Source organism: Paenochrobactrum pullorum (genome assembly GCF_041929845.1).
GTDB classification, from domain to species: Bacteria; Pseudomonadota; Alphaproteobacteria; order Rhizobiales; family Rhizobiaceae; genus Paenochrobactrum; species Paenochrobactrum pullorum.
In genome coordinates this window covers 651,932-882,617 of sequence record NZ_JBHEEH010000001.1, presented here as the reverse complement: position 1 = coordinate 882,617, position 230,686 = coordinate 651,932, and the positions used below count along the sequence as shown (strand labels likewise).

Below are 230,686 nucleotides of genomic sequence, written 5' to 3'. Positions count from 1 at the left end.
CCTTTGTAGCTGACATGTTTGCAGACCACTTTTTGTCATCTTCTGAATATGTCACAACAATAGATTCAGGGCTTACAATCACATACTTTTCACCGATACCAAGGAAGCCACCGACTGAAAGAACATATCCTGAAAGCTCACCGTCAGAAATGATAAGATCTTTAATCTCACCAAATGTGTTATCCTGACCATCTACAACATTCAAACCAACCAAATTGTAGCTTAGCACATCTGTTGGCTGAGCCGTAACAAACACTTCTGTGGTTGTTGCAGTAGGTGTAGTTGTTGCAGTTGGTGTGGTTGTCGCTGTCTGTGCGCTAGCGAATGATACCATTGCTGCTGTAGCGGTCAGTGCAATAAGAATACGACGCATAATTAAACTCCCGTTAAATAAAAACTTTTCTGCAACCGTAATTATTTGGTTCAGTGGTTATATAACGGCAGTGAAGGCGCATGGTTCCATTCAAATTAATATTAAAATCTATACAGATACAAAAACCAGCTTAGTCTCGCTAAGATTCAGAAACTACTTCGGCACTTCCACAAGCTGAAATGATGCATCTGGGTGCATTCCTGTACCTATTTCGAAACTGTCAGGTATCAGGCGCATATTCATCACTGGATTTTTAAAGCGAATCGAAGCCCCCACTCCGATATAGGACGGGAGAAACGGCTCGATCCTTATCTGCATGGTTGTGCCTGTTGCCGTTGCATTGGCCACCACCCGTGCAATGAAATTATAATCACCAAGCGTTAAGCCTATCAGATCACCATCTGTCAGCTTTAGCCCAACCTTAACACCGGCCAACGTTAGCACATTGCCATTGATAGCCGACAGACTGGCCGAACCTGTTATGGCTGAATTATTGGCATCACCCCAATACGCTTGAGGCACACAAGCGTGTTTAGGTGTGTAATGCACGGTAACAACTCCGCCCCTGCAACGATCAATGAATGCCTCAAGCTTTTGTCGTTGTGCATTGCTGCGCAGGCTAATCTGTGCTGTCCACTGCCAGACAGGATCTGTACTTTCCATAAAAGCAATGGAACGCTGGCCAAATCGTGACATAGAAGTGGATCTAATCAACCTTGGGAAACTTGGCTGATAAATCAGGCCATCAGGTAATTGCTCTGCCATCACGCCAACCTCTGCACAACTGGTGCGCCCGTAATGACAGGTTCAGGCTCGCAATGGAAGGACTCCGTAGCCGTTCCCTCAACAATCCAAACATGGCGGCCACGATGTTGGCGTGCCTGTTCCTTTGCACATTCCCGTGCGTCAGCCGCATCTGTAAAAGTCATTGGATCGAATGTCGTTCCTGCAAACACCATCGCATCATCATCGTCTGACACCGTGAAAAACGCCGGCATAACTGTATAAATTTTCATGTTTCCACCTATAGAAAAGGCGTGGATTCCCACGCCGAGAATTATCTGATTACACCACGAGACTGTGCCTTAACCACTGAACGCCCTACTAGGTTTACAAAGTGGCTGCTTTCTGAAAAGCCTCTTATGCCTTGCTGAACACCCTGTTGAACCATCTGCTCAATTTCTTGGTTTCCACGTGCACCTGAAACATCAACTGCAATGGTTATCTCTTGAGGGCCCGATTCTTTTCTCTCAGCAGGAGACGAAATATCCGGCACCCGAGGCAATGGAATAGATGGAGTTCTAATGTTTGGAACGCCTATTGCTCCACCATTACGCAAAGCTGGTAATTGGTCTTTGTTCATTGCTTCCAACAACCAGCCGTATTTGGCCGTTGCATCCGCATTCATGATGTATTCGCCATTGGAGGCACGCAGCAGCACCTTGTCATCGCGTGGGCCGCCTGCGCCGCTAATGCGACCGCCGCCTGGTACTTCGGTTACAGAGCCACCATCTTTGCGCCCAAGCAACCCGCCGATGAAATCAAAGGCGCTGCCGAATGCACCACCAGCAACACCACCTGAGGACGGCTTAAACAAAGCATCGAAAGCACTGTTCAAAAGCATCTGTGCAAGTTTATTCAGGATATCCGACAGAGCGTCGGATAAAGACTTAGCACCAGTGATTGCGTCAAGCGTTCCACTCTTAAACGTTTGATAGAAATCCGCTGATGCCTGTTCAACATCCTGTTGCTTTTCCTGGACGCGTCGCAGTTCTTCAGCTTGTCGAGCATAGGCGCCCGAAACCTCATCGATTTTTTCGCGTTGCTGTTCTGACAACTTAATGCCGGAAAGATCAGTCTGACCTTTCTTAATGGCTTCATCACGAAGCTTTGCCAGTGCAGCCTGTTCCAGATCCAGAGCAATCTTGCGCTTTTCGTTTTCCTGATAGGATAGACCTACAGCAGCGATTTCGGATTGCAAAGCTGCGGTACGATCACGAACCGCTTGAATGTCCGTATCAATCTGTTGGTCAGTTGTCTTTTTGTGTGACGCTTCCGACTTGGGTTTTTTGCCCTCACCCGACCGCGCTTTGTCAGCTGCAAGCTCAGCCTGTGCAATGCGCTCAGCTAATCCTTTTTCAGGGTTCTTGATACCCTCTGTTTCAAGTCGCTTACGAACTTCAGCAATCTTGTTTTCAAGGGCAAGCTGATCTTTGGTCAGCTTGGTGCGTCGTATGGCGTTTTGTTCAAAAGCTTTGGCCGCCCCATTCTCAGCTTTGCGCTGTTGAATGTATGGGTCTAAAGATGCCCTAGCTTGCTTGTTCTCATCAGGCCCAAGCGGATAAGCACCAGCCATAGCCTGCCCTGCTTCACGAGCCGCATCACGAACATTGGCAAGAACCTTGATGGCAGTAGCCATTTTCTCAAAGAACTGATTCATGTTCGGGTTGGCTTGCGAGAGGTTATTTATAGCCCTCAACGCATCTTCAGCACTGCCGCCAGCCTTCACAAACTTATCGATGATCTCTTGCGTATCAGCTTTTAACTGCGGCTTTATCTCGCCTTTTGTTGCAAGCATATCAAGATGATCTGCCAGATCCTGCACCTTTTGCGTAGCAATCGTAAGTTCTGGCATATCCCCAACACGTGTGGACATGGCTTGCAGGCCGGACATATGATCAACAGTCTCTTGCACACGCTTGGTCAACTCAACCACAGCATCGCTGATCGGCGTGTTATTTATGGCTTCAAGCCTTTGCTTGACCTTGTCAGCATTTATTTCGAAGCTTTGAAACTCGGCAATGACTTTAAGAATTTCTCTCCTTGCTGACTTATCGACGTCAGACATAGAGAAATTTTGATAGAGATTTTCCAACGGCTGTTTTGTATAGCCAGCCAGAGCATCAAGCTCATCGCCTTGGCCGAACAATCCGCTGAGCGGTCCACCATTACGCAGGCGATCTAATTCATCGGCAATTTTCTTGAGCTTACGTGCCTTCTCCGCAGCACTTAGTTTGTCCAGCGATTCAGCAACGCCATCGACAGCATCGGCGACCTTTGGCGCAATAAGACCAAGCTTCTCCATCTCACTGCGAAGAGCATCAGAATTTTCCCGAGCCTCCATCGTGCTCAATGTGTATTTGGTCATTGCAAAGACCAAAGCCCCACCCACAATGGCGCCAAGTGGGCCAGCAGCTGCACCCATACCACCGAGGGCAGTAACTACACCGCCTGCACCTTTAGCTGCATTGAGTGCGCGTGTGAGCTTTAAAACTTCCGTGGTTGTCATGCCCAAAGTACGGATCATGCTCATCAGTGAGCGACCGACAAAGGCTCCGGCAAATACGGCTGCAACCTGCAACCCTGCATCTGCAACTTTATCAAAGTTATCAGCAATGATAATTAGCGCGTCAGCAACTCTGGCAGATACACCAGTGGCGCTATCCGCATTACCGACATATTCCAACAAAGCATTGTTCAACATCGTGAAGCCATCGCCGATAGTAGCAGGCATAGACGCGGCTTCTTTACGCAGTTTTTCCAGCTGGCCAGATAAGCCTTTAACAATATCGTTGCCAGTGATCTTGCCTTGTGCACCAAGCCCACGCAATCCACTGACGGTCGTTCCAAGGCTTTCAGCCAAAGCTTCTGCAACACGGCCACCAGATTCAATAACGGTGTTAAGATTGTCGCCGGATAGCTTGCCAACAGCCATTGCTTTAGACAGGGCATCTATCACACGTTTGGCTTTATCGCCTTTAGCACCGGAAACCACCAAAGCATTATTGAGCGCTTCGGTATAATCAAGCGACTGGTTGGTGCTATATCCTAAGTCTTTAAGCGCGGTGCTATTTGCTAGATAGCTTTCAGTTGTCTGTTCAAGATCGGAATAAGTGCGTCTGGCCATTTCGCCAATGCGCCCCATAACCTCAACGCCTTTTTCTTGGCTACCGACAGCTAGATTGACGCGAGACGTTAAGTCCGTCCACGTATCAGTCATTTTGCGCAGTTCATTAGTGCCTAATACTGCACCAATTCCACCTGCTATCCCGCCAATGCCTGCCATCGGCTTCTGGAAGATACCGTCTAATTCGCGGCGTAATTTCTGAGCATTCCGCTCAATGGCTTTAAAATTGTTGTCTGCAGATTTTGATACCGCCTGAAAGCGCTTATCAGCTGATTTACTGAAGCCGCTTACAGCTTCTTCCATTTTCTTCTGACTACGGCGCAAGGCTGCCACGTCAGCGGAAATGGATAAAATAATATCATCGGAATCTTCGGCCAACGTGAACCTCCAAAAAATACAATAAAAAAGGCCGCACAAGGCGGCCTGAAAATGCGTTATCCATATTGCGAGAGCAAAGCATCCATCTGATCATCGGTTGGATGTTCTGTAGATTTCTTTCCACCACGGGCTTCTGTGAAGCCTTCAATGGCAGCAATGAACTCACTTAATGTGGAGCGCCAAAATGTTTCAGGCGTCCAACGCAGAACACCATAGGCTGACTTTTGCCAGTCTCGCCAAGGGGAGCCGTCAGCTACATTTGAGCTTCCCTTGGCTCCTCGTTTCCCGATTCACCATCATGATGATGTGCAAGAGCCGCGTTGAAAGCTTCCGAAAGAACTTTGAAATGCCGGATCTTAAGCTTGGCAATCGCAGCTTCTTTATTGCCGCGTACCGTCAGGTGACGAATACCGGCAATCGTGGCTGCGACCTCCACCTGCCCTAAGCGCTCATACAAATCCAAAAGAGATTTGCATTTCAGCTCAGTGGACACATTGGCCAAGCCTTCCATTGTGGCAGCTATAACAATTTCGGTATCACCTATGGCAATACCAACCTCACCACGCTCACCATTAACTGGCAGCTTCATGAGGATTACTCCGCCACGAAAGCAAGAGGGCCGGCTGCCATAAAGGTAGCTGAGAAATCCATATTGCCTTCCATTTCACCGGACAGTTCAAAATCCGATACAAACCACGAACCGGTGAAGCTACCCCAGCCTGGCACGATGACCTTCGCATTAAATGGCACCGCATCATTCACGTAACCGCGGAACTTTGCTGTGTCGGCACCCGCAACGAATTTGCCCGAACCCGTAAATGTACGGTTCTTAATGCCTGGCATCGAAGTCTTCTGCGGGGTCGCATCAGGGTTCTTACAGTCGACCATAGTTGTATCGACTTCATTGGCCGACATATTAAATGAACGTGTATTCAACCCGCAAAGATTGTCGAATTCTTCTGGTGTTTCACCGTTGCCAATTTGCATAAGCAGCAGGCGACCTGTCTGTTGATCTGACATTTGATAATCCTATAATAAAAAAGCCCACCGAATGGCAGGCAGTTGATTGCTGATTGTGAAAGGTGGTCAGGCTTTTTCGGTGTAAGCCACTAATTCAATGACGGCATGGGAATGGATGCCATCAAGGTCACGCATCACGCGTGTTTTAGAATGGTCGAGACTGACCAGACGATTTGAGGTCAAGACGAGTGGAGCATGATGCAATGTTTCAGCAACAGCCTCAGCAACTTGCCGAACTTCCATAAAACCAGCTGCCGATGACCACGCATGCAGCGTCGCGTAAATTTTACGAGCATTTAAACATGTGGCATCAGTTCGGTGTTCGTCAAAATCACCCATGACAACATATGGCGTTTGTGCATCTGCCGGTGCCATGTCATAAATCTTTTGATCTACCAAGGCAGTCACAACGGGGCTGGATTTAAGTGCCATTACAATAGCACCCTGCAACTCTAAACTTGCTGATGCCATTTACTTTTTACCCATGGCTTCGCGGACACCCTTATTCAGGGCGCGCCTGATCTGGCTGAGAGCCTTTTTACGCATTCCACGCCAGACGGGAAACACATGTGGTTGTGCAGGTGTAGCAGCATGGGGACCTTTACCCTGCGTCATGACCTCACGCGTCTTGTAGCGTCGATCTCGACGCGGTGCTGTTCCAAGTGATGCCTTGGTACCAAATTCCAAGAACCGCCAAATATAACTGCCATAAATCCCGACAGCTGTTGGATCTTTTGATTTTCGACCGCCAAAGACTACCTTGTCTGCATTATCACTTTGAAATTCAGCCTTAATGCTGGCGGCATAATCACCACCATCTGGCGACTTTGGAGCGCGAGCCGCAATAGCTGCCGCAGCTTCTTGGGCGACTTCCATTTTCGTTTTGTCCATCGCCTCAATAGCCTTCGGCGCCAACTCACGAAGCCGCTTGGTTAAAGCCTCGCGCCCCATGATTTTCGTCTTAAGAACCATCAGTTTTTTCCATCATAGACGGCCAACATTTCAAGATATTGATTTCGCTCATCAGGATTGATGATTGACTTAATGTCATAGGCTTCACCAGTTTGCGCATTTTTTGCTTGCCATGCTGGTGTAATCTGACGCGTTTGATTGGAAGAATGCACAGTAATCGTGTAGGGCTGCACGCCTTGAAGGCGCGATGCGATGACCGTTTCTGACCCCATGCGCGGTTTTAATCGTGCCGGCACCGTGAACTGGTCAACCCAATCGCCACGTGTTCCGCCAAAACCATCGTCTATTTCTTCACGCTTTAAAAAAATGATACGATGATTAAGTGTGCCCGTGATGCTACGTGAGCGTTTCATCAGCAGCCACCGCCTCGCCTTTATTGGGGGTCTTGATACGATCCGCTGCACCAGCTGCGACTGCGGCTACTGCGCATTGCTCACGGACAGATCCAGACCACCCTGCTTTGTAATCAATCGAGTGTGACGGTTGCCTATATTCAAAATCGGTTTTGAATTTAACCCAAGCCATATCTTACCTCATGCCATTATTGGTTTGCGATATCGGTGGAGAATGGAAGTAATGCGCCGGTCAAGATAGCCATCAGCAGCCGAATAAATCGGCTCAGTGTCACCGCGGTCGGCCCACATTAAACCAACCTGATACAAAACCGCCGCCTGTATAAGAGACGGCGCGGTTTGATCTGTCCATTCAGTTTCAGGTCGGTTGATATAATTAAGGATTATATCAGAAGCCTGTTCGATCATTGTTTCCAAGTCAGCGTCATCATCATTGTGGAAAATCCGTTGACGGCGTTTGGCTGCTTCCAATGTGACGAGTTTTACCATTTCTCACCATCCAGACCAAGTTGTGTCAGGTCTTTACCTGGCCGACCTTCAAAGCCTCGTTCGCCACGCTCTCCGTCTTTGCCATTTTTACCATCACGACCGCACTTAACGGCTAAACGCCATGCATCAGACGTACCAGGCTTATCGCCAGTCGCTTTTTGAGCAATCCAAAGAGAACCGCCATATGTGGCAGCATCGCCGCGAACATAATCAGCGCCGGACTTATATTGCCCTCGGTCGAGCGGGATGGGCAGCATTAAAGGAAATTCTTTGATGCGTTCACCTTGAACAAATCGCAAAGTGATTGACCTCTCACCGTCGTAATCAATTGACAGATCATCAAAGCCAAGGCCATCGGCACCGTCATGACCTTTATCGCCGTCACGACCATCTTTACCGTCACGCCCTGGTACACCTGGCAAGCCGTCACGACCATCGCGCATTTCACGGGCTTCGACAGCGACTAGGCGCTCGTTAAGCTTACCACAAGCTGCATCAACGTAGCCTTTCAAAGTGCCAAGAACAGCTTCAGCTAGTTTTGTTGCATCAATCATTTCAGCACCTCGGCGGCTTTTGTTGTGAAAGCCGCAATGAGCTTTTCTGTCTGGTCTTCTTGTGGTGGTGGCAGCCCTTCCGCCGGTTTGTCGGATTTACCCGTTGAGAATGGATCGTCCTGCTGGTCGCGCTTATCAAGTGCGGCTAAGCTGTAATACTGTTGCTGCAAGTACGGAGTATCTCCACCTGCGACCGGTGCTAGGTTCAAAACTTGCCTACTCTCGTTAATTGTTTTCATACCTGCTTTGACCGCATCGGCTTCGGTTTTAACGAGCGTCGCACTATCCATGCGAAAAAGATCAGAAAGATCAAATTCAGTACCCGTGCCAACCTCACATGCAAACCCGTCATCAAGGCACGTTTCGATGCTCTCAATATGGATCTGCACGCACTGTGAATAATACTGCTGATCAAGTGCTTCGACGTTATTGAGTGATGGCGCTTGTCCAACTCCGACCTTATGCGGTGGTACGCCCATAACCGAACAGATCGTTTCAGCAGACCATTTCAACTGCTCAATCAATTGAGAATCCATCGCGTTCATAGCTAATGGTGAATAACTCAGGCCATCGCCAAGAACGGCAATTTTTCCGGCATTGTCACCTGTATAATTCTGATCCCAAAAATCTTTGAGACGCTTGGCGTTCTCTGGGTCGATTGCACCAGGTGCGGATAAAATACCACCAGGCATTGACCCGTTATTGAAAAATCTTGCTGAATTTCGCTGAATGCTCAAACCTTGAGCAGCCGCTAATCCACCCGCCATAATAGGCGATAATCCGACCATAGGATGGAAAATTGTATTCCATCGATCGTGTATAATTTCAGATGCTGGAACGGTCACACTGTCAGCGTGCTGTGAGGCTAAATCATCGCGTTGCAGCTGATAATAGACGGATCCATCAGTGGAAATAAGAACCTTCACACGATTAGGGTCAAGGATATAAAGAGCAGCAATTTTGCCGTCGGAAGAACGTTGCTTCAAGACATAGGTATTGCCATGAGCAAGTTTGGACATCATCCAGCTTTCGAAAAACTGAATCCTGTTTTGATACCGATTAGGGCTGCGCAACACTTTGGTAATCTCAGTGTGTTCGACTTCTGTCCATATCTTGTCATTATCTTCAACGACATAACGAATACGCATTTTCGCAATATCAGAAGCAATCAACGACAAGCATCTAAACAAGGTAGGATTTGTCACTGCTGTATCAGTAGTGACTTCCATATTACGCTGCCAGGCACCAGTAAAAGGCTCACGGATCACGCCCCATAAACCGCCTCGGTTATCGACGGGCGAGAGGCCGGCTGATTTCTGCCGCGTAATCGACAAACCGAAAAAGTTCATTCTATTCTCCAGTTTTTGCCCGTTGTTTGCGAACAGTTTGTTTCTTTGGCTCAACTGTCGCGGCTGGTTCGGGTGCATCGGCAGCCTTACCAATAGCTTTTAACAAGCGCGCATCTTTTGCTGATGCTTCAAATTCTTCGTCTGGTAGCAATGACATTCCGGCATATCGGAGTGGCTTAATTGCAATGAGTTTCATTCCTTGCTCCTACGAATAGAATGTGCCGCCACTAAATTAAGCCTCTACTACGAAGGCGCTGAATCTGCGCAACCAGCTCAATGTCAGAACGCTTGCCTGAATCCACCTTAGATTCAACGTCAACAGCCTTAAGCTCTTCGTTGACAATCTCATTTGCGATCTGAAATGCTGTTGTGAAGCCGTCAAAATAAGCTTTTAAATATAATTCTGTATTCACATATATCTCCCGTAAAAGAGAGGGGAGCCGAAGCTCCCCAATCCATTAACCGCCGTAGTTTGCACTATCGATAAACTGCACAACGCCATCACGACGCTTAGCCCAGTTAATGAAGCGCTCAGCACGAATACCAACCATGTTGTGTTGCCACAAACTGATCAAAGAAGAGCCAGAACCAGTCGGCGCGCTATCCATTTCAAGCGACGCTTCACGGGATGCATCAAGCATCACCTGACCATCATCTGCCAAAAGAATTTCGGTTGCCTTAGCAAGAATAATACGTGAACCAGCACCCTCAACAGGGTCACCAGAACCAGCATTCGCCGGAATATTCTCAGACAGCACAACAGGCAGACCAAAGAACGTACCACCACTGTTACCGTTAATTGACAGACCATTGAATTCAGGCTGACCAAGAGGATTTAACAGTAGAGCCAAACCAAGAGCCTGCGTTTCTGTCATGATCCATACAGCACCTGATAGCGACATATTGGCTGACAGGAACTTGCTGAAGAGTGCCTTAACATCAGCACGGACATCATCCGCAGTTTTACCACTTGCAATCACCGGCGTTACGCCATTTGTGATGGATGCAGGCGAAACACCACCCGCGCCTGCGGCTTTAGCAGGATCAACAAAATCCTTGTCCATGGTCTGGACGATTGTATTGATCAAATCCTGACGCACAAGAGCTTCGGCTGAAGGGTTTGAGAACTTCACCAGCTCATCAGTCAAAACAACAATGCCAGCAAGCTTAGCATGACCCAGCTTGATGTTGTCGAATGCAAGAGAGCTTACAGGTTTCGGTTTGCCTTCACCCACCCACTGAGCGGACGAGCCTGCTGTCTGACGCGGAATGTTAATATTGAACGGCACATTACGAAGGCCAGGAATACGACCAATGATTGTTTGCGGACGCAATAGGTCAACAAACTCGCTGGACATATTCTGATATTCAACAAGCGGCTTTGCCCATGCGGCATCTGTAGTGCTTCCTGCTGAAACTGCGGAGCGAAGTACAGTCTCAACTTCTGGAGTATCACCCCAATCCTTAGCAATCTCTGCGGCCTGCATTACGTTGCCTTTAGAGCGCGCCAACGCAATTGCATAGCGTGTAAAAGCTGTGCCTTTAGGCAGTTCTTTCTTAACGCTTGCCGAAACCGCACCACGGGCAATGCTTGCACTTTCCACCGTCTTAATGCCAGTCACGTCAGTGGCAGTTGCAACGTGGTTTTTCTCTAATTCCCGCAGACGAACAAGATGATCGTCAATAGACTTAACTTCAGCCACAAGGCCATCGTATTCCGCCGACTGATCAGCGTCGAGCGTAACACTTTCGTCTGCCGCTTTCTGCATCAGAGCAGTCATTGCAGTAGATTTCTGTGCACGGGTAGCTTCAAAAGCTTTGATTTGTTCTTGAATATTCATTGTATAATTCCTTGCCGGAGTAATAGGGATGGATTTGACCGCAGCGCCGGTCTTGGAAGGTCGCACGACACCAACAGCAGAATGGCCTGACGCGGCCCGCTGTTGTGCATCGATCGATTTAATTGTGGTAATGGTCGCGTCGGCATTGGCCGGAACAGTCACTAGGGAAAGCTCTAGCCATTCCCACTCTTTGAACCGTAAGCCGCCTGCCTTCATTATTTCGTAGCTGAGCGACCTGAAACCAATAGAAACAGCTCTCACAAGACCGAGCTTGACGCTTTGCCATGCTTCGTCTGTTCGGTCTTTCAGCGTGCCCGGCTCATCGACTTTGACAACACGAGCCTTAAAGGGGATGCCCTTCTCTGTAGGCTCTGCGAATTCGACATGACCAACAGGCTGATTAGCATTGTGTTGCCATAAAAGAGGCATAGGCAGTGCAAATTTAGCCCCTAAAGGCTCAACAACATCACCCATTCTGTCAGCCGTAGGCGTTGAGGCAATACCCTCAATGACGCGCTCGTCCTCATTAACGGCCCTGATATTCAGGACCGAATAAGCTCTATTCATTGATTTTCCTTGATTGGATTAACCGATTATCAGCATTTGATACTCGCGCTTCGGCGCTTCTATCGGCGTGTCAGTGGCAAAGCCCGTGACCATTGCAAGTGCCACAGCCGTATCAATGCGAACGGATGCTTTTGTCTTAACAAACCACCTGTTATCGAGTGGATCACGGTCGAATGTAGCGCCCATCAAAGCGGTCATCAGCACCGGATTACGTCTGATGCGAACTCGACCATCAATGATGGCATTTTCCAACTCAGTAACAGATCCAGGCATCCATAAACCTTGAGGCTCTGGCAACCCTGCCGCTTTTGCAGCTTCTATTTTCTGATCACTGGCTTTTGACCGCCGCTTCCCGCCCTGCGGATGCGGTATGTGCTCCACTTCAACGCCAATCGCATCAAGTTCCTCGCGGAATTTATCATAAGCATAGCGGTCATATGCTATGCCGGCGATCTCAAAATCTTGCGCGAGCTGAGCAACACGAGCTGCTACGAAATCGTAACGAATGCGGCTGCCTGGCGACGCATTCAAGAAACCCTGATCCACCCAAACATCGTAAGGCATTTTATCTGCCAATGCTCGCGCTTTAAGAGTGTCAGCAGGCGTCCACGCTTCAATCCACGCGTCAAAGGTCGGCAACTCAACAGTCGTGCCGTCCTCCCGCTCCATAGCTTTGGAGCCGGTCTGCACCGCGCATGCCAATGCTGTCATGTCACGTGATGCAGATAAATCCACTGACAAGAAAAGCTTTTTGCCAGCGTGCTCTTCCAGCGGATTGAAATCATCCATTACGCTGTCCACGGTCTCGCGCGGCATCCACGCCTTATCCGCCGATGTCCAGACGCAGAAATGAAGCCGCAAAATTCCGTTCAACTTGCCTGGTATTTGTTTGGCCTGCGAGACAACACCCGCAAGATAGTCATTAGTTAAAATAACACCTAAAAGCGGATTGGCTTTTTTCCAGCACGTCGGATCTTCGAGCGGATCGTCTGTCTTATCCAAGGCACACACATAGCTAAAAGTAGTATCATCCAGCACCTCGCCGATATAAGTGAAATCATCGTCAGGTGTTTGTGTGCCCGCAGCGACACGAACAGCATGTTCATGCTCTTCCCAGCAGAAAGAGTTCCTATCGCTGCCGCTATTAGTGATCATAAACAACAACGGCTGCTGACGAAACTTAAAGCCACGCTCGAGCATTTCACCAACTGAACGGTCTGGATGCTCATGCACCTCATCTAGAAGTGCGAAGTGTGGACGTGGACCCGAGCCAGTCTTGCCAGCATCTTTGGAAATGGGACGAAAGAATGCCTTCTTTTCCAAAAAAGCGACATTGAACTCTCGCCCTATACCGCCGCTGAATGACAGGCGCCCTGATAACTTAGGAGCTGCACGGGCCATCTTAACTGCATCCTGAAACAGGATTTGTGCCTGCTCTTTCTTGGCTGCTGCAGCATAAATTTGCGCACCAGCCTCACCATCAGCCATCAGGCCATAAAGACCAAGTCCACCAGCAAATGGCGATTTACCGTTGCCCTTGCCTTCTTCTATGTAAGCACGACGAAAACGGCGCTTACCATCAGCATTAACCCAGCCGAATAACGAACCAAGTTTAAATGCTTGGGATGCATGCAGTCTAAAGGGCTTACCGTCAAACTGGCCATCATTAAGCTTTAGGCGCTCCTCAAAGAAGCGCATAACGCGATGAGCCTTTGCATCATCCCAAAAGTAACCGCGATCAGCGGCTTGGGCTAAATCATCAAAATGCCGCTGACATGCATTACGCACATGTGGTCCCGCAACTTCAACACCATCAAGAACCGCACGCGCATATGCACTCACACGGTCAAGTGCCGGAGTTTTAATCAACGAGATCGTCCTTCTCTTCTTCACCATCGGGGAACGAAACCTTAGTGGCATCCGCCGGCGTGGCGCCCATTTGCCCGAGGCACTGGCGCAAAAGGTTAAGTGCTTGCACGCCGACCTCTTCATTCGCAATAATGCGTGTTCGGATCGTAGTGGCAATTTCTAAGAGAGCCCTATGTGAACCATTCAGCCATGGTAACTCTTTCCAAAACAGTCGCCATACTTTCGCTTGATCAGCATTCATCCATTTCGGTGGCATGCCAATGTCAGCGCTTATTTTGGGTTCTTTCCGACTTTTAAATCGCTGAGGGTCTTTTGTATCTCGCCCCTCTAGCTTAGCTTTACCGAGGGGATTTCTTGGCGCAGCCATTTTGAAATCCTTTATGATGTAAAATTATTTTGCCTCAACTTTTGAAGTGCGGATACCTGCCCGTTCGCCCACTTACGGTCCCACGACCGACCACCTTCGACGGTTCGATGATACCCCCCCCCAGGGGTCTGGTCAGAGCGGCCAGCCTTGAGCGTCGAATCTGATGACCATCTGTCCTAGGTCTTCGCGCTTGCCATGACTATCGTGGCATGACTTGCAGAGTGAGATGAATGGGCCGTTCCAGAACTTGTGATCATCTCCTTTGTGACCACCATCGCCGTGGTGAACGACTGTGGCAGGTTCAATGATTTCGGAGATTAGGCACCATTCACACAACGGTTGCTTTGATAACTGACCATCACGAATACGACGCCATCGGGCAGTTTTATAATGCTTACGATAGGCAGCTGCTTCTGCGCTGCGGTGGTTAGGCTTGGCCATGCCTCGTCCACATAGGCGCTTCAGGACTATCAAGTCTGCCTGGCTCACGCGGATAAATTACTAAGCCACGTCGCTCAAACTCATCGGCAATACAGTGGGCCAACCGCTGATCCTTGCTAAGCCCTTGATCTTGCTCAACCTTGCGTCTTAATCTTGCCCGCTCCCAAAACGCGCTGGCTCTTGCATATTCACGTCTTATCTCTGCGATACGGTTATAGGATCCGGTTCGTTCTATCAGCTCATCAATACGCTGATGAAGATCACCTAAGCGTTTGCAGTGCATACTAATCTCCTCGGATAAGTAACCCGCGTGGGTGCGCATACATGAGAGGCGTTGCAGGTTTTATTGTGGTGAAATGGTACAGAACAGGCAGGTCGCTACCCCTGCTCGGTGAAGGCTGGGGAGCGACCCCAACTACAAACATCACCCTATGATAATGCGACTTCTATGATTGGTACACATATCGATAGGCGCTTCTGCTTCAGCGCCGCTGCTCTGATTAGTATTGAGAGGCCGGACGGCGTGAAGCCTGTCCCCGCGGCAGAGCCTAAGAAACCTCTCAATTTCAAATCCGACTCGTTGTCGGCTATGCAGTTCCAAGCCCTGCGATGAGGGAAAATTTTCTTACGACTACATCTTTATCAAATCTATATTAAACATGTTAATACAGAATCAAAATCAATATTAGCTTCAGATGATTATGAGATTAATATGAGAATTATTATTTTAGACGACTTGGACGAAAAAAAAGCAATTTATAGAATAGTCAGACTAGATCATTTAGAGCGCATGTTTCATTACAAGAAAAATGTACTAGTTCGCCCTAGCTCATGGGATGATAAGTTTGAGGGGCAGCTAATTAAAGCAGGTCTTTCATTCCAAAAAGATGGTTCGAAATTAGATTGTAAAGACCGCATTTATGCACAGTGTTGGACCCTAGAGTATTCTTCAGCTCTTATGTGGGCAGCTTATGCTAAGAATAAATTTGATTATGTTCGAATTCAAACCACTGTCGGTAAATTAAAAGAAAGCCTTCAGTCAGCATTGGATCAAACTTATGGTGATTTTGCTGCATACATAGGTAAAGTAAACTATCTAAATTACAGAGATATGCAGAAACAACTTAATGAGCTAGCAAATTCACCGCCTAGTTGGAAAACCCTATCTCAATTAACACTCATGAAATCGGTCGCGTTCTCGGGAGAAAACGAAGTGAGGCTAATCCAGTTAATGTTTAACGAGGATAAACGCGAGCCATTAAGTTCTTATAATTGTGATATGCATCAACTAATAGACTGCATACGTTTACCCCCTGGCCTTACAAAGGAGGAGTCCAAAGAACGTGAACGTTTTATCAAAAAGCTAACTGGATTTGATAAAATTCACAGATCCGAACTTTATGATGGAAAAAAATTAAAACTAATTAGTTTTTCACAAAATTTTGATCCAAGTATCTTTTAGCAGACTCAGCGCTTTAAATAGCAGACACCTTCAAAGCTCTACCAATTCGGTGCAACAAAACACCCGACAGCGTAAAGGCTGACACAATCGTTTCTACCAGTTCGGGTTGGTAGGGCTTTCCATCGCTGGTAAATGCCAGTTCCAATGGTTTATCAGTACATGTGTGCCGCACAACAATCGCATCCTCTGCGCCACCGTGAACTGTAACACTGGACTTAAAAGCAAGTTGGCTGTTGGCACTGTGTGAAAGATCAGCACCCTTCAACAATTGTGCAATGTAATGGCCAGCCGTTGCGTGTCCGGTTTCGTCGGCATGCGTGTATGCGCACATATCGACGGCCAATCGAGCTGCTTGATGTGATGCTTGATCAATCAGCAGCGTAACGAGCATAAGTGCAACATCATTATAATTTAGGTCTGGTGCCAAACGACCACCAGCGCCAACAGGAATAGCATCAATTGCCTGCAATCGCCGGCTTAGCATCGCTACCCGTCCACGAGGCTGCTTCAGTTCATTCGCGATCACATCGACGACAAATGACAATTTCATATCAGTTCCTTTCTCGCCGTATGAAAACGCGATTAATTTCAGGATAAAAAATGTAAGCAGCTCCGGCGCGACCACAGTGGAGGAGACACCCAAACACGCCAGAGCTGCACATATCCGGCAAGCAAATCAATGCGCGCAGGAATATAAAAGCCGTCCACGATGGGACGGCTCTAAAAACTGGTTGCAGAGGCAGGAATTGCACCTGCGATCTTTTGGGTATGAACCAAATGAGATACTACTTCTCCACCCTGCTAAAGACGAGGCAGTGTTTTCAACCCCTCATACTCATATCGGCTTCAACCCGCATTTCCCGACATTCAGGCTGCGATTTTATTTATAATTGTCCCAAGATTATCGTTTGCAGCCATCAAAAGCCGTTTCCCAGCCTTCTCGGCATAAGATCCACTATGACCATGTGCCTTACCGATATCTGCATACGTCTTGGCGGCATGGACGGCAGAAAGCGACACAGCGTCGGATTTCGATAATTGTGCCATAGCTGCACTCCATTGTTCTTTGCCGACAAGCGCAGTTGATATATCCGACCAAGCCTGACTGCCGCCTCCGTAACAATCTGCTTTTTTGCATCCAATAAACAAATCAGCCAAGCGCTTGGGTGCAGCGGGTAAAGCCGCTTGCTTATCCTTCTCCACAAATGGCAACCCAGCCCATGCGCGAGCTTCTTCAAAGCTCAACGATGTCGGTGGCAATGGAGGATTAGGCATATCGCAGCGGGGACGCTTGGCGGCCTTAGGTTTTAACTTGCCGCGCTTCGGAGACGACATAACAAAATTATAGAAATAGTCGTTGCTCGCCTTCAACGCTTCGACGTCGGTCGTTTCCTTGATATCATCACGTCGCTCTTTGGAATGCATCATGGCCCCTGTTCGCACACGCAAACGCTTGACCATAACGGCACCGGCATCTCCGACACACTCGACCCATTCTGTTGGGTTGATGCCGTATTCGTCAGCACCTGCAAAGTGCAAATTGCCAATCCTAATGATCTGGCCATGTTGGTTGCGTTCAAAGTCACCACCGGTGATAATGGCTTCTTCCTTGCGATATGCGCGCATTGCCTCAAGGCGGCCACCAGAAAGCATTGAAGGTTCATTCCTGTAGCGAACCTCAATACCAGCAATAGCGCTCTCTATGGCCTTTATTGATGGTACAATCTCATGAGTTCGTTCCGGCTTCCACTCCGATACAGTTTTTTGATCTTCGTCGTCGCTATCAGTTTCAGTGCGATTGTCATTATCAGGGATGATATTCCAATTCGACGTCAGCGCTGATGCAGGCACGCCGCTCAGAAACATTCGCAACGGAGCAAAGCGCTTTACCTGATCTGCTGTAAGCTTGCGTTTCGACGGACGCTGCTTTGGCATTAGTGCGCCGTCGGTTTCAGTGCTGTTCAGCAACCATGCACGGTGTGCGGCCCTGTATGTTGAAGGCTGCCAACTGGCGTCTGTGATAAAGGGCATTGGTTTCTCCTCAGTGTGGTGGTGTGGTGGTAGCAACGACTAGATCAAAGAAGCGACGGTGCGTCTTGATACAGAACGGTAACAGTCATCGCTTGGTATATCTCGCTGCCCCAATCACCAATTGAGCACATTTGAGGGGTGACTGAAATGGTATCGATTGGTTCAGATAGGAAATCGTTCAACTCACCTTCCATCTTGGTTATGTCGTCTTTTCCAAAAGCATGGAAAATCTTGACTTTTGTGTTTCCGTTAGCAGGTATCTTCATTTCGTCTCCTCGTGTAATTTGGGGGTGGTGTACCGCTGTACCGTACTAAGGAATATGATCGGTACGTACAGCTGCGAGAGGGATTAAATCCCCCTCGCGCAAAGGGTGTTTTTATAAAAATACTGTACCGGCGGTACACATTGATTTTGTTATATTTTTTATTGTTTTCTGCTGCACCCGTACAGTTGGTACAGATTCAGGTACAGTACAGCCATGAAACGGGCTTTATATAATTAACTGTACCAAGCCGCCGTACAGCATAATCAACCGAATTTTTTGCTCATTCTCATAGCGAAGTCAGCCGCAGATTGCGCTGTATGTCGACGTGCTTTTGCTTCAACAACTACCTCCCTGCCTACTTCGGTGATTTTCCACTTATTGGCTTCATATTTAATCCATTTGTCACGCTTCATGCGCTCGGTTGCGGATTGAACGCGTCGCCGGTCTGGGGCTTCATCTTTGTACCAGTCAAGGGATTCAGCAATGTCCCGAATAGACTGCGTTCCATCATGTTCAATTTCCAATAGCACCGCATCTATATCCGAAAACTCCTGACGTTTAATGGCACCCGTTTCACGCTCATCTAGTGCTTTAGCAATAACGCTTGGCACAGACCGGCCTTTGCTATCCACCAAAGAAGGCGCACTAACCGTATCAAGTTGAAAGTTGATAGGTTCAAAATCGGGCCCGCGATGCTTGCCTTGCCAATGCATTTTTACCAATCCGCCAGCCTTGGCTAACGTCAAGTTTCCGTCGACTTCTGCAATGAAAGCACCACCGCCGCGGGGCAGTAGATTATCTGCGCTGGCATTTTTGATAGGATGGCAAGCAACTAAGACAACTGGGCCGCCAGGCAGTTCACAGAGTTTCCGCAGCCCACGCGCATGGTTTCCAGCCTCAACATTGCTATTTTCATCGGTTCCCATAAAATACGCAGCAGATGTGTCAACGACGATCATATCAACGCCACCCAGCCTTTGAACGTCTGCTTTGATACGCTCAAACATCTGGCCCACGTTCAATGTTCCTTTGATGAAATGAACATCAATGTCATGAGGATTAAAGCCAATCTGATGTGCCATCGCTATCCAGCGCATCGTAACATCATCGGGGTTTTCACCGGCGAAATACAAAACGCGGCCGTGTCTGACCTCACGCCCGCCAATCGCAAGATTCAGGGCGGTTGAGGCGGCCATCAGCAATAGAACCGCCGTTTTCCCTGTCCCTGTCATACCAGTAAGAGAATAGAAGTAACGTGACTGGATTATACCGTCGATATGGTAATCTGGCGGGATAAACCCATTCACCAACTCAGAGCTTGAGACGATTCCCTGATATGGTTTTTCCTCCGGCTTATTATTGGACCCTTGGCGCTTTACTTCGGGCTGATTATCATTCGCCGGCTCCAACCTCGCTTTCGCCCCAGCCACAAGTCGGGATGTATCAACCGGCGATGTGCCGTACTGTTTATCAAACTTTGCCCACATCCGAGCAAAATCAGCTTCGAGCCGCGCACCGGAAGAATAACGCTCTTTCCATTCACCCGTGCACGCGTGAATGAGTGCTAGCCCCTCTTCCGGTGTATGACCATCGAAAGCGAGCTTTTCGATCACACGAGCAGCGTGCGCAGAACGATCCGGCTGGCCATCCGCCTGTAGCAAGTCCTCAGCAGCTCCCGAAACAGTGATACCCGCTACATCCGGCAAGTCACCGACTGCAACAGGTTTATTCTCAACCGGCGCAGATCCAGCAACAGCACCAACCGTTACCGCAAAATCCGTCGCGTCAATCAAATGACCAGACCAAGGCTCTAGCAGGCTGACCAGCGCCGGTGTTTCAGACCGTCCGCGGCTCATTTTCTTCCCATTCGGCCAGTTTAGAGTTCCGGGTATGCGCCAGACATGCGAAACATCAGCAGTTCCAAAATCTGCCCCTGTCGCTTGCCGCAATGATGCAGCAATACGCTTGGCCGTTGCAGGTGCGACCGGCTTATCAAAAATCCAGAACGGCTGGCGATTTCCGGGTGACGTTTCCAGAACGAAGCTCGGCGTGTAAGGATAATCGCCGGTCTTGCCAATGTCTGCGTCCATGTCGGCTACCAGGCCAAGCACAGCCACAATGTCGGATTCAGTCCCGCGATGACCGCGAGCAAGCCCTTTGCGCATCACTTGCAAGCCAACGTAGATGTTAGCCCCAGCTGTTTCGAGATGGGCTGATATGGCCTCAACCATACCGTCCACATCACCAACACGATGATGTGTAATCGTGCCTGGTTTGTCGGTTTCTGATGCGGTAGACGCGTGAAAAACCGAAACGACTAAAACACCGTCAACGCCAGCGGCAGCATCGTGTAGCAATGCCACGTGTTGGCGGATTTCGGCATTATGATCAAGCTGTAAAGCGATTGCGGACATTGGCAACTTGGCCTCCATGCAATGCAGCGACTGCTGCCTCTGTAAGTTGTGCGGAAATGTTTTTAGAAAAGGTAACGACGTGACGCCCTTGTGAATTAGGAGACACAATTCTGTACTGACCGCTGGAATTCTTGCGCAGTGCCAGATTGAAAATCCGACATTCTGGCGATAGCTCCACATCGAAAAGGGCAAGCGTTTTCTCACCGACGCCGAATGGCGCCGGTCGTATCTGCAAAATTTTCATGATGATTAAGCCGCCCGACCACAATCTGCAAACCAAATCCCGTCTCGCACAAAATAGATCGTATCCGGCTGCTTGCCTGCAAAAGTCCGAATGGTCACTACATCGGCATCTATTTGCGTGAAAAATTTGATGGTGCCAGACATATCCGTACAGCTCCCATCAGTCATATGAACCTGCCCCACATGACTTTCGAAGTCATATGTAATGCCACGAACATAGCACTGGAAATCAGAGTGAAATGACGGAAGCGGCTTATCGGTCTTTAGCAACTCAACAGAAGACACGGCATCAGCAACAGCAATTTCTTCCGCTATCGCAAAGGCACGCATAAACTCATTTTCTTGAATATCTGGAAATCGTTCACGGATGGCAGAGATCTGCTCTTCGCGACTCATGTCACGGTATTCTTCAATTAGGAATTTTGCAAATTCTGCGGATTTTTCTGCATTAGTAAAAGTCATGGATTTCTCCTCAAATTTTGTGGTGAAAAAAAACGCGCACGGTTTCGTTGCGCCGTACGCGCGGGGTAGATTCGGTGTTTGGGTGGATTAGTGTTTACTCGATGCCAAGCGCATCTCGCCGTGTAAGCTCAGCACGGCAGGCATCAATAACTGACTGGCATTCTGCGGCACGTGCCGTCAAAAGTTCTGCACCTATCGCAATACCACGTTCGGCCTGTTCTCGGGAGAGGTCGCCGAATTTTTCAAAAATCACTTTAAAAAATTCCACTTCGTCGTCCGGCATATCTTCAGATTCAAAAATGTATTGTGCTAAATCCAAGGCCCGGTCTGTATCAGCCATTCTGTATTCTCCTCATAAAAAAGCGCGAGCGCCATCATGGCGCCGGTTGCGCAAAAGTGTTTGTGGTGGTGATCTGGTTTATACGGCCAGCGCCGTGGCGCCGTCGTGCGCGTTCTTATTTTATGTGGGATTATTTAGGCGGCTTCTTGCGCTTCAATAAACGCAATGATTTTGGATTTACGTGCGCAAACCATATCCCCAAGCTTAAATGCTGGCAGAGTACGTTTAGATACGGCATGATAAACTTGACGGCGGTTCCAGCCGAGAAAAGTAGCAATTGCGTCGGCGCCGGTCAAAAGATCAGCAGCAAGAATATTATCATTAGCGGGAATCATCATTTTTCCTCATATAGTGTTTGGCAGGTGGTGACTGCTACTATATACACTACACCAGCGGTGTAATTTGTCAACATCTATTATCCCATCGTTCATTTGTGTTGCATGTTTTCCGTTAGTCACATATGTTCCGCGCATGACAGTACGCGAAAGAAAATGGTCGGTTAAAGGCATCGAAAAATCCGCATGGATTTCGGATTATGTCGATCAGCATGGCAAGCGCCACATCAAGACGTTTAAATTTAAAAAAGACGCGGAAGCTTTTGACAGCAAGACACACGTCGAGGTTCTTGGTCGCATTCACGTAGCTGATGCTGACACAGTAACAGTCGCAGAAGCAGGCCAGCTTTGGCTGGATGACTGCTCGGCAGCCCTTGAAAAATCCACCGTCGCGCAATACGCGCAACATCTCAACTTGCACATCATTCCATTCGTCGGAAAAAAGCGGCTGAATGAAATAACCGTCCCAACAATTCGCCACTTTATTGATCGACTCAAAAAAGAAGGTCGCTCCGATTCTATGGTTCGTGCAGTTCGGGTTAGTTTCGGGTCGATTCTTTCCGACGCGCAAGAACGCGGATTGGTGGTCAGGAATGCCGTTAAAGACATCGGGCGGTCCAAGGGTCGCACACGATCCGCAGCACGCCATAAAGCGCAAATTGAGGTTGGCGTTGATATTCCCACGACTGCTGAGATTAAGGCCATCCTAAAATCCGCAACAGGTAAGTCGCGCATCTTTATTATGACGGCAATTATGACAGGCATGCGGGCCAGTGAGCTGCGCGGTCTGCGATGGCCTGACATTGACTTCAAAAAAGCTGAAGTCATCGTTAGGCAACGCGCCGATGCTTATTTGGAAATTGGATCGCCAAAATCTGCAAAAGGCAGACGGGTCATTCCTATTCCAAGTGATCTTGTTAAAGCACTTGAGGCATGGAGGGTTGAATGCCCAGTCGGGAAACTCAACCTTGTATTCCCAACAGGAACAGGTGCAATTGAATATCATGGTAATATCATCAAGCGTTGGTATCATCCTCCCCAGATTGAGGCTGGTGTTGTAGATGCAGAAGGTACGGCAAAGTATACTGGCCTTCATGCGCTGCGCCATTTCTATGCATCATGGTGCATTAACCGGCCTGAAGATGGTGGCCTTGGTCTTCCTATTAAAAACGTACAAGAGCGGCTGGGTCATTCGTCAATCACGATGACCATGGACACCTATTCGCACCTGTTCGAACGGGGTGATGATGGGTCCGCAATGGACAATGCCGCCGCAGCTTTTTTCAACTAAATGCGACATGGTTGCAACATTTTCTAATAAGTCATTGTTTTTATTAACACATATAAATACTCTGACTCCGTTAGTCTTGGTTCGAATCCAGGTTCCCCAGCCATTTTATTTTTCAATTTTTAATGATTAAAGACGAAGACACACATGAATGTGTGTAATAAGTTTTCGTAATTGTCGTGGTTTAAAACCGGCAAAGAAAATGCCAAAAAAGATTTGCACCATAAGCATGAACTACAATTTCTTGAAATTAGTTCTATAACCTATAGAGCAATGGCTCATTTTGATATAAATATCTTCAGGCGCTATTTTCTATAAAGGCCGTGATGATGAACCGGATTGTACTGGCAATAACAGGTCTTACTGCAAGCATGTTGCTTACAGGTTGCAATACCGTAACATTACTTTGGAAACCCGGCGTTTCTGTCAATCAAAAACAGTATGATTATGATGAATGCACCATTGCCGCATTCCGTCAGGTACCAATCAATCAAGTCACCAATTATACGCCCGGTTTCTACGATCCCGGTACAACGCAATGCAGCCGTGTTGGCAACGATGTTTCGTGCTATCGTGTGGGAGAAGTCAACATTCCGGGCAGTATCAGCAGTTATGATAAAAATCAGGCCTTACGCGAGCGAGTACGTGATCGATGCCTTGCTGCTAAAGGCTACCAAAAAAAAGAAGTACCGGTTTGCACCAGCACACTACAAAAAGCAGAAGCGGACAAAGCAAAATCAATTGATCAGGTCAAATGCTGGGTCAAAGAATTAAAATAATATTGGCCGGACTGGTTGATGTTCAAAATTCAAAATAATGCTGATGTCCAGCCATGTTCATTCCGCTGAAAGCTTGCCCTTATGCAAAATTGAAAGACGTTGCCAATAGCGGGAATCGATTTTTCAAATAAATAAGAAAAGCATTCAAACGAACAGTTTGAAGTGGTGACCAAAGATAAGAAAGACACTGGTTTAGTCTGCGCGATATATTGAAAATATAAAACCTTACGGAAATGATATAGAAAATATCGCTCCGTTATCATAAAGTTTACCTATACACATAATGTTCATAAAATTATCACCTGATATAGTCTGCATCCGCTTTCCAAGCAGAGGCAAATAATCTAGCCTCTTGTTAAAATTATCAGGTACAGGCATGAGTACGCATTCATTAAAATTCGGCACCAGCGGGCTACGGGGTTTGGCAAGTGAACTTTGCGCAAAACCCGCCTATGATTATACACTCGCATTCCTGAAAGCGATGAATGATCGTCGGCCTTTGCCCGCAAATTCAAAAATCTATGTCGGGCAGGATCTTCGTCCATCAAGCCCTGAAATCGCACAATATTGCTGGGCCGCTATTCAAGATGCAGGTCTCACGCCGATTGATTGCGGCTTACTACCTACACCAGCGCTCAGTTATTATGCCGGTTATCATAATGCACCCTGCATTATGATAACCGGCAGCCATATCCCGGATGATCGCAATGGTTTGAAATTTTACCGCACGGATGGTGAAATTGATAAAAATGACGAACAAGCCATTGCCCGCTATTATCAGCTCATCGCTGAGAGCGATCATGCGCACCAACTGAATGGCGCTCAAAAAGACAATCAGGCAATTACCGCTTATCGTGACCGATATTTGAGGATTTTTAAAACCGATCATTTTAAAAATCTTTCCGTCGGTGTTTACCAACATACATCGGTTGCCCGTGATCTTATCATCGATATTTTGCAAAGTTTAGGCGCCAAGGTCACCCCTCTTGGACGTGCCGATAAATTTGTGCCGGTCGATACCGAAGCCTTGCGGCCGGAAGACATTCAGCTCCTCAAACAATGGGCCAATGAAAACCGGTTTGACCTGATTGTCTCGACCGACGGCGATGCTGACCGCCCTTTAATAGCTGATGAAAACGGTGATTTTATCCGTGGCGATTTGTTGGGTGCAATCACCGCTTGCTGGCTCAAGAGTGACAAAGTTGTTGTACCTGTTACAGCCAATTCGGCATTGGATGCTCAGTTTAATATAAAACGCACCAAAGTCGGTTCACCTTATGTCATTCAAGGCATGGAAGAAGCCATTCGTGAGGGTGGAAAATCGGTACTTGGCTTTGAAGCCAATGGCGGCGTGTTGTTAGGCAGCGATGTGACACTTGGCCAAGCCGTGCTCACTGCCCTGCCCACCCGTGATGCGCTTTTACCTATGCTGGCATGTATGAACCAGATCAAAGACTTGCAGCAGACATTATCTACCATTGCAGCACAATTTCAGTTTCGGCATGCTTACAGCGACCGGCTGCAGAATGTGACGCATGATCAAAGCGGTGCCTTTATCGCCCGCTTGTCCACACAGGATGCATCCCTTATGAAAGGGCTCGAGCCTTTTGGCATAATCGAGAAGATTGATAAAACCGACGGCATCCGGCTTATATTCAATGATGGCAGCACGTTGCATTACCGCGCTTCAGGCAATGCACCGGAGCTTAGATGCTATGCCGAAGCCAGTGATGCACAGCATGCACAAAAGATTCTGTATCAAGGCTTGAGCCTTGCAGAACATGAAACAAAAGGCGTTTGATAGAATGAATTTCGTTCCAGTTATCATCAGTGGTGGCGTCGGCTCGCGTTTATGGCCATTATCGCGCGATGCACATCCAAAACCTTTTATTGATCTGCCACAAGGCGGAACACTGATTGGCCGCACCTATGAACGCGCTGCCGCTTTAAAAGATGTCAAAGATATCATCACGGTTACCAATCGTGATTTTTTGTTTTTAACATTGGATGCTTATGCCGATTTTCAAACGAATGATAATTGCGACATTTTCCTGCTGGAGCCACAAGGACGTGACACAGCCGCGGCTGTAGCGCTTGCAGCCCTTCACGCCCACGCTACTTTTGGCGGCGATACAATTTTGCTTATCCTTCCATCCGATCATCTTGTCCAAGATCAGGACGCTTTCAGCAAAGGCGTTGAACGTGCCAAAGAACTGGCAAGTACGGGCCGTATTGTCACCTTCGGGATTGTGCCGGAAAGCCCTGAAACTGGTTTCGGCTATTTGGAAGCCGAGCACGAGGACGTGCTGCGCTTTGTCGAAAAGCCGGATGAAGACACCGCCCGATCTTATGTCGAAAGCGGCCGCTATTTCTGGAATTCGGGCATGTTCTGCTTTCAGGCTGATGCAATGATTGCCGCCATGCGTGAACATTGCCCGGAAGTTTTGCAAGGTGCTGAAGCAGCCCTTGAAAAGGCGCGTAGCGGACAGCAAGGCAATGCAGAAACTTTTGAAATCGACAAAAATCTGTTTGCCGCCACACCTGCTATTTCCATCGACTATGCGGTCATGGAAAAACAAGCCAATATTGCATGCATTCAGCTTGATTGCGGCTGGTCGGATATCGGCTCATGGTCGGCCATGGCGGAACTGGTTGAACCTGATGAGGACGGCAACCGCGTCAATGGTGAAGCTTTACTTGAAAATACCCATGGCAGCTTTGTATATTCCGAAGACCGCCTCGTCAGCCTGATCGGCGTTGATGATTTATTGGTGGTTGATACGGCTGATGCTTTATTGGTAACCCATAAAGACAATGCCCAACAGGTTCGCAATGTCTATAATCGCCTGAAAAAACAAAATCACGAAGCAGCCCAATTGCACCGTACTGCGCATCGCCCATGGGGCAGCTATACGATTTTGGAAGAAGGCGATAATTTTAAAATCAAGCGGATTGTGGTTAAACCCGGCCGCCGCCTCAGTCTGCAATCACACCATCACCGTTCAGAACATTGGATTGTCGTTTCCGGTACCGCCAAAGTGACCAATGGCGATGATGTGATTTTGCTCACCACCAATCAATCAACCTATATTCCATGCGGCCATAAACACCGCTTGGAAAATCCCGGCATTCTGCCGCTGGTTTTGATTGAAGTACAAAGTGGCGAATATCTCGGAGAAGATGATATTGTCCGCTTTGATGATATGTATGGCCGCAGTTAAAACGCGCTTTAACTGCGCTTGAACGACAATAATTCTCATCGCCTTTATATTGCTATCGGCGGTGAGAGCTATAAATACAGTTTTTTATAGCTTTATAATCCATTGTTTTTACTGAACTTATTATTTTTTATTTTCATAATATTTCTGTCAACCAGCCTTCATATTGCTGTGCGTAGATACTTTAAATCTTATTTTAATTTTGTTGGAGATTTTTCTCTTGTCCAAAAAAGCTTTAATTACCGGCATCACCGGTCAGGATGGTGCATATTTAGCGCAATTATTATTACAAAAAAACTATCAGGTTTTTGGACTGGCACGACGATCCAGTACATCTGACGTCAATTTAAGTCGGCTGGAATGGCTCGGCATTAAAGGGGATGTGCATATTATTGATGGTGATTTGCTTGATCTGTCCGGCTTGATCAGGACAGTGCGCGAAACCAAGCCAGATGAAATTTATAATTTAGCGGCACAGTCTTTTGTCAAATCATCGTGGCAGCAACCTTTTTTAACCGGACAAGTTACAGCACTGGGCGTCACCAATATTTTAGAAGCCATCAGAACAACTAAACCTGAAACACGTTTCTATCAAGCCTCATCTTCTGAAATGTATGGTCTTATCCAGGAAGACATGCAAAGTGAAACAACGCCGTTTTATCCGCGCTCGCCATACGCGGTGGCCAAGCTCTACGGCCATTGGATCACGGTCAATTATCGAGAAAGTTTTAACCTTCATGCCTCAAGCGGCATTCTTTTCAACCACGAATCTCCTCTACGCGGCATCGAGTTTGTCACCCGTAAAGTGACCGATTGTGTTGCGCGTATTAAACTCGGCATGGCACGAGAGTTACGTCTGGGCAACATTGATGCCAAACGTGACTGGGGGCATGCGCGTGATTATGTCCGCGCCATGTGGATGATGCTGCAACAAGATCAAGCCGATGATTATGTAATTGCCACCGGTCGCACCACCACTGTGCGCGACATGTGCAAGTTTGCTTTTGCGCATGTCGGTCTCACGATGGATGATCATCTTATTATTGACCCTGATCTCTTTCGCCCTGCCGAAGTGGATATTCTGCTGGGCAATGCCAATAAAGCAAAAACAGTGCTTGGGTGGCAGCCAGAAACCCCGCTGGAAGATATGATGGCGGAAATGGTTGATGCAGATTTAAAAAGACTAAAACAATAATGGATTGACTATATGAGCAAACATCGGATTCTGATAACTGGCGCCAGCGGATTTGTTGGGCAATATCTACAGAAAGAGCTGCAAACTCGCGCGCTTGAAGATGATATCGCCCTTTTCCCTTCCAGCCATATGAATTCGAATGAGCTCAGTGCTGATATCACTGATTATGCGCAGGTTTTAAGCCTTATTCATCATTGCCAACCAACAGCTATCATTCATCTGGCCGCTATTGCTGCACCACAAATCGCGCAGGCTAATTACCGGCTTGCATTTGATGTTAATGTCGCAGGTACGATTAATATTGCTCAGGCAATTTTGAACCTGTCACCGGAAACAAAACTTATCCATGCCGGCAGCAGCGAATGTTATGGCCGTTCTTTTATGGATATGTCTGCCACAGGTATTGAAGAAAGCGCGCCCTTACAACCGCAAAATATCTATAGCACCACCAAAATGGCTGCCGATATTTTATTGCAACAATTACATCACCAAGGGTTGAGGGCTGTGCGTTTTCGCCCTTTCAACCATACCGGTGCTGGCCAGGCTGATCTTTATGTTGCCTCTGCTTTTGCAAAACAGATTGCCGCCATCACACTCAAACAGCAACAGCCTGTCATCAAAGTGGGAAATTTGGAACCCAAACGTGATTTTCTCGATGTCAGAGATATTGTTCGTGCTTATGCCGATGCCGCAATATCAGACGATAATTCTCTCAATGGAGAGGCCTATAATTTAAGCACCGGCAGACCAATTCAAATTCAAACAATCTTACAAGAACTGATCCATTTTTGTCCTGAAAGGGTTGAGATCAGCGTTGATAAAACCCGATGGCGCGAAGCCGACATTCACATTGTTAGCGGCAATCCGCAAAAAGTGAAAAAGACATTGAATTGGCAGGCAGAAATAAATTTAAGCGAGACCTTGTCGCATTTATATGAAGACTGGCTACGTATTTTAAGAAGTCGGCCTTTATGAAAATAGGCGTTGATGCCAAAAATCTGATTGGCCCCAGAACCGGAATTTCACGCTACATCATCGAGATGTGTCGTCAACTCGCTCGAAACGGACATCAGCTTTTTCTTTATCTGCCGCATGACCCGCAAATTGCATTGCCTGAAATAGAAAATATCACTTATCGGATTGCCAAATGCCATGGGCTCTTAAAACGCCTCTATTGGTCTCATTCAATTTTACCTCAATGCGCCAAGAATGATCAAATCGATCTCTTCTGGGGGCCAGCACATCGGTTGCCCAAAAAACTTGATCTGGCCATTCCGACCGTCCTGACCATTCATGATCTGACTTGGAAATATGTGCCGCACACCATGCATTGGCGAACACGGGCTGGAGAAATATTATGGATGGAGAATGCGCTCGATAAAGCCCGCGCCATTATCAGCGTATCGCATTCGACGGCCGAGCAATTACAGAAACATTATCCGCAATATGCCCATAGAATCACCGTCATCCATTCTGGATTTACGCATAATTCTTCTCAATTGAGCCAAGCAGACAGACAAGATATTTTTAAAAAACACGGTCTGAATACCAAATATATTTTATTTGTCGGAACATTGGAGCCCCGTAAAAATCTTTATCGATTGCTGGAAGCTTATGCTGCCTTATCACCCCAAAACCGCAAAAAATTTCCGCTTGTCATTGCCGGCGGTCAAGGCTGGCGATTAAACAAACTCGATCAGCTCATCACAGCGTTAAATTTGCGTCCTGATGTCATCCAGACAGGCTTCATCAGCGATGAAGCCCTTACTGTTGTTTACAAAAATGCTTATTTTTTGGCTATGCCATCACTATATGAAGGTTTTGGTCTGCCCATTATCGAGGCGCAAAATCATGGCATTCCGGTATTGACCTCCAACACCTCTTCCATGCCAGAAGTTGGTGGCAAAGCCGCTTTTTATATTGATCCCTTATCCGTCAAATCCATGACGAACGGGCTCCAGCTACTTATTGAAAATAATGAGCTGTATCAAAATCTTAAGGCTGAAACGCAAAAAAATGCCTTAAAATTTCAATGGGCGCAAAGTGCACAGGATTTTGAAGATCTGATCCAACAACATTTTTCAAGCAATAACTGGCGCCAACAGTACATTATTACAAATACATATCATGCCGTCACATAAATCATAAAGAATTATTTTAAATTTATTGTATTTCAAAGAGGGCTTCAAATGAAAGTCTTACATGTTTACAAAACATATTTACCGGAAGATTTCACTGGTGTACCCAGAGTTATATACAATATAACCAAAGAAATTGTAAAAAATGACAATAAGAGCGATATTATTACAATATTAAAAGAGAAAATAACTAAAATACAAGTTCACGAAAATCATTATATATTCAATGCAAAAAACAATATTGAAGTGAGTTCTTCAAAATTTTCACTGCAAATTCTTAAATTATTCAAAAACATCATACCAGATTATGATATCATCAATTATCATTTCCCATGGCCTATGTCTGATATTATGTTTCACTATGCTGGTTTCAGAAAACCTTCTATCGTTACCTACCATTCTGATATTGTTAAACAAAAAAATCTCTTTACTCTTTACCAGCCGCTCATGCGCTCGTTTTTATCGCGCGTTGATCAGATAATAGCCACCTCGCCCAATTATCTGCATTCAAGTCCGGTTCTCCGTCATTATGAGAACAAGACATCAGTCATCCCTCTAGGCATTGCCGATCGCAGCAAAGTTTCAGATGCTTTAATCCATAAATGGCGGGAAGAACTTGGTGACAATTTCTTTCTCTTTGTTGGTTCACTGCGTTATTATAAGGGCATTCAATATTTACTTGAAGCAGCAGAAAAATCAGGCCTTAAAGTTGTTATTGCAGGTTGTCCCAAGAAATCAGACATCAATATAAACAATGTTCCAAATAATGTTAAATTATTAGGCATCGTCGATGAAGAAAACAAAGAAGCTCTTTTAAGCCTCTGTCGTGCATTTATTTTGCCCTCGCATTTGCGCTCGGAAGCCTTCGGCATTGCTCTGTTGGAAGCTGCGCGCGCAGGCAAGCCCATGATTTCGTGCGAAATGGGCACCGGCACTAGTTTTGTTAATCTGAACGGGTTAACCGGCTACACAGTTGCACCCGCCAATTCTGATGTTTTGGTGACAGCCATGCTCAAATTAAGCACCAATAAACACAATGCCTTATTGATGGGACAAAATGCACGCCAGCGTTATGAAGAGTTTTTTACAGCGGAAAACATGGGCAAAGCCTATATGCAAGCCTATCATAACACGATAGAAAGTTTTTATGCCAAGCGTTAAATCGTTCCCTCTCTAACCAGAGCAGAACCAGCGCAAGTTTGGAGATGACGCGTGAATATTGCATTTATAGGCACCGGTTTTGTTGCCGATTATTACATGACCAGTCTGGCCAATTATTCTCAGCTGGTGCTCGTTGGCGCTTATGATCATAATGAACAACGTCTGCATGAGTTTTGCAAATATTACAAAGTTAAGTCTTTTTCTTCCTATGAAGAAGTTTTAACTGATCCGTCCATTGATATCGTTATCAACCTGACAACGCCGGAAAACCATTTTCATATAACATCGGCAGCACTCCATGCAGGCAAACATGTTTATAGTGAAAAGCCACTGGCGATGGATTTTAATGATGCTCAAAAACTTGTTGGATTAGCACAGAAAAAAGGACTGATCCTTGCCGCTGCTCCTGCCAATGCGCTCAGTGCTGCGCAAAAGCTTGTTAAAGAAAACATTCATGCAATCGGCCAGCCACGACTGGTCTATGCCGAGATGGAAGACGGGCCAGTCTTTCGCGACAAATGGGCGACATGGAAATCCAAGTCTGGTGCACCATGGCCGGGTCTGCACGAGTTTGAAATTGGCTGCACGTTGGAACATGCAGGTTATGCACTTTCATGGCTTGTTTCCCTCTTTGGCCCTGTCAAAACGGTCAATGGTTTTTCTGCCATCAGTTTTCCCGATAAAGGCGAAGGCACGCAACATATTCAAATGGCACCGGATTTTACCGTTGGTTGCCTGCAATTCCATTCCGGCACAATAGCACGCGTCACTTGCGGTCTTGCCATGCCTCGTGACCGTTCCTTCACCGTCGTCGGCGACAAAGGCTCGCTCACCGTTGATGATTTATGGGATGAATATTCGCATGTGCGGCTTGAGAAAGTCGGAGAAAAGCGCCCGTTTTTACAGCGCTTATTCAACCAGATCGAACCCCGATTTGGCAAATTCATCAATTTCCGTCCGGCACCCGGCAAACGTTTGACCTATCCAAAACCCGCCAAAGAGGTAATGCTTCCGGCATTTCCGTCACAAATTGATTTTGCCCGCGGGATTGCCGACATGGAACGCGCTATATCTATCGGAACAAAACCGTTTTTTTCAGCCGATATTGCCCTGCATATCACTGAAGTGGCGCTGGCGCTCAACAATGCCGATAAGCATAGCCAACCTTATCAGGTGCAAAGCCGGTTTTAACCGGCTTTATGTGCGGACTGCGACAACACAGACTGAATAATCGCCGCAACAGCGTAGGAATCTTCCAATGGCATCACCTGCGTTTGGCTTTGATGTAAACTCACTGCCTGCATTACCGCTTCGGCTTGAAACCGAAGCCCATGCCCCTGAAAAGCATAGGTTTCGATCCGTCGACCGGGCAAGTTGAAACGATTCAGGATTTTTCGGAAGAAAGAAGATTTATTGATTGAGCTCTTGAGCCAGAATTGTTGCCATCGGCCGGAATAAATTATCAGCCTTTGTGCCTTTAAAAATGGCGCATCAATTTCAATCGCACCTTTGCTGCCCGTAATAAGATAACGATTGGCGCCATCCCGATCAAAGCCACAACTCAGCTGTGCCTTTGTTCTTGGATAAATCAGTGTGAAATGGCTGCGCATATCGCAACCGGTTGGTGCCGCAAGCCAGTAACCGCGTGTTTGATCGGGTAGCCCAAGCAGATAAAGCGTCAGCGACAAAGGATAAACGCCCAAGTCAAAAGCTGCACCTCCTCCCAATTTACAGTTAAAGAAACGGCTTTCGGCGCTTATTTGACGTTCATAAGAAAGATCAGCCTGAACTTCGCGAATTTCACCGATTTCTCCATTATGAATATGATTCTTTAAAGCGGTGATTGCCGGCAAAAAACGGCTCCACATCGCCTCCATCGCAAAGCCGGATGTTTTTGTATTGGCTGCGATAATTTTCTCGATATCAGCAACACTCAATCCCAACGGCTTTTCCGTCAGCACAGGCTTATTAGCGGCAATGGCCTGTATTGTATAGGCCACATGGGTATTGTTAGGCGTGGCAATATAAACGGCATCAATGTCCGGATTTTCCAACATGACAGCAAAATCAACGTAATGCTGATCTGCCTTTATTTTTTTTGCAAATTGCTCAGCATTCGCTTTACTGCGTGAGCATACAGCAATCACCTGCATTGTTCCCGTTGCCGTGATGTCGGCGCAAAAATTATGCGCAATGGCTCCGGTGCCAACGACTCCCCATGCAAATTTTTTCATATGCCAGCGCTCCGCTAACCGATATTGCATAATAACCTGCTGTTCAGGCATTCTACATTTTATACACAGTCATGGACAAAGCCCAATATATTTGCATATGCCTGCACCCAGCATTTAAAGGCTTTCCAGCACTTATACATGATTAATATCCAAGAAAACGAAAAACCTGCCCTTGGTAATTTGGCAAAGCACTGCTACATTAAGGGTAACACATGTATAAAAAGCGCCCTGCTTGCGTCCTTTACCGGTTCGCGCGGCGCCAAAAGGACTAAGACCTTGAAAAAGCCCAACCAGCACGGTGCAAAACCGGCAAAGAGTGGGGCGTCCGGCAATAATACGAGCGAAAACAACGTTCGCATTGTCGCTATAAACGGCAACCGGTCTGAAAACCGCGCAGCCACAACCGGATCAACTCCACCGCAGGAGAAAAATGATTCGGGGCGCTCCGAAAGGGAGAGACAAACTCCTTTACCGCTGCGGATCAACGCTGATCAGCCTGCTATGGCGGAACAGAGAAAGCGCGCGCGTCGTCGTAAACGCGGTAAAAGTGCAGCCCAGAAGAATACTCATCTTTCAGAGAATGCGGTTAATCAGCCTTCGCTTTCCGAACAAAAAGTGACTGATGTCAACAAAACCAAATTAACAAAGCGCAAGAGACGTTCACGGCGCAAAAAATCAGCCACTCAAACCAGTGCTTTGCAAGCAGGCCAACCGCAGAATTCCGCACAACTACAAGCAAGCAGCATGAATGAAAACGGATCGTCCGCTGCTCATCGTACTGGTGATGTTTCCAGATCACCGCGTAGTATCCAGCGTTCATCCCATGCGGCTAAGGCACATACAGCTAAAACAGCACAGTCAAAATCTATGCCACAGCCGCAGGCGGCACGCAGCAATTATCTGCGCAACAACTCATATGAAGCGCCGCTGTATGCAGCGCTTGATCTAGGAACCAATAATTGCCGTCTGCTTGTAGCCTCTCCCACAAGACCGGGCCAATTTCGCGTAGTGGATGCCTTCTCGCGCATTGTGCGCTTGGGCGAAGGCTTGAGCACGACCGGCCGCCTCAATGAACAAGCGATGGATCGTGCAGTTGAAGCGCTGAAAATATGCCGGGACAAGCTCACGGTACGCAATGTGAAGCGTTCCCGCCTCATTGCCACAGAAGCCTGCCGTGCAGCCGAAAACGGCGATATTTTCTTGCAACGTGTGCGCAATGAAGTAGAGCTGGAACTGGAAATCGTTGACCGCCAGACCGAAGCCCGCCTTGCGGTTTCCGGTTGCGGCACACTGGTCGCGCGTGAAACTGACGCTATTGTGCTGTTCGACATTGGCGGCGGCTCCTCGGAAATTGCGCTGATTGATGTTTCCAAACGCCGTTCACCGCGTTTGGCCGAACATATTATCGCATGGACATCACTACCCGTTGGCGTGGTCACTTTGGCCGAGCGCTTTGGCGGACGGGATGTAACGCCGGAAAGTTTTTCGGCAATGGTTGGGCATGTCAGCGAATTGCTGAGCAATTTTCAAGAACGCCACCATTTGGGCCAGCTGGCACAAAGCACGCGTTTCCATCTGCTCGGCACCTCCGGCACGGTCACGACACTTGCAGGCATTCATTTAGGCCTAGAGCGCTATGATCGGCGCCGCGTTGATGGTATGTGGATGGGAGCAGATGAAGTAACCCATATGACAGACACACTCTTGTCATGGGGCTTCGACAAACGGGTTGCCAATCCTTGTATTGGCGCAGATCGCGCCGATCTGGTATTGGCAGGATGTGCAATTCTGGATGCGATACGCAATGTATGGCCAAGCGAAAAACTGCTGGTCGCGGATCGCGGATTGCGCGAAGGTATTTTGACGGAACTGATGTCACGCGATGGAGCCTGGCGTCATTTTAAGCCGAACGGGCATAAGAACAGGCAATATTCATGAGTACTAAAGGTGGCGGTAAACCGGGAGGTGCAAATACCGGAGGGCGCGGCGGTGCAGGCACACGTGTCATGCATACACGCGTCAAGAAAAAAGCAGGCACAATTAAAGAATCGTCACGCCGCTGGCTTGAGCGTCACCTCAATGACCCTTATGTGCATAAATCCAAAGCAGACGGCTATCGCTCGCGCGCAGCCTATAAGCTGATCGAGATTGATGAGCGCTACAATATCCTGAAAAAAGGCCAGAAGATCATCGATCTGGGCGCAGCCCCTGGTGGTTGGTCGCAGATTGCCGCTAAAATTGTCGGCTCGACAGATGAAAATCCGCAAGTGGTTGGCATCGACTTTTTGGAAGTCGATCCGCTTTCCGGCGTGATTTTGCTGCAGATGGACTTTCTGGAAGATGAAGCGCCAGCAAAGTTGATAGAAGCTTTGGGCGACAAGCCTGATCTCGTTATTTCCGATATGGCGGCACCGACGACAGGCCATCGCCGCACTGACCATTTACGCACCGCGCATCTTTGTGAAGTGGCGGCAGATTTTGCTATTTCAGTGCTGAAACCGGGCGGACACTTCCTGACCAAGACGTTTCAGGGCGGCACCGAAAACGAGCTTCTAGCATTGTTGAAGCAGAAATTTCGCTCTGTGCATCACGTCAAACCACCGGCATCGCGTGCTGAATCGGTCGAGCTTTATCTGCTCGCACGTGACTTCAAAGGCTAAGCACAATCAATTCGTTTAAAATTAAAATGCCTGACCGGAGCATCCTGTCAGGCATTTTTTATGTTTAGTTTTTACGGATTTTTCTTCCCGAAAGCTGATGGCCGGCATCCGGATCAAGCTTGATAAAGCTGAAAAAGGCTATTCCAGAAATAGCTGCAATAATGAAGAAACCAATATGGAAATCACTGAGTAGCAATTCTTTACCGTGAAACAGCGTGCTGATTTCCAAAATACCACCAGCGATGGCCACGCCAATAGCCAGCGACACTTGCTGCGCCACAGTGGTGATCGGTGTTGCCTGGCTGGTTTTCTCGTTGGGAATTTCTGCATAGGCTAAGGTGTTGACGCCCGTAAACAAAAGCGAGCGGCCAACACCACCAATCAGCAGTGCCATGAAGATAATCCAATAAGGCGTTTCCGGTGTAAAGAAACCGTTGATGGCAATGAAACTTGCCGAAATCAGTGAACAAAGCGCCAATGAATTACGAAAACCAAAACGCGCGAACATTGAGCGCGCGCCAAATTTCATGGTGAAGGCACCAATAGCAGAGGTAAATGTCAGCATACCCGACTGAAAAGGTGTGAGGCCGAAACCGACCTGAAACATCAGCGGCAGCAAAAATGGCACCGCACCAACACCGAGACGGAAGATACTGCCGCCCACGACAGAAATTCTGAAAACCTTATTTTTAAACAGTGACAAATCCAGCAAGGGTTCGGCCACACGTCTGGCATGCCAGACATAAAGAATACTGGCGACAATACCAACTATCAGCGTGCCGACACCGACAAATGGTGGCAAAGCCGGAAGGCTGACCACCGAAAGCCCGAACACCACGCCCGACATGCCAAGCCCTGAAAGTACAAATCCTGTCCAGTCGAGTTTGCGGTTCATCAGTTCTTCCGCATCGGGCAGATATTTGGTTGAAAACCAGATGCCCATAATACCAATCGGCACATTGATGATGAAAATCCAGTGCCATGTGAAATAGGTCGTAATAAAGCCACCAATCGGCGGCCCCGCCAATGGCCCGACCATCGCCGGAATGGAAAGCCATGCCATTGCAGAAACAAGTTCATTACGCGGTGTTGAACGGATGATCAGCAAGCGCCCGACAGGTGTCATCATTGCGCCACCCATACCTTGAAGCGACCGCGCCAAAACAAAAGCGGTCAAGGAATTGGACGCGGCACAGGCAAGCGAGCCCAGCACAAACACACCGATTGCCGCGCGAAAAACCCGCTTGGCACCAAAGCGATCAGCCATCCAGCCGCTGATCGGAATGAAGATCGCTAATGATACCAGATAGCCGGTTAATGCCAGTTTCAGCGCAATAGGACTGGTGCCCAAATCCTCTGCAATAGCCGGCAATGACGTGGAGATGACGTTCGAATCCATATTCTCCATGAAAAGAGCAATGGCAAGAACAAGAGGCACTGACCGGTTCACGGCAATAAATCCCTGTTTCCTCAACATTTGAGGCATTCAACTTCGATTATCAGTTACAGGAAATTTCCGTATTTACGGGCTTTCTGTCTTGATGGCTTGGCTTAGTTTAATCAAGAAAACACCAAATAACAGCTTAAAGTTGATAAAAAATTAGTGACAAAAAAGCGCTCCTATTATTGAAAACATTGCACTTTCCGACGCCTCGAAACTCACCAAGTGTTACACGCGTTCACAAATGTCATTTCGAGGGTTGCGCCACAGGTTACACGCTGTTACATTGTGTGAAGACAGTGTTTTTAACGAATTTCCTGAATGAGACTGGGGACATTTTCAGGGTGACGGAAAGGGATATAGCATGAGCGATCTGACAAGAACCGCAGTTCTCTATTCTATGATGATTATCAGCCTGAATACTGCACTGGCTATCGCAGTGATGGGTTTTGATCTTCTGCACTGATTAAAGTGTAAAATTGAGATATAACCGTTGGTTTGCAATCGGTTTTCGGGTGACTATGAAAAATGGTGACCAGAACAAAGATCAGACAAAACAACCAAGAATTCCTATTTTGTTAAGAAGATTTTAATCCCCTGCACGTGAAACTGCTATCTAAGAGGTCAAGTCTAACAAGACTAAGCCTCTTATAAGAATCGGCTGATAGATTAATACTATCAGCAGCCTTGGCGATCACGTCAAAGCAGAACAGTTTTCTTGCCCTCCAGGCACATTTGAGAAAGAGCGTTTCATTGGCAATAATGAAGCGCTCTTTTTCCTTGCCCGATCTCATTTCTGATTCCAGCGGCATCTTTGCAACGCAACTAAAGCCTCTGGACAAACACCATAACAAAACCTACATTTGTCATAGCCGCGCAATCCCGTGCGGTCTTGTTCTCGGGGCGGGGTGCAATTCCCCACCGGCGGTATGAAGTTTGAACATTCAAGCTTTGAGCCCGCGAGCGCTTATACTTGCATGGCAAGTTTAAGGTCAGCAGATCCGGTGCGATGCCGGAGCCGACGGTATAGTCCGGATGGAAGAGAGCGAAAGAAGACTCAGGATCTGAGCGTAGCCAAAGGTGACGTGCGGATTTTTATGGGTATTTTTTTGTACGCCCTGTATCTAGTTTCGTGAGGAACCTATGACACAGAGCTATCCGAACACAAAAGCTTTCAAAGTTGCATTTATTCAGGCACGCTGGCATGCCGATATTGTTGATGAAGCGCGTAAAAGCTTTATTGATGAGATCGCCAAAATTTCCGGCAATAAAGTTGAAGTTGAAATCTTCGATGTGCCCGGCGCTTATGAAATCCCGCTGATGGCCAAAATGCTGGCTGAAACAGGTCGTTATGAGACGATTGCCGGTTGTGCTTTCGTGATTGACGGCGGCATTTATCGCCATGATTTTGTCGCAACTGCTGTGATTAACGGCATGATGCAGGTGCAGCTGGAAACCAATGTGCCGGTATTGAGCGTGTCGCTCACCCCGCATCATTATCACAATAGCGATGAACATCATCAGTTCTTCCATGCGCATTTCAAAATCAAAGGCGTGGAGGCTGCCCATGCTGCCATGCAGATTGTGACCGAGCGTGAACGCATCAAAGCACTGACGGCGTAATCACTCTATCAACGAAAATGGCGGGGATTTCCCGCCGTTTTTATGTGGGCAGCACCCGCTCTGGATGTGTGTAAATATCAAATTCTTTGCCGCGGACTAGCGCCACCAATGTAAGCCCTGCTTTTTCAGCCGTTTCAATCGCAAGCATTGTGGGTGCAGAAATAGCTGCCAATAAGGGTACGCCAATAATGGCAGACTTTTGCACCATCTCCACTGATAACCGGCTGGTTACGGCCACTAATCCTTGGTTTGAGACATATGTGTTGCGCAATAAAGCGCCAGCCAATTTGTCCAGTGCATTATGCCGCCCGACATCTTCCCGCACGATGACGGCGCCCTGCCCTTTCAAATAAAACCCTGCGCCATGCACGGCATGCGTTGTCCTATTGAGTTTTTGCTTGGCCGCTAAATCTGCCATTGCGCCTGTAATGTCTGCGGCTGAGAATTTTGCATTGGCTATATCCACTTGCGGCACCGGACGCAGCGCTTGTTCGATCGATTCAATCCCGCATAAACCACAGCCGACCGGCCCTGCCATATGGCGGCGACGCGCATTGAAATGCGCGCGTGACTGCTCTTTCAGTGTCACTTGTGCATCAAAACCACCATCAACCGACACGATATTGATGGTCTCAATATCGGTCATTTTTCCAATAACACCTTCGGTCAAAGCAAAACCAATGGCAAAATCTTCCAAATCATCGGGTGTTGCCATCATCACCGCATGGGTTGTGCCACCAAAACTCATCGCAACAGCTACTTCTTCCGGCACCATGCGTGTCGAACTTGAAAAAACGCCTTCCCGATAAATTTGTCGCTGAACAAGCCGTGAAGATTTTTCATTAGACATGGCTTCTCCCGTTAATTTATCCCATATTAGACTTATATGTATGGCTTCAAGATTCTGAAGCTCCAACGATATTCCGTCCCATACGGACAATGAGCAATAACCGCAGGGTAGCACAATGGACATTCGCCAAATCGACGATATTTATTCAGTCACCGGCCAGATTTCGCCTGATGATATACGTGATCTTGCCGCTCAAGGCTTCCAGATGGTGATCTGCCATCGCCCTGATGGTGAAGGTGGCGCAGACCAACCCAATTTTGCCGAAATCGCCAAAGTGGCTGAAAAAGTTGGTATTACCGCAGTGCATGTGCCTTTTTCCGGAGGTATGCTGACACAGGAAGATGTGGACGTTATGGCAGAGGCTCTCGCCAAAGCTGAAGGCCCTGTGCTTGGTTTCTGCCGTTCCGGTGCCCGTTCCGCGCAAATTTACAGCATCACCCGCGGCTTACAAAATAATTAGGCAAAATAATTAAGATCAGCAATGTCTATCAAACATCTCAACGAAACCATCATCAATCAGATCGCTGCGGGTGAAGTGATCGAGCGTCCGGCCAGCGTTATCAAAGAGCTGGTGGAAAATGCGATTGATGCAGGGGCTGACCGGATTGAAATTGTCACCGCCGGTGGCGGCAAGACGTTGTTGCGCGTCATCGATAACGGTTCCGGTATTCCGCAAGCTGAGTTGAGCTTGGCGATCTCGCGTCACTGCACATCAAAACTCGATAATGATGTGCATGACATTCGCGCACTGGGCTTTCGTGGCGAGGCTTTGCCTTCCATTGGCTCGGTGGCGCGACTGAGTTTGAAATCACGCGTTAGAACCGCCGATAGCGGTTTTGAAGTGAGTGTTGAAGGTGGCCATGTGGCCGAGCCCCGCCCTGCTGCTTTGAATGTCGGCACGATTGCAGAAGTACGCGATCTTTTCTTCGCAACGCCTGCCCGTTTAAAATTCATGAAGACGAATCGCGCCGAGGCAACCGCTATCACAGAAGTGATCAAGCGCATTGCCATTGCCTTTCCGCATATTCGTTTTTCTCTGGCCGGAACAGATCGCACCAATCTGGAATTGCCCGCCACCGGCACCGGCAGCCAAGCCATGCTTGAGCGTATCTCGCAAATATTGGGCAAGGAATTTGCCGAAAATGCTTTGGCTATTGATGCGGAGCGTGATGGGGTGCGTCTTTCCGGTTTTGTCGGCATTCCATCATTTAACCGCGGCAATGCCCAGCATCAGTTCGCCTATGTCAATGGTCGCCCTGTGCGCGACAAGCAAATCTTTGGTGCGCTGCGCGGTGCCTTTATGGATGTGATTGCGCGCGACCGCCATCCGGTTGCGGTGCTGTTTTTAAATCTTGATCCGGCATTGGTGGATGTCAATGTGCATCCGGCCAAGGCCGATGTGCGCTTTCGTGATCCGGGGCTCGTGCGCGGGCTGATTGTCGGTTCTATCAAACAGGCGCATGCGCAATCCGGCATCCGTGCGTCAACCAATGCTGCCACCAACATGATGGAAGCCTTCAGAGCGCAGGGTTTGCAACCCTCATCCAACATGCCGCCTCAGCAAGCTTCAAGCTATCGCCCGCAATTTGCGAGCCGAGACTGGCAAGCATATCAACCGCGCCAGGAATGGTCGCCGGCAACGGCTCATCCGGCTCATCGCCCGCTTGATCTGGATGGCAGCACCTCACCACAACACACAACGCCAACTGGTATGAATGAAGCAGGGCAATCGGTTTTTGCCGATATCAGCATTCCGACCGCTGATGCGCGTGCCGGTATGGCCGAACCTGAAACCGAAATTATGGCGATGCCGCTGGGTGCTGCACGCGCACAAGTACACGCCAATTATATTGTCGCACAGACGGAAGACAGTCTGGTGATTGTCGATCAGCATGCAGCCCATGAGCGTCTCGTTTATGAAGCATTGAAAACAGCGCTTCATTCCAAACCAATGGCATCACAAATGCTGCTTATTCCGGAAATTGTCGATCTGCCGGAAGAAGATGCCGACCGTTTGACCGCCCATAGCGAAACATTGGAGCGTTTCGGTTTAGGCGTTGAACCCTTTGGGCCGGGTGCTGTGGCAGTGCGTGAAACACCTGCCATGCTTGGCGAAATGAATGTACCGCAGCTCATTCGTGATTTAGCCGATGAAATTGCCGAGCATGATACCGCCAATGGCTTGCAGGAAATGCTTGATCATGTGGCAGCGACAATGGCTTGTCACGGCTCCGTGCGCTCCGGCCGCCGCTTGAAACAGCAGGAAATGGATGCTTTGTTGCGCCAGATGGAGGCAACGCCCGGCTCCGGCACCTGCAATCACGGTCGTCCAACCTATATTGAACTGAAACTCAGCGACATCGAACGATTGTTCGGACGTCGTTAAACAAGAGCATGTCTCCAAAAAGTGACTACCTGTTTTGGGATAAAGACATGCGTAAACTAAAATGTTAGAGCGCGCGCAATAGATACAAAAAAGCGCGACACGCTCTAAAAAAGAACGAACTGGATAAGAACATGAACAATTTTGGCGGCTCGCACTCAACAGAAGCCCGTATCCGTTATCTCGATGGTGATTTTGATATTCTGACCATGGGCGAATATGTACTTTGTGCGGTCAGCGGTGCTAAAATTCCGCTCGACGAGCTGAAATATTGGAGCGTCGAGCGTCAGGAAGCCTATGCCACCGGCGAGATTTCTTTCCAGCGTGAGTTGGACATGCATCCGGAATTACGCAAACGCGACAAATAATTAATTATTGTCGAGCTTCAAAGCGCTGCAAAACCGTTGAGAAAATGGTTTTTGCAGCACTTTTGTCTGTAAAGCTCAATTCCACATCCAACACTGACAGTTTCTCAACAAAGCTTCGGTCTATATCCGGCTGTGAAGCCAAGCGCACATAATCCTTGGCAGTCGTAATCAAACGAAGGTTATTAGCTGCCGCTTCATCGTGCAATTGTGCAATATCTTGTGGCGTAAACGGGTGATGATCGGCAAATTCGCGCGTCGCGCCAATAACGGCGCCAGTTGCGCGAAGGCTTACAAAAAACTTCTCCGGATTGCCGATACCTGCAAAAGCCAAAAATTGACCATTTGCTAAATCACTCTTTGATGAAGCTTGCAAAACCGCATCAAAAATTGGTTTACCAGCCGCATGCGCTTGTTTTATTAAATTGTCAGCCACATTTTGAGTGCCAATGCGCAAAATGCCATCGGTTTTTGCCATCTGCACATTGAGCGGCGCGCGTAATGGCCCTGCCGGAATAATCTTGCCATTGCCGATGCCGCGTGAGGCATCCACCACCAAAAGCGCGTAATCGGCATAAAGTCGCGCACTTTGAAAGCCATCATCCATAATGATGAAATCGCAACCGCGTGTTTTTAAAAATTCTGCGGCATGGGAGCGATCGGAGCAAACAGCAACGCTGGCATGTCGCGCCAATAATAATGGCTCGTCACCCACCAGCTTGGCACTATCGGTTTCAGGATCAACCAGATGCACACCGTTATAATTGCCGCCAAAGCCACGTGAAACGATACCGGGAATAAAACCTTCATCACGGGCAAGTTCGGCAAAGTAAATAGCAGTTGGTGTTTTTCCGGCTCCGCCAACCGTGTAATTGCCGATGCATAAAACCGGCACATCAATGCGGGCACCCACACGTTTAGTAAGATTACGGGCAGCAACCATGCCATAAATACAGGCCAATGGAGCCAGCAGAGCGGAGCGCCAGCTTGGAGCTTGCCACCAAAAGGATGGAGCCTGCCCCGCCATCAAGCGCCTCGTTTAGTCCGTTTTGGATTTTTGGCATCATCATGCGCCGCACTGGTCAATTGTGCTTGTACCAGCAACGGCTGAATAAACGGCTCCAGTGACAAAACGGTGCGTTCCAGTGAACCACGCATGTCAAGCACTGTACGCAAACCAGCCGCAATCATCACTTTCAGATGCTTTGGATTATTGAAAAGGAAATTAACCGCACCCGCGAGCATTTCACGGTCTTTAACCAGTCGCGCGCCACCGTTTTTAATCAGTCGCTGATAGGAATCACGGAAGCTCTGCACATTGCTGCCCGATAAAACCGCCGTATTGAGCATCGCCGGTTCCAGCGGATTGTGACCGCCCTCACCCACCAGAGATTTGCCGACAAAGGCAATATCAGTCAAACGCAGATAAAGCCCCATATCACCGATTGTATCGCCCATGAAAATGGCCGTATCCGGCTCGATCACGTCACCGCGGCTTTGCCTTGCCACTTTCAAACCATGGGTCATAAACATGGTTTCCAGCTCATCCGCGCGCACCGGATGGCGCGGCACCACGATGGTAAGCAAATCAGGATGGCGTACGGTCAGCATTTTATGCACCTGCGCACAAATTTCTTCTTCGCCTTCATGCGTTGAAACCGCCGCCCAACGCTTGCGCGTACCAATTTCGTCCAACATACGTGCCAGCGTCTGTTTGTCGATCGGCGGCGGGGCGCTATCAACTTTCAAATTACCGGATACAGTGACAGGACGCGCCCCAAGAGCACGGAATCGCTCCGCATCCAGTTCGGATTGCGCAACAACATGTGAGAAATTCGCAAATAAAGCCTCGGCAATAGAGGAGCGTTTTTTCCAAGCAGCAAAGGAACGGTCAGACAAACGGCCATTGACCAGCACTTGCGGAATGCGGCGCGTCCCCAGCATCTGGATCGTGGTCGGCCAAATTTCCGATTCACACGTAATTGCCAAATCCGGCTTCCAATGGTTCAAAAAACGCTCGACCGCCGGTTTCAAATCCAGAGGCACAAATTGGTGGATAATATGATTACTCATATGATCGGCGACCAATTTTGCCGATGTCATCGTACCGGTGGTGAATAAAACAGTGATATCACGGCAAGCCAACCGCTCAACCAATGGCATAATGGCAGTGGTTTCGCCAACACTTGCGGCATGAACCCAAATCAACGGACCGTTTGGGCGGGCAATGTTGGTTTTGCCATAGCGCTCATTGCGGCGCTGACGGTCTTCTTTGCCCTTTAGCGTACGATAGCGCACATAGGTACCAACAAACGGGTAGAGACAAGTTCCAATGACCCGATAAGCGGTCAGCACATTGCGCGCCCAGCGTTCGCTCATGATGCTTTCTCCAAAGCGGCAGCAGCTTGCGCTGTAGCCTCGTTTAATTTTTGTGTCAGTTCCTGACGCTTGGCTTCCAAAATTTCCGCATCAGCATCAGCAGGTACCCAAACCGGTTCGGCTGCAATCACCATTGCCCGTCCGAAGGGTAATGGAATAGTGGTCTTGTCCCAAGTTTTTTCAAGAACTATTTTACGAGTAGACGCATAGGCTGTCGCAATTATGGGGCGGCCTGATAATTTTGCGAGCAAAATAATTCCCTCTCCCGCCTCACGCGCCGTTCCATGAGCAATATCAGCAATCATGGCTGCGGATTTGCCATTTTTCAATGCATTTTTTAAAGTCAGCAATGCGCGTGCGCCGCCCTTTTCAACACGGGTTGTTTCTGCGCGACCGCCAGAACCACGCACAATTTCCAAGCCCAAACGTTCGGCCACTTTCGCATTTAATTCCGCATCATTAGAGCGCGAAAACATCGCAACAGTTGGTGCGGATTTCGGGCGCACAAAAGGCCCCATTAAATGCTGACCATGCCAGAAGGTGACAATAAAAGGTGCAATTTCGCCCGCGATACGTATCGTTTCCTTTGCCGCTTTCGGCATTGGGTTGGTGAGATTGACCAGACGCAGATAATTGGTAATCAAGCTAACCAACAATGATTTGACAAATGCTGAGCGTGCCAGCGGCCCGCGAATTTTACGCCAAAACGGCTTTAAAAAGCCCGAACGCTTTTGTTCCGGTTTTTCTTCACCGGAAGGTTCAGGTAGTACAGCGCGATCTGCGTCTTGATTATTCACGAATAGCGTACTCTTGAAGTTATTAAAACAATATCAGCGCAAACTATGGTCTGACGGGATTTAACAGACCGGCTTGCGCTGATAAATCTTAAGAAAAATATTAGCTCTGCGAGCTGATAGAAGCTGCGGCAGTCGCAGGATCCAGCAGGCGATGCATATGCACGATGAAATAACGCATATGCGCGTTATCAACAGTCTGTTGTGCTTTTGAACGCCATGCGTGCAAAGCGGTTTCATAGTTCGGATAAATACCAACCATATCAATTTGGTCTAAATCACGAAACTCCATCGAGTTGAGGTTTTTCAGCTCACCGCCGAAAACCAAATGAAGCAATTGTTTTTTATCGCCGTCGTTGCTCATAATGATCCATTCCTGAAACAGTTCGATTTAACCGCCTGCTTAGCGCAATGCTTAAGCGGCGACAACACTCAACATCTCTTCCAGCAATTTACCGCTGGAAGCAACCAATGCGCCCTGCCCCGATGATGCCCCGCCATAATGAAGCGGCACACCTGCCACATCCACCAGACGGCCTCCGGCCCGGCTTAAGATCAGATCAGCAGCCGCCAAATCCCAATCATTGGAATGAGGCCGCACAAATGTACCCGCAATTTCACCACGCGCCACCATACCAATACGATAAGCCAATGACGACACATAAGGGTGTAGATGCACACGATCACGTAAATTATCCGGCAGGCTGTCAAAAGCGGAGCGCGATAAAGCAATGCTCAATGGTTCACCTGCATTTTGACTGCCCACACGGATCGGCAAATTATTTTGCAAAGCAACACCATTGCAATGAGCTTCCAGCACTTCACCGCGCACGGAACACTCCAAAACACCGGCAAGTGGGCGGCCATTTTCGATAATCGCAATGCTCACGCACCATTGATCATCACCACGAATAAATGAACGGGTGCCGTCGATCGGATCAACCACAAAGAACCGCTGACGTGGCACCACATCGCGCTCATCGACCGTTTCCTCTGATATCCAGCCGTAATCGGGGCGCGCTTGCAGCAATGTTTTGCGCAAATAATTATCGACGGCAAAATCTGCTTCTGTGACAGGCGAGTTACCCTCTTTATACCAGACATCCGGATCTTTTTTGAAATAGTGCAAAGCAATGCTACCCGCTTCTGCCGCAGCTTGCTTCAGCAGCGCCAGTTCATCTTGCGGAAGCGGCAGGTTTTGCATCATCTCGTTAATTTCCGGCCCATTAGTTTCCGGCAAGCGTCATTCCTTCAATTGCCAAAGTCGGAGAGGTCATACCAAAGTTACGATCAATATCCGAGGCTGGTGTCATATTCAAAAACATATCCTGCAAACGGCCGGCGATGGTGACTTCCGAAACCGGAAAGGCCAATTCGCCATTTTCAATCCAGAAACCCGAAGCACCACGGCTATATTCACCGGTAACCATATTAACACCTTGACCGAAAACTTCCGTCACATAAAAACCAGTGACGATCTGTTTGATCAGATCTTCTGGTGTTTGTTCACCCGGTTCAATGGCAAAATTGGTGGAAGCCGGAGAGACAACCGAACCGGAACGCACACCGCGGCCATTGCCTCGAAGGCCCAATTCTCGCGCCGTTGAACCCGATAATGTCCAATGCTGCAAGACACCATCTTCTACCATCACCAATGGCTGACCTTCAATACCTTCACCATCAAAGGGACGTGAAGAGGAGCCGCGCACACGCAGCGGATTATCGGTGACATTAATGCCGGATTTTAAAATCTGCTGCCCCATTTTATCGCGTAAAAAGCTGGTTTTACGCGCAACAGAGGCACCATTTATTGCACTAGCCAAATGGGAAGCCATGCCGCGCGCAATACGCGGATCAAAAATGACATTCACCGGCCCTGTCGCCACTTGCCGCGCATTGAGACGACGTACAGCGCGCTCACCGGCATTACGTCCAATCACCTCCGGCACTTCCAGATCAGCAAAATGCAGACGCGAACTAAAATCATAGTCGCGCTCCATGCTGGTGCCCTCACCGGCAATAGCGCTGACCGAACGGCCGAAACGCGAAGCCTGATAGGCGCCCGAAAAACCGTTTGAGGTAACCAGCACCAAACCTCCCAGGCCAAAGGAAGCACCAGCTCCACCGGAATTGGTGATGCCTGATATTTCAAGCGCTGCGGCTTCCATCGCCAATGCGTCTTCGGTCAGGCGCTGTGAGTTCAGTTCCGTCGCATCAAACAGATCAAGATCACGCGGATTTTTAACGTGAAGGCTTGGATCGGCCAAAGCCTCATATGGGTCTTCAGGTGAAACCTTGGCCATTGCAACGGCGCGTTCTGCCAGTTGCTTCGGATCAGCACCACTATTGGCCGCAACACTGGCCACACGTTTTCCCACGAAAACTCTTAGGGAAAACTCGTCGCTCTCAGATGATTCGGTGCCTTCAACTTTACCAAGGCGCACACTCACGCTGGTGGAGCGCGCCCGCACCACAACCGCATCTGACGCATCAGCGCCTGCCTGTTTTGCAGCCTCTACGAGGCGAGCAGCCTGATCGATCAATTTAGAGGCGGCATCAGTCATCTTTTTCACGCTTACCCAGAATATTATTTGCATCAAACAAGTTGATGATTATTCAATATTTGCTAGACCTGAAACTGAATCCGGCCATATCTTTCTTGTATAGGGTGCAATTCTTGCCCCTTCAAGGCAAGCTCGCCTAATTGCTAACAAACAGATCACATTCAAGGCCGAATTATGCTGGAAGACGGCGGACATCTTTACATACAAGCGCTTCTGATTCTTGGCGGTGCTATTCTCGCAGCGCCCTTGTTCAAAAAACTGGGGCTTGGTACCGTGCTTGGCTATCTCGCGGCCGGTATCACCATCGGCCCTGTAGCGCGTCTGATCAGTGACGGCGAAGAGCTTTTGCATTTTGCCGAACTGGGCGTCGTGTTTCTGCTTTTCGTCATCGGGTTGGAACTCAAACCATCCCGTCTCTGGGCGCTGCGCCATTCGATTTTTGGCCTTGGAAGTTCACAAGTTCTCCTTACCGGTGCAGCCTTGGCTTTTGCCGGTTTTCATCTGGCGGGTTTAAGCGTCAATGCGGCGATTATAATCGGTTATGGTTTGGCATTATCTTCCACCGCTTTTGCGATGCAGGTTTTGCAGGATCGCGGCGGCACCAACCAAAAATATGGTCAGCGCAGTTTTTCCATTCTGTTGTTTCAAGATTTGGCGATTGTGCCAATTCTGGCAATTATTCCGGCTCTTTCACCACTTGAAGAACAGGCAAGCGCCAGCTTCCATATTGCCACCGCCATTGCCGCAATCACAGCCTTGGTTGTCGCCGGCCGTTATCTGATTAATCCGATGTTCCGTATCATCGGTAATACCGGTGCGCGTGAAGTGATGGTTGCTGCCGCGCTTTTTATCGTGCTCGGCTCCGCAATGCTTCTGCAATATGCCGGTCTTTCCATGGCGATGGGAGCGTTTATTGCAGGTGTGCTGCTGGCAGAATCATCCTATCGCCATGAGCTGGAAGCCGATATTGAACCGTTCCGCGGTATCTTTTTAGGGCTGTTTTTTGTGGCCGTCGGTCTGTCGCTCAACTTGTCCGTAATTGTAACCCATTGGCAAGCCGTATTGATTGCTGTGCCTATTTTTATGTTCATCAAAGTAGTGATCACCTATTTATTGTGCCGGATTTTCCGCTCCAACCACAATGATGCTGTCCGCGTAGCGTTTCTGCTGCCGCAAGGTGGTGAGTTTGCCTTTGTGCTGTTTTCAGCCGCCTCTGCTGCTGCGATCATCACCAGTGCTTTGGCATCCGAACTGGTGGCGGCTGTTACTGTTTCGATGGCGCTCACCCCTCTCTCGGTTGCAATCGGCAATAAGCTACTTTTCAAAGATAAAGAACAAGCCGCACCGGAAGAAGATTTCAACGGAGCTGGCGCCGATATTTTGATGATCGGCTTTTCCCGCTTTGGCCAGATCACTGCGCAGATTTTGCTGGCAGGTGGTGTCAGTGTAACCGTGATTGATACATCTGCTGATCGTATCCGCGCAGCTGGACGTTTTGGTTTCCGCATTTATTATGGTGATGGCACCCGCAAGGATGTGCTGGAAGCTGCCGGTATCCGGCAGGCAAAAATCGTTGCCGTCTGCACCCAAAACAAAGAAACCACCAGCCGCATTGTCGAGCTGGTGCAGGCAAGCTACCCGGACGCAAAACTATTTGTGCGCGCCTATGACCGCGAACATAGTCTTGAGCTACGTGCTCATGGCGTCGAATATGAACTGCGTGAAACGCTGGAATCGGGTCTGATGTTTGGTCGCAAAGCGCTTGAAGCCTTGGGTTCCAGTGAAGCAACAGCCTATTCGATTGCCGAGGATGTTCGCCAGCGCGATGAAGACCGCCTGCATGTGCAAATGGCAGAAGGTATTCTGGCTGGCCGTCACCTGCTCTTTAACAAGCCGGTGACACCTGAACCGCTACTTAAACCTTCACGTCAGGGTAAAGCACTGGATCAAGCCACTAAAGAGCAAATTGATGCCAATGATGATGAAAACATTCAAACGCCAGCGGCGGAATGAGTTTTAAGAACATCATCAATCGCATATTTGAGATGATCGCGCACTTTCTCACTTTGTGTGAGAATTTGCTCGATTTTCCAAAAATCAATCAGACTTATATGCGATACATCCGGACTTAAAAATATATCCGGTTTGCAATTCAAAAATTTATTGGTGACGATGGAGCGCATGGTGAGCATATTGGATGCCATCATCGCTTCAATTGTTGTCGGCATTCGTTCACTATCAGATGGAGGAACACCAATAACGTCGACCGCAATGATAATGTCAGCTTTATCGCTCAAAAGGTCATAGGGCACAGGATTGAACAAACCGCCATCGAGATAAATACGGCCTTCGCGACGAACCGGCGAAAACAATGGCGGGATGGCACAGGAAGCAGCAATGGCAGAGCGTAAATCACCAGTATCAAAAACAGTTTCTCTGGCCGCATAATAATCACATGCGGTGATTTGGAGGGGAATATTTAACCCGGCAAAATCAACCGGCACCTGATCGGGCAGAAAAGCTGCAATAATTTTTTCAATATTGAATTGGCTGAATTTTAAACCGCCATGAAACAGATCAGACAGGCTTTGCGGCTTTGTCTGCCAGATACGTTTGGCTATTTCCGTATTATGGGTGAAAATCTCGGTCATATAGGCACGAATTTCGCTGCCTTTCATGCCGCAGGCAAGCCCCGCCCCCATGATTGAACCAATAGATGACCCGGCAATAGCCACCGGTTTGATACCCAGTTCGTCCAAGACTTCAATAATGTGAATATGGGCAATACCGCGGGCGCCACCACCGCCAAATGCTACGGCAAAAGTCGGTGATGACGTCGTCATATTCTATCCCGCTTACTTCATTATTACTGGGCAGGCCCGACAATCAAAATTGCCGGATCTGTATTGAAAAGTTTGGCAGCCACTGCTTTGACCTGATCAGCCGTTACAGCATTAATCAAATCAATACGCTCATCGAAGAAGTCTATTGAGCGTTTTGCGTCCTGCAAGCCAACCAATGTATTAGCCACAGCCGATGAAGAATTGAGATTATTCACCGCATAAGAACCAATGACATAGTTTTTAGCCGTTTGTAACTCTGCCTCTGTCGGGCCTTCAGCCGCCATTTTCGCCACTTGTTCGCGGATGATTTTCAGCGATTCTTGTGCTTTCTCAGGCCGTGTCGCGGTGCCAATCATCAAAGCGTTGGCGTGATCACGTACCTGCAACCCGGAAGAAACCGAATAAGCAAGGCCGCGCTTTTCACGCACTTCTTCATAAAGACGTGAAGAGAAACCACCACCCATAATCTGGTTCATCAGATAGGCTGCAAAGAAATCAGGATCATCCAGATCGACACCCGGATAGGCAAATGTCAGCGAGGTTTGCGGCAAATCATAAGTGACCGATGTGGTCACACCAAAACCAAGTTTGGCATCAGGCACCGGTACCAGTTCCGAACTTGCCGGAAGGTCACCAAAAATCTTATCCAAAATCGGGGCAAGTTCATCTGCTTTAATATCACCAACCACACTGATATTCAGATTATCACGGGCAAAATTCTTGCGATGAAATGCTTTCAGATCATCCGGTTTGATGCTGTTAAGCGATGCAACAGTACCTTCACTTGGACGTGCATAAGGATGTTTGCCGTAAAATGCTTCAGCAAATTTACGTGATGCAATAGAATCCGGATCACGTTGTGATGCTTCAATACCTGCAATCAGCTGATAACGGATACGATCCACTGCATCCTGATCAAAACGGGGTTCATTGACCGCCAGTTTCAACAAATCAAAGGCTGCGTCTTTGTTTTCGCTCAGCATTTTCATGCCGCCGATAATCTTGTCTTGCGAGGCATAGAAACTCATTTCCGCGCCAAGATTATCCATATTTTCCTGAAAACGATCGGCATTCTGGTCGCCCGCACCTTCATCAAAAAGGCCGGTCATGAGATTTGCCAATCCTTCTTTGCCGTCAGGATCTTGTGCAGAACCGCCTTTGAGTGAAAAGCGGATGGAAATCAGCGGCACAGACGCATCGGAAACCAGCCACGCTTTGACACCTTTTTCCGATGTAACTGTCTGAATATCAATTGCATATGCCGGCAGGCTCAACAATAAGACAGCCGATGCAGCAAGCACCAATGTTTTGAACGAAGACAACTGTTTTTGAAGATGTTTGAACATTATTGTACGCCTCCGCTTGGCTGCTCACCCTTTTCAGGCGCGGCACTGTCCGCTTCTGCCTGCGATACGGCTACCGCAGATTTCGGCTCCATATCAGGAGGCAATAAATAGCTGGTCACGGTTTTCTGTTTTGAGAGATAACGGTTTGCCACATCTTTGACCTGGTCAGCTGTTACCTTTTTGATTTTTTCCGGCCAGCCCTGAATATCTTCAATGCTCTGACCAACAGAAAGACCTGCACCATAAATGCGCGCCATTCCGGCCTGACTATCACGGGCAAAAATCACTGATTTCATCAAGCGGTTACGTGCCTGATCAAGCTCTGCTTCGCTCACGCCATCCTTGATGATCGCAGCCAACTGATCTTTCACTTGGAGTTCCAATTCACCAAGTGTTGTGTCACCACGTGGCGCACCAAACAGCGAGAATGTGCCATCATCCAGCGCATCGCCGCGATAACTTGCATCCACACCGCTGGCAATCGACTGCTTGACCATGAAATTCTGATACAATCTTGAACGGGTTGAGCCGCTCAAAATTTCACTGAGCAGACTAAGAGCTGCCGCATCGCCTTGCTTAGCGCCTTCAAACTGTGCTTCATTGGCATAAGAAGGCACCAGCCATGTGGTTGTAAAAGACGGTATGGTGACGCGCTCATCATGCAGCGTCACGATGCGATCAGCTTGCTTGGCAGGCTCCTGCACCCGCTCCCGATCGCCAGGCTCTGCACTGCGTTGCACTTTTGCCCAGCTGTTTTCGGTCAGTTCCAGCACTTTTTCCGGTGTTACATCACCGGTAATAATCAATGTGGCATTGTTGGGCGTATAATATTTCTTGTAGAAACTGATTGCATCATCAAGGCTCAGTTTTTCCATTTCCTGACGCCAGCCGATAATCGGACGGCGATAAGGATGATTATAGAAAATCGTCGCATTGGTGTTTTCAGAAAGCATCGCACCCGGATTGGAATCCACCCGCATGCGGCGTTCTTCGATAATTACTTCGCGCTCGGTGGTGACCGCCTCTTCATTCAAAATCAGGTTTTGCATGCGGTCAGCTTCAAATTCCATGACTTTCGGAAGAGCCTGCGGCGAAACCTGCTGATAGTAAGCGGTATAATCATAAGAGGTAAAAGCATTTTCCTGACCGCCATTTTCGGTCACATAATTGGAAAACTCACCTGCCTGAAATGTTTTGGTGCCCTTGAACATCAAATGCTCAAGAAAATGCGCGATGCCGGAAGTGCCTTCTTCTTCATCGGCAGAGCCGACATGATACCAGATCATCTGGGTGACAACCGGTGCGCGGTGATCGGGGATTACCACCACTTTCAAGCCGTTCTGGAGGGTAAAACTTGCAACGCCGTCAGAGGTTTTAATCTCAGGCTTTTCCTGAGAAGCGGTAGCCTGCGTTTGTACGGGAGCAACGGGTGCTTCGGCAAATGTATGTGTTGCTAAAACAGGAACAATTAAAAATGTTGAAACTGTAGTGGATATGAGTAAGCGACTAAGTGATCGAATTAACACCGAGCGTCATCTCCTGATTAATACAAGCCTTCAAGCCGGACAGAAGATATTGGATATATGACACAAATCTTCCGTCCGCACTCTATCATCAGGACATATTTCCATGCCCCGACCGGCTTTCAAATTCATTCATTGTGTTTGCCAGCTTAAACACAATCATGTTCTGTGCAAGATACTTATATGACTAATGAGCAAGCCTTATCAGGCGAATGGTGGTCAGTCCGTAATCCCGCTCATCCTCAATGACAAAACGCTCATCGAGATTAAGCAAAGCATCTGCTTCTTCTTCAAGAATGATAATTGCGTCAGAATTAAGCCAGTTGCCTTCCAGAGCTGCAGTCAAGGCTTTTTCACCCAAGCCCTTTCCGTAAGGCGGATCGGCAAAAACCACATCAAATGGCTCCAGCGTTCCCGCTAGCCCTAATTGACAAGCATTGCGGCGGAAAACTTTCGTCTGCCCCTGCAAACCAAAATTTTCAATATTTTGACGCAGCAAACCACGACCTTCAGCAGATTCCTCAATGAAAACGCCGTAGCGGCCGCCGCGCGACAAAGCCTCAAGACCCAATGCGCCTGTACCGGCAAAAAGATCGAGAATACGTCCATTCTCGATCTTGTCGGCATATTTATGCATCAAAATATTAAACAAGCTTTCACGGGTGCGATCCGTCGTTGGACGGATCGCATTTGTTTGTGGCGTAGCTAATGGCCGTCCGCGAAACTTACCGCCGACGATCCGCACCACGTCCTCCCGGTTTTCCACCTGAACGATTGCCACTGCCGGATGGTCCATCGCGGAAAGGCTTGTCGCCTCTCGGACGATCATTTTGCGGACGCTCGCTGCGCGGTTTGTCACTGCGTGGCTTGTCACCCCAAGGTTTATCACTACGTGGCTTATCACCAAATGGCTTGTCGCCGCGTGGCCTGTCACCGCGTGGCTTATCGCCCCAAGGCTTATCACTGCGTGGCTTATCGCCAAATGGACGGGCATCACGTGATTTTTCACCGCGGGAATAACCGCCGGCGAAATCTTCGGTGCGGCGGGCTTCGCGGGCGTTCTCACGTTCACGTTCACGGCGACCCGGACGCTTCTGCTCATCGTCAAAACGCGGACGGCTAGCACCCTCGGCGCGTGGACGGCGGTCGCCCTCTGGTCTTGGTGCGCGGTCAAAACGCTCTGAACGTTCACCACGGCCTTCGCCATAAGAACGCTTCTGGAATGAGCCTTCATCATCTGAACGGCGTGGACGCGGGGCATAATCACCGTCGCGCGGTTTACGCTCAAAACCACCTTGGCGGTCACGATCATTGGAGCGGAATGGGCGATCCGAACGCTCACCACGGGGTGCACCACCACGAGCTTCGCCAAACGGTTTGCGCTCACGTTTTTGATATTCGCTACGTTCTTCAGCCGCGGCTTCTGCTTTGGCGGATTGCGGACGCGCACCTGGTGCCATCCACACATTCACGCCACGCGGACGGCGGCTTTCTTCAACACGCTCGGTACGTTTTGGTTTACCTTGCGACGGACTAGATGAAATCCACTCACGCGGACGGCGAGGACGTTCATCCTGCTGTGCCTCATCACCACGCGGGGCACGAATACCGGCGCCACGGACATCAGAATTTGAAAATTCATTGATGATCGGTGCATCGAAATCGGCACCCGATTCTTGCACCAAACGTTCGCCCAGCTGGTCACGCAATGTACGGCCACGGATTTCACGCACGGCGCCCACTTCCAGATCGCTCAACTGGAAAGGCCCGAAAGACACACGGATTAAGCGACCAACAGTCAGGCCGAGAGCGCCAAGAATATTTTTGACTTCTCGGTTTTTGCCTTCGCGCAGACCGATATTCAGCCAGACATTGCTGCCCTGCTGACGTTCCAGTTGTGCATCAATGCTGCCATAGAAAATACCGTCAACGGCAATACCGTTTTTCAACTCATCCAGTTGTTCCTGTGTCACGCTGCCATGCGCGCGAACGCGGTAACGGCGCAACCAACCAGTGGTCGGCAATTCCAGAATACGCGACAAACCACCATCATTGGTCAGCAACAACAAGCCTTCGGTGTTGATATCCAAACGACCTACTGACAACACACGCGGCATATCTTCCGGCAGCGCTTCAAATACGGTCGGGCGGCCTTCAGGATCACGGTTGGTGGTCACAAGACCCGCAGGCTTGTGGTAAAGCCACAAACGGGTGCGTTCGGTCTGCGGCAGCAATTTACCATCAACTTTGATAATATCTGTACGATTGACGTTGAATGCAGGTGTGGTCAGCACTTTGCCGTTCACGCTGATGCGGCCGGCAGCGATCATGGTTTCAGCTTCACGGCGTGAAGCAATACCGGCGCGCGCTAAGCGCTTGGCAATACGCTCGGCTTCTTCAACGGACGCATCTCTGTCACCTACATCACGGCTGCGCGGGGCATCCCCCTTGTCGAAACGCGGCTTGTCACCGAATTTCTTTTCAAAACGTGGTTTGTCGTCACGATCGCGGCGTTCACGGCCATCACGTCCTTCACCATCACGGGCACCAAATTCGCGTGGGCGACGCTCGCCATCGCGCTCGCGGGGTTTGAAACCTTCACCGCGGCCTGTTCTTTTATCTTGATCGCGGTTTTCTCCGCGTTTATCGAAGGGACGCTTTTCGCCTTCTTCATTATGATCTCTGCTCATTTTAATAATGGCCTTTCAGCAGCGGTCGCAGCCGCGCCTTGCATTGATTTATGGACAATCATCAACGACGTTCATCAACGCTGGATAATTCCGTTGGTAAATGGTTCCGGTTTTTAAGTTTATGCAGTAACAAATCAAATGGAAGCATGCGAGTAAAATTTCTACTATAGGCGATCAACAATGATGAAAAAACACCTTGAACAAGAAGATCCGCCCAAAAACAGATTTATGGCACAGGCTTTTGAGCAAGCACTTGAAGCGCAAGCCTTAGGCGAAGTGCCAATTGGAGCCGTGATCGTACTTGATGGCAACATTATTGCTCGTGCCGGTAATCGTACCCGTCTGCTCAATGATCCGACCGCTCATGCTGAAGTGCTTGCGATCCGGCAGGCGTGTGACCTGCTGAAATCAGAAAGACTACCTGACTGCGATCTATATGTAACGCTTGAGCCCTGCGCCATGTGTGCAGCTGCCATTTCTTTTGCGCGCATCAGGCGGCTTTATTATGGCGCTGCCGACGAAAAAGGTGGCGGTGTTGAATATGGCGGCCGTTTTTTCACCCAACCAACATGCCATCATGCTCCAGAAACTTATTCAGGCTTTGGCGAAACAGAATCTCAAAATTTACTGAGAGCGTTTTTTAAGCAAAGACGCTAAAAACAGATAAAGCCGGACAAAACCGGCTTTTTCTATCATCGACAAACTCACGCAAATTGATTGCGCGAATTGTTAGTTCCAAGGCATATAATCGCTCCAGCTTTTGCTCTTGCTGGCAGCTTTCTTACGTGCGCGTTCTTTTTTAGCCTCATCATCACCCTGCTCACCGATTGGGGCTGTGGCTGCAGGCTGGCGATAAGCCAAAGGTGGCTCACTCAAATAACGACGTTGATCCGGCGCGCCAACCTTCTGCAAATGCAGTTCTTTCTTGGCCTCGGCCACGCGTTTTGTCGGCGGCTTGGTCAGATCATAATCATAAGAAGCTGTTGAGTTGGCAGGCACATTGGGCTTCACCGCCGGACGATAAAATGGATTATCCTGATTGGCGGTAGCCTCATCACGCAAACGCTTGCGGCGTTGCTCAGGCGATTCCGGCCATGCTGCGCCTGATTGGGTTACCTTTTCCTGAGGAGCCGGCAAATGAGCAACCTGACCGGAAGCCGGGCGCACCAATTCAGGGCGCGGCTTATAATCAATCGGATCTTTTTTGGTTGCGGTTCCCAACGGAACAATGTTGGACACATCATCAAACAACTGCGCGCCTGCGCTTTTGTCGGTGCCATAGGTTGGTGAAGAAACGCACCCCGACAGGGAGAGACCGGCGACAGCCGTTGCAAGCACCAGAATTCTTCTATCAATCGTCATAAGCGCCACTTCTTTATCCGCATCTCCAGCGGTATTGTCGCATAAAACCGGCAACTCTATGACGAAGCCGATCCGTTCTTTAAAAAAAGCTTCTACAGGAGAGAAGCAAAAGCGGCAATCATGCAATTAATCTTTTATACATGACTGCCGCCAATCTTGATATTTAGGCCAGCTTACCCAACGCTTTTAATTCGTGCAAGGCTTCTGCATCACGCGCTGAAACGTCAGGGAATTCAGAATCACTGCCAACATCATCGGTGTAACGCCATGAACGCGCGCATTTGGTGCCACTTGCTTTTTCAGGAACAACAGCCACACCCTTCACATCGCTTAAATAAAAAGCTTCGCCAATGGCCGGCTGATCCGTAATGGTCAAACCACTGGTGATGCAGATTTCGGACATATCCAGACCTTCAAGCGCCGACATCAAAGAAGCATCTGTGATATGGACAACGGGCGCTGCTTCCAATGACGAACCAATGCGCTTATCCGCACGTTCCAGTTCCAACGCGCCTGTCACAACGCGGCGCACATCGCGCACTTTGTCCCATTTCGCGGCCAGAACCGGATTATTCCATTCTGACGGAATGGTGCGGAATTGCTCCAGATGGACAGAAACCGCATCTTTGTAGCGGTCAAGCCATGCTTCTTCGGTGGTAAATGGCAGCATTGGCGCCAGCCATGTCACGATATTATCGAAGAGATGACGCACGGTCTGAAGCGCTGCTTTACGGCGCACACTTGAAGGTGCATCGCAATAAAGCGCATCTTTACGTATATCGAAATAGAAAGCCGACAATTCGATATTGGTAAAGTCGATCAGGGCACGTGTGATACGCTTGAATTCAAAGCTGTCATACCCGTTGCGAACCAGCTCATCCAGCTCACTCAAGCGATGCAGCATCAGCTTTTCAAGTTCCGGCAGATCGGCATAAGCAACCTCTTCGCCTTCATCATGCGAAAGTGTGCCAAGCATCCAACGGACAGTGTTACGCAATTTACGATAAGCATCGATATTGGTCTGGATGATGCTTTTGCCCAGACGCTGATCTTCCCAATAATCCGAAGTCATCACCCAAAGACGCAGAATATCAGCGCCTGAATCCTTGATGATGTCCTGCGGTGTTACGGTATTGCCGAGCGACTTCGACATTTTCTTGCCGTGCTCATCCATGGTGAAACCATGAGTCAAAACTGCATTATAAGGTGCGCGGCCACGGGTTCCGCAGCTTTCCAGCAATGAGGAATGGAACCAGCCACGATGCTGATCGGAACCTTCCAGATAAAGGTCGGCCGGCCATTTCATGTCCGGACGGTCTTCCAGAGTGAAAACATGGGTGCAACCACTATCAAACCAAACATCGAGAATGTCGGTGACCTGCTCCCAAGGCTCATTAGAGCGATTACCCAAGAAACGCTCACGTGCACCTTCTGCAAACCATGCATCGGCACCTTCCGCTTCAAAGGCGGCCAAAATGCGCTCATTGACCGCTTCATCCACCAGAACGGTGCCATCTTCACTGGCGAAAACGCAGATCGGCACACCCCAAGCGCGCTGACGCGAGAGAACCCAATCCGGACGGTTTTCAATCATCGAACGCAGACGGTTCTGACCGGCATTTGGCACAAAACGTGTATCATCAATCGCACCCAAAGCGCGTGAACGCAGCGTCGTACCATCACCCAGTTCTTTGTCCATATAGACAAACCACTGCGGCGTATTGCGGAAGATGATCGGCTTTTTAGAGCGCCATGAATGCGGATATGAATGCTTCATACGTCCACGGGCAAAGAGAAGATCGCGTGCGATCAGTTCTTTGATAACAGCTTCGTTGGCATCGCCCTTCTTGCCATTATCATCAATAACGCGTGCAGCACCGCCTTCGCGGTCAGGGCCAAAGCCCGGTGCATCAGATGTGTAAAAACCAGCATCATCAACAGGGAAAGGAATGGCCGGGTTGATGCCGCGTGCTTCGAGTTCACGTGCCGCATCCATCCAAGCTTCAAAGTCTTCACGACCATGGCTTGGTGCGGTATGAACGAAACCTGTACCGGCATCATCGGTGACGTGATCACCGGCTACCAGTGGCACGGTAAATTCATAACCGCCGCCGAAGCCTTTCAGCGGGTGGGATGCAGTCATGCCATCGAGCTGCTCAACCGACACATCGGCCAAACGATTGAATGTCAGTTTGGCTTTTTTGAAGCAGTCTTCAGCCAGAGTATCAGCAAAAATCAGTTTTTCACCAACTTTAGGACCAAAATCGTTCTCAGCACCTGTGACCTCATAAAGGCCGTAAGAAACTTTCGGCGAATAAGCGATGGCGCGGTTACCTGGAATTGTCCAAGGGGTGGTTGTCCAGATCACGACATAAGCGCCGTCAAGTTCTGCCACATTGGTGACAGGGAACTTAACCCAGATCATATCCGATTCAACATCATGATATTCAACTTCAGCCTCAGCCAAAGCGGTACGCTCAACAACCGACCACATCACCGGCTTGGAGCCGCGGTACAACTGACCGGTACGGGCAAATTTCAGCAATTCACCGGCAATGCGCGCTTCCGCATGGAAGTTCATTGTGGTGTATGGGTTTTCAAAGTCACCGGTGATCGCCAGACGCTTGAATTCTTCTGTTTGCGCCTTGATCCAGCCCTCAGCAAATTCGCGGCATTCTTTGCGGAATTCATTGATCGGCACTTCGTCTTTATTCTGACCCTTAGCGCGGTATTTTTCTTCAATCTTCCATTCGATCGGCAGACCGTGACAATCCCAACCCGGCACATAGTTGGAGTTGAAACCACGCATCTGGAACGAGCGGGTGATCACATCTTTCAGCGTCTTGTTCAGCGCATGACCGATATGGATATTGCCGTTAGCATAGGGAGGGCCATCATGCAGCACCCAGAGCGGGCGATCTTTGGCATCTTCACGCAGTTTTTTATAAAGATTCATCTCCTCCCAACGCGCAACCAACAGCGGCTCGCGCTGCGGCAGACTTGCGCGCATGGGAAAGTCGGTTTGTGGCAGATTGAGGGTCTTCGAATAATCGATTTTTGCCGTTGTATCGGTCATATTATATACTTCTAGCCTGTTGCGCCCGTTCATTTTTATGCGGGCAAAAGGAAAATCAAAAAACAGGGGGCCGCGTCACACAGCCGTTCATACCCGGACCTTCCCACATTTGCGCCTTCAGGCGCCGGGGAAAGCCGGGCCAATAATTCGTATATTGGTTATAATAAGTGTCCGATAACATGTCATCATGGCAATGCTTTTAGCAATGCCATGCCAAGGAATAAAGACCTCAGGACAAGAATCTTTAACCCACGTGCTGATTTTTTATCGTTTGCGATCAATCCAGCGTAAAATCAAAGCGATAAGATGCGGTTAAGCCAAAGCTGAACTGGTTGCGCTTGCCACGCTCTTCCACCAGACTTGATTTTTTTGCAGGCCCCTGCAAGTGCTCATATTCGCCATAAAGACTGGTGGTGATCTTGTCGGTTGCTTTCCAGGTAACAGCAGCGCCTGCCCCTAAAGACTTCAAACCACCACCGGGATGATATTGCGATAACCCGCTTAATCGAGCCTCTTTGGCATCAACACCGTAATAGGATTTGAAATAGTCTTTACTGGCAAAATCAATACGCGGCCCGCCGGAAACACGTATAACCGGCGTCACATCATAAAAGGCATCTGCCGCCACTTCACCGACAATGCCTTTATGGGCACGAATACCTTGTCGCAGTTCGCCACGCACACGCATCCAGTCAACCGGATAAAATTCGGCAAAGCCACCGATCTCACCACCAAATTTAACCGGATCAAGACCTTCCAGATCATCGGAGGTGCCAGAATCACGTTTGAACAACAGTTTTCCGGCAAGTCCGGCCGAAAAACTATAAGTGTCAATGAGCGCAAATTCGAAATTGTCATTTTGGGAATCGAAACGTGGCACATCGCCAGCCCGCGTTAGTGAGATCAACGGTTCGCCAAAAAGCATCCGGCTGCTTGCACCCTCATAGCGCGGTGCAAGTTCACCTAAACCGCCAATGGTCAAAGACCAGTCACCTGCCCAGAAAGGTTTTTTCTCAAGCACATTCACATCATCGGCGGCTTGTGCAGATACAGCTGCCAATAAAACCAGAATAGCTACTGCAGTTAAATATGGCTTACGCAACACACTTCCCCTCAACCACACCAACAGTACAGTGCAGCTCTCTATAGCATATTGCAATAAAGCAGTAAATTTAACTTTAAACTGTCAGTTTTACGCCGGTGTAGCGGTTAAACAGTCAACACTACCATCAAATGAAAGCTTTTGATCAAGCGCAGATAATGGTTTGACTGCCGCGAGAAGTGCGCGTGCCTCGGCTTCATCCTGACGCATTTGCGCCATCAGCGGTTCCAAACCGTCAAATTTCACTTCACCTCGTAAAAAACCGAAGAAAGAAACAGTGGCCAATTCGCCATAAAGATCGCCGGAGAAGTCGAACAGGAAGGTCTCCAACAATGGTACACCATTGTCGGTGACAGTCGGACGGCGACCATAGCTGGCCACACCATTATAGAGTGAGCCATCCGCACGACGGAAACGCACAGCATAAATGCCATGTTTCAGATGAGTCTGTTCCGGCAAATGCATATTGGCGGTGGGGAAACCAAGCTCGCGGCCAAGTTTGCGGCCATGCACCACTTCGGCGCGCACCTGATAACGGTGACCAAGCAGCCCTGCAGCCTGAACTACATCACCGTCGCACAAGAAATCCCGGATACGGCTTGAGGATATCTGCGTCGAACCTTCATCACAAAAAGCATCGACTAATGTAACACTGAAACCGGCTTGCTGACCGGCCCGCACCAAAAATTCCGGTGTGCCACGGCGTGCTTTACCGAAGTGGAAATCGTAGCCGATCACCACACCACTGGCGGCAAAGTTTTCAACCAAGATTGTCTCGACAAATTCTTCAGCACTCAACGCTGAAAATTCAGCCGTGAAAGGTTGCTCGATCACTGCATCAAAGCCAAGTATTTCCAAGAGATATGATTTTTCGCGTGACGGCGTCAGGCGATCAACAGGCTCATCCGGTTTGAAGAAAGAGCGCGGATGCGGCTCGAATGTCAGGGCGATGCATGGCCGCCCTTCATTTGCTGCCTGTTCCAGTGCCTGTTGCAGCACAGCCTGATGTCCACGATGCACACCATCGAAATTACCGATCGCCACTACAGCATGGCGCAAATGTATGGGCAGATTATCGGTGGTATTAAGACGCTGAAATGGCTGTTTGGACATAAAATTGCTCTGTGCGTTTTATTTCAGTGCGATTAAACGAGATGCTTAATCGTCGCAACCGGCTGATGGCCATGCTTGTTCAAAAACACTTTCAGTTTTTCAACATTCATGGTTTCCGCATCAATATAATCAGCCGCATGAATACCGCCGGAAATATAAAGTACATCAACACCAAATTGTGCCGCACCCTTTACATCAGTCAAGATACCATCGCCAATAGCCAAGATGCGCGATTTTTCGACGCTCCGGCCAAGCAATTTCTCCGCAGCCTTTAATGCGGCCGCATAAATCGGATGATGCGGCTTGCCGGCAACTTGTGTACGCCCGCCCATCAAACCATAATCACGTGCCAAAGCACCTGCACACCAAATCATGCGGTTGCCGCGTTCCACGATCAAATCAGGGTTGGCACAAATAAACGGAAGATTACGGGCGCGGAAACGCTCCAGCATTTCGGTGTAATCTTCAGGTGTCTCCACCTCGTCATCAAACAAGCCGGTGCAGACAACGCCAGCGGCTTCAAACTCTTCCACCAATTCCACATCCAGACCATCAAAGATCGCATATTCATGATCGGCGCCGATATAGAAAACTTTGCGCGGACCTTCTGCGATCAGATCACGGGTCACATCACCCGAAGTCACAACCGCATCATAAGCATCATCAGGCACACCCAATGTGCCGAGCTGCGCCACGACGCCCGGAAAAGGACGCGGAGAATTGGTGACCAAAACAACCTTTACGCCTTTGGCGCGCGCGCGCTGCAAAGCTTTGCAGGCCAGCGGAAAAGCTTGCTCACCATTATGCACCACGCCCCACACATCGCAAAACAGCACATCATAATCATTGGTGAGATCATCCAGACGCTCAGGGAATTTCATGCCAATCCTCATTTAACAAGACGCAGGGATCATAAAAAGATCCAAGATTGATGAGCCATCATTGTTGATTGAAAATATGCCGGAGTTTATTTTTCCGCAAACCTGCACCAACAATAAGCAAATATTTTTATACTTGCTCCTCTAACCCATGCTCACGCTCATGTCACGCCTGCATACAAAGACAAGGCTTATCTATGCCGATAAATGACAAAAAAATGCAGGTTCTGATAAAATAGCATTTTTTTCAAACATCACTTTTCATAAAGCTGACATGTTTGCAGGGCTTGATAATGGAGTCTGATTTAATATGCCTCAACTAAAGGATAGAGAAAATTGCATTAATCTGCACGCATGGCGGATTTTGCAAAAAGACAAAAAATTGCATTTCTTTCTTAATCATAAATGCTTCGAGGCCTTGACATTAAAACAGGTCATTTCTATCTAATTAGCAGGTTAGCACTCATGACCATAGAGTGCTAATAACCGTGGATCACGAGATCCATGGAGGGGTTCAACATTATTTTTTTAAGGGTTTAGATCATGGCTGAGACCAATTTCCGCCCACTTCACGATCGCGTCGTTGTCCGTCGTGTTGAGTCGGAAGCAAAAACCGCTGGCGGCATCATCATTCCTGATTCCGCAAAAGAAAAGCCATCAGAAGGCGTTGTTGTCTCTGTAGGCTCCGGCACACGTGATGAAGCCGGCAAGCTGGTTGCACTGGACGTTAAAGCTGGTGACAAAGTTCTGTTCGGCAAGTGGTCCGGCACAGAAGTCAAGATCGGCGGCGAAGACCTGCTGATTATGAAAGAATCCGACATTCTGGGTATCCTCGGCTAATTCATTCATGCGGTGCATTGTTTATGCACCCGATGAAGGCCGGAAATATATCCGGCAGCTAAGATATTCGATTTAACCACCAATCTGACCGGGACAATTCCCAGGAGATATAAAATGGCTGCTAAAGAAGTAAAATTCGGTCGTTCAGCGCGCGAAAAAATGCTGCGCGGCGTCGACATCCTTGCAGATGCTGTAAAAGTAACGCTCGGCCCTAAAGGTCGTAACGTTGTTATCGACAAGTCTTTCGGTGCTCCACGCATCACTAAAGACGGTGTATCGGTTGCTAAAGAAATAGAACTTGAAGACAAGTTTGAAAATATGGGCGCACAGATGCTGCGCGAAGTAGCTTCGAAAACCAATGACACAGCTGGTGACGGTACAACAACCGCTACCGTTCTGGGTCAGGCCATCGTTCAGGAAGGCGCAAAAGCTGTTGCTGCCGGTATGAACCCGATGGATCTGAAGCGCGGTATTGATCTGGCAGTTACCGAAGTTGTTGCCAACCTTATCGGCAAAGCCAAGAAGATCAACACGTCTGAAGAAGTTGCTCAGGTTGGCACCATCTCAGCCAATGGTGAAGTTTCAATCGGCCAGATGATTGCTGATGCGATGCAGAAAGTCGGCAACGAAGGCGTTATCACTGTTGAAGAAGCCAAGACTGCTGAAACAGAGCTCGAAGTCGTTGAAGGTATGCAGTTCGACCGCGGTTACCTGTCACCATATTTCGTAACCAACCCTGAAAAGATGGTTGCTGATCTGGAAGATGCCTACATCCTTTTGCATGAAAAGAAGCTTTCCAACCTGCAGGCACTTCTGCCGGTTCTCGAAGCTGTTGTTCAGACCTCCAAGCCACTCGTCATCATCGCTGAAGACGTAGAAGGCGAAGCACTGGCAACTTTGGTTGTTAACAAACTGCGCGGCGGCCTGAAAATTGCTGCTGTTAAGGCTCCAGGCTTTGGTGATCGTCGTAAGGCAATGCTTGAAGATATCGCTATCCTCACCGGTGGTCAGGTTATCTCCGAAGACCTCGGCATCAAGCTGGAATCTGTCACGCTCGACATGCTCGGCCGTGCGAAGAAAGTTGCAATCAGCAAAGAAACCACCACAGTCGTTGACGGTGCAGGTGCAAAAGCTGAAATCGAAGCCCGCGTTGGCCAGATCAAGCAGCAGATCGAAGAAACCACTTCCGACTACGACCGTGAAAAACTGCAGGAACGTCTTGCTAAGCTTGCTGGCGGCGTTGCAGTTATCCGTGTTGGCGGTGCCACAGAAGTTGAAGTGAAAGAACGCAAAGACCGCGTTGACGATGCTCTGAACGCAACCCGTGCGGCTGTTGAAGAAGGTATCGTTGCTGGTGGTGGTACTGCACTTCTGCGCGCTTCTGCAAACATCACTGTAAAAGGCATCAATTCTGATCAGGAAGCTGGTATCAACATCGTTCGTCGCGCTTTGCAGGCTCCTGCTCGTCAGATCACCACAAACGCCGGTGAAGAAGCATCCGTTATCGTTGGTAAAATCCTCGAAAATGCTTCTGAAACCTTTGGTTACAACACTGCAACCAACGAATATGGTGATCTGATCAAAGCTGGTGTTGTTGATCCGGTTAAGGTTGTTCGTACCGCTCTTCAGAACGCAGCTTCTATCGCTGGCCTGATGATCACCACCGAAGCTATGATTGCTGAACTGCCGAAGAAAGACAGCGGCATGCCAGCAATGCCAGGTGGCGGCATGGGTGGCATGGGCGGCATGGACTTCTAAGAAGTCCATAAAGCACGCCCATGAACTAAAAATCCTGCACCGCTTGGCGGTGCGGGTGGCGGCATGGACTTCTAAGAAGTCTTCCCGAGCATTTCATAGCACAGGCGCTCGCGCCTGTGCGGTAATGATAATGCGGCCAATAAATAGAAAAGCCTCTGAGGAATCAGGGGCTTTTTTTATGTCTATGATTCTAAAATGAATTTTTGAACTTGCTGATAAACCACCACGCAAAGTTGCTAAAAAGATTTCAATACGCGTTTCATGATCAGTTGTTAACTCTCACGTTACTATGAATAATAGCTTCCTCAAAGAAAATCAGAAACTTTACGCATTCCCAAAGAGTTGCAATTGCACAGATTTATAAAACATGCTCAATCTTTTGAGTGAGATATGTACATATATGAATTTCCCACCCCCCCACTTTTATGGGAAGTTCAGTCTCACATTGGAAAGACGGGCCTTAAGTGCCTGTCTTTCCTTTTTTTTCAATAAATCTAACGCATCAAAACCTTATTCAGCCGCTTGTGCTAATTCAGGATTATGCACTGAATCATATTGCAAACGAGCGTTTTTAACCCGCTGCTCATTGGCAATCGCCCATGCGCTCAATGCCCGCACCGGTACGAGCAAATCACGCCCCAAATCAGTCAGCTGATATTCCACCTTCGCAGGTACACCCGGATAAACGGTGCGCAGCACAAAACCATCACGCTCTAATGAGCGAAGCGTCGTGGTCAGCATTTTTTGGGATATGCCCGTTACCGTGCGTTTAAGCTCATTAAAGCGCATTGGTCCATTGCCGAGATAGCTCACGACGAGCACTGTCCATTTGTCGCCAACGCGTGATAAAATCTCCGTTACGGCGTGACAGGCAGGCGTGGCTTTAAATAATTCAGGTTTCAAAAAAGTGCCTCCTTGCCGTGATATATAGGTTACTTATATAGAGTAAGTATCTGATAGTTACCAGTAGTAATCTGCTGTCTCAAACCGTCAGACTGATACCAATTTCCCATTTAACGCATTGAAGATTGAAGTCACAATCAAACTCCTTCCGCAATGCAAGGCATCGACAAAGAGGTTTTAAATGAGCAAGCTTAAAGTCGCCGTTATTATTGGCAGTACCCGAACCGAACGTTTTGCACCAACACCTGCAAAATGGATTGCAGAAATTGCTGAAAAACGTCCTGATCTCGAAGTCGAAGTCATTGACGTTGCAGATTATCCAATGGGTTTTTATGGCGATCCGGCAACCACAGAAGCGCAGAATCAGGCAGCAGAAAACTGGAAGACCAAACTGCGTTCATTTGATGCCTATGTGCTCACTGTTGCCGAATACAACCACGCACCAACCGGTGTTTTGAAAAACGCCATCGATCACGGCGACTGGATCAAAAAGCCAATGGGCTTTGTCGGTTACGGCGGTGTCGGTGGCGCGCGCGCTGTTGAACATTTGCGTCAGATCGCGGTTGAAATGACCTCCATGTCTGTAAAAACCGGCGTTCATATCTTGTTTCCGGAATATCTCGCCGTTGTAAAAGGCGAAAAAACACTCAACGAATTTGCCCACCTCAATGATGCAGCAAACACCATGCTGGATCAGCTGGAATGGTGGGGTTCAGCTCTTAAAGACGCCCGCCAAAAGTAATATCTAAATAAAATATAATAAAGCAAGCCGGATAAAGTACTTCAATTTGCAGTGAACCGGCTTGCTCTTCACATTTTCTACCTTATGTTCATGATATGAGTCTGAAGGAGAGAATGCATGCGCAAAGAACACCCTATCAGCACAGCCCCGCAAGACGGTACCAAGATTTTGGTGCAGTGGATGGATGAAGACGACCAGATCAACGAGTCGGTCGCACAATTTCGCGCTTTGGATAAGCTTAAACTGAGCGGCGGAGACTGGGATGAAAATGACACCGGCTGGTGGATTTTCACCGACAGCAAAACCCAGAAAAAAATCGAACCGGTTTTATGGATTATCGAGGATGAGGATGAACAAGAGGCCTGATCCCAAGCGGCTTTCTGATACTCTTTCTCCGCCTGTCCATCTTGGTTTTAAATTCTCATGCGATGAAACCGGCGCATGTAGACAATCCCATCTGATCTTTCCCATCTGATCTTTGATGAAAAACGGAGTTCCGGAATGACTGCTACCCGCGTTGAAACCGATAGTTTTGGTCCGATTGAAGTTGCTCGGGATCGATATTGGGGCGCACAAACCGAACGCTCATTGCATAATTTCAAAATTGGCGGCGAGCGCCTGCCCTTTCCCCTCATCCACGCGCTCGGCATTGTCAAACAGGCTGCCGCCGAAACCAATATGGAGCTTGGCAAACTTGATCCGGTGTTAGGTCGTGTCATCACCATCGCCGCTGCCGAAGTCGTCAATGGTGATTTTGATGACCATTTTCCGCTCGTTGTCTGGCAAACTGGTTCCGGCACCCAATCCAATATGAATGCCAATGAAGTGATTTCCAACCGTGCCATCGAACTGATGGGCGGCGAGATGGGTAGCAAAAAACCGGTGCACCCTAACGATCACGTCAATATGAGCCAGTCTTCGAATGATACATTCCCGACTGCCATTCACATTGCAACAGCGATGGAAACGGTCAACAAGCTGCTGCCTTCGCTTGCCTATCTGACCAAGCATATCAAAGACAAAGAAAACGCCTTTGCAGAGATCATCAAGATCGGGCGTACCCATACGCAGGATGCAACACCCGTTACTCTGGGTCAGGAATTTTCCGGCTATCGTGCAGCACTTGAATATGCCGAACACCGCATCAAACAGAGCCTTGAAGATGTGATGTTGTTGGCACAAGGCGGCACTGCGGTTGGTACCGGTCTCAATGCGCCGGAAGGTTTTGACACCGGTTTTGCCGATGCTGTCTCAACTATTACCGGATTGAGCTTCAAAACCGCACCTAATAAATTCGAAGCGCTCGCCAGCCACGGCGCTATTGTGCAATTTCACGGTGCGCTCAATGCATTGGCGGCTGATCTGTTCAAAATTGCCAATGATATCCGTTTTCTTGGTTCCGGCCCCCGCTCCGGTCTTGGCGAATTAAAATTGCCGGAAAATGAGCCGGGTTCGTCCATCATGCCGGGCAAAGTCAACCCGACACAAGCGGAAGCCCTGACCATGGTTGCCACCCAAATTTTCGGCAATAATACCACCGTCACCATTGCCGCCAGTCAGGGGCATTTCGAGCTCAATGTTTATAAGCCTGTGATTGTTTTCAATGTCTTGCAATCAATTCGCCTGCTCACCGATGCCATGCGCTCGTTTGCCGACAATTGTGTAGCAGGTATTGAAGCCGATGAAGCTCGCATTCAGGCACTGCTTGAACAATCATTAATGCTGGTCACAGCGCTTGCTCCGGCAATCGGTTATGACAATGCAGCCAAAATTGCTAAAACTGCCCATGTCAACGGCACAACGCTGCGACAAGAAGCATTGAAAAGCGGCCATGTTTCTGAAAGCGATTATAATCGTTTAGTGCGTCCTGAAGATATGCTGTCGCCAACATCAAAAAAATGAGATAATTTGCATATGCAGCGCGGATTTCAACTTTAAACCGCGCTGTGTCGTTCACCAAATGGATACAATCAGTCGACCAAGCACTGACTTTTATGGACAGCATACAAGGTGTATTGAATCTGTAATTACAAACGGAGATACCTATGTCATTCCAAAGTGAAACTGCAAATTCCAATCTCAACAGCCTAGCTGTTCTTATCGGCCGTATTTTTATTTCCATCCTGTTTATTCTTGCCGGTTGGGGCAAACTCACCGCAATCACCGGTACAGCAGGTTATTTCGGTTCTTTAGGTTTGCCAATGCCAACTGTCACTGCAGTTCTGGTTGGCTTGATTGAGTTTCTTGGCGGACTTGCCATTCTGGTTGGCTTCCAGACCCGCATCGCTGCCATCATCGTTGCACTCTTTACCATCGGAACAATTCTGGTGGCTCATATGGATTTTTCCAATGGCCTCAATGTCATGATGGCACAAAAAAATCTGGCAATCGCTGGCGGTCTTCTCGCACTTGCAGCCTATGGAGCAGGCAGCTATTCCGTTGATGCCAAACTGCGCTAAACTAAAAATATTATTTCATTCTAAAAAGCCGTGCCTTAACAGCACGGCTTTTTAGCATTTACTTATATAAAAAATAGAATTATTTTAAAGATTATTAATAGCGCATTGGGCCGATTAATTTTATTTCATACTCAGCTTTTCACCCATCGGCTTATGCCTGTTTTTATTTTTTTAAATACCCATACCGCCTTCAGGGCACAGTTTTTAATTTATTTAATAAGAGATTATTATGGCTCTTTCACCGGCTTCACAGGGTCAGTTCAATGCTGGTTCCCCAACTCATGAAAATTACACTTCGGCGCTTTCCAGTTTAGCGGCGTTGTTCTTTTTATTCGGATTCATCACCTGTCTGAATGATATTCTGATACCGCATTTAAAAGGCGTTTTTCAGCTCAATTATACGCAGACAATGCTGATCCAATTTTGTTATTTCGGCGCTTATTTCATCGTATCCGTACCCGCCAGCACCTTAATAAGCCGTATTTCTTACAAATGGGGCATTGTAGTTGGCTTGCTGATGGCTGCCATCGGTTGTGTCTTGTTCATTCCCGCAGCCTCCTACCATGTCTATGAGCTCTTTTTAGGCGCACTCTTTGTGCTGGCTTCCGGTGTCACTATTTTACAGGTTGCAGCCAACCCTTATATTACCATTTTGGGAACAGCAGAGACGGCTGCCAGCCGCTTAACTTTAACACAAGCCTTCAACTCGCTCGGTACGACCATCGCACCATTTTTCGGCTCTTATCTGATTTTGTCTGCTGCCGTATCGGATGCAGAAACTGCCGCATCCGCCGATAGTGTGCGCTTTCCGTATCTATTGCTCAGCCTTGCATTAATGCTTCTCGCCATCGTTTTTGCGGTGCTGAAACTGCCTGACGTACGCCGCAAAATTGAAGTGCAACATGTCGATGAAGGGTCGGCATGGCATTATCCTCATCTGCTCTTGGGCACAATCGGTATTTTTCTTTATGTCGGTGCCGAAGTCAGCATTGGCAGCTTTTTGGTCAATTTTCTGGCACTGCCGGATATTGCAAATCTGCCTGAAACAAATGCTGCCCATTATGTCTCATTTTATTGGGGCGGCGCGATGCTTGGCCGTTTTATCGGTTCAGCTGTCATGCGCTATGCCGATAGCCGCAAAGTGCTTGCCTTCAATGCTTTCATGGCGATTACACTTCTACTGGTCACCGTGCTGACCAATGGCTCAGTTGCCATGTGGGCGGTTTTATCGATTGGATTATTCAACTCAATCATGTTCCCGACCATTTTCAGCCTTGCCGTTTATGGTTTGGGTAAACATACCAGCCAAGCATCCGGCGTTTTATGTATTGCTATTGTGGGCGGCGCAATTGTACCCCTCATGCAAGGCGTACTAGCCGATTATCTCGGTGTGCATCTCGCCTTTATCATGCCTATTGTCTGCTATCTTTATATTGCTTATTACGGCTTGATCGGCAGCAGGCCTGCATAAACAAAAAGCCGGTCATAACTGACCGGCTTTTTGTTTTATATGAATAAATCAGCCAATATTGGCCAAGCTCAGGCGAATACGCGCAATCACATCCTGAACACGTGGATGATCAATATTGCGACGCGCAGCCACCAGACAGGCTTGTGATCGCAAAATAACGCCATCTTCCAGCACTTTGAGCTTATTCGCACGCAAAGTGGAGCCGGTCGAGGTAATATCGACAATCATATCAGCCGAACCTGCCGCAGGCGCACCTTCGGTGGCACCCAAGCTTTCCACAATACGATAAACCTGAATGCCGTGTTTTTGCGAAAAAAACTGCTGGGTCAAACGCCAATATTTGGTGGCAATACGCAGACGACGTCCATGACGCTGGCGAAAATCCGCAGCCACATCATCAAGGTCAGCCATGGTGGTCACATCGCGCCACACTTCCGGCAGCGCCACCACCACATCCGCATGACCAAAGCCCAGCGGTACTTCAATGCTCACCCGTTCATCAGCATGTGCCAAAGTTTCGCGGATCAGGTCTTCACCGGTCACACCAAGATCAACCGCACCATAGCCAAGTTCACGTGCGATTTCGGAAGCCGACAAAAACAAAATGTCGAGATCATCCACACCTTCAACGCGCGCACGATAGCTGCGGTCATCGGTCGGCAAAATGACCTTGAAACCGGCGGCACCGAGAATTTCCAATGATTTTTCTTTTAACCGCCCCTTGGACGGCAATGCTAAAACCACACTCATAACGGCTCTCCGGCAAGTTTGCGCAACCGGTCAAGCCAGATAGAAAACCCAACACCCGGAATTGGTTCACTGGCACCCAGCATGGTCAGCAAACGGTCATAACGACCGCCACCGACAATCACCTGCTCTTCGCCATCTGCCGTATGGCGGATTTCGTAAACAAGGCCGGTGTAATAATCAAGCGGACGACCAAAGGAGGCATCATAAATAAGCTTGTCAGTATCAATGCCGCTGGAGGCAATGGAACGCGCACGCGCTTCAAATTTCTGGATTGCCGATATCAAATCCAGATTATGATCAGCCGCAAAAGCGCGTAATGTAACCGTTGCCACATTGAGCGAGGCACGAATATCCAAGAAACCTTGCAAAGCAGCCAAGGCAGCCGCTGGAAATTTAATGGCAGCCAAATCTTCTTTTTCAATCAGGCGACGAGCAATTTCGGCAGGGGTGCGTCCGCCCGAGGGCGAAATTCCGGCCTCCTGCATTTCCAGTTCCAGCACTTGCGCCAATCCTGCTTCATCACCCTCTGCGATAAGAGCCATGATATTGTCAGGCAACTGATCCTGCGGTTGGGGTGCTGATAAATCCGCCAAAGTTGCCGCCAGACCTTTTTCATCACCAAAAGCACGTAACAGCTTTTTACGCCAGCCTTGCGGCAGGCCGAGTGCCTTCACAAGCGCTGCAAAAACCGCCTGATCACCAAGCACAATGTCGAATTTTACATCAGGAGCAGCTGCTTTAACGCAAGCCAGCGCATCGGCAATAGAGCGCGCATCGGAGGCCGCTTCATCAGCGGCGCCCAAATCTTCAATGCCAGCTTGCAAAAATTCGCTCGCACCATCACGGCGCTGGCGGAACACTTCGCCCAGATAAGCGTAACGCTTTGGTGTGGCGGCATTCAAAGCAATATGATTACGGCAGACGGGTATCGTAAACTCCGGTCGCAAGCACAGACTGTCACCATTCTCATTTTCAGTGAGAAAAATACGTCTGCGCAAATCTTCACCCGCCATATCCAAAAACGGATCGGCAGGCTGGATCAGCGGAATGGATACCAGATCCGCTTCCATGCTTGTCAGCGCGGAAGAAAGACCACGAATAAGAGAAGAATTACCCGTCATGCGATTAACTCAAACCTTTCGCGCGGTCTTCTGCTTGAGCGGCCAAGATTTTTTGAACCTCGGCTACCAAATCCTGCTCTTTGACAGTGACCTGAGCCGGACGGCTGGCGCGCCACTCTTCATTGCTTTCAATCTCACCGGAAAGGCGCTTGCCTTCGATCAGATCTTTAATCTGCACTTCGCCAAGTGCGCGCTCATCACCACCTTGAATGATGGCAAGCGGCGAATTGCGCCGGTCTGCATATTTCAACTGATTGCCGAATTTCTTCCAATTGCCCTGATACATCTCGGCGCGGATACCCGCATCACGAAGGCTCTGGGTAAATTTCTGATAATGGCCCAAGCTTTGCGCATCACCATCCATGACGGTGACCAGCACGGGTGCAATGGTCTCTTCCTGTCCAAGCTGCCCAAGATTCTTCAAAGCGGTCATCAAACGTGACACACCAATGGAAAAACCGGTTGCCGGAACAGGCTGACCACGGAAGCGCGACACCAGACCGTCATAACGGCCACCGCCGCCAACGGAACCGAATACAACTTTTTCACCTTTTTCATTAGTGACATCAAATTGCAGTTCGGCTTCATACACAGGGCCGGTATAATATTCGAGACCGCGCACAACCGACGGATCGATTTTCACGCGCCCCTGATAGTTGCCAGCATCAAAAAGTGCCTGCATTTGAGCAAGCTCTTCAACGCCTTCAACACCGCGGGCATTGCCTTCAACCACTTTGCGCAAATTAGCGATGGTTTCTTGGCCGTCTTCACTGCCTGCTGCGGTAAATTCGAGCACTTTGGCAATCGCTGTCGCATCCAGTCCGGCACCTTTGGTAAAGTCGCCCGATTCATCACGGCGGCCCTCGCCGAGCAGCAGCTTCACGCCTACTTCGCCGAATTTATCGAGCTTATCGACAGCGCGCAGCACGTTAAGGCGGCGACTTGCATTTTCATCACCGGCCAAGCCAATGGCTTCCAACACACCGTCGAGCACTTTGCGGTTGTTAACGCGGATAACATAATCACCACGTTGAATGCCCAAACGCTCCAGCGTATCGGCAGCCATCATGCACATTTCCGCGTCAGCCGCGACACCCGGCGCGCCAACTGTATCGGCATCAAACTGCATGAATTGACGAAAACGGCCAGGCCCCGGCTTTTCGTTGCGGAACACCCAACCGTTGCGATAGGTACGGAAAGGCAGTTGAATTTCATTGAAATTTTCGGCGACATGACGGGCAAGCGGCGCGGTCAGATCATAACGCAGCGACAGCCATTGTTCATCATCATCTTGGAGCGAAAACACGCCTTCATTCGGGCGATCCTGATCAGGCAGGAACTTGCCCAGCGCATCGGTATATTCCACCAGCGGTGTTTCGATCGGCTCAAAGCCATATAATTCATAGACAGAACGGATAGTCGCCAGCATTTTTTCGGCAGCGCGCAAATCCTCCGGCACCCGGTCAACAAATCCACGTGGCAAACGCGCTTTCATTTTAGCGGTTTTATCCGTCATATCTCATGCCCAATCACTGGTTATTACTTAATTATCGCGGCGCAGTGCCGGTTTTCCCTGTCCGTTTCCTAACCGATCAAAACCGGTGCGGCAAGGGTACTTATCGTCAATTAACTATACAAAGCTGGCATCAATCAAGCGACAGGACGCTTGAACGCCGCTCGCATAGCATCAATCTTGTCGCGGCAATGGCAACCATCAATATGATCATTGATCATCCCCATCGCTTGCATGAAAGCATAAACCGTTGTCGGCCCCACAAATGACCAGCCACGTTTCTTCAAATCTTTGGAGATTTTCGTCGAAGTCGCCGAGGTCGGATTGGCAATGAGCGTCGGGTAATCCATCACCTCAGGACGGTCTTTTTCATCCGGCTCAAAGCTCCAGAAATAAGCAGCCAACGAGCCTTTTTCCGCAACCAGTTCAATCGCGCGTTTGGCATTGTTGATGGTAGAGCGGATTTTGCCCTGATGGCGGACAATACCTGCATTGCCCAGCAACCGCGTCACATCATCTTCACCATAAAGCGCAATCTTTTCAAAATCGAAACCATCAAAGGCAGCGCGGAAATTTTCACGTTTGCGCAAAATCGTCAGCCATGACAAGCCGGACTGAAAACCTTCCAAACAAATCTTTTCAAACAGGCGCTGATCGCTATCGACGGGATGCCCCCATTCATGATCATGATAATGGAGATAATCAGGCAGTGTTGCCGGCCAGAAACAACGAATTTTCTGGTCTTCACCTTTAATAAGTCCGGCTGCTAAGCCGTTCCCGCAGGTCTGCACACTATCACTCACGGACTACACCTTCAAAAATCACCATTTTAAAATCTTTTTAACCACAAATCATAAGATCAGGCTAACTACAATTCGCAAACTTGCTGATTATTTAAAATTTCACATCAGATCGCACAAAGACGTTTACTATTCGGTTGGGTTTATCAGCGATGATCATGTGATTACATCAGTGCTTTCAGGATTTACCCTCATGCAGCCAAGACATCTTTTATTAATCGCTTCAGTCTTTGCAGTCAGCGTTTCTGCGGTTTCGGCAACAGCTGTTCTGGCCAGTGCCACAACACAAACGGCACAGGTCGTGAAAATCACAACCCATGCCGCTCAGCATTAATATTTTAACTTTTATCGCCTGAATTAAGCCGCCAAAGCGCTCAGTTCCACCGGCTTTGGCCCCCCATATGCCCAGTCGAGTAGCTCGACAGTGTGCACAATCGGCAAACCAGTGCCGCCCGCAATCTGCGTCATGCAACCAATATTACCTGTGGCAATCAAAGCTGCACCGGTTGCTTCAATATTTCCCACTTTTCGTGTCCGTAATTTCGCGGCAATTTCCGGCTGCATAATATTGTAGGTTCCGGCGGAACCACAGCACAGATGCCCTTCCAATGGTTCGCGCACTTCAAAGCCTGCCTGCACCAGCAAATCTTTTGGCTGACGGGTAATTTTCTGCCCGTGCTGCATCGAACAGGCCGAATGATAAGCAACGCTTAAAGCTTTCGGGCTTTCCGGCTTCGGCAGTTCGAGCGTCACCAAATATTCGGTAATATCTTTGGCGAGTGCCGAAACGCGTGCAGCTTTTTGCGCATATTTTTCATCCAGACGCAGCATATAACCGTAATCTTTAATAGTGGTACCGCAGCCAGAAGCGGTGATGATGATGGCGTCCAAGCCGCCTGCTTCAATCTCGCGTGTCCACACATCTACATTATGGCGCGCCTGTTGCAGCGCTTCTTCTTCGCGCCCCATATGATGCACCAGCGAACCGCAGCAGCCCTCGCCCTTCGGCATCACGACTTCAATATTAAAACGGGCAAGAAGGCGCAAAGTCGCTTCATTAATGCCGGGTTTGAGTACCGGCTGCGCGCAACCATTTAAAATCGCCACACGTCCACGGCTCTGTTGCGGCTTTACAGGCTCAAGCGTAGATTTTGGCGCGATTTCAGAGGGTGCCAAGCGCAGCATCGCCGCATAAGGTTTCAGTGCATCGAATTTATCAAACACAGGCGCCAAAGGGCGGCCAAGCTTTGCCATGCGTAGTGCCAAACGGAAACGCGCCGGATAGGGTAGAATTTTCGCCAAAATACCGCGTGTGATGCGGTTCATCAACGGGCGTTGATAGGTCTTTTCAATATGGGCGCGCGCATGATCAACCAGATGCATATAATTAACACCGGATGGACATGTGCTCATGCAGGAAAGGCAAGACAAGCAGCGATCAACATGACGCACGATTTGCTCGTCCGCGTCACGACCGTTTTCCAGCATGTCTTTGATCAAATAAATACGACCGCGCGGACTGTCCAACTCATTACCAAGCGTCACATAGGTCGGGCAAGTGGCAGTACAAAAGCCGCAATGCACGCATTTACGCAAGATTTTTTCTGCTTCATTCACTGCCGGATCAAGCAATTGTTCAGGGCTGAAATTCGTCTGCATATTTTAAGCTCCAGCCTGATTTTCAAACGGATAGATACGACCCGGATTGAGAATACGCTCGGGGTCAAATTGCGCCCGCAACCGCTCACTCAGCAGTGCCATAGCTTTTGGCTGCGGCTCAAAAACGTCAACACTCTTGCGCATCTCTTCAGTGCCACGCACCAAAGTGGCGTGACCGCCACCATATTTGGCAATCAGTTTACGCAATAATACGGCTTCCGGATCAGCTTCCATACGAAGCCAGGCCAAGCCGCCCTGCCAGTCATAAAAAGCATCAACGCCAGTGTGAAGGCGCAGTTCCGCCACCATTTGATGCGCCATCATCGGCGTCATCGAAACCCGCCAAACCGCGCGCGACCCTTTATCTACGAAGGGCAAAACATCCCTGATTTCACGCCAAAGCGTGACGGATTGTGCTTCATCCAGCACTTCTATTTCACCACCAAGCAGATCTTGCAGATGCTTGCAACGATGCTTGACCGATGGTGCAAAGCCTTCAAGCCGCAAGACGGTGGCGGATTCCGCGCCCAAAGCCCCATCTAAAAACCGCCAGACAACACTGACCGGCAAATGCGCGGCAGATGCGACTTCCTCGCGTGAGCCCATCGCCATCGCCATGATTTTTGCGGCTTGCTCATCATCCAGCCCACGTACCGCCAATGTGGCAAATGTTTCCGGCACCGGAAGCACCTTAAATGTCACTTCAGTCAATGCCCCCAAAGTGCCCCAAGAATTGGCCATGCCTTTGGAAAGGTCATAACCGGTTACGTTTTTGACCACACGACCACCGGATTTAAACAATTCAGCACGGCCCGATACCACCCGCACACCCAAAATATGATCGCGTGCCGAGCCTGATTTGATACGGCGCGGGCCGGTCAGATTGGTGGCCAGCATGCCGCCAATGGTGCCTTTTCCCGAAGGCTGCCCCAGCAAAGGGCCATAATCCATCGGCTCGAATTGAAATGATTGATTGTTTTGCGCAAGCAGGGCTTCAATCTCTGCCAGTGGTGTGCCAGCCTTGGCGCTGATCACCAGCTCATCCGGCTCATATAAAGTGATGCCGGTAAGGCCGGACATATCCAGCACATGCTCGGTGCTGATCACGCGGCCTTGCGCCCGTTTAGAGCCTTGGCCGATAATTTCCAGTGTTTCGCCCGTGCCGACAGCATGGCTCACTGCTTCAAAAACCGCGGCTTCGTCTTGAGGATGAAAAATCGTCATAATTATCTCGGTTCAAAAACGCGGCAAATCAGGAAATGCCAGTTCACCACGATGCACATGCATGCGGCCAAGCTCGGCGCAGCGGCGCAATTGCGGAAAAACCTTGCCCGGATTGAGCAAATGCTTTTCGTCAAATGCGCATTTCACCCGCATCTGGTGATCCAGATCAATCTCGTTGAACATTTCCGGCATCAGGTCACGTTTTTCAACACCCACGCCGTGCTCACCGGTCAACACACCGCCAACCTTGACGCAAAGGCGCAAAATATCAGCACCGAATTCTTCGGCTGCCTGCAATTCACCCGGAATATTCGCATCATATAAAATCAGCGGATGCAGATTGCCGTCACCGGCATGGAACACATTGGCGACACGAAGCCCGTGACGTTCTGACATTTCACGCATACCAGCCAGCACTTCCGGCAAAGCTTTGCGTGGAATCGTGCCATCCATGCATAAATAATCCGGCGAAATACGTCCGACCGCCGGAAAAGCCGCCTTGCGCCCTGCCCAGAACGCATTGCGTTCTTCTTCGGAGCGTGACAGCTGACAGGTGGTAGAGCCATTACGCTGTGCAATCGCTTCCACCATTTCAATCAGATAATCGACCTCAACCGGTGGCCCGTCGAGTTCCACAATCAGCAGCGCCTCGACATCGAGCGGATAGCCGACTTTAACGAAATCTTCTGCGGCTTTAATCGCCGGACGATCCATCATTTCCATGCCGCCCGGAATAATACCGGCACCGATAATTTCTGCGACACAGACACCCGCCTGCTCGCTGGATGGAAAGCCGATCAATACCGCGCGTGCCACTTCCGGTTTTTGCAAAATCCGCACCGTGACTTCTGTCACTACACCCAGCAAACCTTCCGATCCGGTCATCAGCCCCATCATATCATAGGCTTCGCTATCCAAATGCTTACCACCGATACGAAGCACTTCACCACTGATCAGCACCACTTCAAGGCCGAGCACATTATTGGCGGTCAGTCCATATTTGAGACAATGCACACCACCGGAATTTTCAGCAATATTGCCGCCGATAGAACAGGCAATCTGGGAGGATGGATCAGGCGCATAATAAAAGCCCTCATGCTCCACCGCTTTGGTAATCCCTAAATTGGTGACACCGGGCTGCACAACAGCGACGCGGTTAGGGTAATCGACCTGCAAAATGCGATTGAAACGCGACATCACCAACAGCACCGCATCACCCAATGGCAATGAGCCGCCGGAAAGCGAGGTGCCAGCGCCACGCGGTACAACACGGATCGTATTTTCATAGCAATAGCGCAAGATTTGCGACACTTGCTCAACCGTTTCCGGCAAGACCACCACTAAAGGCAGTTGCCGATAGGCGGTCAGTGCGTCGCTTTCAAAAACGCGCATCGCATTGGTGCTGTCAACTACACCTTCTCCCGGTACAATCGCACGCAAAGCTGCAATAATTTCATCGCGTCGCGCCATGACCTTTTCATCAAGCGCAGGCATTACCAATCCACTCATGAGAGCCTCCTCACGCCAAAGTGCATTTGGCACGCTCGCCGTCAAGTGGTAAATTAATTTTACCAGCGGACAAACTGCCTCACTCCCCTATAGAAAAAGCAGTTTAGCCTGTTGCACGTCACATGAAAACCGGATGACTTGCACTCAAAGGAGGATTAAGTTTACATCTGACCCAATGTTATATTGAAAATGAGTTATCTTGAGCTGCACCAACGAGCGTAACCTTTAAAATCCTGACGGAGCAAAATGAGCAATCTGGCTGATATGGAAATTTTTGCGCGTGTTGTTTCCAGCGGCAGCATGTCGGCGGCGGCGCGCGAGTTGAGCCTTTCGCCCGCCGTTGTTTCCAAACGCCTCAGCCGTTTGGAAGAAAGACTGGGCACACGTCTGTTGCAGCGCACCACACGCCAGATTGCCCTGACCGAGGCAGGACAGGGTTATTATGAGCGGATTTTAGGTATTCTTGCTGGCATTGAAGAGGCAGAAGATTTTGTGGCGCGGCGCTCACAAGATGCGCGCGGCACATTGAAAATCTCGGTTCCCACCTCTTTTGGCCGTATGCATATTGCCCCGCATCTCGAACCCTTCATGCGGGGAAATTCCGACCTCACCATCAATATGATGCTGTCGGATGAGTTGGTGGACATTGTAGGCGACGGCTATGATCTAGCCATCCGCATTGGTGAACTCTCCGATTCGACCCTTGTGGCACGAAGGCTCGCCCCCGTCACCCGCATTCTTGTGGCCTCACCGCATTATATTGCGACCCACGGAATGCCGCAAACGTTTGATGATCTTGGTCAGCATTCTTGTTTGGCACCACACAATAATGAAGCTTGGCGGCTGGAAGGCCCCAACGGCCCTGTCGTGTTGCGCCCGTCCGGCCCGTTGCAAACCAATTCAAGTGAAGTAGTGCGCGAAGCGGTATTAGCTGGCATCGGCATTGCCCAGCGCTCCACATGGGATATCGGCCCCGAATTGGCGGCCGGCAAACTGGTGCAAGTGCTGCCCGCTTATACTGCCTCGCGCAATGTGGCGATCCATGCGGTTTATCCTTCACGGCAATTTTTGCCGGCCAAAGTACGTTTGTTTATTGATTATCTGGCAGAACTTTATGGCACGGTGCCTTATTGGGACAGCGGCATTTACCCCGAACACCACCAAAAACAAACGCCGTCCATATGATTTTCAAAGTAAAGCTTAATCCATGACAGAGACCAGCAGTCCCACGATCTTTACCACGATCAAATCGAGCAAAACCTCGGATGAGGTGGTGCGCCAGATCGAGGCGTTGATTTTGGAGGGCGTGCTGCGCGGTGGTGATCGGCTGCCCTCTGAACGCGAATTGGCGCTGCAATTTGATGTCTCGCGCCCGATTTTGCGCGATGCTTTAAAACAGCTGGAGCTTTCGGGTCTGGTTGTGACCCGTCATGGTGACGGCACTTCCGTTGCCAATGTTATCGGGCAAGTGTTCAGCGAACCGGTGGTCAAACTTTTTACCGCTCACCACAAGGCAGCCGTAGACTATCTGGAATATCGCCGCGAGATTGAAAGTATCGCCGCACAATATGCGGCGGAACGTGCCACCAGCGCCGACAAAGCTTTGCTCACCGATTTGATGGAGGGCATGAAAAAGGCGCATCTGGCAAAAGACTATGTTTGGGAAGCAAAACTGGATGTGGAGTTTCACAATGCTGTGGGTGAATGCGCCCATAATATTGTGCTCTTGCACACATTGCGCTCGTGCTACCAGCTTTTGAATGATGGTGTGTTTTATAATCGCAGCATCGTTTACGACAGTGCCGAATCATCCACCCGTCTGCTTAATCAGCACAAAGCGATTTATTTAGCCATTATGGCCGGAGACAAAGAAGCCGCCGCAAAAGCCGCTGCTTCACATATCAGTTTTCTGGAAGTGCAAATGGATAAAAAGCAGCGCGCCATGATGCGCGAAAGAACTGCCCAACTGCGCGCCCTGCAAAGAGGTGTCGCAACAGAAAGCCCTGTCACTGATTGAGTAAACAGGGCTTTTAAATCTTTAATTAATGGCGGTGTGAAACCGAAACGCCGTAACCGTCGCTGGAAACCTGATCGCCGGCATCAACGGAAAAAATGCCTGCTGCCATGATTAGAATACCGGAAAGCATCAATACGGTTACTAAAGTAGCATGTTTAACGGTCATATCTTCAAACTCTCGGGCATCAAGTCATATTTGGGGATTTGGGCTTATCAAACACGATCCCGACAACTGTTTTCATGACGTTTCGCCATCATGTTTGAAAAACCTATGAGCCAGTTACATCGCAAAAAGATTACCGGCAACTAAACGCCCCACACTTATACCGTTGTTTGAGCCAGCTTGTCACAAATAGCAGACAGCTGTGGCAAGCTTGCAACGAAAACAGCGCTGTTGTGGTTAATTTAATCTATCCATTGTCATCAGTCCTCTCGCCATCGTGCCCATACTCAACATTTTTTAAAACCGGTACCACGTCAGCACCGCGCCTGTAGCATTATTGATTCCTTTTCATCCACATAAACAGTCACTCTTGACCTGCCCTCATGCTTTCTGCCATCGATGCTTTCATGAGAGCAAATTACAAAATGCAACGACTATATCTGGATGCCGATCTTATAGCCGATGTGGTTATTGAAGCGCCAGCCGAAGCCGCCCATTATCTAACCCATGTGCTGCGCTTGAAAGCCGATGCGCAGGTGCTGGTTTTCAATGGCCGTGATGGTGAATGGAAAGCGACTCTTAAGCCTGAGGGTAAAAAGCGCTTGAATTTACACATTACCGAGCAAACGAGGACGCAGCCGGAAGCCTCAAAGCTCATTTATTGCTTTGCACCGCTCAAGCAAGGACGCCTTGATTATATGGTGCAAAAGGCGGTCGAAATGGGTGCGGGTGTTTTGCAGCCTGTCATTACCCAGCATACGCAAGTGCCAAAGCTTGGGCTTGATCGCATCAAAGCCAATGCCACGGAAGCGGCCGAACAATGCGGCAATTTAAGCTTGGCCGAATGCCGCGAAGCTTTGCGGTTTGATGCGTTTTTAGAACAATGGGACACATCAATTCCGCTGATTTTTTGCGATGAAGGGCACGAATCAAACAACCCCTTGCCCCAGCTGAAAACACTGCCGCACGGAACTTGCGGAATTATTATTGGACCTGAGGGTGGTTTTTCGGAAAGCGAACGCCAATATCTGCATAACCAACCCTTTGTGACCTCAATCCCGCTAGGACCCAGAATTTTGCGAGCAGATACCGCAGCAGTTGCAGCTCTCACTCTTGTTCAGGCCGTTTTAGGTGATTGGTAAGCTATGCTTATTTTACAAGGTCACATTTTCCCGCAACACAGTGTTTATCCGAAATAGACTTGCTTGATCAGGCAAATGCGTCTTATCACTCAACTAATCGCATATATTAATTTAAGGATCGGACAGCATGGCGCGCGATACAACTGACGAGACAGCTATCTCGGGCGTTGAAGATTTAGCCCTTTATCTGGCTGACGGCTGCAAGCCGAAAGACAAATGGCGCATTGGTACAGAGCACGAAAAATTTCCGTTCTATGCTCAAGAAAACAGCCCCGTTCCTTATGAGGGCGATAAAGGCATCAAAGCGATTCTTGACGGCATGCAAGCCAAGCTCGGCTGGGAGCCGATCATTGACGAAGGTAATATTATCGGCCTCGTCGAGCCAACCGGTCAGGGTGCTATTTCGCTGGAACCAGGTGGCCAGTTCGAGCTCTCCGGCGCACCGGTTTCGACGATTCACCAGACTTGCCGCGAAGTAAACGCGCATCTGGCACAGGTTCGTGAAATTGCCGAACCGCTCGGCATACGCTTTTTAGGAATGGGTGGCAGTCCGAAATGGACCTTGGCAGAAACCCCAGTCATGCCGAAATCGCGCTATAAAATCATGACCAATTATATGCCTAAAGTGGGAACACAAGGGCTGGACATGATGTACCGCACCTCAACCATTCAGGTAAATCTCGACTTCTCCTCCGAAACAGATATGCGCCGCAAGATGCAAGTTTCGATGAAACTGCAATCAGTCGCAACGGCTCTTTTTGCTGCCTCGCCGTTTACAGAAGGCAAGCCGAACGGCCTGCAATCGTGGCGCTCAGACATCTGGCGCGATACCGATAATCAGCGCTCCGGCGTTTTGCCTTTCGTCTTCTCGGAAAATTTCGGTTTTGCCGATTATGTCGAATGGGCGCTTGATGTGCCGATGTATTTCATCCTGCGTGATGGCCATTATCATGATTGCACCCATGTCACATTCCGCCAATTCATGAATGGTGCCTTGAAAGGTGAAGTCAGTGATCCGGTGCCTAATCAGGGAGATTGGGCAAACCATATTTCCACGCTTTTTCCTGAAGTCCGCCTGAAGCGCTTCCTCGAAATGCGCGGTGCCGATGGCGGGCCTTGGCGTCGTATTTGTGCGCTTCCAGCCTATTGGGTCGGGTTACTTTATGACGATGAAGCACTGGATGCAGCCGAGCAACTGACCAAAGACTGGACATATGAAGAAGTGCTGGCACTTCGCAATATTGTTCCGGCAAAGGGTATGCACAGCCCGTTCCGTGGTCACAAGCTGCAAGAAATCGCTCGGGAAACGCTGCAAATCGCCAAGCTCGGCCTGAAAAACCGCAATAAACTCAACAGTGATGGCTTTGATGAAACCTTTTTCATCGCACCATTGGAAGAAGTTATTGCACGCGGCAGCACCGAAGCTGAAAAAATGTTGGAGGCTTATAACTCTGTTTGGGGCGGCTGTATCGAACCGGTTTTTCTCGAATATGCCTATTAGGATACTGATTTAATAAATCGGTTCTATCTTCAGCAAGGCCAAGCAACTGATGCCCCGTTGCTTGGCCTTTGTCATGCTACATTTCGGCTCATTGATTTATCAAAAAAATAGATGGATTATCCGTCATTCATAATAATAAAAAACGGAATAATCATCGATGAATACTCCGCTCGATCTGGATCAGCTGCAAACCTTCATTGCTATTGCTGACAGCGGCAGTTTTACCCGTGCCGCAGAAACGATTTTCAAGACGCAGTCGGCCGTTTCCATGCAAATGCGCCGTCTCGAAGAGCGGATCGACAAGCCGCTTTTTGAGCGCGATGGCCGCAACAACCGTCTTACTGAAGACGGCCAGAAACTGTTGATCTATGCACGCCGCATGCTCCGTCTCAGTCAAGAAGCCATCGCTTCATTTGATGACCAACAATTGGAAGGCCATATCCGCATCGGCATGCCGGATGATTATGCCGACCGTTTTTTGCCTGAAATTATGGCACGTTTTTCACGTTCGAACCCGCGCATAGAACTCTCTGTTGTATGTGAACCATCCATCAATCTTAATGAACTGATCAAAAAGGGTGAACTCGATATTGCGCTGGTTACACAATGCGATCAGGTACATCCATCAGAAATTTTACGCACCGAACCTTTATTATGGGTTTCTTCCGCCAGCCATAATATTCATGAAGCCGAAATATTACCATTAGCCGTCGGACGCACAACTTGCGTTTGGCGCCGCTCGGCCATTCATGCTTTGGTGGAAGCGCAACGTGATTACCGCATCTTGTTTACCAGCTGGTCTGCCAGTGTGCTTAGTGCCGCGGTTTTGGCAGGGCTTGCCGTGGCAGTCTTGCCGGAATGTGCACTGCGCCCAGGCATGCGTGTGCTGACTGAATCGGAAGGTTTCAACGGTTTGCCAAAATTCGGCATCGGCATTTTACGCGGTGCCAGCAAGCAAGCCGCCATTATGGATGCGCTGGTGCAACATATTGTGGCAAGCCTTGAAAGCATTACCGCTCCGCCGATTACGCCTTTGAATACAGAACGTCAGTTGGCCAATCATCAAAAGCAAAAGAAAAGCCATGCACAATATCTTGCTATAGATTGGTAAGTGAAACAGCATCGTGGCTTGACCTCCAGCCCTGAAAACTGACCAATAGAGCTATGAATAATTTATTCGATTCGCCAAAGCCCGTAACGGATGCTGCCCAAAATGCCAGCTCCAATGTTGCCGAATATTCTGTCTCTGAAATATCGGGCGCGCTCAAACGCTCGATTGAAGAGCAATTCGGCCATGTGCGGGTGCGTGGTGAAATCTCCGGTTATCGCGGGCCCCATTCATCGGGGCATGCTTATTTCGCGCTGAAAGACGATAAAGCCCGCATGGAGGCGGTTATCTGGCGCGGATCAATGAGCAAATTGCGTTTCCGCCCCGAAGAAGGCATGGAAGTGATTGCCACCGGCAAGCTTACCACCTATCCCGGCTCATCCAAATATCAGATTGTCATCGAGCAAATGGAACCGGCAGGAGCCGGTGCATTGATGGCGCTTCTGGAGGAACGCAAACGCAAGCTCGGCGCTGAAGGGTTGTTTGATCCTGCCAACAAACAACTCTTGCCATTCATGCCGAAAGTGATCGGCGTGATCACCTCGCCAACCGGTGCAGTGATACGCGACATCATCCATCGTATCACTGATCGTTTTCCGCTTCATGTACTGGTTTGGCCGGTGCGTGTACAGGGTGAAACCAGCGGCGAAGAAGTGGCTGCCGCGGTTCAGGGCTTTAACAATCTTCCCGCCGGAAGCACCATTGCGCAGCCTGATCTTTTGATTGTGGCGCGTGGTGGCGGCAGTCTGGAAGACCTTTGGGGTTTTAATGATGAGGTGGTAGTGCGTGCCGTTGCGGCCTCCCATATTCCGGTGATTTCTGCGGTTGGTCACGAAACCGACTGGACACTGATTGATCTGGCTGCCGATATACGTGCGCCAACGCCAACGGGAGCGGCCGAAATGGCGGTACCCGTGCGCGCCGATCTGCAAGCCGCCCTTGCCTCCCATTCGGCACGCCTTTCATCTGCTATATCGCGTTATCTGGAACAACGTCGTCAAATGCAACGTGCGCTTGGTCGTGCCATGCCCAATGCCGATCAATTACTGGCAATGCCGCGTCGCCATTTTGATGAGATCAGCAGCCGTCTTGAGCGCAGCCTACAAACACTGACCCAGCATAAAAAGATGCAGCTGGATGGATTGGCACGTCAGTTTTCACCACTTCTGCTGCGCCGTAAAATTGCGGAACACAAACGTACGACCACGCAACTGAACGAACGCCTGCCGCGCGCTTTGGCAAGTTATTTGCGCGAACGCCGCACATCTTATGCCTATCGCGTCGAACGTTTAAATGCCGAGCCTATCTTGCGCGAAATAAGCCAATATAAAGTAGCGCTTGGCCAATTGGATCGCCGCCGCGATCAAGCCATCGGATTGCGAGTTGAGCGTATCAAACGACGCTGTCAGGAGCTGGAACGTTTGATGCGGACACTGTCGCATGAGAGTGTGCTGGAACGTGGCTTTGCAATTGTTTTCGATAAAGAAGGTCACCCCCTCAAACGTGCTGCCAGTATCGATGATGGCGCCTTGTTGAACTTGCGTTTTGCTGATGGGGAAGTGGGCGCAACTGCACATAAAGACGGTATGCCGGTGGTTTCTCAACCGCCTAAATCTGTTACGCCATCAAGGCCAAAGCGACCTACAGCAGCTGCTAAAGACAATGGCAATCAAGGTTCTTTATTTTAAGCAGCGAGCGCTTTGCAGGCATCATTCATCTTTCCTTAACCATAATCACACCAATACTGTGTCATTAACGCAACGCTATTCGTGACATAAAAGTCACTATCATCTGCTGTCGGTTTTTTCGGCCATAAGCTGTCCTTATCTTAAGGCTCACTTAAGCTTGCTCCGGCTTGTTAGCCGCAATCCCAAGCACAGACTTGCGTTTTGAATTTAAAGTGAAAGCCCGATGAAGAATAAAAAACAAAACATGACACAGCTTTTGACCCGCAGAAATTTTCTGATTGGTGCCAGTGCCATTACGCTTTCAGGTTGCGTTTCAACCAATCCCGATATGCGCCCCGCAGCAGATTTAACACCAGCCAAAACCGCCAAGGCTGAAGTTCCGCCGATGTATGAGGCACTCCCTTATGAAGACTTCCCGATCCCTGCGGTTGATGTCTCGAAAGTGCCGCAAAAATACTGGCGCACAGAAATTGATTATTTCACTGATGAAAAACCCGGCACAGTGATTGTCGATACCCCGAATAAATATCTCTACCATGTGCTGAATAACGGCCGCGCCATGCGCTACGGAATCGGCGTTGGCCGTGACGGCTATGCATGGTCAGGCCATGCAATCATTGCCTATAAGCGCAAATGGCCACGCTGGACGCCACCGGATGAAATGGTTGCCCGCCAGCCAGCTTTGGAACCATACAGTATCAAGAACGGTGGTATGGGGCCGGGCTTGAAAAACCCGCTCGGATCGCGCGCACTCTATATCCATAAAGACGGGCGCGACACCATCTACCGTATTCACGGTTCGCCTGAAGCATGGACCATCGGCAAGGCGGTATCTTCCGGCTGTATCCGCATGCTCAATCAGGATGTCATCCATCTTTATGACAATGTGCGCGACGGCAGCAAGATTGTGGTTATACCCGATCCAAAGGGAAGCCTTGCTATCTCGGCATAAAATAAAGCTAAATAAAAAGCGGGCTTTAAAGCCCGCTTTTTATATCCTAATGACTTGCACTTTTAAGGCGAAACAACCGTCGCCATGTACTGACCGGCGGATTGACCAAAGCACTTAAAGCGCGCGCATAATCGAGCACCAAACCCGGTGTCCATGCCATGGTTTCGGCACGTTGGCGCATCAGTCCGGCAGCCCATAATTCCGGATAGGAAATGGCACCAAGTGCCGACAAAAGCGGCCAGCGACGCTCTCGAAAACCACCTTCAAAAGCCGCATCCAGTGCATTCGCCACCGATGAAGAACAATTACGGTTGGTCAGATTATAGGTAGTATCCTGACTATAGCGCTTCCAGTAGCTACGCAATTTTTGTATATCAGCACCAACCAGATGCACTTTGACAGTTGATTCACACCAGCCATCAGCCTCCTCACGATAAGACGTCAAAAAGCGACCCGGCACATCATTATCAACGGTTGCACGTAAAATCCGACCAAACTCATCCGGTGAGCGATCAATTTCAACAGCCGGATAATGGCTGATATAAATATCAGGCTGCACTTCCAATGCTGCGTGTCCAGTGGAGATCACTCCTTCTGCATCGACAGCCGCAATATAACGGTTGATCGCGCGCTGGCGCAGCGGGGTGGTGGCATTACCAGTTGGCGTCCAGACATGTACGATCAGATCACCGCGTGTTGTCTCACCTGTTTCTTCAACATATTCGCCGTTAAAGAGCGTCAGTTCCCCTCTGAACAAAGAGGTGATTGATGCGCCAGGATGCAAACGGCGGATACGAACTGCAATGCTGATAACACCCACACTCGCCATCATCATCACTGCGCCTACATTGCAACCAATTGTCCCCTCATACCAGGTCGGCCAAGGTTGAAGCACAAAAATCGCCAGAATAATTTCTATAACACCGGCAACTACGCCCGCCTTCCAGCGAGAATAGCGCACCACATATGCGCTGCCGATACGCATGCCGCCATCAACCAAAAAGCAAAAGCCAAAAATCATCGCCAATATGAAATTGGCGGCAAAGGACGACATCAGTATTAAAATGGCTAAAACAAAGAGCAAAATCCCCTGAAAGAGGCGCATCTGTTTGGCGGTACCTTGACTGCCAAAGGCAGCGATCACACTGACAATGGCTTCCGGCAACAGGAAGTAACCAAATGCATATGAGGGAATGAGCGTTTTACCATCAATCGCATCAATAAAAATCGCCAATCCGGCAATGAACCAGAGGATGCCGACAACACACAATTTTCTCCAATGATGCTGGATAATATCGCGCCCCAGCAAAAGCAGCATAATCCTTACCACGTTGTCGCCTCATCCGTATTCTTTGCAAATCGGCCAATAAATAAAATAAACCCGAGAAATACGACACAAGCCGCGCCGACAAAAAGCGGCAAACCATGTGTTGTGATGTCCATTGAGATGCCTGCCAACGTCGGGCCGAACAAGGCGCCTGCACCCCAGAACAGACCCATTGCGGCATAAATGCCGACCAGATCGGTGCCGCGGAACTTGCTGCCGATAATTGCCAGCATGGTGGTGTAGATCCCTACAAAAACACCACCCCAGATAAACAAGGCGGGATAAGCAACCCAACCTGCCTGCAAGATCAATGGCCAGAAAAGAGCGCCTGCAATCGACAAGACGCTTAAAATCACCATCAAGCGGAAACGATCCATCTTGTCACAAATCCAACCAATCGGCAGCTGCAGTAAAATAGCGCCGACCATCAAAATCGTAATCAAATGGGTGCCGCCCTGTTCGCTCCAGCCAAGGTGCACCGCGTAAAGCGATAAAAATGACAAGCCCGCCGTTTCAATACCGGCATTTAAACCTGTTGTGCCCATCGCAATAGGTGCTGCACGCATATAACGCAGCAAATTCAGATTATGGGTCTTTTGCATAACCGGTATTTGAATATGGCGATAACTGATAAAAATAAGTGCCAACAAAGCAACACAGCTGCCAATGAAAAACGGCAAAACACCATCAAGACCGGTGAAAGACAAAATCAGCGGCCCGCCCGCAAATCCCAATGACAGAAAGGCGGTGTAGGTAGCCATAATGCGACCGCGCGTGGCATCGGTACTCAACTCGCTCACCCATGTTTCAGTAAGCACAAACAGGATTTCGGCAGCTATGCCTAGACCAAAACGCAGCGGAAACCATAGCCAAAAACTCGGCATGGCCGGAAACAATGCCAAGAGAACGGCCGTCATGACGAGAGCGACAATAATGAGCCTGCGCGCTCCATAGCGACTTGCCCATCGCGGCAATATAGGAGCGACACAAAGCACACCAAGCGCGTGCATTGCTGCATTAATGCCGATAAGAGTTTCAGTCACGCCCTGCTCTGTCAAGGACATGGCTACCAGAGGTGCCGTGAGACTATATGTCAGACCGAAGACCGCCGCAGTCGCAATCACTGCCGCAAGTGACAATAATAATCTGCCCGCATTTATATCCGGCGCAGATTGTTGCGACGCATCAGTTATTCTATCACTCAATGAGCCTCACCCGGCAGCAACCATTTTGATAGACTGCCCTCAATCGATTTTTGAAATACCCCTGAACCAGCTATAGAACTATAGCGTCGTATAAGCACTATGAAAAACAAAATAGATCAGAAATTTATAATAAAAATTGAAATTTGCTTCAAAAAAAATGCCGGAAGACTATCATCTTCCGGCATTTTCACTACAACACTGTGAAAATTACTTGGCTGCAGCCTGTTCAAGCAATGGCAGCATACGCTCTTTTGCCTTAGGAGGCATTTTCGCATTTGGAGCTGTATCAAGATTGCTCAGGTCATCGCCAACAACAACGAGAGCGACCATGCCCATTGCAAAGTGTGGCAGGCACTTAACGCCGTAAACACCTTCTTTATCAAAAGTAACTTTTACTTCCTTGTTGATCTTGCCCTTAAAGGTGGTGCCACCTTCTGGCATCATGTCCTTCATGCTTTCAGCATTGTGTGAAGGGTCAGAAGGCACAAAAGTAACTGTGTCGCCAACAGCAATTTTGGTGAGCGCTGGTTCAAAAACCATATCGCCGCCTTCACCTTTATTGAGCATCTTAACTTCAAAATCTGCAGCCAGTGCAGATGCGGTGGTTGCTGCGAAAGCAATCGCAGCTGTAGCGAACAATGTAGAAATTTTCAATTTTCTGCTCCAAACTCGGAACTAGTAAGAAACTTACTTAGCTTCATTTGACAAAAATGGTTTCAACCATGCAATCCGGGGGAGGTTCGATGCATGGCCCATCTCTTGGTCAAGTAGGTAAATAGTTTAAGAAAGTCAATAAATTCTGCAAAAACTTGATCAATATACATAAAAATTGAAGTATTTTTGATCTAAAAAAGCCCGGCTTTGCAGCAAAAGGATTATATTCTTATAACAAAATCGTGACTGCTTGTAATATGATCTTAATTTTTTTTCTTAGCTCGACGCTCCAAAACTGAGGTCAATTGTAATGAGCAGAGCACAATGGCAGAACCAATAATTATTTTCAGTTCCGGCACATCACCAAAAAATACATAACCGGTAATCGCCATCACCACGATTGAAAGATAACTGATCGGTGCCAACACACTGGCATCTGCCAAACGATAAGCGCGCAAGAAACAATATTGCCCGGCTTGCGCCAGCAATCCGATGCCAATCAGCGGTATCCAATCCATTGCCTTCACCGGCTGCCAAGTCATGATCGCCGGAATGGCGGTCAGTACCACCAAGCCAACCGTATAAAACACCATCATCACCGTAGTACTTTCTTCACGAAGCTGACGCGTCTGAATGGTAGCCAGCGATCCAAACACCACATTGATGGCAATCGCCGCCAAGCCGACGCTCCAGACGAAACCTCCGCTTGGATTGAGCATGATCAGCACACCGCCAAAGGCGATACCGGCGCCGATCCATTGAATACGGCTCACTTTTTCTGACAACATCACCACAGCCATCAGCATAGTGACGAGCGGTCTGGAAAAACTTAAAGCATTGACCACCACCAGCGGCATCAGCGCATAGGCAAAAAACTGGCTCGTTAATGCAATCGCATTGCAAACAATGCGGGTGAGATTACGCCACGGATGGCGAATATGCAGCATCTGTTGCCGCTCACGCCAAATGAGCGGCAGAATGAAGATCAACCCGATCAGCGCACGGATGAAAACCAGCTGAAAGGCCGGATAAGCGACACCTTGCGCCTTCACCAGTGCCGACATAGCACCGGCAACCAGCAGCATATCCGCCAGAGACCAAATAATGGCCTCTCCGGTCGAGTTTTTGCCCGATGTTGCGTTTTTCACGCGTGAGTTATCGGTTGCCGTCTCAGGCCGGTTGAACAAGATTGGCCACCAATCGGAAAGCGCCCGGCACCAGTTTGTCGAGCTGATGATGCAAAACAAGACTTGTATGCGTATGGCGCCCCTGACCAATTTCCGCACTCAGCAATGCGCCAAACAATGGCTGCTCATTGGCATCGTGCATGGATAAAAGCGGTACATAGGCATCATCCCATCCGGAGATGAAATAAAGTCCGCGCTCTTTGTCCCAACCGTCAAAATCATTCATGTCAATATGGTTTGGACCTTTGAGCAATTTATGCTCCGGCTGCAAGATCGTCACATCTGAGGCCGGATCGGTCACACGCCAGCGTAAAGAAGGTGTGCCGATATTCAGACGCAGCGGCGGCGTTGTTTCCGGCACCCAGCCATCTGATGGACGATGATACAAAGTAACCAAATGGCCGCCTTTATGCACAAAATCATGGAGTTTAGCAGTGGCTGCCGCCAAGTCTTTGCGCAAACCAAAGGTAAAAATACCAACGACAATCGTGGTGAATTGCGACAGATCACCTGCAAAATGCTTCTCATTCAGCATGGTGACATCAAGTCCCATGCGTGAAAGCCACAGACCCACACGATCCGCACCGCCACCGACATAGCCGATTTTGGCCCTCTTCGGCAGCGTCAGATCAAGCGCCAACACCTGCAACAATTCCGGCTCGCGATAGCTCACCGCACCAATATGCGGATAACTGATACGATCCACTTTAAAAGCATCACGTCCATCAATTTGCGGCGTAAAACGCAACAAGCCTTGCTCGGTCTTTTCAGGCCGCGCCAGTGTCACTTGTTCGCCTTCTTGGCTCACGTTCCAACCTGCCGGCGCACTGAACCGCACTGGTGCTTGTGCACCATTGATGGTCATACGCGTCGTCAAATTTTCAGTTGTCTTATCTTGTATGGCCAAAATAAAGGCTGGCGGATCAAGGGTCAGCGAACTTGCAGGAAGGACAGCAAAAGGCTCTTCGAGATCAAATTGCGCATTAGCCTGATAACCAGAGAAATCCGCACTCAATACAATATGCGCCTGACCATTGCCTTGCAGCGATGTCCAATTCGGCTCAAAAACAGGTGAAAATGCAGCTTCAGTTTCGGCAATCACATCAAAATTGAAATATCTGCCATTTTGTCCGGTCGCAATAACTTCAACACGATCAGGGAAAACCGCATCAACGCGCACTTTATAGCGGCGATGCTCATCACTGAGGCTGACCTTCAACTCGGTTGCCTGCCCCGGCGTTAAGGTACGTGAAGTTAAAGCCGCATTTTCAAACAGATCTGCGGCTTCAAAAAGCGCATGATGAATTTGCGTCAGTTTTCTGGTCAAGCGATGACCATGCAGTTTTAAAAATTCAGCTGAAGCATGTTCGCGCGCGGTTTCAATGGCTTTTGCTGCTTCAACCAAACACGCCATAATCGCACCGCGATCAGGAAAGGCCGAAATCGCATGATCAAGTGCATCCTGCGCATCACGCAAACTGCTGACAGTTTTTGCTGACAGTCCGGAGAATGACGCCAATTGTTCCAAATTGGCAGGTAAACCATCCAGCACCGATGTTTCGCTGCGTGTTTTAACGCTATTCAGCAACAGGTACAGCGGCCATTCTTGCTTTGGATTTTCCGGCCAATAGCCCATGCCTTGGCTGGCATGGTAATAACGTGACCATTCACCGATACGATCATAATCGGCGCCGGTTGCAACATCGCGCCCCTCAGCGCGTATCGTGACAGTAGCTGTTGGCGGCGGCACTTCATCATCATAATAGCCATTGCTGCCACCAGTCCATGCAGGCAGATAATATTTGCCTACCTGCCAAACGCTCAGACCTTCATCAAAATGCTCCGGATAGGCTTTAGGGTCGGCAGCCAAATGAATCGCTTTTTCAGCCGCGCGTGTCATCGCGCGGTGATGGCCATGCTGCCCCGGAACATCAAGAAAGGTCGGGATCACAATATCCGGACGATCGGTGCGATAAGCACGGACAAGGCGCTCAATGGTGCGGTCTTCGCCCCAATGCATAAAAGTGCCGTCGCCATCTTTGGAAAAGCCGAAATCATGGATCCTGTCTTGCGGGCCATGACCAAGCCATGTCACGTCACTGTCAATGGCACGTGCGGCTTCTTCCAGTTCACGGCTGCGCACCGCACCCAAAGCACCGCTGCGCTCAGGCCCCAGCACATTCTGTCCGCCCTCGCCGCGGGTGGAACAACCGATAATTACCCGCATGCCCAATGCAAAACGCAAATATGCCAGCATTCCGCTTTGCTCATCATCGGGATGCGCGCCGGTATTCATCATGGTAACGGTTGATTGCAAACGGCTTAGGCTGCGATGCAGACGCACTAATGCTGGTGCAGCCATCTGCTTTTCAATTTTCTGACGCGCGTCAAGCATAGTAGTCCTCCAGATATTTAGTTTTTAAAGATCAGTCGCCGTATCAAGCTTCGGCGTCATAACCTCGAATAGCGGCAAAGCAGCAGCGCCCAAAGCTGCTGTGTACTGACCAGTTGCCCCGAGAATCACCCGCGGCATCACCCGTTTCTGACGGCTTGCCACCGAAATCGGCAGCACTCCCATTTGCGTCACCAGTTCCTGCAAAATCGAATCCGGCAGCATACCGCTTAAAATGACGGTCTGCGGATCCAGAATATTTTCGATCATTGCAATCATCGGTGCCAAATGGGCGGCGGCCTCATGAATCCAGTGCATAAGAACCGGATTTTTCTTTTCATAGAGCTCGACCAGATCATCAAATTCAGTGTTTTCAATGCCTGCCTGATGCAGCGCTTCACAGAGCGAATAATGCGACGCATAGCGCTCAAGACAGCCCTGCTGCCCGCAGGCACATGAGCGCCCCAAAGGCGAAACAACCACATGACCGATTTCGCCCGCATTGCCGAAAGCACCGCGAAACGGCATGCCGTCCACAATCATGCCAAGGCCGATACCGGCACCGAAATAAATCATCGCAAAGCTTGAAATACCATGTCCGGCACCAAATAAACGCTCGCCCACGGCCGCAGCGGACGCATCATTTTCAATGATAACTGTCTCGCCACAGGCTTCACTTAAAAAAGCGGACGCATCAATTTCTGCCCAACCGGGCAAAGTTGTGGGCCCCACGGAAGTCATGCCTTCCACATCAAAAGGCCCCGGCATCACAGCACCAACGCCCAGCAAAGGCGCAGTAAAACTTTGTTTTATTTCAGCAATTTCACTTGCAAACTGCTTGGAAAGCTCTGCGGGGCTGGTGTCTTTCACCGGGATGATACGGCGCAAGCGTGGCTGACCGGCAAGATCAAGCACTGTTGTCACCATATGATCGGAAGCCATTTCAATCCCGATCGTCATCGCACCATCAGGATTAACCGCAAATTGCTTGGGTGGCTGTCCACGTCCGGCGCGCAAACGCCCCGTCTGCATCAACAGGTTTTCACTGACCAGTTCGTCAACAATATTGGCGATAGCTTGTGCGGTCAGATGGGTAAGGCGCGCAATATGCATACGCCCCAATGAGCCATGCTGGCGGACGACATCTAAAACCACGCGACGATTATGATCGCGAATCCTCTCCGGATTTTTACCCAGAGTGATCTGATGGGTTGTTTGTTGATCATTATCGAGCTGGAAAACCATTCTATTCACCCTGCTATCCCCTGAAAAAGTGATAGCGCAAATACCTCAAACACAGCAATAGATTAATTCAAGTAAATTATCTTATTGACAAAACCATGTTTTATAGGGAACCGTAAGGACTAACACTTTGGTGTTTTCTGTAGCACATTAACGCAAGCATGCGAACAAATGTTCTGCGGAAGAAATAAGTGACGGAATAGTATATTGTTCAAGTTGCGACAGTTGAAGTCCGTTCATTTACAACACTGGAATGAAGGTTCCGGGCAATTGGTTCAGCATCCTCTTCGCAATCAAAAAAAAGCGAGGCGGCGCTTAGGGAGGTTCTAATATGCGTAAACTTATGTTTGCGAGCTTGGTTGCTGGTTTCAGCACGATGGCTTTTAATGCAGCTCAGGCTGTTGAAATTGAATATTGGCAGTATATTTTCGAAACCCGCGTTAAAGCTATGGACAAGCTGATCGCAAATTTTGAAAAAGCCAATCCAGATATCAAAGTCAAACAGACCACATTCCCTTATGATGATTATCAGACGCGAGTTATCGCTGCCAAAATGGCCGGCAAGACCCCTGATGTCATGCAGCTTTTCTATGGCTGGCTCGACAAATTCGTAGCTGGCGACATTCTGCAACCGCTGTCAAAAGAAACATTTCCGCACGATAAAATCGAAGCAGATTTCTTCTCCATCACCGATGCTATGAAGCGCGGCGATGAATATTATGGTCTGCCGACTGCGGTTCGTTCATTGGCCGTATTCTACAACAAGAAATTGTTTGAAGAAGCCGGTCTTGATCCAAACAATCCACCACAGACGCTGGAAGAATTTGTTGAAGCGGCAAAGAAAACCACCAAGCGTGATGGTGCGGGCAACCTCACCACTGTTGGCGTGACCATGGATATGGCTGGTCAGGATCACCATTGGTGGCGTGAAGTGCTGGTTCGTCAATTTGGCGGCGTGCCTTACACCGACAATGACCGCAAAGTGGCTTATGACACCGAAGCCGGTGACAAGGCTCTGAAATTCTACACTGACCTGCAGCTTGAACATAAGGTCAGTGAACAGAAATTCATGGATGAAGGTCAAGCTGCATTCCGTGCCGGTATGGCTGCAATGACGATTGACGGTACTTTCCGTCTGGGTTCATTTCGCACCATCGAAGGCTTTGAATGGGGTGTAACCGAACTTCCGGCTAATGCTGAAGGTGTTCGTTCAAACTATGCCAGCTATTTTGCCAATGGTATCGGTTCCGGTGTGACGGGTGAAAAGCTGGTCGCCGCTGAAAAATTCCTCAACTATATTTCCTCACCGGAAGCGATGGAAATCTGGCTGGAGGAAGTCGGCGAATTGCCTGCACGCCGTTCTGCGGCTCAGACCGAGAAAAATCTGGCAGACCCGATCTATGGTCCGTTCCTCAAAGGTCTGGACTATGCTCACACCACCATGTTTGTGGATGAAGCAGCCCAGCGCCAGACCGCAATTGACATGGTCAACCGCGTGGCACTTGAAAAGCAGCCGACCAAAGATTCACTCGCTCAGGCTGCAAAAGCTGAGCAGACTGTAATCGACGACGCACAATAAGACTGCAAAATAGAAAGCGTGGACTTCAATATTGAAGTCCACGCTACATTTTAATTCATAAATTTGCGTCTGCTTTTAAAGCATGTCTCCCAAAAGTGGACACCGGTTTTGGGATAGTGACATGCGTTAAAAACAATGAGGCAGAGCGAGTGCAATGGATCAGATTAAATGCAAAACGCTCTAGTAAAATATTACGCTTATCCCGAACCATACCAAAAGGTATTGTGAGCCATGACTGTGACAACAGCCCGACCGGATGACACTTTTTGGAACCGCTTCCCCATGCGCGTAAGACGGTTGATCTGGGTTTGGAGCTTCCTTGCCCTCCCCATCCTGTTTTATTCGGTTATCCGGTTTTATCCGACAATTGAGGCTTTCTGGCTTTCATTGACGGACTGGAATTTGATGAAGCCGCCAAAATTCATCGGTTTCGCCAACTACACCAAGCTTTTTTCTGATCCGCAATTCTGGAAAGTGTTTAAAAACACATTCAGCTATTTGCTGATCGGTACCCCTATCAGCCTCATTCTGGCCTTTACGATTGCGTTTTACTTAGATCGCGTCCGCTTTATGCATGGCCTGATCCGTGGCCTTTATTTCCTGCCATATCTGACCACCGCTGCCGCAATGGCATGGGTTTGGCGCTGGTTCTACCAGCCTGCCCCCATCGGCGTCATCAATAATGCGCTGGCGCTGGTTGGTATTCCGCAGCAAGGTTTCATCCGTTCGGTTGAACAGGCATTGCCATCCATCATGGTGACATCGATCTGGGCTGGCCTCGGCTTCCAGATCATCATCTTCATGGCCGGTCTGCGCGCTATTCCGAACACATTCTACGAAGCAGCCCGCATTGACGGTCTGGGTGAATGGGCCATTTTACGCAAAATCACCATTCCGCTCCTGAAGCCGACAACCGTATTTCTGGTTGTTTTCTCCTCAATCGGATTCTTACGTATCTTCGATCAGGTCTACAACATGACCACCAATGATCCGGGCGGCCCGCTTGGCTCGACCAAACCATTGGTGCTGATGATTTATCAAACGGCCTTCTCATCTTATGCGATGGGTTATGCCGCAGCACAGACAGTTGTCCTGTTCACCATCCTGCTTTTCGTATCGCTCTTACAGCTCTGGATTTTGAGGGAAAAGAAATGAGTACCACTGTTCAATCCCCCTCAATCAATTACAAAAACGTCAAGCCAGGCCGTGTGCTGACATGGACATTATTGTTCATCGGCGGCGTAATCATGGTTATTCCGCTGGCCTTCATGTTTTCAACATCGCTGAAAACAGCCAGTCAGGTTTATGATTTGCGTCTGATCCCTGCCGCACCATCGTTCCAGAACTATGTCACCATTCTGGCGGACGGTCGTTTCCTGCGCTGGTTTTTCAACTCGATGTTTGTCGCAGTCGTCGTCACGCTTTCCAACGTGTTTTTTGACAGTCTCGTCGGTTACACATTGGCGAAGTTCAAGTTCCGCGGCCGTAACTTCATCTTCATCGCCATTCTGTCGACACTGATGATCCCGACAGAAATGTTGGTTATTCCTTGGTATGTCATGTCATCAAAGCTCGGCTGGCTCGATAGTTATTGGGGCATTATGTTCCCGGGCCTGATGACTGCTTTCGGAACCTTCCTGATGAAACAGTTCTTTGAAGGTGTGCCGGATGACTTCCTGGAGGCTGCACGCGTCGATGGTCTCAACGAGTTCCAGATCTGGTGGAAAGTGGCCATGCCGCTTGTCACCCCTGCGCTCTCGGCACTCGCCATCTTTACCTTCCTCGGTAACTGGACAGCCTTCTTCTGGCCGCTGATCGTCACCACCAGCAAAGAACTTTACACCTTGCCGGTTGGTCTTTCGAGCTTTGCGGTTGAACAATCCATCCAATGGGAAATGATCATGACAGGTGCTGCGATTGCGACGCTGCCGACCCTGTTGGTCTTCCTCGTGCTGCAACGCTACATCGTGCGCGGTGTGATGCTTGCCGGACTGAAAGGATAAATCATGTCAGACCTAGATCCACGCTTGAACGACAAAAGCGTCTTTCCTGATCCGACCTATAAAGAAACGGTTCTGAAACCGCTCTTTGATGGCGCTAAAACCCACCATGTCGACGGTTTCCGCCGTATCGACCGCGCCCATCTGGTGATGCTGGTGGAAACCGGCATTCTGGATCGCACTCAGGCTTCGGCCATTGCCGGTGCATTGGAAGCTATCGACCGTGATGTTGATCCGTCTCAGCTTGTTTACACCGGTGAAGTGGAAGATTTCTTCTTCCTGATTGAGAAAGAGCTAAAAAGCCGTCTTGGTGCCGATATTGCCGGTCGTCTACATACGGCACGTTCGCGCAACGATATCGACCACACTCTGTTCAAACTTGGCCTGAAAGAGCGTATTGACGCCCTGATGGCCAAAGCACAGAACCTGCTGGAAGCGATGATCCGTGCAGCGACCCGTGAAAAAGCAACTCTGATTGTGGCTTATACCCACGGTCAGCCGGCACAGCCTTCCACTTTCGGTCATTATCTCTCTGCCGCTATTGAAGTGCTCATCCGTGATATCGAGCGCTTTGCAGAGGCACGCAAAATCGTCAATCTGTCGCCAATGGGCGCAGCGGCGATCACCACATCCGGCTTTCCGATCAACCGTGAGCGTGTTGCGGAACTCTTGGGCTTTGCGGCGCCTTTGCGCAATTCCTACAGCTGCATTGCAGCTTCCGACTACATCACCTCAACCTATTCTTCCATCGAGTTGATGTTCATCCATCTTGGCCGCCTTATTCAGGACTTCCAGTTCTGGACAAGTTTTGAAGTTGGCCAAATGTATGTGCCAAACGCTTTCGTGCAAATTTCTTCCATCATGCCGCAGAAGCGTAATCCGGTACCGATTGAACATATGCGCCATTTGTCCAGCCAGACGATGGGTCGTGCCCGCACCGTACTGGATGTCATTCACAACACACCATTTACCGATATGAATGACAGTGAAGGCGAAACCCAACAAATGGGTTATGAAGCCTTTGCAACCGCCAGCCGCGTGTTGGATTTGCTGGCAGCTTTCATCGAAGCTGTGCGCATTGATCCAGCTCGTGTTCAAGACAATATCCGCCGCTCCTGCATCACCATTACAGAGCTTGCAGATTCACTGGTGCGTATCGAAGACCTCTCCTTCCGTCAGGCGCATGAAATTGCGGCAACAGTTGCAAAAGCTGTTGTTGCGAAAGGCGGCGGACTGGCCCAAGACGGTTATGAACCGTTTCTGGAAGCATTCAAGCATGCAACCGGCAAGGAGCCTTCTTTTGACCGTTCCAAGTTTGAAGAGCTGGTTTCGCCTGAATATTTTGTGCGCATCCGTGATCGTACCGGCGGCCCGGCCGACAAGCCAATGATGGAAGCTCTTGCCCATTATAAAGCAACAGCCCAAGCATTTGCGGCTCAAACTGCCAAACAATCTGCCGACGAGGCCAATGCCGCGCGCGCGCTCAATGAAAAATTCCAAACATTGGTGGAGACACGCTGATGGCCACAATCGAACTCGAAAAACTGGTAAAGCGCTACGGCAATGTTGAAGCTGTCCGCGGCATTGATCTTCAAATTGCCGATGGTGAATTTGTGGTTTTTGTCGGCCCTTCCGGCTGCGGTAAGTCCACCACCTTGCGCATGATTGCAGGTCTGGAAGACATTTCCGGCGGCACATTGAAAATCGGTGATGAAGTCGTCAATGAACGTGATCCGAAGCAGCGTAATATTGCGATGGTTTTCCAGAACTATGCGATTTACCCGCATATGACTGTGCGCCAGAATATCGGTTTTGGTCTTTATACTTCGAAACTCTCGAAGGAAGAAAAGAACAAGCGCATCGAAGAAGCCGGCAAGATTTTAGGTCTGGAGCCTTATCTCGATCGCCGCCCTGCTGCCCTTTCAGGTGGCCAGCGTCAGCGTGTTGCCATTGGCCGTGCGATGGTGCGTAATCCGTCGGCATTCTTGTTTGACGAACCTTTGTCCAATCTGGACGCACAGTTGCGTGCCCAAATGCGCATTGAAATCAAACGCCTGCATCAGCGCCTGAAAACCACCACCGTTTACGTGACCCACGATCAGGTGGAAGCCATGACCATGGCTGACCGAATTGTGGTGATGAAAGACGGCAACATCCTGCAGACAGGCACACCGACCGAGCTTTATGAAAATCCGGTTGATGTGTTTACCGCCCGCTTTATCGGCAGCCCTTCGATGAACCTCATCAAAGGCCGTCGTTCCGGCGATGCAGTTGAATTCACTGAAAGCGGTGACATTCTCATCGGTGTGCGTCCGCATGATCTGATTGCACTGGCTGATGGTGAAACTGCTCCGGCTAACGGCATCAGCCTCACCGGTACCGTGCTGGCTGTTGAACCTTTGGGCCCTGAAACACTCATCCATTTGAGTGTTCACGGCACAGAAGTGATCGCCACCGCACCAGCCAAGTTCATTCCGGCAGCAGACAGCACCGTGACTGTTCATGCACCAAGCGGCAGCCTTTATCTGTTTGATGCAAAAACCGAGAAAAGCTTAGGCCGACTATGAGTTCTGCATCATCACCCTGTTCATCAGGTGTAAGGTCGGCTGTCTTAAGCATCGGACGCATATATTGTGATTTGATTTTCACCGGTCTGGATGCACTTCCTGAACTCGGCAAGGAAACATTTGCACAAGATATGAATATTGCTGCAGGGGGCGGCGCGTTTATCACCGCCGCTCACCTTGCCCACAAAGGACGAGCTTGCGCATTGCTGGCACGTCTCGGGCTTGATCCGCTATCCGTCGGTATTCTGCCGGAACTGGAAGCCGCCGGTGCTGATCTGCGCTTTCTGGAACGCTGCGTGACTGCCGGCCCACAGGTCACTGTCGCAAGTGTCGTTGATAATGACCGAGCCTTTCTTTCACGCCGCGCCGGTACTGCGCTGCCAGCTACGCTTGAAGACGCATTAAACTGGAGTGATGCTGGCCATCTGCATATTGCAGAATATGCCACTTTGCATGAAATCCCAGACCTGATTACGCGCGCCAAGGCTAAAGGGCTGACGGTTTCGCTTGATCCAAGCTGGGATGAAACGCTGATCTATGATCCGGCATTGCTGAATGCTTGTAAGGGGGCAGATATTTTCTTGCCCAACCAGGAAGAAGCACTGGCGATCACCGGCCATAAAGATCCGTTTGCAGCCTTAAATGCGCTAGCCGAACATTTCCCCTGTGTGGTGCTCAAAGGCGGAGCGGATGGTGCATGGCTGAAGGCTGGCGATCTGCAATTGCATAAATCAGCAGAAGCGGTCACCGTTGTGGATACAACCGGTGCCGGTGATGCGTTTAATGCAGGCTTTATCGATAGCTGGATGCAAGGTGTCGGGCTTGAAGCTGCACTCAGTGAAGGCATTATCTGCGGTAGCCTCGCTGTGCAAGCTGCCGGCGGCGCCGCTATTTTAGCGGCAAAGCCAGAATCAAACAAAGCGGCGCTGCTATCTTAGCGGCGAAACTTTAAGCTTTTTAAACATTTTCAGCCGCTTCGCGAATTGTCTGGATCAGAATTTGCAAGGCGGCTGATTGCGTCATATCGGTGCGCATAGTCAGCCCCACCGGCCCCTTGGTTTCATCCGTATCAATATCAAGCGGCACCAGTTTACCTTCCGCCACATCCGCGGCAGCAACCCCTTCAGAAATAATCCAGACCGCATCACTTTCGCGTACGAAAGCGCGACCGAAAGCATCCGACACCGTCTCAATCTGGATCGGCAAAGCACCGATGCCATTGGCGATCAACAAACGGTCAACAAAGGGGCGAATGATTGATTTTCGCGTTGGCATCAGCACCGGAAACTGAGCGATATGATCAAAAATCAGCGTGTTTTCATGTGCCAGTGGATGTCCGGCACGCACCAGAAACAAGACTTTTTCCGAATATAAATGCTCAAAGAAAAATCCTGTCATTTTTTCCGGTGCCGCCAAACGTCCGACGACCAAATCCAAGTCACCAACGCGCAATTGCTCCAACAGAACCGAATTTTCACCGGTGACGATTTTAATGCGGCTGCCAGTTTTCTCCGACAAAAACAAGCTCATCGCGCGCGGCATGATGCGGGTGGAAACGGTCGGTAAAGCGCCAATGCGAATTGGCGGGCCCGAACCGTCCACCTCCTGCGACACAGAATCAAAACCCTGCCGCAGCGCCGTTAGGGCTGTTCCGGCATGGCGCAAAAAGACATCACCAAAACGGGTAATTTTAATGCCGCGCCCGTCACGCTCCAACAAAGGAACACCTAAAATTTCCTCAAGCTCACGCATTGTTTTCGTGACAGCAGGCTGACTGACATGCAGGATTTGCGACGCTTTCATCACACTTTTCTGACGTGCGACTTCCACAAATGTGTGCAAATGACGGAACTTGATACGGTTGCTGACCATATTCACATAACCTCCCAGTTATGAATATACGCGTTAATATCATTTTACTTAACCAGATGAAAGCGCCAGATTAAAATCGTGAGGAGACAATCAGTGCAATTTATTCGTCTAAACAATCAGACCACCCATTACGCGCTCGCAAAGCCCGAGCGTAATCACGCATCCGATGCGACAATTGTATTCATCAATTCGCTCGGCACAGATATGCGGATTTGGGATGATGTGAAGACAACATTGGCTGGCGAATATTTGCTGCTGACTTACGACAAGCGTGGGCACGGTCTTTCTGATACTGGTGCCACACCTTATACAATTGACCAGCTCGCTGACGATCTGATCGCATTGCTCACTGCATTGAACCTTGATCGTGTCATCTTATGCGGTCTTTCGGTTGGCGGTTTGATTGCTCAAGCGGTATTTGCCAAAAAGCCGGAGCTTGTAGAGGCACTCATTCTTTCCAACACAGCCCATAAAATCGGCACTGCCGATATGTGGCGCACACGCATTGATGCTATTCGCCAAAACGGTTTGAGCAGCGTATTGGCGCCGACAATGGAACGCTGGTTCACCCCGACTTTCCGAACCGACGATAATGCTGCCTTTGCCACCTATTGCAATATGTTCACCCGCCAGCCGGTTGATGGATACACCGCCACCTGTGAAGCCTTGGCACATGCAGATTACACCGCAGAAGCTCAGTTGATTTCAGTGCCGACCTTATGCATTGCCGGTGATCAGGATGGCGCCACCCCACCCACACTTGTGCAGGAAATGGCTGATCTCATTCCGGCAGCTGAATTCATCATGCTTGACCAATGCGGACACATTCCTTGTGTGCAACAGCCGCAGGTTTTTGCCGACACCATCTCGAAATTCATAAAAAATATCTGAAACGGAGAATAACCCATGGCCGAGAATTCCGCGTCGTCTTCGCGCTATGAGCTTGGGATGCAAGTGCGCAGATCAGTGCTTGGTGATGACCATGTTGATCGTGCTTCGGCATTAATCAACGATATGGATCGTCAGTTTCAGCAACTGATTACGGAATCGGCATGGGGCACAGTCTGGGCAAGCGAAGGCTTGACCAAACGTGAGCGCTCGATTGTCACAATTGCTTTGCTGGCAGCGCTCGGTCAGGATGAAGAACTGGCCATGCATATTCGTGCAACCGTCAATACGGGCGCCACAAAACAAGATGTTTGTGAAGCCTTGATGCATGTCGCTATCTATGCAGGCGTTCCGGCATCAAACCACGCTTTTAAAATTGCGAAAACAACCTATCGGGGAATGGAAGAAGCGGGAGGGGAACAATCGTGAAAAATATGAAACCGGACAACGGGGCTTTTTACGGGCGCGATCATTCAATTCATGCGCCAGCCTATACGCCCCAATATAAAACATCAGTCTTGCGTTCGCCAACCCGCGCACTCCTGTCCTTAGAAGGCACAAAGAGTGAAATTACCGGCCCAGTCTTTGGCCATAATATGCTCAATGAACTGGATAATGACCTGATCCTCAATTATGCCCGCCCAGGTGAAATGGCGATCGGTCCGCGTATTTTAGTGCATGGCCGTGTGCTGGACGAAAACAACCATCCCGTTGCCGGTGCTTTGGTCGAATTTTGGCAAGCCAATGCGGGCGGACGCTACCGCCACAAAAAAGACAGCTATCTGGCAGCGATTGACCCGAATTTTGGTGGCGTTGGCCGCACCATCACCGATGAAAACGGTTATTACTGGTTCAAAACCATTCAACCCGGTGCCTATCCGTGGCCAAATGGCGTGAATGACTGGCGACCAGCACATATCCATTTTTCGATCTTTGGTTCCGGCTTCTCGCAGCGTCTGATTACGCAGATGTATTTTGAAGGCGATCCGATGATCTGGCGCTGCCCGATCGTCACCACGATTCCTGATAAAAAAGCCATCGAACAGCTGATTGCCGCACTCGATATGAATGCGACCATACCGATGGATATGCGTGCCTATAAGTTTGATATTACCTTGCGTGGTCGCCGGTCGACCATGTTTGAAAACCGCATGGAAGGAAACTAACATGGTTCAGCCACTCGGTTATTTAAAAGAAACAGCCTCGCAAACAGCTGGGCCTTACGTACATATCGGTCTGACACCGAATTTTGTCGGCATTCACGGGATTTTCAAAGATGATCTCGGTTCCGGATCACTTGTGAATGACAAGACCCGCGGCGAACGCATTACCATCACAGGCCGTGTTTTTGACGGTATGGGCGCTGTCATGAAAGACGCTTTGATCGAAATCTGGCAAGCCGATGAGCAAGGGCTTTATAATAGCCCGATGGAAACTGCCGGCAAAACGGATGAAAACTTCAAAGGCTGGGGGCGTTGCCCCGCCGATATGGACACAGGCGAATTTACTTTTGAAACCATCAAGCCCGGCAAAGTGGCGTTTAAAGACGGGCGTATGATGGCACCTCATGTCACTTTATGGATTGTGGCACGCGGTATTAATATGGGGCTGCACACCCGTATGTATTTCTCTGATGAAGAAGAAGCCAATGCACAGGATCCGGTGCTTGCCCGCATTGAACATAGATCACGCGTTGATACATTGATCGGTAAGCGTGACGGTAACAATTATCACTTCGACATTCATATTCAGGGCGAAAAAGAGACCGTCTTTTTCGATATTTAACGCATGAGCATCTGTGTTTTTGAGCATCCGTTTCTCTCCGGCCTTTTCAAAGATGAGGCTGTGGACAAGCTGTTTTCAGCTGCCTTTGATGTGCAGGAGATGATCCGGTTTGAGGTAGCGCTGGCAAAAGCACAAGCTGAATTGGGCTTGATCCCTGAAGCGGCCGCTTTGGCAATTGCTGAAACTGCATCAAGCTTTCGGGCTGATATGGCAAAGCTCAACCAAGCAACAGCGCGTGACGGCGTGGTGATACCGGAGCTGGTCAAACAATTGCGCGCCCATGTTGGTGAAACATATGCCCATTATGTGCATTTTGGTGCCACCAGTCAGGATGTGATTGATACAAGCCTGATGCTGCGGCTTAAAACCTTCACACAAATTGCACAACAAAAACTGGCACAATTGCTGCAACAATTTGATGCGCTGGATAAAGCCCATGGTAAACGGGGGCTTAGTGCCTATACGCGAATGCAGGCAGCGCTGCCTGTCACTGTCCATGACCGGATGGTAAGCTGGATAGAACCCTTAAAACGCGCTCAATACCGTCTCGATCATTTACGTTTTCCGCTGCAACTGGGCGGAGCGGTTGGCACATTGCAGGGCTTTGGCGATCAGGCAGCAGCTTTGCGGGAAAGACTAAGTCTTCTTTTGGAGCTTGTTGACCTGCCGCAATGGCAAAGCACTCGTGATATCATCGCCGATATAGCTCATGCCTTTGTTACTTTAAGTGGTAGTCTGGGTAAATTTGGGCAAGATATTGCCATGATGGCACAAAGTGTTGAAGAGATTGCTTTGTCGGGTGGCGGGGCATCATCCGCCATGCCGCATAAACAAAATCCGGTGAATGCAGAAATTCTGGTGTCGCTGGCGCGCTTTAATGCGGTGCAAATTTCAGCCATCCAGCAATCGATGGTGCATGAACAGGAACGCTCCGGCGCAGCTTGGAGCCTTGAATGGATGGTACTACCGCAAATCTGCGCGAGCCTTGCGGCAGCTCTTAATATCGGTATCCGCCTCACAGATCAGATTCAATCGCTTGGAAAGGATCTCTGATCGCGGTATACATAACCTAAAGGTTATCGTTTCCCGCGATTAATTCATTTTACATTACCAGTTTCACAGTCAAACTAGGCTGGAGAATTCATTTATGACGTTGCTGTATCCGTTCACTTGTTCCAACATTTTCCGGATTATATGCATCGGTTTTCTCGGGAGGAAAACATGAAAAAACTGACACTTACCGCTCTGGCTGTTTTTGCGCTCACCGCAAGTGCCGCTTATGCCGACGTTATTAAGGTCGGTATCATCGGCCCGATGTCGGGGCCCTTTGCCTTACAAGGTAAAAATTTTAAGGCTGGTATTGATGCTTATATTGCCGAACACGGTAATAAAATCGGCGACGATACGATTGAAGTAATCTATCGTGACGTACCACAGGCTGATCCGGCACAGTCGAAATCACTGGCACAAGAACTCATCGTTAAAGAAAAAGTACAGTATCTTGGCGGTTTCTTTTTTACCCCTGATGCGATGGCAGTCACCCCGATTTTGCAACAGGCAAATGTACCGATGGTGGTTATGAATGCGGCCACGTCATCCATCGTTACCAAGAGCCCTTATGTGGTGCGCACATCCTTCACCACATGGCAGACATCTCTGCCGATCGCGCAGGTGGCACTCGATAAAGATGTGAAAAAAGTCATCACCGTTGTCAGCGATTATGGCCCAGGCATTGATGCTGAAAACGCTTTCAAAGCTGGCTTTACCAAAATCGGCGGCGATGTGGTTGAAACCATCCGCATGCCGCTCAACACCAATGATTTCAGCCCGATCATGCAGCGTGTGAAAGATTCCGGCGCTGAAGGCGTATTTGCTTTTCTGCCTGCCGGACCAACCACACTTGGCTTCATGAAAGCCTATGTTGACAATGGTTTGAAATCCTCTGGTGTCCAGCTTTTTGCACCCGGTGACCTAACGCAGGAATCCGATCTCCCGGCACTTGGTGAAACCGCACTGGGCGTGCTGACCACCTTCCATTATGCGCTGTCGCATGATTCAGCCGAAAACAAGAAATTTGTTGAAGACGCCAAGAAAGCCATCGGTAATCCTGAAGAACTCTCCTTCCCTTCAGTCGGCGCTTATGACGGCATGCACGTCATCTACAAAATGATTGAAGCTACCGGCGGCAAACAGGATGCAGCAAAGGCAGTTGAAGCTGTCAAAGGCATGGAATGGATAAGTCCACGCGGGCCTGTTTCCATCGATCCTGAAACCCGCCATATGACGCAAAATATATATTTACGCGAAGTGGCAAAAGCCGATGACGGCAGTTTCTATAATAAGGAAATCCAGACCTTCGAAGCTCAGGGAGATCCGGGGCTGGATCCCCAGTAATTTTAACCGTAAATGAGCTGGCATGCGGCCTTTAAAGATTTCAGGCCGCAGGCTTCCTTTGCCCCCGTTTAGAGATGTTGCACAAGCTTGTTTCCGGTTGCCGCGTATGCACAATAGTGAAATAATTTTAGTGAACTCTTCAGGAAAATACTGATGCAAACCGTGCTCAGCATAGCTGTCGATGCCCTCGCATACGGCATGGTGCTTTTTGTCATCTCCATCGGCCTGTCTGTAACAATGGGTCTGATGCGCGTTGTCAATCTTGCCCATGGTGCCTTTGCGATGATCGGTGGTTATTTCGCTTCTTATGCCACCCAAGCACTCGGCCTTCATTACAGCCTTGCGATTTTACTGGCTGTTGTCTGCACTGTCATTATTGCAATTCCATTGGAAAAATTGCTTTATCGGCGTATTTATGGCGCACCGGAACTCACCCAAGTGCTGATGACCATCGGCATCACTTTTTGCATCATCGGGCTTACCAATTATATTTTTGGCCCCACTCTTAAAACCGTACCGATTGCCGAAACCTTGCGCGGCTCGGTTGATCTGGGTTTTCGTTCAATCGCCAAGCACCGGCTTTTTGCGATCCTTTGCGGGCTGATTGTTGCCGGCGGTCTCTGGTATTTGATTGAGCGCACCAGCTTCGGTATCAAATTACGTGCAGCCGTCGACAATGCCAATATGGCTGCAGCTTTGGGCGTGCGTACAGAGATTATCTATGCAGTCAGCTTTGCACTCGCCATCGCATTGGCCGCTTTTGGCGGCGTCGTGGGAGCAGAAATGCTGCCATTGGAACCATATTATGCCCTGCGTTATATGGTGACATTTCTGGTAGTTGTTTCTGTGGGTGGCCCAGGCTCCATTCCGGGTGCATTGATTGCCTGTCTGCTACTTGGCGGCATCGACACCACAGCGCGCTATCTCGCCCCTGAATATGGTGAATTCTTCTTCTATCTGGCGGTTATTATCATCGTCACATTATTCCCGCGCGGGCTGGCAGGGAGATTGAAAAACAAATGAACACATTCTCTGCGACCTCAATACCACGTCGACCACGGCTCGTCGGCTTGATCGGCCTTGGCATCATCATTTTATGCAGCATTGTCGCTTACTTTCTGTTTCCCGACAATCTGGCATTGCTCACCCGCATTGTAGCGATTGCCCTTTTGGTACTGTCACTTGATCTTGTCACCGGCTATTGCGGCATTGCCACGCTTGGCCATGCCGCGCTTTTTGGTGCCGGTGCCTATAGTGCTGGCATTGCCTCTGCCCATTTCGGCATCCATGACCCGATCTTGATGACACTGATAGGTGCGACTGGCGGCGCGATTGCAGGATTTTTTTCCGGTTTCATCATCCTGCGTGCCCATGGGCTTGCACAATTGGTCTTGTCCATTGCAGTGGTACACCTCTTCCATGAAGCGGCTAATAAACTCTCCAGCTGGACAGGTGGCAGTGATGGTTTGAGTGGTATCATGCCGTCACCATTGCTTGGCATATTCGAATTCGATCTCTGGGGGCGCACGGTTTATGTTTATGCCATCGTGCTTTTGGTCATTGTCTTTGCACTGCTGAAATTAATCGTGCGTTCGCCATTTGGCATGTTGTGCCGTGGCATAAAAGAAGATGAAATTCGCATATCTTCCATGGGGGCTTCAGTCCAACAAGCCCAGTTGCAGATGTATGTGATCTCCGGTTTTGTCGCTGGTATCGGCGGCTCGTTAAACGCGATTTCCACGCAAGTGGTCGGTCTCGACAGCCTCTCATTCACCATGTCGGCCGAAAGTCTGGTCATGCTGGTTTTGGGCGGCACCGGTTCGCTTTATGGCGCATTGATCGGCACCATCTCCTTCATGTGGTTTGAAGATGTGGTCTCTGCCGCCAATCCATTCCATTGGCTCACCATGGTTGGCGCATTGCTCATCGCTGTTGTTCTCTTTGCACCCCGCGGCCTTTACGGCACAGCCGTGCAGTTTATTTCCAACAGGAAAGGTCGAAGCTGATGAGCACGATCTTTGAAGTCAGCAATTTACGTAAAAACTTTGGCGGATTGGCTGTCACCAATGATGTATCCATCTCGATTGCCAAAGGTGAGCGCGTAGCACTGATCGGGCCTAATGGTGCCGGTAAAACCACCTTTGTTAATCTTGTCACCGGTAATCTGGTACCCTCCTCCGGTTATGTCTCGTTGAATGACAAAGACATCACTCATTTAAGTGCGATGCAGCGAGTGAAGCGTGGTTTGGTGCGATCTTTTCAGGTGACACGGCTTTTCTATGAAATGACACCGGAGGAACATGTCGCACTGGCAATCTTGCAGCGCGATGGCAAAACATCGCGCATTTTCGGCAATTACCGTCACATGGCTGCTGTCATGGATGAAACGCACGAAATCCTCCATATTCTTGGCCTCTCGGAACTGGCACAATTGAGGGTCAGTGAAATTGCCTATGGTCAGCAGAGATTGCTGGAAATTGCACTGGCATTGGCGCTGCGCCCAAAAGTTCTCCTGCTGGATGAACCTGCTGCCGGTGTGCCGCAAAGTGAAACCGCCCGCATCGAACAGGCACTGGATGAACTGCCGTCCGACCTTGCCGTGATCATGATTGAACATGACATGGAGCTGGTTTTCCGCTTTGCCAAACGGGTGATCGTGCTGGCCGCAGGTGCTGTTATTTTTGACGGCCTGCCGGAAGATGTCGTGCAGGATGCGCAAGTGCGTGCCGCTTATTTAGGGAGTTATGCGCAATGAGTGCTGCATCACTGGAAATCCGTAATTTAAGCAGCGGCTATGGCCCGACCCGCGTCATTGAAAATATCTCTCTCAAAGTCGAACCGGGTGCGCGGTTGGCCATTTTAGGACGCAATGGTGTGGGTAAAACCAGTCTTTTCGCTTCCATTGCCGGACAAACCAAACGCTATAGTGGCGAGATTTTATTAGGTGATAAAAACATCACCACATTGGCACCTGCCGCCCGCGCACTGGCAGGGCTTGGCTATGTACCGCAGACACGTGATATTTTCCCGACACTAACCGTTGAAGAAAACCTGTTTGTGGGTTTAAAAAAGCGCCCGCAAATAGCAATTGAAGAAGCCTATGATATGTTTCCGCGCCTTAAAGAACGGCGCAAGAATTTGGGCTCACAATTATCTGGTGGCGAGCAGCAAATGCTCTCCACTGCGCGCTCTATTTTAGGCAACCCGACTTTGTTGTTGCTTGATGAGCCATTGGAAGGTTTGGCACCGGTTATCTGCGAAGAGCTGATGGCCGCCTTTTCCTCACTGGCGCAATCAGGAAAAATGACTTTACTGCTGGTAGAGCAGCGCATTCAAAGTGCTCTCGATTTTGCTGATCGGGTCGTTATTCTGGAACGTGGCCAAATTGCATGGTCAGGCAGTTCTGCGCAATTATCAGCGGATAAAGAAACAGTTGAACATTTATTGGGTGTCGGCGGGCTGCATTAAACCCGTCTCCCTCAATTCTGCTCATGCAAAAAGAGTTAAAATTTATAATAAGGATATAAATCTTCCTGAAATCCTGCTATTTAAAAAATACTCATAAAGGAATATTTTTCCATTCTATGCACAGTATTTAGTAAGCTAATCCTGATCTGAATGTCCAAAGGATATTTCAGTGAGGATGAGAAACAGGGTTCTACAATGTCCGATCAAGCGCTCGCGCGCCGCAATGTTATGGTGCTCACCGCCGCTCAGGCTTTAGGTGCAGCCGCTCCGCCAATTATCATTTCACTGGGCGGCATTGTCGGACAAATGCTTACCCCTGATCCAACCCTTGTGACACTTCCGGTCAGCCTGTTCAATTTAGGCCTTGCTGCCGGTACAATTCCAGCCGCCATTTCTATGCGCTATTATGGCCGCCGTACCGGCTATTTATTTGGTGCAACTATCGGATTGATTTCCGGTCTGATTGCCACTTTTGGTATTGTCAGCCAAAGCTTCCTGATTTTTTGTCTCGGTACATTTGTGGCCGGTTTTTACGGCTCTTATGTTCAGAGTTATCGCTTTGCTGCGGCTGATGCTGCCACCGGCGAATTTAAAGCAAAGGCCATCTCTTATGTGATGATCGGCGGGCTTGCGGCGGCGGTGATCGGGCCGCAACTTGTGATATGGACGCGTGATGCCTTTATTACCGCACCATTTGCCGGAAGCTTCTTAAGCCAGGCCGCTTTGGCAGCGCTTGCGATTCCTGTCATCATGATGCTCAAAGTGCCGCGCGAGAAAAAACCTGCCAAAACGGATGTAAGACAAGGACGCCCATTAAGCGAAATCATCAAAAGCCCGCGCTTCGTTCTTGCGGTTGCCGCCGGCATGGTTTCCTATGCTCTGATGAGCTTTGTCATGACCGCCTCGCCTATTGCGATGGTCGGCTGCGGCTTTACCGTTGGTGAAGCTGCCATGGGCATCCAATGGCACGTGCTTGCGATGTTTGGCCCAAGCTTTTTCACCGGCAGCCTGATTGCCCGCTTCGGCAAAGAAACCGTCACCGCTGTTGGCTTGTTGCTGATTGCCGCTTCCAGTGCTGTCGCACTGGCCGGTCTTGAACTTGGCAATTTCTGGTCATCGCTCGTGCTGCTTGGTGTCGGCTGGAATTTAAGCTTTATTGGTGCCACCGCACTTGTTACCGAATGCCATACGCCAGAAGAACGCGGCCGTGTGCAGGGTGCCAATGACTTCCTAATTTTCGGCACTGTCGCCGTTGCTTCTTTCTCCTCCGGCACATTACTTTCAGCATCCGGCTGGGAAGCGATTAACTGGATGGTGTTCCCGATTGTCACCGTCATCATCATTCCTTTGATGATTCAGGCTCACAACAAAAAGAAAGTGCGTCAGGCCATCGCCTGACACGCAGACACAAACAAAAAAGCGCAAGGTTTTGATGAAACCTTGCGCTTTTGTACGTTTAATTTTAGCGCAACTTATTCGCGTTCCAATGCAACCGCGATACCCTGCCCAACACCCACACACATAGTAGCAAGTGCATATTTTTTGCCAGTCAAATGCAGTTCCAATGCAGCCGTACCGGTGATACGCGCACCCGACATACCAAGCGGATGACCAAGTGCAATCGCGCCACCATTCGGATTTACTTCAGCCGCATCATCCGCCAAGCCCAGCTCGCGCAAGACGGCCAAACCTTGTGACGCGAATGCTTCATTGAGCTCCACCACGTCAAACTGGTGCGGTTTGAGGCCAAGACGTGCACAAAGTTTTTGGCTGGCAGGCACAGGCCCCACGCCCATAATGCGAGGGCTAACACCGGCAGAAGCGCCACCCATAATGCGGGCAATAGGTGTCAGCCCATATTTATTGACCGCTTCTTCAGAAGCGATAATCAGCGCGGCGGCGCCATCATTGACGCCGGATGCATTGCCGGCGGTTACACTGCCCCCCTCGCGGAAAGGTGTGCCAAGTTTGGCCAGTGCTTCCATGGTCGTTTGGCGCGGATGCTCATCCACCTCCACCACAACCGGATCACCTTTACGCTGCGGAATAGAAACTGGCGTGATTTCTTGTGCCAAGCGGCCATTATCTTGTGCTGCCTTGGCCTTTTGCTGGCTGCGCAGTGCAAAAACATCCTGATCGGTACGCGAAATACTGTAATCAGCCGCAACATTCTCACCGGTTTCCGGCATAGAATCGACGCCATATTGCTTTTTCATCAATGGGTTGATGAAGCGCCAGCCAATGGTGGTGTCATAAATCTCGGCTTTACGCGAAAAAGCACTCTCGGCCTTCGGCATCACAAAAGGCGCTCGGCTCATGCTTTCCACGCCACCTGCAATCATCAATTCCGCTTCTCCGGCACGGATAGCACGGGCTGCATAAATCACCGCATCCATGCCGGATCCGCAAAGACGATTGATGGTGGTTCCGGAAATATTAACCGGCAAACCGGCTAGCAACAAAGACATGCGCGCCACATTACGATTATCTTCACCCGCCTGATTGGCAGAACCGTAAATCACATCATCAATAGCTTCCCAATCCACATTGGGATTGCGTGCCATCAGCGCACGCAGTGGAACAGCCCCTAAATCATCCGCGCGTACAGAAGACAAAGCACCACCATAACGGCCAATTGGTGTGCGGATATAATCGCAAATATAAGCTTCACTCATGATAGCTTTACGCCTCCCCTTGGTGCGCACGTTTGGTACGGGCATGGATATCACGCAACACGCTCAATTCATTTTCCGTTGGCACCGGTGTTTCCACCATATGATCGGCAAAACGAATATCCCAACCGCAATTCTCAACGATCTCTTCACGGCTGACACCATGATGGATGGATGTCACCGTCAGCTCTTTTGTTGTCTCATCCGGTTCCAGAATACACAAGTCCGTAATCACACGGGTCGGGCCTTTTGTTTTTAGCCCCAAACGCTCGCGGTAATTGCCGCCTTCGCCATGCCCCATCGAGGTAATAAAGGGAAGTTTTTCAACAAAACCGCGTTTGCTGAGCGCCATAGTGATAAAAATCTGGCCGCAATTTGAGGCAATTTCCGGCGCGCCACCACCACCCGGCAAACGCACTTTTGGCTGATCGTAATCGCCAACCACAGTCGTGTTCAAATTGGCAAAACGGTCGATCTGCGCGCCACCCAAAAAGCCGGTCGTGACATGGCCACCCTGCAACCAGTAGCGGAACATTTCCGGCACCGAGACCGTAAACAAAGCTGTATCGCATAATTCGCCGTCACCGATAGAAAGCGGCAACACATCCGGCTTGGTGCCAACAGTACCGCTTTCATAAATCAAGGTAATGTCGGGCGCATGGGTCAACCGCGCCACATTGCAGGCGGCAGACGGCGCACCGATACCGACAAAACACACGTCTTCATTGGTCAACGACCGTGCAGCAGCAATGGTCATCATCTCATTTGCAGTAAAATCAGACATTACGCTCTCCCGCTTAATTCTTGGCCGCTTTGGCATATTGGGCAAAATCTTCCGGTGTTTTTTCCAGAATATTTTTCTTCACCCATTGCTGGAAACTATCGCGATCACGCGCGATTTCATCCCATGCCAGATAAAAAGCATTGTTGCGTTTGTAATAACCTTGCGCATAAGATGGGAAAGCACCGCCCGGAACAGCAACGACAGCTGTGACCGCCCATGAAGGCAAAACCAGCGAGTTGGGAGAAGCCGGTTGCAACTCGTCAACGATTTCTTCAACTGTTATAACCGAGCGTTTCGCTGCCAAAACCGCTTCCTTTTGCACACCGACAATGCCTTCAATCAACACATTGCCCTTGCGGTCAGCACGCTGCGCATGGATAAGTGTTACATCAGGGCGAATAGAGGGAACGGCTGCCAGTATTTCACCGGTAAACGGGCAAGTGACAGATTTAATCGCTGGATTAACTTTGGGCAGATCAGCGCCGATAAACCCCCGCAACATCGCAAATGGTAAATTCGCTGCCCCTGCTTCATAAGCATTGGCCATTGCTGCATGGGAGTGTTCTTCCACTTCCAACTTATTGGGCCAGTGTTTTTCCACCGCATCACGGAAACGATGCAACGAGCCAACGCCCGGATTGCCGCCCCAAGAAAATTTCATCTTTTTGACAGCGCCAACACCAATCAGCTGATCATAAAGAATGTCCGGAGTCATACGAATAATGGTCAGGTCTTTGCGCCCCTGACGTATCACTTCATGACCTGCTGCATAGGGAATAAGGTGGGTAAACCCTTCCATTGCAACCGTATCACCGTCTTTGACATTCTCTGCAATCGCTTGGGCGAGCGTCATTATACGCGCCATAACTGATTAACTCCCGATTTCAAATCCGCCCGCAATACCTTCCCTTATCGAAGGTCAGCACTGCCTCTTGAGCCCAAGGTTAGGCATTATCGCTCTTGTGGGTCAAATAATTTGTGCGATAATTGACATTTGTTCAATAATCGCACAAATTAAACGCAACCAAATCAAATAAACAGACCACGGATTACGGAGAGAAAAATGCAAAAAACAGATTTTATCGGTGGTCTTGCCAAGGGTTTACAGGTGATTGAGGCTTTTGCAGCCGATAAACCAAGGATGTCGATCACTGATATTGCCAATGCAACCGGCCTTGATCGCGCCACCGCCAGACGCTGCCTGCTAACGCTTGCCCATCTGGGTTATGCTGAATATGACGGCAAATTCTTCATGCTACAGCCAAAGATCCTCCGTCTCGGCCATGCCTATTTATCGGCAACGCCATTACCAACGATTCTCCAGCCCATACTCGATCAACTCTCCGAAGAAATTGGTGAAAGCGCCTCTGCATCCGTGCTGGACGGCAATGAAATTGTTTATATCGCACGCGCCGCACAAATGCGGGTGATTTCGATCAATCTAACATCCGGCAGCCGCCTGCCGGCCTATTGCGCTTCAATGGGACGAGTATTGCTCAGCGCCCTGCCGGAAGAAGAAGCACTCAATATTCTTGAAAGCAGCGACAGAACAGCCAAAACCGAATTTACCCGCACATCCATTGCCGACTTAACGGCGGAGCTTCATCACGTGCGAAGCCTTGGTTATGCGATTAACGATCAGGAGCTGGAACTTGGGTTGCGTTCCATTGCCGTGCCGGTTTTCAATCATCGCAATCAAGTGGTTGCCGCCATCAATATCGGCGCGCCCGTCGCTCATGTTTCTGTGGAGGAATTACGCAGCCGCTTTTTACCCGCCATGCTGAAAGCGCAAAAAGACTTGCGCACTTTGCTTGGCTAAAAGAGATCAAACTTCCGCTGCCTGCTCACTCAAGCGCTTATGTTCGCTTAAACGATATTGCCTTGGTGTTTGGCCGGTTTCGCGTTGGAAAAATCTGGAAAAATATGCGGGATCGCTAAACCCAAGATTATAACTGATTGTCTGCACCGAATGCGGCATCGCCACCAGTTCGCGCTTTGCCGCCTCAATCAACTGTACGCTCAGCAGTTCCTGCACAGTCTGCCCCGTTATTTCACGCGTGACACGGTTGAGATGAATAGGCGACAGGTGCAGAGCCTCAGCATAAAAACCAACCGGCAGATGCTCACGAAAATGACGGCGGATCAACTCCAAAAGCTGCTCCATGCGCCTGCCATCTTGTGATATGACAAAGCCTGTCCGTTCGGAATGAACCTTCACGGCATGACGACCAACCATGAGCAAAGCACTGGTGAGATGTATTTCCAACATGTGATTGCGCAGATGATTGCGGGCGGAAAACTCTTCATAAATCAGCCGGATAGTTGCAGCCAGGTAATCCTGTATATGGCTTGACGCATTATGCATCGGCACCAATTGCGGCTTGTTCAGCCAATCCGCTGATGATCGACCATCTTGTAAAACCGGCATTTCCGACTGTAAAATCGTGGTGATATGCCCAACAATATCACGTGAAAAAGCAAAGCCGTGGCTAAAATCCGGCGGCATCAAAATGGCGCATGGGCCGGTGAATTCCAGTGCTTCATTCTCCAGAAACACACTGCCATGTCCGCTTTCAATGTAAAGAAACTGATAGAAATTATCATGCCGGTGCAATTTAATTTCAAACTGATGCAGGCTGCTTCGGGAGAAAATAGTCTCACAATGCAGCCAAAAATCCGGCTTTTCGTCCGATTTTTCACCATAAAGCTCATATGTGGGCACAATTTCAAGCATACGTTAGCCTAGCATAATGATAAAAAAGTACAACTTTATGCGTGGAAAATGCATTGTAAGAAAACCAGCTTCAATCAAAATAAGTACTTCAGTTTGCGTGGGAGGATTAAATGCGCACACAAGTGGTTATTATCGGGTCGGGACCATCAGGGCTCTTGCTGGGGCAGTTACTCACCAACGCCGGCATTGATAATATTATTCTCGACCGTGTCAGCCCGGATTATATACTCGGGCGTGTGCGTGCAGGTGTTTTAGAAGAAGGCATGGTTGACCTTATGGATCAGGCCGGAGCATCGCAAAGATTACATAATGAAGGCCTGCCGCATGAAGGTATCTCGCTGGCCTTTGACGGGCAAGACCACCGCATTGATCTGACCAAGCTGACTGGCAAACGCGTCGTGGTTTATGGTCAGACAGAAGTGACCCAAGACTTGATGGACGAGCGCACAAAAAGTGGCGCCCAAGGCTTTTGTGAAGCACAAAACGTAACGCCACATGATTTCGACAGCGATCAGCCTTACGTCACTTTTGAAAAAGGCGGTGTCACCCATCGTATTGATTGCGATTATATTGCGGGTTGCGATGGCTATCACGGTGTTTGCCGCAAATCGGTGCCGGAACAATCCATCCGGAATTTTGAAAAAATTTATCCGTTCGGCTGGCTCGGCATTTTGATCGATCAGCCACCTGTCGATCATGAGTTGATCTATGCCAATCATCCGCGTGGCTTTGCGCTTTGCTCCATGCGCTCGGAAACCCGCAGCCGCTATTACATACAATGTGCTCTGGACGAAAAAATCGAAGAATGGAGCGATGAACGTTTCTTTGACGAGTTGCGTCGCCGCTTGCCTGAAATTCACGCCGATAATTTAAAAACCGGCGCTTCCTTTGAAAAATCCATTGCGCCTTTGCGGTCGTTCGTGGCTGAACCGATGCGCTTTGGCCGCATGTTTCTGGTGGGCGATGCGGCGCATATTGTCCCGCCAACTGGTGCTAAAGGGCTCAATCTTGCCGCCAGCGATGTGCATTATCTGTTTGAGGGCTTGCGTGAATTTTATGCAGAAAAATCCAAGGCAGGTGTGGATGCCTATTCAGCCCGTGCCTTGGCAAGGGTGTGGAAAGCCGAGCGCTTTTCATGGTCAATGACCACAATGCTGCATCGCTTTCCGGATATGGGAGCGTTTGATCAGAAAATACAGGAAGCCGATCTTGAATATCTGGTTCATTCAACTGCCGCCTCTACCGCACTGGCAGAGAATTATGTCGGACTTCCATATTAATTTACAAATATACCTTTAATTAAACACAATAACCGCACTTTATTGCACAATTATCACGCAAGAAAAGTGCGGTTAAATTCAAACTATTGAATTTTAAAATAAAAATACTATATATTAAACGTTATATGGAGTGTTTTTATGTCAAACAATACAACTGAAAGACCAGAAAACAAGCATGATCGTGCCGACAGAATAGCGCGTGAACTTATTGATGCAGAACGCAACAAAGTACAAAGCAAAACTGAACGGTTGCGTGCTTTGCGTTTAGAAATGGAAAAATGGGACAATTGATCTTTTAAACCCATGCGGGCTTGTTGAAAGCCAACACAATGCCGCGGCGCTACAAAAGCGAAGCGGCATATTTTTTTACAGGCACCACACAATACGAGCACCGCACAATGCTGTCAGATAAAAGCTTCATTCTTAAAGGATGAATTATTTCGAAATGGTACGGTCGAGTGGATTTGAACCACTGACCTCAGGAGCCACAATCCTGCGCTCTAACCAACTGAGCTACGACCGCGTACCTTTTCTTCATCATCAGGAGCATGTGCTGCACTGTTGATAGGGGTCACATACGGAGAATCGCTCCATATTGCAAGCCATTATCGTGCTCTTTCCTGTGAAATATTGTAAGAATTTCAAAGAAGCACCTAAAATTCACAGCAAAAATCATGATCGCTGGCAAAATCGCTCACAAATTCCTTTGCCAAACACGCGCGTTAACTAAGCTTCGAGAAACACCGCCTCAAAAGAGCTGTAATTATAGACCAGCAAGGGGATAAGCTTTATTAAGAGAATATTAAGGTTTTGATCTGAGTAACGGCGAGAGTTGAGCATGCAGGGACAGTATCCCTTTATCGACATTGTAGCACTGGATAAAATCCGTGCCGGTTTTGCCAAAGCAAATGCTCAGGCAGTTTTTAGTGCTGACCTCGATGCTCTGATCTGGATCAATGCTGCGGGTGCCACGCTTTTTGGTGTTGCAGATATTTATAGCCCTGATGAGGCCAAAGATATTCTCAATGCGACAAGCCAAAGACAAATAAGCAGTCAGCTCAATTCATTGTCGCCGGATGAAAAACGTAACATTTCACTGCGGCTTGGCAGTCATTTGCAGCAGTTTCAAATTTCTCAGCTCATCTTGCCGGATGGTAAAAAGGCAGTTTTGCTTGAGGCAAATGATTTGGCGATGCGCGCCTCATCACCAAACGATCATCCGGCTTTACGCGGACTTGACAGCGCACATAGTCATGCAGCTCTACTCGATGCTGAAGGCCAGATCATCGCCAGCACCAAAAATTTTGTCAAAGCAGGTATTGCTCAAAGCACATTAGCGGATATGACCGTTGAGGTGGCAGATGCAGCCGATCATATGCTCAAACGTCGTATCCGTGCCCGCAACCGTTCCATTCCCGGTGCCATCATTCGCCTTGAACATGAACCGGCGTTGCACCTGCTTTATATTGTAGCAGACGAGGCCGATTTCACCGCCGAGCCAATGTCGGCGGCGGCTGCTCCGTTGGTAGCACATGTGCAAACGCCACAGCAGCTACCCTTTACCTTCAATCCTGAAGCGCCGATTACGCGCTTTGTATGGAAGGTGGACGCAGATCACGTCTTCACCGAATTGTCCGACAATTTTGCCGAAACGCTGGGGCCAAAAGCATCCGACATTATCGGCCGGTGTTTTCAAGATGTCGCCAATGTTTTCGGTCTTGATCCGCACAATGAAATTGCACAATTGCTGGAAAACCGCACAACTTGGTCGGGGCGACGTGTCATGTGGCCGGCAGAAGGCACTCCCTTGCATGTGCCGGTAGAGCTTGCCGCCCTGCCGGTTTTCACGCGTGACCGCAAGTTTGCGGGTTTTAATGGCTTTGGGGTCGTGCATATAGCCGATGCAGTGCCAGATCCTGAGAAAATAGGCCTCTGTCTTTCGGGTGATTTGCCGCCGCGCGAAGTTAAAAAAACAATCGAATTGATCGAGCATGAGGCTCCCTCACCCGCGGTTGTCGCGGCACAGGTACAAGCTATTTTGCCAAAGCGCAGTGAAGAACTGATTGCTGAACTTGCCAGACAAAAAGCTCAGCAAACTGCCAAGCAAAACGAAGAGCCAAAAAACACAGAAATCCCTGTACGCTCAGAGAGCGGTTTAAGCGACACTGAGCGCAATGCTTTTCGTGAAATTGCCGACCGCCTGCGTCGTCAGGGTTTGGCCAGCCAGCGCGATGATTCGCCTTTTGCCAACACACCGGCACCCGCTGATGCAGTATTGCATGAAGAGGCTGTGCCACAGCAGCCTTCATTGCCTTTGCGCAATGATACAGCTTCCAGAATTGAACGTCCGCTGTTGAACTTGCCGGAGTTCAACAAGAAACCACAGGCAACGGAAGCAGTTGATGAGATTGAAACCAAGCCTGTAACAGCTGCGGCCACAGAGCATAAGTCTCTATTTGAAGTACCGAATGAACCAGTTGCAGATAAGCCTGCGCCTATCACCAGCCAAGACGCTGATGAAGCAAACTTGCTGGCGCATGTGCCGTTTCCGCTGATCCTGCACACCCACGGCAATGTGGTCTATGCCAATCCGGCTTTTCTTGAACTAACCGATTATCCATCAATGGATGCCATCAATTCTATCGGCGGTATCGACGCATTGTTCAACACCGAACGCGACGATGACAGCCAGGACGCTTCTATGGTGCTGCGCCATCAAGATGGCAGCGAACATCCTGTCGATGTCCATCTTCAGTCTGTGCCGTGGAACGGACAAAAAGCTTTAATGCTGAGCATTATGCCAAAGCCGGTTATGGTCACGACTGTGCAAGCGGAAGAAAAAACCGATGAAGCAGGCAATGATGCAGAGCGTAAAGACGGTGAAAATGCCCGCCGTCAGCTACAAACACAGGTTGAGGAATTAACCTCCATTTTGGACACCGCCACCGACGGCGTTGTTTTAATAGATAATGATGGCCTTATCCGTTCACTCAACCATTCAGCAGCCGCTTTATTCGGTTATGAAGAATCCGAAATTCGCGGTAAAAGTTTTTCAATGCTTTTTGCCATCGAAAGCCAGCGTTCAGCGATGGATTACCTCAACAGCCTTTCCGACAATGGCGTAATGAGTGTGTTGAATGACGGGCGCGAAGTGATTGGCCGCGAAGCACAAGGTGGTTTCATTCCGATGTTCATGACATTGGGAAAACTTCCGCGCTCCAATAGTTTTTGTGCCGTTTTGCGTGATATTACCCAATGGAAACGCGCTGAAGAAGAATTGACATCCGCACGTCGTGAAGCTGAACGGGCATCAAGCCAAAAAACCGAGTTTCTGGCACGTATCAGTCATGAAATCCGCACACCGCTCAATGCCATTATCGGCTTTTCCGAACTGATGGCTGATGAAAAATTCGGCCCCATAGGCAATCAGCGTTACCGCGATTATCTGCGCGATATCAACCGCTCAGGCAATCATGTGCTGACACTCGTCAACGATCTGCTTGATATTTCCAAGATTGAAGCCGGTGCGCAGGAAATGGATTTTGAGGCCGTCTCCCTCAATGATGCGATTTCGGAAGCCGTTGCCCTGATGCAGCCGCAGGCCAATCGCGAACGCGTCATTATTCGCTCAAGCTTTGCCTCCAACCTGCCGGAAATTGTTGCCGACACCCGTTCGATCAAACAAATTGCACTTAATCTGCTTTCCAATGCCGTGCGTTTTACACAAGCAGGCGGACAAGTGATTGTCTCAACCAGTTATGAGATGAATGGTGACGTTATCATGCGGGTGCGTGATACCGGTGTTGGCATGGATAAAAGCGAAATTGAACAAGCGCTCAAACCATTCCGTCAGGTTCATCGCCGTATGCGCCGGACAAGCGAGACGGCAAAAGACTGGCGCGATGAGGGCACCGGTTTGGGCTTGCCGCTGACAAAAGCCATGGTTGAAGCCAACCGCGCCCAATTGACCATCAACTCCAATCCGGGCCAGGGAACCGTGGTGGAGATTACCTTCCCGCCGACCCGTGTGCTGGCTGATTGATTTTAAATATCCGCAACAAAAGATGTTGCTTGATTTACCTCCGCACCGCCTTTGAGAGAAATTCACTCTCAAAGGCGTTTTTTTATCGTGTTTTGCTATATTTCTTCGATTTTAAGACTAAAGTTTAAAAAATCGGCTATAAGAGGTTTTCGCTTTTAAACATTGATCCACTATCGACAAAACTTTCAGGACATTCATGCCCAAAACGCTGCGCCTTATTTTGGCAATCATCGTTATGACCAGTGCGGCTGCAATCGCAGCTTTAACCGCATTGCCTTATATCGTATCAACTGATGCCATTCGCATACGCGTAGCACAAGAATTAAGCAGCTGGACGGGTTATACCGTTGAACTGCGTCAGGCACCGCAACTGAAATTTTTCCCGACATTGCGCGCTTCACTCAACGATGTAATTTTAAGCGATTACAGCGATACCGCCACCAAAAAAGTCATGAGCGTCGAGCGTATCGATGTCGAGCTTTCACCGTTTGATGCGCTGCTCGGCCATATTTCATTTTATGAAACCCAATTGGTGCGCCCTGTTTTTGATATGGGCGAACCAGTGATTGATCCACAGCAAGTGCTGGAAGGTTTGGGCAAGTCCGACGGGCGGCTGGGTGTTGCCATTCGTGCTGCCAAAGAGCTGATTTCTGAACAAAAAAGCGATGTTGCGACCCGTCAGCAAACATCACAGCCTTTTGGCCGCATTGTTGTTCGTGACGGCACCCTCACTTTCCGCAAATTTGGCTCGGATGTCGATGAGGTGGTCAACAATATCAACGCCACCCTGAACTGGCCGCAAACCACACAAGCCGCATCACTCAAAGGCAATCTGCGCTGGAAAGATGAAGTGGCAGAATTTGATCTCTCCGCGCCTCAACCTTTACAGCTTTTTGCCGGCGCAACCTCTGCGATTAACGCATCAATCACCGCCAAACCACTGGAATTGAGCTTTAACGGCAAGGCCAATATTTCCAATGATTATATGTTTGAGGGGGCGCTCAATGTCAAATCGCCTGATCTTAGCCGCACCATCTATTGGCTTGGGGCACCTCCTCCACCCGGCTCTGCCCGTGTCGGCGCATTGACGGTTGCAACCACTTTGTCCGCCAATCATCAGCATATCAACCTCAATGATCTGGTGTTGGACAATGAGAATAATCCAGCCAAAGGTGCGATTGAATTCATACGTCTAAGCCCGCGGCCTTCGATCAGCGGTACATTGGCATTCCAGCATCTCAATTTTCGCGGCCTTATCAGTGCTTTCATTCCGCTTCCGGAAAAGCCTAGCACCAATGTTTTTTATGATTTTGAACGCGGCATTGATGACAAGCGTGACGTGATCAACACCGATTTCATGCAATTGGCAGAGGTCGATCTGCGCCTTTCCGCCCAAACCGCCAGTGCAGGCCCTTTGAGCATGAATAATGTAGCGGCAGCGGTACAGGTGCGCAATGGCCGGGCACTTTTTGACATTGGTGATGCCAAAGCCTTTAAAGGCAATGTCTCGGCCAGTGTGCAAATTCAGCGTGATCTGCAAGGCACCAATGCCGAATTGCGCTTCAATGGCAGCGACATCGACAGCACCGATTTTACCAAAGTATTCGGCCTCAGCAGCGGCTTTATTTCTGCGCGCGGCAATATCGCACTTATCATGAAAGCACCACTGACAAAGTGGTCAAAATTGCCAACCAATGCCGATGGCGAAATCAGTATCAATTTCAGTAATGGCAAATTGCAAGGTTTCGACATTGATAGCTTCATCAAGAATGCCAGTTCCGAGCGTTTCTTCGCACTCGAACGCAAAGAAAATATGGCGCTGAATTTCAAACGATTGGATGTGCAGGCAGGACTTGCCGATGGTGTTGCCACACTTAACACCGCAAAGCTTGAAACAGAAAGCGGCACCCTCTCGCTTGCAGGTATTGTGCCATTTCTGGATCGCAGTCTTGCTCTTTCCGGTACACTGACCTTACCGGCAAAAGACACGGAAAACACCGAGACAGCTGAAACAGAACAGGCGCCGGAAAAACCAGCGCCTGCCATTCAGTTTTTTGTCGGCGGCTCATGGGATCGCCCGTTTATCTCACCGATGAATACACCTTAACCCGTCTGATACATGGCACGCTCATCACGCCGGCGCTGCACTTCGCGGCGCTTGTTGACAAGTGAGACAATGATCACAGCTGTGGTGACCAATGCGATCAAAATAGTGCAGATCGCGTTGATCTCAGGCGTTACGCCCAGGCGCACCTGCGAATAAATTTTCATCGGCAAAGTTGTTGCACCCGGGCCGGAGGTGAAACTGGAAATCACCAGATCATCCAGCGACAAAGTCAGTGCCAAGACCCAACCCGACAAAACCGCAGGCAAGATCAACGGCAATGTAATTTTCATAAAAGTTACAACCGGTGTAGCGCCCAAATCTTGAGCCGCCTCTTCCAGTGAGCGATCAAAACCCATCAGGCGTGATTGCACCACCACAGCCACAAAACACATGGAAAATGTGATATGCGCCAGCAGCAATGTCCAAAAACCACGATCAAAATTAATTGCCACGAATAACAGCAACATCGACAGGCCGGTAATCACTTCCGGCATCACCAGCGGTGCATAAACCATGCCGGAAAACAGCATCCGCCCACGAAAGCGCGTGTAACGGGTCAATGCCAATGCCGCCAATGTGCCAAGTACAGTCGCAATGGTTGCTGATAACAGCCCCACGCGAATAGTAACCCATGCGGCATCCATTAAAGCGCGGTTATTGAAGAGCTCCACATACCATTTGGTTGAAAAGCCAGACCAGACGGTGACTAATCGCGATTCATTGAAAGAATAAACCACCAGAAGCACAATCGGCAGATAGAGAAACGCAAAACCGAGAACGACCGAAACAATATTAAAACGTGACCATTTAGCATTCATCTTATCAGCCCTTTTCCTGCGCCCGTGCCTGCACTTTCTGGAATACCACAATTGGTACAATCAGAATAAGCAGCAAGACCACGGCAACCGCCGACGCAACCGGCCAGTCACGGTTAGAGAAAAACTCGCTCCAGATGGTTTTACCAATCATCAGCGTTTGCGAACCGCCCAAGAGATCGGGAATAACAAACTCGCCCATTGCAGGAATAAAGACGAGGAAACAACCGGCAGCCACGCCTGATAAAGACAATGGAAAAGTAATCTTCCAGAAAGCCGCCAATGGCGGACAACCCAAATCTTGTGCGGCCTCAATCAAGGAATAGTCCAGCCTTTCCAAAGCGGCATAAAGCGGCAATACCATGAAAGGCAGATAGGAATAGACAATACCGATATAGATCGCGGTATCCGTGTTCAGAATGGTCAATGGTGTATCAATGATATTTAACCACATCAAAAACTGATTGAGCAGACCTTCCGGTTTCAAAATCGCAATCCATGCATAAACGCGGATCAAAAAAGATGTCCAGAACGGCAGGATCACCAGCATCAGCAAGACTGGCCGATAATTGAGCGGTGCCCGCGCAATGCCATAAGCCATCGGGTAACCGATCAGCAATGTCAGCGCTGTGGAAATCAGCGCAATCTTAAGGCTCGAAAGATAGGCTTTATAATAAAGCGCATCTTCTATCAGCCAGAAGTAATTATCGAAGGAAAGTTCTTTCACCTTTGCCCAGATTTCAGCCAGACTGTCGGTGAAATTAAAAGCGGGCGCATAGGCGGGAATGGCCATCGCTACCTGCGAGAGCGAAATTTTAAAAACAATAAAGAACGGCACCAGAAACAGCACCAGCAGCCATAAATAGGGCACTGCAATAACCAGACGGCTGGTGAGACCTGTGATCAGTTTTTGCATCGGATCACCCTCCTCAGGCGGTCAACACCAGACCGGCATCGGTGTCAAAAGATACCCATACACGATCATCAAAAGCAAACGGATCATCGGTTTTACGCACCGCATTGAGACTGGAAGCCTTCATCGTAAAGCCATTATCCAACCGCACATGGAAAACAGTCATATCGCCGAAATAAGCAATGTCCCATAATTCGCCTTCAACCGCATTGATGGATGCATCCTGTGGTTTCTCACGCTCAATACGGGTTTTTTCCGGTCGCACTGCATACCACACTTTTTGACCGGCAGTCAGGGTCTCGCGGGTTTCCGTTGCAATGGTCGTATTCAAATTAATGGCTGCAATCTCTGCCATACCATTGGCAGATTTTACCACTTCCCCTTCAATCAGGTTCACATTGCCGATAAAGTCGGCGATGAATTTCGATTTCGGCGCTTCATAGACTTCCGCCGGTGTTGCCACCTGCATGATCTGGCCTGAATCCATAATCGCAATCCGGTCAGCCATCGTCATGGCTTCTTCCTGATCGTGGGTGACAATGATAAATGTCAGCCCCAATTTATACTGCAAATCCATCAGCTCGAACTGGGTCTGCTCGCGCAGTTTTTTGTCCAATGCGCCCAATGGCTCATCCAACAGCAGCACTTTCGGACGTTTGGCAACAGCACGCGCCAAGGCAACACGCTGGCGCTGGCCACCCGATAATTGATGCGGTTTGCGCTTGGCAAATTTTTCCAGCTTCACCAGTTTCAGCATTTCTGCCACACGGTCATCAATCTCTGATTTCGCCATACCGTCTTGTTTCAGGCCAAAAGCAATATTGGCCTCAACGCTCATATGCGGAAACAAAGCATAGGACTGGAACATCATATTGACGGGGCGCTTATAAGGCGGAATGCCGGTCAGATCCTGCCCATCCAGCTTGATGCGGCCGGAAGTTGGTTCTTCAAAGCCCGCCAGCATGCGCAGCAAAGTGGACTTACCCGAACCGGAAGCGCCCAAAAGTGCAAAAAATTCGCGGTGAAAAATATTCAACGACAGATCGTCCACCACAGTGGTATCTGCAAATTTCTTCGTCACATTTTCAAACGAAATAAACGGCTTTGCTGCCGGATCACTCCACGGCGCAAATTTACGGCGAAAGCTGCCAAAAGATTCCATATTCTTCACCATATATCCGGTTCAACGGTTTGGAAGGTTTAAACTGCCATAGGTTTGCCTGATGGCTGCAAGCATCCGTTAAGGTACTGATCTTTTAAATAAATGTGACAGTTGAAGCTGAACACAGGATTTAAAAAAACCGCCCCGTTTTTGACGGGGCGCTTTCTCTTTGATTTCGTTACTGGCCGGTGACGATTTTTGTCCAGGCGCGTGTCACAAAACGCTGCGTTTTTGCGTCATAGGGTGTGGGCACAAACAGCTTTTTCATCACATCTTCATTGGGGTAAACTTCCGGATCCTCCAAAAGTTCCTTATCCAAAAATTCCTGTGATGCTTTATTGCCATTGGCATAGAAAACATAATCCGATGCCTTGGCGATAACTTCCGGACGCATCATGTAATCCATAAAGGCAAAAGCTTCATCGACATGTTTGGCATCGGCCGGAATGGCCATCTGGTCAAACCAGATCAAAGCGCCTTCTTTCGGGATCGAATAGCCGATTTCTACGCCTTGGCCTGCTTCTGCTGCACGGTCACGCGCTTGGAACACATCACCCGAATAACCGACAGCCATGCAGATATCGCCATTAGCGAGCGCATTGATATATTCAGAGGAATGGAATTTGCGGATATTCGGGCGAATGCTCAAATAGAGTTCCTGCGCTTTTTCCAAATCGGCCTGATTGGGTGAATTTGGATCAAGACCCAGATAATTCAGTGCCGGACGCAGCATTTCACTGGCGGAATCCAGCAAATAAATACCGCAATCTTTAAATTTTGCCGATTTTTCCGGATCAAACAGCACATCCCACGAGTCGATCGTGTCGGTGCCTAAAATTTCTTTAACCTTGGCCTTATTATAGCCAATGCCGGTGGTGCCCCACATATAGTTGACCGAATATTCGTTGCCCGGATCGTAAACCAACGCGCGCTCGGAAATATCGTCCCACATATTCTTCAAATTCGGCAGTTTTTCCTTATTCAGTTTCAGGAAAACACCGGCTGGAATCTGACGCCCAAGAAACTCGCCAGACGGCACCACGAGATCATATCCGCTCCCACCCGCCAGCAGTTTTGTTTCCAGAATTTCGTTGGAATCGTAAACGTCGTAAACGACTTTAATTCCTGTTTCCTTGGTAAAATCTCTCAGGATTGAATCGTCAATATAATCCGACCAATTGTAGATATTGACGACTTTTTCCTGCGCCATAGCCGGCAGAGCAGCTGCCATTACAAGCCCGGATAACGCACCAACTGTCAGAAGAAAAGGCTTCAGTCTCATAAGGCACTCCAGTCTGCATATTGTTGTACTATGCAGGTTAAAGACAACGAGATTATTTCTCTCGGCTACCTTTTTAGATAACGAAGCTTTCGTCAACAGGAAGCTTCCGCACAAAGGGCAAAATACGCCCTTTCGCCACAAGAAATTGGGGGCAGAAAAGCAAAATAATCCGCTGATTGATATTTTTGCCGCAAGAATATCCATCGCAGCATTTTTTGTTTCTTTACTGGAAGTCGAAAGCCGACAATCCGGAGACAGATTCATCCAGCGCCAAGGGCCTTGTCAGTGGGGGTTCGGCACGTGCAATACAGCCCTGCCGCTCACATAAACGACAGGCTTTTCCGACTTGTAAAACCCTGTCTGACGGCACGCCGCGGCGATAGATCACTCCCTCTCCCTCAGGCATAGAAACACCCAACATTAGGGCAGTGCGACGCGGTCTTTCCTCATAGCCCGCCTGCATGCCTTCAACCGTGCGACTGATGGTCAGATATCGGCTTTGATCGGACATTTCCGCCACATCCACCAGCACCTGCCCATGATGGGCAAAGCTTGCATAAAGCCCTAGTTTGGGACATTGCCCGCCAAAGGCTGAATGCGGAAAACCCTGCGCCCCGACTGCGCGAAAAATATTGCCGGCATGATCGATTTCCATCAGGAAAAACGGCTGCACCGATGCGCCTGTTTTTTGCAGACTTACCAGCCGGTTAGCGGCTTGCTGAAATGACACCCGAAAACGTGCAGCCAACACATCAATATCATAATGCACGCGTTGTGCAGCTTCACGAAAATTGCGATAAGGCATCATCAGCGCACGCGCTGCATAAAGCGCCAGCTCTTGGGTGACAATACGCCGTGCCTCACGCGATGTCAGTTTCAGTGCTTCTGTAGCCGCAGTAATTGCCACCTGCATGCGCAACATCACTGCGGCGCAAGCAATTTCCTGCAACTGATCTGTCAGCGGCAAACGCTCGGAAATAAACAAACGCTGCGAATGACGATCATAACGGCGGCGCCAATCCGGCATGGTTGCAACAGGTAGCGTGCGTACCGTAATGCCATGCTCCGTCCGCAGCCAGTTTTTTAAACTGGCTTGCAGATCGTCACCCGCATTCAATAATTTCAAAAAAGCATCCGCCTCTTCTTCCAACGATGCATAATAATAAGGATGGCGCGCCAACACATCCTGCACTTCATCAAAAGGCAGACGCGTTGCCGTCAATGCTGTCGGGCGGCCATCTTTGACCAGCATATCCGACAAATCCGACAAACGCTGGCGCTGCTCTTTATAAGCGCGATAAAGTTTGATCACCCCAAGTGCGGCATTGGGTGCCGCTTCGCCGATTTCAATCAATTCCTGATCGCCGGGTAATTCGCCGCTTAACAACGGATCGGAAAACACTTCCTTTAATGCCGAAACCGCAGTGCCGCTTTCGCCCTGCAACTGATTGATATCGAGTTGATAAACCGATGTAAGTTTAAGTAAAAGCTGCACCGTCAAAGGGCGCTGATTGCGCTCGATCAAATTGAGATAAGACGGCGAAATACCGAGCGCTTCCGCCATTGCGGTCTGCGTCAGTTCACGCTCGTTGCGGATGCGGCGGATCCTTGGTCCGGCAAAAATCTTACGCTCGCTCATCAACTCCCCCATCGATTGAAACTCGAGATTGACACGTTTTTACAAAATTGTGAAACAAAAAAACTCATGACAATTTTTACAAATTTACATCTACTCCCAGTCAAGGTTTTGACAGAGTTACTTCAATTATTTGGCTAAAAACATGATTTTTCTAGCTGTTCAAGTCAGCGAATTGTAAAAAAAGTAACAGACGGCCAAGTAATTTTGTTTTGGTCTTACAAAAGTTCATTCATGTGAGGAGACAAGAAATGACTGATTTTTACAACCTTATCCCATCCGCCCCAAAAGGTCGTTTTGAAGGGATCCAGCGCGCACATAGTGCCGAAGACATAAAGCGTCTTCGCGGCTCTGTAGAAATCAAATATTCGCTGGCCGAAAATGGTGCCAATCGTCTCTGGAAACTCATCCACGAAGAAAATTTCGTCAATGCACTGGGTGCGCTTTCCGGCAATCAGGCCATGCAGATGGTTCGCGCTGGCTTGCAGGCCATTTATCTTTCCGGCTGGCAGGTTGCCGCCGATGCCAATACGGCTTCCGCCATGTATCCGGATCAGTCGCTCTATCCGGCCAATGCCGCACCGGAGCTAGCCAAGCGCATCAACAAAACCTTGCAGCGCGCCGACCAGATTGAAACGGCCGAAGGCAACGGCCTTTCAGTCGATACATGGTTTGCGCCGATTGTTGCCGATGCAGAAGCAGGTTTTGGTGGCCCGCTTAATGCGTTTGAAATCATGAAGGCTTTCATTGAGGCGGGTGCGGCCGGTGTTCACTTTGAAGACCAGCTGGCATCCGAGAAAAAATGCGGCCATTTGGGCGGCAAGGTTCTCATTCCAACAGCGGCACATATCCGCAATCTTAATGCAGCACGTCTTGCAGCTGATGTGATGGGCACACCAACTTTGGTGATTGCACGAACGGATGCAGAAGCCGCCAAGCTTTTGACCTCGGATATTGACGAGCGCGACCAGCCATTTGTTGATTATGACAAGGGCCGCACCGTTGAAGGCTTCTATCATGTCAAAAACGGCTTGGAACCATGTATTGCCCGTGCGGTCGCCTATGCTCCGCATTGTGATCTGATCTGGTGTGAAACATCAAAACCTGATCTGGAGCAAGCACGCAAATTTGCCGAAGGCGTTCATAAAGCGCATCCGGGCAAGCTTTTGGCTTATAACTGCTCGCCGTCGTTCAACTGGAAAGCCAATCTGGACGATGCGACAATTGCCAAATTCCAGCGTGAATTGGGTGCAATGGGTTATAAATTCCAGTTCATCACGCTCGCCGGTTTCCACCAGCTCAATTACGGCATGTTTGAACTGGCCAAAGGCTATAAAGAGCGCCAGATGGCCGCTTATTCCGAATTGCAGGAAGCTGAATTTGCAGCCGAAACACGCGGATATACAGCGACCAAGCACCAGCGCGAAGTCGGCACCGGATATTTCGATGCCGTATCCATGGCAATCACTGGCGGCCAGTCTTCGACCACCGCCATGGGTGAATCCACCGAACATGCACAATTTCTGCCCGCAGCTGAATAATTTTTTAAAAGGGGAATAAAAATGTCAACCGCTTCACCTGCCCGCGTTAAAGAAAGAGCCGAGGAACAATCCTCTTCGATGAATAGTGACCAGCAAACAGTTATCCGCATGCTGGCCAATGACTTACATCGCCTCAATTATGCGGTGATGAAAGCGGTTGATGCCGGTGTTTCGGTGGAGCTGATCCGCTCAGCCCGCCATCACGGCGGAGACGGCAACTGGGGCGATCTCCTCATCCCTGTTATCGTTTCCAAATCTGCCTGATCAAAGCCTGAAACGTATTGAATACACTTTGATACTGTTTTGAATGTTTCGGTCATACAATTATTGCTCCGGCGGCTGCGGTTGCCGGAGTTTTTCTTTTACTTTTTGTTTTTTAGCGTCAAAAAATATTCATATTTGTATCGCCATTTCCCTATTTGTAAATCTCAAGCGATAGGGCTATCATGCGGCTCTATAGTTCATATTTTGGTGATTAATGTCTGCCGATACACCTGAGAAAAAAATTACTAAGCCCACAACCAGACGCCGCACTCCGCCACATGTCAAATCCTTGCGCGGCGTTAAAAACTGGAAGCAAGTTTCCGAATGGCTGGAATGGCGCGATATTGAAGATATTGAATGTATCACTCCGGATCAGGCCGGTGTTGCGCGTGGCAAAATGATGCCGTCGAAAAAATTTACATCCAATACATCTTTGGCGCTGCCTTCCGCAGTTTTCATGACGACAATTTCAGGCGATTATCCTGAAGACGGTCACGGCTTTGCCTATCCGGAGAATGACGGCGATTTAAAATTAGTGCCGGATTTATCGACGCTTTGCGTTGTCCCTTGGGAATCCGATCCGACTGCACAAGTCATCTGCGATCTGGTTAATCAAAACGGCAAGAATGTTGAATATACGCCGCGCAATGTGCTGCGCAGTGTGGTTGCCGCCTATCACAAGCGCGGCCTCAAACCAGTCGTTGCGCCGGAAATTGAATTTTATCTGGTCAAGAAAAACCCTGATCCTGATTATCCGCTGACCCCGCCTGTCGGGCGCTCAGGCCGTGCCATTGGTGGCGGACAAGGTTATTCAATCGCCGGCGTCAACGAGTTTGACGAGTTGATCGATGATATTTACCATTTCTCCGAAGCCCAAGGCTTGGAAATTGACACGCTGATCCACGAAGAAGGAGCAGCACAGCTGGAGATCAACCTGCGTCACGGTGATCCGGTTGAGCTTGCCGATCAGGTGTTCATGTTCAAGCGCACAATCCGTGAAGCCGCGCTCAAACATGATATGTATGCAACCTTTATGGCCAAGCCGATACAAGGCCAGCCGGGTTCGGCCATGCATATCCATCAGTCGATTGTCGATAAGAAAACCGGCCGCAATATTTTCAGCAATGAAGATGGCAGCGAAAGCGATCACTTCCTGCATTTCATCGGCGGTATGCAAAAACATGTGCCCAATGCACTGGTGATGTTTGCGCCTTATGTGAACTCTTATCGCCGTCTGACACCGGATGCTTCTGCGCCCGTCAACGTCAAATGGGGTTATGACAACCGCACCACCGCTTTCCGTGTTCCGCGCTCGGAGCCTGGCAGCCGCCGTGTGGAAAATCGCATTCCGTCCTCTGATGCCAATCCTTATCTGGCGTTGGCAGCCTCACTGGCTTGCGGCCTGATCGGTATCATTAATGGGATCAAGCCGGATGAACCGGTTGCAACATCGGTGAACCGCAATGAAATTGAACTGCCACGCGGCTTGATTGAAGCGGTGGAATTGTTTGAAAATGACAAAGAACTGCAAAAGTTCTTAGGTGAATCTTTCGTCACCACTTATGCCGCCATTAAACGTGCAGAATTTGAAACTTTCATGGAAGTCATCAGTCCGTGGGAGCGTGAATATCTGCTTCTCAACGTTTAAAAGGCCACCACTACCCCATATATAAAAAATATAAAGTCAGAGAGGTTTTCATGGATAAATATCCGATTTTGATTACCCTCTCTGGCCTTCTTCCGCTCTGCTTCACACGTCAGATTTATATTTGATACGATAACACTCTAACGGGACAACCCGTATGTTGCAGCAAAACCCAATCTATCAAAGCCCGATTTCGCCTGGTGTATCATGGTATGAGGCGAGTGTTTCAACGAGGCCGAGCTACCCTGCTCTTGATGGTTCAAGACAAGCAGATGTCGTTATTATCGGCGGCGGTTATACGGGACTTTCTGCAGCCTATCATTTGGCTCAAAGCGGTGTCGATGTTGTGCTCATTGATGCCGCCCGTTTTGGTGACGGCGCATCGGGGCGCAATGGCGGCCAATTTGGCACCGGACAGCGATCATGGGCAGAAGAACTTGAAAAAGAATACGGCTTCACCCGTGCCAAAGCCCTGTTTGATCTGGCTGAAGACAGCAAGCCGCTGATTAAAAGCATCTGCGATCAACATAATATCGACATCGAGTATGCGTCCGGCCAGATGTCGGTAGCGCATAAAAAACGTTATCTGAAGCAATATCAACGCCATGTGGAGCTGATGCAGACACGCTACAATTATCCACATATACGGATGATAGATGCGCAGGAAGCCGCCGACAAGCTTGGTTCAACACGTTATTATGGCGGCACCTATGATAGCGGAACCGGTCATATCCACCCGCTGAAATTATTGGTCGGCATGGCCAAAGCAGCATCTCAGGCGGGTGCTTCGCTTTTTGAAAATACCAAAGCCACCAAACTGGAAAGTCAGAACGGACGTGTAACCGTTACCACTGACAACGGCACCATCACCGCTAATCATTGTTTACTGGCGGTCAATGCGCATGGCGGTTTGCTTGAACCTGTCAGTGCTGCGCATGTGATGCCGATCCGCTCTTTCATGGGCGCAACTGTGCCGCTGGACAAAAAATACTGCGTTTTGCAGGGCGGTGAAGCAGTAGATGATTCGCGCTTTGTGGTGCGTTATTTCCGTCTCACCCAAGATGGCCGTCTGTTATTTGGTGGGCGTGAAGCCTATACGGCAGATAATCCGCGCGAAATCAGCAAGCATATTCGCCGCCAGATTGCAGAAATTTATCCGCAATTGGCCGATATTGAAATCACCCATTCGTGGGGCGGCTCGGTTGGCATTACCATGCCGCGCCAGCCGTTTGTGCGCGAAGTGATGCCCAATGTCATTTCAGCCGGTGGTTATTCCGGTCATGGTGTGATGCTTGCCAATTTGATGGGGCAGCTTTACGCTGAAAAACTTGCCGGCAAAGGCGAAAGACTGCAATTGCTACAAGACTTGCATATTCCGGCATTCCCGGGTGGCCGTCGCTTCCGCGCGCCACTTTTATTTCTAGCGCTGTCGTGGTTTGCATTGATGGATCGTATCTAAATTTAAAGAAAATAAAAATGTCAGCATTGAATTTCAACAAAGATAAATCCGCTTTGATTATTATTGATGTGCAGCAAGCCTTCAGTGAAATGGCGGCCTCCGGCAGTCAACGCAATAATCATTCAGCGGAAGATAATATTTCCCGATTGCTCAGTGTTTTCAGAGCAAAAAATGCAGCTATTTTTCATATCCGACATCGCAATGATGCGGAAAACTCACGCTTCAACCGTAAAAATAGCGGTTTTCAACCCATAGAATGTGCTTTGGAGCAAGCCGGTGAACCGGTGATTGTCAAACAGGTGAACAGTTCTTTTATCGGCACCGATCTGGAGGATCGTTTACGGCAAGCAGGCATTGAAAGTGTCATTATCTGTGGCGCCACCACCAATCATTGCGTCGAAACCACGACGCGCATGGCCGGAAATTTAGGCTTCGACACATATCTCGTCCATGATGCGACGTGGACTTTCGACCGGACAGGACCGGACGGCACAGTGCATAAAGCTGATGCCATTCAGGCTATGTCACTTGCCAATCTCCATGATGAATTTTGTACGATTGCGGATACAGCCAGCCTGTCACGCTACATGGCATCATGACAAATAGCCCGTCAGATCAAAATGCAGGTTCAGATTTGAATCGTGAAACAGACCAATATTGGCGACAAAATCTGCTGGTGAGCTTCTTTGGCTCATTTACAACGATTGTGGCGATGACGCTGCTTTTGCCTTTCTTGCCGCTTTATGTCGAGCAATTGGGGATCGAAGATCACGCGCAAATCGTGCAATGGTCGGGCATTGCCTATGGGGCAACTTTCTTTGCCGCCGCACTCGTTGCCCCTCTTTGGGGACGTATGGCCGACCGCTATGGCCGCAAGCTCATGTTGGTACGCGCCTCGCTTGGCATGGCCGTTGCGATGTCGCTGATCGGCATGGCCACCAATGTCTGGCAATTAGTGGCGCTTCGTTTATTTGCAGGGCTTGCAGGTGGTTATGCCTCGGGCTCCACCATTTTAGTTGCCACCCAAACCCCGAAAGACCGCACCGCTTGGGCACTTGGTGTTTTGTCCTCCGGCATTATGGCGGGCAACTTGGTTGGCCCGTTGATCGGCGGTGCTTTGCCACCAATTATCGGCATCCGCGCCACATTCTGGTTGGCTGGCGGGGTTATTTTCTTCACATTTCTGGCGACAAGCTTTTTCATTCGTGAAGAAAAAAAGCCGCAAAACCCAAAAGCAAGTAATGCAACTCAAGCATCACAAAGTGCATGGAAACAAATTCCCGACAAACGACCGATCATCGCCATGTTGATTACCGGCACTTTGCTGATGGTTGCCAATATGTCGGTGGAACCGATTATCACGGTTTATGTAGCCCAATTGCTGGACGACCAGAAATCGCTGACAATGGTTTCAGGTGTTGTCATGGCAGCGGCCGCTTTGGGCAGTATTTTATCAGCATCAAAACTAGGTAAAATTGCCGACCGTATCGGTCACACAAGAGTGATTATTGCAGCGCTTGCAGTTTCTGCACTGCTGCTTATCCCGCAGGCTTTTGTCACACAAAGTTGGCAGCTGATCAGTTTACGTTTTCTGATGGGGCTTTCGCTTGGCGGTTTGCTGCCCTGCATCACCAGTGTGATCCGGCATAATGTACCCCATGCGGTTTCCGGCGGCATTCTGGGGCTTTCCACTTCAGCACAATATGCCGGACAGGTGATCGGCCCCTTATCCGGCGGCTTCATTGGCGGCCATTTCGGCATGCGGGCGGTGTTTTTAGGCACCTGCCTGATGATGGCGGCAGGTGCTTTTTATAACTGGCATATTTTTGCCCGAAACAAACAAAATCAGGCTTAAATACTGTAGCCGCCATCCACATCAATGGCAGCACCGGTGATGAAAGCTGCTTCATCGGATGCCAGCCACAAAGCGGCATTGGCCACATCTGTTGGCGTCGACAAACGTCCCATCGGAATTGTGTCGACCAGTTGTTCACGTGCTTCTGCCGTGTCTTCAGACAAGAATAATGGCAATGCACCACTATCGCTTTCCACCGGACAAATGCAGTTCACACGGATTTTCTTTTCCGCCAATTCCAATGCCAATGCTTTGGTGGCGCTGATAACCCAACCCTTAGAGGCACTATACCATGCCAAGCCTTTGCGCGGGTGACGCCCTGTGGCAGATGCCATATTGATGATCACACCTCCCCCTTGCTGCTCCATCAAAGGTGCAAGTGCAAGGGTCGAATAATAAACCGACTTCATATTGACGGCGCTGATCAGATCAAAATTGTCTTCGCTGACTTCCGTCAATGGCTGATTGCGATGGGTAAAACCGGCATTATTGACCATAATATCAATATGGCCAAAGCGGTCATAAGCGGTCTGCATAATATCTGCGACACTGTCTTTGCGCGAGACATCTCCACGCACCGCGATTGCCTCGTCAGATAAATCATCCAACTGATCTTCAATATGTTTGGCGTTCAAATCCACCAAAACAATCCGAGCACCTTCTTGTGAAAAACGCTTGGCCATTGCAGCACCAAAGCCTGAACCTGCGCCGGTAATGATTGCGACTTTTCCAGCTAACCGTTGCATAAATTTTCTCCTTGATGCCTGATATAAAAATTCTGCCCGATTATGCGGGCAAATCACTTAACAACATCTATATTCGTCTCTATGGCTTAAAGATGAACCACAGCGATGAACAAGAAGCAAATGCCTGTCATTTTTAATGAGAGTCTCAGTGGTAGTTTTGACAAGACTGACATCAAAGCGCACTATAAATTCATGCAACCTGACAATTGGACAGTTGAATTTAAATCGATTTAATATTATGCATGCAGGTGTTAAATCGTGATAATCACTGTCAGAACAAATGATGGAAGAGAGCGACCATGACTAGCCAGATAATTCCGGTGGACCCGTTTGACTGTGTCGTCTTTGGCGGTTCCGGCGATCTGGCGGAACGCAAATTGCTTCCCGCCTTGTATCAGCGCGAACGCGCCGGACAATTAAGCGACCCGACACGTATTATCGGCGCTTCCCGCTCTGAAATGAATGATGAGGAATATCGCGCGTTTGCCCGCAAAGCAATTGAAGAACATGTGAAGCCCGAGGAAGTCGAGCCACAAATTCTGGACAGCTTCATTGCACGCCTCAGCTATGTCACCGTTGATGCCAAATCGGATAATGGCTGGCAGGAGCTGAAAGCATTTATTGATGAAGCACCAGCCACGTTGCGTGCCTTTTATCTAGCTGTGAGCCCAAGTCTTTTTGGTGATATTGCCAACCGTATCAAAACAACCGGCCTGATCACCGATGAAACCCGTATCATTGTTGAAAAGCCGATCGGTCGTGATCTGGCTTCTGCCCAAGTGCTCAATGACACCATTGGCAGCGTGTTTCGCGAAGATCAGATTTTCCGTATCGACCATTATTTGGGCAAAGAAACCGTCCAGAACTTGATGGCGCTGCGTTTTGCCAATGCGCTTTATGAGCCATTGTGGAATTCCGCCCATATTGATCACGTCCAGATCACGGTCGCTGAAACTGTCGGCCTTGAGGGACGTGCGGGCTATTATGACACCGCTGGCGCTTTGCGCGACATGGTACAAAACCACATGTTGCAGCTGTTGTGCCTTGTGGCGATGGAGCCGCCATCATCGATGGATGCAACCGCCGTTCATGATGAAAAGGTCAAGGTTTTGCGCTCGCTTGCCCCGATTACCGAGGCCAATTGCGAAGAAATGACCGTGCGTGGTCAATATCGCGCCGGTGCATCGGCTGGTGGCCCTGTTAAAGGCTATCTCGATGATCTGGGTGCGCAAAGCAGTAATGCTGAAACTTTTGTCGCCATTAAAGCAGAGATTAAAAACTGGCGGTGGGCAGGTGTGCCTTTCTATATGCGCACGGGCAAAAGGCTGGCAGCACGTGTTTCGGAAATAGTGGTGACCTTCAAACAGATCCCGCATTCAATTTTTGGTGACGAGGCCGGACGCGTCGTGGCCAACCAGTTGGTTATTCGTTTGCAGCCGGATGAAGGTGTCAAACAATGGCTGATGATCAAGGATCCGGGCCCGGGCGGCATGCGTTTGCGCCATGTGCCATTGGATATGAGTTTTGCAGCATCTTTCAACGAACGTAACCCCGATGCATATGAACGTCTGCTAACTGACGTCGTACGTGGTAATCAAACTTTGTTTATGCGCCGTGATGAGGTAGAAGCGGCATGGCGGTGGGTTGATCCTATCCTTCAAGGATGGAACAATAGCGGCCAGCAGGTACAAGGTTATACCGCAGGAACGTGGGGCCCGAGTGCTTCGATCGCTTTGATCGAACGTGACGGCCGCACATGGCACGACAGTTTGTAACGTTAATGTAAAGGGAAAGAAATGAGCATCGAACGGCACGATTTCAGCAATAGTTCTGATCTGGCGGAGGCGCTGGCAACTGCTATAGCTGAAAAGCTTGACGAGGCTATTCAGGCACGCGGCCATTCTGTGCTTGCCGTTTCAGGCGGCACCACGCCAAAGCGTCTGTTTGAAATTCTTTCCCGCAAGAATATTGACTGGAATCTGGTCACCATCACACTGGTTGACGAGCGGTTTATCAGCCCGGATCACGAGCGCTCAAACGAGAAGCTGGTGCGGGACAATCTGCTCAACAATCAGGCAGGTGTTGCCAAGTTCATCGGCCTTTATAACCCTGCTGCCACTGCCGAAACGGCAGGCATTGCTGCGGCAAACCGTATCAGTGCATTGCCGCGTCCGTTTGACGTGGTGGTTTTAGGTATGGGGCTTGATGCGCATACGGCTTCATTCTTCCCCGGTGGTGACCGGTTGGATCAGGCACTTGATCCGAATGAAAAAGCATTGGTGGTTCCGATGCAGGCAGAAGGTGCGGGAGAGCGCCGCCTGACATTGACACTGCCATTGCTGGTCGAAGCCGGAATGTTGGTGATGCACATTGAAGGCAAAGACAAACTAACCGTACTGGACGAAGCGCTGGCCTGCGAAGATTCAATGAAAAAGCCGGTTCGCGCTGTTTTCCAACACGCCAAAACACCGGTTCAGCTGTACTGGGCGCCATAGCGCCCTCCAGTCTCTAACAGTTATGGCCGGCATTTTTAACTGTCCCCGTTAGCCAACACGGGCGACGGACGAGGAGGTATTGATGAACGCCCATAAAACACTGTTAGAGATCACCAGCCGCATTGTGGAGCGCTCCAAGCCGACCCGCGAAACTTATCTTGATCATATGCGGGCTGCAGCCTCAAAATCTCCTAAACGCGGCGCATTGGGCTGCGCCAATCTTGCCCACGGTTTTGCCGCCTGTGGCCCTTCCGACAAGGCAGCACTTGCTGCTGATATCGTGCCAAACTTAGGCATCATCACCGCCTATAATGATATGCTTTCGGCGCATCAACCTTTTGAAACCTATCCGGCGCTGATTAAACAGGCAGCACGGGAAGCTGGTGGTGTGGCGCAGGTGGCAGGCGGCGTGCCTGCCATGTGTGACGGCGTCACCCAAGGTTTTGCCGGTATGGAATTATCGCTCTTTTCACGCGATGTGATTGCGATGGCAACCGCCGTTGGCCTCTCGCATGATATGTTTGATGCGGCCATTTATTTGGGCGTTTGCGACAAGATCGTGCCGGGTCTGGTGATCGGTGCTTTGTCATTTGGCCATTTGCCTGCGGTTTTTGTGCCAGCAGGGCCAATGACTTCCGGCCTTTCCAATGATGAAAAAGCCAAAACCCGCCAGCTTTATGCTGAAGGTAAAGTGGGACGCGCAGAACTTCTCGAATCCGAATCAAAATCCTATCATGGCCCCGGTACCTGCACTTTTTACGGCACAGCCAATTCCAACCAGATGCTGATGGAAATCATGGGGCTGCATATTCCAGGTGCTAGCTTCATCAATCCGGGTACGCCCCTGCGCGATGCTTTGACGAAAGAAGCCACCAAACGGGCATTGGCAATCACCGCTTGCGGTAATAATTACACGCCAGTTGGCGAAATGCTGGATGAACGCGCTTTCGTCAATGGTGTTGTCGGCTTGAACGCCACCGGCGGCTCCACCAACCACACCATCCATCTGATTGCGATGGCGGCTGCGGCGGGCATCAAGCTGACATGGCAGGATATTTCCGACATTTCCGATCTCGTGCCATTGCTGGCGCGTGTCTATCCAAATGGTTTGGCCGATGTGAACCACTTCCATGCTGCTGGCGGCATGGGTTTCATGATCCGCGAATTGCTGGATGCAGGCCTGCTTCATGAAGATGTTCGCACCGTCTGGGGCGAAGGTTTGCGTGATTATACCATCGAGCCAAAGCTTGGCGATCATGGCCAAGTGGTGCGCGATGCAGCGCCAATATTAAGTGGTGATGCTAAAATTCTGGCCAAAGCCGATCAGGGTTTTCAGCCTAATGGCGGCCTCAAAGTGCTGAGCGGCAATCTCGGCCATGCGATTATCAAAATCTCGGCCGTAAAAGCTGATCGTCATATTATCGAAGCGCCAGCAAAGGTTTTCCACGATCAGGAAGATATGCAGGAAGCTTTCAAAGCGGGTGAATTGACCGGCGATTTTATTGCCGTGGTGCGTTATCAAGGCCCCAAAGCCAATGGTATGCCGGAATTACACCGCTTGATGACGGTGCTGGGCATTTTGCAAGATCGCGGCCAACGCGTGGCGCTTGTCACTGATGGCCGGTTGTCGGGCGCATCAGGCAAAGTGCCTTCCGCCATTCATGTCACGCCGGAAGCGCTTGATGGTGGCATCATCGGCAAGATTGAAAATGGTGATATCATCCGTCTTGATGCACAAACCGGCACATTGGATGTGTTGGTGGCAGGTGATCAGCTTAATCTTCGCAGCATCAATACGCCGGATTTATCCGCCAATCAATTTGGCATGGGACGCGAATTGTTCACCGCCTTCCGCAATATTGCCGGACGTGCGGATCTGGGTGCCAGCGTCTTCTGACAAATAAAAAGGCGGCTTATGAAAAACCATAAGCCGCCTTTTTTTAACTTATAACTTAGAATTTAGGTGCAGGCATATTGGCTGCACGGCAGGCAGCAACCAGCGTGTTGGCCATCAACATTGCAATCGTCATTGGCCCCACACCACCCGGAACAGGCGTGATCGCACCGGCCACGGCTGAAGCGCTGTCAAAATCCACATCACCAACAAGGCGGGTTTTGCCCTCACCCTTTTCCGGCGCATCAATACGGTTGATGCCCACATCAATCACAGTCGCACCAGGTTTGACCCAATCTCCTTTGACCATTTTTGGGCGACCAACAGCAGCGACGAGAATATCGGCGCTGCGTGCCAGTTCTTCCAGATTTTTGGTGCGGCTATGGGCAACGGTTACGGTCGCATTGGCGCTTAAAAGCAGATTGAACATCGGCTTGCCCACAATATTTGAGCGGCCGATAACCACGGCAGTCAGCCCGGAAAGATCGCGGCCATGCTGGCGCTCGATCATGATCATCGCGCCAGCAGGCGTGCATGGTACAAATGCAGAGGCCGCGTCACCCGCGCCGAGCTTGCCGACATTGATGTAATGGAAACCATCAACATCTTTGTCCGGATTGATTGCCTGAATGACCAGACTTTCATTGATATGTTTCGGCAATGGCAGCTGCACCAGAATACCGTGAATGGCAGGATCATTGTTGAGCTCATCAATCAGAGCCAGCAATTCCTGCTCGGTAGCTGTTTCTTCCAATGTGTGCTGCACGGAATGAAAACCACATTCCTTAGCTTTGCGTCCCTTGGAGGCCACATAGACCTGAGAGGCCGGATCTTCGCCAACGATGACAACAGCGATACCCGGTGTTACCTTGGTCGAAGCGACCAGCTTTTCCGTTTCACTTTTGACAGTTGAAATTACATCCTCAGCAAGCAACTTGCCATCGATCAGTTTTGCCATATCCGAAACTCCGTTCACGGCTTGGTCTTGTGATCTTAGATTTAAGAATAGAAAAAGGCCTGAACGCATAAGGCGACAGGACATGACGATTCCACTCTCGATTGATTAAGTATTTGCCATACGCCGGAAGCCCGAAAATAACAACTCCCCATTCTTAAACAGTCGACAAGAAAGCTACACGCTGCCCAAGCACACTCTTGACCCGCTCCCGCCATAGCGTCAAAGTGAGGCTTGTTTTTGTAGTGCGGAAATAATGATCATGAATCTCAAGGTTATGCTGGTTGGTTGCGGGAATATGGGTTTTGCCATGCTGAAAGGCTGGATCAACCAAGATGCATTAAAGGCTGATGATATTTATGTCATTGAGCCAGCTGAAATATTGCGCCAGAAAGCCCAAAGCCTTGGCGTTCATGTGATGGCTGACGCAAATGGTTTAAGCGCGGATTTCGACCCCGCCTTCATCATTTTGGCGGTTAAGCCGCAGGTGATGCCTAACGTTCTGCCTGCCTATCAGCGTTTCGCGCAAAAATCTGCTTTTTTAAGCGTTGCTGCCGGTATTCCGGTTGCACAATTTGAAAAGATTTTAGGTGACGGTACAGCGATCATACGCTGTATGCCGAACACCCCTGCCGCCATTGGTCAGGGCATGATGGTGACTTTTGCAAATAAAAATGTGAATGCCGCACAGGCTGAATTTGTCAAAGCCCTGCTTGGAACCAGCGGAGCAGTTGCAAATATTGACGATGAAACGCAGATGGATGCCGTCACCGCCGTTTCCGGTTCAGGCCCAGCCTATGTGTTTTATTTCATCGAAGCCTTAACAGAAGCTGGCGTGAAGGCCGGTTTACCGCGTGAAACCGCCAGCCTGCTTGCCATGCAGACCATTGCCGGTGCCGGTGCTTTGGCAGCTGCATCAAACGAAGATCCGGCAGAACTGCGCCGTCAAGTCACCAGCCCGAACGGCACCACGGCCGCAGCATTGGATGTTTTAATGGCGGGTGACATGCAAGACATCATCAACAAAGCCGTGGATGCGGCACGCTTACGCTCGGAAGAGTTAGGCCGCGGCTAATTAGAGTGTGTCGCATTTACTCATACCGGCACCCACTTTTCGGAGACATGCTTTAGCGTTTCAATCGCGGTGATGCGGCAATCAATGCTTTGGTAATGGCCGCTCGCGGGTGCTCAAGAATTTCGTCTGCCCGCCCGCGTTCAACAACCGTGCCATCGTCAATCACGGCAATGTGGTGGGCTATTTTCTTAGCCACCGCCAGATCATGGGTGATGAAGAGATACGAGGTTTGGTCTTGCGCCTGAATTTCTTGCAGCAAATCCAAAATATGGGCGCGCACCGATACATCAAGCGAAGCCACTGCTTCATCCAGCACTATGAGATCAGGTTTTGTCGCAATTGCACGGGCAATGGCAATGCGCTGACGCTGCCCGCCCGACACTTCATCCACCCGCCTTGAGGCAATCGCCGGATCAAGCGCCACACGCTCCAGCAATTGCGCGATCAGCGCTTTGCGCTCATCAACCGGCACAATATCATGGATACGCAATGGCTCTTCCAGCAAAGTGCCGACATGCGCATACGGATTAAAAGCCGCTAACGGGTCTTGAAACACCATCTGCATTTTTGCCCGCGCATGGCGCAAAGCCTTGCCTTGCAATGCCAGCCAATCAATATTGTTAAAGGTAATTGAGCCTGTCTGTGGCTTGGCCAAGCGCAACAAAAGCCGTGCCAATGTTGACTTTCCACTGCCCGAACGACCAACCAATGCCAGTGTTTTACCTTGCGTAATTGTCAGATCAACATTGTTTAATACCGGCTTTGTCGCATTGGGAAAGGTAAATTTCAGCCCTTCAGCCTGCAAGATCACATTACCCGTCATTCAGCTTTCCCGTCATCCAGTGTCAGGCAATGGGCAATCAACATCTTGGTGTAGTCATCCTGCGGATGATTGATCACTTGGCGGGTTGCGCCACTTTCAACCAAATGTGCATGGTTGAAAACAGCCAATCGATCAGCAAATTGCGAGGCCAGCGCAATATCATGGGTGATGAAAAGCAAAGTCATCTTTGTCTCTGTGACCAAGCCATCGAGAAGTGCGACAATCTCACCTTGCACAATCGTATCCAATGCACTAGTCGCCTCATCGGCAATCAGCAATTTGGGGTTTCCGGCAATGGCCGCAGCAATGGCGACGCGTTGTTTTTGGCCGCCCGACAACTGATGCGGATAGCGGTTCAATGCAGCTTTCGGCTCCGGTATCTGCACACGGTCGATGAGGTCTGCGGCATGAGACAGCGCTTGGTTTTTGGCCAGCCCATGATGGGTGATAATCACTTCTGCCAGTTGATTGCCGATAGTCATCACCGGATCAAAACTGGCAGATGGATTTTGAAAGATAAAGCCGATATCGCGTCCTGCTTTTGGGCGGCCTTCAAAGCCGAACCAATCAACACTTCCGCTCATGATACTACTTGACGGCAAAAGGCCGGCCAAGCCCAGAGCCAATGTGCTTTTGCCGGAGCCACTCTCGCCGATAATTGCCAGCTTTTCGCCTGTCCTAATATCAAGCGTGATATTTTGCAGCGCATGAACATCACCATAACGCACCGACAGATTGTTGATTTCAGTCAGATTACGCATCACGCTTGAAACCTTCGCCTGTCAGATAAACGCCGATAACGGTCAATACCAGCGCAACACCCGGAACGATGGAAAGGAATGGCGCCGAGCGCAAGACGGTGCGTCCTTCTGAAATCATCGCGCCCCATGTCACGCGGTTAGGATCTCCCAAACCTAAAAAAGACAATGCCGCTTCGGTCAAAATTGCCCCTGCCACAATGACAGGTGCGAGAGCAAAAACCGGTGCCAGCGCATGAGGCAGAATTTGTTTGCAGGCAATTTCCACCGGATGCATGCCGATCACTTTCGCGCTGGCGACAAAATCACGTTCTCGAAGCGATAAAACCTGACCGCGCACCAAACGCGCGGCTTGCGTCCAGCTCGATAAAGTAATCGCCACCACGATCATGCCGATGGAGGGACCAAAAAGACTGACCAGCGCCAATGCCAGCAAGAAACCCGGTATTGTCTGGAATGCCTCAGTAATCCGCATCAAAATATTATCAATCAGACCACCGGCAAAACCGGCGGCAACGCCCACCAGACTGCCGACCAAGATAGCAGAAAAACTAGCGGCCAGTCCGATCAGCAAAGATGTCCGCGCCCCATAAAATAATTGCGCCAGCACATCACGGCCAAGGCGGTCGGTGCCGAGCGGAAAACTATTATTTTCAAAAGGCGACAATAAAGATGTCGCCGCAATACGCAGTGGATCATCGGGATAGATAAATGGTGCCAGCAAAGCTGCCAGTACCAACAGCGCCAGCAAGCCAAGCCCCAACCAAAACTCGATCGACAGGTTGAAAGCTTTGCTCATACTGTTTCTCCGGTGTTGCTAATGCGCGGATCAAGCCATGAGTAAAGAAGATCAATAATAAAATTGACGATAATAACCATCAAGGCACTGACAAGAATAATACCCATCAACAAGGCTGTATCGCGGGCTGTCACTGCCTCTTGCGCCAAACGCCCGAGCCCCGGAATAGCAAAAACGCTTTCAATCACCACCGAACCGCCCAGCATGGTGGCAGCCTGCAGCCCGAGCATGGTCACAAGCGGCAGCAAAGCATTACGCACTACATGCCGCCATAGGATATGGCGCTCGGATATGCCGCGCGCCCGCAATGCCCCGATGAAATCCATCTGCCAGACCTGCCCCATCGCGCTTCGCATGACCCGCAAATAAAGCGCCAGATAAATCATCGACAGCGACAAAACCGGCAAAGTGAGATGGCGCAAAATATCAAAGCCACGCGCCAAGCCATGCTTGCCGGAGGCAATGGTCTCTACCCCGCCAGAGGGAAACCAGCGCAAAGTAATTGAGAAGTAGATAATCAGCACTAAAGCCAGCCAAAAACCCGGAACCGCATAAAGCGCCAAGGAAGCGGCTGACAAAAAACGATCGCGAAAACTACCAGGTCTCGCTCCGGCATAAATGCCGAGCAGTGAGCCGATAAAAAACGACAAAGCCGTGGAGGCACCCATCAGCAAAAATGTGTTGGGCAAACGCTCCAGAATAATATCGAGAATAGGACGTGAGAAAGCAACTGACCAGCCAAGATTGCCCTGCGCCAGACTGGTGAGATAGGTGATCAAGCGTTTGAAAAGCGACTGATCCAAGCCCCATTGGGCGCGTAATTCATCCATCATCGCCGCGTCACCGCCAAGCGACACAGCATAAGCATCCACCGCATCACCCGGTGCTGCCTCCATCAACAAAAATGCGCCGATGACGACAACCAGCAGCACAATAAGGCTGCAGGTTAATCGGCTCATCAGGCGTCTCACTCGTTGAGAGCGTATAAGGGGCTGATTGGATGTCACGCCTGCTCAATTCTCAAAATGCTATCAGCCTTTAATTTTGCCAGTCTTTACTATGATCAGCCGTTAATCCTGCTTCAACCACACATTCGACCAGTTTGACGTCGCCCAGCGCGGATTGTCGGCAATATTTTGCACACGGTCACGTGCAACTGTAATAAAGCCCCATTCTGCCACATTGATCAATGGCAGATCATCTTCAACCAATGCCTGAAACTGGTGATAAAGCTCGGTGCGTTCTGCTTCATCAATGGTTTTTGCCGCTGTCGCGATAATTTTATCCATTTCTGCATTGGCATAGCCGCCTTGATTGGAGAACGGAACGCCAGCAGGTAAACCGCTTTCCATCAGAATTGTTGTCGAAATAGCCGGATCACCACGATAGACCGGTGGCGCTACCGCCAGATCAAAATCATGATCGGTATAAACTGCCTTTTGATGTGCAGCGGAATCATTATTCACCAAGCGTGCATCAATGCCGATGGCCGCCAAAGCCTGACGCAAATAATCGCCAAATTGTCTGGTTTCATTGAAATAAGGGGCTGGCAATAATTTCAGCGAGAAACGCACGCCGTCACTGCCACGTTTATAACCGGCATCATCAAGCAGCTGATTGGCCTTTGCCACGTCAAATGGATAGCTCGCCACTTTATCAGTATAGAATTGTTTGTCATAGCGCGGTACAGGTCCCGTTGAACTTTGCGCATAGCCCAAAAAGATCGTGTTGACGACAAAATCACGGTCGAAGGCATGGGCAATGGCACGACGCACATTTACATCCGCCAGCTCTTTGCGGCGATGGTTTATTTCCACCACCAACTGATAGGTCAGTGCCTCATAACCTTCAGAGATAACACGCAACCCCGGCACTTTTCCAATGCGTGCCAAGTCTGCCAGCGGCACGGCAGAAAACGCCGCCAGATCAATTTCTTCCGCTTCCAAGGCGCCCGCTGCGGCAGAGCGATCCGCCAGCACGCGATAGATAATTTCATCTAAATAAGGTTCGCCCTCGCCCCAGTAATTTTCATTGCGGGTCAAGCGATAATATTCACCGGCCTTATGTTCGGCATATTTAAACGGCCCAGTGCCGACCAACTGCTCATTAGCCGGATTAGCGGCAATATCGGTACCGGCAAAAATATGTGCAGGCAACACACTGCTTAAAGCCGGCAGTGCATTGCGGATGAGCTGAAACGGCGTTGGCGCAGAAAATTTAAAGATCGCGGTATGTTCATCCGGCGTTTCAACAGCTTCCAGATCCTTGAAAACCACACGGCCCAGATTTTGTAACTTTTTCCAAACTTCCAATGCAGAGAATGCAACATCGGCAGAGGTAAACGGTTTGCCGTCATGCCAGGTAACATTTTCGCGTAATTTGAATGTCGCGCTCAAACCATCATCCGAACCTTGCCATGAAACGGCAAGGCGCGGCTCCAAGCCATTTTCGCCGTCAAACGAAGCTTCCGCCAAAGGTTCAATAACTTTACTGGCGACAAAGAACACACCATTGGATGCAACAATTGCAGGATTGAGATTACGCGGCTCTGAATCTGCCGCCACCACCAAACGGCCACCACGCGTTACCGCCTCACTCTGGGCAAATACGTTGCTGCTCAAAGAAGTGGACGCCAAAAGCGCTGATGCGCCAATCAAAAAAGAACGCCGTGACAGGATTAAATCGCGCATAATCTTTAGATTCCCCACATATAAAAGGCAGATACACTATCGGCCACATTATTGCCTTATAGCTGTACCGTCCAAATCAAAAGTGCCATAGCAAAATACTGCTTTTTTCACGCATTTAGATGGTCCGGTTTTGATACAATATTCCAGCCGGAAAACATGTCTTAACATCTTGTTTACTATCTGCAATCAGTGCTGAAAAGCAAAAATATCCTAGTCTAAACCATTATAAGAGTTGGCTTTACCTATTTACAAAAGTCCTCTTTTTTGTTGCGCGAAAGCTTATAAACGCGTTTAATTATCCGTGTCGGCAACTGGCCGGATTATAAACTGAAAGGCATTGCCGCAACGAAACTTCCTATAGCACACCAGAAGAGAGGACACGAAATGACGCATTTAATGACAAGTTTGCTGCCCCCGCTTCATGAAGGTCATGCACCGATTTATCTTCATCAGGCTTTTCACCATGCAATTGAAGCTTACGAAGACTGGGAAAGCGGTCAGGCCGAACCAAGTGTGATCATTAACGGAAAGCCAACCCGCATCAGTGTTATTTTCAGACGCCTTTGGAATTGCAATGATATCATTCCCAATCACACATTAGATGCGATGCGTGATGTGGTGCCATATACCTATGTTGGCGCCAATGAATGGAACACGATTGAACGTTTTTCCCACGGGTCGCGTATCATGCGTTTTGTGCTGCAAACCAGAAGAGCGCCCCATCTACCATTGGTTATCTATCTATAATCAAAAGCAGCAATTGTCGGGAAAGCGGTTCTTTCAAACCGCTTTCTTGTTTTTTCAACAACACTTGGCTATCTAAACTGAACAAACATCACGTCAGGATAGAGCTGCCATGCAGATCAAAGCTTTTATCATCCATCTGCATCGCGCCACTGACCGCCGTGGGCAAGTTGATTATTTGCGCCAACAATTGCCGGTTGCGACCGAAATTCTCGACGCAGTTGATAATAAAGATTTATCCGAACAAGATATTGCACACGCCTATCAGCGCCGCCTGCACAAACCTTATTATCCCTTCCCGTTAAGCCGCAATGAAATTGCCTGTTTTCTCTCCCATCGCAAAGCATGGCAGGCCATTGTTGATCAAAATCTAGATGCCGGTTTTGTGTTGGAAGATGATGTGGCTTTAACCACCGATTTTGAACCAAGTTTTGCGGTTGCTCAAAAAATACTGCAACAACAGCCGGATTGCTTCATTCGTTTTCCGTTTCGTGACCGTGAAGAAGGCGAGATTGTTGTTCATGACAGCAATGTCAAAGTGCTGCGCCCGCGCCATATCGGCCTTGGCATGGTTGCACAAATTGTCAGTCGGCAAGCAGCCATTAAACTGCTACAAGCAACTGAACAGTTTGACCGTCCTGTCGATACATTTGCCCAGATGAACTGGATCACAGGCGTCGACATGCTCAGCCTGAAACCTGGTGGCGTCGCGGAAATCTCGCGTGATCTGGGCGGCAGCACTATTAAAAATAAAAAAGGTCTGTTTGACAAATTGAAGCGTGAAATCTTGCGGCCGCTTTACCGCAGCCGATTACGCAAGAAAATCGACAGCCTGCCAAAGACTACCGGATAAAGGGTGATTTCGTGTCTGTTCCTATTTTATTGTACCATCAGATTGGCCAATTGCCGCGACGCAAAATGTCCGGACGCAGTCTGATTGTGGACCCAAAATCCTTCTATAGCCAGATGAAATGGCTAAAAAAGCTCGGTTATCGGGGGATCTCCATGCATGAAGGCATGCCCTATATTCGCGGTGAAAAAACCGGTAAAGTGGTGATCATCACTTTTGATGACGGCTTCGTGAATGTCTTGGAAAATGCCGCTCCCGCATTGGCCGAATTTGGCTTTACCGCCACTAATTATTTTGTTGCCAACCAAACCGGCGGCAGCAATGAATGGGATCAGAAATCGGGCGCGCCATATGTCGGTTGTATGACCAAAGAGCAAATCCGCAAATGGGCGGCTCTTGGTCATGAAGTCGGTGCACATACTTTAGACCACGCACGCCTGTCACAATGCTCTGAAGATGAAGCACGCCGTCAGATCACCGACAGCAAGACCATTCTGGAAGATATTTTGGGCGCTGCAGTGCCAAGTTTTGCCTATCCTTATGGTGACAATAATGCGACTCACCGCAAGATTGCGGAAGAAGCAGGCTATGAAAGCGCCACCACAACAGTGCGCCGCCGTGCGATGTCCCAAGACGATCCGTTCGGTATTCCCCGCATTTACATACGCCGCAATGATATATTACCACTATTTTTGTTCAAAACCTTGTTACAACGACGCAAGTAATTTCAAATTTATTAGATAAAACTAATGAACTAGTCCGGATAAAATCAAAACGCAGTGATTTTGATCGAAATCAATGCGTTTATGCCTTTACCCGTGGCAAATTGACCAAGATGTCACAATGGACGCTGCGCTTCAAACGCGCTAATTAAAAGCGAAGAATTAAGGAGCGCATGATGGATTATCGCCGTTTTTTCCAGGAAGCGATTGATCAGTTGCATGCTGAGAAGCGTTATCGTGTTTTTGCTGATATGGAACGTATTGTCGGCAAATTTCCGCGCGCGCTTTGGCGAAATGAAGCAAATGCACGTGAAATCACGATCTGGTGTTCCAATGACTATCTCGGCATGGGTCATCATCCCGACGTAATCAAAGCCATGTGCGACACAGCCAGTAAAGTGGGTACCGGCGCAGGCGGTACGCGTAATATTTCCGGCAACAACCATCCTTTGGTTGAATTGGAAAATGAACTAGCAGACTTGCATGGCAAAGAAGCCGGTTTGGTCTTCACTTCCGGCTTTGTATCCAATGAAGCATCCATTTCCACCATCGCCCGTTTATTGCCTGATTGTCTGATCCTTTCGGATGAGCTTAACCACGCTTCGATGATCGAAGGCGTGCGCAAGTCCGGTTGTGACAAGAAGATTTTCCGTCACAATGATGTTGAACATCTGGAACAATTGCTCAAAGCTGCCGATCCGCATCGCGCCAAGCTGATTGTTTTTGAATCTGTCTATTCGATGGATGGTGACGTTGCGCCAATCGAGCAGATCGCTGATCTGGCCGACAAATACAACGCCATGACTTACATTGATGAAGTCCATGCTGTCGGTATGTATGGCGCGCGTGGCGGCGGTATTACCGACCGCGATAATCTCGCCCATCGCATCGATATTATTGAAGGCACACTGGCAAAAGCTTTTGGTGCACTTGGTGGCTATATCACCGGTTCGCAAGCAATCATTGATGCTGTGCGCTCCTACGCTCCCGGCTTCATCTTCACCACGTCCTTGCCGCCTTCTGTTGCGGCAGCTGCAACAGCATCAATCCGCCATTTGAAGGCGTCGCAAGTCGAGCGTGATATGCAGCAGCGTCAGGCACAACGTGCCAAGGATGTGTTAGCAGCAGCCGGTTTTCCTGTCATGCCGTCCGAAACCCATATCGTACCGATTTTGGTAGGCAATCCTGAGCTTTGCAAACAGGCAACTGATCGTCTGCTGGATGTGCATAATATCTATATTCAGCCGATCAACTACCCGACCGTTCCGCGCGGCACAGAGCGTCTGCGCATCACGCCGACCCCGTTCCATGATGATGCATTGATCGACACGTTGAAAGACGCGCTGACCGAAGTTTGGAATCACTTAGGTATTCCATTTGCCGACAATAGCGCACCTGTTGTTGCCCAATCCGACCGTGTTGTGCCGCTGATGGTTTCCAAAGCCGGCGGCTAATTGAGACGCCTCAAAGAGTTTGAAAAGCCCCGCCTCCAGTGAGAGCGGGGCTTTTTTGTATCTGTAATCATCCAAACAATAAAAAATGGGGCGATCGATCACGACCACCCCGTTATTTCTAACGCACAAGCTTTTGATTAAAGGCTGACAGTGCGAACCCAGCCATGGCTGTCTTCAATTTCACCACGCTGAATGCCAACGAGTTGCGCACGCAATTTTGCAGTCACTTCACCGTCGCCGCTGTTACCAATGGCAAATTCACCACCGCGATAACGAACTGTGCCAATACCGGCAACAACAGCCGCGGTGCCGCAAGCAAATGTTTCACGCAGTTTGCCGCTCTTGGCGTCATTCTTCCATTCTTCAAAGGAATACAGGCGCTCTTCCACTTTCATACCGGCTTCTTTCGCCAATGTAAGAATGGAATTACGGGTAATGCCCGGCAGGATCGTGCCACCAAGTGGAGGGGTCACCAGCGTGTTGTCATCCATGACGAAACAGACATTCATACCGCCAAGTTCTTCAATCCAGCGATGCTCGACAGCATCAAGGAACACAACTTGATCGCAACCGTTTTTAGTGGCCTCTGCTTGCGCAACCAAGCTGGACGCATAGTTGCCGCCGCATTTGGCAGCACCGGTGCCGCCTGGTGCTGCACGAGTATAGTTTTCTGATGTCCAAACGGTAACAGCCTGATAGCCGCCCTTGAAATAAGCACCAACCGGTGAAGCAATCACGCAGAAAATATATTCAAGTGACGGGCGCACGCCGAGGAAGTTTTCGCTTGCAAACATAAACGGACGCAAATAAAGGCTGCCGTCCCCTTCTGGTATCCAGTCTGCATCTGCGCGAACAAGTTCCTCAACCGCTTGAATAAATAAATCTTCCGGAACAGCAGGCATTGCCATACGCTCAGCAGAAAGCGCCATGCGGCTGGCATTCTGGTCAGGACGGAATAATACAACGCCATCTTTGCTGCGGTATGCTTTCATACCCTCAAAAATTTCCTGCGCATAATGTAAAACAGATGCAGCCGGATCAATTGCAAAAGGTGCGCGGGCTTTTACTTCGCCTTTATGCCAGCCTTTTTCTTCGGTCCAGGTCATCACCACCATGTGATCGGTGAATACTTTACCAAAACCCGGATTCTGCATCGCCGCAGCGCGTTCTTCCACCGTTTTGGGAGACGGATGCGGAATATGTGTAAACATAGATGTCGTTGTCATCAAAAAATACTCTTTATAGCACCGAAAGACGAATTATTTTTGAAACTAATCCTCTGCGATCAATGTCGCAAGCCGATACTGACGGATAATTTCTTTATTATTGCGGATATGAAAAAGCCCTGAAAATTTCAGGGCTTTTTCATTCAATCCTTGTCTTTTTTTGCTTATTTCAACCATTTGAGGCTGACAAAAAAAGTTACCAAACAAGCTTGGCTTATTTCTTTGCCAAAAGATCGCGAATCTCTTCAAGCAAAACTTCTTCACGCGGGGCCACTTCCTCTGCAGCCGGCACTTCTTCTTCCGTCTTTTTCATCTTGTTCATGCCCTTGACGACCAAGAACAGAACCCATGCGATAATGAGGAAATTAATGAGAAGCGTGACGAAGTTACCATATGCAATGGTCGCACCAGCTTCACGGGCGGCCGCCAAGGTTGGTTGAGGGGCGCCAGCCAGCTGTACATACATATTGGAGAAATCAATACCGCCGGTGATCAAACCGATGATAGGCATGATAATGTCATTGACAATAGAGTTTACCAATCCACCAAATGCACCGCCGATGATGACACCAATCGCCAGATCGACCATATTACCCCTGAGAGCAAATTCCTTAAACTCTTTCAGCATCATTTTTCTCCGTTAAGGCAGATTAGCCCTGCCACAATACTTAAAACTGCGCACATTTATATCAGTAGATATTTTTAACCACTAAAAAACAACTTTTTAAACTGTTTATCGCCGCGAAGGTTAACGTCGTTTGCATAAAACGCCAATCTCTTCGCTTTCACATCCAACTTAAATAGCTTATCACAGGCATCATATGAAGGGATTTAAAGGGGTAAAACATGCAAGGCTGGGCAGTCATTGGTCTCGCATTTTTATATCTGTTATTGCTTTTTGCTATTGCCAGCATAGGCGACAAACGCTCTACTAAAAAAAGCAGTAAGCCCCGCCCTTATATTTATTCCCTCAGTCTGGCCGTCTATTGCACGTCATGGACATTTTTTGGTTCTGTCGGCATGGCAGCAAACAGCGGACTGGAATTTTTAGGCATTTATATCGGCCCTGTGTTGGTTTTTGTTTTCGGCAACCGCTTTTTACGCCATATTGTTAGGCTGGCGAAGTCCGAACACGTCACCTCCATCGCTGATTTTCTTGCAGCACGATATGGCAAAAGCTTCAGCGTGGCATCTCTTGCAACGCTCATCGCAGCTGTCGGCTCCATTCCTTATATTTCACTGCAATTAAAAGCGGTTTCCGGCAGCGTCGATATGATCGTCAGCAATTATAATCCGGAATTTGACCCATCCGTGTTTATTTTTGGGGATATTTCCCTGGCGGTCGCAGCGGTTCTTGCGCTTTTCGCCATTCTTTTCGGCACCAGACACACTGATGCAACGGAACATCAAGATGGCCTGATTTTGGCAGTCGCGGTTGAAAGTCTGATCAAACTGAGCGCTTTTTTGCTGGTGGGATTGGCCTGCACTTTCTTTTTGTTCGGCTCACCCGAAGCTTTGCTTGATCAAATTTACCACTCACCCGAAGCACTGGGGGCTTTGGAGCATAAAACATTAGCCTCCACATGGATTGTGCATACTCTTCTCAGTGCTTGCGCCGTCATCATGTTGCCGCGTCAATTCCATGTCACTGTTGTGGAAAGCCGAAGTGACAAAGAACTGCACACCGCACGCTGGATGTTTCCCCTCTATCTGATTTTGATCAATATATTTGTTTTGCCGATTGCGCTGATCGGGGTGATGAAGCTCGGCTCGAATGTCAATGCCGATCTTTACGTGCTGGCCTTGCCGCTTTTGGTCAATGCCGACATGATGGCAATTGTAGCTTTTATTGGCGGCTTATCGGCAGCAACCGCCATGGTCATTGTGGCTTGTGTGGCTCTTTCCATCATGATTTCCAATCATTTGGTTTTGCCGTTGCTGATCAAATATTTTATACGCAAAGAACACAAAAAAAAACACGATCTCACGCAAGTTATTCTGATTACCCGCCGTCTGACCATTATTATTATTCTGGGGCTGTCTTTTGCTTATTACCGCGCGACGTCCGATAATGCGCATCTGGCCGCCATCGGCTTCATTTCCTTTGCAGCTATTGCTCAATTTGCGCCCGCACTGATCGGCGGTTTATGGTGGCGCAATGCCAACGGACGCGGTGCCCTGCTCGGCCTTACCAGCGGTTTTCTCGTCTGGGCTTACACATTGCTGATCCCAACCATTGCGCCAGATAATGCCGCACTGCTCATCGATGGGCCATTCGGCATTTCTTGGCTTCGTCCTGATGCTTTGCTCGGCATTGATGCCTTGCCGCTTACCCATGGTGTGATCTGGAGCCTTGCGATCAATACATTCTTCTTTATTGCAGGTTCTTTGTCACGCGCCGCATCGCCGGTCGAGCGCATTCAGGCCAGCATTTTTTTACCGCGCCACGTCATCACCATGCCGACTTTGCGCCGTTTCCGCACTGAAGTAACGGTTGCAGAATTGCGAAGCACTATTGCCAGTTATTTGGGTGCTGAACGCGTTGAACGGGCATTGATGCATTATGAAGACAAACATCAGGAACATTTATCGGCTCATAAAACCATCGATATCAACCTGTTACGTTATGCCGAACAGTTGCTGGGCACCGCGGTTGGTTCTTCTTCTGCACGACTTATTTTATCACTTCTTTTGCATCGCAAAGATGGTTCGGCACGCGGTGCGCGGCAATTGCTGGATAATGCCTCTGAAGCGTTGCAGCAAAACCGCGATTTGCTGCAAATTGCGCTTGATCAAATGCCGCAAGGGGTAACCGTTCTTGACAAAGATTTGCGCATCACCTGCTGGAATCGCCAATTCCGCCAGCTGTTAAGCCTTCCCGATGAGGTAATCCAAGTCGGTTTTCCTATTTCCACCATTTTGGAGTATCTTGACCAGCGTGGCGATATTCCCGTCAGTGAACGTGCCGCTATCATCCGCTCCTTCGGACGCGCCAATCAGGTCTGGCGCTTTCAGATCCGTTCAACCAGAAGAACCTTGGAAATCCGTTCCAACCCGATGCCAGATGGTGGATTGGTTGCCTCCTACACCGATGTCACCGATAGTGTCGAGGCCGAAACCATCCGCCAGCGCGCTAATGAAATTCTGGAGCAACGCGTTGCCGACCGCACGGCTGAATTGACTTCCGTCAATCAGGAGCTTGCCCATGCCCGTGCTCTGGCTGAGCAGGCTAACTTGGGTAAAACACGGTTTTTGGCAGCGGTCGGCCATGATATTTTGCAGCCACTCAATGCGGCGCGCCTTTACAGCACGCTGCTGAGTGAAAAACTCATCCACACCGAATATAGCGAATTTGCCGAGAATATTAATTCTTCGCTCGAATCGGTGGAGGCGATTTTGGGGTTGGTGCTGGATATTTCACGGCTTGATACGGGAACCTTAAAACCGGAGCCATCCGTTTTCCGGCTGGATGCGCTGATGAAACAAGTGGCCAAGGACTTTGCGCCTCTGGCCAAAAATCGCGGTCTGCAATTGCGGGTTATCCCAAGCAGTGTCACCATTAAAACCGACCGAAACATGTTGCGCCGTTTACTACAAAACCTGATTTCCAACTCGATCAAATACAGCCATACCGGCAAGATTATATTCGGTGTGCGCCGGCGCGGCACTCATGTTGATTTGCAAGTGCTTGATAGCGGTATCGGGATTGCACCGGATAAACTGGCTGCCGTTTTTCAAGAATTTACCCGCCTTGATGAAGGTGCGCGCGTGGCCGAAGGCTTGGGGCTCGGCCTTTCCATCGTGGACCGGATCGGCCAAGTGCTTGCTCTGCCGATCAGCCTATCATCCATCGTTGGACGGGGCACAGTTTTCACTATCTCGCTTACTTTATGCAACGAGACAATTGAACCGGATCAACAGCAAGTGACGCAGCCAGTCAATGCACTCAATTCATTACAGAATATGCGGGTGCTCTGTCTTGATAATGACGCGAAAATTTTAGGCGGCATGCAAGCGCTGCTTGGCAATTGGGGCTGCCATATCGAAAGTATCCGCAACCATAGCGATCTGATTTTCTACTGCCATCATTCAAAAAAACCGCCGCATATAATCGTGGCCGACTATCATCTGGAGCAAGGTAACGGTTTGGAAATTATTGATTATGCCAGAAAATATTTTGCCAAACATATGAACTGCCCGTTCATTCCGGCAATTTTATTGACCGCTGACCGCTCACCGGAAGTGCGGGCCGAGGCGGATGAAAAGCAGGTCATTATTTTAAACAAACCGCTCAAACCAGCCGCCTTACGCAGCCTGCTTTCCAAATATGCACCGCGATAAGACCGCAATATTTTAAGAACGCAAACTTTCCGCGCCGATTTTAGACAAAACAATCACGGCTTGTGTGCGGCTGTCAACATTGAGCTTTTGTAAAACGGCCGATACATGCGCCTTAACAGTTGCCTCCGAGACCGACAATTCATAAGCAATCTGCTTATTCAAGAGCCCTTCGCCCAACATGGTCAACACCCGCATTTGCTGCGGTGTCAGAGTGCGGATACGTTGCAATAAGTCACGCGTTTCGTCATCTGATTCGGCGGTGATTTCCATGTCTTCCGGCACCCAAATATCACCATTCAAAACAGCTTGCACCGCTTCGCCGATACCATCCATGCTGGTGGATTTTGGAATAAAACCGGAAGCGCCAAGTTCAAGCGCTCTTGAGATCGTCGCGCTATCATCCGTACCGGACACAATAATGACAGGCAGTGCCGGTTGCAGCGCTTTCATTGCAATCAACCCCGCCAAGCCGGTGCCGCCCGGCATAGTCAAATCCAACAACAACAGATCAAGATCGTCCTGATCTTTTACAATTTGAACAACGGATTCAAAATCTCCCACCTCAGTGATGCTCACTTTAGCGGAAACGGCTTCTAAGACCTGCCTCAATGCGCCACGAAACAGTGGATGATCATCAGCAATAATAAATTTTAAGTGCATTCGCAGTCATTACTCTTGGTTTTCGATGGGTTCAGCATAGGATTTGCCGTCGTGACAGCTGGTTAATGCAGTACCATCATTCCATGATTAGCTGTTTTTTGACCAGGAATCACGGCCATAAACTTGCTGGCACATATTCAAATCATAGCGTTTGGCATATCAAAGCCCGCAGGTGACAAGCATTAAACAGCAACAACTGTCCACACGACTTTATAGGCACCTCAATGCGAAGCTGATTTCAAACATTTTTGCCTGATACGAGAACCCCTTCCCCACTTAACATGAGCTTATTAAAGTATTTTTCAGCATTTTTTTCAAGTCATTCATTATAATACACATCACAACACGCCATATAGTATATTTTTCGCTGTCGGTATGCCGCTGTCTGGCCTTATTATTCATTCAGCATCACAATGGTTTTTTCATCAAAAACTTCGAGATTCTTAAAACCCGAGAAGGCAATCCATGACGCAGAACCAGCTTTATCCGGAAATCCAGCCCTTTAGTCAGGACATGTTGCAGGTCTCTTCCCTGCACCGCATCTATCTGGAACAATGCGGCAATCCGGATGGAAAACCTGTCATTTTGCTGCATGGAGGCCCAGGTGGAGGTTGCACACCTACGATGCGCCGTTTTCATGATCCGGAAAAATACCGCATCATCTTGTTTGACCAACGCGGTTGCGGCCGTTCCATTCCCCATGCAGAATTGCGCGAAAACACCACTTGGGATCTGGTCGCAGACATCGAGAAAATCCGCGCCTATCTGAATATCGACAAATGGCAGGTTTTTGGCGGCTCGTGGGGTTCAACTTTATCGCTTGCTTATGCGCAAACTCATCCCGATCATGTCAGCGAACTGATTTTGCGCGGCATTTTCATGGCGCGACAATTTGAAATCGACTGGCTCTATTCCAATGGTGCCAGCATCATTTTCCCTGATCATTTTGAAGATTATCAAGAGCATATTCCCCAAAGCGAGCGCCACGATATGGTTGGTGCCTATTATAAACGCCTGACCGACCGCGATCCGCAAGTGCAGATTGAAGCGGCCCGTCGCTGGGCACGTTGGGAAGCATCAGTCATTTCACTATTGCCTGACCCCATCCGCGTGGAGGAATTTGGCGAAGACAGCTATGCCATCGCTTTTGCCCGTATTGAATGTCATTATTTTAAAAATAAAGCCTTTTTCAAAACTGATGACCACTTGTTGCGCCATATTGAAACCATTCGCCATATCAAGGCTGCCATTATTCATGGCCGCTATGATATGTGCACGCCCTTTATCAATGCATGGCAATTGAAAAAAATGTGGCCGCAGGCCGAGCTGCATATCGTGGAAGACAGTGGTCACGCCTCCTCTGAAAAAGGCATCATTCACGAATTGGTAGCAGCAACACGTAAATTCTCTTGAGAATAAAAAGACGGCGCGCCACCGGTTAAATGCTTGGGCGCGCTGTCAAAACATATATCTCATCATGACGTGCAAGCTATGTGTCATGTGCAGGGGAGCTATGCTCGACAGGGTTTAACTTTGCCTTTTTATAGTTTTCGTTCTAAAGCAGTTCGCTACATGTAAAATGAAGTGATTAAAAACAGTTCAATTTCAAAGGCAAATGCTTTAGAGAACAAGAATGGGCTCAAAAATCATTTATAAAATTGTACCACAAAAAATGTGGCAAGAGGCGGAACAAAGCGGCATCTTCACCGGAGCACCGGTTGATCTTGCAGATGGCTATATCCATTTCTCGACAGCCGATCAGGTGAAGGCTACCGCTGCCAAACATTTTGCCGGCCAAAATGATTTATTGCTCGTCTTGGTTGATGGCGTCATGCTCGGCGACCAGCTCAAATATGAAGTTTCGCGCGGCGGCGCATTATTCCCGCATCTCTATGCTAGCCTTGATTTGCAATTTGTCCATTCTGTCGTAGCTTTGCCAGTAGGCGAAGACGGTGTTCATCTTTTTCCGGAGCTGTAATTCATGCCGCGTTTATTTGAGAGTTTTGGCCGCCGCGCCCTTTTTGCGCTTGATGCCGAACAAGCGCATGGTTTATCCATTACAGGCCTCAAAACCGGCCTTGTCGGCGGTAGTTTTCCGGAAGATCCGGCATTGCGCCAGAAAATTGCCGGGGTTTGTTTTCCAAATCCGATCGGCATGGCAGCCGGCTATGACAAGAATGCCGAAGTGCCCGATAACTTGCTGAAACTTGGCTTTGGCTTTACCGAAGTTGGCACTCTCACCCCTCGCCCGCAAAGCGGTAATCCCAAACCACGCGTTTTCCGCCTTGTGGAAGATGAAGCTGTCATCAACCGTTTGGGTTTTAACAATGAAGGCCATGATGCCGCCTATAAACGTTTGGCAGAGCGTGGCAGCACTGGCATTATCGGTGTCAATATCGGCGCCAATAAAGATGCAGAAGACCGCATTGCCGATTATGTGGCAGGCATTAAACGTTTCCATTCGGTAGCACGTTATTTTACCGTCAATATTTCGTCCCCCAACACACCGGGATTGCGCAACTTACAAAACCGCGAAAGCTTGCGTGAGTTGTTGCAGCGTGTGCTGGAAGCACGCGACGACGAATGCCAGAAATGCACGTTGAAACGTCCGGTTTTCCTCAAAATCGCACCTGATCTGAGCGAAGAAGAACTTGATGATATCGCACAAGAAGCTTTGGAACAAAAACTTGATGGTTTGATTGTTTCCAATACCACCTTGTCACGCACCGGTTTGACCTCGAAAGAAAATACCGCTGAAACCGGCGGACTTTCCGGCGCACCGGTTTTTGAGCGCTCCACCATTGTGCTTGCCAAAATACGCCAGCGTGTAGGCAAAGACATGCCGCTTATTGGGGTTGGTGGCGTCGACAACACCACCAAAGCCTTGTCCAAAATCAAGGCAGGTGCCGATCTGGTGCAGCTTTATACCGGAATGGTTTATAAAGGTCCCGGTCTGCCTGCCGAAATCATCAAAGGTTTAAGCCAAGTGGTTAAAACCGAAGGCGTCGAAAATATTTCCGCTTTCCGCGATCGTGAAACAGATGTCTGGGCGGCAAAACCCATCCCTGCCTAATCGAATAGTTTGAGAGGCTTGAACGGGTATCATGTGCCGGATCGAATGTCCGTCATTGATTTATAATGTTTGAGCTATACCCAGCATCATTGCCCAGTAGATGTAATGCGGCTTATTTTCCGGTGTCGCCCATGCGAGCCCATAGCGGTCAAACACCGGATCGAGCATATTCTTGCGGTGCCCTGCCGAGTTCATCCATGCTTTGAAAACGGCATCGGTATCTTTTTGGCCGGAGGCGACATTTTCAGCCGCAGGGCCACGGATACCGGCTTGTTTCAAACGTGCAACAAAACCATTGCCCCAACCAATGCTGTGGCCGATTTTACCATGACTGGCCATTCTTTTTGCCTGATAAAGCGCAGCCTGCTCAAGCTTGGGCTCGATTGCCATCTGCGACAAACCATTTTGACGACGGATGGAATTGAAAAGCTCTGTTGGATCGCTGGCCGCTTGTGCCAAGCTTGTATTCAGCAGGCTTGGCCATACGAATACACCTGCTCCGCCAGCCAATATTTGCAAACAGTTACGGCGCGTCACAAGCTCACTTTTCATACCAATCACTCAATCGTCAAATTTAAAATCAGCCGGTTTTTATGCAGACAATCTGCATTTATTATGGCGGAGATGCGTTATTAACGACGATAATTGAGAAGGCGCAAGATAATAAAGACCGGAATAACCACGGCAGCACCCAGCAGAAAATAATCGGCAAAATTGCCCAAAGCTGCAAAGCCCATATTCCACAAGCGCAAGAAGAAATCACGCACCGCCCATAAAAGATCATAGGGCGACCAATGGAACGCGTTCATCACAAAACCAACAACCAGTGACACCACAATCAGCTTCACCAACACACGACCGGGGGTGTCACCGAGAAAACGATTAACTTTATCGGACATGGTTTGATGCTCCTGCTGCTGGAATAGTGCTTTCCTCAAGTAAACATTCTTCAGCTCAAGTGCAAGTTGGGCACTCGCAGAAGCTGTTGGAACCCGCATGTAAATCATTTTCGACGATTGCACCTTGGCTTAGAAAAAATCTGCGCAAATGCGCTGAAGTTCATAAAACTCGTGCCTGTCTGATTTTTATGAAGTCTTTATCATTGGCACCAGCATCATGACAAAGAGGGATAAAACTATGCCAAGCGACGTGCTGCTCGCCACTGATATTTTAGTCATTATCACCATCTTGCTTTGCGTGGTCTATCTTACCTGTCGCCATTTTTTCATGTGAAGCGCAATTGCTCTCAAGTGATTAAACACATTTTATAGCCATAAAGGTTGAAAAAAATCTGATAGCACCTATACCAGATTTATGAGAAAAATCGGCTTACTTCTGATCTTGTTGGCAGGCATCTCCGGTCAGGCAGCACAAGCTGCAACCGACAGCGAAGTGGTGGCGGAAATGGCCAGCCAATGCTGGACTTTGCCTGATACTATTGATTATCAGACCGCAACTGCTGTTTTTGAAGTCAAATATGACCGCGACGGCAAGCTCGTCGATATAGCGACTATCGAATATCGCCCCGTGCGCAAAGCAGGCCAACTTTTTGCCATCAGTGCACTGGAAGCCATTCAGGAATGCGCCAATGAGACCCGTGTGCGCTCCCGAACCATCCGCGTTGTCATGAGCTATAGTGCGGCCAAATCCAATGATCCGCTCAATATGAAACGCCGCTGATAAAAATAAATAAAGCCGGAGTATTTTACCATCTCCGGCTTAATTTTAATGCCCGTCTTAACGGAAATGTTTCGACAGTTTCAGGCGCTGAGCCTGATAATGCGAGCCGCGCTCGGCACCATAAAGCGCACTGGGGCGATGCAACATTTTTTCATAAATCAAACGACCGATGATCTGGCCATGTTCCAAAATGAACGGCACTTCATGGCTGCGCACTTCCAACACTGCACGGCTGCCCGTTCCGCCAGCAGCAGTGTGGCCAAAGCCCGGATCAAAGAAACCGGCGTAATGGACGCGGAATTCGCCGACGAGCGGATCAAAGGGCGTCATTTCAGCAGCATAATCCGGCGGAACATGCACAGCTTCGCGTGAAACCAGAATATAAAACTCGTCCGGATCAAGCACCAGTTCCCGCGCGCCTCGATCATAGATCGGCTCCCAGTAATCATAAAGATCATGGGCATTGCGCTGATCGACATCGACAACCGATGTGTGATGCTTGCCGCGATAACCGATCAGGCCTTTATCATCACCCGACAGATCAATTGAAAGCGCGATACCGCCACCGGAAATATTCGGTGTCTCGGACGCAACCAAAGTTTCGCGTTCATGCAACACGGCCAATTCTGCTTCATCAAGCTGCGAACGCCCCTGACGGAAACGGATTTGCGACAGTCTGGAGCCGGTACGTGCCACAATCGGGAACGTACGCGGGCTGACTTCCAGATAAAGAGGCCCCTGATAACCAACTGGCACCTTGTCAAATTCCTGCGCACCATCGACAATTACGCGGGTGAAAATATCAAGGCGGCCGGTTGAGCTTTTCGGATTGGCAGCAGCGGACAATTCTTGCGGCAGATGCACACTTTCAAGCAGAGGCACGATGTAAACGCAACCGGTTTCCAACACTGCGCCCGATGTCAGGTCGATCTCGTGCAGCTTCAGGCGTTCCAGCTTGTCGATTACCGGTGTATCGCGACCCGGCATAAAAGATGCGCGCACGCGGTAAGCTTTGGTGCCAAGGCGCAAATCAAGGCTGGCCGGCTGAATTTGATCATCATCGAGCGGACGGGCAGATTTTAATGCACCGGCCTCAAAGAGCGCCGCGATATCTGCATCCGCCAATATTCCGAGCTGCTCATTTGCCATTACCAAAAATCCCTGACACCTAGACGAAGAACAATAAATAGTTCCAACTCGATACGACATCTGAAGCGTTTGAACAACAGGCCAGCGCACCTTGAGTTGCTCATATGGTAAATTACGCTTTCTTTTCCTCAGAAAAGGAGATAATAGAAATTAAGACCTTGCTTGTTGACACAACTTGATATGCAGGTCTAAATAAATTTCTACCGTGGTGATTTGGCCGGCCGGCTTGCAGCCACGTAAAATAAATCGCTAAAAAGGGCCGCGGTTGACCTCCTTCCGGGTACTTTGTTGCGATTTTTTTTAAAAGCTGCACCGGTACCAGAGAAGAGAGTTGAATATGCCAATTAAGATCCCTGACACACTTCCAGCATTTGCGACCCTTGTCAGTGAAGGTGTGCGCGTAATGAGCGAGACCCAAGCCACACGTCAGGACATTCGCCCTTTGCAAATCGGCCTGCTCAACCTCATGCCAAACAAAATCCGCACCGAAGTGCAAATTGCCCGTCTCATTGGTGCCACCCCTTTGCAGGTGGAACTGACCCTTGTGCGTATTGGCGGGCACCGCGCTAAAAACACCTCCGAAGAACATTTGTTGTCCTTCTACAATACATGGGAAGAGATCAAGCACCGCAAGTTTGACGGCTTCATTATCACCGGTGCACCAGTGGAAACGCTTGATTATCAGGATGTAACCTATTGGGACGAGATGGAGCAGATTTTTGAATGGACAAAAACCAATGTCCACTCAACCTTCAATATTTGCTGGGGTGCAATGGCTGCTGTCTGGCATTTCCACCGCGTGCCAAAATATGAATTGGCAAAGAAAGCTTTCGGGGTTTACCGTCATCGCAATCTGCAACCGGCTTCCGTTTATCTCAACGGCTTTTCCGATGACTTCCAAATTCCTGTCTCGCGCTGGACAGAAATCCGCGGCCAAGATATCCGTCAGGTGCCGGAGCTGGAAATCCTGATGGAATCCGATGAAACCGGTGTCTGTCTGTTGCGCGAAAAAGAAGGCAACCGCCTTTATATTTTCAACCATGTTGAATATGACTCCACCTCACTGGCCGAGGAATATTTCCGCGATATCGAGGCTGGCAACCAGATCGATTTGCCTCAAAACTACTTCCCGCAAAATGACCCGACACTGACGCCACAAAACCGTTGGCGCAGCCATGCCCATTTATTATTCGGCAATTGGATCAACGAAATTTACCAGACCACCACTTATGATCTGGAAATGATCGGCCCGAAAAAGATCGAAGAAACGGCTTAAAGTTACGCATTTAATACCCTGCAGGTTCGCTTCCCTTCGATAACCAAGACGAACCTCTTCATTATATAGGTTGGAAAATGACTGATAAACCAAAACGCAATTTTCGCCCCGCCACACAGCTTGTTCATGCCGGCACGCAGCGTTCGCCATTTGGCGAAACCTCGGAAGCACTGTTTCTGACGCAAGGCTTCGTTTATGAAAATGCCGAAGCCGCAGTTGCCCGCTTTAATGGCGAAGATCCGGGTTTTATTTATTCCCGTTATGCCAACCCGACCACCAGCATGTTTGAACAGCGTATGTGCGCTTTGGAAGGTGCGGAAGAAGCCCGTGCCACCGCTTCCGGCATGGCAGCCGTCGCCGCCGCTATTTTGTGTCAGGTCAAAGCGGGTGATCACGTCATTTCAGCGCGCGCGGTATTTGGTTCATGTAACTATATCGTCGAAACATTGTTGCCGCGTTATGGCGTGGAAATTTCCATCATCGATGGTTCGAAGCTTGAAAACTGGCAGGCTGCCACGCGCCCAAACACCAAAGTGATGTTTTTGGAAAGTCCTTCCAACCCGACATTGGAAATCATCGACATAGAAAAAGTTGCCGAGATCGCCAATTCGGTCGGTGCGAAACTCATCGTCGACAATGTGTTTGCCACACCATTGTTCCAAAAACCATTGCAGCTTGGTGCGCATATTGTTGTCTATTCGGCAACCAAGCATATTGATGGTCAGGGACGTTGTCTTGGCGGCCTTGTCTTATCGGATCGCGAATGGATTGAAAACGAATTTCAGGAATATTTCCGTCATACCGGCCCGGGCCTCAGCCCGTTCAATTCATGGATTATGCTGAAAAGCCTTGAAACCATGCCGGTACGCGTCAAGCAACAAGCACAATCAGCACGCGCTTTGGCTGACTTCTTGGCCGAACAAAGTGCGGTGAGCAAAGTGATTTATCCGGGACGCCCTGATCACCCGCAGGCTGATATTATTGCCCGCCAAATGAGCGGCGGTTCAACCATGATTGCATTGGAATTGAAAGGCGGCAGAAAGGCGGCGTTTGAATTTGAAAATGCACTGGAAATCATCCGTATTTCCAACAATTTAGGCGATGCAAAAAGCCTGATTACCCATCCGGCCACTACCACCCATAAGAACCTGACCGATGAAGCTCGCCTTGAGCAGAATATCAGTGAAGGCTTGCTGCGTCTCTCGGTTGGTTTGGAAGATACGGATGATCTCTTGGAAGACGTTGCAGAAGCATTGAAGACCATTAAATAAGCTGTCTTCTGCGTCAATTTATGTCATGACTATCTCTAGAGCGTGTCGCACTTAATCGTATCCACTGTGCTCGCTCTAGCGTTTTGTTTTTACGCATGTCTTTATCCCAAAACCGGTGCCCACTTTTGGGAGACATGCTTTAGCGGCACATTGATTTGAATAATCAATGTGCCGGTATTTTGACGAAGTGATAAGAGTTGAAACCATGTATCGTGCAACCACCCGCAATATCGAAATAACGGTTGAGCCTTTTTATCTCGAGGAGCAATCCGAGCCGGATGAAGGCCGCTATTTTTGGGGTTATCGGGTCACGATTGCCAATCATTCAACAGCAACGGTCTGTTTACGCTCACGCTATTGGAAGATCACCGACGGTGCAGGCAAAGTAGAAGAAGTGCACGGCCCCGGAGTGGTCGGCGAACAGCCGGTGATTGAACCGGGTGACAGTTACCAATATTCATCCGGATGCCCGCTCAAAACCAATTCCGGCATGATGATCGGCAGTTATCAAATGCAGAGTGCGGATGGCGAGGCTTTTGAAGTCAATGTTCCGGCTTTTTCGCTGGATATGCCCAACAATCGGCGGACACTTAACTAATCCCAATAAAAAAGCGGGCTTTCATCTGAAAACCCGCTTTTTTTAATTAATCAATGCCAAATCTTATTTGGCAAATTCAGCCGGATCGAACACATAATTGGTCGAGCAAAATTCGCAATTGACAGTAATCTGACCATCTTCGGTACTTTCCTGAATTTCTTCTGCAGAAAAACCGGACAAGACACCTTCGATCTTCTCGCGCGAGCAAGAGCATTTTGCCACTACCCGTGCCGGTTCATAAACGCGCACGCCACGTTCGTGGAACAGCCGGTAAAGCAGGCGTTCAACGGCCACTTGCGGATCGGTCAGTTCGGAGCTTTCGATAGTGCCAACAAGCGCACGCGCTTCCTGCCATTCATCTTCTGCATCCACCTGAACGGCTGCCGCATCAACAGGCGCATCGCCACCCGGCAGATCGCGCTGTCTTGGAGCAATTCCCGATTGCGGCAGAAACTGGATCATCAAGCCACCGGCACGCCATCCTTGACGCAAGGTGCCGTCACTGTCGCGTTCCATCAATTGTGCCACGCTAATGCGGATATCGGTCGGAATTTGTTCCGATTGCAAGAAGTAATTGCGCGCAATCTCTTCCAGTGTTGAGCCATCAAGAGCCACCAGCCCCTGATAACGCTGCATATGGGCACCCTGATCGATGGTCAGCCCTAATGTACCACGTCCGAGCAGATCTTCGGGCTGGGTTTTACCAGCCTCAATCGATGCATTCAGACGTTCTTCATCAAAACGGGCATAAGCACGAACGGCATCCGGCGTCTGGAAATCCACCACCAGCATATCGACAGGCCCGTCTGACTGCGTTTGCAGGATGAACTTGCCCTGAAATTTCAAGGTTGTGCCAAGCAGAACCGTCAAGATGACGGTTTCTGCCAGAAGACGCGCAACCACTTCGGGATAGTCGTGGCGCGACAGAATTTGATCAAGTGCGCCACCCATCTGGATTGCGCGGCCGCGGATATCCAACCCTTCCACCTGAAAAGGCACCACGGCATCGTCACCGGCATAGGTCATATCCGGTTCAAATGTATCATTAGCCATATTTGTTTTACTCTCCCTTCAGGCACCAAGCCAAAATGGCTTTTTGTGCGTGAAGTCGATTTTCCGCTTCATCAAAAACGACAGATTGCGGCCCGTCGATCACCTCGTCGGTTACTTCTTCGCCGCGGTGTGCCGGCAGACAATGCATGAACAATGCCTGCGGGTCAGCCTTTTCCATCAGATAAGAATTGACCTGATAAGGCATGAAGACATTATTGCCGCGTGCATTATCTTCCTGTCCCATGGAAACCCATGTATCGGTGACAATACAATCAGCGCCTGCTGCTGCTTTGTGAGCGTCGGTTGTAGACATGATCTTCGCACCATTTTGCAAAGCCCAGTCCAGATATTGTTGCTTTGGCTCGCTGCCTTCAGGGGTGGCAATATTCACGTTGAAATTGAAACGTGCCGCCCCTTCAACAAGCGAGTGAAGAACATTGTTGCCATCGCCCATCCAGGCAAAAGTTTTACCCTCAATGGAGCCGCGATGTTCTTCATAAGTTAGGATGTCGGCCATGATCTGACAAGGGTGCGTATCATCAGTCAGTGCATTGATGACCGGAACTGTCGCATGTTCTGCCAGTTCCAGCATGCGATCATGCGATGTAGTGCGGATCATGATGGCATCAACAAAACGCGAAAGAACCTTGGCAGTATCGGCAATGGTTTCACTGCGGCCAAGCTGCATTTCCGAGCCGGTCAGCATCAAGGTTTCGCCGCCTAACTGGCGCATACCCACATCAAAAGACACGCGCGTTCTGGTCGATGGTTTTTCAAAAATCATCGCCAGCACTTTACCGGACAAGCTCTTGTTGATTTCGCCAGCTTTGGTGCGCGCCTTCAACAGCTTCGCATCATCCATGATCATACGCAATTCAGCAGAGCTGATATCTGCCAAGTCTGTAAAATGTTTTACGCCGTTTTTGCTGATCATGATTTTATGCCGTCTTTACTGGGTTTGCGACAGATAAACGTTCCACTGCCGTTTCTAAACGCTTCAATGCTTCACGCGCTTCGTCTTCTGTGGTCACTAATGGCGGCAAAAGACGCAGCACATTATCGCCGGCAGTAACCGCCAGCATATTTTCATCACGCACAGCCTGAAGCAGCATTGTGTTCGGCACCACGCATTTGAGACCGATCAGAAGTCCGCGACCACGCACTTCCGAAACAATATTCGGAAACCGGTCGATCATTGAGGCAAAGCCCTGTTTCAGAATGAGGGCAATTTTCTGGACATGCGGCAGAAAATCTTCATCGAGCATCACATCAAGCACCGCATTGCCCACAGCCATGGCCAGCGGATTGCCGCCATAGGTGGTGCCATGGGTGCCGGCAGTCATACCCTTCGAGGCTTCAGCAGTTGCCAGACATGCACCAAGCGGGAAACCGCCGCCGATGCCCTTGGCAATGGCCATAATGTCAGGAGTGATACCTGCCCATTCATGGGCAAACATACGGCCGGTACGACCGACACCGCTCTGCACCTCATCCATAATCAACAGGATGCCATTATCATCGCAAAGCTTGCGAATGGCACGCAATGTTTCGTCCGGGAACGGGCGCAGGCCGCCCTCGCCCTGTACAGGCTCCAGCAAAATACCGGCGGTTTCATTGGTAATCGCAGCTTTCAAAGCTTTCTCGTCACCAAATGGCACCTGATCAAAGCCATCGACTTTAGGGCCAAACCCTTCCAGATATTTTTCCTGACCGGTGGCAGCAATCGTTGCCAAGGTACGGCCGTGGAAAGCACCTTCAAAAGTGATGATGCGGTAGCGTTCCGGCTGACCATTGACATAGTGATAACGACGCGCGGTTTTAATCGCGCATTCGAGCGCTTCCGCACCACTGTTGGTGAAGAAAATACGCTCGGCAAAGGTATTATCTGTCAGTCGTTTGGCCAGTTTTTCCTGCCCCGGAACTTCATAAATATTAGACACATGCCACAATTTATCAGCCTGATCTTTCAAAGCTGTCACCAGATGCGGGTGGTTGTGGCCGAGTGCATTGACAGCAATACCGGCAGCAAAATCGAGGTAGCGCTCACCTTTATCGGTAATCAGCCAAATGCCCTCTCCTCGCTCAAAACGCAGAGCCGCACGATTATAGGTTTCGTAAAGCGGGTGTACGGTTGCGTCGGTCATGCCAGTCAGGCCTCCATAAGCCTCTAACGTTCTAATATAAATTCAATCCCGGAGGCCATAAGGCACTCCGAAACCAAGGTGAAATCAACGTTTCAATACGCTGATGAAACTAAAAAGCCGCCCTCGGGCGGCATTTGCATAATTGACTTAAAAATCGGATTCGACAAGCTATCAATTATACAATCAATCCTTAGATTTCATGACTGGTTTTCACCAGCTGAAAAAAGCTACGGAATTCGATAACGAATATTGGGTGCCGGATATAAAAAGTCAATCAACCTTATAGAAAAAGGCATTGATTTTCGCCGCATTTATAAGCTTTTTTGCAACATTCTGCTTTAGTTGTATTTATATTGCTGTCATAGAGATAGCAATTTACATCTAAATCGCTATATAGACAGGAAGTTGCAGCTTTCAGACCGGCGGCGCCCGCCAAATGGCGGAGTTTACGAAGCGGTCAAGGCGACTATGAACATATTTAAAGAGGCCATTACGAAAACAAGACTTGACAACCTATCTGGGGAAAACCCCGAAAAGCAAATCAGCCGGGTGTCCAGAGCCTTGTCAGGATCAAGCTCGGTATTGTAGCTTGATGGTTAAGTAAAACTAGATTTCGTAAGGCGGACCTAGTCACCCGGAAGTGAATGGTGGTGCTGGCAGGATATTTTCTGTAGCACATTGATGTATTCCGGCTAACAAATAACGATTGGAGCCTATGGCGATGAGCTGGACAGACGAGCGCGTCGAAGTTCTGAAAAAACTGTGGAGTGAAGGCCTCAGTGCAAGCCAGATCGCAGCACAACTTGGCGGTGTGAGCCGCAATGCGGTTATCGGCAAAGTGCATCGGTTAAAACTTTCAGGTCGCGGAAAAACCACCACCGCTGCACCGCGCAGCAAAAAAGTGGCTCCGGCTCCGACCGCCACAACCTCGGCTCCGCCAAGACCGGTGGCTCCGCCTGTCACACCGTCCGTTACCGCAGCCCATGTGCATGTGCAGGCTCCCGTGCGCCCATCGGTTACCAAAACCGTTGGCGCTGCCGCTTTGCAAATGGAATATGAAGCCGACACTATTGTGGCTGAACCAGTGATGCAGCCTGCATCCGATGTGGTTATTCCGATTTCACGCAAATTGTCATTGTTGCAGCTGACCGAGCGCACCTGCAAATGGCCGCTGGGTGATCCGTTATCGGAAGAATTTCATTTCTGCGGTCATGAATCCGGTGAAAGCAGTCCTTATTGCGCTTATCACGCCAAGCTTGCTTATCAACCATCTTCAGAGCGTCGCCGCGCCCGTTAAGCTTCAAACAATCAGCCGATCATAAAACCACATCATGCGTCCTCGCTGATGTGGTTTTTTATTTGCTGGCACCTTGCAAAACTTGCGCATAAACCGCGCATGTCTGATCTGCAATATGGTCCCAGCTGAAATCTTGCTTTAAGTAGAGGGAATTATCTAATTCTTTGTCAGATTTGCTAGCCGATGATAGTTTCTTATTCATTGCCGTCGTCAAGGCAGCAATATCGCCGAGCGGGAAGTAATTTTCTGGTGGCATGCCCACTTCCACATTCGCGATAATATCACTGGCCAAAACCGGCACGTCGTAATGTAAAGCTTCCAGCAATGCGATCGGCATACCCTCATGGCTTGACGGCAAAATAAACAAAGAGGCATGGGCAAAGATTGCGGCCAGTTTTTCCCCCGTTAAAACGCCGGTCATGACAACCCCCGCCACTTCAGCGGCCCGCGCCTGAACTTGCGCGTAATAATCACAATGGTCATTGCCTCCGCCAACGAGAACCAGCGGCACACCCGGACGGTTCAATTTTTCATAGGCTTCGATTAAATCGAGCTGGCGTTTTTCCGGCACAATACGTGCGACATTGATCAGATAATTGGCAGGGCTTAGTTGGAATTGATCCAACAAGTTTTCATCCGGCGTCCCTTCAAAAATCGCAACACCGTTCGGGATATATGTAACATCAACATGATAGCGTTTTTGCATCACATCCGCGATATGACGTGAAACAGCTATACGGGCATGACTAAATTTCATGCCTAAATATTCACCGAGTTTCAAAACCTTGCGCGCCACCGCACCCCATTTTTGCCGGTCATAATCAAAGCCGTGATGGGTTATCACCACTTTTAATCCCAAAGCTCTTGCCAATGGAGCCATTAATGATGGGCCAATCGCATGAATATGCACAATATCGGCTTTGTGTTTTGCGGCATAAAAAACACCAAAAAAGCTATTTACTATCGCTTCGAAATATCGGGAACGCGGCGCATAGAGTGATATGATCTTAACATCCTGCCAATAATAAGGTTCTCTATGCTTTAAGTAATGGCACCGTCCCATGACCGTGACGTCATACCCTTTTAAAGGCAAACGCCGGCTTAATTCCTCAACATGTTTTTCAACACCGCCCTGCACATCCGGAATGCCGCGCAAACCAAGCATAAAAATACGTTTTCGTTGATGGTCGGCACTCATTGCGCACCTTTAAGAGAGGCATAAAGCTCCAGCATCGACTGTTTATATTGGACACTCGAAAATGCCTCACGCACCCATTGCGCTCCCTCAATTGCCATTGCGCCACGTTTTTGCGCGTTTATATCTGCCATCTGCGCTATTTTTTCTGCCAAATCCTGCACATTGCCAGCTTCTGCCAACAGGCCGGTTACACCTTCACGCACCAGTTCCGGTATGCCGCCAATCCTGCTGCCTATCACCGGCACGCCCAGAATATAGCCTTCCAAAATGCTCATCGGTGCATTTTCATACCATTGTGACGGCAGCACCAAAGCCGTTGCACCATTGATTGTGCGATGTAAATGATCTGCCTGTAAATGTCCTAAAAATTCGACATCAGCACCAAGTTTTGCAACTAATTGCTTAAGGCTCTGCTCCAAAGGACCGGAACCGGCAATCAGCAGCTTTTGCTTTGCTTGCGCAATTGCCTCAATTAAAGTGACCAATCCTTTTTCTTCCGATAGTCTTCCCGCATAAAGAAAATAATCCCCGCGCTGCGAAGGCGCTCGCGCCAATCCAACATCAACGAAATTCGGAATATAAGTGAGTTTATCTTCCGGCCATCCCCATTCAATCAGTTTCTCGTGATAGAAACGGCTTGGCACAACAATACGGTCAAGATTATCGCGGTAAAGGCCGAAGCTGCGATGCACCAGTGTTTCCAGAAAAACCAAACCGCTGAGCGCCACGGAATCCTTAATACAACGCTGCCGGACAACATTATAAATACGTCCGCCTTTGCAGCGTTCACATACCTCATCATGGCTCAGCATTTTATAAGCAGGACAAGCAAGTTTAAGATCATGTGCTGTCATGACGGTTGGAATACCGGCCTGTTTCAGAACCGGAAAAATCGACGGCGAAATATGATGATAAACATTATGGGCATGGGCAATGTCAGGGCGTACATCTTCAATCAGGCGGGTAATATTACGCTGCGCTTCTTTCGAATAAATAACCTTCGCAGCCTGCGATAATTTATCAGTCAGAGATGTGCGTCGGCCATATTCTATTTCGCGCACAAAATAGGAAGTATAAGCAGAGGCCAAATTTTCCGGATGCTGCATAGCAAAAGGTACGACACGCCAATCAGCATCATTGAAAAGCTGCATATGCTCAAAGAAAACGGTTTCCGCGCCACCACGACGATAAAAATAATTATTGATCGCAAGAAGGGTCTGCGGTGCTCGTTTCATTCGCGGTTTTGTCCTTGCAACAAGGACAATGCATCTTTGACAGGCAGGATGCAGCAAGAGTTTTCAACAGCAAATGCCAGCAGGCTTTCAAAAAGCGCACGCGAGCAACCATAGGGGCTTGGATTATCATCCACATCATGGGTGAAAAAAATCAGCCAACCCGGTTTTTGCACAACGTCCTCGATATAGGCCGAGAGTGTGCTGAAAGTATTTTGGTCGCCGCCAATTTCAACGCCATAGAGTAAATCACGATTTATGCGCCCGCGATTGATCTGATTGCCGCCGCCACGGCAAGAATTAAAACGCGCAGCAAATAATTGGCGCGCACACCATTTGGGTGCGTTATAAGGATAAGCAAAATTGCGGCTGACGCCTTGTTGCGGCGTTAAACTATCAAGATAAGCTTTGTTGCGCGCCAGATCACGCTCCAAATTTCCATGCGTAAAAGCACTCACTTTGCGATGCGAATAGCTGTGACAGGCCACTTCGTGGCCGGCGCGCGCCAAATATTGCACATCGGCAGACGAAAACATACGGGTATCGCCTTGCATCTTATCCTGCAAACCACCGGCAATATAAAAAGTACCACGCGCATTATAACGCTCCAAAATCGTGGCACCGGCACGAACAGCTGAATGTGGTACATCATCGAAACTAAAGGACACCACAGGTTGCGCCAGCCGAATATCCAGCACACGCTGAGGGAAATAGCGCATCATCCGGTCGGTGATCCGGCGTGAAATCCGGTTCGGCCATTCATTCAAGTCTAAAAGCTGTCTTGTCACGCGCCGTCCTGCCTGACCATAATTCCATTCATCCTTTATGCGTTCTAAACGTAAGCTCAAAGGAACCAATTGACGATAGATCGGAAACTATCATAAGCCACAAGATCAGAACAAAGTGTAAAAGCTTGAACCTCTACCGTAAAAGTGAATGTAAAAATTTAAAAAGCATTATTTAAGGAAACAGGCTTGGAGCAATATCCATCAGGTAAAGCTAAGCGAACAACGCGGCCATTAGGTCAGATGTTGCTTTCCTATGCTGCGTCAAGCGGCAGCCTACTGGCCGCCAATATAGCTCAGCTGATGACATTTGCTATTCTCGCCCGCTCGCTTGGTTCCGAACAATTTGGTTTGCTGGTGACAATTCTTGCCATCACTGCCATTGCCACCCATATTTGCGGTCTTGGCTCAACCGAATCCCTTGTGCGGCGTGTTGCTCAAAACAAACAAGTTTACACGGTTTTGTTCGGGCATTGTTTAAGCCTCATTGCTCTAACCGGTGCAGCGCTTGTGCTTCTCGGTATGAGCGTTTTGCCACTCTGGATTGAGCTTACCACACAAGGCAATTTTAGCGAATTTTCCATTCTGTTATTGTTGATCACCAATATTGTGCTGGTGCGTCTCATTTTGCTGGTCGAGCAGATTTATATTGCACACGGCCAATATCAATCAGCAAATTTATCAGTTGTAGGCTTTGCCTTTGCGCGAATGTTCACCGCAGCTGTTGCCTGTCTGGTTTTCACCACCCAAGATCTTTTCACATGGGCAGTCTGGCAATTTGCCTGTCATGTCATTGTGATGATTTTTTATTATTATTTCATCTGGCGACTTGGCAAACCTGTTTACCGCATCATCCGTCATGAAATCAGGCTTGGCCTGCTTTTTGCCAGCCAGTTTGTTTTTAAAACCGCCCGCCAGAATGTTGACTTGCTGATGCTCAGCACGCTCATGCCGGCCGGTTTTGTCGGTTCTTATGCGATCGTGCGCCGCATTATCGACAGCAGCACCATGGGCATTGAAGCGATGAACCGCCTTGCCTATCCGCGCCTTGCAGCTGCAAGCACCAAGGGCATTCAAAATGCTTATGCCATGACCAAAAAATTACAAATGGCAGCACTTGGTATCGGCTTTTTCACCTCTTTGAGCATTTTTATCTTCGCTCCCATACTTCCCTTTTTGTTTGGCTCGGATTACGACACTTTGGTGCAATATTCGCGCATTCTTTGTTGGACAAACGTCTTTTTTGCACTTTGGGCAGTGCCAATTGAAACATTAGGCGCAGCTGGCCGGCACGGTTATCGCTCGGCTATTCTCAATAGCGCCAATATTTTTGGTGGCGCACTACTGGCTTTGGCAACGTGGGCTTACCCGCCACAAGGCACCTTTGCCGCCTTTTATGTGATTGATCTGGCTTTGGCGATTGCCTCATGGTGGTGTTTACTGAAAACGGTACGCCAATCCTAAATCAAGGCTTTTGAAGTATTTTGCTTTCAATGAAACTTTGCGGAGAAATGCGCTTTTTTAAAAAACCAAACGGTAGTGCTGCGGCATGAAACATCCAAGCCACCACTGAATAAAGCCCCATTGAAAAGCTTCTTTGTTTCATTGCCATCATTAAAACGGGTGCAAGCGTCACAAGTGCAGCAAGCCACAGCCAATGAATATTCACGAAAGCACCCAATAAAGCGGCAAGAATGACGAGCCACCAACCATAAACCAGTGCCCAGAGTTTCAACTCAGGCAAAGCACGGATGAGTTGCCGCAAATAATTTCCACTTGACGCTGCGCGTAAAATCTCGCCGCTACCCTGTAAATAGCCGGATCGCCAGCGCCGCTTCAGCAATAAATAAGCATTTTGACTGTGTCCCTTATGGCTTACAAAAGGAATATCCAGCCGACGCAATTGCCATTTTTTTTGTGACAATCTTAAACCCAGATCCAGTTCTTCATAAGCATGCAGATTGCGGTCGGATAAATAGCCGGTTGATTGAATACTTGCACGTCGGTAAAGCCCGCCACCATTCATACGGTCTATCAAACCCACCGGATTTTCAATCCGCTGGCGTATTGCGCGGCGCTGATATTCCAGACTGCGCAAATCTTTTTCCCGTATATGGCCGGTCACACCAGCCAATGGCGGATGAGATTTCAAATAGCTCAGTGCTGTACGCAAAAAATCCGGTGCCAGTTCCATATCGCCATCAAGCAAGCAAACAAACTCACTGTGCGAATATTGATAACCCAATTGGGCACCCACACCACAACCAGCCTTTGCAGGAGGTTGCAGTTGAACAATTGTCACCGGAAACTGCTTAGCAATAGCGATCGTGTGATCTTTTGAGCCACTGTCAGCTACGATAATTTCGCTGACCATACCAGTCCCATCCGCCAGCACTGACGCAATACATGCAGCAATATTTTGCTCTTCATTTAAGCTTTTGATAATGACAGAAATGGTCACTTGTGCCCCTGCATGAAAACCAGACAATTCATCTAACCATATGGAATGAATTGTGCTACAGCCAATTTAAATTATCTGTTTATTGAAGCGGGACTATTCATGCCTCACCAGCCATTAGCTTTGATTGGTATCCAGCAATGACTGATCTAACTTCGTGCACGATAAAAATACTGACCCACCCCGATCAGCTCTCAAATGATTGGCCGCAAGGAATTGCCGGAGAGACCAGCCTGGCGCAAAGTCTTATCTTCCAAAGCAAGACCTTCTTGGCAGCATGGGCAAAAAGCTATGGCGCACGTACTGATTGCAAGATGTTATTTGTAGAGGTCTATGACGCCGATAATAAACCACTGATCTTCCTGCCTTTTGCAATGCGACAACAACATGGCATCAACACGCTGACCTTCACTGATCATGATGTCTGCGATTATAATGCACCGGTTTTATTTCAGGATTTCACCCTCTGGTCGAAAACGCAGGTGCAGGCTTTACTGAACATGATTTTGGCCGCATTACCACCAGTTGATGTGATCAATCTTCAAAAAATGCCGCAATGGGTGGGCGAGCAACCCAATCCGCTTTTTTTGATCTCGAGCCAAACCCATGCCGAAGCCGGACATTTTTCCACCCTCGACCAACCTTGGCAAAAGTTGGAAAAAAGCCTGCACCGTATCAAAAACACCAAGCAGCGTTATCGCAACTTACTGCGCATGGGCGGGTTTGAATTCAAAATTGCTGAAACCGATGATGAGCGGCACGCATTCATTGCGGCACTGATTGCACAAAAGCAACGCCGATTTGTCGAAACCAATGTTCCCGGTTTTCATGAACATCCGGAAAAGCAGCAATTCTTTGAACTTGCCACTGATGATTTCGGGCAAGCGCAGACATTGCATCTGGCAGCTCTTTTAATGAATGGCGAGATTATTGCCACGCTTTGGGGCTTGCTGGATGGCAAAACCTATTTCGGCATGATGATCTCACATGAAGCTGAACACTGGTCCAAATATTCACCCGGTATGGTGCTGCATTATCTGGTCATGCAAGATTTGCATGAACAAGGTTTTGCCGTGCTTGATCTTGGTGTTGGCGATGAAGCATGGAAGGTCAATATGTGTGATGGTGTCCGGTTATTACACAATTATAAAGCCGCTCTCACTTTGAAAGGACGCCTCACTTTAATGGCAAAATCGCTGTTGACGGGTTTGCGTTCAACACGTATTTGGCAAGCAATTCGTCCGCTCAAATGGAAGCTGTTGCGCCTCGTCAAACCATCAATGTAAAAACTGATACGGCGTGCTTTTCTGCCGCCACTCATGTAGCGAGATGCTATCGCCCTTTGCGGAACACATTCATTGCTTAACGCAAAAAAGTGGCAGACGAATAATAAAAGTGGTGCCTTTGCCAAGCTCCGAGCGCACATTCATCTTGCCGCGATGGCGGGTCAGAATGTGTTTGACGATCGCAAGCCCCAAGCCTGTACCTTTTTTGGCGTCTCCCGTTTCCGCATTGATGCGATAAAACCGTTCCGTCAGACGTGGCAAATGTTCTGCCGCAATACCGGCACCAAAATCCTGTACCGAAATAATCGCTTCTTCCGGTGAGGGAACCCCATGTTTTTTAAGGCTGACGACAAGTCGCTTGCCCCCTTCCCCATATTTACAACCGTTTTCAATCAGGTTTTGAAACAGCTGTATCAGTTCATCGCGCGATCCTGCGACATAAACCGGCTCATCATGAAAATCATGCTCGATCACGACACCTTGTGCTTGAGCCATCGGTGCCAGACTGTCGGTGACGTGATGCAACACCGCACCCAAATCGATCTTGTCTTCAGTGCCGACATTGGGTCTCGTTTCCAAACGTGATAATGACAAAAGATCATCAATGAGACGCGACATACGGTCGGCCTGTTTTTGCATAATGTCCAAAAACCGGTCACGTGCTTTGACATCTTCACGCGCCGGCCCTTGCAAGGTTTCTATAAAGCCGCGCAATGAAGCCAAAGGTGTGCGCAATTCATGGCTGGCATTGGCAACAAAATCCGAACGCATCCGGTCTATGCGGCGCGCCTCCGTCTGGTCACGGAAAATCAGCATGAACAGGTCTTTGCCCTTCGCATCCAACGGCATCAGCACCGCTTTATACCAACTTTCGATCGGCAAACGCTCGAAATAATCAATACTGCGCGGTTCACCGTCTTCAACAACAGCATGTAACATTTGCAGCATTTCCGGTGCACGAAAACGCAAAAACACAATTGTCTCAATTTCCATGGAAGGAAAAGCGGCCTGTGCTGCCGGATTGGAATAAATCACAGAACCGGAGCGATCAAATATCACCAGCGGATCGCTGAGCAACCCCGCCACCTGTTCAGCCGGAATGTCGGCCAGCGCAATTTGGCGTTTTGTGGTTTTTTTGCGGGTAATCTCGCGCGGAACAGGTGGTGACAAGACCAATGTCAAAGCCAGGATAACGCTCAATATCAACAGATAAAGCACCAACGGCGGCCAGATTATCCAGAATATAAAAGCAAGTAAAACAACCGTGAAAATCAGATAAAGGCGCCCCTGCTGCCATATTCTTAAAATGACAGAGCCAATGCCATGCTCATCATGATTGTTCATTCATTTTCCTCGCGAAGAGCACGGGGTTTGAAATCTCAAAAGCCCGTTAATTTTCAACATTACTATATAAAATCATCAGCGCGAAACAAGTTTGATTAAACTTTCCCGCCATGTTCCGACAGGTTTCATCCACCTGACAAATCATCCCCTTAAACATAGTTAAATACTATGACACTTTGATTACCCCAACTCTTTGCAAACGCCATAAAGCTTAATAAGATCAATCCACAAGCGCAATCGAGAGGATATCGCATTGGCAAATGATGAAGCTGCAAACAAAAGCACATTTTCCAGACATTCGGGCATCGATCCCATCAAGCTGATCATTGACGGGATAGAGCGCGAATTTGACATCGATAATGCGGAATTACCCGCATGGATTGAAGATAATGCGCTTGGCTCTGGTGGGTATCCCTACCCCGACCAAATGCCATCCAAAGAATATAAAGCCACTTTGGAACTGTTGCAGATTGAACTTGTTAAAATGCAATATTGGCTGCAGGAAACTGGCAAACGAGTCATCTGCCTGTTTGAAGGCCGTGATGCGGCAGGCAAAGGCGGCACGATTTTTACCTTACGCGAATTTATGAATCCGCGTACGGCGCGCAATGTAGCCCTGACCAAGCCAACCGAAACCGAAAATGGTCAATGGTATTTCCAGCGTTATGTCGCCCATTTTCCAACCGCTGCCGAATTCGTCACCTTCGACCGCTCATGGTATAACCGCGCCGGGGTTGAAGTGGTGATGAATTTTTGTACGCTGCAACAACTTGAAACATTTCTGATTGAAGCACCTGATCTGGAGAAAATGATCGTCGCCGACGGTATTTATTTCTTTAAATTCTGGCTGGATATCGGGCAGGAAATGCAATTGAAGCGCTTTCATGAGCGTCGCCACAGTCCGCTGAAAGATTGGAAATTTTCGCCCATTGATGTGGCAGGCATTACCCGCTGGCAGGATTATTCCGATGCCTGCCATGTGATGATCGAACGCACCAGCACCAAACATGCACCATGGACGATCATCCGCTCCAATGACAAACGGCGGGCGCGTCTGGCCGCAATCCGCCGTGTGTTGCTGACACTTCCTTATGAAGGGCGCGATCTCACCGCCATCGGCGAGGAAGATACTAATATCATTGGTTCAGGCACCGCATTTTTGGCGTCATCCAAATAAACAGTACTTTGGTAAATGCTTTTCTTTACCAGATTTTGCATTGCCGTTTCACTTTTGAAATGAGGGGTCTTTTCCCATAAAAAAGGCTCCTTCATCAGCTGTAAAAGCGCCCGCCATGTAGCACATGAAATCATGATCCAGTAAGGTACAATGCCGAGCAAATAAGGATAACCGTCCATCTCGCTCTTTTCTGCCGCTCTGGCGCTCAACAAATAATAGCTGATGTAAGCCATCACGATATTCATCATATCAATCGTGAGCAGCATCACGTGGCGCACTTCGAACGGCGAGAAGAAGGCAGAGACCACCAAAAAGATCATAGTCAACAGCATCAACGGATGGAAAAGCGCAGAAATAATCAGACCCAGCATATAGACCTGGCTGATGATGAAGCGTTTGAAGCCAAGCTGCCGGTTTGTTTCTACGGGGTTGCGCAAATGAACCAAACTTGTCTGCATCCAGCCTTTCATCCAACGGGTGCGCTGCTTGTACCAATCAGGGAAATTTTCCGGTGCATCTTCTATCGTGCCATGCGTAATGGTTTTAATGCCATAGCCAAACCGCGCCAGACGCACACCGAGATCGGCATCTTCCGTCACATTATAAGCATCCCATCCGCCAACTTTTTCCAAAACTTCCCGGCGCATATGGTTAGAGGTGCCTCCAAGCGGCATCACCAGATCATGGTGTGCCATCCAAGGTAAAAGCCCGCGGAAAAGGCCGGTATATTCAAACGAAAACAAACGGGTGAGGAAATTATGACGGAAATTGCCGATAATGAGAGGTGCCTGTACACAAGCCAGTTTTTCACCACCATTTTGAAACGCTGCCCAGGCATCAAGCAATTGCAAAGGATGCGGACGATCTTCAGCATCAAAAACAGCAACAAAATCTCCGCGCGCAAATTGCAGCGCATAATTCAGCGCTTTAGGTTTTGTGCGCGGCCCGACATTCGGCACACGTACCACTTCCATAAAGGGGGGTAATTTAAAATAACCAAGCACACGCAAAGTTTCACGATCATCGGCTTCACAAATGATTTTAATATCCAACCGCCCGCGCGGCCAATGCAGATTGCCCAGCGCCTCCAGCAATTGCGGAATGACATCGGATTCTTTGTAAAGAGGCACCAAAACACTATAACAAGGCAGGTCAGCCGGCAGTGGCAAATGACGCTGCATTTTAGGCAAACGCTGCACAGACATTGCAGCTAAAAGTCTCACACCAACACAAGTGAAAAAGAAACAACTCAGGAAAATATGAAAAGCAAATAATGTCGGCCATAAAAAGCTAAAAAAAAGAAAGGCAAGCACACTGACACCAAAAGCTAAAAAAAATGCCTGTCTTGTATCCAGCACACGTCGACTTGAATATTTTGCCGGCGTCATCATCACAGCTTTGCGCACCAAGTCATGTTTTTTGCTGCGCCTATCCAGAATTTGAATAACAGAAGGTGGGCAAACCGCGAAATTGAAATTCAAAGGCGGATTGGTGTTCAGGTAATTTTTAAGCGCGCCCATCTGCTTTACCGACGGAGATATATAAAGCAAAACTTTGTTTTGCGGATCAAGCACCAAAGCATGCTGAATAGCGTGCAACTCAACCGGAATCCGGCTTTTGTCATCAATCACTCGGCAAGATGTGATACGATCACGAAAGGGCAGTCCCAGATATTCTGCCACAACGCCATATAAAACAACCTCACTGGTCACCCCTGAACAGTGAAGCTCATTTAAAAAGAGTTCCGGGTCACTGCCCGCTCGCATATAAGCCTTTTTAAGCTCATTGCGCGCAACGCCATATTGCTCAAGGCGGGCACTTAAATTACAACACAGACTAAAATCATTCTCATTTACCTTATCTACTCTCAATTACGTGCCCCCCGCACAAATAATGATGAGTTACATTAAGAAAATCAGATTATAATAAATCAGCCATAGAAAACTCCATTCAGAACAGATATTCTTACTTGGATGTAAGAATTGCATAGAAATCTATGCTTAACAATATAGCTATTAGAACTAGAATGATTTTTCAAAAAACAAACATCTTGATTGAGAATATCTAGGCAGAAATGATGAAATTTATATGACGCAGTTTCAATAAAATTTGACATTTTTTTAAACAAAAATGAATAATATAACTGTCTACCAGTCGAATTGAGGTTTTATAGTGCGATTTTCAGCAATATTGCTTGCAATGGGTTGTCTTTATTACGGGCAGGTTTTTGCAGCACCGGCGCAACCTCAATTTATCAACAGCTCCATCAAGCAGAAGCCGACGGATCTGACCGGCTTGGTTCGTCTGCGTTTTTTAACAACAACAGATTTCGCGCCTTTTAATTATCTCAACACTCAAGGCCAATTAAACGGTTATAATATTGATCTTGCACGTGCTCTTTGCCGTGAATTAAAGCTCGAGAACATATGCCAGATTGAAGCTCTGCCTTGGAATGAACTGCAAGCAGCCCTTGATAAGGGTGAAGGCGAAGCCATCATTGCCGGTCTCACTCCGACAAAAGACAACCGTACAAAATACGATTTTTCACGCCCCTATTTAAAATTTCCTGCACGCTTCATTGCGCTCAAAACAGTCAGCGCAGATATGAAGATCAATGATAGCGATTGGGAAAAGCCGGTCGGTCTGATCGCAAACAGCAAACATGCAGATGTTTTTCAAAAGTTTTTCCCTGATTTCAAAGTACAAAATTTTGAAGATCACGAAGGAATGTTGAAAGCACTGCAACAACAAGAAATTGCTGCGATCTTTGATGACGGGCTTGCTTTAGCTTTCATGCTGGAGGATGAGGAAGGCCATAATTGCTGCCACTTTGTTGGAAAAGCTTATTATTCTCCGCAATTAAACAATAACCAGATGACGATTACAGTCACACATAACAATAAACGCCTCACCCGCGCTTTTGATTACGCATTATCAAACTTAGAGAAAAAAGGCGCATTGAACGAAATCTATATGCGCCATTTTCCGGTCAGTTTTTACTAACGGGTTTTAGTCCAGCTTGCGGAACCGCACCCGTGCGCTGCGTTCAATCGCGGCAACGGTCAATTCATCCAGATCCCAACGGTCACGCAGCATTTGCAGCAAAGCAAGCTCTTCCTGCTCGACATGCAAATCCGCAGCTGCAACTTCTACAGCCAATGCATAAGCCGTATCATATAATCTTGGCGGCAGAGCGTCATGAGCAAGGTCGAGAATTTTCTCCAAACCGTCCTCGTCGGCCAAAAGATTATAGCAATCTTCAGCCAAAATAACGACCCGTTCCTTATCAAAACCGCTAAAGACCGGTAAACGCGTCACCACATTGCCGATTGAATCCAATTCCGCATCGGTCATTTGCGTATCGGCAGCTGATGTCAGTACCATAATATAAACAAGGGCATCCTGAGGCGTAATCTGCGGCATTCATAGCTCCTGCATGATCGATGAATCAGCTTAAAACCGATTTATTTTCGAAGGTTAGGCAGAGGAGCGCATCTGCGCAAGCGACAATAAGCGAAATTATCATCGCCACTCCGATATAAACTCTGGAAAATTGCGGCAAAGAAACCACAGCAAACCGACGATTCAAGCTTTATCTATGCTAATATGATTGACGTAAACCTGCCGCAGCAATAGAGCATAGATATGGCTCCGACAGAGCCGCCTTGATAAATATAGGTAACGGTATTTTTTGCCACCTTTCAACTTTAGGAAAATCCTCATGACGACGCAACGCCTTCCCGAAATTATGCTGACCCCGGAATTGACCGCGGCGGCTGCGGAAGCAAAAGCGTGGCCATTTGAGGAGGCGCGAAAAATACTCAAACGGTATGAAAAAACGGGGCTACCCGAAACAGTTCTGTTTGAAACCGGTTATGGCCCGTCAGGTCTGCCGCATATCGGCACCTTTGGTGAAGTTGCCCGCACAACCATGGTGCGCAATGCTTTCCGTGTACTGACAGATGACAAGGTTAAGACCAAGCTTTTGTGCTTCTCTGACGATATGGACGGCATGCGCAAAATTCCGGACAATGTGCCTGACCGTGCATTTTTGGAGCCGCATCTGCACAAGCCTTTGTCAGCTGTACCAAACCCGTTTGGCGGTGAATACAAAACTTTTGCCGATCATAATAATGCGATGCTGTGCCGCTTCCTCGACACTTTCGGTTTTGATTACGAATTTGCCAGTGCAACCGAATATTACAAGAACGGTCGTTTCGACGAAGTTCTGCTGCGTGCCGCCGAACGTTTTGACGACATTATGAAAGTGATGCTGCCGACGCTTGGTGAAGAACGTCAGGCCACTTACAGCCCGTTCCTGCCGATCTCGCCAATTTCCGGCCGTGTCCTTTATGTGCCGATGAAGCATGTGGATGCGAAAAACGGCACCATCACTTTTGATGATGAAAATGGTGAAGAAACAACATTGCCTGTCACCGGCGGTCATGTGAAGCTTCAGTGGAAGCCTGACTTCGGCATGCGCTGGGCAGCACTCGGCGTTGATTTTGAAATGTTTGGTAAAGACCACCAAACCAATGCTGCCGTTTACGACCGAATCTGCGAAATCTTAGGCGGCCGTGCGCCGGAACATTTTGTTTATGAACTGTTTCTGGATGAATTGGGACAAAAGATTTCCAAGTCCAAGGGTAATGGTATTTCCATTGATGAATGGCTGACCTATGCGCCTGAGACAAGCCTTGGTCTTTACATGTTCCAGAAGCCAAAGACTGCAAAGCGTCTTTACTTTGATGTGATCCCTAAGGCCGTTGATGAGTATTTCACCTATCTTTCCGCCTATGAGCGTCAATCATGGAAAGAACGTCTGAACAATCCGGTCTGGCATCAGCACAGCGGCAATCCGCCAAAAGTTAACATGCCGGTGCCGTTTGCACTGTTGCTCAATCTGGTCAGCGCTTCAAACGCTGAAAACAGTGATGTTCTCTGGGGCTTCATTTCCCGTTATGCGGAGGGTGTTACAGCTTCAAGCAATCCTGAGCTTGATGCACTTGTTGGTTATGCGCTGCGTTACTTCAACGACTTCGTCAAGCCAACGAAGAAATTCCGCGCAGCGGATGATGTTGAACGCGATACATTGGCAAAAGTTGAAGCCAAGCTCGGCGAAATCGACAAGCAGGCTGATGGCAGCCAAATTCAAAATGCTATACTTGATGTGGCACGTGCAATCGAGCGCTATCAGGATCATACCAAAAAGAGCCCTGAAGGTGGCCCAGGTGTTTCAGTTTCCTTCTTCCAGATGCTTTATGAAGTGCTGATCGGTCAGGAACGCGGACCGCGCTTTGGTTCTTTCATCGCCCTTTACGGCATTGATGAAACCCGCGCTTTGATCAATAAAGCATTGGCGGGTCAGCTGGTTTAAGCACTGTTAAATACCATTTAAAAGCCGCCCTGAAATTTTTCAGAGCGGCTTTTTTATGATCCCCTAATCTTTTGGCACAGGTGGGAAATAGCCAGCTGGCCGCTCCCCATTCATTGCGGGCACGCCCGAAGGGGGCTCAATAAGGGACTGCGGTAATGGTGCAAGCTCCGGCATCAGCGACACCGGCTTATTACCCCAAATGCCACGTTTGGCGTTTTCTGCTTCTTTGCCCAAATTCGCATAAGCACCACCGCCAGCCGCTTTGACCCAGCCGTTATGTACCAGCCATTCAGCGGCATTTTCTGCACCCAATACACAATCAGTGGTGACATCCACTTTCCCACCGGCATTTTCAGGCAAACGGCAACGCAATGTTTTACTACCGATCCATGATCTGAAAGCAGTACGCGCATGTATGCCACAATTCCACTGAACTAAATTATCGCCCCGACATTGCTCATTGACTTGCGTCACAACAATATCATTCAAAGTAATAATATGGCTGTTTCCCTCCAAACGACCTGCGGCAACAGCAATAGCACCATATATCATTTGCATCGGCTCATCATCCGGCACCAGATACGCTAAATTTTTTGTTTCTGCTGTAGACGCATCACTGTCGGTCTTTGTTGTTTCAGCCTCGAATGCTTGATCAATCACTTCAGGTGCATCCTCATGATCAGGTAGAATATCGATCTGATTATCTTCCGCGCCCGATGGTGCTTGCGGTGCACTTTGATCAGGCTCGCTATAGTCAAAATCTTCAATGATAATGGATTGTCCACCATTACTATCGTCCACGACCGGATCCAATGCGCCATAAAAGGGTGCGATAAAAACCGCGGCCAAAACACAACCGGTGAACAAGGCCAAACATGCAGGAACAGCTCTTTGATATGAAGCAACCATTACTGGCTTGCCCATACAACACGGGCGATCCACTCAATTTGATGCGATTCAAAAGTACGGTTCGGATGTTCGGGATTGGCCGACAACAGCTCAATATTACGCGGGGTCTGACGTTGCAAAATCTTTGCCATCACTTCCCCCTCTTTGGTTTTCACCACCACGCGGTCACCACGGCGCACAGAAGCATTGGGCGATACAATCAACGTATCTCCATCGCGGTAGAGCGGAAGCATTGAATCGCCTGACACTTCCAAAGCATAAACTGTTTCGTCAGGGCTGGCCGGAAACTCCACCACATCCCAGCCTTGACCAGCCGGAAAACCGGCATCGTCAAAAAAACCGCCGGCACCGGCCTCTGCCATACCCAGCAAAGGGATAGAGCGCGGCTGTTCCAGATAATCACTCGGCAACAAGGGACTGTCACCGCGCATCAGCTTGCTAAATTCTTCAAAACTGGCGCCTGTCGCATCCATGACTTTTGCCAGAGATTCAGTTGAAGGCCAACGGGCCCGACCATCAGCCGCATGACGTTTGGATTTATTAAAGGCAGTCGGGTCAAGTCCGGCGCGGCGCGCCAATCCGGACGGACTTAAAGAATAACGTTCAGCCAGCGCATCAATAGCGGCCCAAACATTGTCGTGAGAAAACATGTTGGCAACCTTAAAAAGGATTAATTACCCATAAATGAGCTTTATAAGGATAAACTACCTAATATTAATAAGTGATGCAAGATGTTGAAATTAACAGGAGCCATAATCACACCAATTTAAGGATATTTTCCCATTCCAGTGACAAGCCGATTGCAATTTCATTCAATGGATAAATGATAAAAAACGAAACCCTGTCCGTCAATAATGACCGGCCAGCCCTATAACGAAGTAATAAAAACAACAAATTACGCAAAGATTTAACGACTTATTTACCATACTCGTAAGAAAGTGCGCAATGTCACATCCATAATTACAATGCTTTTGTGTTTGTGGTTCGGCACTCTTATTGTTTGAAAAGCGGCATCTGTCATGACCAATACACGCTCTCCATTACAAGAACTGAATATGCGCCGTGCTCATAATGCGCCGATGGAAGAGTTGCATAAAACACTGGAAACGCTGGAACAAAGATTAAAAGAAATGACCGGCGGGCAGAAAAACACTGCCGAACCGGAGGCTGAATTACCATCACACGCCAAGCCGCATATGAATCTTGCCGATATTGCCGCGACACTTGACCGGCAAATCGCCTCCGCAGCCGACAAGCCAGCTCCGAATAAATTTGCAGCGCCGTTGCCAAAAGCTGATCTTAGCTTTGATGAAGAGCTGGCAAGAATTGAAAATAGTGTTGATATTTTAACGGCACAAAACGCCGAGGAAAACGGGGACAACACCACTTTGCACTATGTGCGCGAGACTGCTGAACATCTGCAGGAAGAATTGGAAGCGTTGAAGCGCATGATGGAGACCATGGCGCGCGAGGAATCTTTGCGTCACTTAAGCCATCGCTGGGATCAGTTCAACGAAAAATTCGATGCTTTCGAACAAAACCAAAATCAAAAAACACAGGCTGAGTTTCCCGAACTGAGCGCCATCAGTGACCGCTTGGATGATGTGCGCCGTGCCATTGATGCCATGCCGCAAATGCAGGCAGTCTCCATTCAACCGATGGAAGAGCGCTTAAGCAGCTTGTCACAATCCATCGAACAGATGCTTGGCAACAAAGACGGATATACCATTCCGCACGTTCTCGACGAACGCCTTGACGAGATCAGCCGTGCAATTCTTGCCGGTAATATGAAACGCCCCGACATAGAAGAAATCCGCCGCGCCGAAGCTGTTTCGCAAGAATTGCTGACACGTATGGCCGGGCTTTCACAACGCATTGATTGTTTAAGCGAAAGCAGCTCCCTGCCCTTACAGCAGATCGAAACACTGGCCAAGCAAATCCGCCTGATTGCTACCTATATCGACCGTGCACTGGAAAGTGGCCCTGCGCAGGAACTGGAAAAGGTCAATACACGTCTTGATGAGATTGCCCGTCAGCTGAACGATGTCGAAACACGTTTCAGCATGCCGGAAGAAACGCTTTTTGCCGCTCTTGACCAACGTTTTGATGCATTGGTTCTGCGTCTTGACGAACAGTTTTCGCAGCCCTCCGGCAATCATGATATGATGCACAATCTGGAAATCCAGATTGCCGCTATTGCCGCGCAACTTGCCGCGCCGCAAGATCATCACGCAATCGTCAAAGATTTGTCACCGCGCCTTGAGCAGCTTGAAACAGCCGTTTTACAAACGCGTGAAAATACGATTGATATCGCGCGCCAAGCCGCCGAAGCAGCAATGGAAAAATTTGCCGCCCAAGCCCATCAATATGACAGCGGGCTTGTCAAAGAGCTCGCCAATGACATGCGTGCGCTTGAGCAGCTTGCACGCCATAATAATGAGCGTAACGAGCATAGCTTTGAAAGCGTTCACAGCACTTTGCAAAAAGTAGTCGAACGTCTAAGCACGCTTGAAGAGCGTCATAAAGCAACAATGGCCCCAAACGCTCAGCCTGAAGTCAAGCCTTCATCAGAGGCTGCCAAGCCTCTTTTAAGTGCGACCAAAACACCAACCTCCATTTCGAGCGATTTATCCGATCTGAGTGTTACCCACCCGTTGGCGGCAATCGAGAAACCGGCTGACCTGCCGGATTTGAATGCCATTATGAAACGGGTACGCGGTGAACCGGGTTTGACTGCCGGTCTGCGCCAGGAAAATCACCACAAAAGTGATTTAATCTCTGCTGCCCGTACTGCTGCACAAATGGCAGCACAAGAAGCAGAGCGCATCAATGCTCATGAACATAAGCATCAGGAAAGCAACAAAACATCAAAGAAATCATCTTTCACCCAGCTGATTGCCCGCCAACGAAAGCCTATTTTCTTAGGTATTAGTGCTATCATGGTGACGCTTGCGGCTTTGCAAGCCGGCGAGATTTACTTCAACAAATCCTTGGTTGCTCCTCAACCACAAATGGCAGAAAAAGCACCCACTGTCGAAGAGGTGATTGATAACAGCACAGTTGCAAGCACAACCGAGCCGGAAAAAGCACCCGTTGTGGCAGTAACCAAGCCTGTCACAGAAGAAAAAACCGAAACTGCGCCGCTCACTTTCACGCCATTAAGTGCAGAACAGGCAGCAGAATCTGTTACGACCGAAACGATCGCAGCCAATGAACCTGTAGCCGAACAAACAACACTAACAGCATTGCCGGAAATCAGCATGGAAGCGGGACCTCTTGCGTTGCGTGAAGCCGCAGCTCAGGGCGATGCCATTGCTTTGTTTGAAATCGGCAACCGTTACACCGACGGTATCGGTACAGAAGCTAATCTGGCGAAGGCTGCCGAATTTTATGCCGCTGCTTCTGAGCGCGGCTTTGCTCCGGCACAATATCGCTACGGCAATTTGAATGAGAAAGGCCTCGGCCTGCCACGCAATCTTGAAAAAGCCAAGCATTGGTATTTGCAAGCCGCCGAAAAGGGCAATGCGAGTGCCATGCATAATCTGGCCGTTCTTTATGCCACGGGTGGTGATAATGCCCCCGACAATAAAGCAGCCATCCAATGGTTTGAAAAAGCTGCCGAGCGCGATGTCAAAGACAGCCAATATAATTTAGGCATTCTTTATGCACAGGGCATGGGTACCAAGCTTGATCTGGAAGAAAGTTATAAATGGTTTGCGCTCGCTGCCCAATCAGGTGACAAAGATGCCGCCGACAAGCGCGATCAGGTCGGCAAGGCACTTGGCGAGCAAAAATTGAAACAAGCTGAAGGCAAGGTCGCGCTGTGGAAACCAAAGACACTGGATCAGGCAGCCAATTCAACCAGCATTCCTGACAGCTGGGCCGATGAAAATCCGGTACAGACCGGTTCTGTCGATATGAAAAAGGCGGTTCGCAATATTCAGCTGATTTTGCAAAAAAACGGCTATAATATCGGTACTGCAGATGGTTTGATGGGGGATAAAACCCGCAACGCCATCAAGCAATTCCAGAGTGCCAATGGTGAAGAGCCGACCGGAGAAGTCAATCCGCAATTGGTTAAACTTTTACTTGATCATAATAAGTAACTTGGACCAGCCACGTTCAAGCTGATTATCTATAAAACCATGACATGATTACAACAGTGATCATGTCCGGTAACCTTATATTCAATAGATATTTGACATTATACCCTTGAGAGCGCAAGACACTGATAAGGATCAAGGTGTTGCGGCCAAGCGCGAGCCGTAAAACGTAGCTGTCATTGCGCCAAAAAAACCGGAAGCGGAATTGGGTATTTATCTCCCCATTGCGGAATTGTCGGTCAACATGTTCGTTTTATTGGGCATGGGGGCGGCGGTCGGTTTTTTGTCAGGGCTGTTCGGGGTCGGCGGCGGCTTTCTGATCACGCCTTTACTCATCTTCTACAATATTCCGCCAGCTATTGCCGTTGCAACCGGTGCCAATCAGGTGATTGCCTCCTCCGTCTCAGGTGCTTTGGTGCATTTCAAACGGCGAACGCTCGATATTAAGCTCGGCACTTTACTGGTGATGGGCGGCCTCGTCGGCTCGCTGCTTGGTATTTATGTTTTTTCATGGCTGCGTGAACTGGGTCAGCTCGATCTGATCGTATCCATTCTTTATGTGTTTTTTCTCGGTACTGTCGGCGGTCTGATGCTGGTGGAAAGCTGGAAGACCCTGCGCCGCAACAAATCAGGGTCAGCACCGGTCAGAAAATCCAGACACCATAACTGGATCCACAAATTACCGTTCAAGATGCGTTTCCGCGCCTCGATGATCTATGTCAGCATTATTCCGGTGCTCGGCATCGGTTTTTTCATCGGTCTTTTATCATCCGTGATGGGGGTCGGCGGCGGCTTCATCATGGTGCCGGCATTGATCTATATACTACGCGTGCCCACCAATGTGGTGGTCGGAACATCTTTGTTCCAAATCACTTTCGTTACCGCTTTCACCACCGTCATGCAGGCAACCACCAACCAGTCGGTCGATATTGTACTGGCCTTTTTGCTGATGGTGGGCGGGGTGATCGGCGCGCAATATGGCGCAAGAGCAGGACAGAAATTACGCGGTGAACAATTGCGCCTGCTACTGGCTTTGATGGTGCTGGCCGTGGCGCTGCGTCTTGGCTATGATCTTTTCATCCGGCCGGACAATCTGTTTTCCATCTCCATTGTGGATTCATAATCATGCAGTGGCGGCTCTCTCATCTCATTCCATATGCAGCACTTATATCGGGCTTAGCCGCAATCCCGACCCATGCCGTTGAGCCGGAAACAGCATTAAACCTGCCACACCTGCAGACACCTGCCTCGGAAACAATCGAGATCGGTCTTTCTACCGAAACAATTTCGATTACCTCCAATTTCGGCGGTGCCAATCTGACCATTTTCGGTGCACTCGATAATGCTGATCCGCTTATTCAGCGACAAGGTCGTTATGACATTATCGTCGTGCTGCAAGGACCTTCACGCGATCTGGTTGTACGCAAAAAAGAACGCCATCTCGGTGTTTGGATCAATGCTGCATCCGAAACCTTTTTAGGTGTACCGCTCTCCTATTCGCTGGCTTCAACGCGTAATTTACAGGATATAACCGACCCCAAAACTTATCGCCAACTCTCGGTTGGTACCAATAATTTTTACATGGCACCGGAAGACCCCAACAGTCTTTCCGGCAATATTCCTATTTTCAGCGATGAATTGCGTGCGATTAAAACCCGCCAAGGGCTTTATACCCAGCGTATTGGCGGCGTGGAATTTATCTCACGTACCCTGTTTCGTGCCACCCTTGCACTACCGGCCAATGTGCCGGTAGGACGCCATAAAGCGCGCGCTTTGTTATTCCGCAACGGCGTGTTTTTACGTGAAGCCAATGCCGGATTGGAAATTGTCAAAGCCGGTTTTGAGCAAAGTGTTTATGAGGCCGCGCATAAGCATAGCCTCTGGTATGGTTTATTTGCTGTTTTTCTCGCAATGTTTACCGGCTGGTTCGGCCGTGTCCTGTTTAAAAAAGACTAAATCAGGCATCCGGATTCTCAGCACGTCTCCAACGTTGCATGCGTGGCCAGAAACCATGCAGCAATGCCAAGCCTACCCCTGCCATCAGCCCCAGGATCAAGCCCGCAATGACGATCATTTTGCGCTTTGGCGCAGAAGCGACCAATGGCGGACGTGCTTCCGTGATCACCCGTACATTGGAGCTGTTGAGGCTTTCTTGTTCATTGGTCTCGCGTGAGCGCATCAAAAAGGATTCATAAATGCTGCGATGTGCCTCGGCTTCGCGTTCCAGTTCGCGTAGTTTCACTCGTTCCGCATTACTGCCGGCATGTTGCACTTTCATCTGTGCCAGCCGCGCGCCCAATTCCTGCTGCTGCTGCTCGGAGCGCTTCTGCTCAACCTGCAATGACGAACGTACACGGCCCAGCTCGGCATTAATTTCACGTCGCGCGCCAGCCACCTGCGACTGTGCCTGTATCAATTGCGGATGCTTAGGCCCCAAGGTCATCGCCAGACCATCAGCAGTTGAGCGGGCCGTTGCATATTGTCCGCGCAAGAGTGTCAAAGTGTTGGATTGCAGTTCTTCAGGTAAAACTCCAGACAAAACACTATCCGACGTTGCTTCACTCAAAACTTTGGCACGTGCGTTCAAACGCACAGTTTCAGCGCGCTGCGTCGAAAGCTGTTCATTCAACCGTGCCAGATCATCATCACTTATCGAGCGTCCTTGCAGATCAATCAGATCATGCTCTGCACGAAATTTATCAACGGCATTTTCTGCTTTCTGAACGGCCAATTTCAAATCAGCCAGACGTTTGGACAAATCTTCCGAGGTGCGGCGCGCTGCATTTTGTTGCAGTGAACTTAGCTCGTCTTGAAAAACACGGCTGATTGTATTGGCAAGATTTGCAGATTTGACCGGATTTTGCGTCTTAACACCGATTGTAAAAATAAATGTCTTGGCATCACGTTCCAAAATCAAGCTTTTGGCAAGATTTTGCAAAACCTGTGTTTCCATAATTGCCGGATCGACCGGTTCTTTGGAAGAAAACTTTCCCCGAATATCTTTAATAATATTGGCCAAAGGTCCAACGGGGGCGGCATTGCCGTTAAATTCAGGATCAGCCATTAGGTCTGTATCCTTGATCACTTTCAGCAAAACGCTGCTGGAGCCGATCAGCCGTACCTGACTTTCAGCAATAGCAAGGGTTGCATCGGTGGGCAATTGACCGGGTGTCAATTCACGCTCCACCACTTTAATGTCACGCGGATCGACCAGCAAATCCGTATAGGCTGTATAAATATTAGGCAATGACAGCGCATAAAGAATAGCAACAACACCACCAATGGCAGTGCTGGCGACCAAAATCTTCTTTGAGTTTTCAAGAATATTAAACACTAGGCGTGGGTCGATCAGCGGCTTCCAGCCTTTGCCCTGATCTGCCTGATCATCAACCGCTTCCTCCTGCATCAAAGCGAGACTATCTTCAATCTGCCGTTGCTGCACTTTTTCAAATCCGCGATCAATCTCCTGCTTGATTTCAGCAAGTTTGCGCTGGATTTCCGCCATTTCTTCATTGTCAGCAATGGAAGCAGGCTCGGACAAGACAGCAGATATCTTTTCCGGTTTCGCTGCGTGGTCAGTTTTTTCACGCGATCGTCCAGCCACGGGCGGTACCCATGGCGGCACGACAAATTCATGCGGTTCACGAATATTGAATTTGTCATCAGGTTGCGAAAGCTGTGGCGGGGCAGACAAATCTGTTTCTACACGCAACGAACGGCGCGCATAAGACAAGAGCGGCTTGGCGGCTCTGTCATCATGTCTGCCTTTCTCATCTGTCATTTCGTCACCGTGATTTTTCCCAACACAATTGATCCAACAATCGCCGGATTAGCGGTAAGGATAAATTTTTATGGAAAATAAATGGTTAACATCGTACTGAATTCAAAAGATTATTGCTTTTACTCTCCCAAGCCAACCGGATTTTAAACTTTGGGTCTTAGTTTTCATCTTCTGTAGACAAAAATAGTGGCGGATTGACTTTGAAATTCAGTTTACCCTTGCAAAAACTAACCAAAACCATCTCACCCGAGGTGATGCGGGGTTATATTGCGCTGATTAGCGGCTCATTAGGACGACTGGTCGTATCGCTGATCTATTTCATTGCACTCGCCAACTCGCTTTCGCTTGCCGATTTTGGTCTTTTTGCCACCGCATCAGCTGCTGGGGTCGTCTTATCCCGACTTGTTGCACTTGGGTTTAACTCGCCTCTTTATCGTATTGCTACTGTCAAGCCGCACCTGCTTGGCACTTATACCGTCGGTTATCTTCTTTCCATCCTTGCCTCCCTTCCGCTTTTTTCACTCGCAACAGTCATCGCCTACTTGATTTTTTTCAAAGATAATGTCGCTTTTTGGCCATTTGCCATCATCATTATTGCAGAAGCACTTGTCTGGCGCTCGGCCGAAATTATCATCATCGTCAATAATGGTTTAGGGCGTTTCGGCCGAGGTTCATTTTTAACCATCGCAGGCACCGCAGCACGCTCGCTGGCCGCCTTTCTCTTTGCCTTTACCAGCACAAAGGATATCTCCCATTGGGCATGGTGGTATTTAGCTGCCAATCTGTTTTCACTGCTTTTGGCGCTGCAATTTTATCCAAAAGTACGGCTTCGTTTGCGTCCTAAACTTTATGCAAGACGGATAGCTGATTCACTGTCTGTCACAGCTGCCGAGTTCTTGTTTTACTTACAAAATGAATTCGACAAACTTTTGGTGTTGAGTTTTGGAGGCCCGACCATTGCCGGTATTTACGCCATTATCATGCGGCTTGTGGATTTAACTGCCGTACCGATCCGCTCGTTCAACATGATGCTGGTTCAAAAACTGATGCGTACGCCCGACATGTTGACATCGACAAAAATCAAAGCCTCCATAGAGGGTGCCATTTTTGCCATTTCAACCATGGCTTTGGCAGGGTTGGCAGCGATTTTATATGTATTTCCCAACGCTTTAGGTAGTAATGTCGCGCCGGTTGCCAGCTTAGTACCACTTGTTTTGCTGGTGCCGGGTTTGCGTAATCTGATTGAATATCAAAATGAATTGCTTTATGCACGCGGCCAGTCGGGCTTACGCGCCATCAATTTAAGCATAACAACAATGATCAAAGCACTGTTCATCTGGGTTTTACTACGCAATATCTATAACGATAATGACTGGATTGTCTGGCTGAATGCCGGTTTCTTCGGACTTTACCTTCTATCGGCCTGTTTCACTTATTGGCATATCAAGAAGCCTGCAAATAGAGTTTAAAGCCCCACAATTCGCTTCACTGTAGTGCTATCCATATTCATGAAAGATTGCAGACCGATCGCTACCTGATCGGGACGCATATCACGCATAAAAGCATCAAACTTTGCCTGATCGGGTGCCGGCCCAAACCAATAAACATGGCAAATGCTCCAATCGATATGGAAATGCCCGCGGCCTTTTTCTATTTCATCAACATATTGGCCGTATAAAATACATTCCGAATAATCGCGTGCTTGTCCAAGCACCTTAACCCATGAGCGGCCGTTTTGCTGCTCGATATGGCGGCACATGGCAAGGACTGCATCCCGTCGCCATGAAACAACATTGGCAATATAATCATGCTGGCCATGCTCTTTGATGCCCATGATACGGGCCGCATTATCCGACCAGTCGCGATGCGGCGGCGTCGGCGGGTTCAGCATTGCCTGATCATAGCGCAACAAACGGATGTCATCACCATGCCACAACTGATCAGCTGAAAATTCACGCAGGAATGCAACATCGGAATCGCAGAATAAAAAGCCGTCGACATCAACATGTTCGGCAATAGCAATGCGTCGCAATTGCTGCACATGCCACCCATAGAGCGGTTTGGTAAAGGGTGAAACCCAGATTTGTCTTTTGCCCCAGGTTTTCGGATCCGGCATCGACCATAACCAGCGAGGCAATAAATCACGCTCGTCAATGATGATGCGGCTCGCATTTTCCAATTGCTTGAACAAAGCCACATCACGATGAGCAACCAGAATATAATGCGCTTCAAAACCGGTCACATAACGATCCAGTGTCTCACACAGCAAACGGCAGCGATCAAAATCTTTGTCGTAACTGGCCGTTACCAGTGCCATGCGTTTAGCCATTATTATTTCCCTTAAAGCCCAAGTGATATTTGAGCAGATGCCATAAAAACAACGGATTGCCAACGAGATAGCGTCGCCACAAACGCTGCGGTTCTTGCAACAGACGATAGACCCATTCTATCCTGAGTTTGCGCATCCAAAGGGGGGCGCGTCTGGCTCTACCGGCCTGAAAATCAAACAAAGCGCCAACACCGAAAACCGCTGTGCAATGATCGGTCGTAATTTTGTTGGCTATGAACATCTCCTGCCGCGGCACGCCCATGGCAACCAGCAAAATATGCGGGCGGAACTGCGCCAGTTTGTCTAAAATAGCAACCTCCTGATCATCGCCAAAAAAACCGTCGGCAATCACCTGCACATCATGTTGCGGTGCATGATTTTTTAATGCGACGCAAGCACGCTGCACATCTTCAGATTTGGCACCTAAAAGCCCGACACGCAACGGTTCCTTGATCAGAGCCAGCAAAGCCGGAACAAAATCTGTGCCATTGAGATTATCGGGAAATGAACTCCCGTGCAGAACACGTGAAGCAATATCAACACCGATACCGTCGGGTAATATCAAAAAGTGCTCAAGTGCTTGGCGATAATCGGCATTTGCTTGCGCCACATTGGCACAATGCGCATTAAGCCATGCAATTCGTGTAAAAACGCTGTCATGAATGTTTCGCGCCACAAGCTCCAAGGCTGGCTGCCATTTTAAAGCAACCACCGAAATGCCCAGAATATCGCGTTGCGAAACGTTCTCCATGATAAGCTTTTTGTTGTCCCCGTTCACAATACTGCCAGACCTTGTTTGATCGCTTGATCCATAGCTGTTAGTTGTTGATAATAAAATGCTTCACCGTCAAGCTGGCAGCGCTCGCCATTTCGTGCATGTTTCACTTGTACTTCCAATGCTGCGGCAAAGGCTGCAGGTTCATCTGCCAAAATACAATTGTCAGGAATTTGGGCGATACCACGCACCGAATGACGCGTTGCCACACAAGGCATACCGAGCTCAAATGTTTCGATGGTTTTAAGTTGCACACCGGTTCCGGCCACACTAATGAGCGGGATCACAGCCGCACTTTCAACAAATGCTACCGCATCCGGAACACGTCCTAGAAACTCGATATCCGGCCAAGCAACAATCAAATCAGCCGGCGTGCTACCCGCCACTGCAATTTTAATATCCGGATTGAGCAGCGGTTTGACTTCACGCAAGAACCACTCAAGACCAATGCGGTTCGGCTGCCACGTCCATGTGCCGATCAATGCCAGATCATAGTGCAACTCACGTGTGACAGGTTTGACCGGCTCTTTGCTTGTCACCAGCGGCAGGGTTGCAAATTTGATAGGCTGAAGCCCCAGCATTTTGCCGTCTTCATCGGCAAGCGTGAATACAAATTTTGCCTGATCGCATAAACGTTTCTCAAGCTTTGCCAATAATTTTGCTTCGCGTTTGAACAAAATCTTCTGCAGCAGATCTTTGACCGCGTTCGCATTTTCTTCGGCCGAGCGATGTTCCACATTATGCGCTATAAAAATGGATGGTTTATCTTCAAACACATGCTCAAAGGCACCGGCAAATGCAACACCATTGAGAATATAGGCATCAAACTCACCAGCAGAGGCAATTGCATCGCGCAAAACCTGATCAGAAATTACCCGCAATTTAACCGAAGAAACAGTCAAATTGGTACGGATTGCCTTCAAAATCCATTTTATTTTTTGTTTGAAACCAGCATCTTGGGTACGGACATCCACCTCGCCCAGCACAATTGTTTTATCCGGCATGGAAGCTTTTCTCTCCGGCCAGTTAAACCCTACTATCGTCACATCCGCGCCGGCACGAAGCAAACCGTGAATGATTGCTGCATTCGCCACTTCATAGCCGGTCATACTGCCATGACTGGGCACTAATGAGGTGATGAATAACAATCGCAATGGTTGCACTTTCCTGTCCGCCTTATCAAAATGCTTTTCTTCAATCATAACTTCATTTTCATAAAGACTTGTTTAAAGCAAAGATGCAGTTGAATTTAATTTCCACAAACTTTGCACAAAACATACAGGTTCCGTTAAGATATAAATTAAAAACAATGCAAAAATAAACAACCTGGCAATAGTTTTCAGGTATCTGATCATCAAAGACATGACACCGGAACTTTTTTGGGTCATTCGGCATGATTAAAGGTTTTAAATCAAATGTTGCCAGCATTATCGGAACATATCAGCATATTTGCAACCAGCGCCGGTCTTGATTATCAAGCGGTCGATACGGTGATAACTCTGCCGACATTCCGCCGCCCTGATCATGTCATCGAGACGCTTCAATCTTTAAAAGCCCAAATAACCACACGTCATTTTGCAATCATTTTGGTGGAGAATGAAGCGGGGGCCCATGAGGGCGCCACTGCTGCGGCTCCTTTATTTTTGAACGGTGAATGTAACGGCATGATCATTGTAGAGAGTGCACGCGGCAATTGTAATGCCTATAATGCGGCATGGCTGACCGCCTTGCAGCACTTCCCCAATGTTCAACAACTCATCGTCATTGATGATGATGAGATTGCCGCACCCGACTGGTTGGAGACCATGTGTCAAGCCAAGGAAACCTATCAGGCTGATCTGGTTGGCGGGCCGCAGATTCCGGTTTTTGAAAATGATGGTCTTAATCACTGGGCCAAACATCCGGTCTTTTCACCGCCTTACCATTCAAGCGGCAAGGTGCCGGTGCTTTATTCCTCCGGCAATTTGCTGGTCTCACGCGCCGTGCTTGATAAAATGCCATTTCCTTTTCTGGATCTGGCATTCAATTTTACCGGAGGCGGTGATTCTGACTTTATCAGCCGTAGTCTTGTCGCAGGCTTTACCACCGCATGGTCGGCGGAAGCGAAAGTTTTTGAAACCATCCCTTCACGCCGGCTTGAAGGTGATTGGATCAGAGACAGAGGCTTACGCAATGGTATGCTTTCAACACAAATTGAACAGCGTAAACGTGCGAAAGAGTCTTTTGCAAATCTAAAAGTTTTCTTAAGGAGTGCAGCTATTTTAGGTGTCTCGCCGGTTAAAGCACTGATCAAAGGCATGAAGTCCAAGTCAACCAGGATCGGCCTTTATTATATTCACGTCGGCCTTGGCCGGGTTGCAGCTCATTTCGGATATAATCATGAACAATACCGCAATCCGGAAAAAAACTGAGCCAGCAACGCAGGCATATGTGCGCAAGGCTACCCGCAGCGCGGCCATTGCGATGAGCACTATCATATTCTCCATTTTGCTGATCTCCTTCCGCCCTTTTCAGGGGCGTTTTGAAGCACAAGAAGGAGGTGACATCGTCAATCAGCTCGGCTTCAGTATCTTAGGGGTTGTTTCAGTCATCTGCCTTTTCACATTGGGCAAGCCGCATTTTCTACGTCAATTATTAAGTCCGGGCTGGATTTTAATGTGCGGCTTTTTGCTGATGTCCGCCTTTATTGCACCCGACCCGATGGCCACAATCCGTACGGTTATTTTCACTCTGATCGGCATGGTCTGCATGTTTTCCATTGCCGGACTGTTACAGGATGCCGATGGGTTTTCCAAAACCATCACGATAGTTTCAGGACTGGTGATTGCTTTGTCTTTCATCGGCGTGGTTGTTGTGCCGGATTTGGCCACCCACGGTTATGATGTGGTTGAGCCGCCAAACTCTTACCTGTGGCGCGGCGTTTTTGTTCATAAAAACATTGCCGGCCCCGTGATGGCGGCCTTTGCTTTTTCAGGCATTTATCTGATGCGCCGCGGTATGGTGTTGCGCGGGCTGATCATTATGATTACCGCCACCATCTTCGTCTCGCAAACCGGTTCCAAAACCACCACAGCCCTTATTCCGCTTGCAATGATTGTCATTATTTTTCCGGCACTTCTCGGCTGGCGATGGCTGACCTTCATCACCACGCTCAGCACCCATATTGTTTTAGGTCTGCTCACCATCGGCACGATTTTGTTCAAACCGTTGCGCGACTTTATGGAAAGCACGCCGATTGATGCGACCTTTACCGGTCGCACTTCAATATGGAGCTTTGCCCTGGAGAAGCTGGCACAACGCCCTTGGACAGGCTTCGGCTTTGAAAGTTTCTGGAGTTCACCCATCAGCGTCGATGCGGCCAATCCTTATTATTTGGATTGGGATGTACGCTCTATTGTGCACGGGCATAATGGCTACCTTGATATCGCCATGACAATGGGCATTCCGGCACTGATTTGTGCTGTCATGGTTTTAATCATCCTGCCATTATTTGATTATTTGCGCTGCAAGAAAACAAGAGAAAATATTCTGCTCGCTGATTTCTTTTTGATGGTGGTGTTTTTCTGTACACTAAGCGCCCATCTGGAGAGCTTCTTTTTCAGAAGAATTGATCCGGCATGGCTTATTTTGATGTTGTCAGCTTTCGGCTTGCATTTGTGCGCACGGATAGAAATCCCCACCCATGACCGTTAGTCCTGCTTGATCACAGCCTGCCCGCGGGTTAGATCACGCACCATATCCAGTAAAGTGTCCGCCTGATCTTCCGGCAGCGCATAATACATCTCCACACCATCGCTTAGAAAAGCCGCATCGCGCAATTGCGCATGGAGAACGCTGCCAAGACGTGCTTTCAACAAAGCATGATCGGAAAAACCACAACGAATATTCACAAGACGAAGCGGGATAACTTCCTGCTTTTCAGCGGCACGCAAACATAAAGCAGCCGTGCCGCCATAAGCACGGATCAAACCACCGCTGCCAAGCAAAATGCCGCCGAACCAGCGGGTCACCACCACCACGACATTATCCAGTTCCAGCCCGTCAATCGTTTGTAAAATCGGTTTACCTGCCGTGCCGCTCGGTTCGCCATCATCATTGAAACGGTAATTTTGCCCCATCCGCCATGCAAAGCAATTATGGTTGGCACCTGCTTGACTATTCGTTTGCAGAAAGGCTTTTGCCTCTTCTTCATTCGCAACAGGTGCAGCGACCGCCAGAAACCGGCTCTTCTTAATATCCTGTTCAAATGTCTCTAAGCGCGTGATGGTGAACATATGTTTTGTATTTTTTGTAAATAAACCCGATAATCATCTGAATGAGCGGGCAAGATTTAACAAAGTCTGATTGCCCGCAGTGATTTTAATCTGTAAATCGATTAGAAATTTTGTCAGCCGCTGCTTGGCATATTGTCCATAATCCGGCTGGCCGCAAGTCGCACCACGTTAATTTATCATCTAAGAGGTATATCCATGTTTGATCTGATCGTCAGAAATGCCAATCTTCCCGATGGTCGCGAAAAGCAGGATATATTGGTTAAAGACGGCAAAATTGCCGATGTACTGCCATCCCACCAAGCAACTGACGCCAAAGCAGCACAAGAAATTGATGCCCAAGATCAACTGGTAACACCACCTTTTGTTGATCCGCATTTCCATATGGATGCAACCTTGTCACTTGGCCTGCCGCGCATGAATACCTCCGGCACTTTGCTGGAAGGCATTGCGCTTTGGGGTGAATTGAAGCCGATGCTGACCCGTGAAGCGATGGTGGAACGAGCACTTCGCTATTGTGATCTGGCCGTCAGCCAAGGGCTTCTTGCCATCCGCAGCCATGTGGATGTGAGTGATCCGCGTTTGCTGACCGCAGAAGCGATGATTGAAGTGCGCGAGAAAGTAGCGCCTTATATCGACCTGCAATTGGTCGCCTTTCCGCAAGATGGTTATTATCGCTCGCCGGGTGCAGTTGATCTCGTCAACCGCTCGCTTGATATGGGCTTGGATGTCGTTGGCGGTATTCCGCATTTCGAGCGCACCATGGCGGATGGTGCTGCATCGCTTGAAGCGCTTTGCCGTATTGCGGCCGAGCGTGGATTACCGGTTGATATCCACTGCGATGAAAGTGATGATCCGATGTCGCGCCATGTGGAAACATTGGCCGCCGAAACCATGCGTTTTGGCTTGCAGGGCCGCGTTTCCGGCTCGCACCTGACATCGATGCATTCGATGGATAATTATTATGTTTCGAAGCTCATTCCGCTAATAGCGGAAGCGCAAATGAATGCTATTCCGAACCCTTTGATCAACATCACGCTCCAAGGCCGTGCCGACACCTATCCGAAACGTCGTGGCATGACCCGTGTGCCGGAACTGATGGCCGCAGGCATCAATGTTTCCTTCGGCCATGATTGCGTGATGGATCCTTGGTATTCAATGGGTTCAGGCGATATGCTGGAAGTGGGTCATATGGCGCTGCATGTGGCGCAGATGACTTCTATTGAGGGCAAACAGCAGATTTTTGATGCCATCACCGTTAATTCGGCCAAAACTTTGGGCTTGAAAGATTATGGTCTTGCCAAGGGCTGCAATGCAGATTTCGTCGTGTTGCAAGCGCGCGACACGCTGGAAGCCCTGCGCCTCAAAGCCAACCGTCTGATCGTTGTCCGTCGTGGTAAAATTCTGGCAGAAACTGCACCACGCATTACCAATTTGAAGCTTGATGGCCGCCCTGCAACTGTCGATGCTGCATCTTACGCACCGGTTAAATCTTGACCAAAAGATAAAAAGCTTGAAAGTGGCGCGATTTCAAGGATGATAGAGTGGTGGATTGCTGCAAAAGACAGCAACCATCACCTTGACACATTCTGGCTTCGTCCTGCACAGCTGCACCAATTTGTTTTTATTCAATTCGAAGCGCTTTTTTTGTGTCAAGCACAAACCAGAGGGGGTTTTTTATGTCCAGTTTCCCGAAATTCAACCGTCGCAGTCTTCTGACACTGACCGCAGCTTTGGCTGCCAGCGCTTGCGTCTCACCTTTTGCCTTTGCGCAGGAGAAACTCAAAGTTGCAGGTCTCCACGCCTCACCCGTTGAAAATGCCTGGAACTCTCGCGTGCATGAAGCACTGATTCAGGCCGATAAAGACGGCAAAATCGAATATATCTTTTCCGAAGGTATTTCGGCGAGTGACTATCCGCGCGCCATGCGTGAATATGCCGAACAGGGCATCAAGCTGATCGTTGGTGAATCCTATGCTGTCGAGCGTGAAGCACGCGAAGTGGCCGCCGATTACCCGCAGACAAACTTCGTGATGGGCTCTTCCGGCCAGCCGCAGGGCGAGAATTTCGGCGTTGTCGGCACATGGAATTTTGAAGGTGCATATCTTGCCGGTATGCTGGCTGGTGAAATGAGCAAGTCTGGCATTTTCGGCTCCGTTGGTGCTGTGCCAATTCCTGAAATTAATATGCTGATCAATGCGTTTCAGGATGGCGTCAAAGAAACCCGCCCTGATGCAAAATTCCTCGTTACCTTCATGGGCACCTTCTTTGACCCGCCAAAGGCACGTGAAGCAGGTCTTGCACAAATTGACGGCGGCGCAGATATTTTGTTTGGTGAACGTATCGGCACGGCAGATGCCGCTAAAGAGCGTGGCATCAAAGCCATTGGTTCGCTGACCAGCTATACCGAACGCTATCCGGATACAGTTTTTGCCAATTCCGTCTGGAATTATGGCCCGATCCTCGCAGCAGCTGTGGCTGATGTGCAGGCAGGCAAGCAGACCGGCAAAGACTACACGCCTTATTCGATGATGAAAGAAGGCGGCAATGACATTGAATATGTCAAAGGTGTAGCTCCTGCTTCGGCTGAAGAAAAGATGGAAGCGCGCCGCGCCGAAATCAAAGCCGGTACTTTTGAGCTGAAGCTCAATGCGGATGAGCCTAAATAAGCGACAACGCTTAGACTTCCATTAAAACTCTGCACGGATTATTCCGTGCAGAGCAGATTTTTCAGCACAATCCGGCCTTGACCCGCCGGTCTTTGAAGGCGCGAGGCTGCACGCATGAACACACCTGTCCTGCAACTCGAAAATATCACCAAGCGTTTCGGCACGTTGACCGCCAATGATAATGTGTCACTGCATTTGGACAAAGGTGAAGTTCTGGCATTTCTGGGCGAGAATGGTGCCGGTAAAACAACCTTGATGAATATTCTCTTCGGCCATTATGTGCCCGATGAGGGTCGTGTTTTCATCAAAGGCGAAGCCCTACCGTTAGGGCGCACACGCGCTGCCATCAATGCCGGTGTCGGCATGGTGCATCAGCATTTTACCCTCGCGCCTAATCTCACCGTTTTAGAAAATATTATGACAGGCACGCAAAGCCTGTTCCGGTTGCACTCCGACACAGCTTCGGCGCGCGCCAAGATCAATTCAATCGCCACCCGTTTCGGCCTGATTGTTGATCCGGATGCACGTCTTGGTGATTTGTCGGTGGGCGAACAACAGCGCGTCGAGATTTTAAAAGCGCTTTATAATGATGCCGATATCCTCATTTTAGACGAGCCGACAGCGGTTTTAACCACCCAGGAAGCCGAAACGCTTTTTGCCACATTGAAAGAGATGGCACGCCAAGGTCTGTCGCTGATTTTCATCTCGCATAAATTGCATGAGGTTATGTCTGCCGCTGATCGCATCGTTGTATTGCGCGGCGGTAAACTAGTGGCAGAGCGTAAAGTTGAAGACACCTCAAAGGCGGAACTGGCCGAATTGATGGTCGGGCGACGTGTGGCAAGACCTGTGCGTGATGCTTCCACACCTAAGCAAGTGGTGCTAGCGGCACAAGATTTGAGCGTCGTTGAAAATAAGATCACCCGTCTCGATCAGATTAATTTTGAACTGCGCGCAGGTGAAACACTCGGTATTATCGGCGTTTCCGGCAATGGACAAGCAAGCCTTGGCCGTCTCGTCTCCGGCCTTGTCAAACCATCAAGCGGCGTCTTTTCGATGTTCGGCAATGTCGTTGAAATCTACGATCCACGCCGTTTTGTCTCGCTTGGTCTTGGTCGCATCCCTGAAGACCGCAACGCGGAAGGTGCAGTTGGTGATCTGACGATTTGGGAAAATGCTGTGCTTGAGCGCCTGCATGAGCCGGAATTTTCCAAGGCTGGTCTCGTCAAAGCACAAGAAGCACGGCGTTTTGCGCAAAGCATCATTGACGATTTCGATGTGCGCGGCGGCACGCCCGACACCCGCATCCGTCTGCTTTCGGGCGGCAATATGCAAAAGCTGATTTTAGGCCGCAATCTGGAGCGCACACCACGCATTTTAATTGCCGCGCAACCCACGCGCGGACTTGATGAAGGCGCTGTCGCTGCCGTTCATGCCCGTATTTTGGAAGCGCGCCGTGCTGGTGCCGGTGTATTGCTGATCTCCGAAGATCTGGATGAAACCTTAAGTCTTGCCGACCGCGTACAGGCCATTGTCAAAGGCCGCCTTTCGCCCGCCATTAATGCCGATGAAGCAGACGCACAAAAACTGGGGCTGATGATGGCCGGAGAGTGGAGTGTGAAACCTGAGAGCGGCACGAACTTGAAAACAAATGAAGGGCTTAACTGATGCGCATCGAACGTCGTGAACAAAGGCCGATGCTGCTGGTTGCCACTGCACCGCTTTTGGCCGTTATCTCTGCTTTTATATTGGCTGGTTTGCTGATTGCTGCCGCCGGCGCGCCGGTTTTGGAAGCCTTCCGTCAGATCGCCATTGGCGCTTTCGGCAGTAAATTGTCGATCTCCGAAACATTAACCCGCACCACGCCGTTGATTTTAACCGGCCTTGCGGCTGCTGTCGCCTTCCGCTCCAAATTGTGGAATATCGGCGCTGAAGGCCAGTTTTATATGGGTGCGCTGCTGGCGGTTGCTGTCGGCTCGCAATTGAGCCTGCCATCAGCAATTTTCATTCCGCTGCTGCTCATTGCCGGCGCGGTTGCCGGTATGGTCTGGCTGCTGGTGCCATTGGGCTTGCGGCTGCGTTTCGGTGTTGATGAAGTGGTCACTACGCTTTTGTTGAACTTCGTCGCCGTGTTAATTGTCTCGATGATGATCGAAGGCCCGATGAAAGACCCTATGGCCTTCGGCTGGCCGCAATCAGAGCCGGTGCCAAGCAATGCCATGCTGCCACGCATCATGACTGGTATGCGTCTCCATGTCGGGCTTTTGATTGCCATCGCCTTAGCCATCATCATCGCTTATGTACAAAAGCGCACTGTTTTCGGGCTTGAATCAAAAGCAGCTGGCCTTAATCCCGCAGCAGCCGTTTTTGCCGGTGTGCCTTTGGCCAAAACGCTGATTAAAGTTGCCTGCATTTCCGGTGGTTTAGCCGGTCTTGCCGGCGCCATTCAGGTGATGGGCGTTAAAGGCTATGTCACCACCGATCTGTCACCCGGCTTTGGTTATTCCGGCATCATTGTCGCGATGCTTGCCAATCTTAATCCGATTGGTGCAATCTTTGCCGCACTTTTTGCTGCTGCTATGTTTGTGGGTGCTGACGGCATGAGCCGCGCCATCGGTATTCCAAGTTTCATTGCCGATGTGACGGTTGCACTTTCGCTGCTGACCATGCTGGTCGCCCTTTTCTTCACTCAGTACAGGATCACACGATGACGGAAATTTTCGACATCCTCGTTTCCGCCGGTCTATGGGCTTCTGTCCTGCGTATCGCGACGCCATTGATTTTCGGAACCTTAGGTGCGCTTTTTTGCGAGCGTGCCGGTGTGCTCAATCTCGGTATTGAAGGTATCATGACCTTTGGTGCGATGATCGGTTGGCTCGCCGTATTTAATGGCGCGGATTTATGGACTGGCGTGTTGGTGGCAGCGCTGTCCGGCGCGCTCTTTGGCCTCCTTCACGCGTCGCTCACTGTACCGCTCGGCCTCTCCCAACATGTGGTTGGCCTTGGCATTACGCTTTTTGCCTCAAGCTTGAGTTATTTTCTGTTCCGCTTGCTGGTGCCGGTTTCGTCAAGCCCGCCATCAGTCACACCGTTTCAGCCCCTGCAATTGCCGATCCTTAAAGACATTCCGTTTTTAGGCGAAGTTTTTGCGGTGCAAACAGCCCTCACCTATATTGCCATTCCGCTGGCCTTGCTGCTTGCTTATGTTTTGTTTCGTACACCTTTAGGCCTTGCCATCCGCATGACCGGTGAAAACCCGCATGCGGCCGAAGCGCAAGGTATCAACCCGATCCGTGTGCGTATTTTCTCGATCATGTTCGGCAGTGCATTGATGGCTGTGGGTGGTGCATTTCTGACACTTTCCGCGTTCAACAGCTTCTTCCCGACTATGATGCAGGGACGCGGCTGGGTTTGCATTGCTTTGGTGGTCTTTTCCTCATGGAAGCCCGTACGCGCGCTTGTCGGCGCTTTGCTATTCGCGCTCTTTGATGCGTTTCAGCTGCGCTTGCAGACCGTCTATGGCAAGATGATCCCTTATCAGCTGTTCCTGATGATCCCATATATCATGTCGATTGTAGCGCTTGTTGTGATGGCACGTCGTGCGCGTGTGCCGCAGGCTCTGATGCAGCCATATCGGCGCGGCGAAAGATAAGCACCGTCGATAAAAATTGAACAAACAAAAACGGCGCCCTTTTGAGGCGCCGTTTTTTTAATCGTGCTTTCGTGATTGATTAACCACGGCTCTTTTCAAAGCGCTTGCGTTCATTCGGGTCCAGATAAAGCTTACGCAAACGGATGGATTTTGGTGTGACTTCCACCAATTCGTCATCCTGAATCCATGATAGAGCGCGTTCCAAGGTCATGCGGATCGGCGGGGTCAGCTTCACAGCTTCATCCTTGCCGGACGCACGAACGTTGGTGAGCTTCTTGCCCTTCAATACGTTCACTTCCAGATCGTTGTCGCGGGAGTGAATACCGATCAGCATACCGGCATAAACTTTTGCACCTGCATCAATGATCATCGGACCACGATCTTCAAGGTTGAAGAGTGCGTAAGCAACAGCTTCACCCTGATCGTTGGAGATCAGAACACCGTTGTTACGGCCAGCAATTTCACCCTTGTAAGGCTGATAATCGTGGAACAAACGGTTCATGATTGCAGTACCGCGTGTATCGGTCAGAAGTTCCGACTGATAACCGATCAGGCCGCGTGTTGGGGCATGGAACACCAGACGAACGCGATCACCGCCGGATGGGCGCAGTTCAACCATTTCCGCTTTACGTTCGGACATTTTCTGAACGACAACGCCTGAATGTTCTTCATCAACGTCGATGACAACTTCTTCGATTGGCTCAAGCTTTTCGCCGTTTTCGCCTTCGCGCATGACAACGCGCGGACGGGAAACACCAAGCTCGAAACCTTCGCGGCGCATGTTTTCGATGAGAACAGCAAGCTGCAATTCACCACGACCGGACACGAAGAAAGAATCCTTTTCGCTGGATTCTTCAATGCTCAAAGCAACACTGCCTTCAGCTTCTTTCATCAAGCGGTCGCGGATCATACGGCTGGTAACTTTGTCACCTTCCGTACCGGCCAGCGGGCTGTCATTGACGATGAAAGACATAGTCACGGTTGGCGGATCAATCGGCTGAGCCTGCAAGGCTTCAGAAATTGACGGATCGCAGAATGTATCTGCAACAGTCCCTTTTGAAAGACCGGCAATCGCAACGATATCGCCTGCAAATGCTTCTTCAACCGGCTGACGTTCAATACCACGGAATGCCAGCACACGGGATGCGCGGCCGTTTTCCAGAAGTGTACCGTCCTGTGCCAAAACTTTTACGCTCTGGTTTGGCTTGATCGAACCGGAAGCAATACGTCCGGTGATGATGCGACCCAAGAAAGGATCAGCTTCCAGAATGGTACCGATCATGCGGAACGGACCTTCCTGAACCTTAGGCGCAGGAACGTGTTTCAGCACGAGATCGAACAATGGAGCAAGCCCCTGATCTTTAGGACCTTCAGGATTTGCAGCCATCCAGCCGTTACGGCCTGAACCGTAAAGGATCGGGAAGTCGAGCTGTTCGTCGGTTGCATCGAGTGCAGCAAAGAGATCGAAGACTTCGTCAACAACTTCTTCGTGACGACCATCCGGACGGTCAATTTTATTGATCGCGACGATTGGCTTCAAACCAACTTTAAGCGCCTTGCCGACGACGAATTTCGTCTGTGGCATCGGGCCTTCAGCGGAGTCGACCAGAACGATAACACCATCAACCATATTCAAGATACGCTCAACCTCGCCACCAAAGTCGGCGTGGCCCGGTGTATCGACGATGTTGATGCGTGTGTCTTTCCAAATAACCGAAGTTGCTTTGGCAAGAATGGTGATGCCGCGTTCGCGTTCGATATCGCCGGAGTCCATCATACGTTCAGCAACGCGTTGATTGTCGCGGAAAGAGCCACCTTGTTTCAGGAGCTCGTCCACCAACGTTGTTTTGCCATGATCGACGTGTGCGATAATAGCGATATTGCGCAATTCCATAGGAGATCACTTCTATTATGGGGTTTAGGGCGGCACTAAAGAGCGCGGCCATGTAATGACGCGCTCTTTACATGTTTTTTTGTGTTTTTAAAAGGGGCAGCTCAGATTTAAGCAATTTACAAACACTGTTTACCAGCCAAATTGCTTTAATCTTTTGTTTTTACGCAGGTCTTTTTATCATTTTAAAATGACATGCGTGTTAACTCTTCTGCCCCGTTTCAGATTTACAACAGAGTTCCGGACAGGATCGCCAAAGCGACACTGAAATAGATAACCAGTCCTGTTACGTCGACAAGGGTCGCCACAAAGGGCGCTGATGCACTGGCCGGATCAAAACCCAGCCTTTGCATGATAAAGGGTAGCATTGAACCGACGACCGAGCCGAATGTGACAATACAGACCAGTGCCAAACCAACGGTTGCAGCAATCAGATACCAGTAAGTGCCATAATCATAAAAGCCGAGCATCTGCCAGCTGACAATACGGGTCACACCGATAAGTCCCAAAAAGCTGCCAAGAGCGATACCGGCAGGCAGTTCACGTAAAGCCACACGCCACCAGTCACGCAGTTTTACATCCTGCAAAGCCAGCGCACGAATGATCAGCGATGTTGCCTGCGAACCGGAGTTACCGCCCGAACTCATGATCAGCGGGATAAAGAGGGTTAAAACAATGGCTTTTTCAAGCTCGACTTCATAATGCTGCATCGCACTGGCGGTGAGCATTTCACTTAAGAACAAGACACCCAGCCAGCCAGCGCGTTTTTTCAGCATCTGGCCAAAGCCGATCTGCATGTAAGGCTTGTCCAGCGCTTCCATACCACCGAACTTATAGGTGTCTTCACTCATTTCGTGGGTCATCGCATCCAGCACGTCATCCACGGTAACAATACCGATGACATGACGTTGCTCGTCGACAACAGGCACTGCCAGCAAGTCGTGCTTACGGAAAAGCTGTGCCAGATCTTCACGGTCGGTCAATGGTGAAATCGCCACCGGATCCTGATCGCGGCTGACAGTAATAATCAGTTCATCCGGCTGACACATGATCAGGCGGCGCAGTGTCACCACGCGCTGCAAAACCTTGGTATTGGGATCAATCACATAAATAGCATAAACCGTCTCGCGGGAGCGTTCCACCTGACGAATATAGGTGAGCGTTTGCGCCACCGTCCAATTGGCCGGCACTGCGATGAACTCAATGGTCATCAGACTACCGGCAGTGTTGGGCGCATAACCCATCAATTTCTTCAGCGCGACCTTGGTTTCAAGAGCGAGCAGAGGAAATAAATGGTTGCGTTCCGGCTCATTGAGAGCCTGAAACACGTCTGTCGCGCGGTCGGCGGACATTGCATCAAGCAAAAGCGACGCCAATGCCGGCGGCAGCATAGCGATAATCGGTGCTGCTTCGTTTAATTCCGGCTGATCCAGCAGGCGCACGGCATGATCATGAGAGAGCTGCGATACAACTTGTACAGCATCATCGAGATCCAGTTCATTGACCACTTCCACTGCATCAGCAGTGCGCATGGTTTCGATTTTTTGAACAATTACTGCGGCCGGCAAATCAGCCACATTCAATACTTCCGGTGTAAAATCGGTCATAAGTTTGCCTTTCTGTCGATCCGCCGTCAAAGGCAGATCGTGCAAACCGACCAAAAACGATCAGATCACGATGCCGTTGACGGCTGGCACAATCGACTGTGACTGTCGCTGGGCATAAGAGCATAGACTCCGGTTGGTTGATGCAGGCAATGCGAAATAAAATTACCTACGCCGCGCTGTGTGGGCTTTGTCGCATTTAATGTCAAGACATCAATGTTTCAAGCCGCCACATCTAAGCTTTAGTGAGACCTTTTTGCACTATTATGACAATTTACCGCATAATGACTTACCGCATAATGATCGGCTGAGAAACCGGCAATCTGCACCATAGAATATAGCTCACCATCGCCAATACACCAAAAGACGGAATAAGCACAGCCAATGCCACTATTGGATCGCGCATCGTAGCGGCAATGGCACCGCCCACCAAACCGCCGCTCATCTGGAAAAACCCCATCATGGCGGAAGCAGAACCCGCCATTTTCGGGAAAGGCGCCATACCGGCAGAGGTCATTTGCGGCATGACAAAAGAAATGCCGAACGCGTAACATGCCATCGGCAACATTACCCGCAAATAGGTCGGCTCAAAAAGACTAAGCATGATAACAATCAAAAGGCTTGCCATACTAATAATCACATAACCGACTGTCGCCAGTTGACGCGCATTGAAACGCCCCATCAGCACCCGAAACAACAGACCGCCGCTCAGATAAAAGCTTGTTTGCAATAAAAGGCCGAGGCCAAATTGTGTCGGGCTCAGGCCAATCTTCTGCATTAAAACAAAAGGCAAAATAATGGCTGCCGTATAAAGCGCGCCTGTTGCACCGGCAACTGCAAGGCAAGGATACATGAAATGGCGGCTTTGCAACAAACGCCCATAAGACGACAACAGGGGCTTTAATGCCAAGCGGCTGCGGTCAGGCGTTCCGGTTTCGCGGATCACAAAAACAGCCGTTAGCACCACCGCAAGCCCAAGCAAAACCATGATGATAAAAATCGCATGCCAACCGAAATAATACATCGTCAAGCCACCAAGCGTTGGCGAAACGGCAGGCCCCACCGCAATGACAATGCCGATGAGGTTCATCACCCGTGCAGACGCTTCATTGGTAAAAAGATCACGCACCATTGCGCGCGACACTGTCACTCCGACGGCAGCACCTACCCCTTGGAAAAAGCGGGCAACCAGCAAAGTTTCGATATTGCTTGATAATAAAGCTGCAACACTTGCAATCAAATAAATCAGCATATAGCCGATGGTAACGGGTCTGCGCCCCCAGCCATCAGCCATTGGCCCGCAAACAAGCTGCGCCAGACAAAAACCACCAAAAAAGGTAGATAATGTCAGTTTCACCATCGCTTCAGTTGTGCCAAAAGCCTGCACGATTTCAGGCATTGCAGGCGTGTAAAGCCCCATTGATACAGCACCGATAGCAGCGATAAAGCCACCAACGACACCCACCAGACGCTCGCTCATCAAAGGTGCGGGCTGTACTGATGTGTCGTGCATGGTGGTATCAGATGCGTCTTCAGATAAGTTTACAGTTTGAGCCAAAACTTTTTCCATAATTAGATTCCACCTGTCGCCCGCACTCTTAACCACGCAATCGTTGGGTTAAATGTTCACGAATATTTTTAAGCCGCGCGTTCAGCATTTCCCATTCGCCGGGCGCCAGAATGGAAGCGACCAGCTCACGCGCCGCGCGGGATATTTCATCGACGACATTAAGAACGTGATCAGCCGCATCGGTCAGTTCAACAAGTTTGGCGCGCCGGTCACATGGATCTGCGCCACGCATCACCAAACCTGCTTTTTCCAAGCGATCAAGATAACCTGACACCGTCATGGCCTCCACGCCCATATGCTCGGCCAACACTGTCTGGCGCACAGGTGCATGGCGCGCAGTATGTACAAGAGTGCGGGCTTCGGCGGCAGTCAATTCAAGACCGGCATCGGCAATACGTCGATCAATTTCTGCCCGATAAAGACGGGCAATATCATTGATCAGAAACCCGAACGAATCCGGATTATAACGTGGGATCGGCATTAATAAGGTCTCCTTATAGTAAGGTTTACTTATTATTTTTTTATATTTCCGTCAAGCTTCACCTTGTGAGCGGTTGGATAAAGGCATAGATCAGATGAAAACCATCAGCATCGGAGCGAGCCGTTCATGTCAGACTCTAACGCCACTCATCAGCCATCTAACAAAATGGCCAATAAAACCGCCCAAAATGCCCTCACCCACTGGAATGGTGCGCTGGGTCTGCCGGATTTCAATGCCTTTACCGATGATGATTTTGGCCAAGCTTTCGAAGCGGCCTTCGCCCAGGATCTTAAAGAGGTTGAAGCCATTGTTGCCAATGAAGCAAAGCCTTCCATCGACAATGTGCTGAAAGCCTTGCAGCTTTCCGGCAAAGCGCTGGAGCGTGTTTCTTCTATCTTCTGGATGCGTGCGGGTGCGCATAGCAATGATACGATCCAAGCCTTGGAACGTGATGTAGCACCGAAAATGTCGCGTCATTATTCCCGCATCATGATGGATCCGCTACTATTTGCCAAAGTGGACGCACTTTATGAAAAGCGTGATACGCTCAATCTTGATGCTGAAACTTTGCGCGTTTTGGAAAAAATCTGGAAAGGTTTTGTGCGCTCCGGTGCTAAACTCGACAAGACCGGCAAAGCGGAGCTGGCTGGCATTAATGAAGAACTGGCAAGCCTTGGTGCATCCTTCAGCCAGCATGTGCTGAAAGATGAATCACAATGGGCGCTCTATCTGGACGCGCAAGAAGATCTTGCCGGTCTTCCGGATTTCTTGACCAATGCCATGCGCAATGCGGCGCAGGAACGCGGCCGTCCCGATGCTTGGGCGGTGACCCTTTCCCGCTCTATTATCGAACCGTTTTTGACCTTCTCGCAAAATCGTAACTTACGTGAACAAGCCTTTACCGCTTGGGCGCATCGCGGCCAAAACAATGATGCCAATGACAATCAGGCCATTGTCGCAAAAATCCTTCAGCTTCGCGACCGCAAAGCCAAATTGCTGGGTTATGATAATTTTGCCGCCTTCAAGCTCGATGACACAATGGCGAAATCCCCTGATGCAGTGATGAATCTGCTTGAACCTGTTTGGGAAAAAGCCCGCACTAAGGCTGCCGAAGAAGAAGCTGAACTGACCAAACTCATCATCAAGCAAGGTGGCAATCACAAGGTTGCGCCTTGGGACTGGCGTTTTTATGCCGAACAGGTGCGCGCCGAGAAATTCGCCTTTGATGAAGCTGAGCTGAAACCTTATCTGCAACTCGATAACATCATCCAAGCCTCTTTTGATGTCGCCACCCGTCTTTTCGGCATCACGTTCAAAGAGCAAAAAGGCATCAAAACATGGCATCCGGATGTGCGTGTTTTTGAAGTTTTCAATGCGGACGGCAGTCGTCGCGGTTTGTTCTTAAGCGATTATTTTGCCCGCACCTCCAAACGCTCCGGCGCATGGATGAGCGCTTTGCAATCCGCCCACAAGCTTGATGGCGGGCAACAGCCGATCATTTATAATGTGATGAACTTTGCCAAGCCTGCCGAAGGCGAACCTGCATTATTATCGCTTGATGATGCGCGCACACTCTTCCACGAATTCGGCCACGCTTTGCATGGTCTTTTGACCGATGTGACATGGCCGGCTGTTGCCGGAACCGCTGTTTCGCGCGATTTTGTCGAATTGCCGTCACAGCTTTACGAGCACTGGCTGACCGTGCCGGAAATTTTAGAAAAATATGCCGTGCATTATCGCACCGGTGAAGCGATGCCAAAGGCATTGCTTGATAAAGTGCTGGCCGCACAAACCTTTAATGCCGGTTTCCAAACGGTAGAATTTACCGCTTCCGCCTTGGTTGATATGGCATTTCACACAAGTTCCGCCAAAATTGATGACCCAATCAAGTTTGAAAAAGAAACACTGGCGAAACTTTCCATGCCGGATGCGATCATCATGCGTCACCGCACCCCGCATTTCACCCATGTGTTTTCGGGCGATGGTTATTCGGCCGGTTATTATTCCTATATGTGGTCGGAAGTTTTAGATGCCGACGCTTTTGCAGCTTTTGAAGAAAGCGGCGATCCGTTCAATCCGGAACTCGCGGCCAATTTGAAGAAATATATCTATGCAGCCGGCGGCAGTGCCGATCCGGAAGAATTGTATAAAAAATTCCGCGGCAAAATGCCAAGCCCTGAGGCGATGATAGCCAATCGCGGTTTGAATTAATAAAAAAGGCCGGTCACTGACCGGCCTTTTTATTAATCAATATTCGCCAAGCTTAATGTCGGGCGTATATTCAACACCTTCAACTTCCTTGGTTACCGGTTGGCCGCAATGCAGCACACCAGTGGCAGCATTAAACGCATAGGTTGGCGAACCTGCAAGTTCCCAGCCCTTGTTCAAAGCGGCCGTTACCCGATGACAAAATGCTGAATCATCAGGACCTGTGATAAAACGATAAAGCTTCATATTATTTCTCCTTCAAAAACCGCCATAAAGTGCAAATCTTATGCCGAGCTTAAGCGATTGCATCTGTTTTTAAATAAAGATTTCAAATCTTTGCCAAAACCCGTTCCGCCATTTGCAAATGCAAACGCTCGATCATCTGACCATTTAATGACACCACGCCTTTACTGATATTTTCTGGCCGCGTGAAGAGTTCCACCACTGCTTTTGCATGCGCTATTTCATCTTCGCTTGGAGAAAAACCACGATTGGCACCGGCAATTTGTGACGGATGGATCAGTGTCTTGCCGTCAAAGCCCATCGATGCGCCCTGCACGCATTCGGCTTCAAAACCATCCATGTCTTTAAAATCATTATAGACACCGTCGAGCACTTCCAAACCACCCGCCTTGGCGGCCAAAATAATCTGCATCAGCCACGGCACCAGATAAGGGCGGCCAGGCAAGGTGCGGATACCACTTTCGCGCGCAATATCATTGGGCCCCACCACAAAAGCACGCAAACGGGCAGAGGAACGACTGCCCAATTGTGCAATTTCATCGGCATTGAGAATACCGCGCGGTGTTTCGATCATCGCCCAGATGCGGCAGCTTTCCGGCGCATCTGCTTTATCCAGTTTTCGCGCCACATCGATCACATCTTGCGGGCGCTCAACTTTCGGCACCAGCACCCCATCAACTTGTTGCTCTGCCGCCATTTTTACATCATCATCGCCATACGCCCCATCAAGAGCATTAATGCGTACAATACGCTCGAAAGGCACAGTGCTATGTGATTTCAAATGCGCTGCCAGCTTTCCACGCGATGCCACTTTCACCTCATCGGCAACAGAATCTTCCAGATCATAGATGATCGCATCAGCACCAAGCTCAAGCGATTTTTCCAGTGCGCGCGCATTGGCAGCCGGAACAAACAAAACCGAACGGCGCGGCCGCGTGATGTTTTTCATTAGTGTTTGTGCCCCTCTATAAAACCCATTAAAATTCGTCTTGTGACTGCGTCAGATTGCTCATCTTAAGCTTGCACAAGTTGACTCTGTGAATAGCTGGTGTAAACCCTCTTTCAACAATGAAATTACCAACCGACAGGTTATGGCCATGGATAAATTTACCAAGCTCACCGGCGTCGCAGCTCCACTGCCGATTATCAACATCGACACGGACATGATTATTCCGAAGGATTACCTGAAGACAATCAAACGCACTGGTCTGAGCAAGGGTCTTTTTGCCGAAATGCGCTTTAATGAAGACGGCAGTGAAAACCCTGATTTTGTCCTCAACAAACCAAGCTATCGCAATGCCCAGATTTTGGTGGCAGGTGATAATTTCGGCTGCGGTTCATCGCGTGAACATGCTCCTTGGGCTCTGCTCGATTTCGGCATCAAATGCGTCATCTCCACCTCTTTTGCAGATATTTTCTACAATAACTGCTTCAAAAACGGCATTTTGCCAATCAAAGTGACACCGGAACAGCTGGAAATGCTGATGGATGATGCATCACGCGGCTCCAACGCCACGTTAACGATCAATCTGGAAGATAAAACTATTTCAGGTCCTGACGGCGGCACGATTCACTTTGAACTGGATGATTTCAAACGTCATTGCCTGCTCAATGGTCTGGACGATATCGGCCTTACTATGGAAAAAGCAACAAGCATCGACACTTTTGAAACCAAGAATGCAGAGCTGCGTCCGTGGGCCTGAAAAACTGCTGCGGGGCTGATTGACACTATGCCCCAATCTGACCAAACCGGAATATGGGCGTCGAGACTGGCGCCCAATCTGACTGAAATCGAATCACTGACGTTTCAAGCATATGCGCATCTGCCACAAGAATTTCGTGAGCTGTGCCCGGACATGACCATCCATGTCGCTGATTTTCCCGACGATTCAATCATTGAAGATTTAGGTCTTGATACACCTTTTGATCTGCTCGGTCTTTTTGAAGGAGAGGGTTTGGGAGAACGCTTTACCTTGCAAACAGACAATCAGCGTCCCAACCGCATGACCCTGTTTCGCCGCGCCATTCTCGATTATTGGTGCGAGCATGATGAAACACTGCATGAAATCATCACCCATGTGCTCATTCATGAGATCGGCCACCACTTTGGCCTTGATGATGATTCAATGATGTCGCTGGAAGAAGCAAACTAAAAAATGCCGCCTGATTGTCATCAAGCGGCATTTTTAATAGATAGCGACAAGCTTAAGATTAAGCCTTATGCGCCTTTGGTGTGATCAGATCACGGGCAATCAGAAGTTCTGCAATCTGCACAGTGTTGAGCGCGGCACCTTTGCGCAAGTTGTCGGACACAACCCACAAGGACAAACCGTTTTCAACAGTGATGTCTTCACGGATACGGCTGACAAAAGTTGCATCTTCGCCGGCTGCTTCATAAGGGGTGATGTAGCCGCCAGCTTCACGCTTGTCGATCACCTGAACGCCTGGCGCATTACGCAGAATTTCGGTGGCTTGTTCAGCGGAAAGTTCGTTTTCAAACTCGATATTCACCGCTTCCGAGTGACCGATGAAAACCGGAACGCGCACAGCAGTTGCTGTAAGCTTGATCTTCGGATCAATCATCTTCTTGGTTTCTGCGGTAACCTTCCACTCTTCCTTCGTGTAACCGTCTTCCATAAATTCGTCGATGTGCGGAATGACGTTAAAGGCAATGCGCTTGGTGAAAGTTTTGTTGGTGACAGGATCAGCGACAAAAACAGCACGTGACTGGGTGAACAACTCATCCATGCCCTCTTTACCAGCACCAGAAACGGACTGATAAGTGGCAACAACAACACGCTTGATGGTTGCTGCATCATGAAGCGGTTTCAAAACCAGTACAAGCTGCGCAGTCGAGCAGTTTGGATTGGCAATGATATTGCGCTTTTTAAAGCCCTCGACAGCATCAGGGTTCACTTCCGGCACAATAAGCGGCACATTGCTGTCATAGCGGAATGCGGAGGAATTATCGATGACAACGCAACCCTGTGCGCCAATCTTAGGTGACCATTCCTTGGAAACATTGCCGCCAGCCGACATCAGGCAGATATCAGTGTCGGAGAAATCATAATCATCCAGCGCTTTGGCTTTGAGGGTACGGTCGCCATAAGCAACTTCACTACCTACACTGCGGCGTGATGCAAGTGCAACCACTTCATCTGCCGGAAAGCCGCGTTCTTCAAGAATATTGAGCATTTCGCGCCCGACATTGCCTGTAGCGCCAACAACTGCAACTTTAAATCCCATTATTATCTCCTGTCCCTCTCCGCTTCCAGACCAGATTTTCCACACTTCACGCGGAAATCTCTGCCCCCGGACCAGACCCGGGAGAGGGCGAGCAGGCCAAGGGAAATCAGACCGTTTTAATGGTCGTTTTCAACACGGTAGCCATAGGTTTTATAGAGGTAGAAGACATGCAGACATTGCCAGCGAAATCACCGGCAGTTTTCATCGAAACTGATAATGTTGCATCAACCCGTATCACGCGAGTTCTCCTTGTCCACATGCGCTTTTAAGCTGTTTCACGCAAGAGTCAATTGGCCGAACTCAGCGCAGATCAAAATTTCTGAAACAAAGGCATAAAAAAACGCCGCCAGATGAACCGGCGGCATTCTCAGTCAAAATATAGCAGTCAAAATCAAGCTGACAGCGCTTTGAACTTTGCCAAAATCGCATCGCCCATTTCGGCAGTGCCAACTTTTTTATTGCCTTCCGACCAGATGTCACCGGTGCGAATACCATCATCGAGAACGCCGGAAATAGCAGCTTCCAGACGATCAGCTTCAGCAATCAGGCCGAAGGAATAGCGCAAGCACATTGCAAGTGAGGCGATCATCGCGATCGGGTTAGCAATGCCCTGACCTGCAATATCCGGGGCCGAACCATGTACCGGCTCATAAAGCGCCTTGCGGCTACCGGTCTTAGGATCAGTTGCACCAAGGGACGCGGATGGCAACATGCCAAGCGAACCGGTCAGCATGGCGGCCACATCCGACAGCATATCACCAAACAGGTTATCGGTGAGGATGACGTCAAACTGCTTCGGCCAGCGAACGAGCTGCATACCACCAGCATCGGCCAGCATATGCTCAAGCTGGATGTCTGCGTGCTTTTCTTTGTGGCGTGCGGTGACGACCTGATTCCAAAGAACGCCGGACTTCATCACGTTGCGCTTTTCCATCGAAGTGACTTTACCGCGGCGGGTGCGCGCCAGTTCGAAAGCAATATCGGCAATGCGTTCGATTTCGTAGGTGTCGTAAACCTGCGTATCGATACCGCGCTTTTGGCCATTGCCCAGATCAATGATTTCTTTCGGCTCACCGAAATAAACACCACCTGTCAGCTCACGCATGATCAGAATGTCGAGACCTTCGATCACTTCAGGTTTTAGCGATGATGAATGGGCAAGTGCCGGGTAGCAAATGGCCGGACGCAGGTTTGCGTAAAGTTCCATTTCCTTACGCAGACGCAACAGCCCCGCTTCAGGGCGCACTTCATAAGCAACATCATCCCATTTCGGGCCGCCAACGGCACCAAAAAGCACAGCATCAGCTGCCAGCGCTTTTTCCAGATCTGCATCCGAAAGAGCCTGACCGTGGGCATCATAAGCACAACCGCCTACGAGACCTTCTTCGGTTTCAAAGCCAAGTTTCAAATCAGAATTGAGGAACTCAATAATCTTACGGACTTCCGCCATTGCCTCAGGGCCAATGCCGTCACCGGGCAGGAGAAGAAGTTTTCTAGATGCCATAATGCCAAGCCTTCATTTGCAGCAGATATTAACTCTCAAGCGTTATAAAGAGCGTTGAGCAAACAGGCAACACAATCTGTACTCTGATGAAGTGGCCGCACCATAAAAACAACACTATTGACTAATTATTCAATAATGCGCGCCTCAGAAGGCAGCATAATCGGCACACCATCGCGCACCGGATAAGCTAATTTGGCTTTTTGCGAGATCAATTCATTGTTTTCACGGTCAAAACGCAAAGCCGTTTTGGTTAAAGGGCACACCAACAGCTCCAGCAAGCTGATGTCTACTTCCCCCTGACTTTGCGCTTTTTCCATGATCAACCCCATTGTTTAGGAATAACTAATTTAATCTTGCCTATTGCAGACGTTTATCAAAATCATCCTGCTCACGCGCCAGCACCATTTCGGTTATTGCAATCAATGTTGCCGCACGTGTTTTAAGATCAGGCGCTTCCAGCAAGGCTTGTTTTTCTGCCGCACCAAAAGGTGACATGATCGACAAAGCATTAACCAGCATCGCATTATCAGCACGGGCAATACCTTCCCAATCCGCTTCCAGATTATTGGCTTCCAAATAGGCACGGAATGCCGCCAACAATGCCTCACGATCCACATCGTCGACATCTGCCGGATCGCTGAGATCATTTAGAAAAGGTACGATCTTGCAGATACGATACGGCTTTTTGACGTTAAGCTCTTCCACCATGCGAAAACGACAAATGCCGTGCAGTGTGATCAATAAGCGACCATCACCGCTTTCCACATAGCTGGTAATACGCCCCAAACAACCAATCATACTTAAATTTGGCCGGTAGTTTTCATCAAGCTCCTGCCCCGGATCAACCGGCTTTTCGGCCAAATCAGGTTGAATGAGGCCAATGATGCGGTTTGACGCCATCGCCTCATCCACCATCGTCAAATAACGTGGCTCAAATATATTGAGCGGAACCTGTCCGCCCGGCAATAATAAGGCACCTTGAAGCGGAAATACCGGCACTGTCTCCGGTAGATCATCACCACTGCGGTAATGGATATTTCCCGCCTGCATAATCAAAAACTCCTGCTCATTTAAACAATAAAGACGACAATTTGCGGCGTGCGGCCAATGTGGCTTTATCCATTACGCCCCAAAGCTCGAAAAATTGCACCAATTGCTTGCGTGCACCGTCATCTTCCCACTCGCGGTCGGCTTTCATGATGGCCAGCAATTCATCGGCTGCCGCATCGCGCAAGCCTTGGGCATCATAGATTTTTGCCAGATCAAAGCGCGCCTGATGATCGTTCGGATCAGCTATCAAACGTGCCTTCAACTGTTCCGGATCACCAAGGGTTGCCACCTGCTCTGCCAGCTCGATACGCTTGACCACTTTCTCGACAGCCGGATCACTCTTCTGATCTTCCGGAATAGCTTCTAAAATCTCGCGTGCTTTGTCGAGTTCACCTGCATCCACCATGCAGGTCGCAAGACCGGCAAGCGCTGGCAGATTATCCGGCATCTGCTGCAAAATAGCCGAATAAACTTGCGCGCTCTGGGCGAAATCGCCCTCACTACGCAAAGTTTCAGCCGTTTCCAAAGCTTCCGCCAATGCAGTTTCCTGCGCACTTGGACCACTGATTTTCGCAATGAATTCGTTAATTTTTGATTCAGGCTGCGCGCCCATAAAACCATCGACCGGCTGACCATCAACAAACGCGATCACCGCAGGGATGGACTGAACCCCTAACTGACCGGCAATGCTTGGATGATCATCAATATTCATTTTAACCAGCTTGACCGCACCCGCTGCCTTTTTAACAGCAGCTTCGATCACGGGTGTCAGTTGCTTGCAAGGGCCACACCAAGGCGCCCAGAAATCCACCAGCACAGGCTGCTTGCGGGATTCGGCGATAACATCCGCCTGAAAACCCGCAGTGGTAGTGTCTTTAATCAAACCACCGGAAGCCGAAGTATTATCAGCACCAAAACTCACACTTGCGTTCATTTGATTGCCGCTCACGGCGTATGGATTGTCCTGATTGCTCATCCCGCATCCCTTTTGGCATTTTTACCGGCAGTTATCTTAAAAAAACCGGTATTTAACTATCATTCTCAGATGGGGATATTATACGCAATTTCAAGAGAATGCGCCTCCCCCGTCCTATTCAAATCTTTAATCTGCGCACATCATTGTGTTCAGGTCTTGCGCCCCGCGCCCACGTCATAAACGGTCAAGTCGCGGTCATGAATGCCAAGCTGCGGCCATGCTTTTCGCCATGTTGCAATATGTTGAGACGCAAAATGCTGATCCAATGCCGCTTGATCGCGCCAAAGCTCTTTCACATGGATAAGCCCCGCTTCCAAAACATCTTCCGCATAAGAATAACCAAGACATCCATCTTCAGCGCGACTTGCCAAAATCATCGCCTGCATAATGTTGCGTGCAGCGGTTAAATTTTCCGCAGGCAGCCTGACAGTTCCAACAATCAATAACATAATGCACCCTTATGCTTCTTGTGCAACGCTTGCTTCACTATCAGCTTCATTCACGGATAGTTTCACAATCAGCGGCTCGTGGCCGGTTGCACGCAGAAACACCAATAAATCCTCGCGGCTGATGGATGTGGTTGCTTCATTGATCAGCGGATGCGCATTGATAATATCATTTTGCATCAACACCGCATCCAGCACCACCTGCACCTGAAGGTCACGGTCATTCACCGCACCCAGCACAGTCACAGAACCCGGAATGACGCCTAACAGCTCCATCAAGAGTTCAGCTTTGCAAAAAGACACGCGACCACTCGCACCGATCAGATGATGCACTTGCTTCAAATCCACAACCGCGTTGTCACCAACTGTCAGTAGAAAGATTTTGCCTTTCTTGTCTTTGACAAAGAGGTTTTTGGTATGTGCGCCATTTGATTCCAACCGATATGCCTGCGATTCAGCCACCGTAAACAAAGGCGGATGGGTAATGGTTGTATGTTTGACACCCAATTCATCCAGATATTCAAACAGTCCGGCAGGATCCAACGGCTTTTGCATTGTCATCAACTCATATTCGCTTCAACGATTCCATTTTCAAATCAATCTTATAGCAGTCACCCGCACGAACAAGCCAAGGGATGCGAATAGAATCGCACTTCCAGCTGCCGTTTTCACGATTCGAATATGTGTGAACAGCAAAAAACACTGTTTCAATCTGCACTTATCAACAGGCCAGCACAAACAAAGCCTGAAAAACAGACGTCTCACACAAAAAACTGCAATAAAATGCAGCCACACGCATTTTTGCTGTTGCTTTCAGTCAAAGCTTACGCCATATAGCGCCCATGCCTGATGTTTAAGAACTGGCGCGAGCGGGTGTAGCTCAGGGGTAGAGCACAACCTTGCCAAGGTTGGGGTCGAGGGTTCGAATCCCTTCGCCCGCTCCAGTTCTTAAAGGCCAACCTTCCCTTAAAATTGAAAATTAATCATCTCCTGAAAATCAGGAACGAGAGATCAGACGCCTTTACGGTGCTTTTGGTGCTTTCTTTTAAGGCTTTGTTTTCCCTAAACAATTCAATATCAAAAAAATAAAAAAAGTCGCATTTTTTCTCAATTGACCTCTTGCAATTGGCAAAACTTTACGGCATATAGCGGTTGTTCGATGTTAAGAACTGGCGCGAGCGGGTGTAGCTCAGGGGTAGAGCACAACCTTGCCAAGGTTGGGGTCGAGGGTTCGAATCC

General features: G+C 49.2%; 213 protein-coding genes, 3 tRNA genes and 2 riboswitches (1 of these 218 only partly in view). Of the genes, 98 read left to right on the top strand and 118 right to left on the bottom strand.

From position 1 onward, the window contains the following. The 21 genes from JNC77_RS04135 to JNC77_RS04035 all read right to left on the bottom strand — a co-directional run. Window positions 1-373 carry the 5' portion of a PRC-barrel domain-containing protein gene (locus JNC77_RS04135; protein ID WP_374829702.1) on the bottom strand. The gene continues 53 nt to the left of window position 1, outside the view, so only the first 373 of its 426 coding nucleotides appear in the window; its start codon is at window positions 371-373; the stop codon falls past the left edge of the window. Window positions 374-526: 153 nt separating this feature from the next. After that, window positions 527-1,138, bottom strand: coding sequence for a hypothetical protein (locus tag JNC77_RS04130; RefSeq protein WP_374829700.1), 612 nt, complete (start codon window positions 1,136-1,138; stop codon window positions 527-529). Continuing rightward, window positions 1,138-1,389 (bottom strand): hypothetical protein, encoded by a 252-nt coding sequence (locus tag JNC77_RS04125; protein ID WP_374829698.1) that lies wholly within the window; start codon window positions 1,387-1,389, stop codon window positions 1,138-1,140. Before JNC77_RS04125 ends, JNC77_RS04130 begins: the two co-directional genes overlap by 1 nt. A gap of 41 nt (window positions 1,390-1,430) precedes the next feature. After that, the gene (locus tag JNC77_RS04120) at window positions 1,431-4,658 is read right to left on the bottom strand and encodes a tape measure protein (protein ID WP_374829696.1); all 3,228 of its coding nucleotides are present in this window, start codon (window positions 4,656-4,658) and stop codon (window positions 1,431-1,433) included. Window positions 4,659-4,714: 56 nt separating this feature from the next. Beyond that, window positions 4,715-4,948 (bottom strand): phage tail assembly chaperone, encoded by a 234-nt coding sequence (locus JNC77_RS04115; protein WP_374830489.1) that lies wholly within the window; start codon window positions 4,946-4,948, stop codon window positions 4,715-4,717. After that, complete coding sequence (locus JNC77_RS04110) at window positions 4,912-5,247, bottom strand: hypothetical protein (RefSeq protein WP_374829694.1); 336 nt, start codon at window positions 5,245-5,247, stop codon at window positions 4,912-4,914. The genes JNC77_RS04115 and JNC77_RS04110 overlap by 37 nt, the downstream gene beginning before the upstream one ends. Before the next feature lie 5 nt (window positions 5,248-5,252). Further along, window positions 5,253-5,678 (bottom strand): phage tail tube protein, encoded by a 426-nt coding sequence (locus JNC77_RS04105; protein ID WP_374829692.1) that lies wholly within the window; start codon window positions 5,676-5,678, stop codon window positions 5,253-5,255. Between the two features lie 66 nt (window positions 5,679-5,744). Then, window positions 5,745-6,149 (bottom strand): DUF3168 domain-containing protein, encoded by a 405-nt coding sequence (locus JNC77_RS04100; protein WP_374829690.1) that lies wholly within the window; start codon window positions 6,147-6,149, stop codon window positions 5,745-5,747. Next, window positions 6,150-6,650 carry an HK97 gp10 family phage protein gene (locus JNC77_RS04095; RefSeq protein ID WP_374829688.1) on the bottom strand — a complete coding sequence of 167 codons (501 nt, stop codon included), beginning with the start codon at window positions 6,648-6,650 and terminating at the stop codon, window positions 6,150-6,152. It lies immediately after the preceding gene. Beyond that, window positions 6,650-7,003, bottom strand: a complete 354-nt coding sequence (locus JNC77_RS04090) for a phage head closure protein (RefSeq protein WP_374829686.1) — start codon at window positions 7,001-7,003, stop codon at window positions 6,650-6,652. Before JNC77_RS04090 ends, JNC77_RS04095 begins: the two co-directional genes overlap by 1 nt. Further along, window positions 6,987-7,175 (bottom strand): hypothetical protein, encoded by a 189-nt coding sequence (locus JNC77_RS04085; protein ID WP_374829684.1) that lies wholly within the window; start codon window positions 7,173-7,175, stop codon window positions 6,987-6,989. Before JNC77_RS04085 ends, JNC77_RS04090 begins: the two co-directional genes overlap by 17 nt. Before the next feature lie 8 nt (window positions 7,176-7,183). Beyond that, the gene (locus tag JNC77_RS04080) at window positions 7,184-7,492 is read right to left on the bottom strand and encodes a head-tail connector protein (RefSeq protein WP_374829683.1); all 309 of its coding nucleotides are present in this window, start codon (window positions 7,490-7,492) and stop codon (window positions 7,184-7,186) included. After that, window positions 7,486-8,046 carry a collagen-like domain-containing protein gene (locus JNC77_RS04075; protein ID WP_374829681.1) on the bottom strand — a complete coding sequence of 187 codons (561 nt, stop codon included), beginning with the start codon at window positions 8,044-8,046 and terminating at the stop codon, window positions 7,486-7,488. The genes JNC77_RS04080 and JNC77_RS04075 overlap by 7 nt, the downstream gene beginning before the upstream one ends. Then, a complete protein-coding gene (locus JNC77_RS04070) occupies window positions 8,043-9,395 on the bottom strand; it encodes a phage portal protein (protein ID WP_374829679.1) in 1,353 nt (450 codons plus the stop codon). Before JNC77_RS04070 ends, JNC77_RS04075 begins: the two co-directional genes overlap by 4 nt. A 1-nt stretch (window position 9,396) precedes the next feature. Beyond that, entirely contained in the window at window positions 9,397-9,591 is a 195-nt protein-coding gene (locus JNC77_RS04065) for a DUF7210 family protein (protein WP_374829677.1), read from the bottom strand. Window positions 9,592-9,622: 31 nt separating this feature from the next. Further along, window positions 9,623-9,808, bottom strand: a complete 186-nt coding sequence (locus JNC77_RS04060; RefSeq protein ID WP_374829675.1) for a hypothetical protein — start codon at window positions 9,806-9,808, stop codon at window positions 9,623-9,625. 45 nt (window positions 9,809-9,853) lie between these two features. Continuing rightward, complete coding sequence (locus JNC77_RS04055; protein WP_374829673.1) at window positions 9,854-11,803, bottom strand: phage major capsid protein; 1,950 nt, start codon at window positions 11,801-11,803, stop codon at window positions 9,854-9,856. A gap of 18 nt (window positions 11,804-11,821) precedes the next feature. Next, entirely contained in the window at window positions 11,822-13,672 is a 1,851-nt protein-coding gene (locus JNC77_RS04050) for a terminase large subunit (protein ID WP_374829671.1), read from the bottom strand. Next, the gene (locus JNC77_RS04045) at window positions 13,665-14,039 is read right to left on the bottom strand and encodes a hypothetical protein (protein ID WP_374829669.1); all 375 of its coding nucleotides are present in this window, start codon (window positions 14,037-14,039) and stop codon (window positions 13,665-13,667) included. The genes JNC77_RS04050 and JNC77_RS04045 overlap by 8 nt, the downstream gene beginning before the upstream one ends. A 132-nt stretch (window positions 14,040-14,171) precedes the next feature. Beyond that, complete coding sequence (locus tag JNC77_RS04040; RefSeq protein ID WP_374829667.1) at window positions 14,172-14,480, bottom strand: HNH endonuclease; 309 nt, start codon at window positions 14,478-14,480, stop codon at window positions 14,172-14,174. Continuing rightward, entirely contained in the window at window positions 14,467-14,763 is a 297-nt protein-coding gene (locus tag JNC77_RS04035; RefSeq protein ID WP_374829665.1) for a hypothetical protein, read from the bottom strand. Before JNC77_RS04035 ends, JNC77_RS04040 begins: the two co-directional genes overlap by 14 nt. Window positions 14,764-15,192: 429 nt before the next feature. Here JNC77_RS04035 and JNC77_RS04030 point away from each other — a divergent pair, with 429 nt between their 5' ends. Next, entirely contained in the window at window positions 15,193-15,942 is a 750-nt protein-coding gene (locus tag JNC77_RS04030) for a DUF2971 domain-containing protein (protein WP_374829663.1), read from the top strand. A 13-nt stretch (window positions 15,943-15,955) separates the two neighbouring features. Here the strand turns inward: JNC77_RS04030 and JNC77_RS04025 are convergent, their stop codons facing one another. From JNC77_RS04025 to JNC77_RS03985, 9 genes are all read right to left on the bottom strand, one after another. Further along, window positions 15,956-16,492: a hypothetical protein gene (locus tag JNC77_RS04025; RefSeq protein ID WP_374829661.1), complete on the bottom strand. Its 537-nt coding sequence runs from the start codon at window positions 16,490-16,492 to the stop codon at window positions 15,956-15,958. Between the two features lie 178 nt (window positions 16,493-16,670). Further along, window positions 16,671-16,745: transfer RNA gene (locus tag JNC77_RS04020), tRNA-Met, on the bottom strand. A gap of 64 nt (window positions 16,746-16,809) precedes the next feature. Then, on the bottom strand, window positions 16,810-17,973 hold the full coding sequence (locus tag JNC77_RS04015) for a hypothetical protein (protein WP_374829659.1): 1,164 nt from the start codon (window positions 17,971-17,973) through the stop codon (window positions 16,810-16,812). Window positions 17,974-18,017: 44 nt separating this feature from the next. Further along, window positions 18,018-18,239: a hypothetical protein gene (locus tag JNC77_RS04010; protein ID WP_374829657.1), complete on the bottom strand. Its 222-nt coding sequence runs from the start codon at window positions 18,237-18,239 to the stop codon at window positions 18,018-18,020. Between the two features lie 263 nt (window positions 18,240-18,502). After that, complete coding sequence (locus JNC77_RS04005) at window positions 18,503-20,653, bottom strand: AAA family ATPase (protein ID WP_374829655.1); 2,151 nt, start codon at window positions 20,651-20,653, stop codon at window positions 18,503-18,505. Next, complete coding sequence (locus tag JNC77_RS04000; RefSeq protein WP_374829653.1) at window positions 20,628-20,897, bottom strand: hypothetical protein; 270 nt, start codon at window positions 20,895-20,897, stop codon at window positions 20,628-20,630. The genes JNC77_RS04005 and JNC77_RS04000 overlap by 26 nt, the downstream gene beginning before the upstream one ends. A 5-nt stretch (window positions 20,898-20,902) precedes the next feature. After that, on the bottom strand, window positions 20,903-21,358 hold the full coding sequence (locus JNC77_RS03995) for a hypothetical protein (protein WP_374829651.1): 456 nt from the start codon (window positions 21,356-21,358) through the stop codon (window positions 20,903-20,905). Window positions 21,359-21,452: 94 nt separating this feature from the next. Next, window positions 21,453-21,698 carry a hypothetical protein gene (locus JNC77_RS03990; RefSeq protein WP_374829649.1) on the bottom strand — a complete coding sequence of 82 codons (246 nt, stop codon included), beginning with the start codon at window positions 21,696-21,698 and terminating at the stop codon, window positions 21,453-21,455. A gap of 134 nt (window positions 21,699-21,832) precedes the next feature. Further along, a complete protein-coding gene (locus tag JNC77_RS03985) occupies window positions 21,833-22,036 on the bottom strand; it encodes a helix-turn-helix domain-containing protein (protein ID WP_374829647.1) in 204 nt (67 codons plus the stop codon). A 133-nt stretch (window positions 22,037-22,169) separates the two neighbouring features. On the opposite strand from JNC77_RS03985, the gene JNC77_RS03980 reads away from it, so the two are divergent. The 9 genes from JNC77_RS03980 (at window position 22,170) to JNC77_RS03940 (ending at window position 33,003) form a co-directional block, all read left to right on the top strand. Further along, on the top strand, window positions 22,170-23,324 hold the full coding sequence (locus JNC77_RS03980; RefSeq protein ID WP_374829645.1) for a tyrosine-type recombinase/integrase: 1,155 nt from the start codon (window positions 22,170-22,172) through the stop codon (window positions 23,322-23,324). A 323-nt stretch (window positions 23,325-23,647) separates the two neighbouring features. Then, complete coding sequence (locus JNC77_RS03975) at window positions 23,648-24,100, top strand: hypothetical protein (protein WP_374829643.1); 453 nt, start codon at window positions 23,648-23,650, stop codon at window positions 24,098-24,100. A 376-nt stretch (window positions 24,101-24,476) separates the two neighbouring features. Then, window positions 24,477-25,901 carry a phosphomannomutase gene (locus JNC77_RS03970; RefSeq protein WP_374829641.1) on the top strand — a complete coding sequence of 475 codons (1,425 nt, stop codon included), beginning with the start codon at window positions 24,477-24,479 and terminating at the stop codon, window positions 25,899-25,901. A 4-nt stretch (window positions 25,902-25,905) separates the two neighbouring features. Continuing rightward, window positions 25,906-27,321, top strand: a complete 1,416-nt coding sequence (locus JNC77_RS03965) for a mannose-1-phosphate guanylyltransferase/mannose-6-phosphate isomerase (RefSeq protein WP_374829639.1) — start codon at window positions 25,906-25,908, stop codon at window positions 27,319-27,321. 217 nt (window positions 27,322-27,538) lie between these two features. Continuing rightward, window positions 27,539-28,513, top strand: coding sequence for a GDP-mannose 4,6-dehydratase (gene gmd / locus JNC77_RS03960; protein WP_374829637.1), 975 nt, complete (start codon window positions 27,539-27,541; stop codon window positions 28,511-28,513). Between the two features lie 12 nt (window positions 28,514-28,525). Further along, window positions 28,526-29,488, top strand: a complete 963-nt coding sequence (locus JNC77_RS03955; RefSeq protein WP_374829635.1) for a GDP-mannose 4,6-dehydratase — start codon at window positions 28,526-28,528, stop codon at window positions 29,486-29,488. Then, on the top strand, window positions 29,485-30,654 hold the full coding sequence (locus JNC77_RS03950; RefSeq protein ID WP_374829633.1) for a glycosyltransferase family 4 protein: 1,170 nt from the start codon (window positions 29,485-29,487) through the stop codon (window positions 30,652-30,654). Before JNC77_RS03955 ends, JNC77_RS03950 begins: the two co-directional genes overlap by 4 nt. 48 nt (window positions 30,655-30,702) lie before the next feature. Beyond that, window positions 30,703-31,812 carry a glycosyltransferase gene (locus JNC77_RS03945; RefSeq protein WP_374829631.1) on the top strand — a complete coding sequence of 370 codons (1,110 nt, stop codon included), beginning with the start codon at window positions 30,703-30,705 and terminating at the stop codon, window positions 31,810-31,812. Between the two features lie 51 nt (window positions 31,813-31,863). Continuing rightward, window positions 31,864-33,003 carry a Gfo/Idh/MocA family protein gene (locus tag JNC77_RS03940; protein WP_374829629.1) on the top strand — a complete coding sequence of 380 codons (1,140 nt, stop codon included), beginning with the start codon at window positions 31,864-31,866 and terminating at the stop codon, window positions 33,001-33,003. Here JNC77_RS03940 and JNC77_RS03935 read toward each other — a convergent pair. Continuing rightward, window positions 33,000-34,046, bottom strand: coding sequence for a Gfo/Idh/MocA family protein (locus JNC77_RS03935; RefSeq protein WP_374829627.1), 1,047 nt, complete (start codon window positions 34,044-34,046; stop codon window positions 33,000-33,002). The two genes, JNC77_RS03940 and JNC77_RS03935, sit on opposite strands and share 4 nt — an antisense overlap. A 501-nt stretch (window positions 34,047-34,547) precedes the next feature. On the opposite strand from JNC77_RS03935, the gene JNC77_RS03930 reads away from it, so the two are divergent. Further along, on the top strand, window positions 34,548-35,984 hold the full coding sequence (locus JNC77_RS03930) for a Ppx/GppA phosphatase family protein (protein WP_374829625.1): 1,437 nt from the start codon (window positions 34,548-34,550) through the stop codon (window positions 35,982-35,984). Then, a complete protein-coding gene (locus tag JNC77_RS03925) occupies window positions 35,981-36,706 on the top strand; it encodes an RlmE family RNA methyltransferase (protein WP_374829623.1) in 726 nt (241 codons plus the stop codon). The genes JNC77_RS03930 and JNC77_RS03925 overlap by 4 nt, the downstream gene beginning before the upstream one ends. A gap of 64 nt (window positions 36,707-36,770) precedes the next feature. Here JNC77_RS03925 and JNC77_RS03920 read toward each other — a convergent pair whose 3' ends face one another. Beyond that, window positions 36,771-38,156: a DHA2 family efflux MFS transporter permease subunit gene (locus tag JNC77_RS03920; protein WP_374829621.1), complete on the bottom strand. Its 1,386-nt coding sequence runs from the start codon at window positions 38,154-38,156 to the stop codon at window positions 36,771-36,773. Window positions 38,157-39,037: 881 nt separating this feature from the next. Next, window positions 39,038-39,198, top strand: a riboswitch (FMN riboswitch). Between the two features lie 92 nt (window positions 39,199-39,290). On the opposite strand from JNC77_RS03920, the gene JNC77_RS03915 reads away from it, so the two are divergent. After that, window positions 39,291-39,770 carry a 6,7-dimethyl-8-ribityllumazine synthase gene (locus JNC77_RS03915; protein WP_374829619.1) on the top strand — a complete coding sequence of 160 codons (480 nt, stop codon included), beginning with the start codon at window positions 39,291-39,293 and terminating at the stop codon, window positions 39,768-39,770. A 40-nt stretch (window positions 39,771-39,810) separates the two neighbouring features. On the opposite strand, the gene fdhD is transcribed toward JNC77_RS03915, so the two are convergent. After that, complete coding sequence (gene fdhD, locus JNC77_RS03910) at window positions 39,811-40,620, bottom strand: formate dehydrogenase accessory sulfurtransferase FdhD (protein ID WP_374829617.1); 810 nt, start codon at window positions 40,618-40,620, stop codon at window positions 39,811-39,813. 115 nt (window positions 40,621-40,735) lie between these two features. Between fdhD and JNC77_RS03905 the strand changes: the two genes are divergently transcribed. From JNC77_RS03905 to JNC77_RS03895, 3 genes are all read left to right on the top strand, one after another. Then, a complete protein-coding gene (locus tag JNC77_RS03905; RefSeq protein WP_374829615.1) occupies window positions 40,736-41,080 on the top strand; it encodes a protein tyrosine phosphatase family protein in 345 nt (114 codons plus the stop codon). A gap of 21 nt (window positions 41,081-41,101) precedes the next feature. Then, window positions 41,102-43,006 carry a DNA mismatch repair endonuclease MutL gene (gene mutL, locus JNC77_RS03900; RefSeq protein ID WP_374829613.1) on the top strand — a complete coding sequence of 635 codons (1,905 nt, stop codon included), beginning with the start codon at window positions 41,102-41,104 and terminating at the stop codon, window positions 43,004-43,006. 131 nt (window positions 43,007-43,137) lie between these two features. After that, the gene (locus JNC77_RS03895; protein WP_374829611.1) at window positions 43,138-43,371 is read left to right on the top strand and encodes a DUF2093 domain-containing protein; all 234 of its coding nucleotides are present in this window, start codon (window positions 43,138-43,140) and stop codon (window positions 43,369-43,371) included. Window positions 43,372-43,375: 4 nt separating this feature from the next. On the opposite strand, the gene lpxK is transcribed toward JNC77_RS03895, so the two are convergent. The 6 genes from lpxK to JNC77_RS03865 form a co-directional block, all read right to left on the bottom strand. Next, entirely contained in the window at window positions 43,376-44,395 is a 1,020-nt protein-coding gene (gene lpxK / locus JNC77_RS03890) for a tetraacyldisaccharide 4'-kinase (protein ID WP_374829609.1), read from the bottom strand. Beyond that, window positions 44,395-45,747, bottom strand: coding sequence for a lipid IV(A) 3-deoxy-D-manno-octulosonic acid transferase (gene waaA / locus JNC77_RS03885; protein WP_374829607.1), 1,353 nt, complete (start codon window positions 45,745-45,747; stop codon window positions 44,395-44,397). Before waaA ends, lpxK begins: the two co-directional genes overlap by 1 nt. Continuing rightward, on the bottom strand, window positions 45,744-46,544 hold the full coding sequence (locus JNC77_RS03880) for a lysophospholipid acyltransferase family protein (protein ID WP_374829605.1): 801 nt from the start codon (window positions 46,542-46,544) through the stop codon (window positions 45,744-45,746). The genes waaA and JNC77_RS03880 overlap by 4 nt, the downstream gene beginning before the upstream one ends. 100 nt (window positions 46,545-46,644) lie before the next feature. Beyond that, window positions 46,645-46,905 (bottom strand): DUF4170 domain-containing protein, encoded by a 261-nt coding sequence (locus JNC77_RS03875; protein WP_374829603.1) that lies wholly within the window; start codon window positions 46,903-46,905, stop codon window positions 46,645-46,647. Window positions 46,906-46,956: 51 nt separating this feature from the next. Further along, complete coding sequence (locus JNC77_RS03870; protein ID WP_374830487.1) at window positions 46,957-47,748, bottom strand: 3'(2'),5'-bisphosphate nucleotidase CysQ; 792 nt, start codon at window positions 47,746-47,748, stop codon at window positions 46,957-46,959. A gap of 19 nt (window positions 47,749-47,767) precedes the next feature. Next, window positions 47,768-49,105, bottom strand: coding sequence for a TldD/PmbA family protein (locus JNC77_RS03865; RefSeq protein WP_374830485.1), 1,338 nt, complete (start codon window positions 49,103-49,105; stop codon window positions 47,768-47,770). Window positions 49,106-49,279: 174 nt separating this feature from the next. Between JNC77_RS03865 and JNC77_RS03860 the strand changes: the two genes are divergently transcribed. Continuing rightward, on the top strand, window positions 49,280-51,118 hold the full coding sequence (locus JNC77_RS03860; protein ID WP_374829601.1) for a monovalent cation:proton antiporter-2 (CPA2) family protein: 1,839 nt from the start codon (window positions 49,280-49,282) through the stop codon (window positions 51,116-51,118). Here the strand turns inward: JNC77_RS03860 and JNC77_RS03855 are convergent. The 5 genes from JNC77_RS03855 to JNC77_RS03835 all read right to left on the bottom strand — a co-directional run bounded on the left by JNC77_RS03855 (window position 51,097) and on the right by JNC77_RS03835 (window position 57,507). Further along, a complete protein-coding gene (locus JNC77_RS03855; protein ID WP_374829599.1) occupies window positions 51,097-51,948 on the bottom strand; it encodes a patatin-like phospholipase family protein in 852 nt (283 codons plus the stop codon). The two genes, JNC77_RS03860 and JNC77_RS03855, sit on opposite strands and share 22 nt — an antisense overlap. Before the next feature lie 23 nt (window positions 51,949-51,971). Beyond that, window positions 51,972-53,294: a M16 family metallopeptidase gene (locus JNC77_RS03850; RefSeq protein WP_374829597.1), complete on the bottom strand. Its 1,323-nt coding sequence runs from the start codon at window positions 53,292-53,294 to the stop codon at window positions 51,972-51,974. Further along, complete coding sequence (locus JNC77_RS03845) at window positions 53,294-54,814, bottom strand: M16 family metallopeptidase (protein WP_374830483.1); 1,521 nt, start codon at window positions 54,812-54,814, stop codon at window positions 53,294-53,296. The genes JNC77_RS03850 and JNC77_RS03845 overlap by 1 nt, the downstream gene beginning before the upstream one ends. Window positions 54,815-55,004: 190 nt before the next feature. Continuing rightward, the gene (rsmD, locus tag JNC77_RS03840; protein WP_374829595.1) at window positions 55,005-55,613 is read right to left on the bottom strand and encodes a 16S rRNA (guanine(966)-N(2))-methyltransferase RsmD; all 609 of its coding nucleotides are present in this window, start codon (window positions 55,611-55,613) and stop codon (window positions 55,005-55,007) included. Continuing rightward, window positions 55,543-57,507, bottom strand: a complete 1,965-nt coding sequence (locus JNC77_RS03835; protein WP_374829593.1) for a pseudouridine synthase — start codon at window positions 57,505-57,507, stop codon at window positions 55,543-55,545. Before JNC77_RS03835 ends, rsmD begins: the two co-directional genes overlap by 71 nt. A gap of 180 nt (window positions 57,508-57,687) precedes the next feature. Here JNC77_RS03835 and JNC77_RS03830 point away from each other — a divergent pair, with 180 nt between their 5' ends. Then, window positions 57,688-58,164, top strand: a complete 477-nt coding sequence (locus JNC77_RS03830; RefSeq protein ID WP_374829591.1) for a nucleoside deaminase — start codon at window positions 57,688-57,690, stop codon at window positions 58,162-58,164. Window positions 58,165-58,236: 72 nt separating this feature from the next. Here JNC77_RS03830 and JNC77_RS03825 read toward each other — a convergent pair whose 3' ends face one another. From JNC77_RS03825 to JNC77_RS03805, 5 genes are all read right to left on the bottom strand, one after another. Then, complete coding sequence (locus tag JNC77_RS03825) at window positions 58,237-58,869, bottom strand: hypothetical protein (protein WP_374829589.1); 633 nt, start codon at window positions 58,867-58,869, stop codon at window positions 58,237-58,239. Window positions 58,870-59,032: 163 nt separating this feature from the next. After that, complete coding sequence (gene ileS / locus JNC77_RS03820; protein WP_374829587.1) at window positions 59,033-61,945, bottom strand: isoleucine--tRNA ligase; 2,913 nt, start codon at window positions 61,943-61,945, stop codon at window positions 59,033-59,035. Between the two features lie 277 nt (window positions 61,946-62,222). Further along, window positions 62,223-63,047: a MipA/OmpV family protein gene (locus JNC77_RS03815; protein ID WP_374829585.1), complete on the bottom strand. Its 825-nt coding sequence runs from the start codon at window positions 63,045-63,047 to the stop codon at window positions 62,223-62,225. Between the two features lie 90 nt (window positions 63,048-63,137). Further along, entirely contained in the window at window positions 63,138-64,160 is a 1,023-nt protein-coding gene (locus JNC77_RS03810) for a bifunctional riboflavin kinase/FAD synthetase (RefSeq protein ID WP_374829583.1), read from the bottom strand. A 32-nt stretch (window positions 64,161-64,192) separates the two neighbouring features. Further along, a complete protein-coding gene (locus JNC77_RS03805) occupies window positions 64,193-65,041 on the bottom strand; it encodes a TIGR01459 family HAD-type hydrolase (protein WP_374829581.1) in 849 nt (282 codons plus the stop codon). Between the two features lie 540 nt (window positions 65,042-65,581). Between JNC77_RS03805 and JNC77_RS03800 the strand changes: the two genes are divergently transcribed. Together JNC77_RS03800 and groL are read left to right on the top strand one after the other, a co-directional pair. Next, window positions 65,582-65,878: a co-chaperone GroES gene (locus tag JNC77_RS03800; RefSeq protein WP_343800895.1), complete on the top strand. Its 297-nt coding sequence runs from the start codon at window positions 65,582-65,584 to the stop codon at window positions 65,876-65,878. 114 nt (window positions 65,879-65,992) lie between these two features. Then, on the top strand, window positions 65,993-67,636 hold the full coding sequence (gene groL, locus JNC77_RS03795) for a chaperonin GroEL (RefSeq protein ID WP_374829579.1): 1,644 nt from the start codon (window positions 65,993-65,995) through the stop codon (window positions 67,634-67,636). A gap of 510 nt (window positions 67,637-68,146) precedes the next feature. Here the strand turns inward: groL and JNC77_RS03790 are convergent. Beyond that, a complete protein-coding gene (locus JNC77_RS03790; RefSeq protein WP_374829577.1) occupies window positions 68,147-68,539 on the bottom strand; it encodes a winged helix-turn-helix transcriptional regulator in 393 nt (130 codons plus the stop codon). Window positions 68,540-68,720: 181 nt separating this feature from the next. Here JNC77_RS03790 and JNC77_RS03785 point away from each other — a divergent pair, with 181 nt between their 5' ends. From JNC77_RS03785 to JNC77_RS03765, 5 genes are all read left to right on the top strand, one after another. Continuing rightward, window positions 68,721-69,281: an NADPH-dependent FMN reductase gene (locus JNC77_RS03785; RefSeq protein ID WP_374829575.1), complete on the top strand. Its 561-nt coding sequence runs from the start codon at window positions 68,721-68,723 to the stop codon at window positions 69,279-69,281. Window positions 69,282-69,398: 117 nt separating this feature from the next. Next, window positions 69,399-69,647, top strand: a complete 249-nt coding sequence (locus JNC77_RS03780; RefSeq protein ID WP_374829573.1) for a hypothetical protein — start codon at window positions 69,399-69,401, stop codon at window positions 69,645-69,647. Window positions 69,648-69,782: 135 nt separating this feature from the next. Next, complete coding sequence (gene fumC / locus JNC77_RS03775) at window positions 69,783-71,183, top strand: class II fumarate hydratase (RefSeq protein ID WP_374829571.1); 1,401 nt, start codon at window positions 69,783-69,785, stop codon at window positions 71,181-71,183. Window positions 71,184-71,326: 143 nt separating this feature from the next. Then, the gene (locus JNC77_RS03770) at window positions 71,327-71,740 is read left to right on the top strand and encodes a DoxX family protein (RefSeq protein ID WP_374829569.1); all 414 of its coding nucleotides are present in this window, start codon (window positions 71,327-71,329) and stop codon (window positions 71,738-71,740) included. A gap of 229 nt (window positions 71,741-71,969) precedes the next feature. Continuing rightward, window positions 71,970-73,211 (top strand): sugar MFS transporter, encoded by a 1,242-nt coding sequence (locus JNC77_RS03765; RefSeq protein WP_374829567.1) that lies wholly within the window; start codon window positions 71,970-71,972, stop codon window positions 73,209-73,211. Between the two features lie 48 nt (window positions 73,212-73,259). On the opposite strand, the gene hisG is transcribed toward JNC77_RS03765, so the two are convergent. From hisG to JNC77_RS03745, 4 genes are all read right to left on the bottom strand, one after another. Then, window positions 73,260-73,961, bottom strand: coding sequence for an ATP phosphoribosyltransferase (gene hisG, locus JNC77_RS03760; protein ID WP_374829565.1), 702 nt, complete (start codon window positions 73,959-73,961; stop codon window positions 73,260-73,262). Beyond that, window positions 73,958-75,082, bottom strand: coding sequence for an ATP phosphoribosyltransferase regulatory subunit (locus JNC77_RS03755; RefSeq protein WP_374829563.1), 1,125 nt, complete (start codon window positions 75,080-75,082; stop codon window positions 73,958-73,960). Before JNC77_RS03755 ends, hisG begins: the two co-directional genes overlap by 4 nt. Window positions 75,083-75,086: 4 nt before the next feature. Further along, window positions 75,087-76,598 (bottom strand): histidine--tRNA ligase, encoded by a 1,512-nt coding sequence (gene hisS / locus JNC77_RS03750; RefSeq protein ID WP_374829561.1) that lies wholly within the window; start codon window positions 76,596-76,598, stop codon window positions 75,087-75,089. A gap of 134 nt (window positions 76,599-76,732) precedes the next feature. Then, window positions 76,733-77,398 carry a DNA-3-methyladenine glycosylase I gene (locus tag JNC77_RS03745; RefSeq protein WP_374829559.1) on the bottom strand — a complete coding sequence of 222 codons (666 nt, stop codon included), beginning with the start codon at window positions 77,396-77,398 and terminating at the stop codon, window positions 76,733-76,735. Window positions 77,399-77,588: 190 nt separating this feature from the next. Here JNC77_RS03745 and JNC77_RS03740 point away from each other — a divergent pair, with 190 nt between their 5' ends. Beyond that, window positions 77,589-77,729 (top strand): hypothetical protein, encoded by a 141-nt coding sequence (locus JNC77_RS03740; RefSeq protein ID WP_374829557.1) that lies wholly within the window; start codon window positions 77,589-77,591, stop codon window positions 77,727-77,729. Window positions 77,730-77,752: 23 nt separating this feature from the next. On the opposite strand, the gene glcF is transcribed toward JNC77_RS03740, so the two are convergent. From glcF to JNC77_RS03725, 3 genes are read right to left on the bottom strand one after another with little or no spacing between them, the layout of a single operon-like run. Beyond that, window positions 77,753-79,054 (bottom strand): glycolate oxidase subunit GlcF, encoded by a 1,302-nt coding sequence (gene glcF, locus JNC77_RS03735; protein WP_374829555.1) that lies wholly within the window; start codon window positions 79,052-79,054, stop codon window positions 77,753-77,755. A 3-nt stretch (window positions 79,055-79,057) separates the two neighbouring features. After that, window positions 79,058-80,278, bottom strand: coding sequence for a glycolate oxidase subunit GlcE (gene glcE, locus JNC77_RS03730; protein WP_374829553.1), 1,221 nt, complete (start codon window positions 80,276-80,278; stop codon window positions 79,058-79,060). Window positions 80,279-80,290: 12 nt separating this feature from the next. Continuing rightward, window positions 80,291-81,787, bottom strand: a complete 1,497-nt coding sequence (locus JNC77_RS03725; protein WP_374829551.1) for an FAD-linked oxidase C-terminal domain-containing protein — start codon at window positions 81,785-81,787, stop codon at window positions 80,291-80,293. A gap of 246 nt (window positions 81,788-82,033) precedes the next feature. Here JNC77_RS03725 and JNC77_RS03720 point away from each other — a divergent pair, with 246 nt between their 5' ends. Then, window positions 82,034-82,972, top strand: a complete 939-nt coding sequence (locus tag JNC77_RS03720; protein WP_374829549.1) for a LysR family transcriptional regulator — start codon at window positions 82,034-82,036, stop codon at window positions 82,970-82,972. 22 nt (window positions 82,973-82,994) lie between these two features. After that, window positions 82,995-83,804, top strand: a complete 810-nt coding sequence (locus JNC77_RS03715; protein ID WP_374829547.1) for an FCD domain-containing protein — start codon at window positions 82,995-82,997, stop codon at window positions 83,802-83,804. 25 nt (window positions 83,805-83,829) lie between these two features. Here the strand turns inward: JNC77_RS03715 and JNC77_RS03710 are convergent, their stop codons facing one another. Beyond that, window positions 83,830-83,970 (bottom strand): hypothetical protein, encoded by a 141-nt coding sequence (locus JNC77_RS03710; protein WP_374829545.1) that lies wholly within the window; start codon window positions 83,968-83,970, stop codon window positions 83,830-83,832. Window positions 83,971-84,374: 404 nt separating this feature from the next. Here JNC77_RS03710 and JNC77_RS03705 point away from each other — a divergent pair, with 404 nt between their 5' ends. The 5 genes from JNC77_RS03705 to JNC77_RS03685 all read left to right on the top strand — a co-directional run bounded on the left by JNC77_RS03705 (window position 84,375) and on the right by JNC77_RS03685 (window position 90,358). Beyond that, the gene (locus JNC77_RS03705) at window positions 84,375-85,109 is read left to right on the top strand and encodes a 16S rRNA (uracil(1498)-N(3))-methyltransferase (protein WP_374829543.1); all 735 of its coding nucleotides are present in this window, start codon (window positions 84,375-84,377) and stop codon (window positions 85,107-85,109) included. Window positions 85,110-85,236: 127 nt separating this feature from the next. Further along, entirely contained in the window at window positions 85,237-86,610 is a 1,374-nt protein-coding gene (locus tag JNC77_RS03700) for a glutamate--cysteine ligase (RefSeq protein ID WP_374829541.1), read from the top strand. A gap of 157 nt (window positions 86,611-86,767) precedes the next feature. Continuing rightward, a complete protein-coding gene (locus JNC77_RS03695) occupies window positions 86,768-87,721 on the top strand; it encodes a LysR substrate-binding domain-containing protein (RefSeq protein WP_374829539.1) in 954 nt (317 codons plus the stop codon). A gap of 53 nt (window positions 87,722-87,774) precedes the next feature. Further along, a complete protein-coding gene (xseA, locus tag JNC77_RS03690; protein ID WP_374829537.1) occupies window positions 87,775-89,406 on the top strand; it encodes an exodeoxyribonuclease VII large subunit in 1,632 nt (543 codons plus the stop codon). A gap of 223 nt (window positions 89,407-89,629) precedes the next feature. Further along, window positions 89,630-90,358, top strand: a complete 729-nt coding sequence (locus JNC77_RS03685; protein ID WP_374829535.1) for a L,D-transpeptidase — start codon at window positions 89,630-89,632, stop codon at window positions 90,356-90,358. A gap of 46 nt (window positions 90,359-90,404) precedes the next feature. On the opposite strand, the gene JNC77_RS03680 is transcribed toward JNC77_RS03685, so the two are convergent. The 6 genes from JNC77_RS03680 to JNC77_RS03655 all read right to left on the bottom strand — a co-directional run bounded on the left by JNC77_RS03680 (window position 90,405) and on the right by JNC77_RS03655 (window position 98,368). Beyond that, complete coding sequence (locus JNC77_RS03680; protein WP_374829533.1) at window positions 90,405-91,688, bottom strand: HdeD family acid-resistance protein; 1,284 nt, start codon at window positions 91,686-91,688, stop codon at window positions 90,405-90,407. Continuing rightward, window positions 91,682-92,890, bottom strand: coding sequence for an MFS transporter (locus JNC77_RS03675; protein WP_374829531.1), 1,209 nt, complete (start codon window positions 92,888-92,890; stop codon window positions 91,682-91,684). Before JNC77_RS03675 ends, JNC77_RS03680 begins: the two co-directional genes overlap by 7 nt. Window positions 92,891-93,097: 207 nt before the next feature. Beyond that, window positions 93,098-93,544, bottom strand: a complete 447-nt coding sequence (locus tag JNC77_RS03670; RefSeq protein ID WP_374829529.1) for a pseudoazurin — start codon at window positions 93,542-93,544, stop codon at window positions 93,098-93,100. A 263-nt stretch (window positions 93,545-93,807) separates the two neighbouring features. Then, window positions 93,808-94,731, bottom strand: coding sequence for a DMT family transporter (locus tag JNC77_RS03665; RefSeq protein ID WP_374829527.1), 924 nt, complete (start codon window positions 94,729-94,731; stop codon window positions 93,808-93,810). Beyond that, window positions 94,715-97,126 (bottom strand): PIG-L family deacetylase, encoded by a 2,412-nt coding sequence (locus JNC77_RS03660; protein ID WP_374829525.1) that lies wholly within the window; start codon window positions 97,124-97,126, stop codon window positions 94,715-94,717. The genes JNC77_RS03665 and JNC77_RS03660 overlap by 17 nt, the downstream gene beginning before the upstream one ends. Window positions 97,127-97,150: 24 nt before the next feature. Next, entirely contained in the window at window positions 97,151-98,368 is a 1,218-nt protein-coding gene (locus JNC77_RS03655; RefSeq protein WP_374829523.1) for an ROK family protein, read from the bottom strand. Window positions 98,369-98,696: 328 nt separating this feature from the next. Here JNC77_RS03655 and JNC77_RS03650 point away from each other — a divergent pair, with 328 nt between their 5' ends. The 6 genes from JNC77_RS03650 (at window position 98,697) to JNC77_RS03625 (ending at window position 105,449) form a co-directional block, all read left to right on the top strand. Next, the gene (locus tag JNC77_RS03650; protein ID WP_374829521.1) at window positions 98,697-99,944 is read left to right on the top strand and encodes a sugar ABC transporter substrate-binding protein; all 1,248 of its coding nucleotides are present in this window, start codon (window positions 98,697-98,699) and stop codon (window positions 99,942-99,944) included. 231 nt (window positions 99,945-100,175) lie between these two features. Next, entirely contained in the window at window positions 100,176-101,099 is a 924-nt protein-coding gene (locus tag JNC77_RS03645; RefSeq protein WP_374829519.1) for a carbohydrate ABC transporter permease, read from the top strand. Then, window positions 101,096-101,947: a carbohydrate ABC transporter permease gene (locus JNC77_RS03640; RefSeq protein ID WP_374829517.1), complete on the top strand. Its 852-nt coding sequence runs from the start codon at window positions 101,096-101,098 to the stop codon at window positions 101,945-101,947. The genes JNC77_RS03645 and JNC77_RS03640 overlap by 4 nt, the downstream gene beginning before the upstream one ends. Window positions 101,948-101,950: 3 nt before the next feature. Next, on the top strand, window positions 101,951-103,465 hold the full coding sequence (gene argH / locus JNC77_RS03635; RefSeq protein WP_374829515.1) for an argininosuccinate lyase: 1,515 nt from the start codon (window positions 101,951-101,953) through the stop codon (window positions 103,463-103,465). Then, a complete protein-coding gene (locus JNC77_RS03630; RefSeq protein WP_374829513.1) occupies window positions 103,465-104,511 on the top strand; it encodes an ABC transporter ATP-binding protein in 1,047 nt (348 codons plus the stop codon). The genes argH and JNC77_RS03630 overlap by 1 nt, the downstream gene beginning before the upstream one ends. Beyond that, window positions 104,508-105,449: a carbohydrate kinase family protein gene (locus JNC77_RS03625; RefSeq protein WP_374829511.1), complete on the top strand. Its 942-nt coding sequence runs from the start codon at window positions 104,508-104,510 to the stop codon at window positions 105,447-105,449. The genes JNC77_RS03630 and JNC77_RS03625 overlap by 4 nt, the downstream gene beginning before the upstream one ends. 19 nt (window positions 105,450-105,468) lie before the next feature. On the opposite strand, the gene pcaQ is transcribed toward JNC77_RS03625, so the two are convergent. Continuing rightward, entirely contained in the window at window positions 105,469-106,383 is a 915-nt protein-coding gene (pcaQ, locus tag JNC77_RS03620) for a pca operon transcription factor PcaQ (protein WP_374830481.1), read from the bottom strand. 93 nt (window positions 106,384-106,476) lie between these two features. On the opposite strand from pcaQ, the gene pcaD reads away from it, so the two are divergent. From pcaD to JNC77_RS03565, 11 genes are all read left to right on the top strand, one after another. Beyond that, window positions 106,477-107,274 (top strand): 3-oxoadipate enol-lactonase, encoded by a 798-nt coding sequence (gene pcaD, locus JNC77_RS03615; protein ID WP_374829509.1) that lies wholly within the window; start codon window positions 106,477-106,479, stop codon window positions 107,272-107,274. 15 nt (window positions 107,275-107,289) lie between these two features. Next, window positions 107,290-107,700 carry a 4-carboxymuconolactone decarboxylase gene (gene pcaC, locus JNC77_RS03610; protein WP_374829507.1) on the top strand — a complete coding sequence of 137 codons (411 nt, stop codon included), beginning with the start codon at window positions 107,290-107,292 and terminating at the stop codon, window positions 107,698-107,700. Between the two features lie 5 nt (window positions 107,701-107,705). Then, entirely contained in the window at window positions 107,706-108,437 is a 732-nt protein-coding gene (gene pcaH / locus JNC77_RS03605; RefSeq protein ID WP_374830479.1) for a protocatechuate 3,4-dioxygenase subunit beta, read from the top strand. Between the two features lies 1 nt (window position 108,438). Further along, the gene (pcaG, locus tag JNC77_RS03600; protein WP_374829505.1) at window positions 108,439-109,056 is read left to right on the top strand and encodes a protocatechuate 3,4-dioxygenase subunit alpha; all 618 of its coding nucleotides are present in this window, start codon (window positions 108,439-108,441) and stop codon (window positions 109,054-109,056) included. A 3-nt stretch (window positions 109,057-109,059) separates the two neighbouring features. Next, window positions 109,060-110,109 (top strand): 3-carboxy-cis,cis-muconate cycloisomerase, encoded by a 1,050-nt coding sequence (locus JNC77_RS03595; protein ID WP_374829503.1) that lies wholly within the window; start codon window positions 109,060-109,062, stop codon window positions 110,107-110,109. 168 nt (window positions 110,110-110,277) lie between these two features. Next, a complete protein-coding gene (locus JNC77_RS03590) occupies window positions 110,278-111,450 on the top strand; it encodes an ABC transporter substrate-binding protein (RefSeq protein ID WP_374829501.1) in 1,173 nt (390 codons plus the stop codon). 153 nt (window positions 111,451-111,603) lie between these two features. Beyond that, window positions 111,604-112,473, top strand: coding sequence for a branched-chain amino acid ABC transporter permease (locus JNC77_RS03585; protein ID WP_374829499.1), 870 nt, complete (start codon window positions 111,604-111,606; stop codon window positions 112,471-112,473). Further along, on the top strand, window positions 112,470-113,456 hold the full coding sequence (locus JNC77_RS03580; RefSeq protein ID WP_374829497.1) for a branched-chain amino acid ABC transporter permease: 987 nt from the start codon (window positions 112,470-112,472) through the stop codon (window positions 113,454-113,456). Before JNC77_RS03585 ends, JNC77_RS03580 begins: the two co-directional genes overlap by 4 nt. Beyond that, window positions 113,456-114,205 carry an ABC transporter ATP-binding protein gene (locus tag JNC77_RS03575; RefSeq protein WP_374829495.1) on the top strand — a complete coding sequence of 250 codons (750 nt, stop codon included), beginning with the start codon at window positions 113,456-113,458 and terminating at the stop codon, window positions 114,203-114,205. Before JNC77_RS03580 ends, JNC77_RS03575 begins: the two co-directional genes overlap by 1 nt. Further along, the gene (locus tag JNC77_RS03570) at window positions 114,202-114,918 is read left to right on the top strand and encodes an ABC transporter ATP-binding protein (protein ID WP_374829493.1); all 717 of its coding nucleotides are present in this window, start codon (window positions 114,202-114,204) and stop codon (window positions 114,916-114,918) included. Before JNC77_RS03575 ends, JNC77_RS03570 begins: the two co-directional genes overlap by 4 nt. Window positions 114,919-115,113: 195 nt before the next feature. After that, window positions 115,114-116,316, top strand: a complete 1,203-nt coding sequence (locus tag JNC77_RS03565; protein ID WP_374829491.1) for an MFS transporter — start codon at window positions 115,114-115,116, stop codon at window positions 116,314-116,316. A 74-nt stretch (window positions 116,317-116,390) separates the two neighbouring features. Here JNC77_RS03565 and pcaF read toward each other — a convergent pair whose 3' ends face one another. The 3 genes from pcaF to JNC77_RS03550 are packed head-to-tail and all read right to left on the bottom strand — an operon-like array spanning window position 116,391 to window position 119,239. After that, entirely contained in the window at window positions 116,391-117,593 is a 1,203-nt protein-coding gene (gene pcaF / locus JNC77_RS03560) for a 3-oxoadipyl-CoA thiolase (RefSeq protein ID WP_374829489.1), read from the bottom strand. A 7-nt stretch (window positions 117,594-117,600) separates the two neighbouring features. Further along, window positions 117,601-118,374 carry a CoA-transferase subunit beta gene (locus tag JNC77_RS03555; protein WP_374829487.1) on the bottom strand — a complete coding sequence of 258 codons (774 nt, stop codon included), beginning with the start codon at window positions 118,372-118,374 and terminating at the stop codon, window positions 117,601-117,603. 13 nt (window positions 118,375-118,387) lie between these two features. Further along, complete coding sequence (locus JNC77_RS03550; RefSeq protein ID WP_374829485.1) at window positions 118,388-119,239, bottom strand: CoA transferase subunit A; 852 nt, start codon at window positions 119,237-119,239, stop codon at window positions 118,388-118,390. Window positions 119,240-119,437: 198 nt separating this feature from the next. Here JNC77_RS03550 and JNC77_RS03545 point away from each other — a divergent pair, with 198 nt between their 5' ends. Continuing rightward, window positions 119,438-120,193 carry an IclR family transcriptional regulator gene (locus tag JNC77_RS03545; RefSeq protein WP_374829483.1) on the top strand — a complete coding sequence of 252 codons (756 nt, stop codon included), beginning with the start codon at window positions 119,438-119,440 and terminating at the stop codon, window positions 120,191-120,193. Between the two features lie 6 nt (window positions 120,194-120,199). Here the strand turns inward: JNC77_RS03545 and JNC77_RS03540 are convergent, their stop codons facing one another. Continuing rightward, window positions 120,200-121,108 carry a helix-turn-helix domain-containing protein gene (locus tag JNC77_RS03540; RefSeq protein WP_374829481.1) on the bottom strand — a complete coding sequence of 303 codons (909 nt, stop codon included), beginning with the start codon at window positions 121,106-121,108 and terminating at the stop codon, window positions 120,200-120,202. A 110-nt stretch (window positions 121,109-121,218) separates the two neighbouring features. Here JNC77_RS03540 and pobA point away from each other — a divergent pair, with 110 nt between their 5' ends. Continuing rightward, window positions 121,219-122,388, top strand: coding sequence for a 4-hydroxybenzoate 3-monooxygenase (gene pobA, locus JNC77_RS03535; protein WP_374829479.1), 1,170 nt, complete (start codon window positions 121,219-121,221; stop codon window positions 122,386-122,388). A 138-nt stretch (window positions 122,389-122,526) separates the two neighbouring features. After that, the gene (locus JNC77_RS03530) at window positions 122,527-122,679 is read left to right on the top strand and encodes a hypothetical protein (protein ID WP_374829477.1); all 153 of its coding nucleotides are present in this window, start codon (window positions 122,527-122,529) and stop codon (window positions 122,677-122,679) included. Between the two features lie 155 nt (window positions 122,680-122,834). Here JNC77_RS03530 and JNC77_RS03525 read toward each other — a convergent pair. Then, window positions 122,835-122,911, bottom strand: a tRNA-His gene (locus JNC77_RS03525). 315 nt (window positions 122,912-123,226) lie between these two features. Between JNC77_RS03525 and JNC77_RS17620 the strand changes: the two genes are divergently transcribed. Together JNC77_RS17620 and JNC77_RS03515 are read left to right on the top strand one after the other, a co-directional pair. Further along, window positions 123,227-126,430 carry a PAS domain S-box protein gene (locus JNC77_RS17620; RefSeq protein ID WP_445482839.1) on the top strand — a complete coding sequence of 1,068 codons (3,204 nt, stop codon included), beginning with the start codon at window positions 123,227-123,229 and terminating at the stop codon, window positions 126,428-126,430. Window positions 126,431-126,626: 196 nt separating this feature from the next. Next, entirely contained in the window at window positions 126,627-128,537 is a 1,911-nt protein-coding gene (locus JNC77_RS03515) for an AsmA family protein (RefSeq protein WP_374829475.1), read from the top strand. Here the strand turns inward: JNC77_RS03515 and JNC77_RS03510 are convergent. From JNC77_RS03510 to JNC77_RS03490, 5 genes are all read right to left on the bottom strand, one after another. After that, the gene (locus JNC77_RS03510) at window positions 128,534-129,355 is read right to left on the bottom strand and encodes an ABC transporter permease (protein WP_374829473.1); all 822 of its coding nucleotides are present in this window, start codon (window positions 129,353-129,355) and stop codon (window positions 128,534-128,536) included. The genes JNC77_RS03515 and JNC77_RS03510 overlap by 4 nt on opposite strands. A gap of 4 nt (window positions 129,356-129,359) precedes the next feature. Next, a complete protein-coding gene (locus JNC77_RS03505) occupies window positions 129,360-130,268 on the bottom strand; it encodes an ABC transporter permease subunit (protein WP_374829471.1) in 909 nt (302 codons plus the stop codon). A 13-nt stretch (window positions 130,269-130,281) separates the two neighbouring features. Then, the gene (locus JNC77_RS03500; protein ID WP_374829469.1) at window positions 130,282-131,427 is read right to left on the bottom strand and encodes an ABC transporter ATP-binding protein; all 1,146 of its coding nucleotides are present in this window, start codon (window positions 131,425-131,427) and stop codon (window positions 130,282-130,284) included. 178 nt (window positions 131,428-131,605) lie between these two features. Then, the gene (locus JNC77_RS03495; protein ID WP_374829467.1) at window positions 131,606-132,709 is read right to left on the bottom strand and encodes a polyamine ABC transporter substrate-binding protein; all 1,104 of its coding nucleotides are present in this window, start codon (window positions 132,707-132,709) and stop codon (window positions 131,606-131,608) included. 223 nt (window positions 132,710-132,932) lie between these two features. After that, a complete protein-coding gene (locus tag JNC77_RS03490) occupies window positions 132,933-134,348 on the bottom strand; it encodes a helix-turn-helix domain-containing protein (protein WP_374829465.1) in 1,416 nt (471 codons plus the stop codon). Window positions 134,349-134,596: 248 nt separating this feature from the next. Between JNC77_RS03490 and aceA the strand changes: the two genes are divergently transcribed. The 6 genes from aceA (at window position 134,597) to JNC77_RS03460 (ending at window position 141,109) form a co-directional block, all read left to right on the top strand. Beyond that, complete coding sequence (gene aceA / locus JNC77_RS03485; protein WP_374829463.1) at window positions 134,597-135,886, top strand: isocitrate lyase; 1,290 nt, start codon at window positions 134,597-134,599, stop codon at window positions 135,884-135,886. A gap of 21 nt (window positions 135,887-135,907) precedes the next feature. Beyond that, window positions 135,908-136,150, top strand: coding sequence for an SMc00767 family acetate metabolism repressor (locus JNC77_RS03480; RefSeq protein WP_374829461.1), 243 nt, complete (start codon window positions 135,908-135,910; stop codon window positions 136,148-136,150). Between the two features lie 214 nt (window positions 136,151-136,364). Further along, window positions 136,365-137,798 carry a glutamine synthetase family protein gene (locus JNC77_RS03475; RefSeq protein WP_374829459.1) on the top strand — a complete coding sequence of 478 codons (1,434 nt, stop codon included), beginning with the start codon at window positions 136,365-136,367 and terminating at the stop codon, window positions 137,796-137,798. Window positions 137,799-137,952: 154 nt separating this feature from the next. After that, window positions 137,953-139,254, top strand: coding sequence for an NAD(P)/FAD-dependent oxidoreductase (locus tag JNC77_RS03470; protein WP_374829457.1), 1,302 nt, complete (start codon window positions 137,953-137,955; stop codon window positions 139,252-139,254). 17 nt (window positions 139,255-139,271) lie between these two features. Further along, a complete protein-coding gene (locus JNC77_RS03465) occupies window positions 139,272-139,853 on the top strand; it encodes a cysteine hydrolase family protein (RefSeq protein ID WP_374829455.1) in 582 nt (193 codons plus the stop codon). Then, a complete protein-coding gene (locus JNC77_RS03460) occupies window positions 139,850-141,109 on the top strand; it encodes a multidrug efflux MFS transporter (protein ID WP_374829453.1) in 1,260 nt (419 codons plus the stop codon). Before JNC77_RS03465 ends, JNC77_RS03460 begins: the two co-directional genes overlap by 4 nt. Here the strand turns inward: JNC77_RS03460 and JNC77_RS03455 are convergent. Beyond that, window positions 141,106-141,855: a glucose 1-dehydrogenase gene (locus JNC77_RS03455; RefSeq protein ID WP_374829451.1), complete on the bottom strand. Its 750-nt coding sequence runs from the start codon at window positions 141,853-141,855 to the stop codon at window positions 141,106-141,108. The genes JNC77_RS03460 and JNC77_RS03455 overlap by 4 nt on opposite strands. Window positions 141,856-142,154: 299 nt before the next feature. Between JNC77_RS03455 and zwf the strand changes: the two genes are divergently transcribed. The 3 genes from zwf (at window position 142,155) to edd (ending at window position 146,247) form a co-directional block, all read left to right on the top strand. Next, a complete protein-coding gene (zwf, locus tag JNC77_RS03450; RefSeq protein WP_374829449.1) occupies window positions 142,155-143,630 on the top strand; it encodes a glucose-6-phosphate dehydrogenase in 1,476 nt (491 codons plus the stop codon). A gap of 21 nt (window positions 143,631-143,651) precedes the next feature. Further along, the gene (pgl, locus tag JNC77_RS03445) at window positions 143,652-144,350 is read left to right on the top strand and encodes a 6-phosphogluconolactonase (RefSeq protein WP_374829447.1); all 699 of its coding nucleotides are present in this window, start codon (window positions 143,652-143,654) and stop codon (window positions 144,348-144,350) included. A gap of 82 nt (window positions 144,351-144,432) precedes the next feature. Then, window positions 144,433-146,247, top strand: a complete 1,815-nt coding sequence (edd, locus tag JNC77_RS03440; protein WP_374829445.1) for a phosphogluconate dehydratase — start codon at window positions 144,433-144,435, stop codon at window positions 146,245-146,247. Between the two features lie 55 nt (window positions 146,248-146,302). Here edd and folD read toward each other — a convergent pair whose 3' ends face one another. Further along, window positions 146,303-147,202 carry a bifunctional methylenetetrahydrofolate dehydrogenase/methenyltetrahydrofolate cyclohydrolase FolD gene (gene folD / locus JNC77_RS03435; protein ID WP_374829443.1) on the bottom strand — a complete coding sequence of 300 codons (900 nt, stop codon included), beginning with the start codon at window positions 147,200-147,202 and terminating at the stop codon, window positions 146,303-146,305. A gap of 259 nt (window positions 147,203-147,461) precedes the next feature. Here folD and proC point away from each other — a divergent pair, with 259 nt between their 5' ends. After that, window positions 147,462-148,274: a pyrroline-5-carboxylate reductase gene (proC, locus tag JNC77_RS03430; RefSeq protein WP_374829441.1), complete on the top strand. Its 813-nt coding sequence runs from the start codon at window positions 147,462-147,464 to the stop codon at window positions 148,272-148,274. Between the two features lie 52 nt (window positions 148,275-148,326). Here the strand turns inward: proC and JNC77_RS03425 are convergent, their stop codons facing one another. The 5 genes from JNC77_RS03425 to JNC77_RS03405 all read right to left on the bottom strand — a co-directional run bounded on the left by JNC77_RS03425 (window position 148,327) and on the right by JNC77_RS03405 (window position 153,344). Beyond that, window positions 148,327-149,097: an ABC transporter ATP-binding protein gene (locus tag JNC77_RS03425; RefSeq protein ID WP_374829439.1), complete on the bottom strand. Its 771-nt coding sequence runs from the start codon at window positions 149,095-149,097 to the stop codon at window positions 148,327-148,329. After that, window positions 149,094-149,858 (bottom strand): ABC transporter ATP-binding protein, encoded by a 765-nt coding sequence (locus JNC77_RS03420; RefSeq protein ID WP_374829437.1) that lies wholly within the window; start codon window positions 149,856-149,858, stop codon window positions 149,094-149,096. Before JNC77_RS03420 ends, JNC77_RS03425 begins: the two co-directional genes overlap by 4 nt. Then, window positions 149,851-150,654, bottom strand: a complete 804-nt coding sequence (locus tag JNC77_RS03415) for an ABC transporter permease (RefSeq protein WP_374829435.1) — start codon at window positions 150,652-150,654, stop codon at window positions 149,851-149,853. Before JNC77_RS03415 ends, JNC77_RS03420 begins: the two co-directional genes overlap by 8 nt. Further along, the gene (locus tag JNC77_RS03410; protein WP_374829433.1) at window positions 150,651-151,613 is read right to left on the bottom strand and encodes an ABC transporter permease; all 963 of its coding nucleotides are present in this window, start codon (window positions 151,611-151,613) and stop codon (window positions 150,651-150,653) included. Before JNC77_RS03410 ends, JNC77_RS03415 begins: the two co-directional genes overlap by 4 nt. Before the next feature lie 111 nt (window positions 151,614-151,724). After that, entirely contained in the window at window positions 151,725-153,344 is a 1,620-nt protein-coding gene (locus JNC77_RS03405) for an ABC transporter substrate-binding protein (RefSeq protein ID WP_374829431.1), read from the bottom strand. Between the two features lie 384 nt (window positions 153,345-153,728). On the opposite strand from JNC77_RS03405, the gene JNC77_RS03400 reads away from it, so the two are divergent. The 4 genes from JNC77_RS03400 to hemA all read left to right on the top strand — a co-directional run bounded on the left by JNC77_RS03400 (window position 153,729) and on the right by hemA (window position 157,114). Next, a complete protein-coding gene (locus JNC77_RS03400; RefSeq protein WP_374829429.1) occupies window positions 153,729-154,091 on the top strand; it encodes a BRA0787 family protein in 363 nt (120 codons plus the stop codon). 109 nt (window positions 154,092-154,200) lie between these two features. After that, complete coding sequence (locus JNC77_RS03395) at window positions 154,201-154,941, top strand: glycosyltransferase family 25 protein (RefSeq protein WP_374829427.1); 741 nt, start codon at window positions 154,201-154,203, stop codon at window positions 154,939-154,941. 11 nt (window positions 154,942-154,952) lie between these two features. Beyond that, a complete protein-coding gene (locus JNC77_RS03390) occupies window positions 154,953-155,663 on the top strand; it encodes a polysaccharide deacetylase family protein (protein WP_374829425.1) in 711 nt (236 codons plus the stop codon). Window positions 155,664-155,836: 173 nt separating this feature from the next. Then, on the top strand, window positions 155,837-157,114 hold the full coding sequence (gene hemA, locus JNC77_RS03385; RefSeq protein ID WP_374829423.1) for a 5-aminolevulinate synthase: 1,278 nt from the start codon (window positions 155,837-155,839) through the stop codon (window positions 157,112-157,114). A gap of 137 nt (window positions 157,115-157,251) precedes the next feature. Here the strand turns inward: hemA and JNC77_RS03380 are convergent, their stop codons facing one another. Continuing rightward, window positions 157,252-158,340 carry a branched-chain amino acid aminotransferase gene (locus JNC77_RS03380; RefSeq protein WP_374829421.1) on the bottom strand — a complete coding sequence of 363 codons (1,089 nt, stop codon included), beginning with the start codon at window positions 158,338-158,340 and terminating at the stop codon, window positions 157,252-157,254. 214 nt (window positions 158,341-158,554) lie between these two features. Beyond that, window positions 158,555-158,968 carry a large conductance mechanosensitive channel protein MscL gene (mscL, locus tag JNC77_RS03375; protein WP_374829419.1) on the bottom strand — a complete coding sequence of 138 codons (414 nt, stop codon included), beginning with the start codon at window positions 158,966-158,968 and terminating at the stop codon, window positions 158,555-158,557. Between the two features lie 218 nt (window positions 158,969-159,186). On the opposite strand from mscL, the gene JNC77_RS03370 reads away from it, so the two are divergent. Beyond that, the gene (locus tag JNC77_RS03370) at window positions 159,187-162,681 is read left to right on the top strand and encodes a hybrid sensor histidine kinase/response regulator (RefSeq protein ID WP_374829417.1); all 3,495 of its coding nucleotides are present in this window, start codon (window positions 159,187-159,189) and stop codon (window positions 162,679-162,681) included. Between the two features lie 12 nt (window positions 162,682-162,693). On the opposite strand, the gene JNC77_RS03365 is transcribed toward JNC77_RS03370, so the two are convergent. Beyond that, window positions 162,694-163,341: a response regulator gene (locus JNC77_RS03365; RefSeq protein WP_374829415.1), complete on the bottom strand. Its 648-nt coding sequence runs from the start codon at window positions 163,339-163,341 to the stop codon at window positions 162,694-162,696. A gap of 465 nt (window positions 163,342-163,806) precedes the next feature. Between JNC77_RS03365 and pip the strand changes: the two genes are divergently transcribed. From pip to JNC77_RS03350, 3 genes are all read left to right on the top strand, one after another. Beyond that, window positions 163,807-164,754, top strand: coding sequence for a prolyl aminopeptidase (gene pip, locus JNC77_RS03360; RefSeq protein WP_374829413.1), 948 nt, complete (start codon window positions 163,807-163,809; stop codon window positions 164,752-164,754). Between the two features lie 220 nt (window positions 164,755-164,974). Further along, window positions 164,975-165,319 (top strand): DUF952 domain-containing protein, encoded by a 345-nt coding sequence (locus tag JNC77_RS03355; protein WP_374829411.1) that lies wholly within the window; start codon window positions 164,975-164,977, stop codon window positions 165,317-165,319. A gap of 3 nt (window positions 165,320-165,322) precedes the next feature. Next, window positions 165,323-166,414 carry a quinone-dependent dihydroorotate dehydrogenase gene (locus JNC77_RS03350; protein WP_374829409.1) on the top strand — a complete coding sequence of 364 codons (1,092 nt, stop codon included), beginning with the start codon at window positions 165,323-165,325 and terminating at the stop codon, window positions 166,412-166,414. 60 nt (window positions 166,415-166,474) lie between these two features. Here the strand turns inward: JNC77_RS03350 and JNC77_RS03345 are convergent, their stop codons facing one another. Beyond that, window positions 166,475-166,966, bottom strand: a complete 492-nt coding sequence (locus tag JNC77_RS03345; RefSeq protein WP_374829407.1) for a CAP domain-containing protein — start codon at window positions 166,964-166,966, stop codon at window positions 166,475-166,477. 80 nt (window positions 166,967-167,046) lie between these two features. After that, window positions 167,047-167,313, bottom strand: a complete 267-nt coding sequence (locus JNC77_RS03340) for a DUF6460 domain-containing protein (protein WP_374829405.1) — start codon at window positions 167,311-167,313, stop codon at window positions 167,047-167,049. A gap of 415 nt (window positions 167,314-167,728) precedes the next feature. Here JNC77_RS03340 and JNC77_RS03335 point away from each other — a divergent pair, with 415 nt between their 5' ends. Then, on the top strand, window positions 167,729-168,094 hold the full coding sequence (locus tag JNC77_RS03335) for a hypothetical protein (protein ID WP_374829403.1): 366 nt from the start codon (window positions 167,729-167,731) through the stop codon (window positions 168,092-168,094). Between the two features lie 57 nt (window positions 168,095-168,151). Here the strand turns inward: JNC77_RS03335 and JNC77_RS03330 are convergent, their stop codons facing one another. Continuing rightward, the gene (locus JNC77_RS03330; protein WP_374829401.1) at window positions 168,152-169,243 is read right to left on the bottom strand and encodes a 2'-deoxycytidine 5'-triphosphate deaminase; all 1,092 of its coding nucleotides are present in this window, start codon (window positions 169,241-169,243) and stop codon (window positions 168,152-168,154) included. 195 nt (window positions 169,244-169,438) lie between these two features. Next, a riboswitch (SAM riboswitch) is annotated at window positions 169,439-169,518 on the top strand. A 62-nt stretch (window positions 169,519-169,580) separates the two neighbouring features. Here JNC77_RS03330 and metA point away from each other — a divergent pair. From metA to apaG, 3 genes are all read left to right on the top strand, one after another. Next, window positions 169,581-170,519 carry a homoserine O-acetyltransferase MetA gene (metA, locus tag JNC77_RS03325; protein ID WP_374829399.1) on the top strand — a complete coding sequence of 313 codons (939 nt, stop codon included), beginning with the start codon at window positions 169,581-169,583 and terminating at the stop codon, window positions 170,517-170,519. A gap of 77 nt (window positions 170,520-170,596) precedes the next feature. Further along, window positions 170,597-171,790 carry an O-succinylhomoserine sulfhydrylase gene (locus tag JNC77_RS03320; protein WP_374829397.1) on the top strand — a complete coding sequence of 398 codons (1,194 nt, stop codon included), beginning with the start codon at window positions 170,597-170,599 and terminating at the stop codon, window positions 171,788-171,790. Window positions 171,791-171,995: 205 nt separating this feature from the next. After that, entirely contained in the window at window positions 171,996-172,388 is a 393-nt protein-coding gene (gene apaG / locus JNC77_RS03315; protein WP_374829395.1) for a Co2+/Mg2+ efflux facilitator ApaG/CorD, read from the top strand. Window positions 172,389-172,451: 63 nt separating this feature from the next. Here the strand turns inward: apaG and JNC77_RS03310 are convergent, their stop codons facing one another. Genes JNC77_RS03310 through JNC77_RS03300 form a run of 3 tightly spaced genes read right to left on the bottom strand, consistent with a single transcriptional unit; the run spans window position 172,452 to window position 175,585 of the window. Further along, window positions 172,452-173,441 (bottom strand): Hsp33 family molecular chaperone, encoded by a 990-nt coding sequence (locus JNC77_RS03310; RefSeq protein ID WP_374829393.1) that lies wholly within the window; start codon window positions 173,439-173,441, stop codon window positions 172,452-172,454. 7 nt (window positions 173,442-173,448) lie between these two features. Further along, window positions 173,449-174,375, bottom strand: a complete 927-nt coding sequence (gene argF / locus JNC77_RS03305) for an ornithine carbamoyltransferase (protein ID WP_374829391.1) — start codon at window positions 174,373-174,375, stop codon at window positions 173,449-173,451. Window positions 174,376-174,379: 4 nt separating this feature from the next. Continuing rightward, a complete protein-coding gene (locus tag JNC77_RS03300) occupies window positions 174,380-175,585 on the bottom strand; it encodes an aspartate aminotransferase family protein (protein ID WP_374829389.1) in 1,206 nt (401 codons plus the stop codon). Between the two features lie 721 nt (window positions 175,586-176,306). Here JNC77_RS03300 and JNC77_RS03295 point away from each other — a divergent pair. Further along, window positions 176,307-176,882 (top strand): GcrA family cell cycle regulator, encoded by a 576-nt coding sequence (locus tag JNC77_RS03295; protein ID WP_374829387.1) that lies wholly within the window; start codon window positions 176,307-176,309, stop codon window positions 176,880-176,882. Between the two features lie 58 nt (window positions 176,883-176,940). On the opposite strand, the gene JNC77_RS03290 is transcribed toward JNC77_RS03295, so the two are convergent. The 3 genes from JNC77_RS03290 to JNC77_RS03280 are packed head-to-tail and all read right to left on the bottom strand — an operon-like array spanning window position 176,941 to window position 180,100. After that, window positions 176,941-178,080 carry a glycosyltransferase family 4 protein gene (locus tag JNC77_RS03290; protein ID WP_374829385.1) on the bottom strand — a complete coding sequence of 380 codons (1,140 nt, stop codon included), beginning with the start codon at window positions 178,078-178,080 and terminating at the stop codon, window positions 176,941-176,943. After that, entirely contained in the window at window positions 178,077-179,315 is a 1,239-nt protein-coding gene (locus tag JNC77_RS03285; protein ID WP_374829383.1) for a glycosyltransferase, read from the bottom strand. Before JNC77_RS03285 ends, JNC77_RS03290 begins: the two co-directional genes overlap by 4 nt. Continuing rightward, window positions 179,312-180,100, bottom strand: a complete 789-nt coding sequence (locus JNC77_RS03280) for a polysaccharide deacetylase family protein (protein WP_374829381.1) — start codon at window positions 180,098-180,100, stop codon at window positions 179,312-179,314. The genes JNC77_RS03285 and JNC77_RS03280 overlap by 4 nt, the downstream gene beginning before the upstream one ends. A 186-nt stretch (window positions 180,101-180,286) precedes the next feature. On the opposite strand from JNC77_RS03280, the gene JNC77_RS03275 reads away from it, so the two are divergent. Beyond that, on the top strand, window positions 180,287-181,561 hold the full coding sequence (locus tag JNC77_RS03275; RefSeq protein ID WP_374829379.1) for an oligosaccharide flippase family protein: 1,275 nt from the start codon (window positions 180,287-180,289) through the stop codon (window positions 181,559-181,561). Window position 181,562: 1 nt separating this feature from the next. Here JNC77_RS03275 and JNC77_RS03270 read toward each other — a convergent pair whose 3' ends face one another. Continuing rightward, a complete protein-coding gene (locus JNC77_RS03270) occupies window positions 181,563-182,558 on the bottom strand; it encodes a glycosyltransferase family 2 protein (protein WP_374829377.1) in 996 nt (331 codons plus the stop codon). Window positions 182,559-182,695: 137 nt separating this feature from the next. Here JNC77_RS03270 and JNC77_RS03265 point away from each other — a divergent pair, with 137 nt between their 5' ends. Further along, complete coding sequence (locus JNC77_RS03265; RefSeq protein ID WP_374829375.1) at window positions 182,696-183,841, top strand: GNAT family N-acetyltransferase; 1,146 nt, start codon at window positions 182,696-182,698, stop codon at window positions 183,839-183,841. 69 nt (window positions 183,842-183,910) lie between these two features. Here the strand turns inward: JNC77_RS03265 and JNC77_RS03260 are convergent, their stop codons facing one another. Then, entirely contained in the window at window positions 183,911-185,185 is a 1,275-nt protein-coding gene (locus JNC77_RS03260) for an ATP-binding protein (protein ID WP_374829373.1), read from the bottom strand. Between the two features lie 253 nt (window positions 185,186-185,438). Here JNC77_RS03260 and ppk2 point away from each other — a divergent pair, with 253 nt between their 5' ends. Further along, window positions 185,439-186,362, top strand: a complete 924-nt coding sequence (gene ppk2, locus JNC77_RS03255; protein ID WP_374829371.1) for a polyphosphate kinase 2 — start codon at window positions 185,439-185,441, stop codon at window positions 186,360-186,362. Here the strand turns inward: ppk2 and JNC77_RS03250 are convergent. Continuing rightward, window positions 186,275-188,128 carry a glycosyltransferase gene (locus JNC77_RS03250; protein ID WP_374830477.1) on the bottom strand — a complete coding sequence of 618 codons (1,854 nt, stop codon included), beginning with the start codon at window positions 188,126-188,128 and terminating at the stop codon, window positions 186,275-186,277. The genes ppk2 and JNC77_RS03250 overlap by 88 nt on opposite strands. Before the next feature lie 406 nt (window positions 188,129-188,534). Here JNC77_RS03250 and JNC77_RS03245 point away from each other — a divergent pair, with 406 nt between their 5' ends. Next, on the top strand, window positions 188,535-189,365 hold the full coding sequence (locus tag JNC77_RS03245) for a transporter substrate-binding domain-containing protein (protein ID WP_374829369.1): 831 nt from the start codon (window positions 188,535-188,537) through the stop codon (window positions 189,363-189,365). 6 nt (window positions 189,366-189,371) lie between these two features. Here the strand turns inward: JNC77_RS03245 and JNC77_RS03240 are convergent, their stop codons facing one another. Then, window positions 189,372-189,785 (bottom strand): tellurite resistance TerB family protein, encoded by a 414-nt coding sequence (locus JNC77_RS03240; protein WP_374829367.1) that lies wholly within the window; start codon window positions 189,783-189,785, stop codon window positions 189,372-189,374. A 298-nt stretch (window positions 189,786-190,083) separates the two neighbouring features. On the opposite strand from JNC77_RS03240, the gene JNC77_RS03235 reads away from it, so the two are divergent. Beyond that, a complete protein-coding gene (locus tag JNC77_RS03235; protein WP_374829365.1) occupies window positions 190,084-191,739 on the top strand; it encodes a lysine--tRNA ligase in 1,656 nt (551 codons plus the stop codon). Window positions 191,740-191,802: 63 nt separating this feature from the next. On the opposite strand, the gene JNC77_RS03230 is transcribed toward JNC77_RS03235, so the two are convergent. Then, complete coding sequence (locus tag JNC77_RS03230; protein WP_374829363.1) at window positions 191,803-192,648, bottom strand: thermonuclease family protein; 846 nt, start codon at window positions 192,646-192,648, stop codon at window positions 191,803-191,805. Further along, the gene (locus tag JNC77_RS03225) at window positions 192,648-193,298 is read right to left on the bottom strand and encodes a S24 family peptidase (RefSeq protein WP_374829361.1); all 651 of its coding nucleotides are present in this window, start codon (window positions 193,296-193,298) and stop codon (window positions 192,648-192,650) included. The genes JNC77_RS03230 and JNC77_RS03225 overlap by 1 nt, the downstream gene beginning before the upstream one ends. 369 nt (window positions 193,299-193,667) lie before the next feature. On the opposite strand from JNC77_RS03225, the gene JNC77_RS03220 reads away from it, so the two are divergent. The 3 genes from JNC77_RS03220 to JNC77_RS03210 all read left to right on the top strand — a co-directional run bounded on the left by JNC77_RS03220 (window position 193,668) and on the right by JNC77_RS03210 (window position 198,707). Next, entirely contained in the window at window positions 193,668-196,754 is a 3,087-nt protein-coding gene (locus JNC77_RS03220) for a peptidoglycan-binding protein (RefSeq protein ID WP_374829359.1), read from the top strand. 241 nt (window positions 196,755-196,995) lie between these two features. Beyond that, complete coding sequence (locus tag JNC77_RS03215) at window positions 196,996-197,874, top strand: sulfite exporter TauE/SafE family protein (protein ID WP_374830475.1); 879 nt, start codon at window positions 196,996-196,998, stop codon at window positions 197,872-197,874. Between the two features lie 2 nt (window positions 197,875-197,876). Beyond that, a complete protein-coding gene (locus JNC77_RS03210; RefSeq protein WP_374829357.1) occupies window positions 197,877-198,707 on the top strand; it encodes a TIGR02186 family protein in 831 nt (276 codons plus the stop codon). A 1-nt stretch (window position 198,708) separates the two neighbouring features. Here the strand turns inward: JNC77_RS03210 and JNC77_RS03205 are convergent, their stop codons facing one another. Beyond that, a complete protein-coding gene (locus JNC77_RS03205) occupies window positions 198,709-200,532 on the bottom strand; it encodes a GumC family protein (RefSeq protein WP_374829355.1) in 1,824 nt (607 codons plus the stop codon). A gap of 254 nt (window positions 200,533-200,786) precedes the next feature. Between JNC77_RS03205 and JNC77_RS03200 the strand changes: the two genes are divergently transcribed. Continuing rightward, window positions 200,787-202,001, top strand: coding sequence for a lipopolysaccharide biosynthesis protein (locus JNC77_RS03200; RefSeq protein ID WP_374830473.1), 1,215 nt, complete (start codon window positions 200,787-200,789; stop codon window positions 201,999-202,001). On the opposite strand, the gene JNC77_RS03195 is transcribed toward JNC77_RS03200, so the two are convergent. The 3 genes from JNC77_RS03195 to JNC77_RS03185 are packed head-to-tail and all read right to left on the bottom strand — an operon-like array spanning window position 201,998 to window position 204,799. Then, entirely contained in the window at window positions 201,998-202,861 is an 864-nt protein-coding gene (locus JNC77_RS03195) for a DUF6492 family protein (protein ID WP_374829353.1), read from the bottom strand. The two genes, JNC77_RS03200 and JNC77_RS03195, sit on opposite strands and share 4 nt — an antisense overlap. Beyond that, complete coding sequence (locus JNC77_RS03190) at window positions 202,854-203,612, bottom strand: WecB/TagA/CpsF family glycosyltransferase (RefSeq protein WP_374829351.1); 759 nt, start codon at window positions 203,610-203,612, stop codon at window positions 202,854-202,856. Before JNC77_RS03190 ends, JNC77_RS03195 begins: the two co-directional genes overlap by 8 nt. Before the next feature lie 23 nt (window positions 203,613-203,635). Continuing rightward, window positions 203,636-204,799 carry a glycosyltransferase gene (locus JNC77_RS03185; RefSeq protein WP_374830471.1) on the bottom strand — a complete coding sequence of 388 codons (1,164 nt, stop codon included), beginning with the start codon at window positions 204,797-204,799 and terminating at the stop codon, window positions 203,636-203,638. A gap of 255 nt (window positions 204,800-205,054) precedes the next feature. On the opposite strand from JNC77_RS03185, the gene JNC77_RS03180 reads away from it, so the two are divergent. Together JNC77_RS03180 and JNC77_RS03175 are read left to right on the top strand one after the other, a co-directional pair. Beyond that, complete coding sequence (locus tag JNC77_RS03180) at window positions 205,055-206,047, top strand: glycosyltransferase family 2 protein (protein ID WP_374830469.1); 993 nt, start codon at window positions 205,055-205,057, stop codon at window positions 206,045-206,047. Continuing rightward, the gene (locus JNC77_RS03175; RefSeq protein WP_374829349.1) at window positions 206,016-207,329 is read left to right on the top strand and encodes an O-antigen ligase family protein; all 1,314 of its coding nucleotides are present in this window, start codon (window positions 206,016-206,018) and stop codon (window positions 207,327-207,329) included. Before JNC77_RS03180 ends, JNC77_RS03175 begins: the two co-directional genes overlap by 32 nt. On the opposite strand, the gene JNC77_RS03170 is transcribed toward JNC77_RS03175, so the two are convergent. Continuing rightward, window positions 207,326-207,910 carry an IMPACT family protein gene (locus JNC77_RS03170; protein WP_374829347.1) on the bottom strand — a complete coding sequence of 195 codons (585 nt, stop codon included), beginning with the start codon at window positions 207,908-207,910 and terminating at the stop codon, window positions 207,326-207,328. The genes JNC77_RS03175 and JNC77_RS03170 overlap by 4 nt on opposite strands. A 195-nt stretch (window positions 207,911-208,105) precedes the next feature. On the opposite strand from JNC77_RS03170, the gene JNC77_RS03165 reads away from it, so the two are divergent. The 5 genes from JNC77_RS03165 to JNC77_RS03145 all read left to right on the top strand — a co-directional run bounded on the left by JNC77_RS03165 (window position 208,106) and on the right by JNC77_RS03145 (window position 214,228). Further along, window positions 208,106-209,404: an amidohydrolase family protein gene (locus JNC77_RS03165; protein ID WP_374829345.1), complete on the top strand. Its 1,299-nt coding sequence runs from the start codon at window positions 208,106-208,108 to the stop codon at window positions 209,402-209,404. Window positions 209,405-209,586: 182 nt separating this feature from the next. Beyond that, a complete protein-coding gene (locus tag JNC77_RS03160; protein WP_374829343.1) occupies window positions 209,587-210,576 on the top strand; it encodes a BMP family protein in 990 nt (329 codons plus the stop codon). Between the two features lie 114 nt (window positions 210,577-210,690). Further along, complete coding sequence (locus tag JNC77_RS03155; protein WP_374829341.1) at window positions 210,691-212,244, top strand: ABC transporter ATP-binding protein; 1,554 nt, start codon at window positions 210,691-210,693, stop codon at window positions 212,242-212,244. Beyond that, entirely contained in the window at window positions 212,244-213,287 is a 1,044-nt protein-coding gene (locus tag JNC77_RS03150; RefSeq protein ID WP_374829339.1) for an ABC transporter permease, read from the top strand. The genes JNC77_RS03155 and JNC77_RS03150 overlap by 1 nt, the downstream gene beginning before the upstream one ends. Beyond that, the gene (locus JNC77_RS03145; RefSeq protein WP_374829337.1) at window positions 213,284-214,228 is read left to right on the top strand and encodes an ABC transporter permease; all 945 of its coding nucleotides are present in this window, start codon (window positions 213,284-213,286) and stop codon (window positions 214,226-214,228) included. The genes JNC77_RS03150 and JNC77_RS03145 overlap by 4 nt, the downstream gene beginning before the upstream one ends. Window positions 214,229-214,307: 79 nt before the next feature. Here JNC77_RS03145 and typA read toward each other — a convergent pair whose 3' ends face one another. The 4 genes from typA to JNC77_RS03125 all read right to left on the bottom strand — a co-directional run bounded on the left by typA (window position 214,308) and on the right by JNC77_RS03125 (window position 219,774). Then, entirely contained in the window at window positions 214,308-216,122 is a 1,815-nt protein-coding gene (gene typA, locus JNC77_RS03140) for a translational GTPase TypA (RefSeq protein ID WP_374829335.1), read from the bottom strand. A gap of 224 nt (window positions 216,123-216,346) precedes the next feature. Next, entirely contained in the window at window positions 216,347-217,726 is a 1,380-nt protein-coding gene (gene mgtE, locus JNC77_RS03135; RefSeq protein WP_374829333.1) for a magnesium transporter, read from the bottom strand. A gap of 286 nt (window positions 217,727-218,012) precedes the next feature. Then, window positions 218,013-219,293, bottom strand: coding sequence for a multidrug effflux MFS transporter (locus tag JNC77_RS03130; RefSeq protein ID WP_374829331.1), 1,281 nt, complete (start codon window positions 219,291-219,293; stop codon window positions 218,013-218,015). A 28-nt stretch (window positions 219,294-219,321) separates the two neighbouring features. Continuing rightward, on the bottom strand, window positions 219,322-219,774 hold the full coding sequence (locus JNC77_RS03125) for a MarR family winged helix-turn-helix transcriptional regulator (RefSeq protein ID WP_374829329.1): 453 nt from the start codon (window positions 219,772-219,774) through the stop codon (window positions 219,322-219,324). A gap of 165 nt (window positions 219,775-219,939) precedes the next feature. On the opposite strand from JNC77_RS03125, the gene JNC77_RS03120 reads away from it, so the two are divergent. Then, window positions 219,940-221,985, top strand: a complete 2,046-nt coding sequence (locus tag JNC77_RS03120; protein WP_374830467.1) for a M3 family metallopeptidase — start codon at window positions 219,940-219,942, stop codon at window positions 221,983-221,985. A gap of 36 nt (window positions 221,986-222,021) precedes the next feature. Here the strand turns inward: JNC77_RS03120 and JNC77_RS03115 are convergent, their stop codons facing one another. Further along, window positions 222,022-222,228 carry a DUF1737 domain-containing protein gene (locus JNC77_RS03115; RefSeq protein WP_343801263.1) on the bottom strand — a complete coding sequence of 69 codons (207 nt, stop codon included), beginning with the start codon at window positions 222,226-222,228 and terminating at the stop codon, window positions 222,022-222,024. An 82-nt stretch (window positions 222,229-222,310) separates the two neighbouring features. Further along, window positions 222,311-223,174, bottom strand: a complete 864-nt coding sequence (locus JNC77_RS03110; RefSeq protein WP_374829327.1) for an HpcH/HpaI aldolase/citrate lyase family protein — start codon at window positions 223,172-223,174, stop codon at window positions 222,311-222,313. A 148-nt stretch (window positions 223,175-223,322) separates the two neighbouring features. On the opposite strand from JNC77_RS03110, the gene leuD reads away from it, so the two are divergent. Continuing rightward, entirely contained in the window at window positions 223,323-223,928 is a 606-nt protein-coding gene (leuD, locus tag JNC77_RS03105) for a 3-isopropylmalate dehydratase small subunit (RefSeq protein ID WP_374829325.1), read from the top strand. 27 nt (window positions 223,929-223,955) lie between these two features. Then, window positions 223,956-224,378 carry a metallopeptidase family protein gene (locus tag JNC77_RS03100; protein ID WP_374829323.1) on the top strand — a complete coding sequence of 141 codons (423 nt, stop codon included), beginning with the start codon at window positions 223,956-223,958 and terminating at the stop codon, window positions 224,376-224,378. 58 nt (window positions 224,379-224,436) lie between these two features. Here JNC77_RS03100 and JNC77_RS03095 read toward each other — a convergent pair whose 3' ends face one another. The 7 genes from JNC77_RS03095 to JNC77_RS03065 form a co-directional block, all read right to left on the bottom strand. Beyond that, window positions 224,437-225,471 (bottom strand): aspartate-semialdehyde dehydrogenase, encoded by a 1,035-nt coding sequence (locus JNC77_RS03095; protein ID WP_374829321.1) that lies wholly within the window; start codon window positions 225,469-225,471, stop codon window positions 224,437-224,439. Window positions 225,472-225,862: 391 nt separating this feature from the next. Beyond that, window positions 225,863-226,975: a 3-isopropylmalate dehydrogenase gene (leuB, locus tag JNC77_RS03090; RefSeq protein WP_374829319.1), complete on the bottom strand. Its 1,113-nt coding sequence runs from the start codon at window positions 226,973-226,975 to the stop codon at window positions 225,863-225,865. Between the two features lie 125 nt (window positions 226,976-227,100). After that, window positions 227,101-227,292, bottom strand: a complete 192-nt coding sequence (locus JNC77_RS03085; protein ID WP_374829317.1) for a Trm112 family protein — start codon at window positions 227,290-227,292, stop codon at window positions 227,101-227,103. Between the two features lie 40 nt (window positions 227,293-227,332). Then, window positions 227,333-228,025, bottom strand: a complete 693-nt coding sequence (locus JNC77_RS03080) for an LON peptidase substrate-binding domain-containing protein (RefSeq protein ID WP_374829315.1) — start codon at window positions 228,023-228,025, stop codon at window positions 227,333-227,335. 16 nt (window positions 228,026-228,041) lie between these two features. Beyond that, window positions 228,042-229,001 (bottom strand): thioredoxin, encoded by a 960-nt coding sequence (trxA, locus tag JNC77_RS03075; RefSeq protein WP_374829313.1) that lies wholly within the window; start codon window positions 228,999-229,001, stop codon window positions 228,042-228,044. Between the two features lie 149 nt (window positions 229,002-229,150). Next, the gene (locus tag JNC77_RS03070; protein WP_374829311.1) at window positions 229,151-229,450 is read right to left on the bottom strand and encodes a putative quinol monooxygenase; all 300 of its coding nucleotides are present in this window, start codon (window positions 229,448-229,450) and stop codon (window positions 229,151-229,153) included. Between the two features lie 9 nt (window positions 229,451-229,459). Further along, window positions 229,460-230,008 (bottom strand): prolyl-tRNA synthetase associated domain-containing protein, encoded by a 549-nt coding sequence (locus JNC77_RS03065; protein WP_374829309.1) that lies wholly within the window; start codon window positions 230,006-230,008, stop codon window positions 229,460-229,462. A 308-nt stretch (window positions 230,009-230,316) separates the two neighbouring features. Between JNC77_RS03065 and JNC77_RS03060 the strand changes: the two genes are divergently transcribed. Then, window positions 230,317-230,391: transfer RNA gene (locus JNC77_RS03060), tRNA-Gly, on the top strand. Window positions 230,392-230,686: the final 295 nt, after the last annotated feature.

What these genes read in the sequence shown, in the direction of transcription:
- JNC77_RS03260 (WP_374829373.1), bottom strand. Translation starts at nt 185,185, where the DNA reads ATGAACAATCATGATGAGCATGGCATTGGCTCTGTCATTTTAAGAATA.
- JNC77_RS03320 (WP_374829397.1), top strand. Translation starts at nt 170,597, where the DNA reads ATGACTGATAAACCAAAACGCAATTTTCGCCCCGCCACACAGCTTGTT.
- JNC77_RS04070 (WP_374829679.1), bottom strand. Translation starts at nt 9,395, where the DNA reads ATGAACTTTTTCGGTTTGTCGATTACGCGGCAGAAATCAGCCGGCCTC.
- JNC77_RS03160 (WP_374829343.1), top strand. Translation starts at nt 209,587, where the DNA reads ATGTCCAGTTTCCCGAAATTCAACCGTCGCAGTCTTCTGACACTGACC.
- JNC77_RS04105 (WP_374829692.1), bottom strand. Translation starts at nt 5,678, where the DNA reads ATGTCAGATCAACAGACAGGTCGCCTGCTGCTTATGCAAATTGGCAAC.
- JNC77_RS03395 (WP_374829427.1), top strand. Translation starts at nt 154,201, where the DNA reads ATGCAGATCAAAGCTTTTATCATCCATCTGCATCGCGCCACTGACCGC.
- JNC77_RS03540 (WP_374829481.1), bottom strand. Translation starts at nt 121,108, where the DNA reads ATGCTTGAAATTGTGCCCACATATGAGCTTTATGGTGAAAAATCGGAC.
- JNC77_RS03065 (WP_374829309.1), bottom strand. Translation starts at nt 230,008, where the DNA reads ATGACAATGCAAAAGCCGTTGGATCCTGCCGGACTGTTTGAATATCTG.
- hisS (WP_374829561.1), bottom strand. Translation starts at nt 76,598, where the DNA reads ATGACGGATAAAACCGCTAAAATGAAAGCGCGTTTGCCACGTGGATTT.
- JNC77_RS03590 (WP_374829501.1), top strand. Translation starts at nt 110,278, where the DNA reads ATGAAAAAACTGACACTTACCGCTCTGGCTGTTTTTGCGCTCACCGCA.
- JNC77_RS04075 (WP_374829681.1), bottom strand. Translation starts at nt 8,046, where the DNA reads ATGATTGATGCAACAAAACTAGCTGAAGCTGTTCTTGGCACTTTGAAA.
- typA (WP_374829335.1), bottom strand. Translation starts at nt 216,122, where the DNA reads ATGGAATTGCGCAATATCGCTATTATCGCACACGTCGATCATGGCAAA.
- JNC77_RS04090 (WP_374829686.1), bottom strand. Translation starts at nt 7,003, where the DNA reads ATGAAACGCTCACGTAGCATCACGGGCACACTTAATCATCGTATCATT.
- JNC77_RS03425 (WP_374829439.1), bottom strand. Translation starts at nt 149,097, where the DNA reads ATGACGGGTAATGTGATCTTGCAGGCTGAAGGGCTGAAATTTACCTTT.
- pcaH (WP_374830479.1), top strand. Translation starts at nt 107,706, where the DNA reads ATGAAACCGGACAACGGGGCTTTTTACGGGCGCGATCATTCAATTCAT.
- JNC77_RS03195 (WP_374829353.1), bottom strand. Translation starts at nt 202,861, where the DNA reads ATGGCTAAACGCATGGCACTGGTAACGGCCAGTTACGACAAAGATTTT.
- JNC77_RS03150 (WP_374829339.1), top strand. Translation starts at nt 212,244, where the DNA reads ATGCGCATCGAACGTCGTGAACAAAGGCCGATGCTGCTGGTTGCCACT.
- metA (WP_374829399.1), top strand. Translation starts at nt 169,581, where the DNA reads ATGCCAATTAAGATCCCTGACACACTTCCAGCATTTGCGACCCTTGTC.
- JNC77_RS03265 (WP_374829375.1), top strand. Translation starts at nt 182,696, where the DNA reads ATGACTGATCTAACTTCGTGCACGATAAAAATACTGACCCACCCCGAT.
- JNC77_RS03475 (WP_374829459.1), top strand. Translation starts at nt 136,365, where the DNA reads ATGTCTGCCGATACACCTGAGAAAAAAATTACTAAGCCCACAACCAGA.
- JNC77_RS03405 (WP_374829431.1), bottom strand. Translation starts at nt 153,344, where the DNA reads ATGCGCGATTTAATCCTGTCACGGCGTTCTTTTTTGATTGGCGCATCA.
- JNC77_RS03930 (WP_374829625.1), top strand. Translation starts at nt 34,548, where the DNA reads ATGGCGGAACAGAGAAAGCGCGCGCGTCGTCGTAAACGCGGTAAAAGT.
- JNC77_RS03720 (WP_374829549.1), top strand. Translation starts at nt 82,034, where the DNA reads ATGAGCAATCTGGCTGATATGGAAATTTTTGCGCGTGTTGTTTCCAGC.
- JNC77_RS04130 (WP_374829700.1), bottom strand. Translation starts at nt 1,138, where the DNA reads ATGGCAGAGCAATTACCTGATGGCCTGATTTATCAGCCAAGTTTCCCA.
- JNC77_RS03190 (WP_374829351.1), bottom strand. Translation starts at nt 203,612, where the DNA reads ATGGAGAACGTTTCGCAACGCGATATTCTGGGCATTTCGGTGGTTGCT.
- JNC77_RS04125 (WP_374829698.1), bottom strand. Translation starts at nt 1,389, where the DNA reads ATGAAAATTTATACAGTTATGCCGGCGTTTTTCACGGTGTCAGACGAT.
- JNC77_RS03095 (WP_374829321.1), bottom strand. Translation starts at nt 225,471, where the DNA reads ATGGGATTTAAAGTTGCAGTTGTTGGCGCTACAGGCAATGTCGGGCGC.
- JNC77_RS03355 (WP_374829411.1), top strand. Translation starts at nt 164,975, where the DNA reads ATGGGCTCAAAAATCATTTATAAAATTGTACCACAAAAAATGTGGCAA.
- mscL (WP_374829419.1), bottom strand. Translation starts at nt 158,968, where the DNA reads ATGCTGAAAGAGTTTAAGGAATTTGCTCTCAGGGGTAATATGGTCGAT.
- mutL (WP_374829613.1), top strand. Translation starts at nt 41,102, where the DNA reads ATGTCTATCAAACATCTCAACGAAACCATCATCAATCAGATCGCTGCG.
- JNC77_RS03830 (WP_374829591.1), top strand. Translation starts at nt 57,688, where the DNA reads ATGATGAAAAAACACCTTGAACAAGAAGATCCGCCCAAAAACAGATTT.
- fumC (WP_374829571.1), top strand. Translation starts at nt 69,783, where the DNA reads ATGACTGCTACCCGCGTTGAAACCGATAGTTTTGGTCCGATTGAAGTT.
- JNC77_RS03505 (WP_374829471.1), bottom strand. Translation starts at nt 130,268, where the DNA reads ATGCAAAAACTGATCACAGGTCTCACCAGCCGTCTGGTTATTGCAGTG.
- rsmD (WP_374829595.1), bottom strand. Translation starts at nt 55,613, where the DNA reads ATGGACCATCCGGCAGTGGCAATCGTTCAGGTGGAAAACCGGGAGGAC.
- JNC77_RS03125 (WP_374829329.1), bottom strand. Translation starts at nt 219,774, where the DNA reads ATGCCGATCCCACGTTATAATCCGGATTCGTTCGGGTTTCTGATCAAT.
- JNC77_RS03710 (WP_374829545.1), bottom strand. Translation starts at nt 83,970, where the DNA reads ATGACCGTTAAACATGCTACTTTAGTAACCGTATTGATGCTTTCCGGT.
- JNC77_RS03660 (WP_374829525.1), bottom strand. Translation starts at nt 97,126, where the DNA reads ATGCTTGACGCGCGTCAGAAAATTGAAAAGCAGATGGCTGCACCAGCA.
- JNC77_RS03220 (WP_374829359.1), top strand. Translation starts at nt 193,668, where the DNA reads ATGACCAATACACGCTCTCCATTACAAGAACTGAATATGCGCCGTGCT.
- JNC77_RS03980 (WP_374829645.1), top strand. Translation starts at nt 22,170, where the DNA reads ATGACAGTACGCGAAAGAAAATGGTCGGTTAAAGGCATCGAAAAATCC.
- JNC77_RS03780 (WP_374829573.1), top strand. Translation starts at nt 69,399, where the DNA reads ATGCGCAAAGAACACCCTATCAGCACAGCCCCGCAAGACGGTACCAAG.
- JNC77_RS03645 (WP_374829519.1), top strand. Translation starts at nt 100,176, where the DNA reads ATGACTGTGACAACAGCCCGACCGGATGACACTTTTTGGAACCGCTTC.
- JNC77_RS04025 (WP_374829661.1), bottom strand. Translation starts at nt 16,492, where the DNA reads ATGAAATTGTCATTTGTCGTCGATGTGATCGCGAATGAACTGAAGCAG.
- leuB (WP_374829319.1), bottom strand. Translation starts at nt 226,975, where the DNA reads ATGGCATCTAGAAAACTTCTTCTCCTGCCCGGTGACGGCATTGGCCCT.
- JNC77_RS03825 (WP_374829589.1), bottom strand. Translation starts at nt 58,869, where the DNA reads ATGACGATTGATAGAAGAATTCTGGTGCTTGCAACGGCTGTCGCCGGT.
- JNC77_RS03865 (WP_374830485.1), bottom strand. Translation starts at nt 49,105, where the DNA reads ATGACTGATGCCGCCTCTAAATTGATCGATCAGGCTGCTCGCCTCGTA.
- JNC77_RS03835 (WP_374829593.1), bottom strand. Translation starts at nt 57,507, where the DNA reads ATGAGCAGAGATCATAATGAAGAAGGCGAAAAGCGTCCCTTCGATAAA.
- hemA (WP_374829423.1), top strand. Translation starts at nt 155,837, where the DNA reads ATGGATTATCGCCGTTTTTTCCAGGAAGCGATTGATCAGTTGCATGCT.
- aceA (WP_374829463.1), top strand. Translation starts at nt 134,597, where the DNA reads ATGACTGATTTTTACAACCTTATCCCATCCGCCCCAAAAGGTCGTTTT.
- JNC77_RS03955 (WP_374829635.1), top strand. Translation starts at nt 28,526, where the DNA reads ATGAGCAAACATCGGATTCTGATAACTGGCGCCAGCGGATTTGTTGGG.
- JNC77_RS03370 (WP_374829417.1), top strand. Translation starts at nt 159,187, where the DNA reads ATGCAAGGCTGGGCAGTCATTGGTCTCGCATTTTTATATCTGTTATTG.
- JNC77_RS03415 (WP_374829435.1), bottom strand. Translation starts at nt 150,654, where the DNA reads ATGAGCAAAGCTTTCAACCTGTCGATCGAGTTTTGGTTGGGGCTTGGC.
- JNC77_RS03810 (WP_374829583.1), bottom strand. Translation starts at nt 64,160, where the DNA reads ATGTCCAAACAGCCATTTCAGCGTCTTAATACCACCGATAATCTGCCC.
- JNC77_RS03855 (WP_374829599.1), bottom strand. Translation starts at nt 51,948, where the DNA reads ATGACGACGTCATCACCGACTTTTGCCGTAGCATTTGGCGGTGGTGGC.
- pcaQ (WP_374830481.1), bottom strand. Translation starts at nt 106,383, where the DNA reads ATGGTCAGCAACCGTATCAAGTTCCGTCATTTGCACACATTTGTGGAA.
- JNC77_RS04100 (WP_374829690.1), bottom strand. Translation starts at nt 6,149, where the DNA reads ATGGCATCAGCAAGTTTAGAGTTGCAGGGTGCTATTGTAATGGCACTT.
- trxA (WP_374829313.1), bottom strand. Translation starts at nt 229,001, where the DNA reads ATGAGCAATCAGGACAATCCATACGCCGTGAGCGGCAATCAAATGAAC.
- JNC77_RS03175 (WP_374829349.1), top strand. Translation starts at nt 206,016, where the DNA reads ATGAACAATACCGCAATCCGGAAAAAAACTGAGCCAGCAACGCAGGCA.
- JNC77_RS03555 (WP_374829487.1), bottom strand. Translation starts at nt 118,374, where the DNA reads ATGTCTGATTTTACTGCAAATGAGATGATGACCATTGCTGCTGCACGG.
- JNC77_RS03895 (WP_374829611.1), top strand. Translation starts at nt 43,138, where the DNA reads ATGAACAATTTTGGCGGCTCGCACTCAACAGAAGCCCGTATCCGTTAT.
- JNC77_RS03335 (WP_374829403.1), top strand. Translation starts at nt 167,729, where the DNA reads ATGAGAAAAATCGGCTTACTTCTGATCTTGTTGGCAGGCATCTCCGGT.
- JNC77_RS03700 (WP_374829541.1), top strand. Translation starts at nt 85,237, where the DNA reads ATGGCGCGCGATACAACTGACGAGACAGCTATCTCGGGCGTTGAAGAT.
- JNC77_RS03455 (WP_374829451.1), bottom strand. Translation starts at nt 141,855, where the DNA reads ATGCAACGGTTAGCTGGAAAAGTCGCAATCATTACCGGCGCAGGTTCA.
- JNC77_RS03715 (WP_374829547.1), top strand. Translation starts at nt 82,995, where the DNA reads ATGACAGAGACCAGCAGTCCCACGATCTTTACCACGATCAAATCGAGC.
- JNC77_RS03950 (WP_374829633.1), top strand. Translation starts at nt 29,485, where the DNA reads ATGAAAATAGGCGTTGATGCCAAAAATCTGATTGGCCCCAGAACCGGA.
- JNC77_RS03465 (WP_374829455.1), top strand. Translation starts at nt 139,272, where the DNA reads ATGTCAGCATTGAATTTCAACAAAGATAAATCCGCTTTGATTATTATT.
- JNC77_RS03870 (WP_374830487.1), bottom strand. Translation starts at nt 47,748, where the DNA reads ATGATGCAAAACCTGCCGCTTCCGCAAGATGAACTGGCGCTGCTGAAG.
- JNC77_RS03785 (WP_374829575.1), top strand. Translation starts at nt 68,721, where the DNA reads ATGAGCAAGCTTAAAGTCGCCGTTATTATTGGCAGTACCCGAACCGAA.
- pip (WP_374829413.1), top strand. Translation starts at nt 163,807, where the DNA reads ATGACGCAGAACCAGCTTTATCCGGAAATCCAGCCCTTTAGTCAGGAC.
- xseA (WP_374829537.1), top strand. Translation starts at nt 87,775, where the DNA reads ATGAATAATTTATTCGATTCGCCAAAGCCCGTAACGGATGCTGCCCAA.
- pcaF (WP_374829489.1), bottom strand. Translation starts at nt 117,593, where the DNA reads ATGAGTGAAGCTTATATTTGCGATTATATCCGCACACCAATTGGCCGT.
- JNC77_RS03200 (WP_374830473.1), top strand. Translation starts at nt 200,787, where the DNA reads ATGCGGGGTTATATTGCGCTGATTAGCGGCTCATTAGGACGACTGGTC.
- argF (WP_374829391.1), bottom strand. Translation starts at nt 174,375, where the DNA reads ATGATCAGCAAAAACGGCGTAAAACATTTTACAGACTTGGCAGATATC.
- JNC77_RS04035 (WP_374829665.1), bottom strand. Translation starts at nt 14,763, where the DNA reads ATGCACTGCAAACGCTTAGGTGATCTTCATCAGCGTATTGATGAGCTG.
- JNC77_RS03570 (WP_374829493.1), top strand. Translation starts at nt 114,202, where the DNA reads ATGAGTGCTGCATCACTGGAAATCCGTAATTTAAGCAGCGGCTATGGC.
- JNC77_RS03510 (WP_374829473.1), bottom strand. Translation starts at nt 129,355, where the DNA reads ATGAATGCTAAATGGTCACGTTTTAATATTGTTTCGGTCGTTCTCGGT.
- JNC77_RS03170 (WP_374829347.1), bottom strand. Translation starts at nt 207,910, where the DNA reads ATGTTCACCATCACGCGCTTAGAGACATTTGAACAGGATATTAAGAAG.
- JNC77_RS03250 (WP_374830477.1), bottom strand. Translation starts at nt 188,128, where the DNA reads ATGCGAGCGGGCAGTGACCCGGAACTCTTTTTAAATGAGCTTCACTGT.
- waaA (WP_374829607.1), bottom strand. Translation starts at nt 45,747, where the DNA reads ATGAGCGAACGCTGGGCGCGCAATGTGCTGACCGCTTATCGGGTCATT.
- JNC77_RS03210 (WP_374829357.1), top strand. Translation starts at nt 197,877, where the DNA reads ATGCAGTGGCGGCTCTCTCATCTCATTCCATATGCAGCACTTATATCG.
- JNC77_RS03365 (WP_374829415.1), bottom strand. Translation starts at nt 163,341, where the DNA reads ATGCACTTAAAATTTATTATTGCTGATGATCATCCACTGTTTCGTGGC.
- JNC77_RS04085 (WP_374829684.1), bottom strand. Translation starts at nt 7,175, where the DNA reads ATGGCTTGGGTTAAATTCAAAACCGATTTTGAATATAGGCAACCGTCA.
- JNC77_RS17620 (WP_445482839.1), top strand. Translation starts at nt 123,227, where the DNA reads ATGCAGGGACAGTATCCCTTTATCGACATTGTAGCACTGGATAAAATC.
- JNC77_RS03550 (WP_374829485.1), bottom strand. Translation starts at nt 119,239, where the DNA reads ATGGCGCGTATAATGACGCTCGCCCAAGCGATTGCAGAGAATGTCAAA.
- JNC77_RS03640 (WP_374829517.1), top strand. Translation starts at nt 101,096, where the DNA reads ATGAGTACCACTGTTCAATCCCCCTCAATCAATTACAAAAACGTCAAG.
- JNC77_RS03965 (WP_374829639.1), top strand. Translation starts at nt 25,906, where the DNA reads ATGAATTTCGTTCCAGTTATCATCAGTGGTGGCGTCGGCTCGCGTTTA.
- JNC77_RS03805 (WP_374829581.1), bottom strand. Translation starts at nt 65,041, where the DNA reads ATGAAATTCCCTGAGCGTCTGGATGATCTCACCAATGATTATGATGTG.
- JNC77_RS03500 (WP_374829469.1), bottom strand. Translation starts at nt 131,427, where the DNA reads ATGGAATCTTTTGGCAGCTTTCGCCGTAAATTTGCGCCGTGGAGTGAT.
- JNC77_RS03935 (WP_374829627.1), bottom strand. Translation starts at nt 34,046, where the DNA reads ATGAAAAAATTTGCATGGGGAGTCGTTGGCACCGGAGCCATTGCGCAT.
- JNC77_RS03490 (WP_374829465.1), bottom strand. Translation starts at nt 134,348, where the DNA reads ATGAGCGAGCGTAAGATTTTTGCCGGACCAAGGATCCGCCGCATCCGC.
- JNC77_RS03225 (WP_374829361.1), bottom strand. Translation starts at nt 193,298, where the DNA reads ATGTTTTCTCACGACAATGTTTGGGCCGCTATTGATGCGCTGGCTGAA.
- JNC77_RS03495 (WP_374829467.1), bottom strand. Translation starts at nt 132,709, where the DNA reads ATGAGACTGAAGCCTTTTCTTCTGACAGTTGGTGCGTTATCCGGGCTT.
- JNC77_RS03310 (WP_374829393.1), bottom strand. Translation starts at nt 173,441, where the DNA reads ATGGCTAATGATACATTTGAACCGGATATGACCTATGCCGGTGACGAT.
- JNC77_RS03515 (WP_374829475.1), top strand. Translation starts at nt 126,627, where the DNA reads ATGCCCAAAACGCTGCGCCTTATTTTGGCAATCATCGTTATGACCAGT.
- JNC77_RS03300 (WP_374829389.1), bottom strand. Translation starts at nt 175,585, where the DNA reads ATGACCGACGCAACCGTACACCCGCTTTACGAAACCTATAATCGTGCG.
- zwf (WP_374829449.1), top strand. Translation starts at nt 142,155, where the DNA reads ATGACTAGCCAGATAATTCCGGTGGACCCGTTTGACTGTGTCGTCTTT.
- JNC77_RS03130 (WP_374829331.1), bottom strand. Translation starts at nt 219,293, where the DNA reads ATGGAAAAAGTTTTGGCTCAAACTGTAAACTTATCTGAAGACGCATCT.
- JNC77_RS03165 (WP_374829345.1), top strand. Translation starts at nt 208,106, where the DNA reads ATGTTTGATCTGATCGTCAGAAATGCCAATCTTCCCGATGGTCGCGAA.
- lpxK (WP_374829609.1), bottom strand. Translation starts at nt 44,395, where the DNA reads ATGGCGGGGCAGGCTCCATCCTTTTGGTGGCAAGCTCCAAGCTGGCGC.
- JNC77_RS03995 (WP_374829651.1), bottom strand. Translation starts at nt 21,358, where the DNA reads ATGACTTTTACTAATGCAGAAAAATCCGCAGAATTTGCAAAATTCCTA.
- JNC77_RS03230 (WP_374829363.1), bottom strand. Translation starts at nt 192,648, where the DNA reads ATGGTTGCTTCATATCAAAGAGCTGTTCCTGCATGTTTGGCCTTGTTC.
- ileS (WP_374829587.1), bottom strand. Translation starts at nt 61,945, where the DNA reads ATGACCGATACAACGGCAAAAATCGATTATTCGAAGACCCTCAATCTG.
- JNC77_RS04045 (WP_374829669.1), bottom strand. Translation starts at nt 14,039, where the DNA reads ATGGCTGCGCCAAGAAATCCCCTCGGTAAAGCTAAGCTAGAGGGGCGA.
- fdhD (WP_374829617.1), bottom strand. Translation starts at nt 40,620, where the DNA reads ATGTCTAATGAAAAATCTTCACGGCTTGTTCAGCGACAAATTTATCGG.
- JNC77_RS03120 (WP_374830467.1), top strand. Translation starts at nt 219,940, where the DNA reads ATGGCCAATAAAACCGCCCAAAATGCCCTCACCCACTGGAATGGTGCG.
- JNC77_RS03740 (WP_374829557.1), top strand. Translation starts at nt 77,589, where the DNA reads ATGCAGCCAAGACATCTTTTATTAATCGCTTCAGTCTTTGCAGTCAGC.
- JNC77_RS03205 (WP_374829355.1), bottom strand. Translation starts at nt 200,532, where the DNA reads ATGACAGATGAGAAAGGCAGACATGATGACAGAGCCGCCAAGCCGCTC.
- JNC77_RS03970 (WP_374829641.1), top strand. Translation starts at nt 24,477, where the DNA reads ATGAGTACGCATTCATTAAAATTCGGCACCAGCGGGCTACGGGGTTTG.
- JNC77_RS04110 (WP_374829694.1), bottom strand. Translation starts at nt 5,247, where the DNA reads ATGAAGCTGCCAGTTAATGGTGAGCGTGGTGAGGTTGGTATTGCCATA.
- JNC77_RS03155 (WP_374829341.1), top strand. Translation starts at nt 210,691, where the DNA reads ATGAACACACCTGTCCTGCAACTCGAAAATATCACCAAGCGTTTCGGC.
- JNC77_RS03945 (WP_374829631.1), top strand. Translation starts at nt 30,703, where the DNA reads ATGAAAGTCTTACATGTTTACAAAACATATTTACCGGAAGATTTCACT.
- JNC77_RS04015 (WP_374829659.1), bottom strand. Translation starts at nt 17,973, where the DNA reads ATGCCCTTTATCACAGACGCCAGTTGGCAGCCTTCAACATACAGGGCC.
- JNC77_RS03630 (WP_374829513.1), top strand. Translation starts at nt 103,465, where the DNA reads ATGGCCACAATCGAACTCGAAAAACTGGTAAAGCGCTACGGCAATGTT.
- JNC77_RS04080 (WP_374829683.1), bottom strand. Translation starts at nt 7,492, where the DNA reads ATGGTAAAACTCGTCACATTGGAAGCAGCCAAACGCCGTCAACGGATT.
- JNC77_RS03330 (WP_374829401.1), bottom strand. Translation starts at nt 169,243, where the DNA reads ATGGCAAATGAGCAGCTCGGAATATTGGCGGATGCAGATATCGCGGCG.
- JNC77_RS04030 (WP_374829663.1), top strand. Translation starts at nt 15,193, where the DNA reads ATGAGAATTATTATTTTAGACGACTTGGACGAAAAAAAAGCAATTTAT.
- JNC77_RS03575 (WP_374829495.1), top strand. Translation starts at nt 113,456, where the DNA reads ATGAGCACGATCTTTGAAGTCAGCAATTTACGTAAAAACTTTGGCGGA.
- JNC77_RS03100 (WP_374829323.1), top strand. Translation starts at nt 223,956, where the DNA reads ATGCCCCAATCTGACCAAACCGGAATATGGGCGTCGAGACTGGCGCCC.
- JNC77_RS03695 (WP_374829539.1), top strand. Translation starts at nt 86,768, where the DNA reads ATGAATACTCCGCTCGATCTGGATCAGCTGCAAACCTTCATTGCTATT.
- JNC77_RS03625 (WP_374829511.1), top strand. Translation starts at nt 104,508, where the DNA reads ATGAGTTCTGCATCATCACCCTGTTCATCAGGTGTAAGGTCGGCTGTC.
- JNC77_RS03875 (WP_374829603.1), bottom strand. Translation starts at nt 46,905, where the DNA reads ATGAGCAACGACGGCGATAAAAAACAATTGCTTCATTTGGTTTTCGGC.
- JNC77_RS03565 (WP_374829491.1), top strand. Translation starts at nt 115,114, where the DNA reads ATGTCCGATCAAGCGCTCGCGCGCCGCAATGTTATGGTGCTCACCGCC.
- pgl (WP_374829447.1), top strand. Translation starts at nt 143,652, where the DNA reads ATGAGCATCGAACGGCACGATTTCAGCAATAGTTCTGATCTGGCGGAG.
- JNC77_RS03595 (WP_374829503.1), top strand. Translation starts at nt 109,060, where the DNA reads ATGAGCATCTGTGTTTTTGAGCATCCGTTTCTCTCCGGCCTTTTCAAA.
- JNC77_RS03580 (WP_374829497.1), top strand. Translation starts at nt 112,470, where the DNA reads ATGAACACATTCTCTGCGACCTCAATACCACGTCGACCACGGCTCGTC.
- JNC77_RS03480 (WP_374829461.1), top strand. Translation starts at nt 135,908, where the DNA reads ATGTCAACCGCTTCACCTGCCCGCGTTAAAGAAAGAGCCGAGGAACAA.
- apaG (WP_374829395.1), top strand. Translation starts at nt 171,996, where the DNA reads ATGTATCGTGCAACCACCCGCAATATCGAAATAACGGTTGAGCCTTTT.
- JNC77_RS04065 (WP_374829677.1), bottom strand. Translation starts at nt 9,591, where the DNA reads ATGAAACTCATTGCAATTAAGCCACTCCGATATGCCGGAATGTCATTG.
- pobA (WP_374829479.1), top strand. Translation starts at nt 121,219, where the DNA reads ATGCGCACACAAGTGGTTATTATCGGGTCGGGACCATCAGGGCTCTTG.
- proC (WP_374829441.1), top strand. Translation starts at nt 147,462, where the DNA reads ATGAATCTCAAGGTTATGCTGGTTGGTTGCGGGAATATGGGTTTTGCC.
- JNC77_RS03350 (WP_374829409.1), top strand. Translation starts at nt 165,323, where the DNA reads ATGCCGCGTTTATTTGAGAGTTTTGGCCGCCGCGCCCTTTTTGCGCTT.
- pcaC (WP_374829507.1), top strand. Translation starts at nt 107,290, where the DNA reads ATGGCCGAGAATTCCGCGTCGTCTTCGCGCTATGAGCTTGGGATGCAA.
- JNC77_RS03420 (WP_374829437.1), bottom strand. Translation starts at nt 149,858, where the DNA reads ATGCGTAATCTGACTGAAATCAACAATCTGTCGGTGCGTTATGGTGAT.
- JNC77_RS04095 (WP_374829688.1), bottom strand. Translation starts at nt 6,650, where the DNA reads ATGGTTCTTAAGACGAAAATCATGGGGCGCGAGGCTTTAACCAAGCGG.
- JNC77_RS04055 (WP_374829673.1), bottom strand. Translation starts at nt 11,803, where the DNA reads ATGAATAGAGCTTATTCGGTCCTGAATATCAGGGCCGTTAATGAGGAC.
- JNC77_RS03240 (WP_374829367.1), bottom strand. Translation starts at nt 189,785, where the DNA reads ATGCCGCAGATTACGCCTCAGGATGCCCTTGTTTATATTATGGTACTG.
- JNC77_RS03725 (WP_374829551.1), bottom strand. Translation starts at nt 81,787, where the DNA reads ATGAGTGGATTGGTAATGCCTGCGCTTGATGAAAAGGTCATGGCGCGA.
- JNC77_RS03925 (WP_374829623.1), top strand. Translation starts at nt 35,981, where the DNA reads ATGAGTACTAAAGGTGGCGGTAAACCGGGAGGTGCAAATACCGGAGGG.
- JNC77_RS03235 (WP_374829365.1), top strand. Translation starts at nt 190,084, where the DNA reads ATGACGACGCAACGCCTTCCCGAAATTATGCTGACCCCGGAATTGACC.
- JNC77_RS04040 (WP_374829667.1), bottom strand. Translation starts at nt 14,480, where the DNA reads ATGGCCAAGCCTAACCACCGCAGCGCAGAAGCAGCTGCCTATCGTAAG.
- JNC77_RS03470 (WP_374829457.1), top strand. Translation starts at nt 137,953, where the DNA reads ATGTTGCAGCAAAACCCAATCTATCAAAGCCCGATTTCGCCTGGTGTA.
- JNC77_RS03545 (WP_374829483.1), top strand. Translation starts at nt 119,438, where the DNA reads ATGCAAAAAACAGATTTTATCGGTGGTCTTGCCAAGGGTTTACAGGTG.
- folD (WP_374829443.1), bottom strand. Translation starts at nt 147,202, where the DNA reads ATGGCAAAACTGATCGATGGCAAGTTGCTTGCTGAGGATGTAATTTCA.
- JNC77_RS04000 (WP_374829653.1), bottom strand. Translation starts at nt 20,897, where the DNA reads ATGAAAATTTTGCAGATACGACCGGCGCCATTCGGCGTCGGTGAGAAA.
- pcaG (WP_374829505.1), top strand. Translation starts at nt 108,439, where the DNA reads ATGGTTCAGCCACTCGGTTATTTAAAAGAAACAGCCTCGCAAACAGCT.
- JNC77_RS03070 (WP_374829311.1), bottom strand. Translation starts at nt 229,450, where the DNA reads ATGTTATTGATTGTTGGAACTGTCAGGCTGCCTGCGGAAAATTTAACC.
- glcE (WP_374829553.1), bottom strand. Translation starts at nt 80,278, where the DNA reads ATGACGATTTTTCATCCTCAAGACGAAGCCGCGGTTTTTGAAGCAGTG.
- JNC77_RS03650 (WP_374829521.1), top strand. Translation starts at nt 98,697, where the DNA reads ATGCGTAAACTTATGTTTGCGAGCTTGGTTGCTGGTTTCAGCACGATG.
- JNC77_RS03080 (WP_374829315.1), bottom strand. Translation starts at nt 228,025, where the DNA reads ATGCAGGCGGGAAATATCCATTACCGCAGTGGTGATGATCTACCGGAG.
- glcF (WP_374829555.1), bottom strand. Translation starts at nt 79,054, where the DNA reads ATGCAGACGAATTTCAGCCCTGAACAATTGCTTGATCCGGCAGTGAAT.
- JNC77_RS03765 (WP_374829567.1), top strand. Translation starts at nt 71,970, where the DNA reads ATGGCTCTTTCACCGGCTTCACAGGGTCAGTTCAATGCTGGTTCCCCA.
- JNC77_RS03085 (WP_374829317.1), bottom strand. Translation starts at nt 227,292, where the DNA reads ATGGAAAAAGCGCAAAGTCAGGGGGAAGTAGACATCAGCTTGCTGGAG.
- JNC77_RS03860 (WP_374829601.1), top strand. Translation starts at nt 49,280, where the DNA reads ATGCTGGAAGACGGCGGACATCTTTACATACAAGCGCTTCTGATTCTT.
- JNC77_RS03975 (WP_374829643.1), top strand. Translation starts at nt 23,648, where the DNA reads ATGATGAACCGGATTGTACTGGCAATAACAGGTCTTACTGCAAGCATG.
- JNC77_RS03340 (WP_374829405.1), bottom strand. Translation starts at nt 167,313, where the DNA reads ATGTCCGATAAAGTTAATCGTTTTCTCGGTGACACCCCCGGTCGTGTG.
- leuD (WP_374829325.1), top strand. Translation starts at nt 223,323, where the DNA reads ATGGATAAATTTACCAAGCTCACCGGCGTCGCAGCTCCACTGCCGATT.
- JNC77_RS04005 (WP_374829655.1), bottom strand. Translation starts at nt 20,653, where the DNA reads ATGTCCGCAATCGCTTTACAGCTTGATCATAATGCCGAAATCCGCCAA.
- JNC77_RS03290 (WP_374829385.1), bottom strand. Translation starts at nt 178,080, where the DNA reads ATGAGTGCCGACCATCAACGAAAACGTATTTTTATGCTTGGTTTGCGC.
- JNC77_RS03460 (WP_374829453.1), top strand. Translation starts at nt 139,850, where the DNA reads ATGACAAATAGCCCGTCAGATCAAAATGCAGGTTCAGATTTGAATCGT.
- edd (WP_374829445.1), top strand. Translation starts at nt 144,433, where the DNA reads ATGAACGCCCATAAAACACTGTTAGAGATCACCAGCCGCATTGTGGAG.
- JNC77_RS03295 (WP_374829387.1), top strand. Translation starts at nt 176,307, where the DNA reads ATGAGCTGGACAGACGAGCGCGTCGAAGTTCTGAAAAAACTGTGGAGT.
- JNC77_RS03985 (WP_374829647.1), bottom strand. Translation starts at nt 22,036, where the DNA reads ATGATGATTCCCGCTAATGATAATATTCTTGCTGCTGATCTTTTGACC.
- JNC77_RS03345 (WP_374829407.1), bottom strand. Translation starts at nt 166,966, where the DNA reads ATGAAAAGTGAGCTTGTGACGCGCCGTAACTGTTTGCAAATATTGGCT.
- JNC77_RS03115 (WP_343801263.1), bottom strand. Translation starts at nt 222,228, where the DNA reads ATGAAGCTTTATCGTTTTATCACAGGTCCTGATGATTCAGCATTTTGT.
- argH (WP_374829515.1), top strand. Translation starts at nt 101,951, where the DNA reads ATGTCAGACCTAGATCCACGCTTGAACGACAAAAGCGTCTTTCCTGAT.
- mgtE (WP_374829333.1), bottom strand. Translation starts at nt 217,726, where the DNA reads ATGACCGATTTTACACCGGAAGTATTGAATGTGGCTGATTTGCCGGCC.
- JNC77_RS03755 (WP_374829563.1), bottom strand. Translation starts at nt 75,082, where the DNA reads ATGACGGGTAATTCTTCTCTTATTCGTGGTCTTTCTTCCGCGCTGACA.
- groL (WP_374829579.1), top strand. Translation starts at nt 65,993, where the DNA reads ATGGCTGCTAAAGAAGTAAAATTCGGTCGTTCAGCGCGCGAAAAAATG.
- JNC77_RS03145 (WP_374829337.1), top strand. Translation starts at nt 213,284, where the DNA reads ATGACGGAAATTTTCGACATCCTCGTTTCCGCCGGTCTATGGGCTTCT.
- JNC77_RS03770 (WP_374829569.1), top strand. Translation starts at nt 71,327, where the DNA reads ATGTCATTCCAAAGTGAAACTGCAAATTCCAATCTCAACAGCCTAGCT.
- JNC77_RS03705 (WP_374829543.1), top strand. Translation starts at nt 84,375, where the DNA reads ATGAGAGCAAATTACAAAATGCAACGACTATATCTGGATGCCGATCTT.
- JNC77_RS03410 (WP_374829433.1), bottom strand. Translation starts at nt 151,613, where the DNA reads ATGAGCCGATTAACCTGCAGCCTTATTGTGCTGCTGGTTGTCGTCATC.
- JNC77_RS03110 (WP_374829327.1), bottom strand. Translation starts at nt 223,174, where the DNA reads ATGAAAAACATCACGCGGCCGCGCCGTTCGGTTTTGTTTGTTCCGGCT.
- JNC77_RS03990 (WP_374829649.1), bottom strand. Translation starts at nt 21,698, where the DNA reads ATGGCTGATACAGACCGGGCCTTGGATTTAGCACAATACATTTTTGAA.
- JNC77_RS03685 (WP_374829535.1), top strand. Translation starts at nt 89,630, where the DNA reads ATGAAGAATAAAAAACAAAACATGACACAGCTTTTGACCCGCAGAAAT.
- JNC77_RS03400 (WP_374829429.1), top strand. Translation starts at nt 153,729, where the DNA reads ATGACGCATTTAATGACAAGTTTGCTGCCCCCGCTTCATGAAGGTCAT.
- JNC77_RS03850 (WP_374829597.1), bottom strand. Translation starts at nt 53,294, where the DNA reads ATGTTCAAACATCTTCAAAAACAGTTGTCTTCGTTCAAAACATTGGTG.
- JNC77_RS03585 (WP_374829499.1), top strand. Translation starts at nt 111,604, where the DNA reads ATGCAAACCGTGCTCAGCATAGCTGTCGATGCCCTCGCATACGGCATG.
- JNC77_RS03215 (WP_374830475.1), top strand. Translation starts at nt 196,996, where the DNA reads ATGTTCGTTTTATTGGGCATGGGGGCGGCGGTCGGTTTTTTGTCAGGG.
- JNC77_RS03800 (WP_343800895.1), top strand. Translation starts at nt 65,582, where the DNA reads ATGGCTGAGACCAATTTCCGCCCACTTCACGATCGCGTCGTTGTCCGT.
- JNC77_RS03655 (WP_374829523.1), bottom strand. Translation starts at nt 98,368, where the DNA reads ATGGTTTTCCAGCTCGATAATGATCAACAAACAACCCATCAGATCACT.
- JNC77_RS04010 (WP_374829657.1), bottom strand. Translation starts at nt 18,239, where the DNA reads ATGAAGATACCTGCTAACGGAAACACAAAAGTCAAGATTTTCCATGCT.
- JNC77_RS03915 (WP_374829619.1), top strand. Translation starts at nt 39,291, where the DNA reads ATGACACAGAGCTATCCGAACACAAAAGCTTTCAAAGTTGCATTTATT.
- JNC77_RS03530 (WP_374829477.1), top strand. Translation starts at nt 122,527, where the DNA reads ATGTCAAACAATACAACTGAAAGACCAGAAAACAAGCATGATCGTGCC.
- JNC77_RS03380 (WP_374829421.1), bottom strand. Translation starts at nt 158,340, where the DNA reads ATGACAACGACATCTATGTTTACACATATTCCGCATCCGTCTCCCAAA.
- hisG (WP_374829565.1), bottom strand. Translation starts at nt 73,961, where the DNA reads ATGAGTGTGGTTTTAGCATTGCCGTCCAAGGGGCGGTTAAAAGAAAAA.
- JNC77_RS03285 (WP_374829383.1), bottom strand. Translation starts at nt 179,315, where the DNA reads ATGAAACGAGCACCGCAGACCCTTCTTGCGATCAATAATTATTTTTAT.
- JNC77_RS03905 (WP_374829615.1), top strand. Translation starts at nt 40,736, where the DNA reads ATGGACATTCGCCAAATCGACGATATTTATTCAGTCACCGGCCAGATT.